Origin of the sequence: Paenibacillus taichungensis, from assembly GCF_013359905.1 — a bacterium.
In the GTDB taxonomy this organism is placed as follows: Bacteria; Bacillota; Bacilli; order Paenibacillales; family Paenibacillaceae; genus Paenibacillus; species Paenibacillus taichungensis.
In genome coordinates, this window is sequence record NZ_JABMCC010000121.1 from 576,714 (window position 1) to 807,399 (window position 230,686).

General features: G+C 44.8%; 249 protein-coding genes, 1 tRNA gene, 7 pseudogenes and 2 riboswitches (2 of these 259 only partly in view). Of the genes and pseudogenes, 202 read left to right on the plus strand and 55 right to left on the minus strand.

Annotated elements, in window-relative coordinates; genetic code table 11:
- Positions 1 to 180, minus strand: the 5' portion of a protein-coding gene (locus HP548_RS30250) for an urease subunit gamma (RefSeq protein ID WP_076291707.1). 123 nt of this gene lie to the left of the window's left edge; 180 of the gene's 303 nt are visible here — the first part of the coding sequence; the start codon lies at positions 178 to 180; its stop codon lies off the left edge, out of view.
- Between the two features lie 260 nt (positions 181 to 440).
- Here HP548_RS30250 and urtA point away from each other — a divergent pair, with 260 nt between their 5' ends.
- From urtA to urtE, 5 genes are all read left to right on the plus strand, one after another.
- A complete protein-coding gene (urtA, locus tag HP548_RS30255; protein ID WP_076291708.1) occupies positions 441 to 1,691 on the plus strand; it encodes an urea ABC transporter substrate-binding protein in 1,251 nt (416 codons plus the stop codon).
- Between the two features lie 146 nt (positions 1,692 to 1,837).
- On the plus strand, positions 1,838 to 2,743 hold the full coding sequence (urtB, locus tag HP548_RS30260; protein ID WP_076291709.1) for an urea ABC transporter permease subunit UrtB: 906 nt from the start codon (positions 1,838 to 1,840) through the stop codon (positions 2,741 to 2,743).
- A gap of 18 nt (positions 2,744 to 2,761) precedes the next feature.
- On the plus strand, positions 2,762 to 3,856 hold the full coding sequence (gene urtC, locus HP548_RS30265) for an urea ABC transporter permease subunit UrtC (RefSeq protein ID WP_099859423.1): 1,095 nt from the start codon (positions 2,762 to 2,764) through the stop codon (positions 3,854 to 3,856).
- On the plus strand, positions 3,819 to 4,628 hold the full coding sequence (gene urtD / locus HP548_RS30270; protein WP_076291711.1) for an urea ABC transporter ATP-binding protein UrtD: 810 nt from the start codon (positions 3,819 to 3,821) through the stop codon (positions 4,626 to 4,628). The genes urtC and urtD overlap by 38 nt, the downstream gene beginning before the upstream one ends.
- Positions 4,606 to 5,301, plus strand: a complete 696-nt coding sequence (urtE, locus tag HP548_RS30275) for an urea ABC transporter ATP-binding subunit UrtE (protein WP_099859424.1) — start codon at positions 4,606 to 4,608, stop codon at positions 5,299 to 5,301. The genes urtD and urtE overlap by 23 nt, the downstream gene beginning before the upstream one ends.
- Positions 5,302 to 5,327: 26 nt before the next feature.
- Here urtE and HP548_RS30280 read toward each other — a convergent pair whose 3' ends face one another.
- From HP548_RS30280 to HP548_RS30290, 3 genes are all read right to left on the minus strand, one after another.
- Positions 5,328 to 5,981 (minus strand): nitrogen regulation protein NR(II), encoded by a 654-nt coding sequence (locus HP548_RS30280; protein ID WP_175383731.1) that lies wholly within the window; start codon positions 5,979 to 5,981, stop codon positions 5,328 to 5,330.
- Positions 5,982 to 6,008: 27 nt separating this feature from the next.
- A complete protein-coding gene (locus tag HP548_RS30285) occupies positions 6,009 to 6,212 on the minus strand; it encodes a hypothetical protein (protein WP_063564423.1) in 204 nt (67 codons plus the stop codon).
- A gap of 270 nt (positions 6,213 to 6,482) precedes the next feature.
- Complete coding sequence (locus tag HP548_RS30290) at positions 6,483 to 7,184, minus strand: urease accessory protein UreF (protein ID WP_175383732.1); 702 nt, start codon at positions 7,182 to 7,184, stop codon at positions 6,483 to 6,485.
- A 420-nt stretch (positions 7,185 to 7,604) separates the two neighbouring features.
- On the opposite strand from HP548_RS30290, the gene HP548_RS30295 reads away from it, so the two are divergent.
- Positions 7,605 to 7,687 (plus strand) — tRNA-Leu (locus HP548_RS30295).
- Between the two features lie 105 nt (positions 7,688 to 7,792).
- A pseudogene (locus tag HP548_RS34165) lies at positions 7,793 to 7,861 on the plus strand (hypothetical protein); the annotation flags it as partial.
- On the opposite strand, the gene HP548_RS30300 reads toward HP548_RS34165, so the two are convergent.
- Entirely contained in the window at positions 7,837 to 8,313 is a 477-nt protein-coding gene (locus HP548_RS30300) for a glutathione peroxidase (protein WP_024629320.1), read from the minus strand. The pseudogene HP548_RS34165 and the gene HP548_RS30300 sit on opposite strands and share 25 nt — an antisense overlap.
- Positions 8,314 to 8,680: 367 nt before the next feature.
- Positions 8,681 to 8,856: riboswitch (cyclic di-AMP (ydaO/yuaA leader) on the plus strand.
- Between the two features lie 120 nt (positions 8,857 to 8,976).
- Here HP548_RS30300 and HP548_RS30305 point away from each other — a divergent pair.
- Complete coding sequence (locus HP548_RS30305; RefSeq protein WP_024629322.1) at positions 8,977 to 9,372, plus strand: HAD family hydrolase; 396 nt, start codon at positions 8,977 to 8,979, stop codon at positions 9,370 to 9,372.
- 162 nt (positions 9,373 to 9,534) lie between these two features.
- Positions 9,535 to 10,227, plus strand: coding sequence for an HAD family hydrolase (locus HP548_RS30310; RefSeq protein ID WP_175383733.1), 693 nt, complete (start codon positions 9,535 to 9,537; stop codon positions 10,225 to 10,227).
- Between the two features lie 145 nt (positions 10,228 to 10,372).
- Here the strand turns inward: HP548_RS30310 and HP548_RS30315 are convergent, their stop codons facing one another.
- A complete protein-coding gene (locus HP548_RS30315) occupies positions 10,373 to 11,668 on the minus strand; it encodes an Nramp family divalent metal transporter (protein ID WP_076291809.1) in 1,296 nt (431 codons plus the stop codon).
- Positions 11,669 to 12,112: 444 nt separating this feature from the next.
- Between HP548_RS30315 and HP548_RS30320 the strand changes: the two genes are divergently transcribed.
- The 16 genes from HP548_RS30320 (at position 12,113) to HP548_RS30395 (ending at position 26,525) form a co-directional block, all read left to right on the plus strand.
- Positions 12,113 to 12,532: an organic hydroperoxide resistance protein gene (locus HP548_RS30320; protein ID WP_063564421.1), complete on the plus strand. Its 420-nt coding sequence runs from the start codon at positions 12,113 to 12,115 to the stop codon at positions 12,530 to 12,532.
- Between the two features lie 203 nt (positions 12,533 to 12,735).
- Positions 12,736 to 12,981 carry a zinc ribbon domain-containing protein gene (locus HP548_RS30325; protein ID WP_024629326.1) on the plus strand — a complete coding sequence of 82 codons (246 nt, stop codon included), beginning with the start codon at positions 12,736 to 12,738 and terminating at the stop codon, positions 12,979 to 12,981.
- A 98-nt stretch (positions 12,982 to 13,079) separates the two neighbouring features.
- Entirely contained in the window at positions 13,080 to 13,358 is a 279-nt protein-coding gene (locus HP548_RS30330) for a hypothetical protein (protein WP_024629327.1), read from the plus strand.
- Positions 13,359 to 13,502: 144 nt separating this feature from the next.
- The gene (locus HP548_RS30335) at positions 13,503 to 13,925 is read left to right on the plus strand and encodes a thiol-disulfide oxidoreductase DCC family protein (RefSeq protein WP_175383734.1); all 423 of its coding nucleotides are present in this window, start codon (positions 13,503 to 13,505) and stop codon (positions 13,923 to 13,925) included.
- A 99-nt stretch (positions 13,926 to 14,024) separates the two neighbouring features.
- On the plus strand, positions 14,025 to 14,888 hold the full coding sequence (locus HP548_RS30340; protein WP_175383735.1) for a DUF6612 family protein: 864 nt from the start codon (positions 14,025 to 14,027) through the stop codon (positions 14,886 to 14,888).
- Between the two features lie 265 nt (positions 14,889 to 15,153).
- Positions 15,154 to 15,537 carry a VOC family protein gene (locus HP548_RS30345; RefSeq protein ID WP_063564418.1) on the plus strand — a complete coding sequence of 128 codons (384 nt, stop codon included), beginning with the start codon at positions 15,154 to 15,156 and terminating at the stop codon, positions 15,535 to 15,537.
- 161 nt (positions 15,538 to 15,698) lie between these two features.
- Positions 15,699 to 16,922 (plus strand): nucleotide-binding protein, encoded by a 1,224-nt coding sequence (locus HP548_RS30350; RefSeq protein ID WP_175383736.1) that lies wholly within the window; start codon positions 15,699 to 15,701, stop codon positions 16,920 to 16,922.
- On the plus strand, positions 16,922 to 18,223 hold the full coding sequence (locus tag HP548_RS30355; RefSeq protein WP_375165267.1) for a CpaF family protein: 1,302 nt from the start codon (positions 16,922 to 16,924) through the stop codon (positions 18,221 to 18,223). The genes HP548_RS30350 and HP548_RS30355 overlap by 1 nt, the downstream gene beginning before the upstream one ends.
- Positions 18,224 to 18,242: 19 nt before the next feature.
- Positions 18,243 to 19,010: a type II secretion system F family protein gene (locus tag HP548_RS30360; RefSeq protein WP_175384021.1), complete on the plus strand. Its 768-nt coding sequence runs from the start codon at positions 18,243 to 18,245 to the stop codon at positions 19,008 to 19,010.
- Positions 19,011 to 19,022: 12 nt separating this feature from the next.
- Positions 19,023 to 19,892 carry a type II secretion system F family protein gene (locus tag HP548_RS30365; RefSeq protein ID WP_175383737.1) on the plus strand — a complete coding sequence of 290 codons (870 nt, stop codon included), beginning with the start codon at positions 19,023 to 19,025 and terminating at the stop codon, positions 19,890 to 19,892.
- Positions 19,893 to 19,903: 11 nt separating this feature from the next.
- On the plus strand, positions 19,904 to 20,098 hold the full coding sequence (locus HP548_RS30370; RefSeq protein WP_175383738.1) for a Flp1 family type IVb pilin: 195 nt from the start codon (positions 19,904 to 19,906) through the stop codon (positions 20,096 to 20,098).
- On the plus strand, positions 20,076 to 20,753 hold the full coding sequence (locus tag HP548_RS30375; protein ID WP_175383739.1) for a TadE/TadG family type IV pilus assembly protein: 678 nt from the start codon (positions 20,076 to 20,078) through the stop codon (positions 20,751 to 20,753). Before HP548_RS30370 ends, HP548_RS30375 begins: the two co-directional genes overlap by 23 nt.
- 90 nt (positions 20,754 to 20,843) lie before the next feature.
- On the plus strand, positions 20,844 to 22,961 hold the full coding sequence (locus HP548_RS30380; RefSeq protein WP_175383740.1) for a hypothetical protein: 2,118 nt from the start codon (positions 20,844 to 20,846) through the stop codon (positions 22,959 to 22,961).
- A 29-nt stretch (positions 22,962 to 22,990) separates the two neighbouring features.
- Positions 22,991 to 24,058, plus strand: a complete 1,068-nt coding sequence (locus HP548_RS30385; protein WP_175383741.1) for a pilus assembly protein — start codon at positions 22,991 to 22,993, stop codon at positions 24,056 to 24,058.
- 8 nt (positions 24,059 to 24,066) lie between these two features.
- Positions 24,067 to 24,579 carry an A24 family peptidase gene (locus HP548_RS30390; RefSeq protein ID WP_175383742.1) on the plus strand — a complete coding sequence of 171 codons (513 nt, stop codon included), beginning with the start codon at positions 24,067 to 24,069 and terminating at the stop codon, positions 24,577 to 24,579.
- 26 nt (positions 24,580 to 24,605) lie between these two features.
- Positions 24,606 to 26,525: a DUF6382 domain-containing protein gene (locus HP548_RS30395; RefSeq protein ID WP_175383743.1), complete on the plus strand. Its 1,920-nt coding sequence runs from the start codon at positions 24,606 to 24,608 to the stop codon at positions 26,523 to 26,525.
- On the opposite strand, the gene HP548_RS30400 is transcribed toward HP548_RS30395, so the two are convergent.
- Complete coding sequence (locus HP548_RS30400; RefSeq protein ID WP_175383744.1) at positions 26,514 to 27,425, minus strand: TIGR01777 family oxidoreductase; 912 nt, start codon at positions 27,423 to 27,425, stop codon at positions 26,514 to 26,516. The genes HP548_RS30395 and HP548_RS30400 overlap by 12 nt on opposite strands.
- A 165-nt stretch (positions 27,426 to 27,590) precedes the next feature.
- Positions 27,591 to 28,061 carry a DUF2621 domain-containing protein gene (locus HP548_RS30405; protein WP_063564408.1) on the minus strand — a complete coding sequence of 157 codons (471 nt, stop codon included), beginning with the start codon at positions 28,059 to 28,061 and terminating at the stop codon, positions 27,591 to 27,593.
- Between the two features lie 170 nt (positions 28,062 to 28,231).
- Here HP548_RS30405 and HP548_RS30410 point away from each other — a divergent pair, with 170 nt between their 5' ends.
- Both HP548_RS30410 and purU read left to right on the plus strand, forming a co-directional pair.
- Positions 28,232 to 29,359 (plus strand): deoxyribonuclease IV, encoded by a 1,128-nt coding sequence (locus HP548_RS30410; protein WP_163756535.1) that lies wholly within the window; start codon positions 28,232 to 28,234, stop codon positions 29,357 to 29,359.
- 22 nt (positions 29,360 to 29,381) lie between these two features.
- Entirely contained in the window at positions 29,382 to 30,275 is an 894-nt protein-coding gene (gene purU, locus HP548_RS30415) for a formyltetrahydrofolate deformylase (RefSeq protein ID WP_063564406.1), read from the plus strand.
- 79 nt (positions 30,276 to 30,354) lie between these two features.
- On the opposite strand, the gene HP548_RS30420 is transcribed toward purU, so the two are convergent.
- A complete protein-coding gene (locus tag HP548_RS30420) occupies positions 30,355 to 30,855 on the minus strand; it encodes a hypothetical protein (RefSeq protein ID WP_175383745.1) in 501 nt (166 codons plus the stop codon).
- Between the two features lie 433 nt (positions 30,856 to 31,288).
- On the opposite strand from HP548_RS30420, the gene tkt reads away from it, so the two are divergent.
- The 5 genes from tkt to HP548_RS30445 all read left to right on the plus strand — a co-directional run bounded on the left by tkt (position 31,289) and on the right by HP548_RS30445 (position 36,736).
- Positions 31,289 to 33,331, plus strand: a complete 2,043-nt coding sequence (tkt, locus tag HP548_RS30425) for a transketolase (protein WP_175383746.1) — start codon at positions 31,289 to 31,291, stop codon at positions 33,329 to 33,331.
- A gap of 140 nt (positions 33,332 to 33,471) precedes the next feature.
- Positions 33,472 to 33,789: a pyrimidine/purine nucleoside phosphorylase gene (gene ppnP / locus HP548_RS30430; protein ID WP_053781719.1), complete on the plus strand. Its 318-nt coding sequence runs from the start codon at positions 33,472 to 33,474 to the stop codon at positions 33,787 to 33,789.
- Positions 33,790 to 33,975: 186 nt separating this feature from the next.
- The gene (locus HP548_RS30435) at positions 33,976 to 35,331 is read left to right on the plus strand and encodes a glucose-6-phosphate isomerase (protein ID WP_076291734.1); all 1,356 of its coding nucleotides are present in this window, start codon (positions 33,976 to 33,978) and stop codon (positions 35,329 to 35,331) included.
- Positions 35,332 to 35,495: 164 nt separating this feature from the next.
- On the plus strand, positions 35,496 to 36,128 hold the full coding sequence (locus HP548_RS30440) for a YigZ family protein (RefSeq protein WP_072734274.1): 633 nt from the start codon (positions 35,496 to 35,498) through the stop codon (positions 36,126 to 36,128).
- A 5-nt stretch (positions 36,129 to 36,133) separates the two neighbouring features.
- Positions 36,134 to 36,736 carry a TetR/AcrR family transcriptional regulator gene (locus tag HP548_RS30445; protein ID WP_063564400.1) on the plus strand — a complete coding sequence of 201 codons (603 nt, stop codon included), beginning with the start codon at positions 36,134 to 36,136 and terminating at the stop codon, positions 36,734 to 36,736.
- Positions 36,737 to 36,928: 192 nt separating this feature from the next.
- Here the strand turns inward: HP548_RS30445 and HP548_RS30450 are convergent, their stop codons facing one another.
- Positions 36,929 to 37,330: a secondary thiamine-phosphate synthase enzyme YjbQ gene (locus HP548_RS30450; RefSeq protein WP_099855266.1), complete on the minus strand. Its 402-nt coding sequence runs from the start codon at positions 37,328 to 37,330 to the stop codon at positions 36,929 to 36,931.
- Positions 37,331 to 37,786: 456 nt separating this feature from the next.
- On the opposite strand from HP548_RS30450, the gene cysT reads away from it, so the two are divergent.
- The 16 genes from cysT (at position 37,787) to HP548_RS30530 (ending at position 52,460) form a co-directional block, all read left to right on the plus strand.
- Positions 37,787 to 38,602 (plus strand): sulfate ABC transporter permease subunit CysT, encoded by an 816-nt coding sequence (gene cysT / locus HP548_RS30455; protein ID WP_063564398.1) that lies wholly within the window; start codon positions 37,787 to 37,789, stop codon positions 38,600 to 38,602.
- Positions 38,599 to 39,396 (plus strand): sulfate ABC transporter permease subunit, encoded by a 798-nt coding sequence (locus HP548_RS30460; RefSeq protein WP_064639962.1) that lies wholly within the window; start codon positions 38,599 to 38,601, stop codon positions 39,394 to 39,396. Before cysT ends, HP548_RS30460 begins: the two co-directional genes overlap by 4 nt.
- Before the next feature lies 1 nt (position 39,397).
- Positions 39,398 to 40,462: a sulfate/molybdate ABC transporter ATP-binding protein gene (locus HP548_RS30465; protein WP_076291736.1), complete on the plus strand. Its 1,065-nt coding sequence runs from the start codon at positions 39,398 to 39,400 to the stop codon at positions 40,460 to 40,462.
- Between the two features lie 58 nt (positions 40,463 to 40,520).
- Positions 40,521 to 41,585: a sulfate ABC transporter substrate-binding protein gene (locus HP548_RS30470; RefSeq protein ID WP_175383747.1), complete on the plus strand. Its 1,065-nt coding sequence runs from the start codon at positions 40,521 to 40,523 to the stop codon at positions 41,583 to 41,585.
- 223 nt (positions 41,586 to 41,808) lie between these two features.
- Complete coding sequence (locus tag HP548_RS30475; RefSeq protein ID WP_175383748.1) at positions 41,809 to 43,416, plus strand: ABC transporter substrate-binding protein; 1,608 nt, start codon at positions 41,809 to 41,811, stop codon at positions 43,414 to 43,416.
- Positions 43,417 to 43,470: 54 nt separating this feature from the next.
- A complete protein-coding gene (locus HP548_RS30480) occupies positions 43,471 to 44,421 on the plus strand; it encodes an ABC transporter permease (protein WP_062326882.1) in 951 nt (316 codons plus the stop codon).
- A 7-nt stretch (positions 44,422 to 44,428) separates the two neighbouring features.
- The gene (locus tag HP548_RS30485; RefSeq protein ID WP_053781729.1) at positions 44,429 to 45,274 is read left to right on the plus strand and encodes an ABC transporter permease; all 846 of its coding nucleotides are present in this window, start codon (positions 44,429 to 44,431) and stop codon (positions 45,272 to 45,274) included.
- A gap of 105 nt (positions 45,275 to 45,379) precedes the next feature.
- Positions 45,380 to 46,405 (plus strand): ABC transporter ATP-binding protein, encoded by a 1,026-nt coding sequence (locus tag HP548_RS30490; RefSeq protein WP_099855258.1) that lies wholly within the window; start codon positions 45,380 to 45,382, stop codon positions 46,403 to 46,405.
- Positions 46,402 to 47,337 (plus strand): ABC transporter ATP-binding protein, encoded by a 936-nt coding sequence (locus HP548_RS30495; RefSeq protein WP_063564391.1) that lies wholly within the window; start codon positions 46,402 to 46,404, stop codon positions 47,335 to 47,337. Before HP548_RS30490 ends, HP548_RS30495 begins: the two co-directional genes overlap by 4 nt.
- 56 nt (positions 47,338 to 47,393) lie before the next feature.
- Positions 47,394 to 47,840: a hypothetical protein gene (locus HP548_RS30500; RefSeq protein WP_175383749.1), complete on the plus strand. Its 447-nt coding sequence runs from the start codon at positions 47,394 to 47,396 to the stop codon at positions 47,838 to 47,840.
- A 156-nt stretch (positions 47,841 to 47,996) separates the two neighbouring features.
- Entirely contained in the window at positions 47,997 to 48,776 is a 780-nt protein-coding gene (locus HP548_RS30505; protein ID WP_175383750.1) for an MBL fold metallo-hydrolase, read from the plus strand.
- 133 nt (positions 48,777 to 48,909) lie between these two features.
- Positions 48,910 to 49,776: an RNA polymerase sigma factor gene (locus HP548_RS30510; protein ID WP_175383751.1), complete on the plus strand. Its 867-nt coding sequence runs from the start codon at positions 48,910 to 48,912 to the stop codon at positions 49,774 to 49,776.
- An 18-nt stretch (positions 49,777 to 49,794) separates the two neighbouring features.
- Positions 49,795 to 50,376, plus strand: a complete 582-nt coding sequence (gene clpP, locus HP548_RS30515) for an ATP-dependent Clp endopeptidase proteolytic subunit ClpP (RefSeq protein ID WP_062326868.1) — start codon at positions 49,795 to 49,797, stop codon at positions 50,374 to 50,376.
- A gap of 218 nt (positions 50,377 to 50,594) precedes the next feature.
- The gene (locus tag HP548_RS30520) at positions 50,595 to 50,975 is read left to right on the plus strand and encodes a GntR family transcriptional regulator (RefSeq protein ID WP_063564387.1); all 381 of its coding nucleotides are present in this window, start codon (positions 50,595 to 50,597) and stop codon (positions 50,973 to 50,975) included.
- Complete coding sequence (locus HP548_RS30525) at positions 50,975 to 51,841, plus strand: ABC transporter ATP-binding protein (RefSeq protein ID WP_099855354.1); 867 nt, start codon at positions 50,975 to 50,977, stop codon at positions 51,839 to 51,841. Before HP548_RS30520 ends, HP548_RS30525 begins: the two co-directional genes overlap by 1 nt.
- Complete coding sequence (locus HP548_RS30530; RefSeq protein WP_076291743.1) at positions 51,834 to 52,460, plus strand: ABC-2 transporter permease; 627 nt, start codon at positions 51,834 to 51,836, stop codon at positions 52,458 to 52,460. The genes HP548_RS30525 and HP548_RS30530 overlap by 8 nt, the downstream gene beginning before the upstream one ends.
- Positions 52,461 to 52,639: 179 nt before the next feature.
- Here HP548_RS30530 and HP548_RS30535 read toward each other — a convergent pair whose 3' ends face one another.
- Complete coding sequence (locus HP548_RS30535; RefSeq protein WP_343054950.1) at positions 52,640 to 54,061, minus strand: aminotransferase-like domain-containing protein; 1,422 nt, start codon at positions 54,059 to 54,061, stop codon at positions 52,640 to 52,642.
- A 120-nt stretch (positions 54,062 to 54,181) separates the two neighbouring features.
- On the opposite strand from HP548_RS30535, the gene HP548_RS30540 reads away from it, so the two are divergent.
- Positions 54,182 to 55,120 carry a DMT family transporter gene (locus HP548_RS30540; protein ID WP_175383753.1) on the plus strand — a complete coding sequence of 313 codons (939 nt, stop codon included), beginning with the start codon at positions 54,182 to 54,184 and terminating at the stop codon, positions 55,118 to 55,120.
- 40 nt (positions 55,121 to 55,160) lie between these two features.
- Entirely contained in the window at positions 55,161 to 55,469 is a 309-nt protein-coding gene (locus tag HP548_RS30545; RefSeq protein ID WP_175383754.1) for a hypothetical protein, read from the plus strand.
- A 108-nt stretch (positions 55,470 to 55,577) separates the two neighbouring features.
- On the opposite strand, the gene HP548_RS30550 is transcribed toward HP548_RS30545, so the two are convergent.
- Positions 55,578 to 56,381: a Cof-type HAD-IIB family hydrolase gene (locus HP548_RS30550; RefSeq protein ID WP_076291747.1), complete on the minus strand. Its 804-nt coding sequence runs from the start codon at positions 56,379 to 56,381 to the stop codon at positions 55,578 to 55,580.
- A gap of 233 nt (positions 56,382 to 56,614) precedes the next feature.
- Positions 56,615 to 57,616 carry a lipoate--protein ligase gene (locus HP548_RS30555; protein WP_063564381.1) on the minus strand — a complete coding sequence of 334 codons (1,002 nt, stop codon included), beginning with the start codon at positions 57,614 to 57,616 and terminating at the stop codon, positions 56,615 to 56,617.
- A gap of 211 nt (positions 57,617 to 57,827) precedes the next feature.
- Between HP548_RS30555 and cobD the strand changes: the two genes are divergently transcribed.
- From cobD to HP548_RS30610, 11 genes are all read left to right on the plus strand, one after another.
- The gene (cobD, locus tag HP548_RS30560) at positions 57,828 to 58,976 is read left to right on the plus strand and encodes a threonine-phosphate decarboxylase CobD (RefSeq protein WP_175383755.1); all 1,149 of its coding nucleotides are present in this window, start codon (positions 57,828 to 57,830) and stop codon (positions 58,974 to 58,976) included.
- Positions 58,957 to 59,775, plus strand: a complete 819-nt coding sequence (locus tag HP548_RS30565; RefSeq protein ID WP_175383756.1) for an adenosylcobinamide amidohydrolase — start codon at positions 58,957 to 58,959, stop codon at positions 59,773 to 59,775. Before cobD ends, HP548_RS30565 begins: the two co-directional genes overlap by 20 nt.
- A gap of 44 nt (positions 59,776 to 59,819) precedes the next feature.
- Positions 59,820 to 60,800, plus strand: coding sequence for an adenosylcobinamide-phosphate synthase CbiB (gene cbiB, locus HP548_RS30570; RefSeq protein WP_175384022.1), 981 nt, complete (start codon positions 59,820 to 59,822; stop codon positions 60,798 to 60,800).
- Complete coding sequence (locus HP548_RS30575) at positions 60,791 to 61,438, plus strand: histidine phosphatase family protein (protein WP_175383757.1); 648 nt, start codon at positions 60,791 to 60,793, stop codon at positions 61,436 to 61,438. The genes cbiB and HP548_RS30575 overlap by 10 nt, the downstream gene beginning before the upstream one ends.
- Before the next feature lie 155 nt (positions 61,439 to 61,593).
- Positions 61,594 to 61,741, plus strand: a riboswitch (cobalamin riboswitch).
- Positions 61,742 to 61,942: 201 nt separating this feature from the next.
- Entirely contained in the window at positions 61,943 to 62,947 is a 1,005-nt protein-coding gene (locus HP548_RS30580; protein ID WP_409347685.1) for an ABC transporter substrate-binding protein, read from the plus strand.
- Positions 62,944 to 63,990, plus strand: a complete 1,047-nt coding sequence (locus tag HP548_RS30585) for a FecCD family ABC transporter permease (RefSeq protein WP_064639927.1) — start codon at positions 62,944 to 62,946, stop codon at positions 63,988 to 63,990. The genes HP548_RS30580 and HP548_RS30585 overlap by 4 nt, the downstream gene beginning before the upstream one ends.
- Complete coding sequence (locus HP548_RS30590; protein ID WP_409347686.1) at positions 63,987 to 64,808, plus strand: ABC transporter ATP-binding protein; 822 nt, start codon at positions 63,987 to 63,989, stop codon at positions 64,806 to 64,808. The genes HP548_RS30585 and HP548_RS30590 overlap by 4 nt, the downstream gene beginning before the upstream one ends.
- 47 nt (positions 64,809 to 64,855) lie before the next feature.
- The gene (gene cobT, locus HP548_RS30595; RefSeq protein ID WP_175383759.1) at positions 64,856 to 65,986 is read left to right on the plus strand and encodes a nicotinate-nucleotide--dimethylbenzimidazole phosphoribosyltransferase; all 1,131 of its coding nucleotides are present in this window, start codon (positions 64,856 to 64,858) and stop codon (positions 65,984 to 65,986) included.
- Positions 65,983 to 66,543 (plus strand): bifunctional adenosylcobinamide kinase/adenosylcobinamide-phosphate guanylyltransferase, encoded by a 561-nt coding sequence (gene cobU, locus HP548_RS30600; RefSeq protein WP_175383760.1) that lies wholly within the window; start codon positions 65,983 to 65,985, stop codon positions 66,541 to 66,543. Before cobT ends, cobU begins: the two co-directional genes overlap by 4 nt.
- Positions 66,540 to 67,430: an adenosylcobinamide-GDP ribazoletransferase gene (gene cobS / locus HP548_RS30605; RefSeq protein ID WP_175383761.1), complete on the plus strand. Its 891-nt coding sequence runs from the start codon at positions 66,540 to 66,542 to the stop codon at positions 67,428 to 67,430. The genes cobU and cobS overlap by 4 nt, the downstream gene beginning before the upstream one ends.
- Before the next feature lie 72 nt (positions 67,431 to 67,502).
- Entirely contained in the window at positions 67,503 to 69,044 is a 1,542-nt protein-coding gene (locus HP548_RS30610; RefSeq protein ID WP_175384024.1) for a cobyric acid synthase, read from the plus strand.
- A gap of 220 nt (positions 69,045 to 69,264) precedes the next feature.
- On the opposite strand, the gene HP548_RS30615 is transcribed toward HP548_RS30610, so the two are convergent.
- Entirely contained in the window at positions 69,265 to 70,965 is a 1,701-nt protein-coding gene (locus HP548_RS30615; protein WP_175383762.1) for a methyl-accepting chemotaxis protein, read from the minus strand.
- A gap of 334 nt (positions 70,966 to 71,299) precedes the next feature.
- Here HP548_RS30615 and HP548_RS30620 point away from each other — a divergent pair, with 334 nt between their 5' ends.
- On the plus strand, positions 71,300 to 72,697 hold the full coding sequence (locus HP548_RS30620) for an L-cystine transporter (RefSeq protein WP_175383763.1): 1,398 nt from the start codon (positions 71,300 to 71,302) through the stop codon (positions 72,695 to 72,697).
- A 259-nt stretch (positions 72,698 to 72,956) separates the two neighbouring features.
- Complete coding sequence (locus HP548_RS30625; protein ID WP_175383764.1) at positions 72,957 to 73,640, plus strand: queuosine precursor transporter; 684 nt, start codon at positions 72,957 to 72,959, stop codon at positions 73,638 to 73,640.
- A 102-nt stretch (positions 73,641 to 73,742) separates the two neighbouring features.
- Here the strand turns inward: HP548_RS30625 and HP548_RS30630 are convergent, their stop codons facing one another.
- A complete protein-coding gene (locus HP548_RS30630) occupies positions 73,743 to 74,834 on the minus strand; it encodes a M24 family metallopeptidase (protein WP_175383765.1) in 1,092 nt (363 codons plus the stop codon).
- A gap of 251 nt (positions 74,835 to 75,085) precedes the next feature.
- Here HP548_RS30630 and HP548_RS30635 point away from each other — a divergent pair, with 251 nt between their 5' ends.
- Positions 75,086 to 76,294 carry a PQQ-dependent sugar dehydrogenase gene (locus HP548_RS30635; protein WP_175383766.1) on the plus strand — a complete coding sequence of 403 codons (1,209 nt, stop codon included), beginning with the start codon at positions 75,086 to 75,088 and terminating at the stop codon, positions 76,292 to 76,294.
- A gap of 100 nt (positions 76,295 to 76,394) precedes the next feature.
- Here HP548_RS30635 and HP548_RS30640 read toward each other — a convergent pair whose 3' ends face one another.
- Together HP548_RS30640 and HP548_RS30645 are read right to left on the minus strand one after the other, a co-directional pair.
- Entirely contained in the window at positions 76,395 to 77,126 is a 732-nt protein-coding gene (locus HP548_RS30640; RefSeq protein WP_175383767.1) for an MBL fold metallo-hydrolase, read from the minus strand.
- 70 nt (positions 77,127 to 77,196) lie between these two features.
- Complete coding sequence (locus HP548_RS30645; RefSeq protein WP_175383768.1) at positions 77,197 to 77,742, minus strand: hypothetical protein; 546 nt, start codon at positions 77,740 to 77,742, stop codon at positions 77,197 to 77,199.
- 129 nt (positions 77,743 to 77,871) lie between these two features.
- Here HP548_RS30645 and HP548_RS30650 point away from each other — a divergent pair, with 129 nt between their 5' ends.
- On the plus strand, positions 77,872 to 78,735 hold the full coding sequence (locus HP548_RS30650; RefSeq protein WP_076291763.1) for an SDR family oxidoreductase: 864 nt from the start codon (positions 77,872 to 77,874) through the stop codon (positions 78,733 to 78,735).
- A gap of 120 nt (positions 78,736 to 78,855) precedes the next feature.
- Here HP548_RS30650 and thrS read toward each other — a convergent pair whose 3' ends face one another.
- The 3 genes from thrS to HP548_RS30665 form a co-directional block, all read right to left on the minus strand.
- Positions 78,856 to 80,832, minus strand: coding sequence for a threonine--tRNA ligase (gene thrS / locus HP548_RS30655; protein WP_246318269.1), 1,977 nt, complete (start codon positions 80,830 to 80,832; stop codon positions 78,856 to 78,858).
- A 477-nt stretch (positions 80,833 to 81,309) separates the two neighbouring features.
- Entirely contained in the window at positions 81,310 to 83,070 is a 1,761-nt protein-coding gene (locus HP548_RS30660) for a sensor histidine kinase (RefSeq protein WP_175383769.1), read from the minus strand.
- Positions 83,067 to 83,834: a response regulator transcription factor gene (locus tag HP548_RS30665; RefSeq protein ID WP_175383770.1), complete on the minus strand. Its 768-nt coding sequence runs from the start codon at positions 83,832 to 83,834 to the stop codon at positions 83,067 to 83,069. Before HP548_RS30665 ends, HP548_RS30660 begins: the two co-directional genes overlap by 4 nt.
- Positions 83,835 to 84,052: 218 nt before the next feature.
- Here HP548_RS30665 and HP548_RS30670 point away from each other — a divergent pair, with 218 nt between their 5' ends.
- Together HP548_RS30670 and HP548_RS30675 are read left to right on the plus strand one after the other, a co-directional pair.
- Entirely contained in the window at positions 84,053 to 85,201 is a 1,149-nt protein-coding gene (locus tag HP548_RS30670) for a M23 family metallopeptidase (protein WP_246318270.1), read from the plus strand.
- A 100-nt stretch (positions 85,202 to 85,301) separates the two neighbouring features.
- The gene (locus HP548_RS30675) at positions 85,302 to 85,805 is read left to right on the plus strand and encodes a GNAT family N-acetyltransferase (RefSeq protein WP_175383771.1); all 504 of its coding nucleotides are present in this window, start codon (positions 85,302 to 85,304) and stop codon (positions 85,803 to 85,805) included.
- An 87-nt stretch (positions 85,806 to 85,892) separates the two neighbouring features.
- Here HP548_RS30675 and HP548_RS30680 read toward each other — a convergent pair whose 3' ends face one another.
- Positions 85,893 to 86,393 carry a DinB family protein gene (locus tag HP548_RS30680; protein ID WP_175383772.1) on the minus strand — a complete coding sequence of 167 codons (501 nt, stop codon included), beginning with the start codon at positions 86,391 to 86,393 and terminating at the stop codon, positions 85,893 to 85,895.
- A gap of 282 nt (positions 86,394 to 86,675) precedes the next feature.
- Here HP548_RS30680 and HP548_RS30685 point away from each other — a divergent pair, with 282 nt between their 5' ends.
- The 9 genes from HP548_RS30685 (at position 86,676) to HP548_RS30725 (ending at position 96,011) form a co-directional block, all read left to right on the plus strand.
- Positions 86,676 to 87,089, plus strand: coding sequence for a hypothetical protein (locus HP548_RS30685; protein ID WP_063564360.1), 414 nt, complete (start codon positions 86,676 to 86,678; stop codon positions 87,087 to 87,089).
- Between the two features lie 2 nt (positions 87,090 to 87,091).
- On the plus strand, positions 87,092 to 88,381 hold the full coding sequence (locus tag HP548_RS30690) for an ammonium transporter (protein ID WP_076291768.1): 1,290 nt from the start codon (positions 87,092 to 87,094) through the stop codon (positions 88,379 to 88,381).
- A 155-nt stretch (positions 88,382 to 88,536) separates the two neighbouring features.
- Entirely contained in the window at positions 88,537 to 89,481 is a 945-nt protein-coding gene (locus tag HP548_RS30695) for a DUF1963 domain-containing protein (RefSeq protein WP_175383773.1), read from the plus strand.
- Between the two features lie 176 nt (positions 89,482 to 89,657).
- Complete coding sequence (locus tag HP548_RS30700) at positions 89,658 to 90,125, plus strand: DinB family protein (protein ID WP_343054951.1); 468 nt, start codon at positions 89,658 to 89,660, stop codon at positions 90,123 to 90,125.
- A 241-nt stretch (positions 90,126 to 90,366) separates the two neighbouring features.
- A complete protein-coding gene (locus HP548_RS30705) occupies positions 90,367 to 91,188 on the plus strand; it encodes a DUF2785 domain-containing protein (protein WP_063564357.1) in 822 nt (273 codons plus the stop codon).
- 89 nt (positions 91,189 to 91,277) lie between these two features.
- Entirely contained in the window at positions 91,278 to 92,000 is a 723-nt protein-coding gene (locus HP548_RS30710) for a response regulator transcription factor (protein ID WP_339850192.1), read from the plus strand.
- A gap of 54 nt (positions 92,001 to 92,054) precedes the next feature.
- A complete protein-coding gene (locus tag HP548_RS30715; protein WP_175383776.1) occupies positions 92,055 to 93,191 on the plus strand; it encodes a sensor histidine kinase in 1,137 nt (378 codons plus the stop codon).
- Between the two features lie 169 nt (positions 93,192 to 93,360).
- Positions 93,361 to 94,155, plus strand: coding sequence for a HAMP domain-containing protein (locus tag HP548_RS30720; RefSeq protein ID WP_175383777.1), 795 nt, complete (start codon positions 93,361 to 93,363; stop codon positions 94,153 to 94,155).
- On the plus strand, positions 94,152 to 96,011 hold the full coding sequence (locus HP548_RS30725) for a transglycosylase domain-containing protein (RefSeq protein WP_409347687.1): 1,860 nt from the start codon (positions 94,152 to 94,154) through the stop codon (positions 96,009 to 96,011). Before HP548_RS30720 ends, HP548_RS30725 begins: the two co-directional genes overlap by 4 nt.
- A 240-nt stretch (positions 96,012 to 96,251) precedes the next feature.
- On the opposite strand, the gene HP548_RS30730 is transcribed toward HP548_RS30725, so the two are convergent.
- The 12 genes and pseudogenes from HP548_RS30730 to HP548_RS30785 all read right to left on the minus strand — a co-directional run bounded on the left by HP548_RS30730 (position 96,252) and on the right by HP548_RS30785 (position 106,006).
- Positions 96,252 to 96,719, minus strand: a complete 468-nt coding sequence (locus tag HP548_RS30730; RefSeq protein ID WP_246318271.1) for a threonine/serine exporter family protein — start codon at positions 96,717 to 96,719, stop codon at positions 96,252 to 96,254.
- 1 nt (position 96,720) lies between these two features.
- A complete protein-coding gene (locus HP548_RS30735) occupies positions 96,721 to 97,416 on the minus strand; it encodes a threonine/serine exporter family protein (protein ID WP_231952780.1) in 696 nt (231 codons plus the stop codon).
- Between the two features lie 365 nt (positions 97,417 to 97,781).
- A complete protein-coding gene (locus HP548_RS30740; protein WP_076291774.1) occupies positions 97,782 to 98,087 on the minus strand; it encodes a hypothetical protein in 306 nt (101 codons plus the stop codon).
- Positions 98,088 to 98,151: 64 nt separating this feature from the next.
- Positions 98,152 to 99,195, minus strand: a complete 1,044-nt coding sequence (locus HP548_RS30745) for a S66 family peptidase (protein ID WP_175383779.1) — start codon at positions 99,193 to 99,195, stop codon at positions 98,152 to 98,154.
- Between the two features lie 113 nt (positions 99,196 to 99,308).
- Complete coding sequence (locus tag HP548_RS30750) at positions 99,309 to 100,640, minus strand: DUF4179 domain-containing protein (RefSeq protein ID WP_175383780.1); 1,332 nt, start codon at positions 100,638 to 100,640, stop codon at positions 99,309 to 99,311.
- Entirely contained in the window at positions 100,637 to 101,152 is a 516-nt protein-coding gene (locus HP548_RS30755) for a sigma-70 family RNA polymerase sigma factor (RefSeq protein ID WP_175383781.1), read from the minus strand. The genes HP548_RS30750 and HP548_RS30755 overlap by 4 nt, the downstream gene beginning before the upstream one ends.
- A gap of 232 nt (positions 101,153 to 101,384) precedes the next feature.
- The gene (locus tag HP548_RS30760; RefSeq protein WP_343054973.1) at positions 101,385 to 101,792 is read right to left on the minus strand and encodes an NUDIX domain-containing protein; all 408 of its coding nucleotides are present in this window, start codon (positions 101,790 to 101,792) and stop codon (positions 101,385 to 101,387) included.
- 201 nt (positions 101,793 to 101,993) lie between these two features.
- Positions 101,994 to 102,485: pseudogene (locus tag HP548_RS30765) on the minus strand (GNAT family N-acetyltransferase); the annotation flags it as partial.
- 229 nt (positions 102,486 to 102,714) lie between these two features.
- Positions 102,715 to 103,164: a flagellar basal body rod protein FlgB gene (gene flgB, locus HP548_RS30770; RefSeq protein ID WP_246318272.1), complete on the minus strand. Its 450-nt coding sequence runs from the start codon at positions 103,162 to 103,164 to the stop codon at positions 102,715 to 102,717.
- 138 nt (positions 103,165 to 103,302) lie between these two features.
- The gene (gene speD, locus HP548_RS30775; protein ID WP_063564347.1) at positions 103,303 to 104,121 is read right to left on the minus strand and encodes an adenosylmethionine decarboxylase; all 819 of its coding nucleotides are present in this window, start codon (positions 104,119 to 104,121) and stop codon (positions 103,303 to 103,305) included.
- A 121-nt stretch (positions 104,122 to 104,242) separates the two neighbouring features.
- Positions 104,243 to 104,824, minus strand: coding sequence for a DUF1273 domain-containing protein (locus HP548_RS30780; RefSeq protein ID WP_175383782.1), 582 nt, complete (start codon positions 104,822 to 104,824; stop codon positions 104,243 to 104,245).
- A 111-nt stretch (positions 104,825 to 104,935) separates the two neighbouring features.
- Positions 104,936 to 106,006 (minus strand): RluA family pseudouridine synthase, encoded by a 1,071-nt coding sequence (locus HP548_RS30785; protein ID WP_175383783.1) that lies wholly within the window; start codon positions 106,004 to 106,006, stop codon positions 104,936 to 104,938.
- Between the two features lie 189 nt (positions 106,007 to 106,195).
- Between HP548_RS30785 and HP548_RS30790 the strand changes: the two genes are divergently transcribed.
- Positions 106,196 to 106,612 carry a hypothetical protein gene (locus tag HP548_RS30790; RefSeq protein WP_076291779.1) on the plus strand — a complete coding sequence of 139 codons (417 nt, stop codon included), beginning with the start codon at positions 106,196 to 106,198 and terminating at the stop codon, positions 106,610 to 106,612.
- A 109-nt stretch (positions 106,613 to 106,721) separates the two neighbouring features.
- Here the strand turns inward: HP548_RS30790 and HP548_RS30795 are convergent, their stop codons facing one another.
- Complete coding sequence (locus tag HP548_RS30795) at positions 106,722 to 107,432, minus strand: GT-D fold domain-containing glycosyltransferase (RefSeq protein ID WP_175383784.1); 711 nt, start codon at positions 107,430 to 107,432, stop codon at positions 106,722 to 106,724.
- A gap of 353 nt (positions 107,433 to 107,785) precedes the next feature.
- Here HP548_RS30795 and HP548_RS30800 point away from each other — a divergent pair, with 353 nt between their 5' ends.
- From HP548_RS30800 to HP548_RS30820, 5 genes are all read left to right on the plus strand, one after another.
- On the plus strand, positions 107,786 to 108,475 hold the full coding sequence (locus HP548_RS30800) for a glycosyltransferase (RefSeq protein WP_076291781.1): 690 nt from the start codon (positions 107,786 to 107,788) through the stop codon (positions 108,473 to 108,475).
- Positions 108,476 to 108,492: 17 nt separating this feature from the next.
- Positions 108,493 to 109,482: a polysaccharide biosynthesis protein gene (locus HP548_RS30805; protein ID WP_076291782.1), complete on the plus strand. Its 990-nt coding sequence runs from the start codon at positions 108,493 to 108,495 to the stop codon at positions 109,480 to 109,482.
- Positions 109,483 to 109,507: 25 nt separating this feature from the next.
- Complete coding sequence (locus HP548_RS30810) at positions 109,508 to 111,094, plus strand: nucleotide sugar dehydrogenase (protein WP_256716934.1); 1,587 nt, start codon at positions 109,508 to 109,510, stop codon at positions 111,092 to 111,094.
- Positions 111,081 to 111,827 carry a class I SAM-dependent methyltransferase gene (locus tag HP548_RS30815; RefSeq protein ID WP_099855200.1) on the plus strand — a complete coding sequence of 249 codons (747 nt, stop codon included), beginning with the start codon at positions 111,081 to 111,083 and terminating at the stop codon, positions 111,825 to 111,827. Before HP548_RS30810 ends, HP548_RS30815 begins: the two co-directional genes overlap by 14 nt.
- A 61-nt stretch (positions 111,828 to 111,888) precedes the next feature.
- Complete coding sequence (locus HP548_RS30820) at positions 111,889 to 113,031, plus strand: glycosyltransferase family 2 protein (protein ID WP_343054952.1); 1,143 nt, start codon at positions 111,889 to 111,891, stop codon at positions 113,029 to 113,031.
- Positions 113,032 to 113,111: 80 nt separating this feature from the next.
- On the opposite strand, the gene HP548_RS30825 is transcribed toward HP548_RS30820, so the two are convergent.
- Entirely contained in the window at positions 113,112 to 113,633 is a 522-nt protein-coding gene (locus tag HP548_RS30825; RefSeq protein ID WP_175383785.1) for a DUF5412 family protein, read from the minus strand.
- Between the two features lie 176 nt (positions 113,634 to 113,809).
- Between HP548_RS30825 and HP548_RS30830 the strand changes: the two are divergent.
- The 9 genes and pseudogenes from HP548_RS30830 to HP548_RS30870 all read left to right on the plus strand — a co-directional run.
- A pseudogene (locus HP548_RS30830) lies at positions 113,810 to 114,151 on the plus strand (Rpn family recombination-promoting nuclease/putative transposase); the annotation flags it as partial.
- Positions 114,152 to 114,416: 265 nt separating this feature from the next.
- Positions 114,417 to 116,297: a DNA helicase RecQ gene (gene recQ / locus HP548_RS30835; protein WP_175383786.1), complete on the plus strand. Its 1,881-nt coding sequence runs from the start codon at positions 114,417 to 114,419 to the stop codon at positions 116,295 to 116,297.
- Between the two features lie 564 nt (positions 116,298 to 116,861).
- Positions 116,862 to 118,871, plus strand: coding sequence for a B12-binding domain-containing radical SAM protein (locus tag HP548_RS30840; protein ID WP_175383787.1), 2,010 nt, complete (start codon positions 116,862 to 116,864; stop codon positions 118,869 to 118,871).
- 268 nt (positions 118,872 to 119,139) lie between these two features.
- Positions 119,140 to 120,255, plus strand: coding sequence for a tyrosine-type recombinase/integrase (locus HP548_RS30845; RefSeq protein ID WP_246318274.1), 1,116 nt, complete (start codon positions 119,140 to 119,142; stop codon positions 120,253 to 120,255).
- 169 nt (positions 120,256 to 120,424) lie between these two features.
- Positions 120,425 to 121,444: a toll/interleukin-1 receptor domain-containing protein gene (locus tag HP548_RS33135; protein ID WP_217504866.1), complete on the plus strand. Its 1,020-nt coding sequence runs from the start codon at positions 120,425 to 120,427 to the stop codon at positions 121,442 to 121,444.
- A 239-nt stretch (positions 121,445 to 121,683) separates the two neighbouring features.
- Positions 121,684 to 122,229, plus strand: a complete 546-nt coding sequence (locus HP548_RS30855; RefSeq protein ID WP_175383788.1) for a GrpB family protein — start codon at positions 121,684 to 121,686, stop codon at positions 122,227 to 122,229.
- A gap of 223 nt (positions 122,230 to 122,452) precedes the next feature.
- Positions 122,453 to 122,920 carry a hypothetical protein gene (locus HP548_RS30860; protein ID WP_090808360.1) on the plus strand — a complete coding sequence of 156 codons (468 nt, stop codon included), beginning with the start codon at positions 122,453 to 122,455 and terminating at the stop codon, positions 122,918 to 122,920.
- Positions 122,921 to 123,151: 231 nt separating this feature from the next.
- The gene (locus HP548_RS30865; protein ID WP_217504867.1) at positions 123,152 to 123,595 is read left to right on the plus strand and encodes a hypothetical protein; all 444 of its coding nucleotides are present in this window, start codon (positions 123,152 to 123,154) and stop codon (positions 123,593 to 123,595) included.
- Positions 123,596 to 123,891: 296 nt separating this feature from the next.
- Positions 123,892 to 124,437 (plus strand): 2'-5' RNA ligase family protein, encoded by a 546-nt coding sequence (locus tag HP548_RS30870; protein WP_175383789.1) that lies wholly within the window; start codon positions 123,892 to 123,894, stop codon positions 124,435 to 124,437.
- 157 nt (positions 124,438 to 124,594) lie between these two features.
- Here the strand turns inward: HP548_RS30870 and HP548_RS30875 are convergent, their stop codons facing one another.
- Together HP548_RS30875 and HP548_RS30880 are read right to left on the minus strand one after the other, a co-directional pair.
- Complete coding sequence (locus HP548_RS30875) at positions 124,595 to 124,981, minus strand: aspartyl protease family protein (RefSeq protein ID WP_090894639.1); 387 nt, start codon at positions 124,979 to 124,981, stop codon at positions 124,595 to 124,597.
- Positions 124,978 to 125,238: a hypothetical protein gene (locus tag HP548_RS30880; protein ID WP_175383790.1), complete on the minus strand. Its 261-nt coding sequence runs from the start codon at positions 125,236 to 125,238 to the stop codon at positions 124,978 to 124,980. The genes HP548_RS30875 and HP548_RS30880 overlap by 4 nt, the downstream gene beginning before the upstream one ends.
- A gap of 237 nt (positions 125,239 to 125,475) precedes the next feature.
- Here HP548_RS30880 and HP548_RS30885 point away from each other — a divergent pair, with 237 nt between their 5' ends.
- Entirely contained in the window at positions 125,476 to 125,871 is a 396-nt protein-coding gene (locus HP548_RS30885; protein ID WP_090894643.1) for an RES family NAD+ phosphorylase, read from the plus strand.
- A gap of 217 nt (positions 125,872 to 126,088) precedes the next feature.
- A pseudogene (locus HP548_RS34245) lies at positions 126,089 to 126,501 on the plus strand (IS30 family transposase); the annotation flags it as partial.
- Positions 126,502 to 126,683: 182 nt separating this feature from the next.
- Here HP548_RS34245 and HP548_RS30895 read toward each other — a convergent pair.
- Positions 126,684 to 127,391 carry a CAP domain-containing protein gene (locus HP548_RS30895; RefSeq protein ID WP_175383791.1) on the minus strand — a complete coding sequence of 236 codons (708 nt, stop codon included), beginning with the start codon at positions 127,389 to 127,391 and terminating at the stop codon, positions 126,684 to 126,686.
- A gap of 720 nt (positions 127,392 to 128,111) precedes the next feature.
- Between HP548_RS30895 and HP548_RS30900 the strand changes: the two genes are divergently transcribed.
- The 16 genes and pseudogenes from HP548_RS30900 to HP548_RS30970 all read left to right on the plus strand — a co-directional run bounded on the left by HP548_RS30900 (position 128,112) and on the right by HP548_RS30970 (position 143,182).
- The gene (locus HP548_RS30900; protein WP_175383792.1) at positions 128,112 to 128,666 is read left to right on the plus strand and encodes a GNAT family N-acetyltransferase; all 555 of its coding nucleotides are present in this window, start codon (positions 128,112 to 128,114) and stop codon (positions 128,664 to 128,666) included.
- A 120-nt stretch (positions 128,667 to 128,786) separates the two neighbouring features.
- Positions 128,787 to 129,170 (plus strand): nuclear transport factor 2 family protein, encoded by a 384-nt coding sequence (locus HP548_RS30905; protein WP_175383793.1) that lies wholly within the window; start codon positions 128,787 to 128,789, stop codon positions 129,168 to 129,170.
- Positions 129,171 to 129,361: 191 nt separating this feature from the next.
- Positions 129,362 to 130,129, plus strand: a complete 768-nt coding sequence (locus HP548_RS30910; RefSeq protein WP_175383794.1) for a nucleotidyltransferase domain-containing protein — start codon at positions 129,362 to 129,364, stop codon at positions 130,127 to 130,129.
- 186 nt (positions 130,130 to 130,315) lie between these two features.
- Positions 130,316 to 131,035: a ferritin-like domain-containing protein gene (locus HP548_RS30915; RefSeq protein ID WP_175383795.1), complete on the plus strand. Its 720-nt coding sequence runs from the start codon at positions 130,316 to 130,318 to the stop codon at positions 131,033 to 131,035.
- A 57-nt stretch (positions 131,036 to 131,092) separates the two neighbouring features.
- A complete protein-coding gene (locus tag HP548_RS30920) occupies positions 131,093 to 131,602 on the plus strand; it encodes a tetratricopeptide repeat protein (RefSeq protein ID WP_175383796.1) in 510 nt (169 codons plus the stop codon).
- A 21-nt stretch (positions 131,603 to 131,623) separates the two neighbouring features.
- A pseudogene (locus HP548_RS33555) lies at positions 131,624 to 131,866 on the plus strand (hypothetical protein).
- Between the two features lie 139 nt (positions 131,867 to 132,005).
- On the plus strand, positions 132,006 to 132,353 hold the full coding sequence (locus tag HP548_RS30925) for a VOC family protein (RefSeq protein WP_175383797.1): 348 nt from the start codon (positions 132,006 to 132,008) through the stop codon (positions 132,351 to 132,353).
- 221 nt (positions 132,354 to 132,574) lie between these two features.
- The gene (locus HP548_RS30930) at positions 132,575 to 133,255 is read left to right on the plus strand and encodes a helix-turn-helix transcriptional regulator (RefSeq protein ID WP_175383798.1); all 681 of its coding nucleotides are present in this window, start codon (positions 132,575 to 132,577) and stop codon (positions 133,253 to 133,255) included.
- Between the two features lie 36 nt (positions 133,256 to 133,291).
- Positions 133,292 to 134,461 (plus strand): MalY/PatB family protein, encoded by a 1,170-nt coding sequence (locus HP548_RS30935; protein WP_175383799.1) that lies wholly within the window; start codon positions 133,292 to 133,294, stop codon positions 134,459 to 134,461.
- A gap of 39 nt (positions 134,462 to 134,500) precedes the next feature.
- Positions 134,501 to 135,988, plus strand: a complete 1,488-nt coding sequence (nhaC, locus tag HP548_RS30940) for a Na+/H+ antiporter NhaC (protein WP_175383800.1) — start codon at positions 134,501 to 134,503, stop codon at positions 135,986 to 135,988.
- Positions 135,989 to 136,066: 78 nt separating this feature from the next.
- Positions 136,067 to 136,450, plus strand: a complete 384-nt coding sequence (locus HP548_RS30945; RefSeq protein WP_076290115.1) for a RidA family protein — start codon at positions 136,067 to 136,069, stop codon at positions 136,448 to 136,450.
- A 223-nt stretch (positions 136,451 to 136,673) separates the two neighbouring features.
- A complete protein-coding gene (locus tag HP548_RS30950; RefSeq protein ID WP_175383801.1) occupies positions 136,674 to 137,726 on the plus strand; it encodes a LacI family DNA-binding transcriptional regulator in 1,053 nt (350 codons plus the stop codon).
- A 605-nt stretch (positions 137,727 to 138,331) separates the two neighbouring features.
- Positions 138,332 to 139,294 (plus strand): ABC transporter permease, encoded by a 963-nt coding sequence (locus tag HP548_RS30955; RefSeq protein WP_099855166.1) that lies wholly within the window; start codon positions 138,332 to 138,334, stop codon positions 139,292 to 139,294.
- A gap of 15 nt (positions 139,295 to 139,309) precedes the next feature.
- Complete coding sequence (locus HP548_RS30960; protein WP_175383802.1) at positions 139,310 to 140,194, plus strand: carbohydrate ABC transporter permease; 885 nt, start codon at positions 139,310 to 139,312, stop codon at positions 140,192 to 140,194.
- A gap of 41 nt (positions 140,195 to 140,235) precedes the next feature.
- Positions 140,236 to 141,861 (plus strand): type 2 periplasmic-binding domain-containing protein, encoded by a 1,626-nt coding sequence (locus HP548_RS30965; RefSeq protein ID WP_175383803.1) that lies wholly within the window; start codon positions 140,236 to 140,238, stop codon positions 141,859 to 141,861.
- A gap of 43 nt (positions 141,862 to 141,904) precedes the next feature.
- Entirely contained in the window at positions 141,905 to 143,182 is a 1,278-nt protein-coding gene (locus HP548_RS30970; RefSeq protein WP_175383804.1) for a Gfo/Idh/MocA family protein, read from the plus strand.
- 85 nt (positions 143,183 to 143,267) lie between these two features.
- Here HP548_RS30970 and HP548_RS33560 read toward each other — a convergent pair.
- Positions 143,268 to 143,445: pseudogene (locus tag HP548_RS33560) on the minus strand (transposase); the annotation flags it as partial.
- 57 nt (positions 143,446 to 143,502) lie between these two features.
- Here HP548_RS33560 and HP548_RS30975 point away from each other — a divergent pair.
- From HP548_RS30975 to HP548_RS31015, 9 genes are all read left to right on the plus strand, one after another.
- Positions 143,503 to 144,630 (plus strand): GntR family transcriptional regulator, encoded by a 1,128-nt coding sequence (locus HP548_RS30975; protein WP_175383805.1) that lies wholly within the window; start codon positions 143,503 to 143,505, stop codon positions 144,628 to 144,630.
- Between the two features lie 411 nt (positions 144,631 to 145,041).
- Positions 145,042 to 146,343 (plus strand): ABC transporter substrate-binding protein, encoded by a 1,302-nt coding sequence (locus tag HP548_RS30980; RefSeq protein WP_175383806.1) that lies wholly within the window; start codon positions 145,042 to 145,044, stop codon positions 146,341 to 146,343.
- Positions 146,344 to 146,415: 72 nt separating this feature from the next.
- Positions 146,416 to 147,351, plus strand: coding sequence for a carbohydrate ABC transporter permease (locus tag HP548_RS30985; RefSeq protein WP_072734217.1), 936 nt, complete (start codon positions 146,416 to 146,418; stop codon positions 147,349 to 147,351).
- A 17-nt stretch (positions 147,352 to 147,368) separates the two neighbouring features.
- Positions 147,369 to 148,205 (plus strand): carbohydrate ABC transporter permease, encoded by an 837-nt coding sequence (locus HP548_RS30990; protein ID WP_175383807.1) that lies wholly within the window; start codon positions 147,369 to 147,371, stop codon positions 148,203 to 148,205.
- A gap of 1,172 nt (positions 148,206 to 149,377) precedes the next feature.
- Entirely contained in the window at positions 149,378 to 149,932 is a 555-nt protein-coding gene (locus tag HP548_RS30995; protein WP_175383808.1) for a hypothetical protein, read from the plus strand.
- A 24-nt stretch (positions 149,933 to 149,956) separates the two neighbouring features.
- The gene (locus tag HP548_RS31000) at positions 149,957 to 150,436 is read left to right on the plus strand and encodes a hypothetical protein (protein ID WP_175383809.1); all 480 of its coding nucleotides are present in this window, start codon (positions 149,957 to 149,959) and stop codon (positions 150,434 to 150,436) included.
- A 404-nt stretch (positions 150,437 to 150,840) separates the two neighbouring features.
- On the plus strand, positions 150,841 to 151,092 hold the full coding sequence (locus HP548_RS31005) for a hypothetical protein (RefSeq protein ID WP_217504912.1): 252 nt from the start codon (positions 150,841 to 150,843) through the stop codon (positions 151,090 to 151,092).
- Positions 151,093 to 151,124: 32 nt separating this feature from the next.
- The gene (locus HP548_RS31010; RefSeq protein ID WP_175383810.1) at positions 151,125 to 151,853 is read left to right on the plus strand and encodes a hypothetical protein; all 729 of its coding nucleotides are present in this window, start codon (positions 151,125 to 151,127) and stop codon (positions 151,851 to 151,853) included.
- Positions 151,854 to 151,921: 68 nt separating this feature from the next.
- Positions 151,922 to 152,518, plus strand: a complete 597-nt coding sequence (locus tag HP548_RS31015) for a chloramphenicol phosphotransferase CPT family protein (protein WP_175383811.1) — start codon at positions 151,922 to 151,924, stop codon at positions 152,516 to 152,518.
- Positions 152,519 to 152,692: 174 nt separating this feature from the next.
- Here the strand turns inward: HP548_RS31015 and HP548_RS31020 are convergent, their stop codons facing one another.
- Entirely contained in the window at positions 152,693 to 153,031 is a 339-nt protein-coding gene (locus HP548_RS31020) for a hypothetical protein (protein ID WP_175383812.1), read from the minus strand.
- 278 nt (positions 153,032 to 153,309) lie between these two features.
- On the opposite strand from HP548_RS31020, the gene HP548_RS31025 reads away from it, so the two are divergent.
- The 6 genes from HP548_RS31025 (at position 153,310) to pyrH (ending at position 158,527) form a co-directional block, all read left to right on the plus strand.
- The gene (locus HP548_RS31025) at positions 153,310 to 153,456 is read left to right on the plus strand and encodes a hypothetical protein (protein ID WP_175383813.1); all 147 of its coding nucleotides are present in this window, start codon (positions 153,310 to 153,312) and stop codon (positions 153,454 to 153,456) included.
- A gap of 39 nt (positions 153,457 to 153,495) precedes the next feature.
- The gene (locus HP548_RS31030) at positions 153,496 to 153,774 is read left to right on the plus strand and encodes a hypothetical protein (protein ID WP_175383814.1); all 279 of its coding nucleotides are present in this window, start codon (positions 153,496 to 153,498) and stop codon (positions 153,772 to 153,774) included.
- Positions 153,775 to 153,910: 136 nt separating this feature from the next.
- Positions 153,911 to 154,951, plus strand: a complete 1,041-nt coding sequence (locus HP548_RS31035) for an ABC transporter substrate-binding protein (RefSeq protein WP_175383815.1) — start codon at positions 153,911 to 153,913, stop codon at positions 154,949 to 154,951.
- Between the two features lies 1 nt (position 154,952).
- On the plus strand, positions 154,953 to 155,729 hold the full coding sequence (locus HP548_RS31040; RefSeq protein ID WP_175383816.1) for a (2Fe-2S)-binding protein: 777 nt from the start codon (positions 154,953 to 154,955) through the stop codon (positions 155,727 to 155,729).
- A 45-nt stretch (positions 155,730 to 155,774) separates the two neighbouring features.
- Positions 155,775 to 157,496, plus strand: a complete 1,722-nt coding sequence (locus tag HP548_RS31045) for a helix-turn-helix domain-containing protein (protein WP_175383817.1) — start codon at positions 155,775 to 155,777, stop codon at positions 157,494 to 157,496.
- A gap of 293 nt (positions 157,497 to 157,789) precedes the next feature.
- Entirely contained in the window at positions 157,790 to 158,527 is a 738-nt protein-coding gene (gene pyrH / locus HP548_RS31050; RefSeq protein ID WP_076290102.1) for a UMP kinase, read from the plus strand.
- A 161-nt stretch (positions 158,528 to 158,688) separates the two neighbouring features.
- On the opposite strand, the gene HP548_RS33140 is transcribed toward pyrH, so the two are convergent.
- Positions 158,689 to 158,922 carry a hypothetical protein gene (locus HP548_RS33140; RefSeq protein WP_217504868.1) on the minus strand — a complete coding sequence of 78 codons (234 nt, stop codon included), beginning with the start codon at positions 158,920 to 158,922 and terminating at the stop codon, positions 158,689 to 158,691.
- Positions 158,923 to 159,112: 190 nt separating this feature from the next.
- Between HP548_RS33140 and HP548_RS31055 the strand changes: the two genes are divergently transcribed.
- The 8 genes from HP548_RS31055 to HP548_RS31100 all read left to right on the plus strand — a co-directional run bounded on the left by HP548_RS31055 (position 159,113) and on the right by HP548_RS31100 (position 167,645).
- Positions 159,113 to 159,712 carry a hypothetical protein gene (locus HP548_RS31055; protein WP_175383818.1) on the plus strand — a complete coding sequence of 200 codons (600 nt, stop codon included), beginning with the start codon at positions 159,113 to 159,115 and terminating at the stop codon, positions 159,710 to 159,712.
- A gap of 374 nt (positions 159,713 to 160,086) precedes the next feature.
- Positions 160,087 to 160,692: an oxidoreductase gene (locus tag HP548_RS31060; RefSeq protein ID WP_175383819.1), complete on the plus strand. Its 606-nt coding sequence runs from the start codon at positions 160,087 to 160,089 to the stop codon at positions 160,690 to 160,692.
- 219 nt (positions 160,693 to 160,911) lie between these two features.
- Positions 160,912 to 161,316: a hypothetical protein gene (locus tag HP548_RS31065; protein ID WP_175383820.1), complete on the plus strand. Its 405-nt coding sequence runs from the start codon at positions 160,912 to 160,914 to the stop codon at positions 161,314 to 161,316.
- Positions 161,317 to 161,687: 371 nt separating this feature from the next.
- Complete coding sequence (locus HP548_RS31075; protein ID WP_246318276.1) at positions 161,688 to 162,035, plus strand: SRPBCC domain-containing protein; 348 nt, start codon at positions 161,688 to 161,690, stop codon at positions 162,033 to 162,035.
- A 757-nt stretch (positions 162,036 to 162,792) separates the two neighbouring features.
- Positions 162,793 to 163,353, plus strand: a complete 561-nt coding sequence (locus tag HP548_RS31085) for a YdcF family protein (RefSeq protein ID WP_175384033.1) — start codon at positions 162,793 to 162,795, stop codon at positions 163,351 to 163,353.
- 236 nt (positions 163,354 to 163,589) lie between these two features.
- Positions 163,590 to 164,252, plus strand: coding sequence for a hypothetical protein (locus HP548_RS31090; RefSeq protein WP_175383821.1), 663 nt, complete (start codon positions 163,590 to 163,592; stop codon positions 164,250 to 164,252).
- Positions 164,253 to 164,476: 224 nt separating this feature from the next.
- Entirely contained in the window at positions 164,477 to 167,266 is a 2,790-nt protein-coding gene (locus tag HP548_RS31095; RefSeq protein WP_175383822.1) for a KAP family P-loop NTPase fold protein, read from the plus strand.
- Between the two features lie 133 nt (positions 167,267 to 167,399).
- Positions 167,400 to 167,645 (plus strand): hypothetical protein, encoded by a 246-nt coding sequence (locus HP548_RS31100; protein WP_217504869.1) that lies wholly within the window; start codon positions 167,400 to 167,402, stop codon positions 167,643 to 167,645.
- A gap of 132 nt (positions 167,646 to 167,777) precedes the next feature.
- Here the strand turns inward: HP548_RS31100 and HP548_RS33565 are convergent, their stop codons facing one another.
- Both HP548_RS33565 and HP548_RS31110 read right to left on the minus strand, forming a co-directional pair.
- Positions 167,778 to 168,107 (minus strand): hypothetical protein, encoded by a 330-nt coding sequence (locus tag HP548_RS33565; RefSeq protein WP_246318277.1) that lies wholly within the window; start codon positions 168,105 to 168,107, stop codon positions 167,778 to 167,780.
- Positions 168,108 to 168,295: 188 nt separating this feature from the next.
- Positions 168,296 to 168,844 carry an RNA polymerase sigma factor gene (locus HP548_RS31110; protein ID WP_175383823.1) on the minus strand — a complete coding sequence of 183 codons (549 nt, stop codon included), beginning with the start codon at positions 168,842 to 168,844 and terminating at the stop codon, positions 168,296 to 168,298.
- Positions 168,845 to 169,157: 313 nt separating this feature from the next.
- On the opposite strand from HP548_RS31110, the gene HP548_RS31115 reads away from it, so the two are divergent.
- Entirely contained in the window at positions 169,158 to 169,757 is a 600-nt protein-coding gene (locus tag HP548_RS31115; protein ID WP_175383824.1) for a hypothetical protein, read from the plus strand.
- 57 nt (positions 169,758 to 169,814) lie between these two features.
- Complete coding sequence (locus tag HP548_RS31120) at positions 169,815 to 171,026, plus strand: hypothetical protein (RefSeq protein WP_175383825.1); 1,212 nt, start codon at positions 169,815 to 169,817, stop codon at positions 171,024 to 171,026.
- Positions 171,027 to 171,132: 106 nt separating this feature from the next.
- Here the strand turns inward: HP548_RS31120 and HP548_RS31125 are convergent, their stop codons facing one another.
- The 3 genes from HP548_RS31125 to HP548_RS31135 all read right to left on the minus strand — a co-directional run bounded on the left by HP548_RS31125 (position 171,133) and on the right by HP548_RS31135 (position 176,533).
- Positions 171,133 to 172,815 carry a type 2 periplasmic-binding domain-containing protein gene (locus HP548_RS31125; RefSeq protein WP_175383826.1) on the minus strand — a complete coding sequence of 561 codons (1,683 nt, stop codon included), beginning with the start codon at positions 172,813 to 172,815 and terminating at the stop codon, positions 171,133 to 171,135.
- Positions 172,816 to 172,923: 108 nt separating this feature from the next.
- Complete coding sequence (locus tag HP548_RS31130) at positions 172,924 to 174,531, minus strand: response regulator transcription factor (RefSeq protein WP_175383827.1); 1,608 nt, start codon at positions 174,529 to 174,531, stop codon at positions 172,924 to 172,926.
- 187 nt (positions 174,532 to 174,718) lie between these two features.
- Positions 174,719 to 176,533, minus strand: a complete 1,815-nt coding sequence (locus HP548_RS31135) for a sensor histidine kinase (RefSeq protein ID WP_175383828.1) — start codon at positions 176,531 to 176,533, stop codon at positions 174,719 to 174,721.
- Positions 176,534 to 176,714: 181 nt separating this feature from the next.
- On the opposite strand from HP548_RS31135, the gene HP548_RS31140 reads away from it, so the two are divergent.
- From HP548_RS31140 to HP548_RS31160, 5 genes are all read left to right on the plus strand, one after another.
- Positions 176,715 to 177,665 (plus strand): ABC transporter permease, encoded by a 951-nt coding sequence (locus HP548_RS31140; RefSeq protein ID WP_053780273.1) that lies wholly within the window; start codon positions 176,715 to 176,717, stop codon positions 177,663 to 177,665.
- Positions 177,666 to 177,681: 16 nt separating this feature from the next.
- Positions 177,682 to 178,554 carry a carbohydrate ABC transporter permease gene (locus tag HP548_RS31145; RefSeq protein ID WP_063564040.1) on the plus strand — a complete coding sequence of 291 codons (873 nt, stop codon included), beginning with the start codon at positions 177,682 to 177,684 and terminating at the stop codon, positions 178,552 to 178,554.
- 187 nt (positions 178,555 to 178,741) lie between these two features.
- On the plus strand, positions 178,742 to 179,422 hold the full coding sequence (locus HP548_RS31150; RefSeq protein ID WP_217504870.1) for a hypothetical protein: 681 nt from the start codon (positions 178,742 to 178,744) through the stop codon (positions 179,420 to 179,422).
- 83 nt (positions 179,423 to 179,505) lie between these two features.
- A complete protein-coding gene (locus HP548_RS31155) occupies positions 179,506 to 180,303 on the plus strand; it encodes a GNAT family N-acetyltransferase (RefSeq protein ID WP_175383830.1) in 798 nt (265 codons plus the stop codon).
- 118 nt (positions 180,304 to 180,421) lie between these two features.
- A complete protein-coding gene (locus tag HP548_RS31160; protein ID WP_343054953.1) occupies positions 180,422 to 180,658 on the plus strand; it encodes a hypothetical protein in 237 nt (78 codons plus the stop codon).
- Between the two features lie 176 nt (positions 180,659 to 180,834).
- Here the strand turns inward: HP548_RS31160 and HP548_RS31165 are convergent, their stop codons facing one another.
- A complete protein-coding gene (locus HP548_RS31165) occupies positions 180,835 to 181,422 on the minus strand; it encodes an NAD(P)H oxidoreductase (protein WP_175384035.1) in 588 nt (195 codons plus the stop codon).
- A 316-nt stretch (positions 181,423 to 181,738) separates the two neighbouring features.
- Between HP548_RS31165 and HP548_RS31170 the strand changes: the two genes are divergently transcribed.
- The 4 genes from HP548_RS31170 to HP548_RS31185 all read left to right on the plus strand — a co-directional run bounded on the left by HP548_RS31170 (position 181,739) and on the right by HP548_RS31185 (position 184,736).
- Entirely contained in the window at positions 181,739 to 182,056 is a 318-nt protein-coding gene (locus HP548_RS31170; protein ID WP_175384036.1) for a winged helix-turn-helix transcriptional regulator, read from the plus strand.
- Positions 182,057 to 182,224: 168 nt separating this feature from the next.
- Positions 182,225 to 183,346, plus strand: coding sequence for a hypothetical protein (locus HP548_RS31175; RefSeq protein ID WP_175383831.1), 1,122 nt, complete (start codon positions 182,225 to 182,227; stop codon positions 183,344 to 183,346).
- An 80-nt stretch (positions 183,347 to 183,426) separates the two neighbouring features.
- Entirely contained in the window at positions 183,427 to 183,816 is a 390-nt protein-coding gene (locus HP548_RS31180; RefSeq protein ID WP_217504871.1) for a hypothetical protein, read from the plus strand.
- A 56-nt stretch (positions 183,817 to 183,872) separates the two neighbouring features.
- Entirely contained in the window at positions 183,873 to 184,736 is an 864-nt protein-coding gene (locus HP548_RS31185; protein WP_099855096.1) for a DUF4085 family protein, read from the plus strand.
- A gap of 161 nt (positions 184,737 to 184,897) precedes the next feature.
- Here HP548_RS31185 and HP548_RS31190 read toward each other — a convergent pair whose 3' ends face one another.
- Positions 184,898 to 185,953, minus strand: coding sequence for an anti sigma factor C-terminal domain-containing protein (locus tag HP548_RS31190; protein ID WP_246318278.1), 1,056 nt, complete (start codon positions 185,951 to 185,953; stop codon positions 184,898 to 184,900).
- A 2-nt stretch (positions 185,954 to 185,955) separates the two neighbouring features.
- On the minus strand, positions 185,956 to 186,465 hold the full coding sequence (locus HP548_RS31195; RefSeq protein ID WP_175383833.1) for an RNA polymerase sigma factor: 510 nt from the start codon (positions 186,463 to 186,465) through the stop codon (positions 185,956 to 185,958).
- A 236-nt stretch (positions 186,466 to 186,701) separates the two neighbouring features.
- On the opposite strand from HP548_RS31195, the gene HP548_RS33990 reads away from it, so the two are divergent.
- The 5 genes from HP548_RS33990 to HP548_RS31215 are packed head-to-tail and all read left to right on the plus strand — an operon-like array spanning position 186,702 to position 188,648.
- The gene (locus HP548_RS33990) at positions 186,702 to 186,971 is read left to right on the plus strand and encodes a hypothetical protein (RefSeq protein WP_306553880.1); all 270 of its coding nucleotides are present in this window, start codon (positions 186,702 to 186,704) and stop codon (positions 186,969 to 186,971) included.
- Complete coding sequence (locus tag HP548_RS33995; RefSeq protein WP_306553922.1) at positions 186,872 to 187,129, plus strand: HAD-IIIA family hydrolase; 258 nt, start codon at positions 186,872 to 186,874, stop codon at positions 187,127 to 187,129. Before HP548_RS33990 ends, HP548_RS33995 begins: the two co-directional genes overlap by 100 nt.
- A 16-nt stretch (positions 187,130 to 187,145) precedes the next feature.
- Positions 187,146 to 187,433 carry an NUDIX domain-containing protein gene (locus HP548_RS31205; protein WP_175383834.1) on the plus strand — a complete coding sequence of 96 codons (288 nt, stop codon included), beginning with the start codon at positions 187,146 to 187,148 and terminating at the stop codon, positions 187,431 to 187,433.
- Between the two features lie 4 nt (positions 187,434 to 187,437).
- Complete coding sequence (locus tag HP548_RS31210) at positions 187,438 to 187,749, plus strand: hypothetical protein (RefSeq protein WP_063564049.1); 312 nt, start codon at positions 187,438 to 187,440, stop codon at positions 187,747 to 187,749.
- Between the two features lie 35 nt (positions 187,750 to 187,784).
- Positions 187,785 to 188,648, plus strand: a complete 864-nt coding sequence (locus HP548_RS31215) for an imm11 family protein (RefSeq protein WP_175383835.1) — start codon at positions 187,785 to 187,787, stop codon at positions 188,646 to 188,648.
- Between the two features lie 93 nt (positions 188,649 to 188,741).
- Here HP548_RS31215 and HP548_RS31220 read toward each other — a convergent pair whose 3' ends face one another.
- On the minus strand, positions 188,742 to 189,170 hold the full coding sequence (locus HP548_RS31220) for a hypothetical protein (protein WP_175383836.1): 429 nt from the start codon (positions 189,168 to 189,170) through the stop codon (positions 188,742 to 188,744).
- Between the two features lie 143 nt (positions 189,171 to 189,313).
- Here HP548_RS31220 and HP548_RS31225 point away from each other — a divergent pair, with 143 nt between their 5' ends.
- Positions 189,314 to 189,526 (plus strand): hypothetical protein, encoded by a 213-nt coding sequence (locus tag HP548_RS31225; protein WP_175383837.1) that lies wholly within the window; start codon positions 189,314 to 189,316, stop codon positions 189,524 to 189,526.
- A gap of 67 nt (positions 189,527 to 189,593) precedes the next feature.
- Positions 189,594 to 190,010, plus strand: a complete 417-nt coding sequence (locus HP548_RS31230; RefSeq protein WP_175383838.1) for a hypothetical protein — start codon at positions 189,594 to 189,596, stop codon at positions 190,008 to 190,010.
- 303 nt (positions 190,011 to 190,313) lie between these two features.
- Here the strand turns inward: HP548_RS31230 and HP548_RS31235 are convergent, their stop codons facing one another.
- Positions 190,314 to 191,282, minus strand: a complete 969-nt coding sequence (locus HP548_RS31235) for a cation diffusion facilitator family transporter (protein ID WP_175383839.1) — start codon at positions 191,280 to 191,282, stop codon at positions 190,314 to 190,316.
- A gap of 502 nt (positions 191,283 to 191,784) precedes the next feature.
- Between HP548_RS31235 and HP548_RS31240 the strand changes: the two genes are divergently transcribed.
- The 13 genes from HP548_RS31240 to HP548_RS31300 all read left to right on the plus strand — a co-directional run bounded on the left by HP548_RS31240 (position 191,785) and on the right by HP548_RS31300 (position 202,364).
- Positions 191,785 to 192,462 carry a response regulator transcription factor gene (locus HP548_RS31240; RefSeq protein ID WP_063564057.1) on the plus strand — a complete coding sequence of 226 codons (678 nt, stop codon included), beginning with the start codon at positions 191,785 to 191,787 and terminating at the stop codon, positions 192,460 to 192,462.
- A 23-nt stretch (positions 192,463 to 192,485) separates the two neighbouring features.
- Complete coding sequence (locus HP548_RS31245; protein WP_246318280.1) at positions 192,486 to 193,835, plus strand: sensor histidine kinase; 1,350 nt, start codon at positions 192,486 to 192,488, stop codon at positions 193,833 to 193,835.
- A 66-nt stretch (positions 193,836 to 193,901) separates the two neighbouring features.
- Positions 193,902 to 195,026 carry an ABC transporter permease gene (locus HP548_RS31250; RefSeq protein ID WP_175383841.1) on the plus strand — a complete coding sequence of 375 codons (1,125 nt, stop codon included), beginning with the start codon at positions 193,902 to 193,904 and terminating at the stop codon, positions 195,024 to 195,026.
- A complete protein-coding gene (locus HP548_RS31255) occupies positions 195,023 to 195,700 on the plus strand; it encodes an ABC transporter ATP-binding protein (RefSeq protein WP_090894823.1) in 678 nt (225 codons plus the stop codon). Before HP548_RS31250 ends, HP548_RS31255 begins: the two co-directional genes overlap by 4 nt.
- A gap of 167 nt (positions 195,701 to 195,867) precedes the next feature.
- Entirely contained in the window at positions 195,868 to 196,410 is a 543-nt protein-coding gene (locus tag HP548_RS31260; protein ID WP_175383842.1) for an NUDIX hydrolase, read from the plus strand.
- Between the two features lie 71 nt (positions 196,411 to 196,481).
- Entirely contained in the window at positions 196,482 to 196,985 is a 504-nt protein-coding gene (locus tag HP548_RS31265; RefSeq protein ID WP_175383843.1) for a DUF4275 family protein, read from the plus strand.
- Positions 196,986 to 197,066: 81 nt separating this feature from the next.
- Positions 197,067 to 198,101: an alpha/beta fold hydrolase gene (locus HP548_RS31270; RefSeq protein ID WP_175383844.1), complete on the plus strand. Its 1,035-nt coding sequence runs from the start codon at positions 197,067 to 197,069 to the stop codon at positions 198,099 to 198,101.
- A complete protein-coding gene (locus HP548_RS31275) occupies positions 198,098 to 198,622 on the plus strand; it encodes a GNAT family N-acetyltransferase (RefSeq protein WP_246318281.1) in 525 nt (174 codons plus the stop codon). The genes HP548_RS31270 and HP548_RS31275 overlap by 4 nt, the downstream gene beginning before the upstream one ends.
- Before the next feature lie 55 nt (positions 198,623 to 198,677).
- Entirely contained in the window at positions 198,678 to 199,655 is a 978-nt protein-coding gene (locus HP548_RS31280) for a GNAT family N-acetyltransferase (RefSeq protein WP_175383845.1), read from the plus strand.
- Between the two features lie 3 nt (positions 199,656 to 199,658).
- Complete coding sequence (locus HP548_RS31285) at positions 199,659 to 200,666, plus strand: aminoglycoside phosphotransferase family protein (RefSeq protein ID WP_175383846.1); 1,008 nt, start codon at positions 199,659 to 199,661, stop codon at positions 200,664 to 200,666.
- 58 nt (positions 200,667 to 200,724) lie between these two features.
- A complete protein-coding gene (locus HP548_RS31290) occupies positions 200,725 to 201,018 on the plus strand; it encodes an RNA polymerase alpha subunit C-terminal domain-containing protein (RefSeq protein ID WP_175383847.1) in 294 nt (97 codons plus the stop codon).
- Between the two features lie 146 nt (positions 201,019 to 201,164).
- Positions 201,165 to 201,671, plus strand: a complete 507-nt coding sequence (locus HP548_RS31295; protein ID WP_175383848.1) for a DUF2569 family protein — start codon at positions 201,165 to 201,167, stop codon at positions 201,669 to 201,671.
- 78 nt (positions 201,672 to 201,749) lie between these two features.
- Entirely contained in the window at positions 201,750 to 202,364 is a 615-nt protein-coding gene (locus HP548_RS31300) for a histidine phosphatase family protein (RefSeq protein ID WP_175383849.1), read from the plus strand.
- A 100-nt stretch (positions 202,365 to 202,464) separates the two neighbouring features.
- Here the strand turns inward: HP548_RS31300 and HP548_RS31305 are convergent, their stop codons facing one another.
- Positions 202,465 to 202,911 carry a GNAT family N-acetyltransferase gene (locus HP548_RS31305; RefSeq protein WP_175383850.1) on the minus strand — a complete coding sequence of 149 codons (447 nt, stop codon included), beginning with the start codon at positions 202,909 to 202,911 and terminating at the stop codon, positions 202,465 to 202,467.
- 279 nt (positions 202,912 to 203,190) lie between these two features.
- Between HP548_RS31305 and HP548_RS31310 the strand changes: the two genes are divergently transcribed.
- The 7 genes from HP548_RS31310 to HP548_RS31340 all read left to right on the plus strand — a co-directional run bounded on the left by HP548_RS31310 (position 203,191) and on the right by HP548_RS31340 (position 208,775).
- Positions 203,191 to 203,847, plus strand: coding sequence for a pyridoxine/pyridoxamine 5'-phosphate oxidase (locus tag HP548_RS31310; protein ID WP_175383851.1), 657 nt, complete (start codon positions 203,191 to 203,193; stop codon positions 203,845 to 203,847).
- Positions 203,848 to 203,868: 21 nt separating this feature from the next.
- Positions 203,869 to 204,177, plus strand: coding sequence for a hypothetical protein (locus HP548_RS31315; protein WP_072734157.1), 309 nt, complete (start codon positions 203,869 to 203,871; stop codon positions 204,175 to 204,177).
- A 68-nt stretch (positions 204,178 to 204,245) separates the two neighbouring features.
- Positions 204,246 to 204,815: a GNAT family N-acetyltransferase gene (locus HP548_RS31320; RefSeq protein WP_079696420.1), complete on the plus strand. Its 570-nt coding sequence runs from the start codon at positions 204,246 to 204,248 to the stop codon at positions 204,813 to 204,815.
- 32 nt (positions 204,816 to 204,847) lie between these two features.
- On the plus strand, positions 204,848 to 205,474 hold the full coding sequence (locus HP548_RS31325; RefSeq protein ID WP_143764746.1) for a hypothetical protein: 627 nt from the start codon (positions 204,848 to 204,850) through the stop codon (positions 205,472 to 205,474).
- A gap of 125 nt (positions 205,475 to 205,599) precedes the next feature.
- A complete protein-coding gene (locus tag HP548_RS31330) occupies positions 205,600 to 206,568 on the plus strand; it encodes a radical SAM protein (RefSeq protein ID WP_090808436.1) in 969 nt (322 codons plus the stop codon).
- A gap of 204 nt (positions 206,569 to 206,772) precedes the next feature.
- Positions 206,773 to 207,759, plus strand: a complete 987-nt coding sequence (locus HP548_RS31335; RefSeq protein ID WP_175383853.1) for a phosphodiester glycosidase family protein — start codon at positions 206,773 to 206,775, stop codon at positions 207,757 to 207,759.
- A gap of 2 nt (positions 207,760 to 207,761) precedes the next feature.
- Entirely contained in the window at positions 207,762 to 208,775 is a 1,014-nt protein-coding gene (locus tag HP548_RS31340) for a bifunctional glycosyltransferase family 2/GtrA family protein (RefSeq protein ID WP_099855051.1), read from the plus strand.
- 142 nt (positions 208,776 to 208,917) lie between these two features.
- On the opposite strand, the gene HP548_RS31345 is transcribed toward HP548_RS31340, so the two are convergent.
- From HP548_RS31345 to HP548_RS31355, 3 genes are read right to left on the minus strand one after another with little or no spacing between them, the layout of a single operon-like run.
- Entirely contained in the window at positions 208,918 to 210,375 is a 1,458-nt protein-coding gene (locus HP548_RS31345) for a PTS transporter subunit EIIC (RefSeq protein WP_175383854.1), read from the minus strand.
- 30 nt (positions 210,376 to 210,405) lie between these two features.
- Positions 210,406 to 210,912, minus strand: coding sequence for a PTS sugar transporter subunit IIA (locus HP548_RS31350; protein WP_063564075.1), 507 nt, complete (start codon positions 210,910 to 210,912; stop codon positions 210,406 to 210,408).
- Entirely contained in the window at positions 210,909 to 211,793 is an 885-nt protein-coding gene (locus HP548_RS31355) for a PRD domain-containing protein (RefSeq protein WP_257219427.1), read from the minus strand. Before HP548_RS31355 ends, HP548_RS31350 begins: the two co-directional genes overlap by 4 nt.
- Before the next feature lie 278 nt (positions 211,794 to 212,071).
- Between HP548_RS31355 and HP548_RS34170 the strand changes: the two are divergent.
- The 32 genes and pseudogenes from HP548_RS34170 to HP548_RS31510 all read left to right on the plus strand — a co-directional run.
- A pseudogene (locus HP548_RS34170) lies at positions 212,072 to 212,227 on the plus strand (IS1380 family transposase); the annotation flags it as partial.
- A gap of 116 nt (positions 212,228 to 212,343) precedes the next feature.
- Entirely contained in the window at positions 212,344 to 212,772 is a 429-nt protein-coding gene (locus HP548_RS31365) for a VOC family protein (protein WP_175383855.1), read from the plus strand.
- 20 nt (positions 212,773 to 212,792) lie between these two features.
- On the plus strand, positions 212,793 to 213,119 hold the full coding sequence (locus tag HP548_RS31370; protein ID WP_076290049.1) for a DUF962 domain-containing protein: 327 nt from the start codon (positions 212,793 to 212,795) through the stop codon (positions 213,117 to 213,119).
- Positions 213,120 to 213,158: 39 nt separating this feature from the next.
- Positions 213,159 to 213,872: an AAA family ATPase gene (locus tag HP548_RS31375; RefSeq protein WP_063564078.1), complete on the plus strand. Its 714-nt coding sequence runs from the start codon at positions 213,159 to 213,161 to the stop codon at positions 213,870 to 213,872.
- A gap of 34 nt (positions 213,873 to 213,906) precedes the next feature.
- Entirely contained in the window at positions 213,907 to 214,392 is a 486-nt protein-coding gene (locus tag HP548_RS31380) for a DinB family protein (protein WP_175383856.1), read from the plus strand.
- Positions 214,389 to 214,877: a cysteine hydrolase family protein gene (locus HP548_RS31385; RefSeq protein WP_163754881.1), complete on the plus strand. Its 489-nt coding sequence runs from the start codon at positions 214,389 to 214,391 to the stop codon at positions 214,875 to 214,877. The genes HP548_RS31380 and HP548_RS31385 overlap by 4 nt, the downstream gene beginning before the upstream one ends.
- A gap of 205 nt (positions 214,878 to 215,082) precedes the next feature.
- Entirely contained in the window at positions 215,083 to 215,595 is a 513-nt protein-coding gene (locus HP548_RS31390) for a GNAT family N-acetyltransferase (RefSeq protein WP_099855042.1), read from the plus strand.
- Between the two features lie 570 nt (positions 215,596 to 216,165).
- Entirely contained in the window at positions 216,166 to 217,197 is a 1,032-nt protein-coding gene (locus HP548_RS31395; protein WP_175383857.1) for a hypothetical protein, read from the plus strand.
- A gap of 100 nt (positions 217,198 to 217,297) precedes the next feature.
- Positions 217,298 to 217,804 (plus strand): hypothetical protein, encoded by a 507-nt coding sequence (locus HP548_RS31400; protein ID WP_099855038.1) that lies wholly within the window; start codon positions 217,298 to 217,300, stop codon positions 217,802 to 217,804.
- Positions 217,805 to 218,261: 457 nt separating this feature from the next.
- Positions 218,262 to 218,765 (plus strand): monooxygenase family protein, encoded by a 504-nt coding sequence (locus tag HP548_RS31405; RefSeq protein ID WP_175383858.1) that lies wholly within the window; start codon positions 218,262 to 218,264, stop codon positions 218,763 to 218,765.
- A 56-nt stretch (positions 218,766 to 218,821) separates the two neighbouring features.
- The gene (locus tag HP548_RS31410) at positions 218,822 to 219,331 is read left to right on the plus strand and encodes a hypothetical protein (protein ID WP_175383859.1); all 510 of its coding nucleotides are present in this window, start codon (positions 218,822 to 218,824) and stop codon (positions 219,329 to 219,331) included.
- A 186-nt stretch (positions 219,332 to 219,517) separates the two neighbouring features.
- Positions 219,518 to 219,964 carry a LytTR family DNA-binding domain-containing protein gene (locus HP548_RS31415; RefSeq protein ID WP_175383860.1) on the plus strand — a complete coding sequence of 149 codons (447 nt, stop codon included), beginning with the start codon at positions 219,518 to 219,520 and terminating at the stop codon, positions 219,962 to 219,964.
- Positions 219,961 to 220,371 carry a hypothetical protein gene (locus tag HP548_RS31420; RefSeq protein ID WP_064639689.1) on the plus strand — a complete coding sequence of 137 codons (411 nt, stop codon included), beginning with the start codon at positions 219,961 to 219,963 and terminating at the stop codon, positions 220,369 to 220,371. The genes HP548_RS31415 and HP548_RS31420 overlap by 4 nt, the downstream gene beginning before the upstream one ends.
- Positions 220,372 to 220,386: 15 nt before the next feature.
- Positions 220,387 to 220,788: a hypothetical protein gene (locus HP548_RS31425; RefSeq protein WP_175383861.1), complete on the plus strand. Its 402-nt coding sequence runs from the start codon at positions 220,387 to 220,389 to the stop codon at positions 220,786 to 220,788.
- A 35-nt stretch (positions 220,789 to 220,823) separates the two neighbouring features.
- The gene (locus tag HP548_RS31430; protein ID WP_175383862.1) at positions 220,824 to 221,177 is read left to right on the plus strand and encodes an immunity protein Imm33 domain-containing protein; all 354 of its coding nucleotides are present in this window, start codon (positions 220,824 to 220,826) and stop codon (positions 221,175 to 221,177) included.
- Between the two features lie 112 nt (positions 221,178 to 221,289).
- A complete protein-coding gene (locus HP548_RS31435) occupies positions 221,290 to 221,634 on the plus strand; it encodes a hypothetical protein (RefSeq protein ID WP_326065238.1) in 345 nt (114 codons plus the stop codon).
- 8 nt (positions 221,635 to 221,642) lie between these two features.
- Positions 221,643 to 221,963 carry a hypothetical protein gene (locus HP548_RS31440; RefSeq protein WP_175383863.1) on the plus strand — a complete coding sequence of 107 codons (321 nt, stop codon included), beginning with the start codon at positions 221,643 to 221,645 and terminating at the stop codon, positions 221,961 to 221,963.
- 48 nt (positions 221,964 to 222,011) lie between these two features.
- Positions 222,012 to 222,146 (plus strand): hypothetical protein, encoded by a 135-nt coding sequence (locus HP548_RS33810; RefSeq protein ID WP_281364942.1) that lies wholly within the window; start codon positions 222,012 to 222,014, stop codon positions 222,144 to 222,146.
- Positions 222,147 to 222,198: 52 nt separating this feature from the next.
- Entirely contained in the window at positions 222,199 to 222,876 is a 678-nt protein-coding gene (locus tag HP548_RS31445) for an HAD family hydrolase (protein ID WP_175383864.1), read from the plus strand.
- Positions 222,873 to 223,385 (plus strand): hypothetical protein, encoded by a 513-nt coding sequence (locus tag HP548_RS31450; RefSeq protein ID WP_076290033.1) that lies wholly within the window; start codon positions 222,873 to 222,875, stop codon positions 223,383 to 223,385. Before HP548_RS31445 ends, HP548_RS31450 begins: the two co-directional genes overlap by 4 nt.
- A 38-nt stretch (positions 223,386 to 223,423) precedes the next feature.
- The gene (locus HP548_RS31455) at positions 223,424 to 224,272 is read left to right on the plus strand and encodes an adenylyl-sulfate kinase (protein ID WP_175383865.1); all 849 of its coding nucleotides are present in this window, start codon (positions 223,424 to 223,426) and stop codon (positions 224,270 to 224,272) included.
- A gap of 66 nt (positions 224,273 to 224,338) precedes the next feature.
- Complete coding sequence (locus HP548_RS31460; protein ID WP_076290031.1) at positions 224,339 to 224,524, plus strand: hypothetical protein; 186 nt, start codon at positions 224,339 to 224,341, stop codon at positions 224,522 to 224,524.
- A 60-nt stretch (positions 224,525 to 224,584) separates the two neighbouring features.
- Positions 224,585 to 225,151 carry a histidine phosphatase family protein gene (locus tag HP548_RS31465; protein ID WP_175383866.1) on the plus strand — a complete coding sequence of 189 codons (567 nt, stop codon included), beginning with the start codon at positions 224,585 to 224,587 and terminating at the stop codon, positions 225,149 to 225,151.
- Between the two features lie 37 nt (positions 225,152 to 225,188).
- Positions 225,189 to 225,701, plus strand: a complete 513-nt coding sequence (locus HP548_RS31470) for a nucleoside deaminase (RefSeq protein ID WP_076290029.1) — start codon at positions 225,189 to 225,191, stop codon at positions 225,699 to 225,701.
- Positions 225,698 to 226,075, plus strand: a complete 378-nt coding sequence (locus HP548_RS31475; RefSeq protein ID WP_072734132.1) for a MerR family transcriptional regulator — start codon at positions 225,698 to 225,700, stop codon at positions 226,073 to 226,075. Before HP548_RS31470 ends, HP548_RS31475 begins: the two co-directional genes overlap by 4 nt.
- 45 nt (positions 226,076 to 226,120) lie before the next feature.
- The gene (locus HP548_RS31480; RefSeq protein WP_175383867.1) at positions 226,121 to 226,702 is read left to right on the plus strand and encodes a GNAT family N-acetyltransferase; all 582 of its coding nucleotides are present in this window, start codon (positions 226,121 to 226,123) and stop codon (positions 226,700 to 226,702) included.
- Positions 226,677 to 227,315 (plus strand): Type 1 glutamine amidotransferase-like domain-containing protein, encoded by a 639-nt coding sequence (locus HP548_RS31485; protein ID WP_175383868.1) that lies wholly within the window; start codon positions 226,677 to 226,679, stop codon positions 227,313 to 227,315. The genes HP548_RS31480 and HP548_RS31485 overlap by 26 nt, the downstream gene beginning before the upstream one ends.
- An 18-nt stretch (positions 227,316 to 227,333) precedes the next feature.
- On the plus strand, positions 227,334 to 228,227 hold the full coding sequence (locus HP548_RS31490) for a PhzF family phenazine biosynthesis protein (protein ID WP_175383869.1): 894 nt from the start codon (positions 227,334 to 227,336) through the stop codon (positions 228,225 to 228,227).
- A gap of 26 nt (positions 228,228 to 228,253) precedes the next feature.
- A complete protein-coding gene (locus HP548_RS31495) occupies positions 228,254 to 229,048 on the plus strand; it encodes an aminoglycoside adenylyltransferase domain-containing protein (protein WP_175383870.1) in 795 nt (264 codons plus the stop codon).
- Positions 229,014 to 229,445 carry a cytidine deaminase gene (locus HP548_RS31500; protein WP_409347688.1) on the plus strand — a complete coding sequence of 144 codons (432 nt, stop codon included), beginning with the start codon at positions 229,014 to 229,016 and terminating at the stop codon, positions 229,443 to 229,445. The genes HP548_RS31495 and HP548_RS31500 overlap by 35 nt, the downstream gene beginning before the upstream one ends.
- An 18-nt stretch (positions 229,446 to 229,463) precedes the next feature.
- Entirely contained in the window at positions 229,464 to 229,922 is a 459-nt protein-coding gene (locus tag HP548_RS31505; protein WP_076290024.1) for a GNAT family N-acetyltransferase, read from the plus strand.
- Between the two features lie 31 nt (positions 229,923 to 229,953).
- Positions 229,954 to 230,686: the 5' portion of an inositol monophosphatase family protein gene (locus HP548_RS31510; RefSeq protein ID WP_175384038.1), read on the plus strand. The gene runs 68 nt beyond the window's last position; the window shows 733 of its 801 coding nt (coding positions 1-733); it begins with the start codon at positions 229,954 to 229,956; its stop codon lies off the right edge, out of view.

Consider the following 230,686-nt stretch of genomic DNA (forward strand, 5'->3'; position numbering starts at 1 on the left):
GCCGTATCTCATCAACTCTGCAACACTCATGCCATCGCGTGCGCGTTCCATGAGCTCGGAGGTCAACAATGCGATAGCTTCGGGAACATTCAGTTTAAGTCCGCGTCCTCTGCGTTCACGGGCGAGGTTAGCAGCCACGGTAATCAGGAGTTTTTCTTTTTCCTGCTCAGTCCAGTGCAAGGTAATCCGACCTTTCCCTTAGATAGTCTATGTCGTCATGGATCATGTTATATGTTAAATATACTCACACAGGGTGGACCCTTTGTCAATATGGTTCCAATTATATTAGCAGCATGCATGAAACGAGTATGCATAAAATAAAATTGTGTAAGCATTATTGACACGGTGAGTGTAAGACTCCATAATTTGGATCAACGAACATTTCGGACATATATGACCTTAATGTTCGTCAATAGACTAAAAAAAGGGAGTGTAGGCTATTGAAGAAGAGGTCGGTCAAGTTATGGAGTGTTTTGCTCGGTGCGGTCATTGCGTTGACAGGATGTGTGGAAGGTGGCACGCCGCCTGAGGCGTCGGGTTCCGGTGGGGCGGGAGAGCCAGCTTCATCCGGAGATACGATTAAAGTAGGTGTGCTTCACTCCCTGAGTGGAACGATGGCAATCAGTGAAGTGTCCGTTAAAGATGCGGAGATGCTTGCCATTGAAGAAATCAATGCAGCGGGCGGAGTTCTGGGTAAACAGATCGAGCCTGTGGTCGAGGATGGCGCTTCCGATTGGCCAACATTCGCGGAGAAAGCCGGGAAGCTGCTGCAGCAGGATAAAGTAGCCGCTGTGTTTGGCGGATGGACCTCTGCGAGTAGGAAAGCGATGCTGCCAGTGTTTGAGCAGAACAAGGGTCTGTTGTTTTACCCGGTGCAATATGAAGGATTGGAATCATCACCAAACATTTTTTATACAGGAGCAACAACGAATCAGCAGATCGTTCCATCCGTAACCTGGTTGCTGGAGAACAGGGGCAAGAAGTTTTATCTGCTTGGTTCCGATTATGTTTTCCCGAAAACGGCCAACCAGGTCATCAAAGCCCAGCTGGCAGCTGAAGGTGGCGAAGTTGTAGGGGAAGAATATACACCGCTGGGACATACGGATTACAGTACAATTATCAGCAAAATCAAGGCTGCCAAGCCGGATATTGTATACAACACGCTGAACGGAGACAGCAATGTCGCCTTTTTCAAACAATTAAAGGATGCCGGGATCTCTTCCGAACAGTTGACAACTCTGTCAGTGAGTGTGGCGGAGGAAGAAATTCGGGGGATTGGTGCGGATGTACTGAAAGGGCATTTGGCCTCCTGGAACTATTATCAGACTACAGATACACCTGAAAATAAAACATTTGTAGAGAAATATAAAGAAAAATATGGAGCTGATCGGGTGACGGCCGATCCGATTGAAGCGGGATATGTTGCAGTTTATCTGTGGAAAGCAGCCGTGGAAAAAGCCGGATCAACCGATGTTGAAAAGGTGAAGGAGGCCGCCAAAGGTCTGGAATTCGATGCACCGGAAGGAAAAGTGACGGTGGACGGAGAGAACCAGCATATTTACAAAACGGTGCGGATTGGCGAAGTGCAGGAAGATGGACAGTTCAAGGAATTGTGGAACTCCGGCGCACCAGTCAAACCTGATCCGTATCTGAAAACGTACGAGTGGGGCGCTTCCCTCAGTACCAAATAGTATGGGTATCTCACTTCAGAACTGCTGAATATCAGACGAGGGTGAGACAACACACCCTCATACAATATTACGGTAAAGCGTTGATGCGGAACGTTAATGATGTCTTCTATAAAAATTAGATGTTCACAGCATGGGAGGGAAAAGTGATGGATATGTTTGTCCTGCAAATGTTCAATGGGTTAAGCATCAGTTCCATCCTGTTGCTGATTGCATTGGGACTCGCGGTTACATTTGGATTGATGAATGTCATTAACATGGCTCATGGTGAATTGATCATGATTGGCGCTTACGCTACATATGTGACGCAAAACTTGTTCATTTCGTATGCTCCGCAAGCGTGGTTCGATGTCTACTTTATTGTGGCTCTGCCTATCGCCTTTGGTGTGGCGGCTCTTATAGGCTGGTTGCTGGAAGTGGTGCTGATCAGGCATCTGTATGGGAGGCCGCTCGACAGTCTGCTTGCAACATGGGGCGTAGGCATGATGCTGCAACAATTGGCCCGAACGATATTTGGGGCACCAAATGTAGGGGTATCCAGTCCGGCTTGGCTCAACGGAGGTTTGACCATCGCGGACGGCATTGTGTTTCCATATAAACGTCTTTTCATTATCGCGCTGGTTGCGGTTGTACTGCTGTGCATGTATCTGTACATCTATCGGACTTCTTCCGGGAGACGGATGAGGGCCGTGATGCAGAATCGAAGCATGGCGGGCTGTCTTGGGATTTCCACCAGACGAGTGGATGGCATGACCTTTGCGATTGGTTCGGGCATTGCTGGCATCGCTGGGTGTGCGTTGACACTGATTGGTCCGATTGGCCCCTCGCTGGGCACGTATTATATCGTGGATGCGTTCATGGTGGTTGTATTGGGCGGTGTGGGGAAACTGGTGGGAACCGTGTGTGGTGCGCTTGGAATTGGCATGTTCAATACATTATTCGAAACGTATACCTCAGCTTCTATCGGCAAGGTGCTGGTATTTGTCTGTATTGTTGCTTTTCTGCAATGGAAGCCGCGCGGGCTCGTTGCCATACGGACTCGAAGTTTGGATTAATGCGAAGAAGGGGGTTATATGATGTCGGCACTTCTTAAGACGGGTAGTCTGAAAATGAAGATCATCTGGGCAGTTGTCCTGATCATGATGTGTCTGGCTCCACTCATTTCCACGGAATTCCGACTTAGTCTGTTGGCGAAATTCCTTGCCCTGGCCATTCTGGCGATCGGTCTGGATTTGATCTGGGGATATGGAGGGGTGCTTAGTTTGGGGCATGGCGTTTTCTTCGGACTTGGCGGGTACGCCATGGCGATGTATCTGAAGCTGCAGGCGAGCGGTTCAACACTTCCTGACTTTATGGGATGGAGTGGTCTTAGCGGTCTGCCGTGGTTCTGGGAGCCGTTCAGGTCATTTCCGATGGCGCTATTGCTGGGGATTGCCCTTCCGGCATTGCTGGCCTTTGCCTTGGGGTGGTTCACGTTCCGTAACCGGATTACGGGTGTGTATTTTACAATCCTGACCCAAGCATTAGTCCTCATTACCGTAACGTTATTTGTGGGCAAACAGGAATGGACGGGAGGGACCAACGGTATAACGGGATATAACGCGATCTTTGGTTTTACCCTTCATTCGGCAGGGACAACGATTGCTCTTTACTATATAACGCTTGCCGTTCTGGTGCTCGCCTATCTGCTTTGTCGCCGGGTTGTGAACAGCAGGTTTGGTCAGGTGCTTGAAGCTGCGCGGGATGGGGAAAATCGGGTTCGTTTTCTTGGCTATGACCCGGCAGGCTTCAAAACACTGGCCTTCGCCCTTTCCGGAGCGCTTGCGGGAATCGCTGGTATGTTATTTGTACTCCAGGTAGGGATCATCTCACCTTCCATGATGGGGATCGTGCCATCGATTGAAATGGTGTTATGGGTCGCCTTGGGTGGTCGTGGAACGCTGATTGGTGCGGTAATCGGTGCTGTGGTGCTAAACGCAGCCAAAACGGGCATCAGTGAAGCTTATCCGGAAGGTTGGTTGTTTGTCATTGGTGGGCTCTTTGTAACAGTGGTCTTGTTCATGCCGAATGGGCTTGTTGGTGTATACCGTCATGTGGTGCGCTTGCTGAAACGGAGAGGAGAGGTTGTGCATGTTCCAGTCAGTCAGGAAAAACCAAAAGTCTACTGATGTTCCGGTAGTCCTGGTAGCTGAGGAAATAACGGTGGCATTTGGCGGTTTTGTTGCGGTCAAAGGCATGAATCTGAAGCTGCATGAACATGATCTGCATTTTCTGATCGGTCCCAACGGTGCGGGGAAAACAACGATGCTGGATGTGATTTGCGGCAAAACCAAGCCCTTGTCCGGTACAGTGAAGATGGCCGATGGTACGGATCTGACACGTCTGAAGGAGCACCAGATTGTTCGAAAAGGGGTAGGGCGCAAGTTCCAGGCTCCGTCCATCTTTGCTGGTCTGACCGTGCAGGAGAACCTGATGCTGGCTGCGGAGAATCGTCGTTCTCCTTTACAGGCTCTGGGTATTCAACGGTATTCAAAAATAAGTCCAGCCATGGAGCGGATTACGCTCCAGATTGGTCTGCAGGGCCGTGTGGACGCACGTGCAGGGGCGCTATCACATGGGGAAAAGCAGTGGCTTGAGATTGGCATGCTGCTCCTGCAGGAACCCCGTGTATTGCTGCTGGATGAACCGGCAGCGGGGATGACGGACGAGGAAACACACAAGACGGGCCGCCTACTGCAAGAGATTGCGCGAGAAAGGTCTGTTGTGGTAGTGGAGCATGATATGGAGTTTGTTCGTGAGTATGCAGCCAAAGTGACAGTGATGCATGAAGGCAAGCTTCTAAAAGAAGGTACGATGGCGGAAGTGCAGGAAGATCCGAGAGTGGCTGAAGTGTATCTGGGCAAAAGGAGGGATGACCATGCTGTCGCTGCAACGAATTGAGTCCGGCTACGGGGAGAGCAATGTGCTGCGCGGTGTAAATCTGGATGTTGAGCCAGGTCAGGTGGTATGCCTGATGGGGCGTAATGGTGTAGGGAAAACCACCTTGATGAAGACGTTGATGGGGCTTCTTAAAACGCGCAAAGGAAGTATTCAGTGGAAAGGTCAGGAATTATCCACCCACGATCCGGCCAAACGGGCCAGGTCGGGGATTGGATATGTGCCGCAGGGGCGAGAAATCTTCCCGCAGCTAACAGTAAAGGAAAATCTGCTGCTGGGTCTGGAGACAAGTGCAGCGAGTGTAAAGACGTTCCCAGAGGATGTGCTGGCGATGTTTCCGGTGCTTGCCACGATGTATGGTCGACAGGGTGGTGATCTAAGTGGTGGGCAGCAACAGCAGTTGGCATTTGCCCGCGCACTGGCTGCCCGGCCGGGATTATTGCTTCTAGATGAGCCGACAGAAGGCATCCAGCCTTCCATTGTAGAGGATATCCGGCAGGTCATTTTGCAAATTAAGGCAAAGGGTGAAATCTCCATCTTGCTGGTGGAGCAAAGTATTGATTTTGTGCGCGGTGCTGCAGATTATATCTATGTAATGGACAAAGGGGCAATTGCACTGCAAGGCACACCGCGAGAGCTGGATATGTCGCAGTTTGAGCATCATCTGTCTGTGTAGCTTAGGGTTCTTGGTGTAGGGTGAGTTCAGGAACGCTTGTCCAGAATGTTGGAGTACTTCGGATATAATCTACGGATGCAATCCGGGCAGATATCATGGGTAAATTCGGCATGAGTGTGTTTCTCCAAATAACTCTCAACAGAGTTCCAGCTGTCCTGTTCATCCTTGATCTGTTTGCAGACAGCGCAGATGGGAAGCAGTCCACGCAACGTACGCACTTCAGACAGGGCCTTCTTCAATTGGCGTTCTGTCTGTTTCTGTTCGGTAACATCCGTGTGTGCAATCAATGCGAGATCAGACAGCAGGGATGGGTCGGCCTGAATCAATGGGGTGAGTTCCAGGCGGAACCACCGCTGTTCGTTGTGGACAGTTTGAACGGCGATGTCGTATGTATAACTGTCTTTAAAAGGTGCAGTGATACTTTTTAACTCCTGAACAATTTTCGCATTCTTTGTTTTCTCCTCGCGTAATGTCCACCCCTCTACAAGGTGAAGGTAATGAGGCGGTTCAGGTGCTGTTCTGGAGGGGCCTGTAACGCTTGGATTTGGAAGCAGCTGCCCGAGTCCGTGTTGCCAAGCGTTGTTGCAGCTTCGAATGATCCAGTTGTGGTCGACGATGATAAGCTGGTGCTGCATGGACTGGAACGACAATCTCTCCAGATCGGATATTAAGTATCTCATGAAATGAGCTCCTCCTTGGCAGAAATCTTATCTTAAATCATCTGGAATTTCCAAAATGTCAGCGACCTGGTTCCTGAACCGGGTTGCTTTGCGTGTGCCGTGAATGAGATTGGACAGACGGTATGGCGGAATGCCATACTGTTCACAAAATGTCTTTTGATCGACCTGGAGCTCAGTTAGTCGTCGTTTAATGGCCCATCCGAAAGGAGTCACAGGTTTCTTTTTGTTCAAAAGGGTTCACCCCTCGTTGGAATGTAGTGTTCAGCTGGTTATTCTTGGTGTAAAATATAGAGATATGCGAGCTGTATGTTTTATTATATACGTATTTGCGTCATCTAACAATTAAAAAAGACGGAAATAAGTGTATTTTAAGATGTTAAATGGCGTAAATACGTTAAATAGACAAAATAATTGACATAAAAAACACGCCAGCAATGAGGTTGCGGCGTGTTTTTTATATTTTACAGTCTGAGGAGGCGGTTATGAAGGGAAGGGGATAGATTAGGCTCTGTAGGCGTGAAGCCCTGCTCCAAGCATATGAAAGCTTGGGAACAATGTTTTCATGGACGTTGAGGTTGGTTGTACCAGTCCATCCGCAGCGGAGGCGCTGACGGTATGCCATTCATGCTCCAGATCTGCGGCCAGGCGAACCAGCAGGTCCTGGATTGTATCGGTATGAAGAGGAATCGCTTTGGAGGCTTCAGTTATGCAGGCACTCATGGCTGAATGCAGATAACCAAGGACCGCCTCCTCGACAGGGATTTCGAGGTGGTGGTTAATCCAGGCGTGAACAGTGGAGAGGCAGCCGACGGATTCATACTTAGCCAGGGTTTGTTCGAGGTGGCTAAAATCAATCCAGGGGTGGAGTGCATGAGCCAGCTTAATCAGACGTTTGCCCATTGTGGAGGCATGTTCTCTGAGATTGACTGGGGTGCGCTGGACATGAACGAGTTTGTCAATGAGGGCTGTACGCCACGCGTCATTGTGATCTGCGGCGGTGTATATGCCTTTAATCGCCATACCTTCCAGACGTACGATGCTGGGGTGCAATTGGCAGCGCATGAATGATTCGAGATCTTCGGCGTTACGAATGGTACCTTCAGCGATATGGGCATCCATTCCGAAGGAATGGGTGAAGCCTCCAACCTGAATAGAGGAATCAAGCAGTTTGACGTAATCGAGCAGCTTATTCCCACGGTTCACAATCTTTCGCCTCCTATGTTCGTTAAATGTTATGTTAAATAACATTTATACTCCTTTTTGGTTCGTTTTATGTTCGTAAATCCGAATTATATGATATATATATTCACATAAATATCCGCTTTTTGTCAATAGATTCTTGGCTTTTAAATATTTAATTTGTTCTATGTTATTTTATATAACTTTATGAGTTATATTATACTGATAGGATGTGAAGGCTGTTAATACAAATAAAGTAGAGTGATCAGCCTAATCGGATATATAAATGAGGTCAAATTTAATCATATGCAATTCGTAGGAGAAAATGACGAGATTATACGATTTATGGAAGGAAAAGTGCAGTTAAAATGATATTTATAAAAATGCTTTACTTTTAAACATGAACCGGGTATAATCAATTCTGTTGCCGATTATTTACGACATGCGGTCGTGGTGGAATGGCAGACACGCTATCTTGAGGGGGTAGTGGGTGTATACCCGTGGAGGTTCGAGTCCTCTCGACCGCATCATAAGAACGATTAGGAAGAAGCTTCCCATATGGGGAGCTTCTTTTTTATGTTTTTTTACAGTAATGATGAGTCCAGACAAAAAAAGGTCACCCGTTTCCCTGAATGCATGTTCATTCTGTCTTCAGGGGTCGGATGGCCTTCAGTTGTTATTTAAGCAATTCTTTGATGTCTGCTTCAATTTTATCGGGTGTTGTTTTGGGAGCATACCGTTTCAGAACACGTCCGTTCTGATCCACAAGGAATTTGGTGAAGTTCCATTTGATGGCTTTGGAGCCGAGTACACCCGGTGCTTCTTTGGTAAGATGCTGGAATAGAGGGTGAGCGCTTGAACCATTCACATCGATTTTCTCGAACATCGGGAAGCTGACACCATAGTTCATCTGACAGAACTCGGCAATATCATCAGAAGAGCCTTTTTCCTGTGCAAACTGGTTGCTTGGAAAACCAAGAACTTCAAACGGGGAGTCTTTAAACTTATCCTGAAGTTCTTGCAGACCTTTGAATTGAGGTGTGAGTCCGCATTGGCTTGCTGTATTCACGATAAGCAGTACTTTGTCACGATAGTTGGACATTTCAACTTCCTGACCGCGAAGGGTGTTTACTTTGTAGTCGTAGACTGACATGAAAATCGCCTCCATTTCATATTTCTCTTCCTTCTATTATATTGATTGCAATTAAATATTGCAAAATTAATATTGCTTTTTTAACTCAATTTGAGGCTGTCGTGTATGATCTGTGACTGATTTAATACCTAATTATCGCTATAGAGAGAATTAGAGAGCTTTGATGAGATGGGTAGAGAATGGATGCGTTGTAAGCGCTATTATTGATGGGAAATGGCAAAAATCCGTCGATTCGGTGATCTGCGCAGACTTTACACCAATATGGCACGGGTGTATGATTCATATCGTAATTCCAATTTAAATTAAATTTTACATGAAAAACGAAACAAACGATAATATCGCTCTGATTATTGATTATAAAAGAACGATGTTTTAATCGCTGAGTTTCCATTCATTCATGGGTGGGAAACGGGGGAACCAACAGGATGAACTGTCCAGGACAGTAGGCATCCATGGGGTGAATTTTCCGGTGACAGCCAGAAATAGGGCGACTCTCGCGCCCGAATCCGTCAGCTAACCTCGTAAGCGTTAAAGGGAGAGGCAACAAGCCGTACGCTGGTTCATAGTGTCTTTTTGCTATGGATTATTGAAGAAGCGTCCGGGAGGCCTTGGTCCCCCACGCTTCTTTTTTGTTGTCTTTTCACGCCAAGGGAGGAACGAATGATGGATAAAGAGATGATCTTAGTGACTGCTCCAAATGAAGCAGGACGTAAATTTATCAAATTGCTGATGTACAAAAAAATGCCGTTTGCCGTTCTGACCAACAGTGCAGGGGAAGAGCGCAGGCTCCGGAGAATCGGTGTGGAGCATGTCATTCGCATGAACACGGCTGCAGCTCAGAAATGGTTTTTGCCGCAAGGTAGTGTCGGCAATGTTTTTATTTTTGAAAATAGCCTAAACCTGACCTGTCGATATTTGCAGATCTGCCGCTCCTGGACATCCAAGTCCTTGTGTGTCATTACGGAACAAAGCCACCCCAAAGGGATCTATCGGGGAATGGGAGCAGACCGTATTGTATATTCCTTGAATGGGGAAGTTGGGTTTCTGCTGAATGGCTAATGGCTAGTACTATTCCTGTGATTGATCCAGTGTCAGCTGCCTGTTATAATTGAAATCATAAATAAACGGAATCTTGAGGAGACTCATGCATGATGGTGGGTCTTCTTTTTTATGGTTTGGGAAATAGGGATAATTTCCTGTGGCTAACGAGGAGGAGTAGGCGTGCCGGATGTACGTGGAATACAATGGTTGTTCTTTGATGTGGGGGATACGCTCGTGGACGAATGGGAGCCGGTAGATGATATTATCGGTCAGTTCGTTCGTGAAGCTTGTGCGCTTGGTTATCAGGTGGAGATGCAGACGGTGCGAGAACTATTTGCCGCCTCCTACCGGAATTACGAGCAATGGCCGATGAAATTGGCTATTCGTACCCTTATCAGCGACGAGGGGCACCGGGAACAGATACAGGAGAAGCTAAAGTTCCGCAAAGAGCTTGAGCGGCCCTTCGCGTCAGCCGACGCTGTTCTCCAGACGTTATCGCAACACTATAAGATTGGTATCATTGCCAATCAGAGCCCGGGGACGGAAAATCGGCTGGATAGCTACGGCTTGCGCAAGTATGTGGATGTGCTGGCCTGTTCGGCTGAAGAAGGAGTGTCCAAGCCTGATCCTGAATTGTATGCTGTAGCGTTGAAACAGGCGGGATGTAAACCCGAGGAAGCGGTCATGATCGGCGACAGGATTGATAATGATATTATTCCAGCTAAGAAGCTGGGTATGCATACGATCCGGATTTTGCAGGGTTATGGCAGGTTCCAGCCGGAGCTTGCGGATGCAGAGCGTCCAGACTGGACTGTTGAATCACTGGAGGAACTTCTTCCATTGTTAATGGTAACTCAAAGTTCAGACAACTAAATAAGAGCAAGCCGTATTTAAGATCTAATCGGTATGAATTAGATGGCTGCTCAAACATATAAAAGGCTGATCGTCTCAAGGGATACATGACTTGAGTTGATCAGCCTTTTTGAGTTAGACAAAATATTGCGTAGTTCCGTTTAACTTAGAATAACAGAATGGTTTGGATAATCAGATACACATTCAGGACAACGATAACTCCGGCAATAATCCAGGAGATGATTTTGAGCCACAGCTTGTTGGCAAAGGCCCCCATGCTTTTTTTGTCACTCGTAAACATCACCAGTGGAATGACGGCAAAGGGTAGCTGTAGCGACAGCACAACCTGGCTCAGAATCAGCAGTTCCTCTGTTCCGTGCTCTCCGGCAATGGCTGTTACGATGACGGCCGGAATGATTGCGATTAGACGTGTAACCAGTCGACGAAGCCATGCTGGGATACGAATGTTCAGAAAGCCTTCCATTACAATCTGTCCGGACAACGTGCCGGTGAGTGTTGAGTTCTGGCCGGAAGCCAGCAAGGCTACACCGAACAGGATGCTGGCGATGGTAGTACCCAGCAGAGGTGTCAGCAGATGGTATGCATCTGTAATTTCCGCGACCTGAGTCATACCTGCACTATGGAACACGGCAGCAGACACAATCAGGATGGCTGCATTGATGAACAGAGCAAGCGTTAAAGCGATGGTTGAATCCATGGTGGAATACAGAATCGCTTCTTTTTTTCCTTTTGGCGTTTGTTCAATCTGACGGGTCTGCACAATGGAAGAATGCAGATACAGATTATGGGGCATGACGGTTGCACCGATAATCCCGATGGCAATGTAGAGCATAGCTGGATTTTGCAAAATCTCGGCACTGGGTACAAAACCATGCATGACGCCGCCCATATCCGGTTTAGCGAGAAACAGGTCAATCCCGAAGCAGAGGGCGATGGTGGCCATCAGCACAATAACGAGCGATTCCAATGCACGGAAGCCTTTGTTTTGCAGCAAAAGAATGACTAGTACATCGACAGCGGTAATAATGACGCCATATAACATGGGGATGTTAAACAGCAGCTTGAGCGCGATTGCCGAACCAATAACCTCGGCAAGGTCGGTGGCTGCAATTGCAAGCTCACACAAGATCCATAACACGATCACAACAGGCATGCTAAATCGTTCGCGGCAGGCTTGCGCCAAATCCCGTCCTGTGACAATCCCGAGCTTGCCAGCGAGAGACTGCAACACAACAGCCATCAGGTTCGAAATCAGAATAACGGATAATAACGTGTATCCGAATTGCGAACCACCCGCAATATCTGTTGCCCAGTTCCCGGGATCCATATATCCAACGGCAACGAGGTAACCCGGTCCAACAAAAGCAAGGAATTTTTTCCACCAAGCAGCGTTCTGCGGCACCTTCATGGAGCTGTGGGCTTCCCCGAGAGATGGGGCCATACCCGCAGCCAATGGTTCATTTGAAGGAGTGCTGAACGGATTTTTTTTACTCATAATATAATCACCCGACTTTGAAGTATTGATATTCTATATGAAGAGGAACGGTGTCATTCCTTTGATTACATTTGAACACTTAAACCAAAATCAAAAGCGTAATTAAACTACTTTTCATATGTCTAAACGTTTATGTTGATACTTACATTGTACTCCTTCAATTATTTTTGTCTAGTGCAACTTTTGTGTATGAGGACAAAATTTACCGGAGAGTGAATTGTGCCTTAGTATATTACCCAACCTTGGATAAATTACCTGTGTTCCTTTCCCGATGCATGAAAAAGATAAAGATGTAAAACCTGAATAAGGATTAACAACGTTTCAAAATGAGCCAGAAGTTTAAATTGAATAGTAGGCAACAAAAAATTAAAGGCGAAGGAGAGATTCTTAATGGAAGCTTTATATACAGCAACAGCGACAGTTAAAGGTGGACGTACAGGTTCGGTGGCTTCTTCGGATGGCGTGCTCAAGCATGATCTGAAAATGCCAAAAGAACTTGGAGGCTCCGGTGGTGAAGGAACCAATCCTGAGCAGCTCTTTGCAGCGGGATACGGTGCTTGTTATGAAAGTGCTCTTGCCAATGTGGCACGCAAAGCGGGCGTGAAGTTGGAGAATGTGGTGGTCACAAGTAATGTATCCATCGGCAAAGATCCGGCGGATGATGGTTTCCAACTGTCTGTACGTTTGGATGTGAGCATGCCTGGCGTGGATCACAGTCAAGCAGAGGATCTCGCTCGCAAGGCACATGATTTCTGTCCTTACTCCAAAGCAACCCGTGGCAATATTGATGTGGTACTTAATGTAGTTTAAGACCTGACTCGTAGGAGTAAAGGGAACATATAGAGCAGGGTATCTTTGGATACCTGATGTTCGAGTACAAGACCCTGCTGGCCTTCGGCAGGGTTTTGTATTTTATAACAATTGCGATGCAGGAGATTGCATGTTGGACAGCGTACTATTTTACATAATCTACTCTTGCTTGAAGTCATACATTCGAATGAGGGGGAACGACAATGAGTATTGAAGAGATGATAGAACGACGATTTGTATGTACCAAATGCAGGGGTACGGATTGCAATATTAAGGAAGTATCCATGTCAGGAGCGGGACTTAGCAAAATGTTTGATATTCAGCACAATCATTATCTCTTCGTCGCCTGTTCTTCCTGTGGATATGTAGAAGTATTCGATCCGGATGTGTTGAAAGGGAAAAAACAGGGTCAGGTGGGTACCATTCTTGATATTCTATTTGGTGGGTAAATGTGCGTGAGTTGACATCGAACTAAAATTTCTTTAATATGATTTAGTACTAAGAAGTGTCAATGCATGAACCAAATTTGAATTAACAGGTGATATCCATGTCTTATAGACCGCGTATTGCAAATTTAGAATTAGCTAGTGGCAACAAGGAAGACGGATTGTATGAATTTAAAATGAAATTGGTAGACGGTACACAATGCCGTGTATTCTACTCCCATTCCCCGGAATGGAAGCTAACCAATATCAGCCGTCTACAGAAAACGCCTTGTCCGGTATGTCGCAAAGATTTCATTTGCAAATGCATGGACCAGTGGGCTGGTGACCTGCACCAACAAATGATTGACGACCAATGGATGGAAAAGGCAATTGCAGAGTAATTGCCAAAACAGATACGAGCGTGGGCATAGAGCCTGCGCTCTTTTTCTATTTTTCGTTACACTTAAATAAAATGTGAAAAAAGCGAACGGGATGACTCAAAACGGGTAAGTTACTCTAATAGCACACATGAGGAGGCCACGATTATGACAGCAAACCAAACGGATCAGCATCAGGGACACCCGATTGTGCTTGTGGACGGAGTCTGTCATTTCTGCCAAGGATTAACGAAGTGGATAATCAAGCGTGACCCTGAGGGGAAGTATCATTTTGCATCACTTCAATCGGATGTAGCGAAAAAATTGCTGGAGAAGGGCAATCTGTCCACGGACAGCATGGATACTTTTGTACTCATTGAGGATGGGAAATATTATACACGTTCAACCGCAGCGCTGCGTCTGGCCAAAGGCTTAAAATTCCCTTATCCATTATTGTACATGTTGATTATTGTACCGAAATTTATTCGAAATGCCATATATAACATGGTAGCTCGCAATCGATATCGCTGGTTCGGTAAAGATGAAGCGTGTATGCTGCCTACACCCGAAATCAAGGATCGATTCCTTTAAAAAGGCTAAGTGTGACAGATTGTATCGATGCCGATTGATTAATAACGGAAATAATTGGGTAATGAGTACGGATCAATTCTATTTTGGGAGGCAAATAACTTGAAGAAGTGGACTACATTAATTATTGGGGCATTATTAGCAGTAAGCATGACAGCTTGCGGAAGCGATGCAGATAACAGTACAGCAACGCCGCCAGCTGGAAACGAAACGTCTAACGAGGGCAATACAACTGCGGAGCAGGAGACAAAGATCCCTACATTGGATGAGTTAATTGAGAAAACGAATGCAGCGACTAAAGATATGAAAAGCTTCACTACGGAAGCCAATATTGATCAAAATTTGAAAATGGTGGCTGGCGAGCAGTCCCAGGATCAACAGGTGAAAACATCGCTGAAGATGGATATCATCAAAGATCCGATGATGATCTATCAGGAGATGAAGATGGAAATGTCCGGACAGGAAGCGCAGAATGTGAAGCAGTACATCACTTCGGATAAGATTTATTCACAGGTGGGAGAACAGTGGGTCAAAATTCCTGACGAACAAACAAAACCACTGATTGAGCAGATGCAGGCAAGCATGAATCCGGAAGGTGAGCTGGAGCAATTCAAAAAGATTGCCGAAGACACCAAAATTACGGAAGAAGGCGACAACTACGTCATTAACGCGGACGTATCCGGTGATAACGTGAAAGAACTGGCCAAAGCGGTTATAGAGCAAAATGGATCGGATGCCCAAACTCAAGCAATGCTTGATCAAATGAATATTACCAGCATGAAAATGAAATATATGATCAACAAAGAAACCTACCTGCCTGCAAGTACGGATGTCAACATGGTTATGAATATGGAGCAGGAAGGACAGAAAATCTCGATGGACATGAAGATGACCAGCACGTTCTCTAACCATAATGGCGTGAAAGAGATTAAAATCCCGCAAGAAGCATTGGATAGTGCTAAATAATAAGCGCAAGGATAAGAGGGGGTGACTCTCCGATGAGAAGTTAACCTGGTAAAGTTGCTTAAAGATGTGGATCTTCTGGAGATGGCACTTCTGATATGAATTTGTGTGAACCGACAGGTTCGCTGAATTCAATCAGGGGTGTTTTTCTTTTTTTGTATGCGTTGTGGTCAGAGTCCAAGGTGTTATAGTATAGTCGTGTAAGCGATTAAATTTAGAGTTGATGGGAAGTTGAAGGAAGGCTATTTCAGGCAGGAGGTCAAAAGAAATGATTGAATATGCACATATACACCATGTGAGTTTGGCTGTACGTGATTTGGAAGTTGCGAAGAAATTCTATTCCGGTTTGCTCCGTATGCAGGAGATTGAACGTCCGCCTTTCAACTCCACAGGCACTTGGTATGCCCTTGGTAGTCAGCAGCTTCATCTATTACAGCATCCGCAGGGACATACGCTTCGTGAGGCTGGCATCGATACAACAGATGGACATTTTGCGATCTGGGTGAAGAGCTACAGAGAGACTTTGGCCTGGCTGGAACAGCAGGGAATTGAATATGAGGCAAGACCAGATAGTGTTGCCGGGTTTGCACAGATTTTTGTACTTGATCCTGACCGCAATATTATTGAGTTCGATGCCCCTTATCATTCTTGAATGATTTGCGTTTGAATAAATCCCTTGCTCCTCCAGAAATTGTATGCTATATTATCCATACATTCATAGCACGTGACGGAAGCACCGTCCATACACTGCATATTTTTGCGGTTATTGGACGGTGCTTTTTTGTGCTTTTTTTTGCAGGGAGGGGAGAAGAATTGATTGTTCTTAAGGCAGTGCTGGCTTCTAAAGACAGAGAGTATATCAGCGCCTGGCTTGATTTTGTACAAGGCAGCCCGTCCGGCTCCAGTATACGATTTACCGCCTTTTCACAATGGGAAGCGTTCAGGGATCACATGAACGAACAGGAAGGCAGGGAACTGCCGGACCTGGTGATTGCGGAACCGGAATTTCTGAACAGCTGGCTGAGTCACGGTGGCGAAACCTCGGGTATTCCATGGTTGATGCTTAGTGAAGGATTAGATGAGGTGGATGAGGATAAACGGCTGATGAAATATCAACCATTGCCTACGCTGATGGATGCTGTTCTTAATGCTTGTCGGCAGCCGCGTCGGAAGAAAACCCATCGTCCAGGACAGGAGACACTTTCTATTGGAGTTGTATCAGCTTCCGGCGGGAGTGGCAAAACTGCGGTGGCGATGCATATGGCGAAGCAGCTTGGGCTTGCAGGATATGCTGTTCTGTATCTCAATCTGGAGACGTTAGATAGCTCGATGCCGTTTCTGGAGAAAGGTCTGTCTAGAAGTGGGCAGCGTACACTCGATGCAGAAACAGGGCTGTCACGTCTTCTTTACGATTTGAAGGTGGGCAGGAAGGAATCGGGCAAACAGGGACAAGCACAGTCTTCCTCCAAAGGGGTGGACGGATATGTACTTCGTCACGAAGTGCTGAAGTCGGATGTATTCTGGCCATTATCGAATCGGAAGGAATTGCTACAAATGTCCCGTGAGGATACGAAGAGCCTTATTCGGTATTTGGCGGACTGCGGGCAATATGATGTGCTCATTCTGGATGGGGACTCAGGTTGGGATGGACGCAGTGAGGGGATTTTCGATGCTGCCGATGCATTCGTGTGGCTGGTTGAGGATGACATCTCTTCCATGCACCGCTGGGGTCAATGGATTCAGCACATGGAGCGTACGTGGCCGGATCTGCATGAAAGTGTACTGGATCGTGCCCGCTTCATTGTCAACAAGTATCGGGACAGCGTCATCAATGCCTTGCCGAGACCTGATCTGCATCTGGATGCTGTGCTGCCGTATATCCCTTCCTGGAAGCAGCTAAGCCAGGAGGAAGTGATGCTCAGCTCACCGATCTTTCAACGCGAAGTGAAGAGACTATGCGCCATGATCGTACAGGATGGGGAAGAAGAACTGAAGCAGACAGGACGAATCCAGAAGGGTGATGGGTGGTCACTATGATGGATTCATCCAAGATGATACTGGACCGTGAAGAGCAGTTTCAGATCATGCGTCGTGAGGTCAGGGAAGGCCTGGATTTAACTTCTTCTGCGGGAGACGAAGAACTGTGGCAGGGAATCGAGCGTAAAGTACTTTCTGACCCGAAACTGAATGATCTGACCTCCGGGGAGCGTCATACGCTGGTACAGCGGTTATTCGACTCCTTTCGAGGCCTGGATATTCTGCAACCCTTGGTGGATCATCCCGAAATTACGGAGATTATGATCAACAGCCACCGGGAAATTTTCGTTGAGCAAGAAGGAGAAGTCAGACAGATCACGCTGGAGTTCGAGTCCAGGGAACGATTGGAAGACATTATCCAGATGATTGTATCCGGGGTGAACCGGATTGTGAATGAGTCTTCTCCAATCGTGGATGCGCGGTTGAAAGACGGCTCGCGGGTTAATATCGTGCTGCCTCCGATTGCGTTGAAGGGTCCAACCATGACGATTCGGAAATTCCCGAGTGAACCGATGAAGATGTCCGATCTAATTGGTAAAGGTGCCCTGCATGAGGAAGCGGCAGAGTTGCTGAAGCAGTTGGTGCGCAGCAAATACAATATTTTTATCGGCGGCGGAACCGGGTCGGGGAAAACCACTTTCCTAAACGCATTATCTCAGTTTATCCCGGCGGATGAACGGATCATCACGATTGAGGACTCTGCTGAATTGCAGATTGTCACCGTACCCAATCTGGTATCGCTGGAGACGCGCAATGCGAATACCGAGGGCAAGGGGCAAATATCTATTCGGGATTTGATCAAGTCATCCCTACGGATGCGTCCAAATCGAATTGTCATTGGTGAGGTGCGGGGGGCAGAGGCATTGGATATGTTGCAGGCCATGAACACTGGACATGATGGAAGCTTGTCTACCGGACACGCAAATACGATCTCCGATATGATCAGCAGGTTGGAGACCATGGTGCTCAGTGGAGCGGATCTTCCCATTGCAGTTGTCCGGCAGCAGATCAGCTCGGCCATTGATATCTTTGTACATTTATCCCGGCTGCGGGACCGTTCACGTCGGGTGACCGAGATTAGTGAAGTGACTGGCATGCAGGATGGAGAAGTACTGCTCAATCCACTGTTTCGTTTCCAGGAAATCGAAGAAAAAGAAGGCAAGATTATTGGCGGACTCGTGCAAGTTGGAACATTGAGACAAGTGGATAAAATTCAGATGGCTGGGCTAGCGGAATGGTTGAACGAGTACATAGAACGCAATAGTGATGAGTTGAATGTATCGGATAACAACATGAAATAGTCGATTTTATTGGTAGGTGATGAAGTTGGGAGAGGCCAGACAAGCGTTAACGGACTACACCGTATATACGCTATCTCGAAGACAGCGGATGGTCTGCATGCTGATTAGTGGTTTGTTGTTCTTTGGTGTCGGTATTCTGTTCTATCATCAGTGGTTGGCCGGACTGATATTGGCTGCGGGGTGTATATGGGTACCAAAACACTGGACAAAAGTACTGCTGGAACGAAGAAGAATGACTCTCAGTTTACATTTTAAGCAGGCATTATATGCGTTATCCTCCGCGCTGGCTGCGGGAAAATCGGTAGAGAATGGATTTAAGGAATCCGTGGAGGATCTGCGCATGCTGAATCCTGAGGCGGATACAGATCTCATTCGTGAATTCACCATTCTGAGGACGCGGATGGAATATGGTCAGCCCATTGAAGAGGCGCTGCAAGACTTCTCGGATCGGGCCAAAATTGAGGATATCACAAACTTTGCCGATGTGTTTATCACATGTAAGCGAACGGGTGGAGATCTGGTCGAAGTGGTAAGGCGAACCTCGGCGGTAATTGGTGAGAAGCTGGATATTCAGCAGGACATCATGGTAGCGGTGGCACAGAAGAAGTTTGAATCTAAAGTGATGTTTGCCGCTCCATTTATTTTTCTGATTTTTCTAAACTTTACGGCCAAGGATTTTATGGAGCCGTTATACAGCGGGATGGGATATATGATCTCCAGTGGGGCATTGGCGTTACTTGCCTGCTGTTATTTGTGGATTACACGCATTATGGATATCAAAGTATAAGGGGCTGACACGATGCTGCTTCCCGTTATTTTCGGAGGGGTGCTCGGAGCAGGGTGGCTGGTGCTTGATCGAACGCGAGGGCAGACCTACCGACATTTGCGCAAACTGGATATGGAAGGAATACGTCTGAAGAAGCTGCATGGCCCCTTTTTGTTTTTACTGGACAAGTTCGAGGTGGGCCGCAGATTGCCTGTGCTCATGTTCCGTATGCAGCATGCCATTCAGAAAATGTATGGCATACAGCATAGTGGAGAGAAAACGATGCTCTACTGTGCTGAGATGCTGACTTATTCGTGGCTGATGTTGCTCGTAGGCTGCCTTCTGGCGCTCGTTGGGGACATGGGGCTTGGGGGTATGGTAGGTGGATTGGCACTCGGTGCTGCACTACCCTTTGCGCTCTACAAAGATCTTAACACCAAAGTACAGCGAAGAGATCAGGACATACTCATGGAGCTGCCAGAGTTATTGAACCGAATTGTTCTGCTAGTTGGTGCGGGAGAAACGGTGCAGCGTGCCCTTGTTCACTGTGTAGCCAGTCAGGGAGAACGGAATCATCCCCTCTATAATGAGCTGCGAAAGATGGTTGGCGATTGGAACAACGGTTATTCGTTTCAACAATCCTTTGAACAGTTCAGTCGTCGCTGTGGTGTACAGGAAGTGACGATTTTTACAACAACAGTGCTGCTGAATTTCCGGCGAGGGGGAGGTGACTTTGTACTGGCGTTGCGGGATCTGTCTCATGTGCTGTGGGAGAAACGCAAGGCCGTTAGTCGGGCTAAGGGAGAACAGGCTTCTTCCAAACTGGTGTTTCCGATGGTACTGATCTTTTTTTCGATTGTCGTGATGATCGGGGCACCTGCTTTTATGATGATGAATATGTAGGAGGAATTGGGATGCTGGAATTGATGAAAAGCAAAGTAACTGGATTTTGGAAGGAAGAGGATGGGCTTGGTACGTTGGAGCTGATTCTGATCATCGGCGTTATTATCATTATTGCATTGATATTCAAGGATCAAATAACAGCATTAATTACGAGCCTGCTTAGTAAAGTGGACACGAAAAGCAATGAATTTTTCCCGGGTAAGTAAATTGAAAAAGGAAGAAGGGAGCTTCACCATTGAAGCCTCCCTGGTCTTCCCTATTGTGTTGTTTATTCTCGTGTTGCTTTTATTTTTCTCCATGTACATGTATCAAAAGACATTTCTGAACCAACATGCGTATGCAGCTTCTGAACGTGCCGCCTACAGCTGGGACAACAGCTACAAGCAGGCGATGACGGGTGAAGTTGTGGCTGGGGAACATGACAACTTGTACTGGAGACTGACCGATGATCGATTGCTCGGAGCACTGTTTGGTTGGGCGGGAGCGGACAATGAGGTTGTTGTGTCTGTACCCGCAGGAGAAGGTGGAAGTTTATCGGAAAAGAAGCTGTCCCAAGCAGCACAAGGCATGCCTTCTGGTATGAACGGGACAATTGAATACCAGAACTCGCTGATCCAGCGAAAAGTTACAACCAAGCTGGAGCAGGTGATTTCTTTACCGCTGCCTTCTTTTTTGTTTGATTCAGGTAACAATGTGCTAACACAAGGTTCGTCTGCAGTTGTAGAACCGACGGAATTTATCCGAACGGTGGATCTGGTCCGTTATTATGCAGCCAAGTTTAAAGGCAAGGGCGGAGCCGCATCCAGTACTGCCGCTGAAGCGGGACAGGTTGTACAGCATTTTGGCAAAACCAAAAAATGAGGAGAGGAGGAGGAAACACTGTTCAGAAAAAAAGACGGTGAATCTGGTGCCGTAACCGTGTTCTTGATCTTGATTTTGGCTGGAATCTTTATGTTTGTTTCCATTTTCATTGATTATGCACGTATTGCTGCTTTCAAAGTACAGGCAGAACGAATGACGCATGCAGCGATGAGATCTGTGATGTCAGCCTACGATACTTCCTTGCGGGAGTATGGTCTATTTGGATACGGTGACAGCAGTGGTGAGTCCATTATGGCCAAGGTGCTGAATGATAGTGTGAAGCCCTCGGCTGTGAAAGATGGGTTTCCCATTCTGGATATCCAATGGGATACGACTTCACTAAGCATGGGGCGTGAACTGGGCAGATACGATATTTTTAATCGCCAGATCCAGGAGGATATGAAATATCGTGCGCCGGTTGATTTTACCCTGGAAGTGGTCAACCGTTTTAAGCCGATGTCAGAAGAGATGAAAGAAGCTGCTCATACTGTGGATCTGCTCAAAAAATTGCAAAAACTGTATGACAAACGTGAGGAATTGCTGGACGAAGCAATAGCTAATCAGACGGAATCCGCCGATAAGCTGAAGGGTCTACCTGCACTGATCATGAATCCGCCTTCCTCTGCCATTTACGATGAGATGTTAAGAGATACGCCAGAGACAGCCGCCGAAGTAGCGGCGCGTTATGCGGATTATCTAAACAAAAAACAAATGGATGAGGGACTGCCATTCAACCAGCAACAGTACATGCTAGAGCTGGCTCGTTATCGAACAGGCGTAGGGAATGTGGCGACAGGCATCAGCACGATCATACAACCAGCATTGCAGGCTCACCAGGCTAAATTGGAGGAAGCCCAAGTCAAGATTGAAGAAGCTCACAAAATCAATGAGGAAATGAAGCGGGTAATCGCTGAGGGGGAGAACCGTTCACAGAATGCCAGTTACGAAAAAGTAGGCAACTCAACGCTGCCTGGGACGAGCCCTCCGTCTACCGGATCGGGAAGTGAAGCCAAGAGTACACGCTCCCTTGCTTCGGAACTTGTAAGAGCCGACACACTGTTTGATCAGTTAAATGCTCATGTACGCTCTCAAAATTCGGATTTTACCGATGTCAGAAATGACAGTATGGAGCTTAATACGCAGCTTCGTTCGGTTACAGTAATGAGTGGTGTCTCCATTAAACCAGCGGTTAGACAGGCTAGTCAGGTCACGGAACGATACATGGATACTTATGTAAGGAGTGGACCTTCCAATGTCATTCTCCAAAGTAAACAGCTGTTGGAAAGCGGTCGTGGATCTGATGCCCAGCGCAAAGCGAACGATAAAGAATCCAAAGGGAAGTTGAAGGATGTTAAACGCATATTATCACAAATCGAAAAGGGGAGCTCCGGCTCCATGGAAGCCTTCAAACAGCTGGAGGAGTACTACAACGCCAACATAACTTTTAACCAAGCGAGCCGTGAGGAAGCCAAGAAGGCAGAGATTGCTGGCGATCCGTATGACTCCGGTGGTAACGCCATGAACGGAATGGACAGTTTGTTCGGAGGAATGTCCAATTTGCTGGATAGTCTTGGCGATGAATTGTTTCAGAATGAGTATGCACTGGCGTATTTCAACTCAATGGATTTTGGGCAGTTGCTAAACTGGACTGAAGGTAGTGGAGATGCTAGTGAAGTGTTCAAACTGGAGAATCAGGAACTGGAGTACATCGTATATGGTTTTCATAATCCTTCGGGGAACATTGCTGCTGCATACGCGGAGATCTTTGGCATGCGTCTGGCGATTCGAACTGCGGAAGGATTAATTGAGAATAGCAAGCTGGGGAACCCACTACTTGTATTATCTGCTGCAATTTTATACGGAATTACAAACGCTATAGCAGATATGGTGAAACTGGCTAAAGACGGCAGTGTGGAATTGTCCAAATATATCAAAGTCAAGCTTACATACAGGGACCATCTGCGTTTGTTCCTATTAATGCATAGCAACAATGAACGCAAAATGTCCAGAATGTTGGCTTTGATCCGATTGAATACCGGCGTGAATCCGGATGAGAAGCAGACATACGCTTCAGGAAACATGCGTAGCAGTATTAAATTGTGGTTTTTACCAGGAGTCACAAGAAGTATAGGCGCTGTCATGGGTAGTGAAGATCAGGTAGAAGATGGGCGATTTTTCATTGATCGAAAGGCCGATTATTCCTATTGAGTAATCTGGATCGTTTCGGTGGAGGGATTATGGATAAGCAACATCAGCAGGAAAAAATATTGGCACGATTACAGAGTCGACTTACACGAGTGCGTAGACTGGAAAGAATGAAGTTTCTGACTGAGCAAATACATTCTATTTCGAAAGTGCGTTTTCCAAAAAAGACGGGTTCATCAGAAAAGGAAATGGGCAGCATCGTTTTGGAAGCCTCACTGGTTTTGCCTGTATTCCTGTTCTTTGTCATGTTCCTCATTTACATCGTACAGATGACGTTGGTATCGACAGCATTGCAGAGCACGGCAGGAGAGGCAGTAAAGCAGTTATCCACGAAAATATATCCGGTCTCTCTTGTATTCAGCCCCTCTGATTCCGCAGGTAGTGGAGGCTCGGAGGGTGGATGGAAAATACCAGAGCTTTCACTGACGGAATGGGCCGAAGAGTATGCCTCTTCACTGCCGGAGCCGCTAAGTGATTGGGTACGCGCAGCTGCTGCCAGAGGTGAACAACCGTTACAGGAGATCAAGACATCTGTTCTTGAGACTGTTCTTGATCCGACCGTTAAACCGCTGCTTGAGCCTTTTATCAATACTTCTGTACTGGATGTAGAGCGAGTGCATGTTAATGGTGTTTCCATACCTGATCTCAAAAATAAAACGAATCCTTACTTCAGGCTTGAATTGAGCTATGAATTGCCTGTTAAAGTTCCCTTTCTAGGGAAGTCTTTACGCATTCAAGCGGCTGCGGCAGAACGGGTATGGATTGGAGATACCGGAGAAGGCTCCAACAGTAGTGGGGGAGACACGGATTCAGCTGGAGCAGCAACCGTACTATCCAAGCCGGAGCCAGCATACATAGGCAACAACGCGACAATTAAGGTTCAAGTGGAGCCCGGAGCTACAGCGAACTTAACGATATTTTACAAGTCCGGTGAAAGTTCAGCCAAACATATCGGGTGGGCGACTGCTGATGAAAATGGTGTGATTGAGTGGAACTGGTTTGTTGGTACACGTACAACGGAAGGCACATGGACATTTGTGGTAGAGACTGCGGATGGTGCCAAGACGGTGACCGAGTTTAATGTGGCTTCCAGAAAATAAGGAAGGAGATGGTGGAGGTGGAGTGGTTTTACCTGGCCTGTAGTCTGTATGTGATTGCAGCTTTTGTTACAGACGTTCGTTCGATGAAAATACCAAATCGTTTAACCTTACCAGTGACTGTCGCGGGAGTGCTGGCCCATATCATCTGGGGAGGATGGAAGGGTTTTTTGTTCTCCGCAGCCGGATTCGCGATGGGGTTTGGTGTCTTATTTCTAATGTATCTAATCGGCGCAGTGGGTGCGGGAGATGTAAAATTGTTTGGAGGAATTGGAGCTTGGACAGGACTGGCCTTTGGTGTTCACACTATTATTTACTCCGTTTTGTACGCAGGGGCAATTGGATTAGTCATTCTCTTATTTCGCAGGGATTCAGCGAAGCGGATTCGTGGCATGGCAGGAAATCTTGCTGGTTTCTTCATGCTTGGTTCGCTCAAACTGGTTAATCAGGAAAAGTCACTGAAGTTTCCTTTTATGCTGGCCGTATTGCCGGGATTCATTAGCGCCTATATCTACATGACTTAACTAAGCAATGGAAAGAGAGGATTGGCATGTATGGATTAACGAGAGATTTCATTCGAAACGGCGGATCATTTATGGTTTTGGAGAAAGCGGAAGGGCTGCGAATGGACGAACTGAGCCGTGTACAGATGGGTATGTTGTCTTCCAATCAAATTCCCCGTCTTCTTCCCGTTCATTTTCGAGAGGTAGACCGAAATGTAACGTTACAATATGATATTTCGGGATATAAGATGTTACCTCAAATGTTGAAATCAGGAAAAATGAAGCTGCGTGTGTTATATGGTCTATTGTTTCAGCTGGCAGATACGTTTACGGAATGTAGACAATATATGTTGGATTCACGTCAATTACAGATTCAGGAAGAGTACATATTCATTAATGGTTCACTTGAACTGGGGGAACTCGGTTTAGTATACATCCCGATTATCGATGCAGTTGAGGTCGATCCGACCCCTCAGCAATTCCGCGAACTGGTTATTAGGCTAATGGCCCATGTTCAGGAACTTCAGGGCGAAGGAATTCAGCGTGTCCTTCAACTATGTGACAGTGAACAATGGGATATCAGACAACTGCGTGAACTTTTGCTTGAATTATATGCAGATGAGCAGAGTGGTTCAGGCCAGGCATCGTTTATGTCTTCACGCGGGTCATCCGGCACAATTGACAGTCAATTTGGGATGCCACTTTCTGCAGTTCCAGAGCAGGGAAATGATCTATTTTCCAATAGAAATGGGCAAGATCAGTATCGTCAGTTGGATCAAAATGACGAAGCTGGGCAGCAGTTGAAATCAAATCATCAACCGAGGAAATCTAGAACGGAGGATGAAAAACCACTTAACAAACCCTTTTCAGGATTTTCCGGCAGACGTTCACTGATAGAGTCCTCATTGCAAGCGAAAGGTGTTACGACGAATCCGTCACAGCGCCAAACGTTTGATTCAATACAGGACGATGATATGGAAAAGGATGAGAAGGACAAGAAGCAGAATTCTTCCAAAACGACCTATATCATTCTGGGCTGTATGATTGCCATGGCGCTGGTATGGAGATTCATCTATATGGAACAACCAGGGCAGACACAAATGATTCTATCTGCAGCATTAAGTGCTGGGTTGCTTGGGATCGCGGGTTGGGTATGGGTGACCAAAGGGGAATTCGGAAATTCGAAATCCAATTTGCTACGCAGAAAGATGCCGAATGAAGAATATACAGATGGCGACTTACAAGAGGGCTCTACCAATAAGAGATCTGCTTTTTTTGGATTGGGAAGAGGCAAAGATAAGCAGAAAGAAAGCGAAGAAGAGATGTTTCAGGAGAGCTGGCGTTGGAATGCATCTGAAATGTCACCAGAAGGTAACACCTATGGACAAGGTTACACGAGTCAACAGAGCTCTGGTGATATGCAAAGTTCTGAATCAGGACGGGGGCATTCTTTTGAATCTAGGTCATCTGTAGCAGGGAATTCTCGCTTTCAAAATCTACATGTACCATCTGAAGTATCTGATGAACCTTTTGTTCAGCATACTGTCGAATCCATGGCTGCAACATCGGAACTTGTCCGTCATCATGCGGCGGCTGATGCAACTGTAAACCTGCAAAGTGTTGCTGGCGGAAGCATTACAGGAGCAGGTCCAGTAGCACCTTCTTTTTATCTTGAACGTAGATCAGCAACAGGGGACAAAAATGAACGGATGGATGTCCGTGGAGCATCGTTTGTTATTGGCCGATCGGCGGACATGGTCCAGTGGGTAGATTCAGCAACCGGTGTGTCCCGTGCTCATGTGGAATTGAGCCGGAACAAATCCGGCTATGTTATTAAGGACTTGGGTTCTGTGAATGGAACCATTCTCAAAGGCGATGTTCTTGCTCCGTACAAAGAATATCCACTGGAAGATGGAGATACCTTTACGTTGGCTGAGTCTGTTTACACGTATCGATCAGTCGGATAGACCCCGGTGTTTTAGATCTTCCAATGCATCGGTTAATGTAGGGAAGGTGAACTGAAATCCGTGATCCAACGCTTTTTTCGGGATAACCCGCTGTCCCTGAAGCAGCACGACAGAGAGTTCACCGACCAGTGTTTTGATCAGAATTCCGGGTACGGGGAACCAGTGCGGACGATGATACACTTTGCCTACCGTACGTCCGAATTCATCGTTGGTTACCGGGTTGGGCGAAGAGGCGTTCACCGGACCGGAGATTTCTTTATTTTGGATCGTGAAATCAATCAAACGCACAATATCCATAATATGAATCCAACTGGTCCACTGTTTGCCACTTCCCACCCTGCCCCCAACACCAAGCATATAAGGCAGTTTCATTAATGGAAAAGCACCTTTTTTATGACCAAGCACGAGGCTAACGCGGATTTTCACGAGTCTCACATGTTTGATGGCATCAGCAGCAACTTCCCATTGTTGAGAAACGCGGGATGGGAAATTCACCGATTTTTGAGGACTGCTCTCATCAAATGTTTCTGTGGGAGAGGTCCCATAGATCGCCATGGCAGAAGCCTGTACGACAACCTCCGGTTTGTGTTCCAACGAATCTACCAATTTGGCTACGCGCGCTACTGTAGTCACTCTGGATTCAACGATCTCCAGTTTCGCTTTGGTTGTCCAACGTTGATTCAACGTTTCCCCGGCGAGATTCACCAAGGCATCCATTCCTTCCAGCAAATGAGGCTGTTCCTCTACCTGTTCCCATGAGATATAAGTAAGGTTTTGGCTGGGATTATGTAAATTCGGCAATTTACGTGTAATAACTTTCACATGATGGCCTGCCTGAAGCCAGTAATCAACGAGTGCTCCTCCGACAAAACCGGTACCTCCGCAAATCGCAATCTTCATCATGGCGACCTCCTTGTTATTTTGACTATGCTGACATGTAATATTGGATCGACAAACAGCCCCGGGCGGTAAGCATTACCTTACTGGGTATAACTTACCTGACGGAGCATGTTTGAATATGTAAGCCTAGTACATGTTAATGTTCGGTTCGGCTGAATTATTGATCTATTTATTCATCAAATGTTTATAAGGCGAATAGTCAATTTGGTTTTTCTCCAGAAATTTCACCAGAAACTTATTATCCCGCTTCGGTGTGGCTATAATGTATCCTTTAATGCAATGATCTCTGGATACTTCAGGTGCATTATTTTCGTACGCAATTTTGCCGATTTCTGCTGCGATGGAATGTTTGGCGATATCTCGAAATGGGCCGGGAACAGGTTCTACAAGTTGGTCCAGAAAAGCTTTTGCTTCATCTGTCCATAAATGACGGCTGGTTTCAACCCAGTGGTTCTGCCAATCGAGTTTGGACTTCCCGTCTGCCTTCGGAAGCACTTTCAAAAACTTGCGCATCATAAAAAATCCGCCAACACACATACTTCCAAGCAAAAGAACGGTCCAGAATGCGATCGTGTTCATAAACCAATTGCTGGGGGAACTACTAGTCAACGTCCAAGCGTAGGAGCCGAAAATCATTGCGGAGTCACCTCGGTTTATTGATTTTCACGGAAAGACGGATTCCGCCCACCCATGTTCCAAATTACAGCTGTAAAAAATAGCCTATATCCCGAATTATAGCGCATTTCTAGATTTATTTCGATAATCGCGTTAGAATAAGGGATAATTCAGAAAAAGGGGGATTAATGATGCTTAAAATCGGCTCCCATGTGTCCTTTTCGGACAAGGGATTATTGAGTGCAACGAAGGAAGCGTCCTCGTACGGTTCCAGTTCGTTTATGATATATACGGGTGCACCGCAAAATACCCGCCGCAAGCCTATTGAGTCCATGTTTATTGAGGAAGGTAAGCTTGCGATGCAAGAGGGCGGAATGGAAGATATCGTTGTCCATGCGCCATACATTATTAACCTAGGATCATACAAAGAAAACACGTATGAGCTAGCCGTAAGTTTCCTTCAGGAAGAGATTCGTCGCACACATGCGATTGGTGTCAAAAATATCGTGCTGCATCCCGGCGCATTTACGGATAAGGATGCTCACTACGGCATCGGACGTATTGCTGAAGGCTTGAATGAAGTGCTGGACGGAGTGAAGGAGACGGATGTGAATATCGCTCTGGAAACGATGGCTGGTAAAGGAACTGAAATGGGCCGCAGTTTTGAAGAAATTGCTCAGATCATGGAGAAGGTCACACACAATGAACGCCTTACTGTGTGTATGGATACATGTCACATTCACGATGCGGGTTATGATATCGTGAACGACTTGGACGGTGTTCTTGAACAATTTGATCGTACGGTAGGGCTTGACCGCATTGCCGTAATGCATATTAATGATAGTAAGAACCCTGTGGGTGCGCACAAGGACCGTCATACACCGATTGGATCCGGCTGGATTGGTTTTGAGGCGATTAACCGTATCGTGCATCACGAGGCTCTTCAAGGGCGTCCGTTTATTTTGGAAACGCCTTGGATTGGTAAAGAAGCCAAAACTCAGCGTCCTATGTATGAAGCAGAGATTGCATTGCTTCGCGGGGATGTTGCTGGTCGATTTGGTCCTGAGTTCCTGACAGAAGTGGAACAATTGCATCATTTCTTCAAAGGAAAAGAGATTGAGTCCCGTTCATATGTTCTGGATATCTGGACGTTGCTCAAGAATGATGCCAAAGCGAAGAAAGCCGATCCACGTGAGCCGTTGGAACGTCTGTATGACCTCGTGGCTGAAGCCGCATTGTTCCCGCATTTGAATGAAGAACAACTGAATCATCGTTTGATCGCCTGGCTTGCAGGCAAAGAAATTTTTGTCACGGCCTAGTTGAAGGAGGAAAAATAACCCGATGGAGATTCACGCTAAACAAGTACGTCCTGATGTTAAAAACCGCGCCGATCGGGCGCGGATGCTCATTTCCTGTCCGGATGGACCGGGAATTGTTGCCGCAGTATCCCATTTCTTGCACCAGCATGGTGCAAACATTGTACAGTCGGACCAATACACAATGGACCCGGCTGGCGGCATGTTTTTTATGCGGATTGAGTTCGATCTTCCACAATTATCGTTGAACCTGCCTAAGCTGGAAGCTGATTTCGAAGAAGTGGCAAACCGTTTCAAAATGGATTGGAGTCTTTCTGCGGTTAGCCGCAAGAAGAAACTTGCTATCTTTGTATCCAAGGAGGATCACTGTCTGGTTGAGCTGTTGTGGCAATGGCAGGCTGGCGATCTGGATGCAGACATCGCGCTTGTTGTGAGCAATCATCTGGATATGAAGGATTATGTAGAATCATTTGGCATTCCTTATCATCATATTCCGGTTACAGCGGATACAAAGAAGGAAGCGGAACAACGTCAGTTGGACGTCATTGGCAATGATATCGACGTGATTATTCTTGCGCGCTACATGCAGATCATTTCTCCGATGTTCATTGAGCATTACCGCAATCGTATTATTAACATTCATCACTCGTTTCTGCCTGCCTTTGTTGGCGGTAAACCGTATGCCCAAGCGTACAACCGAGGTGTCAAAATTATCGGTGCGACGGCTCACTATGTTACGGAAGAGCTGGATGGCGGACCAATCATTGAACAGGACGTTCAGCGTGTAAGCCATGGGGATGATGTAACTGAGTTAAAACGCATTGGACGTACCATTGAGCGTGTAGTTCTTGCTCGTGCTGTGAAATGGCATGTTGAAGATCGTGTACTGGTTCATGAAAATAAAACCGTTGTGTTTTAAGCTAATGCTTTAATACTGCGCAAGGTTGATTCGGAAAGATATAGTTCAGTTCTATTCCGAAAAAAGAGAAGGCGATTCCCTATTCATGTCTGAACGGGGGGTCGCCTTTTTGGTCTTGCTTCTGGCTGTGCTTCCACAGATGACCGCACCCACCAACGACCACGCCAAATAACAGATGCCCTACCAGCCAGTAAAGTATCGCATTTATATCATATAGATCAGGCACACGGCTCGACAGCTGGGAGAGCGGGATATACAGCAGGGAAGAGAAAATGCCGATCAGGACTCCCTTTGCTATCGGATGACCTGCACGCTGGATCCACCATATGTAGAAGATACCAATGATTATGGAAACGATAAGATGCAGCCCAAATTCGATGTATTCAGGTAGTGTAGGCGGAAGCCATGGAACAAAATCAATGTTCAGCAGCAAGGTATAGACTTTTTCACCAGTGTAAGTCTGAATAGCCTTTAAAAAGAACCCGAGCACCAGTCCGGACGTAAGACCTGTTAAAATTCCGGCTTTCCAGGGTAATATGTGCTTTAGCGAATTTGGTGACTTAGCCAAATGTTCCGGCATATGCGAATCCTCCTTTCCATAAGAAGTACAGCCTAATGTGCACAAAAGTCCGATTTTTGCAATCATGATCAAGGACCATTATATGCAAAATCAACTTCGATATCTAAAAAGAGTATGGTTTTCCGCTTAAAGGTTATACTTCATCCGATGGATTTGCGATGCTGGCTGAGCTAGAGGATATGCTGAAATGCTCAGTAGGACACTCTTTTTACGCAACTGGAAGCAAATTCCTCGTCATAAACAGCCGAATTTTCCCGATCTTCTAAAAGAAGGTTATGGAAAACCTTCACGCCAAGTGATACAATACAAAAGTGAATAAGTCAAAATGAAACACTCAAGCGGATTCACTTATTGTGAAATTCGGTTTGCTTGTATGATGAGAGGGATTCGCTTGCGCAACCCGACTTATCTAAAGACATGAGGAGGACAAACCATGACTGACAAGAACGAAGCGATTCAAAAGGAAGAGAACAACACCATCGACAACCTGTCGATCACTACTGTACGTACACTGGCGATTGATGCAATCGAGAAGGCAAATTCCGGACACCCGGGAATGCCTATGGGCTCCGCTCCAATGGGGTACCAACTTTTTGCAAAAACGATGACACATAACCCGGACCACCCAACTTGGGTTAACCGGGACCGTTTTGTTCTGTCCGCAGGACATGGCTCCATGTTGCTGTACAGCTTGCTTCACCTGAGCGGGTATGACCTGCCTATGGAACAATTGAAACAGTTCCGCCAATGGGGAAGCAAAACGCCGGGTCACCCGGAATTCGGACATACTGCAGGCGTTGACGCAACAACTGGGCCACTGGGCCAAGGTATTGCAATGGCTGTAGGTATGGCTATGGCTGAAGCTCAACTGAGCGCAACATATAATAAAGACAAATTCAACGTAATCGACCACCACACTTACGCAATCTGTGGTGACGGTGACTTGATGGAAGGCGTATCCCATGAATCAGCTTCCCTGGCTGGACGTTTGCACCTGGGCAAATTGATCATGTTGTTCGACTCCAATGACATCACTTTGGATGGTAAATTGAACCTGTCTTCTTCTGAAAGCATTGCGAAGCGTTTTGAAGCTTACGGCTGGCAAGTGCTGCGTGTTGAAGATGGTAACGATCTGCCTGCAATCCAAAAAGCAATTGAGGAAGGTCAAGCAGATACGCTTCGTCCTACACTGATTGAAGTTAAAACTGTAATTGGTTACGGTAGCCCGAACAAACAAGGTAAAGGCGGCCACGGCGGTACTCACGGATCTCCACTGGGTTCAGACGAAGCCAAATTGACTAAAGAGTTTTACAAATGGGTTTACGAGGAAGATTTCCACGTTCCAACTGAAGTTCGCGAACACTTTGCACAAGTGAAAGATCGTGGTATCTCTGCAAACAAAGCATGGGACGAGAAGTTTGCTGAGTACAAAAAAGCATTCCCTGAGCTGGCAGCTCAATTCGAAACGGCAATCAATGGCGACCTTCCAGAAGGTTGGGATCGCGATCTGCCTAAATATGCAGCAACAGACAAAGCTGTATCCACTCGTGTAGCATCCGGTAATGCCCTGAACGGTTTGGCTCATAACGTGCCACAACTGACAGGTGGATCTGCTGACCTGGAAAGCTCCACAATGACTCACTTGAACAACCTGGAGAACTTCTCACCTGAAGATTACTCCGGTCGCAACATCTACTTCGGTATCCGTGAATTCGGTATGGCTGGAGCAATGAACGGTATGGCACTGCACAGTGGTGTGAAAGTATTCGGAGGTACATTCTTCGTATTTACAGACTACTTGCGTCCAGCTGTTCGTCTGGCTGCCTTGATGGGTCTGCCTGTAACATACGTACTGACTCACGACAGTATCGCTGTTGGTGAAGACGGTCCTACTCACGAACCAATCGAGCAATTGGCATCCCTGCGTATCATTCCTAACCTGACAGTTATTCGTCCGGCTGACGGTAATGAAACTTCTGCAGCATGGGCTTATGCGCTTGAGAACAAGAGCAACCCGGTTGCACTCGTACTCACTCGTCAAAACTTGCCGATTCTGGACGGTACCGTTGAAGGTTCCCGTGAAAACGTGAAACGTGGTGCGTATGTTGTCTCTGATGCAAAAGAAGGCAAAGCTGTTGCCCAAATCATCGCTACAGGTTCCGAAGTGCAACTGGCTGTCAAAGCCCAAGCAGCACTTGCTGAACAAGGCATCCAAGTTCGTGTAATCAGCATGCCGAGCTGGGATCTATTCGAGAAACAGGACAAAGCGTACAAAGAATCCGTCCTGCTTCCAGATGTTAAAGCTCGTCTGGCGATTGAAATGGCTCACCCAATGGGTTGGGAAAAATATGTCGGCGACCAAGGCGACATTCTCGGAATCAACACATTTGGTGCATCCGCGCCTGGCGACCGTGTTATCCAAGAGTATGGCTTCACTGTGGAAAACGTGGTTAGTCGCGTAAAAGCATTGCTGTAATTGCTTGAAAAATGCTGCAGGAGGGACAGTTAATTTCTGTCCTGCCGGGCAGCAATTGAATTCCGGCAGAGAATGGGTGGACAACCACCCTGATCTGTTTTGCCTTTTGTTTTTATTAACTTCAGGGGGAGCGGGTACGCATGTCACAGTTTGATCAAGTCAGTGTAGTGAAAGAGGCCAACATTTATTATGAGGGCCAGGTAACGAGCAGAACAGTTATTTTGGGGGATGGCAGCAAGGTGACTCTGGGTATTATGCTTCCAGGCAGTTATGAGTTCGGTACAGATTCCCGTGAAATTATGGAGATTCTGTCCGGCGATCTGAGAGTATTACTTCCCGGAGAAGAAGATTGGCAAGAGATTCAAGGTCAAGCTACGTTCCACGTGCCTGCCGAATCCAAATTTAAACTGGAGATACGCAGCGTTACCGACTACTGCTGTTCGTACCCGGCGGAATAATACAAGAAGGGTAACCAGAACCGCGACACGCGGATTCGGTTAACCCTTTTTGCTTCTTAAACTCTAACGACAAAGTTCGTGCTGCAAGCTTGTCAGCCCTGTGGATTTGAAGTATCCTTAGGCTAAGTTGTTTAGAATGGAAAACGGAAAAAAATACGCTACCGATATCAGGAGGTTTTATAGATCATGGCAAAAAAAGTGAAGTTTGACTACAGCACTGCCCTGCAATTCGTCAATCAGCATGAAGTGGACTATTTCGCTGAACCGATTCGTTTGGCTCACGAGCAGCTCCACAACGGAACGGGAACCGGATCGGATTATCTGGGCTGGATCGACCTGCCTACCGCTTATGACAAAGAAGAGTTCTCCCGTATTCAAAAAGCGGCTGCTAAAATCCAAAGCGATTCTGAAGTACTGATCGTTATCGGTATTGGTGGATCATACCTTGGTGCACGTGCAGCGATTGAGATGCTTACGCACTCATTCTACAACAATCTGCCTAAAGACAAACGCAAAACGCCTGAAATCTACTTTGCAGGAAACAACATTAGCTCCACGTATGTTACTCATTTGCTGGATCTGGTTGAAGGCAAAGACTTCTCCGTTAACGTGATCTCCAAATCCGGTACAACAACGGAGCCAGCGATTGCTTTCCGTATCTTCCGTGCAGCACTGGAGAAAAAATACGGTAAAGAAGAAGCTCGCAAACGTATCTATGCTACAACAGATAAAGAGCGCGGCGCACTGAAAAAACTGGCGAATGAAGAAGGTTATGAATCCTTCATTATCCCGGATGATGTAGGTGGACGCTACTCCGTTCTGACGGCTGTAGGTTTGCTGCCAATAGCAGCAGCTGGCATCAGCATCGAAGAAATGATGCAAGGTGCGGCTGACGCTTCCAAAGAATACAGCAACCCGAACGTAGCTGAGAACGAAGCTTATCAATATGCAGCTGTTCGTAACGCACTGTATCGCAAAGGTAAAGGAACAGAAATCCTCGTGAACTACGAGCCATCCTTGCACTTTGTATCCGAATGGTGGAAACAGCTTTACGGAGAGAGTGAAGGTAAGGACTACAAAGGGATTTATCCTGCATCCGTTGATTTCTCGACTGACTTGCACTCCATGGGTCAATTCATTCAAGAGGGTAGCCGGAACATCTTCGAAACAGTGATTCAGGTTGCTGAAGTATCGGAGCATATTTCGATCGAAGCGGATCCAGATGATCTGGATGGTCTGAATTTCCTTGAAGGTAAAACGATGGACTTTGTTAACAAAAAAGCGTTCCAAGGAACACTGCTTGCACACACAGATGGTCAAGTACCAAACTTGATTGTGAACATTCCAGATATGTCTCCATATTCTTTCGGATATCTGGTATACTTCTTTGAAAAAGCATGCGGCATTAGTGGTTACCTACTGGGAGTCAATCCATTTGACCAACCAGGCGTGGAAGCTTACAAGAAAAATATGTTCGCTTTGCTGGGCAAACCAGGCTTTGAAGAAGAGAAAGCAGCGCTTGAAGCGAGACTTTCCGAATAATTCATCGGTCTGCTCATATAGTTAAATAAGGTAATGTAATTACATTCGGGGAGTCATTGTGAAGCAATGGTTTCCCGGATGTTAAACCAAGGCAGTTCGTCCGCGTGCGCGCGGGGAACTGCTTTCTTGTAAAATGGATCAAATTGGTGGAAAGTTGGATAGGGATGATTGAACGTTATCGCACGGTTCGAGGACCGGGCAATCTGGAAATTGTAATCAAAAAGTCGCGATTTATCGGTCATATTATGCCGGTCACGACAGAAGAAGAAGCCAACGCTTTTATTGATGAAATCAAGAAAAAACATTGGAATGCTACTCATAACTGCTCCGCATACATGATTGGTGAGCGGGATGAGATCCAGAAGCAATCCGATGATGGTGAACCAAGCGGAACCGCTGGAAAACCGATTCTTGAAGTCATCAAAAATCAGCAATTGAAAAATGTGGCTATCGTTGTTACACGTTACTTTGGGGGAATTATGCTTGGAGCCGGTGGGTTAATTCGTGCTTATACGGATGGAGCAGTTGCAGCCATAGAAGCCGGGGAAGCGATTACCAAAGTACTCCATCGTGAAGTGTTTGTTGAACTGGATTATACATGGCTGGGCAAAGTGGAAAATGAATTAAGGAGCCGGGAAGTCCGTACAGGTGAAACTGGGTTCACCGATAAGGTTACGTTGACTTGTCTTCCGCCGGATAGTGAAACCGAGGCATTTGTGGCCTGGATCACAGATTTGACGCAAGGGCAATCCCGGATCACGGAGGGACAGCGGCTTTATTTTATTGAAGGGGAATAAAATATATGGCTAGAAGAGCAGTCGAACAGGAGTTGTCGAGGGAGCGGATACTGGAGGCGGCGAGGCATCTTTTTATTACCAAAGGATACCGTGCCATTTCGATGCGAAGCATCGGTCAGCATCTGGGCTATAGTCATGGGTCGCTGTATTATCATTTTAAGGAAAAGGCAGAGCTGTTTTATGCCATCGTGGTTGAAGATTTCAATCATCTGGGGCATTTGCTGCTGCAAGCCATGGTCAGGCCAGTCATGGGCGGCGTGAGCAAGGTGGAGCATATCATGATGGAGTTTATTCGTTTTGGTTTGGAGAATCCGTATCAGTACGAGATCATGTTCATGATTCGGGATGAGGAATTGCTATCGTATTGTCGTACGGAGCAAGGAAGATGCTTTGAATTGTTTGCCTCTATTATTCGGCAATACATGAATGAAGAGGGCTGTACGGAAGAGGATATTCAATGTGTACCACGTACGCTGTTTTTGTCCATGCACGGATTCATATCGTATTATATTCAGGACCGTTTAACCTTTGCAGAGATTGAATCGGCTGCGTTATCTCATGTGAAAGTACTCTGCCGTAATCTCCAACACCAGCCTGGCGTCCAATAAGGCGCTTTTGTCGCACTCCACACTTCAGGGCGGTGAATTGTCATAACATTAATTCTTTATAACGTTGTCTCGCGAAAGTTTTGGCGCGAAGAAGACCATGACAGGCGGGTTACATCCCTAAAAGAGGGTGGACCGCCTGTTTGTTTTTTATTTCCATTGATGGCGAATCATTAGAAATGAGGTGAAATGGAGCTAACCTTCCATGATTTTAAGGAAATATTCCCGCTGACGAGGACCATCAAATTCACAAAAATAGATGCCTTGCCATCTGCCAAGCAGTAATCTGCCCTCATGTATAATCACTGTTTGTGATGGTCCGGTTGTGATCGATTTCAAGTGAGAAGCCGTATTTCCTTCAGCATGCCGATATTCGGGATGTTTCCAAGGATACACTTCGTTCAGACGAAGCAGTACATCATGTTTGACATCAGGGTCTGCATTTTCATTAATTGCAATACCTGCTGTCGTATGTGGACAATAAATCAATACAGTCCCATTCTGCACACCGCTGTCACGGACAACCTGCTCTACTTCCCGCGTAATATCCTTCATCTCATCTCGTCGGGATGTCGATAAATTCTTCGTATATAACATATTACTCCACTCCTTTGCTCCACATTTTGTCCTCTAGATTGTACCTTAACCACAACATACCAAACAAATCTCGTATTACGATGTTATAACAATTACACGATAACGGAGAGGGCAGAAATAACCTGAAGAAGCGAAGCGTTCGCCTTTATCGACGGATTTCTCCCTTTAGAAAAGGGAATCAAAGAAATCTGGGGATAACAGCGATCGGAAGGTTGTTCTGACCGCGTAGTGGCGAGTGTAATTTTTATAAAATCCATCTCATAAGTACGCCGATTTTATTCAATAAAAGCATTGACGATTAGCACTGCAAACTGGTAAAGTATCAGATAAGCAAAAACCAAGTAGACTAATGGGAATAATATTAAAGTAATATAATCCAACTTAGGAAAATGATTGTACGAAAGCAGGAAGACTGCCGACCGGACATAGAACCGGAGGCTGGGAGGGAATGCAGCAATGAATACCGTTCTTCGTCACAAGGGATGGACTTGGGGATTCCGCAGTACCGTATTGTTATATTTTATCGTACTCATTGTACTTCCAATCATCGGTGTGTACGTCAATTCCTTCTCTGAAGGATGGAGCAACTTTATCCAAAGCATTATGGATCCAATTGCTTGGAAAGCTGTGCTGTTAACGATCCGGCTGGCTGTTATAGCTACGGTGATTAACGTCATTTTGGGAACCATGATTGCCTGGGTGCTGACACGTTATCGCTTTTTTGGGAGGTCGTTCCTTAACAGTCTGGTAGATCTTCCTTTTGCTCTTCCAACAGCTGTTGGTGGCCTGATGATTATGCTTCTCCTGGGTCCGATCAGTGCCATAGGCAAACTAGCGGAATCTATGGGGTTTGAAATTGTGTTTCACCAGCCTGCGATTGTGATCGCGATGACATTTGTAACGTTTCCTTTTGTCATCCGTGCGGTGCAGCCTTTGCTCGAGGAGATCGATCCCTCGGAGGAAGAGGCATCCTACACGATGGGAGCATCGAAGGCGCGCACATTCAGGCAGGTCATTCTTCCTTCCATGGCTCCGGGCATGATTAGTGGGGGAATGCTCGCATTCTCCAGAGCACTGGCCGAATTCGGGGCTGTTGTGCTGGTGGCAGGCAATATTCCGGGAAGAACATTGACGGCTTCCGTATTTATTTACGGCGAGATCGAAAGTGACAATCCAACCGGTGCCGCGGCCGTGTCCGTACTGCTCTTAACACTCTCCTTCCTGATCCTCTGGCTCATTAATCTGGTGCAGATGCGGGGGAGAAGACGATGAGGCGACTATTAATCGGACTGACGTTTGCGGTGTTCATTGTACTGCTGATCATCCCGCTTGGACGTATTTTTATTGGTGCATTTGAAGACGGGGCAGGAGGATTCCTGGATGGGCTGTTGCGCCCTGAGGCGCTGCATGCCTTGATGATGACAGGACTTGTTGTACTTGTCGTCACACTGTTAAATACATTGTTTGGCGTTATGATGGCCATCTATCTTGTTCGCGCCGGATGGCTGAGTGACCGGGTGAAAGGGCTGCTGAACAGCATTGTGGATCTGCCCTATGCCGTATCGCCAGTCATTGGTGGATTGATGATTGTACTACTGCTGGGTCCCAACAGCATTATGGGCGCTTTTTTTGAAGGAATCGGATTTAATGTGGTCTATGCCTTCCCGGGTATGGTCATTGCAACGTTGTTTGTCACTTTTCCACTGATGGTTCGAGAGGTGATGCCTGTCTTGCAGGAGCTTGGATCTCAGCAGGAAGAGGCTGCGTCAACGCTTGGTGCATACGGCTGGAGAACGTTCTGGAGTGTTACCTGGCCTTCCATCCGCTGGGCGGTTGTGTACGGTCTTGTGTTGACGGTTGCCCGCTCGCTTGGGGAATTCGGTGCAGTGCTGGTTGTTTCGGGTAACATTATGAACAAAACGCAGACGGCAACAACGCTTGTATATCAGGATGTAGAGAATTTTAACGTAGCTGCCGCAAATGGTGTGGCATTGGTACTGGTTACTTTTTCTGTCGGGCTGCTGCTTATGATGGAATGGGCCAAGAAGCGAAAGGAAGTGCATTGAGATGCATGTGGAAGTCCGTGATCTGAACAAACATTTCGGTGATTTTCATGCGGTAAAAGATGTCTCGTTCGATATTGCCAAAGGCCATCTTATCGGTTTGCTGGGACCCAGCGGAGGTGGGAAAACATCCATTCTGCGTATGCTGGCGGGTCTCGAGAATCCGGGTTCCGGAGAGATTCGTTTTCACGGAAAGGTCGTAAATCATCTGCCTCCGCAGGAGCGAGGAATCGGATTTGTATTTCAGAACTATGCTTTGTTCAAACATATGACGGTATTTGATAATATCGCCTTTGGACTCAAGGTCAAAAAGGCTCCCAAAGCCCAGATCCGTGATCGGGTCATGGAGCTGGTTGAATTGACAGGGCTGAAAGGTTTCGAACAGCGTTATCCACATCAATTGTCTGGTGGACAGCGGCAGCGTGTCGCTTTTGCCAGAGCATTGGCCCCTGAGCCGCAGCTGCTGCTGCTGGATGAACCGTTCGCCGCCATTGATGCCAAAATCCGTCAGGAATTGCGTTCATGGTTGAGAGAGCTGATTGAGCGGGTAGGCATCACTTCGATTTTTGTAACCCATGACCAGGATGAAGCGATTGAAGTTGCCGACGAAATCATGATTATCAGCCAAGGGCGCTTAGAGCAGAAGGGCACGCCATGGGATATTTACAAAAATCCAGAGACGCCTTTTGTTGCCACATTTATAGGGGAATCTACCGTTGTGGAAGACGCTTCACAGCTTAAGGGCTTCGAACATGCGGTGGAAGGAGAGCGCACACGTGCACTGATCCGGCCTGAGTATATCGAGATCGGTTTGAAAAACGAGTTTAGCATGCTGTCCGCTACTGAAAAAGGTATCGTCAAACACCTTCATTTCCGTGGAAGTGAATGGATGGTGGAAGTGGAAGTTGAAGGCCATAAACTCATTACGTATCGTTCCTTGGAGAAAACAACGCTGCAAGTCGGCCAACAGATTCGTGTGCTCGTGCATCGGGCATATCTGTTCAATGATACCCATAGCTGGGTTGTTGAGAACCGATTGAAGGAAGATCCAATGCCGGTCATCATCTAATCGAAGATCACTTGGTTCAAAATTAATTTTTTTAGAATTTTGGAGAGAGGTGCTGCCCATGCAGACGATGAAGAAGAAAATCAACCCTTTATACGTTGTCCTCATGCTTCTGCTCGTCTGCATGACCGTTGGATGTAGCAAGCAGGAGGATGCAAGCGGACAGAGCGGAACCTCGACAGACGACCAATCTAATACATTGGTTATCGGTGCTTACAGTGTAGCCAAAGACGCCGTCGGAGAGTTATTGCCCAAGTTCCAGGCGAAATGGCAAGCCAAGACTGGACAGACGGTTCACTTCCAAGAATCCTATGAAGCCTCAGGGACACAAGCCAGAGCCATTGTTGGTGGATTCGAAGCTGATGTTGCGCTTCTGGCGATGGAAAGTGATATCGATAAGCTGGTCAAAGCTGATCTGGTCAGCTCCAACTGGAAACAGGCGCCGAATGATGGCATGATCACCCGCTCGATCGTTGTTTTGGGTACAAGAGCAGGCAACCCGCTGGGTATTCGCGATTTTGAAGATTTGACTAAGCCGGGTGTTAAAGTGCTGTATCCTAATCCCAAGACGTCAGGCGGAGCACAGTGGGACATTAATGCCATCTATGGTGCAGGGTTGAAGTTATCTGAGGAGGAGCAAGGCAAGAAAGATCCTGCCGTGGCCAAAGCCTTTTTGGAAAAAGTGCATGAGAATGTCGAGTCATTGGATAAGAGTGGTCGGTCCTCCATGGCGGCTTTCGAATATGGCGTGGGTGACGTTATCGTCACGTATGAAAATGAATTGCTTGCCCGGATTGCCAAGGGTGTAAATTATGACATCGTGGTTCCCAAAAACACAATCCTGATTGAGAATCCGGCAGTTGTCGTAGACAAATATGCGGATAAGCATGGCAATCGTGAATTGGCGGAGGCTTTTGTAGCCTATCTAAGTACGCCGGAAGCACAGCTTATTTTTGCCAAGCACGGTTTCCGTTCGGTAGACCCGGATGTGTTTGCAGAGACGAAGTCCTCGTTCCCAACGCCTGAAGGTCTGTTCGATATTAACTATCTCGGCGGATGGGACAAAGTACGCAGTACACTGTATTCCAAACGAGGCGTATGGTACCAGGTGTTGGCCGGGTTGTAAACCCGTACGAGCATCATCCTGTTATTGAATTTCAGATGATTAATTGTTATTCAAACCTTCATTTCACGATACAACGTGAGCTGGAGGTTTTTTGCATTGCTAGACAATAATGTTATTTCATTTAAACCCGATAGGTTAAGTTGGAAAAAATCGTTGCAATTTGTCGAATCCTTGCCTATACTATCTAACAGAACGTTAAATTACAGCGAGGGGAAATATCATAATGAAATCGAAAAAAATGTGGCTGTCATTGATGCTGGTTCTGGTTGTAGCAATCATGAGTGCATGCGGAAGCAGCGGTGACGGAACAAGTTCTTCGTCTAATACCGCAGAAAATACAGCGACAACGGATGATGGGCAACCGAAAGACGGCGGAAGCATCATTATTGCTGTTCAGGATGATCCTAAAGTGATGAATCCAATCTATGCGGGTGACCGTGTAACGTTGACGATTGATCAATCTTTATATGCTCCACTGTTCAATGTGAATGATGGCAAAAAAACGTATGTGCTTGCAGACAGCGACAGCTTCTCTGATGATCACCTGACGTATACATTGAAGCTGAAAGACGGTCTGAAATGGCATGACGGACAGCCTCTGACAGCGGATGATATTGTGTTCACAATGGATAGCATCCTTGATGAGAAACAGCACAGTTCTTCCCGTAGTCAGTATGTTTTTGATGGCAAACCGGTTAAAGTAACTAAGGTCGATGACCTGACGGTGGAATTCAAATTGCCGGAAGTATCTGCTGCTTTTGAAGGAGCATTGGTTTCTTTCTCTCCAATCCCTAAACACATTTTCGAAGGCGAAGCCGATATTGAGAAAAGCGACAAAAACAACAACCCGATTGGTTCCGGTCCGTTCAAGTTCAAGGAATACCGTCCGGGCGAATACGTAACACTGGAACGTTTTGATGACTACTTTGCAGGCAAAGCTCATCTGGATAGCGTGACGTATCGTGTAGCGAAAGATCCAAACGCAGCGAACCTGGCTTTGCAAAACGGCGAGATTCAAATGCGTATGGTCGACACACAGGATTACAACAAATTGAACGACACAGGCAAATTCAACATGCTGACTTACCCGGAAGGCCGCTTGCAATACATGGTGTTCAACCTGAACGTGCCTTCGATGCAAAAGAAAGAAGTTCGTCAAGCCATCGCTTATGCTTTGGATAAAAATGAACTGATCACCGCCTCGTATTCCTCAGCTGATTTTGCTGAACCGGCTCCGTCGATTCTGACACCGGACACGCTGTACCAAACGGATGATGTTGAGAAATACGACTACAACGTGGAAAAAGCAAAACAATTGCTGGCTGATGCAGGCGTTAGCAACCTGAAATTGCGTCTTGCTTACACAAATACGAACAAACCACAAACAAGCCAAGCGCTGTACATTCAGCAAAAGCTGAAAGACGTGGGCATTGAAGTGGAATTGCTGCCGATGGATGGAACGGCTTATGGTAACCGTACATTGGACATGAACAATACAGACTTTGAATTGTCCTTTGGTGGATACATCATGGGTTATGAACCAGATGCTTATAAATCTCTCTTCCTGAGCGATGCGGCATATAACTACTCCCATTACAAAAATGCCGATTTCGACAAGCTGTGGAATGAAGCAGCCGTTCAAATTGACGAAACGAAACGTGGCGATTTGTACAAACAAATCCAACAAACTGTAGCAAACGAAATGACTGTATACCCTATCGCCTACACGAAAGCTGTAGTGGCGGTGGATAACACATACGGCGGCGTTGAAGATGCAAATCCGAAACCAGTCGTTATGCTTGAAGATCTGTCCAAAATCTTTAAAAAATAAGTTACAAGCCAATAACGCCGGCCGCGAGGCCGGCGTTGATTCGGAGGTGCCCATGTGAACAACTATATTGTCCGAAGGATCGCACAAGCGATCCCTCTTCTTTTTGTAATCTCCATCGTATCGTTCACCTTGATCAAGCTGGCGCCGGGCGATCCGGTGCTTTCCTTTGTTACCCCGAATATGGGGGCAGAAGATGTGGAGCGTATTCGGCAAAACCTCGGTCTTGATCAACCGATGTACGTGCAATATGTCGTATGGCTCAAAAATGTACTGTCTGGTGACCTTGGTTATTCACTGGTGAACCATCGCCCGGTTGCCGAAATGATTATTGAACGTTTGCCCGCTACGTTTGGGTTAATGGGGGCATCGCTATTATTGTCTTTGTTGATCTCCATTCCGCTGAGCATGATTGCGGGTTCGCGCCAGAACAGTCTGTTTGACCGTGGACTCAGCTTAATCTCGTATATCGGGATATCGATTCCTAGCTTCTGGTTCGGTATGATGCTGATCTATTTCTTTGCAGTAGAGCTGCACTGGTTACCAAGCATGGGTATGCGAACGGTAGGTATGGACTCCGCTTGGGATATAATCAAACACGGCATTTTGCCTTGTACTGTATTGACCTTCATGAACGTATCCGTGTACATGCGGTATATTCGTTCGAATACAATCAGTCAACTGGAAGAGGACTATGTTCAAATCCAGTATGCCTACGGCGCAACCAAAGGAACGGTACTGCTTCGTCATGTACTCAAAAATGTACTGCTGCCTGTAATCACCATTCTCGGTATGTCTTTGCCGGAGCTGATTGCGGGAGCGTTTATTACGGAGTCCGTTTTCTCGTGGCCGGGAATGGGATCTCTCGGGATTTCGGCCGTTCACGGTTTGGATTATCCAATTATTATGGGCATTACGATGATGTCCTCTGTGCTGCTGGTCGTCGGAAACCTGGTAGCTGATATTTTATATGGCGTGGTAGATCCACGAATCAAGACAACGGGGTGAGACAAAAATGAATTCAATGCGCTGGCGTAATTTACGGACGCAGTTCCGACAGCAGAAACTGGGCCTTGCGGCTGTCATCATATTGGGCATCTTTGTGCTCGCATCCCTGTTTGCGTTTCTGTCCCCACATGATCCTAATGAAATTGTAGTGATGGAGCGGCTTCAACAGCCAAGTGCAGATCATTGGTTTGGTACGGACGATTACGGACGGGATTATTTGGCTCGGGCGTTATACGGAGGACGAGTGTCTCTCGCCGTAGGTTTCCTGTCGATGGCAATCGCCGTTATTATGGGAACACTGGTAGGTACTGTTAGTGGTTATTTTGGCGGATGGGTGGATAATACGTTGATGCGTATTGTTGACGTACTCATGTCGATTCCATCCTTTTTCCTGATGCTGATCCTGAACGCTTATCTGAAGCCGGGGATCGGTACGATTATTGTCATTATCGGGGTGCTGAGCTGGATGAATATTGCCCGGATTGTCAGGGCTGAGGCGATGTCGGTCAAGCAGCGGGAATACGTACTGTATGCGCGTGTATCGGGTCAAAAGCCTGGCCGGATCATCATGAAGCACATTATTCCCAACATTATTCCAACCATTATTGTCGCAGCAACCATTAACATCGCGAGTGCGATTCTGATGGAATCGTCACTAAGCTTCCTCGGACTGGGTGTTAAACAACCGAACTCTTCTTGGGGCAGCATGTTGAATGATGCACAGGGATTTATTAGTGAAGCGCCGTATATGGCGATCTTCCCGGGATTGTTTATTTTGCTGACGGTGCTGTCGTTTAACTTCCTGGGGGATGTGTTCCGCGTAGCCTTCGAGCCCAAAGCGAACAAGCGATAAATAATTGAAGTTGAGTTGATCACGTAGTGTTCCAGTGTGAAATTAATCCTTTTAACTTATATAGTCGACAACCCATATCATGTAAACAACGGGGTGAATACAACAATGACAGATTTATTATCGGTCAAACAACTGAAAACGTCCTTTGCAACCCGTGAAGGTGAGGTACAGTCCGTCCGGGGTGTGAGTTTTACGTTAAAAGAAGGAGAAGTGGTTGGACTGGTCGGCGAGTCCGGCAGTGGCAAAAGTGTAACTGCCCGTTCGCTGATTCGGCTGATCCAGTCGCCGGGCCGGATTACGGATGGTCAGATTCTGTTCCGTGGAGAGGATCTGCTGACCAAGTCGGACAATGAACTGCGCAAAATCCGGGGCAACCGCATCTCGATGATTTTCCAGGACCCGATGACATCACTTAATCCAGTCGTTCGTGTAGGTAAACAGATGACAGAGGTCATTCGTCGTCACCGGAAAATGGACAAGTCGGCTGCACGGAAGGAAGCGATTGAGTTGCTGCGACAAGTGGGCATTCCTTCCCCGGAAGAACGGATTGACCAATACCCACATGAGTTCAGCGGAGGCATGAGACAGCGGGTAATGATCGCCATGGCCCTGTCCTGCAAGCCGGAGTTATTGATCGCGGATGAACCGACGACAGCGCTGGATGTGACCATTCAGGCACAGATTTTGCAGCTGATGCAGGAGCTGAAAGAGTCCACGCAGACGTCCATTCTAATGATTACGCATGACCTTGGTGTCGTTGCTCAGGTCTGTACCCGAGTGATTGTGATGTACGGTGGACTCATTATGGAAGAGGGTCCAGTGGAGCGTATTTTCGCTCATCCGCAGCATCCGTATACTCAAGGATTGCTGCGCTCCATTCCGAAGCACGGCGAGGAGGGTGGACGCCAGCGGCTGGCAACCATTGAAGGTACACCGCCCAATCTGCTTCATCCACCAACTGGATGTCCGTTTATGGAACGTTGCCCACACGCCATGGAAGTATGCAAACAGATGCCTGCGTATACCGAGACTGCACCTGGTCATCGAGCGCTATGCTGGTTGCTGGACGATGAGGGTCGGGAACAACAACAAGTACAAACAGGAGCATCGTCAGAGGAGGTGGAGAAATGAGTACAGGAATCGATCAGCGTGAAGTGCTGCTGGACGTGCGTGGCCTGAAAAAACATTTTCCGGTACGTGGTGCTGGCAAAGGCAAAGACGTCGTGAAAGCCGTGGATAACGTCAGTTTTCATATTCACAAGGGAGAAACGTTCGGACTTGTTGGTGAATCCGGCTGTGGCAAATCAACAACTGGACGAAGCATCGTGAGACTCTATGATGTGACGGATGGAAGCATTATGTTTGGTGGACAGGACGTTGCGAAGATGAATGAACGACAGTTGAAGCCATTCCGCAAACGGATGCAGACGATTTTTCAGGACCCCTATTCTTCATTAAATCCGGGTATGAATGTCTTGCAGATTATTAGTGAACCCATGGAAATTCATAATTATGCTTCCAAGGCAGAGATGAAGGGGCGAGCGCTTGACCTGATGAACCGTGTAGGACTGAAGCCAGAGCACGCGGAGCGTTATCCACATGAATTCAGTGGAGGCCAGCGTCAGCGGATTAGCATTGCCCGTGCATTGTCGGTGAACCCGGAGTTCATTTTGTGTGATGAGCCGTTGTCCGCTCTGGATGTGTCCGTACAGGCACAGGTGGTCAATATGCTTGAAGATTTGCAGGCAGAGCTGGGACTGACCTATTTGTTCATTGCCCATGATCTGTCCATGGTACGTCACATCTCGAACCGAATCGGTGTGATGTATCGCGGTAAGCTGGTGGAAGTAGCACCAACAGAAGAACTGTACCGTAATCCTGTACATCCGTACACCCAGGCATTGCTGGCGGCAATTCCTGTACCTGATCCAACGGTACGGAACGTGATGCCGCCGATCTACAGTGGAGATACTGACCCATCCGCTCGGGGACGGGATGAAGAACCGGAGTGGATGGAAGTTTCACCAGGCCACTTTGTATCCGGCTATCGAGACAGGATATAATGGATTAGGAATCTCAATGGAATAATGATATATAGTGACAGGAAGGTGTGAGTTGGATGAGCGCTGAGTTTAAGTTGTCCCAAAATACAGCCATTCGGCTGGAACAGGCTCGTAGCAAAGGCATGTCGGATGAAGCTTTGTTGGAAGCGATACAAGCCAAAGATGTGGCTGCTTTTGATGCCGTGTCTGAAGAGCACTACAGATATGATGATCTTTTCTCCTATGCGGACGAGCATGGCGAGAATCTGGAAGGTGCGGTTAAAGAAGGCTACCGGATTACCTTTAACACTCGTGGTGGTCTGGGCATCTACTTGGAGAAGTCCTTCGGATTACAGTCAGAGAAAGACTTTACTGTGGGTGAAGGCATCGTAACCGGGTTGAAATTAAAACCGGAGCAGGCAGATGTGCTATCAAAACGCCTTGCATCAAACTGGGTAATTACCGAATCCAAAGATGTACCTGAGGGCCAAGAGCTGACGTTGAAGCTGCGGGCTTTGGTTTAATGAAACAACAGACTGTCCCGTTTGCAGTGAATAACTGCGGCGGGATGGTCTTTTTTTGCAAAAATAGAGATGGAAGATTACAATTTACATATCATTAATCGGATGGAACATAAATTTGGGATGTATTGCTTCAGGGATAGAGAGGGGACTTTCATAATGAATCAGCTAACATTTCTGGGAACCGGGGATGCGATGGGTGTTCCGCGGGTGTATTGTGATTGTGACGTTTGTACAGAAGCCCGACTTTCGGGGATCAACCGCCGCAAACGTGCTGCTGTATTGGTCCATGGTGATGGCGAGCACGAACCTTTCATGATTGACTGTGGACCGGACTGGAGATCACAGATGGAAGACCAGGGGATGCGGATGGTGCAGACATTGCTGATCACACATGCGCATTTTGATCATATTGGAGGCTTGCCTGAATGGGCAGATGCGTGTCGCTGGTTGGGAGTAAAAGGGCAGTTGTATGCACCGCGGGAGGTGATCGCGACCATCCAAAGTCAATTTCCATGGCTCGGTCGTCATATGAATTTCCTGGAAACGGATGCGGATATCGAGCTTGCTGGATGGAAGGTGCACTCCTGGAAAGTTTGCCACGGTCATAATGGCTATTCGTATGCGTATCGATTGGAGCGTGAAGGATATACCTGGGCGTATTGCTCGGATGCCATTGATCTGAAAGCTGCGGAGAAGCAGCCGCTATACGGGCTAGATCTGCTGGTACTCGGAACGAGCTTTGTTCATGAACTTGCGGAATTCTCCTCACGCTCGGTGTACGATATGGTTGAGGCGCAGGAGCTGTTGCGGGATTTGAAGCCGGATCAGACCTATTTTACACATATGTCTCACGACGTGGATATACGCCAGAATTATGATCTGGATCAGGGAATTACGCTGGCACTTACTGGTCTGAAGGTGAAGCTGGGAGAATAGGACAACAATGTTAAAAATAAATTCAGAAGAGCGTATCCTTTGCCGGAGGTTCTTCGTTTACATAGTGTAAGGCAATTACAGCAAGTGAATTGAAGCAAGATCAATCAGGAACCAACAAAGGGGGGCCCCAAACATGGCCTTTGTGAAGTCCGTGGATTGCAGAATCAACAGACCACATGATGATAAACAGGTTGAACCATATAGCCATTCCGGTGTCCAAACTGGATATTCTTTAGAGCAAACGATTGAAGCTGCGCTTCCGAACCTGCTGGGTTCGTTGTACGCCTACTGTATGTCATTAACTGGTTCAGTCTGGGAGACGGAGGATCTGGTTCAGGATACATGTGTTAAAGCATTATCCTCTTCAGCTACCCGAAGAACGGGAATGACAGAGAACATGAACTGGGAAGCCTATCTCATCCGTGTTGCACGCAACACCTGGATTGACGCCATACGGAAGCGTGAGAACTTGGCAAGCAAATTGGAAAGCATGAAGCCATTTATGCAAGAATTTGAGGAAGAAGAGCGATTCGAGGAAGTCGAGTCCGCTGTTCAAATCCTTGTGGATGAACTGCCACCGTGGCAGCGAGCGATATATATGTTACGTGATCTGATGGGATACACGACGGTAGAGACTGCTGAACTGTTGGACACGACGGAAGGGGCGGTCAAAGCTGCCCTGAGTCGTGCCCGCTCTGCTCTGGCGAAAGTGAGGCACAGCCTGAACGAAACGGATGCTGATCAGACCAATCAATTGGAAGAGTATCAGCAAAATCGGGAGGAACTGCGGAGCTATTTACTGGCGTTCCGCAGTGGTGATACAGCCCGTTTAATTGATTTATGCCTGAGTCAGACCGATGATCCGATGGCTGTGGCGGGAACGATTTTGCAGCAGACTCTGCCGTCTCAATCGATGCAGCCAGTGATGTACAGTTATTCAAGCTCCGGTACGAATTCAATGTCGTATGGGGGAGGATATACGGTCAGCATGGTTGCATAAACCGGGGAGGCAAAATGCATGAACGTGGTACCTTATGTTGTTGAACAGACAGCCCGCGGAGAGCGGAGCTATGATATTTATTCCCGTTTGCTGAAAGATCGGATCATTATGGTATCGGGGGAAATTGAGGATCAGATGGCGAATGCCATCGTAGCCCAATTGTTGTTTCTGACCGCAGAGGACCCGGAGAAGGATATTCAGATGTATATCAACAGTCCTGGTGGTTCCGTGACTGCCGGATTCTCCATCTATGACACGATGCAATTCGTGAAACCTGACATTTCTACGATTTGCACAGGCATGGCGGCTAGCTTTGGTACGATCCTGCTGGTTGGTGGGACAAAAGGGAAACGGCTGGCGTTGCCAAACAGTGAAATTATGATTCACCAGCCGCTTGGCGGAACACGGGGGCAGGCCTCGGATATGTTGATTCATGCCAACCGGATTATCCAGCACCGTCAGCGCCTCAATAAGCTGCTTGCCGATCATACGGGACAGCCGATGGAGCGGATTGAAAAGGATACCGACAGAGATTATTTCCTGACCGCTGCGGAAGCCGTCGAGTATGGTCTTGTGGATAAGGTGATATCCAGTACGTAAGAAAAAAGGTACCATACGTGCCAAGAAACACGACTAAAAAAAGCAAGAAAAATGAACAGCAAAGTAGCCCGGGAGGTCATTCGACTTTTCGGGCTACTTTGCTATCTAGTCTGTATTGGAAAAAAATTGAATGATTATTGACTCATCCCATGTATAGTGTATATATTATATATATACACTATACATGGGATGGATTGAAACCAGTGAGGTGAGAGAACATGAACATACTAATATCAAACGCATCAAGCGATCCCATCTACATGCAGATTCTGACCCAGATTAGACAGAGCATTTTAAGCGGGGAACTGGTTGCAGGGGAGAGTCTCCCCTCCATCCGTCAACTTGCGAAGGATCTGCAGGTCAGTGTAATTACTACCAAACGTGTCTATGAAGAACTGGAGAAAGAGAAACTGATTGATTCTGTCGTAGGCAAAGGCTCCTTTGTTTCCGGGGCCAATCAGGAGTTTATTCGGGAACAGCGGCTGAAACGAATCGAAGATAAAATGCTCGATATCCTTCGTGAGAGCAAGGAACTGGGCATGAGTGTTCAAGATGTAGTTAAGCATTTTACGTTGCTAGTTGAGGAGGAAGAAGCATGATGAATGCAATTGAGTTGCGCAACCTATCCAAAACGTACCCCTTATTCAAGCTGGATCAGATCACTTTGGATGTAAAACAAGGTTATATTACCGGACTTATCGGCCCGAATGGGGCGGGGAAAAGCACACTGATCAACCTGATCACCGGCTTGATTCGTCCGGACTCCGGGAGTATTAAAACATTGGGAAAAGAGATGCCTGCTCAGGAAGTTAACGTTAAAGAACGCATTGGCATTGTTTCAGATGAATGTTTCTATTATGAGCATCTTACGATCCGTGAAATGAAAAACATGATTGCTCCTTTTTATAAGAAATGGGATGAGAAGCAATTTAACAACTATCTGGAGCAATTCGAATTATCTCCCAAAAAGAAGATTGAAGAACTGTCCAAAGGCATGAAAATAAAATTTTCACTGGCTATCGCTTTATCTCACGATGCTGAGCTACTCATCATGGATGAGCCGACATCCGGGCTTGATCCTGTGTTTCGTAGAGAACTGCTTGACCTGCTTGCAGATGTAATACAGGACGAAACCAGATCCATTATTTTTTCCACTCATATTACGACTGATTTGGAGCGTATAGCAGACTATATTGCATTTATCCATAAAGGAAAGCTTGTCTTTAATGAAGCAAAGGATGATGTGCTTGAGAGATATACGATAGTAAAGGGGGATATGAAGCTGCTTGATGCAGACACCCGAAGGAAATTTGTGGGAATCCGTGAGACAGCGGTTGGTTTTGAAGGCTTGGCAGAAAACAAGGCGGAGGCAGAACGATTATTTGGCAATTATGCTCTTCTACATAGACCCTCCCTCGAAGACCTTATCTATTTTACGGCCAAGGGGGAAAAGCATCATGCTTAACTTGCTTCGCAAAGATTATATCGCTTTGAAAAGCTCGCTATGGTCCATCCTTTTTTATTTTGTTGTATTCAGTGTCGCATTTATCCCGACAGTGGAAATGTCGATGTATTTTGTAGGGATCTATACCGCTTTCGGTTCGATTATGCTTGCAACCATGATTGATATCAAAAACCATAATCATAAATTTCTTGTCACGCTCCCGCTTAGCCGCAGAAACATTGTGCAAGCGAAGTATCTGTCTGCCATTCTCTATACACTTTTTGGAGTTTTCGCTTCGTCAGGCGCTCACTGGCTTGTTAACTTTCTTTTTCCTGAACTGAACAAGCCCGACTTATCGGTGCTGGACATCCTGATTTCGGTTGGAATGGTGCTGGTTTTAATTTCAATCTATATGCCTCTTTTTTACGCCCTTAGTAAAAAGGGAGCGGGAATAATTAATACGGTTTTCATGATCGTTCTTATTATTTTAGCGCAACCTGTTGCCTCGCTCATGAATATGGCAGGCGAGAACGGAATGGCTCGTGCTTCGGTTTATGTTTTTGTTTCAGTTTGCATTCTTCTGTTGTTCATTGCCTCCTATTTTGTAACGGTCCGTCTGTTTGCAAGGAAGGATCTATAGGATGAATGGAGCGGGATTTCAATAAAAAACAATGATCTAACTAACTTTATCAGTCGAGAACAGAAGCAGCCCAAAAAGTCGCCGTACGGCGACTTTTTATGTTACAGAAGATTTATAATTTGCGACCTGCTAGACAAGCTATCGTTAATCTGCAAAATGCAGATTTTGCAAAAGTATCATCACGTATTTTCAGCCAACGCAATGAGTCTGCTCATGCCTTCCCGGATTTGCTGCTCGTGAGCATAGGAGAAGGAGAGACGTAGCTTGCGACTGGCGTTCGCATCGGAAGGATCGAATACCGTTCCCGGCACAAAAGCGACGGAATGTTCCATGCATCGGTGAAGCAAGCGCCCCGTATCTACACCTTCCGGAAGCTCCGCCCAGATGTTGAGTCCACCCTCAGGACGAGTCCACGTCCAATTGGTTTGTTGAAGGCACTGTTCCATTACTTCCATCCGCAGTTGAATGGCGGTACGCAGCTTGGACAAGTGCTGGTGCATGCGTGGCGACTGGAAATAACGAAGGAACAGCTTCTGATTCAGCAGAGGTGATCCGTTATCTGTCAGTGCTTTTACGGCCTGTAATCCTGGCATGAATCGGGGGCGGCACATAATGGCGGCAATCCGCAGACCCGGCACGACATATTTGCTATAGCTGCGAATATAGAGTGTATGCCCTGTAGTATCGTATGTGAAGATTGGCGCAGGAGGTTTTTCCTTGAAATAGATATCATAGGTGCTGTCGTCTTCCACCAGAAAACATCCATACTGTTCCGCCAATTCAGGCAGTTGTTTGCGCTGCTCAGTCGGAATATTGATGCCCGTAGGGTTTTGGAAGGTCGGCGTCATATAAAATACTCTTGGCTTTTCCTGCTTCATCAGGCGTTCAATCTGTTCTAAATCGTAGCCATCAGGATGAATATCCGTAAAAATTAACTTGGCACCCTGTTTGCGAAAAATTTCCATCGCAGGGCCGTACGTTGGCCTCTCCATGAGCACACGGTCACCGGGTCTGACGAGACTTCGGGAGATTACATCAATGGCCTGCTGTGCACCTGAAGTAATCAGCACTTCATCTGCCGAGATGTAGAAACGTTCCTTTGTCGTCAGATGGCTTGCCAGGGCACTACGTAGCTCCAGATCTCCCTGAATAGTGGAGTATGTGCCAAGCAAACGAGGGTAAAGATCCAGTAAATCCCGCATCAATTCTCCCCAATATCGGTTGGGTAGCAGGGCGGGGTCGATCAATGACTTGGAAAATTGGTACTCCGCCTCCAGGGATTGCACGCGGGCAAGTGAATCCCAATGCAGCCAGGCAGACACTGCCGGGTCATCGGCCTGATCGGTCACGGGAGCAGGGTCAGCGGGACTGACATAATAACCGGACTTATCCTTGACGTAAACGTTCCCGCGTTCCTTTAATTCCTGATAGGCCTTAAAAACGGTGAGACGATGTACACCGAGCAGCTCGGACAGGCTCCGCACGGACGGCAGTTTCTCATGCTCTTTCCACTCTCCGGCCTCGATCCGTACAACCAGATAATGTACCACTTGCTCATATAGTTTCAGGCTGTTATCTGTCATCAACATGGCTTTGCCCACCCGGCTCACGCTCCTTTTGAACTCCATTGTAACAGCAAACGGGAACTAACTGTTCTGTTTTATTCATTCTGTTCTGTAGACAGTGCTATATGATGGAGAACAGATGAAGGAGGGGCTAGCATGGTTGCAGTAGCATTTACCGTAATGTGTCTTATTTTTGGAACAACGTTTCTAGCGATTAAAATTGGCGTGGAGGCAGGCATGCCACCTTTTCTGTCGGCCGGACTGCGCTTTATCATTGCAGGTGCTCTAATGTTTGCATGGATGTGGATGAAAGGGAAAGTGAACCTGTCTTTATTATGGCGGAAAGAGATGCTCTTGACGGGGGCGGGACTGACATTTGGTACGTTTGCGACCTTGTATTGGGCTGAACAATATGTGAGCTCCGGTGTTGGTGCGATTCTGTCAGCAACAGGTCCACTGATGATTATGGTGATGCAGACAGCGCTGTTGCGTCAAAAAACGTCTGCACGCATGATTGCGGGCTGCCTGATTGGTTTTGCCGGAGTTATCCTCGTTGTATTGCCTGGTGTATCCATTGGTGGTAATTCCCTGTGGTTATGGGGCTGTATTGCCGTATTGGTGGGTGAAGTCTGTTATTCGGCAGGTGCGTTGTACTCCAAAAAGGTCATTAACCAGTTTAAGGAGGCTAGTCCTGTAGCAATCAATGCGGTTCAAATGATGTACGGAGGTTTGCTGTTATCTGCGCTTTCGGCGGTGACCGAATCGTGGAACACAACTGGACAGGATTGGATGCCAGCGGTATCATCTCTGATCTATCTGACGGTAATCGGTTCGATGGTCGGGCACAGCTTGTTCTACTGGATCATGTCTCGTACCAACCCGTTATTCCCAGCGACCTGGTTATACATTTCTCCTCCGATTGCTGTCGGGCTTGGGGCGGTTCTCTACAATGAACATGTAAGCTGGATTACATGGTTAGGCGTTGCGCTGATCGTTTCAGGTTTGCTGGCGATGAATGAGAAAGTGATGGGGTGGCTTAAAAAGGGAAAACGTACAACTTCATTGGGTCAGACTTCCAAATCCATGGTAAAATAGGGAATATATATTTTACGCAGGAATGAGGCGAGTCATCCATTTGAATAGACAGGGGATCGGTGCTGTTTTATTGTTTGCGGGAATCGTGCTCTATGGCATGATTCATATTGGGACCATAATGCATTTACCTGACGTAACGATCTGGTCCAATCAGTGGGGGCGTTATTTGCAATCTGCTTTTGAAACGGGTGGCATCATTGGACTTATTTTGGCCATTCTTTTATTCATTATAGGAGTTACGCTCCTGCTCCCTAGGCCATTAGCCGATTTATCCAAAGGGAGATTAATGAAGGAGATCAGTGAGCGGAATCGTGAATTTGACGAGAAGTATGGTAATCAGAATAATTAACAGTTTTATTACAGAAACAGCCCTGCACAAGCGATTCATCACCGTGCAGGGCTGTTTCATTGTATCTTGAAATAACATGTTTTATATAGATTTGACTTCTTAAAAAGCTTACTCCGCGTTCAGTACAAACTTCTCAATCACTTGCTTCACGCCGTCTTCGTTATTGCTCGCGGTAATGTAATCTGCCAGCTCTTTCAAAGCAGGGATGGCATTCCCCATCGCTACTCCAAGACCAGCAACTTCCAGCATCTCATGGTCATTCCAGGAATCCCCGATGGCAATGCACTCGCTCAATTGGTGACCGAAGTGATCTGCCAGGAAGGTTAGTGCATGGCCTTTCGTTCCTTCGCGGTGCATAATTTCAAGGAAGTATGGCTTGGACTTGGTGATGTGTACTTCTGATCCGAGCAGTTCGCGCAGGGCAACCGCAACCTCATCGAGGTAATCCGGCTCATCGATGATGAGCAGTTTCGGTGTTTTTTGCTCGATCACTTTGATGAAATCCGGTTCAATGTGGTACTGAGTACCATTCAGTTTAGCGTAGTCACGCAGCTTGTCGTTTTCTTCACGGGCATACAGCTTGTCGTCAATGTACGTTTGCAGGTGCAAATTATGCTCCAGGCAGTAGTCGTACAATTTGCGGGAAGCGTCTTGTGGAACGTAGCGCTCGTAGAGTACTTTTTCGTCCAGCAAGTTTTTCACCAAAGCGCCTTGATACGTAATGATTGGCACGTTCAGCTTCGTTTGGCGAGCGAGTGCTTGTGCAGAAGCATAAGCACGTCCAGTTGCCAGTGTTACAACGACACCATGAGCTACCGCCTGTTCCAGGGCAGTCTGTGTTGCAGGCGTTACTTCCTTGTTATCGTTAATCAGAGTATCATCAATGTCAATTGCGATTAATTTGTAGGTCATCTGTGTTTCTCTCCTTTTTTATCTGTATCTATTTAATTGAACTAAATAAACTCACATAAGCACTACGATGACAGAATAACCTTCCAATCACTGTTATCCCCAGATTTTTTGATCCCTCTTATAAGGGGGAAATCCGGTGATAAAGGTGAACGCTTCGCTTTTACAGGTTTTTTCTGTCCTCTCCGTTTCAGTGATCATAGTTAGTTCAAAACATCTATATACATCTAAATTACTTACTCCTCAAGGAAAATGAGGCCAATAAAGTCCTCAAGCTCCAGGTTACCGAAGTAATGTTTTACATCCAGACCCTCAAGTGCAGTACGCACCTCAGATTCCTCGTAACGCTTGCCACGCAGCATATCTTCGATATCTGCTACATCGCCTACGCCGAAGAAATCACCAAAGATTTTGATATCTTCAATCCGTCCATCTTTGATATTCATGCGCAAATCGATGATGCCGACAGGGAATTTACGGGTATGCTTCACATTGCTTTCCGGGGAAAGCCCGTAGTTCCAGTCCCAATTGTTATAACGCTCAGCAGAGATTTCGTTGATCTTGTCCCAGTCTTTCTCTGTGAGTTCATATTGAGGAACGTCTTGTGGCTCCATACGGAAAATGTGGCGCAACAGCTCGTCCCGGAATTGTTCAATGGTCAGATTGCTGTCGATAAGATCACGAATATTGGCAACACGACTGCGTACGGATTTGGTGCTCTTGGACTTGAACTTCTCCGGATTAACGTTGAGTGAAGCCTGGACGTGGTCGAGGTTCAGGTTGAACATCAATGTACCGTGACTGAACATGCGGCCACGCGTAGAGAATTGGGCGTTGCCTGAAATTTTCTTCTCTCCGACTTGCAGATCGTTACGTCCGGTCAGTTCGGCATTAACTCCGAGCTCTTGCAGGGCTTCCACTACAGGCTGCGTGAATTTGCGGAAGTTATGGAAGGATTGTCCGTCATCTTTGGTAATAAAGCTGAAATTGAGGTTGCCCAGATCGTGATAAACGGCTCCGCCTCCCGAAAGACGACGTACGACTTGAACACCGTTATCCTGAACATACTCAATATTGATCTCTTCAATGGTATTCTGGTGTTTTCCGATAATAATGGACGGGCGGTTGATGTAAAACAGCAAATAACTGTCATCCATCGGCAGATGCTTCAGAATGTATTCCTCAATGGCGAGGTTTACAGAAGGATCTGTAATGCCCTGGTTATCAACAAACAGCATGGTCATTCCTCCATTAATGTATGTGAGGGATGTATATCCCTTATGTAGTGATGCTTTACGGAATCGAAATTCCTTCTCTATTGTAAACGAATTGTCGAAAGGACACAAAGAAATTGAAGCCGCAAAGGGCTTGAATAGTCAAATCAGGATTGACCCCTGCCTGCCACGACATCCATAATAAAAAGGACATGCAGAAAGGATGACGGACAGGATGACCGGTTTAATTGAAGTTTTCGGACATGGCGGTGATGTGGAGACGGCCGCGGCACGTTTTGGAGGGAATCCTGCGGATTTCCTCGATTTTAGCGCAAACATTAATCCTTTGGGTCCACCTCGGGAAGTACTGGAGGCTCTGGAGCAAGGAATGCATACGGTACTTCGTTACCCCGATCCGGGCCATCGGGCGTTCAAAATGTTGCTTAGTGACCGACTGGGTTTAACCCCGGATCACATATCTGTGGGAAACGGGGCGGCGGAAAGCATGGCTCTAATCTTACTTGGACTCGCGCCGCGTAGAGTAGGTACTGTAGAGCCCGGTTTTTCGGAGTACAGTGCATTATCCAGACAATTTGGAGCAGAAGTCCACCATGTTCAAGGACGGGAAGAGCTGGACTGGCGAGCAGAACCGGAAGATATTGAGAAGCTGATGGAGCGGGTGGACCTGCTTTTCCTTGGACAGCCCAACAACCCCAATGGGGTTCAGTATCCGGTGGACGTTCTGCAACGGCTTGCTCGTAATGCAGAGACAACAGACACAATATTGGTTGTCGATGAGGCATTTATCGATTTTATTCCTGAATCACAGCGGCAATCGCTTGCATCCAACTTGAAAGAGTATCCGCAAGTGATCATCATTCGTTCCATGACCAAGTTTTATGCGATTCCAGGCCTGCGTCTGGGTTATGCGATGGGGCGTCCCGAACTGATTCGTGCCATGACAGAGAAACAGGTCACCTGGAGTGTGAATGGGCTTGCACTGATCGCAGGAGAAGCCTGTCTACGCAGTGGGGAAAATTTTGAACAGGAGACATTGGCACTGGTGTCACACGAGCGAAAGAGATTAACGGAAGGTCTGGAAGCTTTGGGATGTAAGGTAACGCGAGGGGAAGCGAACTTTATATTGGCAGCTCTTCCAGAACCATGGACAGCGACATCCATGCAGGCTGCTCTCGGTGAACGGGGAATACTGATCCGAAGCTGCGCGATGTATCCCGGACTTGGGGAACGACATGTACGTTTTGCGGTTAAGGACGCAGAGGCTAACGGACGTATGCTGGAAACCATGGGAAGCGTAATTACGCCTAATCCGACAACCGGGTTAGAGGCAGGGGGACAAAGCGATGGCACTGCCATTCTATAATTATTACTCCCATGTACTAAAGGACCAGAACGAATACAGATCTTCTGTGTGGCCTGGATTACACGTCTCCGCACATGAGCGGCATATTAAAGCGTCCAGTCCTTCTGCTGTAACAGCCCTTTCCAGTGCCGTGTATGGAGGGGGCATGATTGAACTGGATCGTATATTCAACATCTATGTGGACAGACATTATCGCTGTGACGATCCACCACGTGATATTGCTGATCTGTTGAGTGAATGGCAGGAGCCACAGGATCAATGTGCCGGTCTTCTGACTGCGGTTCGATTGGAGCACACAGCGATCCAGGAATACGAAAGTGATGAGTTCGGATTACTTTGCTGCACTACAGCAGGGGTATCCAATGCTGCACGGGCAGGTTCAGCAAGAACCGTATTTGATGCTGCGGGGAATAAGATGAGCAATGGGACGGTGTCCCAGAAAATTGGGAAGGTTTCGGCTTCAACCTATACTCCCGGTACGATCAATATCATGTTGTGGATGAATGGGCGTATGACTGCTGGAGCGATGGTGAATGCCATTCAGACTGCGGTGGAGGCGAAGGCCGCTGCGTTAGCTGATTTCGGTGTGGCGGATTCAGAGAATGGTCTGACTGCAACCGGAACAACAACGGATGCCATCGTACTCGCGGTAAGTCAGGCTGATGTAAATAAACCGCTCATCAGTTACGCCGGGACGGCTACAGTCATGGGTGCAGCGATTGGCAGGCTGGTGTATGACACAATAACGGAAAGCCTGCAAGCCGCGCAGGAGTGGAAAGAGAGGAATAACAAGCAATGACATCTCTGCTGCATCAATGGGCTTCCTGGCCGATCTGGACGGGAATGGCTGGAGCCTGGATTATTATAGGAGCATACATATTGGATCGCTGCATCGGTGATCCACGCTGGATTCCCCACCCGGTGATTGGAATGGGAAAGGCCATCTCTGCACTGGAGCGGGCGATAAGGTCGCGGGTGGATTCGAACCAGGCTCTCAAAAGAGCTGGCGTTTTATTTCCCCTTTTGATTGCGGGCGGTTCTTTTGCACTGACTTGGGGATTAATCTATGTGCTGGGTCTTATTCATCCCGCTGTTTCGGTTGTGGCAGAAGTGGCGCTAATAGCAACCACCATTGCCTCGAAAGGTTTGAAGGATGCAGGCATGGAAGTTTACCGCCATCTGAGTCAACAGGACTGGCCTGCGGCGAGACGTTCACTGGGTATGATTGTAGGACGTGATACGGCTCATCTGGATGAACCGGAGATTGTACGGGGAACGGTGGAGACTGTGGCGGAGAATATCGTGGATGCTATCGTCTCTCCACTGTTCTATGCCCTGATTGGTGGTGCACCCCTTGCCATGGCCTATCGGGCGGTGAATACACTGGATTCCATGGTAGGTTATAAAAATGAAAAATATCTGCATCTCGGCTGGGCGTCTGCCCGTCTCGATGATTGGGCCAATTGGATTCCCGCGCGGCTTACCGCTTTGCTGTTAATTATAGGAGCCTGGTGCATGAAGATGGATGCCAGAGGGGCTGCACGTATGGTGTCCCGGGATGCACGACTGCACCCAAGCCCCAATAGCGGTTTCCCCGAGTCGGCGGTGGCTGGAGCGCTGGGCATAAGACTTGGCGGGCATAACGTATATCACGGCGTGGCTTCATTTCGCGCATATATGGGCGAGCCTACAAGGCGGATGGAAGCAGAAGATATTGTACGAACAACACGGCTTATGTTCTGGTCGGCAGGTTCTTTTGTGTTAGTATGTTGGTTGGTCACCTTAGGGATATGGTCTGCTGGAGGTGCACTGCTATGGAGATAGAAGCTGGACATGGTGGCATGCAAAGCCGTGAGATTATTTTGATACGTCACGGGACAACGGCGTGGAACTTGGAAAAAAGGTATCTTGGACATACCGACATCGGGTTGCTGCCTGAAGCAAAACAGGAGCTATCTTCGCTGCGTGAGCAGTTCAGCAATATCACATGTGATGCCCTGTATTGCAGTGATTTGCTGCGTTGTCAGCAGACATTCACATACATTGCATCGCCCCAAACTGGACAGGCCAAGCTTGATGCCCGTCTAAGGGAGATTTACTTTGGTCAGTGGGAGGGGTTGACCTATGATCAGCTCAAGGACAATCCGCAGTACCGAGACTGGATCGATGCGCCCCAGGAGGTAACGCCACCGAGTGGCGAGCCTTGGACAGCATTTACTGCGCGGATTGATTCATTTCTGAAAGAGAGTCTGATGTCCTTTTCACCAATACTGCACTCTCGCAGCTTAAACGTGCCAAAAGTAGCCGTGATTACCCATGGCGGTGTTATTCGTTATATGGTGTCACGTCTCATTCCGAATCAAGATTTCTGGGATACGCAGGTGGTACCAGGACAAGCGATAAAGATCCGGCTGGATGGCGAGGGGGACAGCTGGTTTGGAACCAGATTGACTTTTCCGTAAATCGGGTTGTAAGGATGTACAATATAACCTATAATCACAACAGAAGTGTGACTTAGCAAGTGCATCATCGGATGGAGGCGCAATAAGCTCTACCGAGGATGCAAGATGCTCACTTGAATGGTTGAACAATATTAGCGACCAAGGGTCCCGCGTGCATGCAGCAATGTTTCATGGGTTCATATGAGGCCATGAACGGCAAACGGGTGAAATAGGGAAGCCGGTGTAAATCCGGCACGGTCCCGCCACTGTAAATCAGGATGAATTCCTGTAAGTCAGGTTACCTGCCCTGGACGTATAAACCGGTGTTCCTTCGAGGAAAGGACAGCGTTTCGGGCAGTTCTCTGTGCATTTACAGCGCCAAGCTGACCATGCATAGATCGCCACATGCGAGACGTCATCCCTGATCCTGACCCAAGGATTGGGGATTTTATTTTTTTCGGAACACAAATTCAAGCGGAATTGGGACAGGAGCACTACTCACTAGAATGGATAGAGAAGGGGAGAATGAACACAATGAATTTCAAGACATGGAAAGGCGTAGCGTCACTGCTGAGCGCAGCGATGCTGGCACTGACGTTGACCGGATGTGGTACAACAACAACGAACGAGGGCACAGGAACCTCGCAACCTGCACAGGAGCAATCCCAGGAACAGGCGCAGACAGATCTCAAAACACAATATCCACTCACGGTTACAGATGCTACGGGTGAATCATTTACCTTTGACAAAGCACCAGCCAAAATCGTATCTGTATCTCCAGCTGAAACGGAATCCCTGTTCGCACTCGGATTGGACGAGCAGATCGTAGGGGTATCCGACTATGACGATTATCCGGAAGCAGCAACAAAGAAACCAAAAATGGGCGGCATAACAAAGCCTAATGAAGAGTCTATCATTGCGGCTGAAGCAGATATCGTATTTACAGGTATCTCGATGAGCGAAGAGTCTGTTAAGAAACTGCGCGATCTGGGCATTACCATTTTCAAAACAGATCCTAAATCAGTGGATGATGTGATGAATAACATTGAAACATTTGGTAAAATCACGGATCATCAGGAAAAAGCACAGGAGATCACCACTCAGATGAAACAAGATGTGGCTGATGTAACTGAAGCTGTGAAGGCAGTTAAACCAGAAGAAAAGAAAAAAGTATATGTTGAGTTCTCCCCAGGCTGGACTGTGGGTAAAGGCGAATTCATGGATGAATTGATCACACTGGCCGGAGGAAACAACGTAGCTTCCGACTTGACTGGCTGGAACCAGATTAATGAAGAGAACATTATTGCTTCCAATCCGGACGTCATTCTGTATGCGAACGATGTTATTGATGAAAATTCCAAAACATTGGATCAAATCATCAAAGCACGCAGCGGATGGGATCAAATCACGGCTGTGAAGAACGATGCAGTCATCGGTCTGGATGCCAACCTGTTGAGCCGTCCGGGACCACGGGTAACCCAAGGTCTGAAAGAAGTAGCCAAAGCGATCTACCCTGATCTGTTCAAATGAGTAAAAAGCTGGCAGTGTACGGAACGGCCGGAATTGTGCTGCTTGTGTTAACCGTGCTCATCTGCACGGGCATCGGTTCGGTTGCCCTGCCTGTCCGGGACATTGCGGGCATCCTGCTTCATCGCATTCCCTGGCTGGGCGACTGGATTGTTCCTGACTGGAATACAGCAGCAGAACAGATTATATGGAAGGTCAGATTCCCACGTGTACTGCTTGCCGTGCTTGTAGGTGCATCGCTGGCGATTGCCGGAACTGGATTCCAGGGGGTTCTTCGTAACCCTCTGGCTGATCCGTTTACCCTGGGCGTATCGTCCGGTGCATCGGTAGGTGCGGCTTTTCTGATTTTTTTCGGATTGCAGTATGCACTGATTGGGATCTGGACTCTGCCACTGGTCGCGTTTCTGACGGGAGTAATCACATTGTGGTTTGTACTGGCCCTCGCTCGTGAGGGACGCAAAATACCGACACACAGCCTGATTCTGGCTGGCGTGGTCATGCAAAGTTTCTTGGGAGCCGTAGTCTCCTTCCTGTCGACCATGTCGAAGCAGACAATTAATGAAATTATATACTGGACGATGGGAAGTCTGGCACTGCGTGGGTGGTCGTATACGGCCATCCTTTTCCCGTATTTTGTGCTGGGGCTGATTTTCCTCTGGAGCCGTGCGCGTTCGTTGAATGTGCTTGCCTTGGGGGAACGACAGGCTGCTCATATCGGGGTTAAGGTGGATGGATTGAAACTGTCGGTGTTAGCTGTGGGTACGCTGCTTACCGCAGGCGCTGTCTCCGTATCCGGCGTGATTGGCTTCGTCGGCTTGGTCATTCCGCATATTCTTCGGCTCATCGTCGGACCTGATTATCGCTTGCTGGTGCCTTTGTCAGCGATTGGGGGAGCCATCTTCATGGTCTGGGCAGATACGATTGCACGCTCATTGCTGGCTCCAACCGAAATTCCGCTGGGTGTGGTTACGGCTTTTGTTGGAGCGCCATTTTTTGCGTATCTGCTGCACCGGAATAAAAAGCTGCGGAAGGGGATGATGCCATGAGTACATTCATGAAAACAGACCTTACCAAGAGTCGGCCGATGATAGAAGTCAAAGAAGCTGGTAAAATGTATGGTAACCATCGGGCTCTGCATGCGGTGGACTGGCAAGTCACAGAGGGTGAATGGTGGGGCGTTGTTGGTCCAAACGGCAGTGGAAAATCGACCCTGCTTCAGCTACTTGCCGGAACCGAACAGCCGAACGTAGGCAGCATACAGATTGATGGACGCGACATTTCCTCATACACCCGTAAAGATCTGTCGCGCATGATTGCTGTCTTGCAGCAGGATGGACTGCCGGCCATCTCTTATCCCGTAAGGGATGTTGTCGAGATGGGACGTTACCCTTACCAGAACTGGCTTGGCAAAGAATCGTCGGATGGAGCAGCGGTAGTTGATAAGGTGTTAGAGGAGTTGGGTCTGAGTGACATGGCCGAACGACCTTTGGATGCACTGAGTGGCGGGCAACGGCAGCGGGTTGCGCTTGCCAAAGTCATGGCTCAGGAACCCAGGCTATTATTGCTGGACGAGCCAACCACCTTTCTCGATATCAAATATCAATTGCAATTCATGGAGTTATTATCAGCGTGGCGTCAAAAAAATCATATTACGATTGTGGCGGTGCTGCATGATCTGAATCTGGCCGCGCAATTTTGCGATCATATTCTGGCGCTGCGTGACGGGACTTGTGTAGGCAGTGGCACACCCCATTCGTTGATGACGGAAGAGAACATTCGGGAGATCTTCCGGGTGAGCCCGGCCATGGTGAATCATCCCGACAATGGATTGCCACAGCTTTTGCTAAGACGAGAGAAGAAATGAATGAGGCGGGGGAGACCCCATATTTTGATAAAGGAAGTGCTGGCTGTATGAATAATGAACAGGTGTTGGAACAGTTAATGGGTCGGATCGTGGGTCCACATGAGGCAGTTGCGGCTGAGGCTTCCGCGCATGTGGATGCATTGACGAAGCCTCCCGGCAGTCTGGGCAAGCTTGAACAGCTAGTTATTCGTCTGGCGGGAATCACCGGTGAGGCTCGGCCTTGCTTTGATCGAAGAGCTGTCATCGTTATGGCTGCGGATCATGGGGTGGTTGAAGAAGGGATTAGCGCTTTTCCTGCTGAGGTAACGCCGCAGATGGTCCTGAATTTCCTAGCAGGGGGAGCGGCTGTCAATGTGCTTGCGCGCCACGCTGGAGCTCATGTGATCTGTGTGGATATCGGCGTGAATGCGGATCTGGATCATCCAGAACTGGTCTCCCGCAAAGTCCGCAAAGGAACAGCCAACATGGCGAAGGGTGCTGCAATGACCCGGGGCGAAGCGATTGAGGCCATTCTTGCAGGAGCTGAAGTGGTCTCCACCGAGGTTGCGAAGGGAACGCAGTTGTTTGTGACCGGAGAGATGGGGATCGGGAATACAACTGCTAGCGCTGCGGTGATGTGTGCATTAACCGGAACAGCACCTGTTTCAGCGGTTGGCCGGGGAACAGGCGTAGATGATGTCGGTTTGCAGCGCAAAGCCGCAGTAGTCAGCCAGGCCCTCAGCGTGAATGCTCCGAATGCAGACGATGCACTCGATGTACTGTGCAAAGTGGGCGGACTGGAGATTGCCGGACTGACAGGCGTGATTCTTGCTGCTGCTGCAAACGGATGCCCGGTTGTCGTGGATGGATTTATCTCCACCGCTGCCGCGTTGATTGCGAGTCATCTTGCTCCGCTCAGCGCAGAATACATGATTGCTTCCCACACATCGCATGAAAGTGGACATGCAGCGTTGCTGAGTGAACTGGGCCTGAAGCCCATGCTGGATCTGGACATGCGGCTGGGTGAAGGTACCGGAGGCGTGCTTAGTCTTCATCTGATTGATGCATCATGCCGCATTCTGAATGAGATGGCGACATTTGCAAGTGCGGGTGTATCTGGTGGCACGAACGAGACTCAACCTACGGAGTCTTCATCAGCTTCTGCTGATTCATCTGTACAAGGAGAGGTATCCTCATGAGTGTACTCGTGACAGGCGGGGCGCGTAGTGGCAAAAGTTCGTTTGCCGAGCGTCTCTGTATGCAGCGATCCTCTGAGGCTTGGTATGTCGCTACGGCTCAAGCTTATGATGACGAGATGCGCGAGCGTATACGCCTGCATCAGAGCCAGCGGGATGAAGCAGGATATCTATGGCATACGGTGGAGGAACCGCTGGCATTGCCTGAGTTAATTACACGAATGGGAGAGTTCCATACAGGTACGTCTGCACCGACCGTTCTGGTAGATTGTCTGACACTGTGGCTCAGCAATGTGCTGTTAGCGCATGAACATGAACCGGTGCAGGTGCTGTACGATCATATGGACGCGCTGGTAGCGGCCATCCAGTCGTACCCGGGTCTGCTCGTGCTTGTCACCAATGAAGTAGGGGACGGTATTGTGCCGGAGTATGCGCTGGGCAGAAGATATCGGGATCTGGCGGGCATTCTCAATCAGCGGATTGCAGCGATTTGCCGCGAAGTGTTTCTGGTGACAGTGGGCATTGCGATTGAGCTGAAAAGCAGGGAGTATCGTTTATGAGTAAAGGCGATCTTGAACAAAAACATGCGGCTGCGGCCGCTTTTCAATTTCTGTCCCGTTTCCCGGTAAAAATGCAGCTTGATTTCGCCCCGCCATTATTGCGGGAGAGTGTAGTGTATTACCCGCTGGTTGGTGCGATCATCGGATTATGCGTCTGGCTGGGCGGAGCCCTGATGGGTGCACTGCTTCCATCGTTTCCGGCAGCGGTGTTAACTTTGACGTTATGGGTATGGCTAACCGGAGGCCTTCATCTGGATGGTTGGATGGATACGGCAGATGGGCTGCTTAGTTATCGAACCCGTGAGCGAATGCTGGAGATTATGAAAGACAGTCGTGTGGGAGCCATGGGTGTAATCGCTTGTGTCCTACTGTTGATGATGAAAGCGTCATTGATTGCTGACTTTATCGCACGTGGCAACTGGGCCTATGGAGCTTTGCTTATCTTGCCGATGATCTGGAGCCGTTGGTTCATGGTATATGCCATGGCGGCCTGGCCGAATGCCCGCAAGGACGATGGACTCGCTGTCCTGTTCAAGGGATTGGGGGAACGGAGGGAAGTCCAGCGTGCGCGCAGCTCCGCGGTTGGGCTAACCATTCTGGCAGGTGTGATCACATGGGCTGCGGTATGGATCTTCCAGCCGGATACAGCCATGTTCCAGGTACTGGCGACGGAGAATGGATTGGGGACGTTACCATGGTGGCTATATCCCGTTGCAGCGATCATTGTGGTGCCACTGGCTGGTTATGTGATTGGCAAATTCGTTGCCGGGCGTATCAGCGAAAGGCTGGGTGGACTTACAGGGGACACATATGGAGCCATGAATGAGCTGCTTGAGGCCGCACTGCTAACGGTACTTAGTCTGTTACAGGGATTCTTTTTGATATAACGCTGAGAGTGGTGGTGAGGGAACGTGGAAGATACTTCTGCACAAACGTCCGAACAAAAGGCAGCAGTATTAATGCTGCAAGGGACGGCATCAGATGTGGGGAAAAGTGTAATTACGACGGCCTTATGCCGAATATTCAAGCAGGATGGCTTCAGGCCGGCTCCGTTCAAATCACAGAACATGGCACTGAATTCTTACGTCACGGAAGACGGCAAGGAAATCGGAAGAGCCCAGGGAGCGCAAGCCGAGGCATGTGGCATTGAAGCGACGACGGATATGAATCCGATCCTGATCAAGCCGGTTCGGGATATGCATTCCCAGATAGTCGTGCACGGTGTGCCTCTTACACAGATGAGTGCGTGGGATTACAGGCAGCATTTTCTACCCGAAGCCAAACAAACGGTCATGGATGCACTGAATCGGTTGCGCGCGACATATGATATCGTACTGATGGAAGGTGCGGGCAGTCCTGCAGAGATTAATTTGAAAGATCGGGATATCGTTAATATGAATCTGGCGGGCTGGGCGGATGCTCCGGTTATTCTGATCTCGGATATTGATCGTGGCGGTGTCTTTGCCTCCATTGTAGGTACACTGGAGCTGCTGGAGCCGCATGAGGTTGAGCGTGTAAAAGGATTCATCATTAACAAGTTTCGTGGAGACCTTTCCTTGCTGCAGCCGGGGTTGGACTGGCTTGAAGAACGGACAGGCATTCCTGTATTGGGCGTATTGCCTTACATAAGTGATATTCAGATTGAAGCGGAAGACTCCGTGGTGCTGGACTCCATGCGACACGGCAAATCCGGTCAGCAGGAGCTGGATCTGGCAGTAATTCGTTATCCGCGTATTTCCAACTTTACAGACTTTGATGCCCTATCTAGGGAGCCGGATGTGAATGTGCGATACGTGACTTCTCCCGATGAATTGGGGCATCCCGATGCCATTCTGCTTCCGGGTACGAAGGATACGATCGGTGATCTGGCATTTCTGCGAGCGTCAGGACTGGAGCAAGCGATTGCCAGCCAGACGGAGCGTGAACATGTTCAGCTTGTCGGGATATGTGGTGGATATCAGATGCTCGGTCAGCATCTCAGAGATCCATTTGCGGTAGAAGCGAATCAGATTCAGGAAGCCCATGGATTGGGATGGCTGCCCCTATCGACAACATTTCTACAGAACAAACAAACGGTGAGAGCCTCTGGGAACGTACACAGTCATCATCCAATTCGTTTGCCCAAGGAAAGTGATGTAGCAAACTTGTTGCCGATCAATGGATACGAGATTCATATGGGTGTTACCGAGTGTCTTGAGCCTGAACGTGTAACGGCCTTGTTCGAGATCGCCCATCCGGGCGGTCAATCCTTCAATGAAGGCTGGGGCACGACTGACGGCAAAGTGTGGGGAACATACCTGCATGGTTTGTTTGAAAGTGATCAGTTCCGGCGTTCATGGCTCAATGGTCTACGTGAAGGAAAAGGACTTGCTCCGCTGCGGGAGACGTACAGCGCACGTGAACGAAAGGAAATGGAGTTTGACCGTGTAGCTGAATCATTACGTTCTTCTTTGGATATGCAGCGTTTATACGAGATTATGGGCGTTCAGCCACCTGAATAAAAAAATGCTTGGGGTAACAGCGATCGGAAGGTTGTTCGATCATCGGAGTGGCGCGTGTAAATATACGTTAGTTCAATTTATATAATATGCAGCCCAAAAGAATACCCCCACGCTTGGCAACGTTCTCTGAAATCTGGAACGATGCTGAGCATGGGGGTATTTGAGTATCTAATGTTAAGTTTGATTCGAAAATGGAAACAATGGGTTAAAGGTATTCCGATTAGTTTATTTTGAAGTTCTTCATAGCGGATTGAAGTTCTACCGCTTGTTCATGCAGATGCCGTACGGTACTGGAATGGGAGTCCATCTCATTCAGTTGGAGATCCGCTGTAGAAGCAATCTCTTGCATGCTTTGACGGGACTTGGACGTGATTTGAGCTGTTTCTTCCACGGAAGCACTGACTTGTTCAGCTCCAGCTGATACTTGCTGGGTAGAGGCCGATACCGTCTGAATGGTCAGATTGACGTTCTGAATCAACTCGTTAAGCTGCTGGAACGCAGAGCCTGCCTGTTGAACCACGTGAGTACCTGATCCAATCTCTTGGGTTACCCGGTTCATGGCATCAACGGAACGTTCAGCATCTTCACGGATAGTACCCAGGTAATCGGAGATTTCCTCTGTAGCTGTCTTGGATTGCTCCGCCAGTTTGCGTACTTCTCCGGCAACAACGGCGAACCCACGTCCATGCTCTCCCGCACGTGCTGCTTCAATGGAAGCGTTGAGGGACAACATGTTAATCTGTTTCGTAATTTCAAAAATGGATTGTACGATGGTCCCTATCGCGATCGAGCGCTCGTTCATCGTTTCAACATAACGCAGAGATTCGCTTGCGGTCTGACCGACACGTTCCATTTGCTGAATGGCATCCTGTGCCAGGCGGTTACCGTTAACAGCTTCGTTCGCAGCATCTCCGATCTGCTCGGATACTTCGGCAGAAGAGGAAGCAATATGCATAATGCCTTGCGTAATTTCTTCCATGGCTCTGGCATTTTCGGCCGCGCTGGAAGCGATGCTTACGCTGCCTTTCTCGGCACTTTCTGCAGAACGACTGGAGTTTTTCACCATACCGGACATTGATTCTACCCGTTTGAGCAAATCATTGGAGCCTTCGACAACTTCATTGGATGTGGAGAGGGCGCGGCTAATCATTTCTTTCAGATTATGAGTCATCGTCTGGAAGCTAGCAGCGAGCTGTGCAATTTCATCCTTACCTGTAATCTGAAGTTCAGCAGTCAGATCTCCTTGTGATATCTGTTTGCTATGTTGAACGAGCTTGATAATCGGTTTGGTTACACGTTTGATCATGCTTGTCGAGATGAGCCATCCGAGCACAAAGACCAATGCTGTGATACCGAGGCACAACCAGAAGATCTGTGCAATCTTGTCCTGAATGAATTGGGCATCCATGCTGACAGCCATGATCATGTTACTTCCTGCAATCGGTATAAAGGCTGCTTTATGTACACCGAAGGAATCGGCATAAACCTGGCTGATTTCCATTTCTTTTTTCTCAATGGCCTCATTCATTGCTGCTTCTACTTTAATCTCATCTCCGGCTTTCATGCCCGAGGAGGTATTTGCGATGACCACGGTAGCTTTACCATCCTGAATGGACACCACGTATGCTCCGTCCAGATTATGCTCTTTGGCTTTGCCAGCCAAATAGGATTCCACGGTCAGTGCAGCACCCTCAGATCCGGCTCCGCCACTCTGTACTTGCAAAATTTTAGAAGCGGATGTGTTCTTGTATATATCCTGAATGGACGTGCTCAGGACCTTGTCGAACTGTGGAAGCACGTAGCTCTGCATAATATTCATGGAGACAGCATAGAAACTGATACTAAACAACAGGGAAGCAACCAGCAGTACGAGGAACAAAGTGCCTCTAATTTTACCGGCAACGGTGCGGTTTCGAAACATAGGATCATCCTTTCACGTCATGTTCATTAACATTATCGCTTTTCCGTTATCGTAAGACTAAATACCAACGAAGAAAGGCCTAATTTTCACGTTGAGAAAACTTGGGAATAAGCGGATATACCTATATTACAAAATTAACCGGAGGTTGAATACAATAATTTTCACGATTCAGTGTATTTTTTTCAGAAATAGATGAATTTGTTACACGCATATTACATAATATCAATTAATACCTACCAGAATAGTTTGTTATGTGATATATTGTTGAATATCGCTTTTGAGCGAGTAGAAAACCGGAATATCCGGTTACTCACACTGAGGAGGATTTATACAGATGAATACCTTTTTAATCATTTTGAACGTCGTGGTTATGCTCGCTCTTCTGGGTGTCCTGTTCTGGATGCAGAAGAAACATATTTCGTTTACCAAGCGTGTATTTGCGGGTTTGGGCATTGGGGTTGTATATGGCGTCATTCTGCAACTGATCTACACATCTGATTCTGACATCATTACCAAGTCGGTCGATTGGTTTAATCTGGCCGGTTCAGGATATGTTCGTTTGTTACAAATGGTCGTGATCCCATTGATCATGGTTTCCATCATTTCGGCCATCATGAATCTGAAAGGCAAGCAGAATCTCGGTAAAATGAGCCTTTCGATTATTGCAATCCTGCTCATCACGACAGCGATTGCCGCAAGTGTAAGTATTGTGACTAGCTTGAGCTTCAACCTGACTTCCATTGAGATCGAAGGTGGAGACCGAGAGCTCGCACAGGGGCAGAAGATGGAGGAACGTCTCGTTGACGTGAAGGATCAGACGATTCCACAGCAAGTGCTGGAATTCATTCCGTCGAATCCATTCGCGGACATGACCGGAGAGCGTCGTACATCCACACTGGCTGTTGTTATTTTCTCGGCCTTTATCGGTGTGGCAGTACTGGGATTGGATCGCAAAAAACCACAGCAGGCGGAAACGTTCCGGGGCATGGTTAATGCGGTATATGCGGTGGTTATGCGGATTGTAACGCTGGTACTCAGGCTGACTCCTTATGGTATCTTGGCGCTGATTACGAAGGTAACCGCTACAACGAACCCGGATGAGATTCTGAAGCTGATCAAATTCGTTATTGCTTCCTACGTGGCGTTGATCGTTATGTTCATCATCCACCTGATTATCATTTCACTGTTTGGCTTCAATCCAATTACGTATGTGAAAAAGGTTCTGCCAACACTGATCTTTGCTTTCACATCCCGTTCAAGTGCGGCAGCGATTCCGCTTAACGTGGAGACACAAACGAAGAGATTGGGTGTTTCGGACGGGATTGCGAACCTGTCGGCAAGCTTCGGGGCTACGATTGGTCAAAACGGCTGTGCCGGGATCTATCCGGCCATGCTGGCGGTGATGATTGCTCCTACGGTCGGGATCGACCCGATGAGCTGGGACTTCATCATTACTCTGATCCTGGTAGTCGTGATCAGTTCATTCGGCGTAGCCGGTGTAGGCGGCGGGGCAACCTTCGCTTCCCTGATCGTGTTGTCCACGATGAACCTGCCGGTAGCTTTGGCAGGATTGCTGATCTCGGTTGAACCGCTCATCGACATGGGCCGTACGGCGCTGAACGTGAACGATTCGATGACCGCAGGTCTCGTATCCAGTAAAATTTTGAAAGAAAACGATCAGGATACATTCAATGATCAAACTCGTGATCTGGATTCCGCCGTTCAGGTGTAATTCAGATTCATAATAGGCGGATGGCAGTTACTGCCACAAGCCATGCAAGAGCAGCCGTTCTTCGGGTTAATCCGAAGGGCGGCTTTTTGTTTTTAGCATCTGTTGGGTATACCGTAAATATCACCTGAAGTCAGTTGGAGTTATTTAGTGCTGTTCAACCTTGGGGAAATGTGATAGAGTATTCATGTTTTGGCCCAGAGCCAAACCGCGGTTCGTAACCATCCCGCGTAATCAAAACTAGGAAGGCAGTGTATTTATATTGTTTAATTTAGGATGGGGAGCGCTTTTTGTTCTCGTAACGTATGGCTTTTTTCTTTTGTGTTACCGCTTGTTCGGTAAAAAGGGTCTTTATGCCTGGATTGGTGTGGCAACAGTCATTGCCAATATACAGGTGACCAAAACGATAGATATTATGGGTATCGTTCTAACGCTGGGTAATACGATGTATGTTAGCATGTACCTGACCAGTGATCTGCTCAATGAGAAATATGGACCGGGTGAGGCGCGCAAAGCCGTATGGTTCGGGTTCTTCACATTAATCATGACGACCGTGCTGATGCAGATGGTATTGTTCTTTGAGCCAGCATCGACGGATTTTGCACAGGATTCGATGAAAACCCTGTTTGGTCTGCTACCACGGCTAGCACTCGGAAGTCTGACAGCTTATTTCATCAGTCAGTTCCTGGACGTGCGACTGTACACTTGGCTGCGTAAGATGGCGCCAGGGCGTAATCAGTTGTGGATACGTACCAACGGCAGTTCGATCATCAGTTCGTTCGCGGATACGCTGGTATTCTGCACGATTGCGTTTGCCTTCATCTATCCATGGGACGTCTGGCTTGAAATTTTCTTGACGACATACGTGATCAAATTTGTATTGACTGCGGTAGGAACGCCGTTTCTATATGCTGCACGAAGCTTTAAATTCAAGGACGAAGCCTAGATTCGTAGTTCATTCGTCCGGAAAATGTTGAATTCAACACAAAAGTCCCGCAAAGCCATGCATTCATGGTTTCGCGGGACTTTTGGTTATGGCCAAAAAGGATTAGTCCGTCAGAATTTGCAGCTCTTTTGAATAGGACGTCAGCACCTCAACGCCAGTTTCTGTCACAAGTACATCATCCTCGATACGCACACCGCCTGCGCCGGTTACATAAATGCCCGGCTCAATCGTAAATACCGTACCTTCCTCCAGAATGTCCATGTTCTGACCATGCAGTGAAGGATACTCATGCACGTCAATGCCCATTCCATGTCCAACTCTGTGCAGGAAACGTTCGCCGTATCCAGCATCTTCCGTAACCTGGCGTGCTGCACGGTCAATATCCGCACAGGTGACACCTGGCTTAACTGCCCGAATGGCAGCTTCATTTGCTGCGAGCACGGTGTTATAGATGGTTTTAAGTTCAGGTGAAATGTCACCAAAGGCAAATGTGCGCGTAATATCTGATGCATACCCACCAGCGTAGACACCCATATCAAACATCAACAGATCACCATGCTGCAATTTGCGTTCACCTGGTGTGCCGTGTGGCAAGCCTGTTTTGGGTCCTGTGAGCACCATGGTATCAAAGGAAGGGCCGTCTGCACCCAGTTTCTTCATCTGGTATTCCATTTCGGCAACCAGTTCGATTTCGGTTACACCTGTACGAACGTGAGACAGTCCTTGGCGGAGCGTCTCTTCAATCAGATGAATGGCGTGGCGAATGCGACCGACCTCATCCGGTGTTTTTTTCACACGCAAGGTGCGAAGCAAAGGGCCGACATCTTCAAAGTTGGCAGCGCCCAGTGCGGCGGTCAACTGTTCATAACGTGCGACAGTCACGTATTCTTTTTCGAGACCTACGCGGCCCAGACGTCCTTGATAACGCTCAAATAAGGCGTAAGGATTGTCCGTATCAGTATGCGTGGCAATGTTCGAGACCGAAGAAGCGGCTGCGGCAGCTTCCTCGTCGAGTGCAGGCACGATCAACAGCGGATCTTCGCCCCGTGCAAGGACAAGCCCAAGGAAACGTTCATGCGGATTACTCGCAAAACCTGTTAAATAGTAAATATGTTTCGGATCTGTAATCAGCATGGCGTCCAATCCTTGCGTAGACAGACCAGCTTCCAGCCGGGATAAAGGAGTTTGATTCATTAGTTATATGTCCACCTTTCATTCGTTCTATCTTTCTATTATAGAAGAATGTCGGGGAAATCCAAATGGAGGCGGGAATGATGACCGAAAATTAGCTTTAACTAGCCGTTTGAGTGGCAGGTGGGGAGGGTAATACAGGGCGAAACCGCGTAGGGTTGCCTTACTTATTTATTTACTTACTTTAGAAATGGACAGTCCCTTGAAACTGGGATTACACGATATAACATCGACATTAGAAGGGAGATGTATTCATGAATAATCGACTAAGCGTTCCGTTATATGCTTCGTTACTCAGTATGGCTTTGCTAACAGCCTGTACTTCGGGTGACCCGACGACAGAATCGCAGCAGACGTCACAAGGACAGGGTACAGGTCAGGGACAGACAGCGGAAGGTGGTAATAACAGTGCTGGTGGTGGGGAAGAGGAAACAGATGAAAATGCTGTAATTCCTTACGAGGCTTCCGTGCTGGTCGACGGACTCAATGTACCTTGGGAGTTGGTAAGCGTGCCTGATGGACGGATGTTTGTAACAGAGCGACCGGGTACCATTCGGGTCATCGAGAACGGAGAGCTGGCATCTGAACCTCTGATTGAATTTTCTGCACCGTTTAATGAAGAAGGGGAAGGTGGCCTGCTTGGACTTGCTGCTGATCCGGACTTTGACAATAATGGCTATCTGTATGCATACCATTCCTATCTGGAAGGTGGTGGTGACATCGCCAATCGGGTGTTGCGTTTGAAAGTGAGTGATGGGAAGGCGACCATAGACAAGGAGCTGCTCAGTGACATTCCTGGCGGCGTGAATCACAATGGAGGACGGATCAAGATTGGCCCGGACAATCTGCTTTATATTACGACAGGTGAACGCTATGAGCCGGAGCTGGCTCAGAACGAAGATAGCTTGGGTGGCAAAATATTGCGGATTGGTCTGGACGGATCGATCCCAGAAGATAACCCTTGGCCTAATTCACCGGTGTACAGCATGGGGCATCGGAACGCACAGGGCCTGGCTTGGAACCTGGACAATGGCTATCTGTATGCCACAGAGCATGGGCAGCGTAATTTTGATGAAATTAACCGGATTGAAGCTGGTGAGAATTATGGCTGGCCAGAGGTAGAGGGAGACGATGATAAGAATGGCACATATCAGGCTCCGCTTGCGCATAGTGGAGATGAAACATGGGCTCCATCAGGTGTAGCTTTTATAAAGGAAGGGCCATGGGCCGGATCACTGCTTGCTGCCAATCTGCGGGGTGAACAACTGCTTAAAATTACTCTGTCCAAAGATGGTACACAAGTAACGCAGGTAGAGCCGATTTTTAAAGACGAGTGGGGACGTATTCGCAATGTGACTTCTGGAGAAGACGGGAAGTTATACGTGCTCACGAACAACCGGGATGGCAGGGGATCTCCACGCGATGGAGATGACCAACTGATCGTTCTGACGCCTAAACCGTAACATTTATAATAGAAAAGGGGTTGTCCCGCCATGTTTATGACGTATGGGACAGCCCTTCGCTTCAATATTTACGTAAATTTAAGTTAGTTGCAGGTACCAATTAGTCCGCACTTTCCGCGAGTTCGGCAATGCGCCGACTCGGCTCATCGGTGTACTCGCCACCATGGTAACAAAGTACCTTCTCCAGCTTCAGGCCAAGCAGCCTTTTCAAGCTGCGAAGTGCTTCAGGCATGTCCGGTGTTGCAGGTGGAGCAGGACCCACCAATTCATCATCGACCACACGCAATTCATCGGCAGCGAGCAGGAATTGTTGCTCCCGGAAGTACAAGCAGATATGTCCAGGGGTGTGTCCTGGTGTATGAATGACCTGGATACCACCTTGTATAGGCAGCATGTCACCGTCCTCTAACACTTTGGATATTTTGAACTCAGTCCGCTGTGAGATCAATTGTTCCGCCAGCTCCGCAATAGGTTCAGGCAGCAACGCTTTTCGTTCTGGCGTGAACTTGATCATGGGCTCTTTGCCCGTGATAAACGGAATTTCATCGCTATGCGCCCAGATTTCCACTTCCGGAACAGCATTCACCAAGGCACCAAGGTTACCAATGTGGTCTATATCGGAATGGGTTACAATAATGCGCTTGATATCAGATAGCTGAACGCCTTCATGCTCCAGTGCGGACTGAAGTTCGGCGAATTGGCCAATCATGCCTGTATCCACAAGCGTAATGCCATCTTCATCGCGCAACATAACAGGGTAGATTGGGTTTTTACCCGCAGGTGTGACAATATGAAGATTTAGAACCGTAATTTCTATGGGTTGATTGTTCATATTTGTTTCCGGAGCGAATCCGGAGCACCTCCTTTGTCGTGTATGACCATTTGCGTGTATCATGTATTCGTCAGTTCTCTGGCTGATTATATTTCAAGTGTTTTCTATACTTCTTCACCGTATCCAGGGTGGATTCAAACTCTTGCTTTGCATCGTGATTTTCTCTAATAATGGAAGCATAAGAAAAGTTGGAGTGAATAAGTTTATTTCTCAGTTGAAACACTTTGGCTATTTCTTCTTCAATTTTCTCTTCTTCCGATTTTAGGAACAGATGCTGATTTTTCAATTCAGCCTGAAGGATCTCGATATTGGATAATGAGCGGTATGCAGGAGTTTTCATCAACTGGATCGAATTAAATTTTTTTTGATACGTTTGTTGGTATAGTTGATTCAGCAGGTCTTCAATGATCGAGCATAATTCAATCGTCCATGAACTGTATTTTCGTTCTTTCCGTTTTTGGGTAAGCTCACCAATCTCTTCATCGTTCCACAGTTTATCTTTTTCATACAGGGATGAGTCTATCTTTTGCTGGAGATTATGAGCTTCCTGTTCGATGAGTGCAATCTCAAGTTTCGCTTCTTTTTTCAGTTTCTTGAAGTCTTCTTTGGTTAGCATACGTATCCTCCCTATAAGACCAATATGTGATCTTTCAATTATCTCATATTGACGTCAGCAGTGCTTAAAAAACAAAAGGGTGACTGTCTCAAAATATGAAGAACCTCTGGTTCAGAAGGGAAGTACCTGATGTCCATTCCAACAGCCGTTGTTACGGGAGCCAACTCAGGCATGGGTCTGGCAACCACCATTGAACTTGCAAGGCAAGGGTATCACGTGATTATGGCATGCCGCAGCGAGAAGCGCGGACAGCAGGCACTGGAGGAGGCGCTGCGTCAGTCCGGCTCTACTGCGATTGAACTGATGCTGTGTGACCTGGGGTCACTGGAGAGCATCCGCCATTTTGCTCAATCTTTCCGTGAGCGTTACGACACACTTGACGTTCTCGTTAATAATGCGGGTGTCGTCATGTTGAAGCGCCAGGAAACCTCTGATGGTTTCGAACAAGCCATCGGTATTAACCATCTTGGACATTTCCTGCTTACCTTACTCCTGATCGAACCTTTGAAGTCTGCGAAGCAGGGGCGTATAGTGAATGTTTCGTCTGGTGCCTACAAAGCCGGGAAAATCCATTTCGAAGATCCCCATCTGCACAAAAGTTACAATCCAATCAAAAGTTACGCTCAATCCAAGCTGGCTAACGTGTTGTTCACACGTGTTCTGGCCCGCAAATTAGCGGATACCCGAATCACGGTCAACTGCCTTCATCCCGGTGCGGTGGGTACAAGTATTGGCGTAGACCGCAATACCGGTTTTGGCACACGCATTATGGCTTTGGTGGGCAAACTACCGTTTTTCCTTTCACCAGAAGAAGGGGCACAAACGGCCATCTATCTCGCCACAAGCCCCGAAGTCGCCGGGGTAACCGGGCGTTACTTTTATCAACAAAAGGACCAGGAACTGAAAGCCCATGCGCTGGATGCGGCAGATGCTGAGCGTTTCTGGACATGGAGTGAAGAGCAAGTTGGACTTAGACCCGAAGAGAAATTGTAACTACAGACTGTTTGAAGCAGCAGATGCGGCTTACTTGTTTCCACATAATTAGAGGCAGCTGTTTTCCATACTAACGGGCTGCCTCTAAAGTTAAGGTCCAGCCAATTCCTAATTAAGCGCTCAGGCTTTGGCCTTCACAGCTTGCTGAATCAGCTCTATAAATGCTTCAATGCGCTGAATGCCTTGATCGCCCTGACCGTATGCACGGACAGAGGCGGATGAGGCGTTTTTCTCATTTTCCCCGAGCACGAGCGAGTAAGGCACTTTTTCCATCTGAGCTTCACGGATTTTGTAGCCGAGCTTTTCACTGCGCAAGTCTGTTTCTACCCGAATACCGGCAGCCCGCAGCTGGCTCTGAACTTGAAGCGCATAATCTGCGTAATGATCTGACACTGGCAGTAGCTTCACTTGCACGGGCGCGAGCCAGAGCGGAAATGCACCTGCATAATGTTCAGTCAGGATGCCGATGAAACGATCGATTGAGCCATAGATGGCACGGTGGATCACGACAGGACGGTGTTTCAGGCTATCCTCGCCAATATAAGTGAGATCGAACTTCTCGGGCATTTGAAAATCGAGTTGAATTGTTCCACACTGCCAGCTGCGCTTCAGTGCATCGAGAATGTGGAAGTCAATTTTCGGACCGTAAAAGGCACCATCACCCTCGTTAATGCGGTATTTCACACCGCGCCGATCAAGTACACTCTGCAATGCTCTTTCTGCTTGATCCCACAGCTCTTCCGATCCCATGGAATCTTCCGGACGAGTGGACAACTCAATGTTGTACTCAAATCCAAAGATGTCGTACATACGTCCGATCAATGAAATCGCCTGGTTAATCTCTTCCTCGATCTGCTCTGGCATCACATAGAGATGGGCATCATCCTGACAGAAAGTCCGCACCCGCATCATGCCGTTCAGAGCGCCTGAGAATTCATGGCGGTGGACCTGACCGAATTCCATCATACGAATCGGTAGCTCACGATAGGAATGGAGTGTATTTTTGAAAATCAGCATGTGTCCCGGGCAGTTCATAGGTTTCAGGGCAAAAGTCGCATCGTCCACTTCCGAGAAATACATATTGTCCTTGTAATGTTCCCAGTGCCCCGATTGCTCCCACAGACGGTTGTTCATCATGAGGGGAGTACGAACTTCCTGATAGCCTTCCTGCAGCTGCAATTCACGGGAGAATTGCTCCAATTCTGTACGAACAGTCATGCCTTTGGGCAGATAGAACGGCATACCGGGTGCTTCTTCAGAGAACATGAACAGTTCGAGCTCCTTACCCAGTTTGCGGTGATCTCGTTTTTTCGCTTCTTCCAGCATGTGTAGATGTTCATCCAATTGGGCTTTGCTCGGGAAAGCAGTGCCGTAGATGCGTTGCAGCATTTTATTATCCGAGTTGCCGCGCCAGTATGCACCTGCCACATTCAGCAGTTTGAATGCTTTGATCCGACCAGTGGACGGAAGATGAGGGCCGCGACAGAGATCGAAAAACTCTCCTTGGTCATAAATGGAAAGCTCAGCGTCCTCCGGTAAATCCTGAATAAGTTCAAGCTTATACGGGTCCTGAATCTCTCCAAAGATGCGAAGTGCTTCCTCCCGGCTAACTACCCGGCGGCTAATTTTCTCATTTTCTTTTATGATTTTGTTCATTTCTTGCTCAATGGCAGCCAAATCACTGATCGATAGAGCATATTCCAGATCGACATCGTAATAGAATCCATCTTCAATGACAGGCCCGATGCCCAGCTTGACTTGTTCCGCACCGTAGATGCGTTTGAGAGCCTGCGCGAGTACATGAGCTGTGCTGTGTCGGTAACGATACAGACCCTCCGCGCTGTCCAAAGTAACGATGACGAGTTCACAATCTTGCTCAAGCACCCAGTCGAGATCGACATTCTTACCATTTACGATTCCGCCGATGGCTTGTTTACCTAGACTTGTGCTGATGGATGAGGCGACCGCTCCTACAGTGATGCCTGCGTTGTAAGAACGTATAGCTCCGCCTTGCAGGCGAATTTCAATCGGATGCCCGGGCTGCTGTTGGTCATTCGATTGGTTGCTGGATTGGCTGTTATTATTCGGATTACTCATGTGAACCACTCTCCAATATTCAAATTTGAAGCGCAAAAAACACCCGTCCCGGAAAAGGGACGAGTGCGCTCAGCTCGTGGTTCCACCCTAATTTGGTTATGAATGCTCCTGAACACGACCAGCCGCCGCAAACAAGAACATCATAACCCTCATTGGGATCCGTTATCGGGGATCAGGCGGTGAACTCTACTGACAGCTTTGTCCGGAATTCATGAAGAAGACCGAAAAGCTGAAGTTCGAGGTCACGGCTGCAGAGGGGTAATTCCGGTCCGTTCGCTGAAGAAGGTTTCACCAATCCCTTCTCTCTCTGGGCAGCACGCAAACGGAATCTTGTCTCTGGTCATCGCCAAATATGCAAAATCAATATCAATTGAATTGATCTTAATATCGTTGAAGTCCATATCAATATATTGGAACAGGTGTTATTGAGTGTCGATTATATAGATTGAAAATGAAAAGGTCAAGCGGAATGTTTTTTTACCCATGTTCTGATTGTCCATCCCATATTAATCGAATGACAGTACCCTCACCAGAAGTTGATTGTACTTCAATACGGCCCTGCATCGCTTCAATTAACCCTTTTGTTACCGCCATACCAAGGCCTGATCCGACATCGGACGTGCCTGTATCGGTCCCTCGGTAATATCGTTCAAACAGCCTCCAGACCAATTCCGGGTCCATTCCTTGTCCATCATCGGCAAAATGAACACTGAACTCCCCAGCCTGTTTACCCGGATGTACACTAACGGTCAGTGTCGATTCCGCTGGATTATGCAGAAGGGCGTTAGCGGTCAGATTATCCACAATACGTTCAAACGAAGGAATATGCACATGGCCGTATACCGGAACTTTCGCAGGGAGGAACACAATACGTCCCTCGCCATATACCGGGTTGCGTTCTGCACGCTGGACGAGATCATGTAGTAGCGTATTTACGTCAGTTTCTTCCACAGGTGGCTGATATCCACCGCTTCGCAATCGGTACGTCATGGCAAGATCATTCACAAGTCGGTCCATATACATGGATTTGTCCAGCATAATGCCCGCGAATTCCCTCACTTCTTCCGGGGACCAGCTATATTTCTGTGCTTCAAGCATATGGGCGTATCCCTGGATGGAGGATAGCGGTGTCTTGAGATCATGCGTTATTCCGGCGATCCATTCCTCACGCAGAGATTCGGTCTGTTTACGGAGCTCTTCATCTTGTTTCAATGTTGCGGATAATGCCTGCATGGAGCGAAGCACTTCAGCATACACGTGGTATTTCCGTTTCCACTTGCCATTTCGTCGCTGGCTGCGAGGTACGCCGCCAATGCCTGTGGGTTCTTCATAATGTCCTTGTTCCAGTCGTTGGAGCCATTGGAGCATATGCAGCATGGGGGAACCGAAACGATTAGCGTACCATAGGGCCAGCAGAATTAGCAAAATGATAACGGATAGGATCAGCACAATGAGCACAGGGGTCAAAATGAAGTTATAGGGATTTTCTTCCCCTGTAGCAGTTGGATCGACAGGTATACTGAGCATCCAGGTTGTGCCATTCTGTACATCGTAAAAGGTTGCGATTGATATTCCATATCGATTGGGATAACGAATACGCAAAGCCAGTTCCTGTATGTTGTAACTGCTAGGGACGCCCATGGCAGGTTTATTATAAGAAGCCAACTCTTGACCGTAGGCATCCAAAATTTGCAGATAGGCACCTTTGGAACGGATGGCATCCTCTTGTTTGGGGAGAAGTATAAGCTCTCCATTGGTGTAATGACTGTCCTCACGGGCTTGATCGAGTAAGGATTTGGCCTGATTGCGTTCGCCATACAGCAAGGTGAACATCTCGCCGTTTTTCTCCCGAATCAGCATGACGATCTGGTACGGGAACGGTTTTTTTGCTTCCCAGTATGCGATCAACTCTCCAGGCTTGTATTGCTTCGGAACGTCATCCGGTGTATCAAAATCATCAATGACGTAGCCTTTTTCATCCACAACCTGAAGCCATCCCTGATTTTTCTCGACCTGCTTCAGCAGCCTGGGATCATAGCGGACCGTCCCATCGGGCATGATTTCTGCGGTATTAATCAGTTGGTCAAGACCACTGGTAGCGAAGTCATCCACCAGGCTTACTTCATTTACCTTTTGAACGACCCAATAGGTGGCTGCAGAACCCAACAGGATGATAAGGACTACTGCGCCAGCAAGCATAACGATAAATCGGGTCATTAACCTGCGACGAATACTCATGCGCGTGACACTTGGTTAGGCAAAATGAGTTTGTATCCCAGCCCCCGGACGTTGACGAGAAAGGCAGGGTTAGAGGGATCGGCTTCAATCCGCTCACGGATACGGTGAATATGAACCATAACGGTGTTGTCATCGCTGATGGCTTCCGAACCCCATACGCGTTCATACAATTCCGATTTGGTGAAAATACGATTGGGATGCTTGCAGAAAAAGAGCAGCAGCTGATAGACAAGAGCCGGACAGTTTACCGGCTGTCCTTCAACCTGAAGCTCACCAGCTTGTTCAAATACTTGAAAACGGCCAAAATCATATACCCCTTCCTGCACAGCAGGAGATGACGAAGTTACGTCAGAAAAGGGTGGAATTGCCGTCGTAGTCGTCGCCATTTTGGTAGGTAAATAACGTTTCAGCAGTGATTTGATGCGGGCGACCACTTCCAGTGGATTAAATGGTTTAACAACATAATCATCGCCGCCAACGGCGAATCCGGTTAACTTGTCATAATCCGTAGTTTTGGCAGTCAGAAAAAGAATCGGTGCATCGGTCACTTGCCGCAGAAAGGGACAGATTTCCAGTCCACTTTTGCCAGGCAGCATGATGTCCAGCACGATGCAGTGATAGGTTTTATTTTCGCAGGCGGTAATCGCCTCTTCCCCAGTGGTAACGGTGTCGATATCTACAAATTGTTCTTTGAGCAGGACGGTTTTGAGCATATGTAAAATGGCTTGTTCATCATCAACTAGCAGTATGGAGACGTGATCCATGATGTGAAATGACCTCCTAGGGCTTCCTGTTTGTTTATTGCTAATCATACCATCCGAGAGGGCTATGTAGTGTGTGAGCTATCTTAACGGAATCTTAATTATGAAACCATAGAAGACGCGACAGTTTAACTACATGTAAGGAAGAGTTAGACGAAGGATAAGATTCATTCTGTACACTTAACTGGAAAGTATAACGAACACCAGAGGGGATGTAGAGAATGAATAGGTTAAAAGAAGGATTTAAAATTCTTACGGATCACTTAAATGGCGGGGAAAGTCTTCCGAAATCAGGATATGCTGCACATGAGAAATTACAGAGCAAAAAGAGCTGGAAGTTGCTTGCCATTGCCCTTGGAGCCTGCGTGATGTTGTCTGCCTGTGGTAACAGTAATTCGATTACATCCGAGCAGGGGGAACAGCAGTCCGAGGAACAGATGACAAATGCCAATGAAGCGAGTGAGAGTAAAAATCAGGAAGAGAATTCGGGTAAAGAGGTGAGCGACATCATTACACCTGAGAATTTCATCGATACGTTAATGAACGGTTCCAAGGATGCCATTTACAGTCAGATGAGTCCCGAGTTGAAGGAAGCACTAACGCTTGAACAGTTTAAAACGTCTGCGGATCAATTCCTTGAGGGAGTAACTTCCTTTGATCTAGTGGTAGATGCCAAAGTGAACCATTTAACTGAGTTCGCCTGGAAGGATCAAACAGGAACCAAAGGGATTCAAGCCTATTTTACCGAAGCTAATCAGATTGAAGGGCTATTAATCCAACCACTGGAACCCCATGTAGATACGGATCAAACGTTCACCAAAACCGAATTTCAATTCCCTATGAAGGGGGAATGGTATGTGTTCTGGGGAGGTAATGATGTGATGTCGAACTATCATTATGAGCATGAAACACAGCGCTATGCGCTAGATATTATTCGCACCAAAGAAGCTTCCAGTTACAACGGAGATGCGAAAGTGAACGAAAACTACTACGCTTTTGGTGAACCGCTCTATGCAGCAGCAGATGGAACCGTAGTCGATATCAAGAATGATATTCCAGATAACATACCAGGTGTTATGAACCCGGAAGAACCAGCGGGTAATAATGTGGTCATTGACCATGGAAACGGAGATTACAGCATCACCGGGCACATTAAGGAAGGCAGTGTGGCCGTCAAAAAAGGGGACAAAGTCAAGCAGGGAGACCTCATTGGAGAGCTGGGTAACTCAGGTAATTCCAGTGAAGCTCATCTGCACTTCCAGGTATCGGATGGCCCGGATCTATTCACTTCCCGTTCTGTTAACATTCGTTGGGCGGATCAGAGCCAGCAGTTAACCCGGGGTAACACGATTCAAGGGTTGTCTGAGTAAATATGGAATTGAGCTGAATGTTAGGGGATGACGTCGACTTCCTTCCTCCGTTATAATACCGTCATAAGATAGAATCGATTTGGATGATGGAGGAGTAGACATGAAGCTGGATAGTGTACAGATTGAGTATGCGCGTCGTGAGGACCTGCCTAGGATTGTGGAGATCTATAATTCTACGATTGAGAGCCGGATGGTAACGGCGGATTTGGAGCCGGTGACCGTGGAGCAACGTATTCCGTGGTTTGAGGAGCATTCATCCGATCATCGCCCGCTATGGGTGATGAGACTTGAGGGACAGGTTGTAGCCTGGGCCAGCCTGAGTTCGTTTTATGGACGCCCTGCGTACAATGGGACGGTGGAAGTCAGTGTGTATGTGGATCAGCAGTGCCGGGGAATTGGGGCTGGCGGACGTTTGCTGAACACCATTTTTGACGCTTGTCCTGCGCTTGGAATCAAGACGATTCTGGGCTTTGTGTTTGGACATAATGAACCGAGTCTCGGTTTATTGCGCAAGCATGGCTTTGAGCAGTGGGGCTATTACCCTGAAGTGGCTGTGCTGGATGGCGTCAACCGGGATTTGGCGATTTTGGGCAAAAAAATATAAACATGTTTCACAATAAATGAAAACCTCCAAATCCACATGCGTGGATTGGAGGTTATTTTTGCTTACATCGAGTAAATAGGGGATGACTTAGGTGTGCGACACGCCAAGCCTTTGTTTAATATCCTGAATCTGTGCCAGATGACGCTCTTCATGATAGCTTGCAAAATCGACCCATTGAGCCAGATCCATCTCACCGAAAACCGGGTGAAGAAAGGACTTGCTCCGCAGCAGTTCAGACTCATGATCTTGTGCAACGTGCATCAATGCTTGATGTGAGTCTTCCAAATCATGTCGTACATTCGCCAGCGTTTCTGGTTCCGCAGGAGGCTGGAGATGAGACGGGGCGCTGACAGAGTGGCTGCGATCCAGTGTAAGCTCATATGGTTTTTTGTCCACAGCAACGGTCTGTTCTTTCTTTAGAGCGGCGTGGGCTTGCTTCACAATGATGTTTTCCATCAAATTCAGGTGACGGAGAACTTGCATAATACTCCAGTGAGTAGGTGTGGGTTGGAGGTTCAATTGCTCTTCATTGAGTCCAGAGACGGCTTCCCAAATTTGGCTCCGAATGTCGTCATTACGAGTGAACATCGTGCGATCCTCTCCTTTAAATGAGTTCTATGATGTCAGCTTGTGTAAGTGTAGTGCCTAAAATGTGGATGCTTAATATACATCATAGAGGATCTGAAAGGTGAATGCGAAGTGGTGGTTAATTTTCTTTGTTAGTTGAAGTTATGTACATGAGAAAGAAGCTGTTTTTATAAACGGGTCATATCAAATTATACAATCGCCAAAAAAAGAATTGACGCTAAGTAGTGCGGGACTCTATAATCGATAACAAGTAACTTGATATGTAAGGAGTCATGACATGGTATGTTAGTAATTGACGAGGTGTATCACCATACAGCATTGCAAATATCATCGTCCGATTTATTGTACCTTATCCAACAGCTCAAGGTCAAAAAAGAAAATGAGATCGAAACGCTTAAACATAAAATTGAACAATTCGAACAAAAAAAACGTGCGGAAGAAGTGGCTTATCAATCCTTGTCGACTGTACGCAAATGGTTCGCAGGCCGCCCTGCATCCCATCACCAGGCGGTGGAATATATGGTCCAGGTGAAGGAACGTTTTCGCAAAATGGAACAAATCCGGCGGCGGATACGAGAACTGGACCGTATTGCTGAACGAATCAAGCATCCGGACAGCATCGAACGGGACGAAATCGAGCTTACGCCCGAAACGATCCGGGAGATTAGACAGCTTAGGGAAACGGAGGATGTATAAGCATGACTTTGGAGACGTTAAGCTCCGGGATTGATACGGTCTGGGTCGTATTGAGTGCAGCCATGATTTTGTTGATGGAGGGCGGATTCGCGCTCCTGGAGGCTGGCTTTGTACGTTATAAAAATAGCGTGAATATTATTATGAAGGTATTCGCTGACATTACCATTGGAACGTTGCTTTTCTATGCCATCGGATTTGGCTTGATGTATGGCTCTGATGCTGGAGGTTTTGTGGGCATAACCGGATTTTTCCTCAATGGAGACTTGTCTCACCTGGACGTACCCGTATCATTGGAAACATTCTGGCTGTTCCAGGCCGCGTTCACCATTGCTGTCATTTCCATCGTATCGGGCGCTGTTGCTGAGCGGATTAACTTTCGTGCCTATCTGCTGTACATCATATTGATGACGGCCATTATTTATCCGATTGGTGGACACTGGGCATGGGGCGGCGGTTGGCTCAGTAAGCTGGGGATGCAGGATTTCGCCGGTTCCGCAGTCATTCACGCGTTGGGCGGGTTCTCTGCACTGGCCGCAGCGATTATTATTGGGCCGCGTAAAGGCAAATACACGCCGCATGGCGTAAGTGCCATTGCGCTCCCAAGTAATCTGCCGCTGGCATCTGTAGGTGCATTCCTGCTGTGGTTCGGTTGGTTTGGCTTCAATGCAGGAAGTACGCTCAGTGCAACTGATGTCAGGATCGGTCACATTGCCATCGTTACGATGTTATCTGCTGCTTCAGGCGGTGCGGTTACACTGCTCTACACCTTGTTCCGATTCAATCGTTCAGATGCACCATCGGTCATTAATGGCTCGCTGGCCGGTCTAGTCGGTATTACGGCAGGGTGTGCCTTTGTCGGTGATGTGGCTGCGATATTTATCGGAGCGGTATCCGGATTGCTCATGATGGCTGCAACGAATTGGTTAGACCGCAGGCAGATTGATGATCCTGTGGGTGCGTTCCCTGTTCATGCTGTATCCGGGATGTGGGGTACGATTGCCGTGGGTTTGTTTGCAACCGATGGTGGTTTGTTCATGGGAGGTGGCTGGAGGCTGCTGGGTGTTCAGGCGCTTGGCCTCACGGCTTTGGTCGTCTGGGGATTTGTCATGACCTGGATTGGTCTGAAACTGATTGGCAAGATCGTTCCTGTCCGTTCCACGGAAGAAGAGGAAGAATTAGGTCTGGATATTAGTTATCATGGTGTAATGGCTGCACACCAGTCGCATGAATTTCTGGATGGCGAGGAGCATATTCGGGCTTTCCAGAATGATTCACCGAATCGGGATCGTTAAGAATGAACCTAATGGATAATAAGGAAGGAGGCTGACACCGGATGTCAGTCTCTTTTTTCGCTAGAAGCAGGGAAAGAAGCGTCAGCGGAAGAATATACAGGTGTGAACCTGAATATGTCTCACCATAGATGTATTGTCAGAAGGGGAGGATCTGTATGATTAAACCTGAACAATGTGAACGTCTGACCAGAAAAGCCCGGAAAACTCTTGAAGAATATGGGTTGGGTAATGCTGCCGATCTGCTGTTATCTTCAAGCCGTTGGGGAATTCGCCTTGATGTATCGACAATCGATGAGTATCGCAGAACAGGAAATTCACGTGTAGGTGGAAATCCCGATCTGCCGGGTAACATGAAATGGCCTTTGACACAGGAGGGGGTGCCCATGACGTTCCTGGCCCAGTTGAATCTCGTGGATTTGACGCCATATACGCCAAATGATGGGCGCGGGAGTTTGCCCGAACGGGGCATGTTATACTTTTTCATTGGTGTGGATGAACCTGCTTATCATATTGAGCATCGTGTGATTTACGAGCCGGATGCTCATAACCTGACAAGGCGAGAGCCTGATGGCGAAACCGCGCTGGGTGAGGACGATTTTGTAGCACATTCGGTAACAGTGCTGCCTAATCTCGAGTTTCCTACATACGCATACATTGATTCTCTGGCTCTGAATGCAATCGCCGCCCCGCTGTCTGGTGGAACGGTAGCTGTTGAAGGGGAGGAAGGTCTGTATGACCGATACCTCGAATTCGAGTCCAGCTGGAATCATCCAAGTACGCAGAACTGGGGTGGCATGTTTGGATACCCGGACGGTCAGCATCCGGATGCAGAACATCAGGCGCTGTTACAGATTGTGCTTGATGAAGAGTATGCTTATGACGAGCAGGCGTGTGAGAAGAAGCTGACTGCTCATTATGGCGGGGATGAGAAACGGACACAACAAGAGCTTGCGGATACCTTACTTCTATTAAAAATTGATACGCATGACGCTATCGGTTTTCAATGGTGGGATTGTGGGGAGCTGCAATTTTTCATTCGCAAGGCTGACTTGCTCGCAGGACGATTCGATCAAACGTATTGTTCGTTATATTCAAGTTGAGTTCGTGTTTGTTATCATCGGAGCAACAAAATGTCCCAATTTCCGTCTATATGAGGGAGGAGGGACTTTTTTTTTGTTCATCATTGTTGGTTTTCGAGCAAAGCTGGTTTATATATAAAGGGGGAATTTATAGTTGATTGGCGATCATATGTTCTGTATAATGGAATAAAAAGGGAGTGTTTCTGTTGATTCAGTCTGCATTTAAACATATTGATGTGGCAGTGACATCATTAATTAATTTATGTGACCAACTGTCGGAGGAGGACTTGGCTTTGACTCCGATTGAAGGCAAACGGCCGGTTGGAGAATTGCTTTCTCATCTATCTGTCATTTGTCGTGCAGATGTACATATTTCGGAGGGAGCTTCCCAAGAAGAAATGGCTTTGTTTTATAAGGAACATCAGCCAAATTCACTGAGTGAGATCAGGGAAGCGCTGATTGCGAATCAGATGTACCTCTATCATCGATACAGACAGTTTAATACGGAGGAATTATTACAGGTGACTGACTCCTATTGGGGAGCTTCGTACAGTCGTCTGGAGTGGCTGCTTGAGATCATGGGACATGTGTATCACCACAGGGGTCAACTGCATACGATGCTGACACTGACTGGTATAGAGCCCAAAGTATCGTTGTTTGAATAGATAGACCAAGGTCCGTAATGCTAGGTTCTGCCTGAATATAGAGCAAGATTTAATAGAATACATAGAACATGTTATCCGCACAAGCAACGGTTAAGCAAGGATTAAATCGACGATACTATACGTTAATAATAGAGATTGCCGGATCAGCTACAATTAACGAAAACCAACGTTTAAAAATGCCACATAGTCAATAGAAACTAAAATAGTAAGTTCGGAAAATCTTCTATTAGGGGTGTGTAAAATGAGTTTAAAAGAAAAGTTGATATTAGTAAAAGAGAATGACTACCAAACACCTCTCGATACATTCCAGTTGATACAAGAAATGATGGTTAATATCGGTTCTTTGGATGCCCAACTACGTGATGACCTCATTTATACAACCTTATCAAATTGGATTCCTGATAATACCTTAACAGTAAACGAACTAGAACAACTTCTATCCGTTGTTTTGGATAATAAGCATTTGCTTTTTAGGCTTGGTGAAACGAATACAGACTCTGTCTTTACTCGATCGTTCTCTATGCTAGTTATACCGCTCCTCTTCATGAGGCATAAAGAATCACCATTTCTCTCGAAAGAGCATATTCATCAGATAAAAGAGATCGTGTTTTACAATGTACATAAAGAGCGAGATTACCGCGGGTATGACGAAGAAAAAGGCTGGGCTCATGCCATAGCCCATGCAGCAGATGCTTTAGACGAATTGGCCCAATGTTCCGAGTTGGATAAAAATGATCTCTTAACCATTCTCGATTTGGTTTACGAAAAGATGACCATCACTGATCGAGTTTACTCCGATGGGGAAGATGAAAGAATGGTAAAATCCATAATTAGTGTTTTAAATAGAAAAATACTTAGTCAGACTTATGTAGAGCAATGGATTCAACGTTTTGGTGATGTGGAGAAAAATCCAGAATTCCTTCCTGCCTTTAGGCAAAAAAATAATATAAAGAACTTTTTGAAAAGTTTATACTTTCGAATTAAATTTCACAAAGTCGATGCTGATCTCTGCCCAACAATCGAGCATACTTTATATAAAATAGAAAAAGTATATTATTCCTAAAATCCAACGTTTTTGCTTCTTTCCTAGGGCGATGATTTTCGCAGATCCATTTCCTAGTGGTATACTTTGATCAAGTAATGATTCATGGAATGGAAAGGAATAATGCCGTGGCACAGCCAGCAACCATTCTGCTTGTGGATGATGAGCAGGATATTATTAAACTGATGGAGATTTATTTTGGTAATGAAGGATACCGGGTTCTGACAGCCAGTGATGGGATCGAGGCGCTTGAGCAACTGAAGAAAGAGCCAATTGATCTGATCATTCTGGATGTCATGATGCCGAATATGGACGGAATTGAAGCATGTATGAAAATTAGGGAAGAGCAGAAAATGCCGATCATTATGCTGTCCGCCAAAAGCATGGATATGGATAAAATTACAGGGCTGAGCATCGGCGCTGATGATTATGTGACCAAGCCGTTTAACCCGCTTGAACTTGTGGCACGGGCAAAGTCACAGCTTCGCAGGTACCATACCTTCAATGAAGGCCGTGAGAACAAGGAGCATGAATGGGTGATTGACGATCTGGTCATCAACACGGATACGCATGAGGTCTGGCTGGATGAGCAACCTGTTCGCTTGACTCCCCGTGAATTTGCTGTTCTGGAACTGTTGGCGCGCCATCAAGGCTCTGTGTTGAGTATGGAGCAGATCTACAGGCAGGTCTGGAAAGAAGAGTTTATGGAGTCCAACAATACCGTTATGGTGCATATCCGCAAGATTCGTGAGAAAATCGAACTCGACAGCAAACATCCCAAATTCATACAGACGGTATGGGGTGTTGGTTATAAGATGATCAAACCACAATGAGCACGTGCGTCTATGAGGTTATTTGGATACAAAGCGTGAGCAAGGAGTTCCGAGATGAATTCAAAATTAATTAACACAGTCCGGTGGAAATTTATCTACGCATTTCTGCTGAGTGGCATTTTGACGGGGGCTATTTTGTATGGGGGCAGCAAAGTTGTACACTCCATTCTGGCGGCTCAGACTTATCCTAATTATTCGATCCCTGCAAGGGGCATCAGGTGGCTGGTGAACAATATTGGGTCTATGCCATTAATGATTATGGTTGGCATACTTGGCTTTGTGCTGTTCTTTTTCCTGTTCACGCGCAGGGTGATGCTGGTTCTGGATGAGATTACGGCAGGAATTCAGGAAGTTGCCAAAGGAGAGCTGTCTCATCGGATCGATCTGAAGACATCGGATGAATTTGGCGTTGTGGCTGCCAGTATTAATCAGATGGCTGAACAATTGCAGCTGTCATTGCAAGAGGAGCGTAGTGCAGTTGCTGCCAAAAATGACTTAATTACGGGTATTTCTCATGATTTGAGGACTCCGCTGACCTCCATTCTCGGATTTTTGGAGTACATAGAGAAGGATCGATATCAGGATGAAATTGAGATGCGGTATTACGTGAGCATTGCGTACGAGAAGTCCTTAACATTAAGGAAGCTAATCGACGATTTGTTCGAATATACCCGTGTCAGTGGTGGGAGCCTTCCTTTGTCATTGACTTCTTTGAACCTGAATCCGTTTCTGATGCAGCTCGCTGAAGAGTTCTCTCCGATGCTGGAAGAAGCAGGCATGACATACAAGATCATTGGTGGACAAGAACCTTTATGGATTCAGGCCGCTCCTGGAGAGCTTGTTCGTGCGTATGAGAACCTGTTCAGTAACGCGATCCGTTATGGGGCACAGGGTAAAGTGATGGAGATTGCGTTGTCTCTTGAAGGTGAAGAAGCTGTAGTGCGCATTAGCAATTATGGTGAACCGATTCCAGCGCAGGATTTGCCGCATTTATTCGATCGATTCTACCGGGTGGACAAGTCCCGCTCTCGCGATACAGGCGGCACCGGACTGGGGCTGGCTATTGCCAAATCCATGATTGAATTACACAAAGGAACTATCGCTGCCTACAGTGATCAGGGCCGAACCGATTTTGTTACGCGTTTTCCGGTGACTGCTCCTCCGATGAACAGAGATGCAGAGGAACGGTAACCGGGCAGAATTTTCTTCTACTTATAAGAGAGCTTGCTTGATTCAACATGTAGGCAAATTGCTTAATTAAGAAAATGATAAGAAGTTACCCACTTCTTAATTAAGAAATATTCGGTATTCTTAACCTCAATCGAAAAGATGAACTGCAAAATTGAGGAGGATGCCGAATATGAGATTATTATTACGTACAGTCAGATTGAGCTACATATATATTTGCGGAGCAAGCGCGTTACTTAGCGCAGCGCTCCTATTTGTCGTTTATCACATGTTACGTTTTGCTCACCAACATATCCTATCGGAGACAACAGGAATAACTCGCATTATGTACTGGGTGATAAACCATATCGGTACAACGCCATTGGTTATATTCATCGGTGGTGGTATGTTTGCATTGTTTTTTTGGATTCGATCCCAGAAGATTGCAGATGACCTCAAGGTGATTGGTCGTGGAACTCATGAACTGGCCCATGGCCGAATTCCAGCACAAATTGAAGTGTTAAACGGAGGAGAGCTGCGGCAGATTGCCACGGATCTGAATGACGTTGCGATACGTATACAATCGGAGCGCTTAAACAGTTCAGACCAGGAGTGGATAGATCGAGAGCCGAGAGACGAAGAATGGTTCAGTTCTGGTATGTATATGTATGGCGAAGAAAGTAGCCGACAACAAATAGCGTCAGAAAGTGAGAGAAGTCATAAGCAACGTATACAAGCAGATTGGGTTGGATTACAATCTGGTCACATAAATGCAGATCTGCCGATGAAACTTACTCTCTACGGTGTTCGTTCCTCGCTTGAAACGATCGTGGAAGGACGCTGCCGGGATGAAGCGGAGATTCAGCACTGGGTCAGGCTAGCGTATGAGCAGACGTTAAGGCTGGAGCTTGCTCTGGATTCTATGGAAATGAAGCAACAGGAACATTCAGGCTCCAATCCACATGTATTTAGGGAGCCTGAATGTTGAGATCCAGCATAAGGCGCGGAATTTATCATATATTTGATGCCTCTGTAGTAATCGTTATTTTGCTTGCGGTCGGCTATATCTATCTAGTTACTTACGGCGAAGGTGTCCTTCGCAATCATCCTGAGGCCATTTCGGTGGCCTCTTCCACGATCATTACCAATGCGGATGGAACAGAAATTTCAAGATTACAAGTACAAACCAAGGGATATGCGCTGCATGCTGATTTAAAGGATATGCCCGATCTGTTAAAGCAGGCGTTTCTGGCTACGGAAGATCGACGTTTCTATAACCACGATGGCCTGGATTTTATCGGCATTGGCAGGGCGGTTGTGCAGGATGTTTTACATATGAACCTGAGTCAAGGAGGCAGCTCGATTACGCAGCAACTGGCCAGAAATCTGTATTTGAACGGAGATAAAACGCTGGTTCGCAAGGTGAATGAAATGTCGATTGCCCTGGCGATGGAAAAGAGATTTAGCAAGGATGAGCTATTAGAGCTGTATTTGAATCATATTTATATGGGACGCCAGCAATATGGGGTTAAAGCCGCGGCTTGGCGATACTTCGGGATTAAGGATCTACATCAGCTGGAGATCTGGCAAATGGCTACGCTGGTCGGCATTCCGAAGGGACCTTCTATATACAATCCGGTGGATCGGGAAGACCTGTCCAAAGAGAGGCGTTCTGTGGTTCTTGGTATCATGCATGAGCAAGGAATTATTACTAAGAAGCAGATGGAGGAAGCGCGAAATGTGGACTATACACCGCCCAATTCGACAGTTGAATCGACTCCGGGCTCAACAGTGCCTGCCTACGTGTCTGCCTTGGATGCGGTAATCGAGGAGGCTTCCCGACTTACAGGCAAGAGTGGAGCAGAGATTCGATCGGCAGGCTGGACCATTCGTACGGGATTGGATGATCAAGCGCAGCTGGCGATGGAGCAAACATTCCGTGAATCTTCACGGTTCACCGATGATCGTGAGGATGAGCAAGTGCAGGCGAGTATGATCATACTGGACCAGCATAACGGTGAAGTCAAAGCGATGATGGGTGGGAGAGACCCTGTAAAAGGAGGCATTAACCGGGCAACGACGGATGCAAGGCAACCTGGTTCTGCATTTAAGCCTATTATTGCATACGGACCTGCATTGGAATCAGGGCGGTTTAAGCCAGAGAGCATGCTGCCTGATCAACGCATGAAATATGGGAGTTATCAACCAAGCAACTTGGGCGGACGTTACAGAGGTACAGTTACGATGTCGCAAGCCATTGAAAACTCCATTAATGCTCCAGCTGTATGGCTGCTGCATGAGACAGGACTGGGAAGCGCACATCAATTTGCAGATCGATTGGGCATTGAACTGGGCAAGGAGGATCTTAATCTGTCGATTGCCCTAGGTGGCTTGCATAAAGGGGTGTCTCCAATAAAAATGGCCCAGGCATATTCCGTGTTTGCCAATAACGGCAAGTTCAATACGGCGCATCTAATTCGTGAAATTAAGGATTCACGCGGTCGGACAATCTATGTTTTTAAGCGAGAGAACAAGCAGGTGATCTCCACCAGCACGGCAACGGCCATGACCGACATGCTTCAAGATGTGGTCAGTCAAGGAACAGGTAGCAGGGCACAACTGAGTCAGCATAAGGTAGCGGGGAAGACAGGAACAACGCAGGCTGCATTACCTGGTGTAAGCAAGGAGGCGAACAGGGATCTGTGGTTTGTAGGATATACGAGCAAGTGGACGGCCGCAGTCTGGATGGGGTTTGATCGTACAGATGCAGAGCATTATATGAGATCCGGAAGTGGTGTGGCGGCGGATTTATTTGCGTCGGTGATGAAGCGTGCTTTGCCATAAAAGAGAATGGTTTACCGTACACCAATGGACAAGGAGTGTCCAACAGACATGGGGAGTTCTTTTTATGGATCGTACAGTTATCGAACAAATGGATACAATGATGAAAACAAAACGCTGCATATTAGATGATAACGGATCAACATTGGCTGGAAATATAGAAGACCCGTGAAGGACAGCGTTTACCCTGTCTCTAACGGGTCTTTATTGTTTAGTTTAGTGATAATATATTCATCTACTGTGTTAGGATTTTGCTCGCAATGATTCAGGTATACGACGAATCATCTGGTTCAACACCTCGGACAATACAAGTCCGATCGCGATGGCACCGGATAACATGAGCGCTTTGGCAGCCATCTCCATGGCAGCGCCGTAGTCATTTTGCACAAAATTACGCATCGCATTATACGCCAGTCCACCGGGAACGAGCGGAATGATACCTGCTACGCTGAAGATAATGACGGGTGCGCGAAACATGCGGGAGAACAGCTGGCTTATGACACCTACCGCGATGGTCGCTGCAAGAGTAGCAGGAACAGCATCCGCAGCATATTCGAGCACAATATAGATGATCCAGCCGATCATACCGACAAATCCACCGTGAAGCAGCATGCGCCGAGGAGCGTTGAAAATAATACCGAATGCGGCCGAAGCGACAAAGCTGGTCAGGGCCTGTTCAATAAAATGAAGCATAACCTGCAACTCCTCCATCTTACGTAAAAAGTGAAAAAACAACAGCAATGCCGGTACCAATCGCAAAAGCCGTCAGAAACGCCTCGGCTCCCTTGGATAACCCGGACACGAGATGCCCGGCCATCAGGTCACGCACCGCATTGGTAATCAGCAGTCCCGGTACCAAGGGCATGACTGAGCCAATAATGATTTTGTCCCGTTCATGACCCGCGCCCATATAGACAAGCAAAAAGGCGAGCAGACCAATGACAAATGAAGCGGTCAGCTCGGCAAAAAACTTTACGAGTACCAGTCGATGGAAGGCAATGACTGCTGCATAGCCAATACCACCGCAGAGAACGGCAGGGAGAAAGTCGACCCAGCCTCCACCAAACATAATGGTAAAGCAACCACTGGATAACGCCGCCGCTGTAAGCCGCACAACTGCAGAATAGGAGGAGGGCTGTCCCTCAATCTGTTGTAACAATGCATAGGCGTCTTCAACGGACAATTCACCTTGTCCAATACGCCGGGAAACGGCATTCACTTCGGATACCTTATGTAAATCCGTGGTTCGTTCAGAGATCCGTATCAGCTTGGCAGGCTCGGTTGCATCAACCGAGAAGAAGATACCTGTGGGCACAACATAACTGTGCGAATGGGGAAGGCCCAGCGCGGCAGCCATGCGTTTCATCGTATCTTCCACACGATAGGTCTCACCGCCGCTTTGCAGCATGATTTTGCCTGCCAATAGACAGATTGCAATCACGCGGGATTGTTCAGTATGATTTGTCCCAACCAGCTCCGTCTCAGACTGAGGCACGGGTGGAGGATCATGAGGGATATATTCCAACCGGATCAAGCTCCGTTCATATGAGATAAGGCTTGGTGCCGACACCATTGTATCATATTTCACACGTTAGCAATGAAACATACCGCACGAACTACAGGAAGTCATCCAGGTTGCAGAGATTAATGCATGCATTCACACCAAAATGATAACCGAACACTCTTAAAACCCAAAAAAGGCTTCGCTCCCAGGGCCTGATGGTCAAAGGGAGAGAAGCTTCTTGGATTAGGCTCGATCGAAACAAAAAACAACTACATCAACAGGGTAATGACCAACAGCTCATAAAGCACGAGTGGCAAAATAGTTGGTCCAAACAAGGCACGTGGCTCAGGATATCCATGCATCGGTGTAACCTGGAGATACAAAATTCCCCGATCTGCGCTGATAATGACACCTTCCCATACTTGGCCATCGATATTCTGGACTTGCACCTTCTTGCCTACATGCTGCCGGGCTGTATGATGAAGCATATTCCGCACACTTTGCACGGATTGGAGCATTGGTTGATTGGCTTGGTATACGACCCGTGCGGATGGTGTGGACGTGGATTCAGACATGATGCACAACCCTTCCTCAAAATCATTTCTTACTTCAAGGTATGCATCTGCCTACAAAAGGTGATCACACAAATGCCATCTCAAGGCTCCCGCGTCCATTTTCATAAGCCACTTTGCCCAGTGCTCCATTCACAAAGGTTAACTGAGGCGGAATATGGCCAAGATCCACATCGTACAATACAGGGACATCCAGGTCCCCCAGTGCAGCGGAGAGGGCATCGGTGAAATTGAAATCCTCTGTATCGGAATAACCCGCAGGTCGTCCAATCATGAAGCCTTTCACACCTGCAAACCAGCCTGCCTGTTTCATCTGCCACAGAAGACGGTAGATATCCCCTGCGTTCATCGCACAGCTCTCCAGATACCAGATGGTACCTTCGACTGCACAGTATTGCTCCAGATAGGATGCAACAGGTGCATACGGCGTGCCAATCAGACTGGAGATCGTATCCATGCAGCCGCCGATCAACCGACCTGAGAATGTAACCTGCGAGTCTGCTCCTTCGGGTTGCCCAAGCTGTTTCCAGAGAGAAGGAGTATCCAGATTGAATGTCGACAAATCCGGTTTCCATTCTGATTGATAGTGAGTGGAAGAAGATTGAGTAACCTGCCCTCCCTGGCTAGTTTGTAATACATCAATCCAGCGGGCTGTCACCGGATCGAGTTCATTGGATCTTAGATCCACGTAGTTCGTACCATGTGCCGAAGCCGTTCCGGTGATCAGGGTGTATGCGAATAAAAAGGTGCTGATATCCGAATATCCCATAACCCATTTGGGAGGCAAGGTTTTCAAAGCTTCCCAATCGAGTAGGGGGAGAATATCCATAAGGAACTCTCCACCCCACGGAGGGATAATAGCCTGAATCTCAGGGTCACGGAAAAATGCATTAATCTCGGCAGCGCGATCTTCCTTGGAGGAACTTACACATTTGGCATTATGCCGTAGAAATGGGCTCTCCTGAACACCAAAACCAAGGCGCTCCATGTTGTGCCTGCTCTCTTCAAGGTAATGATGCAAGGATTCACTTACACCGCTGGATGGTGCAGCCACGCCAATGGTATTTCCCGGAGCGAGTGGCTGCGGGTAACGGATTGAACGCTTATTCATTGTGAAAACACCCTTTCTTGGGAACATATCGATTTAATTCTAGATGGTTGATATTTTCATTATAGTGCATGACTACTTCATGTGGCTTGCGGATTATGCCTGTTACATTTCCTTTAGGGAGTCACAGGGATTTCAATAGAGAACGGTGCACGACTTTGATCAGGGTAAGAGAATATTTCCATTGTCAGATTTCCTTCGGCTGCGGCTGCATTTTTAATGAAAATCCTTGCTTCGGAGATCCCATTTTCACCTGAAGGACTCCAGCCTAACTCATTAATTTCGAAAGGCTTTCCTTTACTGTCCTTGATATTGGTAAATGACAGAGCAGAAATGGAATCTTGAGCGTCTGCAATTGAAAACTCGATGACCAGATCTTTGCCCTTTACCTTGCTATGCAGGAATTTCAAACTCGATGGGCCACCTTGTATTTCACCTGAAGATGGATCGATGCTGATAACCAGTTCATCCTTATCCACCGCTGAAAGGCCAGACCCTTGCAGCGTCAGCTTTTTCGGAGTGGAGAAGTACATGCTTTCGAAAAAGACAGAACTTCCAGAGCCTGAGATGGAGGAGGAATCCGTTCGCCATGCTCGGCCTTGCTCATCTACCAACTGCAAATCACGAATTCCGAAGATTTTTTTGGTGTTGTACCGATCATATTCGATATCAAGTACAAGGCGAGTGGGATACAGAATGGCCTGTTCTACATGAATACGCTGCCCGTCCACGGTCATTGTTTGGTTTACGGGAATGATTTTTTTCATGCCTTTTGTTAAGCTGCGGTCCACTGGGAAAGTGACCTTCCACTTATTATTCGGTTCCTTACCTCTTTCCTTAAATACAACGGTCAGCTCTTGTGGCGGTAAAGATTCTGTAAATGAGACATCGATTTTATCCTCATAAATGCCACTTTCTGAAGCCGGCTTAGGAGAGGAATAGCTAAACGCAACAGGCAGCTTTTTTCCATCTCTATCAAGCAAATCGATGTCATACATACCCTTGTCTGGATCTTTCATGCCTTTCATCGTGTAAAAAATAACCATGCGTGACTCATCCGTAATGATGCTGTCCACAGTCAAGGAAGCACCATCATGCTCATCGGTCACACCAACCTTCTGCAAGAGGGACTGATCGATGGCCATCATTAACCCCTTATCCTGGCGAATCATACTGACGATGCCCTCCATGCCTGGAAGTTGCTCCACAAAGGATGCAAAGGCGGGGGAGACGCGGATACATCCCGTAAACACGAGGATGATTGCGGCTGCCGATATGGAGCTCATAACCCAGCGCAGCCGGGACTTGCGCTTGCGCGCAGCCAGACGAATTCCGGTCTGTACAGCCTGATATGCTGCTGCATCCGGTACAGACATGGCGTCGTATTCTGTTTTACGATCATTCAGACGCTGCTCAAGGGCTTCAAATGACTTCATTTCATCGCTCATAATGTTACATCTCCTTTCGTTTCAAGCTGGTTCCGAAGTTGGCCGAGTGCCCGGTGCAGTCGGGATTTTACGGTTCCGGCCGGGATTTCGAGAATATCAGCGACTTCTGTTAAGGAGAAACCTTCGAAATAACTTAGAATAATAATCTGTTTGCAATCCCGATCCAGCGCAGATACGGCTGCGGCCAGATCAGGGTCTGCGGGCCGGTCCCAGCTGCTGGGTTCATGAATTTCAGTAACGTGGCTGAACCGGCTCTTGCGTTTGCGTTCGTCCGCACAGTAGTTCAGCAGAATGCGGATCAGCCAAGTGGCGAAATAGGAGGGTTCTTTTAATTTCTTGAGCTTTCGATAAGCTCTATAGGTGGATTCCTGTATCGCTTCCAGCGCATCGCCCTCGTTGTGCAGATAGGCATAGGCGATCCGATACAGTCGGCTCTGATGCATCTCCATTAAGGCTGCAAAAGCCTCGGCATCCCCTTTTTGTGCGGCGATGGTCAGTTGAGCAGGGGTCACATGGCTCCTCCTTTCATGGATGTTGTTCCGTATTAGACCGTGGTAGGGGCCAAACGGTTCTTGATTTTGGAAAAAAGTTATGTATACACTTACCGAAGACTACCAAAAAGAAGAAAATTGCGCAGAAACTGAAAACAACCGCCAAGTCCCCTTTATGTTAGAGAGAGGAGTTCGGCGGCTGTTATTATTCATATGACTTGTCTAACCGTAGTGAGGTTAGTTTCTCTCGATTTCAATCTTCAGAATAAAGATGGAGTTGTTTCGCAGCTTCCAGACCAGGCACCGCGAAACTAGCGAGCGGCGATGGCAGATCATCCAGCGGGAACCAACCAATCTCACCAATCGCTCCGCCTTCTTCGCAGTTACGAGCAATACCGCCGATAACTCGAGTTGAGTAGAGGACGGAAATCCAATGTTCCTGTTGTTCAGGTCGGATCGTCTCTGCGGTGCAGAGCAGCTTGTCGATGACAATATCCAGATCGACTTCTTCCTTGATCTCCCGAATGACCGTCGTTTCAATGGATTCGTACGGGTCGACTTTGCCCCCAGGGATACTCCAGGTGTACTGTTCAGGCTGACGATTTCGCCAAACCAAAAGGACTTCATTACGTTCGTTGAGAATGACCGCTCCGACACCAATCCGAGGTTGGACAGGAGAATTCTCTGTACCTTTGGTGTTAAGTAAGGACAACGCAGATCCTTCGGCAGCGACCAATCGTGAGTCTGAGTGATCTTCGTTCTGTTTAGTTCCTTGGGCATGAGTGGACTGAAACGCGAGCGGAAGTTGGGTCTGCGTGGACCATTCTTCTGCAAGAATACTCATCGAGATCAGATCATAATGCGTGCCATCCCGTAGAACGGCAGAACGCTGGCGGCCTTCCTCCCGAAATCCGGCTTTCAGATAGGCACGTCTGGCAGCTTCATTGTATTCAATCACTTCCAGCGCAATCCGGTTCAGATTCAATTCATGGAATCCATAACGAATAATCAGGGCGAGAGCATCACTGCCGTATCCTTTACCCCGATCTTTGTCATCACCAATGCCAATGGCCAGGCGTGCAGAGCGGTTATTCCACTCAATTCGGTAGAGGGCCGTGAATCCGATGAACCGATTGTCCTCCAGAGTACGCAGTGCAAATTCAAAGCCGTTGTCTCTACGAACTGCAGATGACCCCGTCTCATCCGGCGTTAGCGGAACAGCAATATCGGTATCCAGATTACGCAAGTAATCATAACTGTCAGTAAAGCGGGAGAGCCGCATGCAGTCTTCTGGGCAAGGAGCGGCTAGCCGGACTTTGGAGCCTTGAAAAGCATTTAAATGACGTGGAGCCATGTTGCACCTCTTTTATTGGATATGAAATCATACATTTTATCTCATTATACTACGAAACAGAGAGGATACCGAAAAAGGGCACAAGCAGGGGAGCATATCCTCCTGATTTGGGAAAAGAAAAGCGACGCTAATTGCGGTTAATATAGATCAATATAATTCAACATAGATCCTCTGGATATTTCCGAATATAGACAAAACAAAAAGCAGCCAAGGGCTGCTCAACCATTCATTATTTCATATCCTGCAACAGGTTTTTCATTTTCTTGTAGTGCCCGCTGACCCGATCAACCATGTAGTTATACATAAGCTGATTCTCCGAAAGGTTCGCCATTTCCTTGTCAATATCAACGTTATTGTTGTTATTATTCATGGAAGTTTCGTTGTTCTCGACAATCCGGTAGTTTACGATGGAGTCATTGGGATTGCTAACCGGAAAGTGTTTCTCATGAGTCCGCTTCATATCGAGCTGATCTGTTTTGCCATTCTCAATGATACGTCTGAGCTCTTCCTCAAACTCCACCGATTTCTTTTTGTAATTGGGTGTGTCTGCATTGGCAATATTTTCAGTGGTAACCTTGTGCTGCGCGTTCAGCGCTTGTAACAGAGATTCATTGCGTCTGGAAGTGTTCGTTTCAATCAACGGCTCAGTCTCCTTCAATGGAAATGCAATTGCTTTCATCATAAAAAAATGAGCTGCTGCATGTCAAGTTAGGCAAAAGAAAAGGACAAGTGCATGCCGGAGGTTTCCATTACGAAATCCTGCTTCATGACATCTTATCCTTGTCCCAGCCCGTATGAATCAGTCCTCACGAATCAGCTATGAAGAAGGACGATTGATGTTTTTGCCATAATAAATCTCATCCATCTCCAGCTTCAACCACTCTGTAATTTCCTGTTGCTCGGCCTTGCTCAGTTTATCTTTGGTATAACCAAACAGATAATTATCGAGATCGAATTCTTTTAGTTTACACTTGGTGTGAAAAATGTTCTCCTGATAGACGTTCACGTCAATCATGTCGAAGCTGCTCTTGATCTCATCCGGAATGTAATTCTGGATCGAGCCGATCTCATGATCAATGAAGAGCTTGCGTCCACTCGTATCCCGTGTAAAGCCACGTACCCGGTAGTCCATCGTCATGATATCTGTATCGAACGAGTGGATTAGATAGTTCAGTGCCTTTAGTGGAGAGATTTCCCCGCAGGTAGAGACGTCAATATCTGCCCGGAACGTACTGATGCCTTCGCTCGGGTGAAATTCGGGGTACGTATGAACGGTAATATGGCTTTTGTCGAGCTGCATGACAACATTATCGGGCAGGGGGCCTGGAGATTCATCGAAGGATTCTTCGGGGATCTCCACAATGGGGCCTTCCGACACAAGCATCGTCACACTTGCACCCTGGGGAACATAGTCCTGTTGGGCGACATTCAGCACATGGGCACCGATAATGTCAGACACGTTGTTCAGGATTTTGCTCAATCGTGCCGCATTATATTGTTCATCAATATATTCAATGTAAGCTTCGCGTTCATCTTTGGTTTTCGTATAACAGATATCGTACATATTGAAACTCAGCGACTTGGTCAGGTTGTTGAATCCATGCAGTTGAATGCGCTGCTCTGGCGTTAATGTCATGGTTGCAGTTCCCCTTTGTCCCATACGACATGGTGATCGCAGTTTTACTACTACTTATACCCAACCTGCCGCCAAAAAAAACATATGTACTTCATTCTTTGTTACTCCAGTCGTACACAGATCAGAATGAAGGATCTCCGTATTCGCCAACATCGTTCATCCGTTCATCTTCGGCGACTGATTGAATATCCTCCGAGGTGATGCTGATGATCGTATAATCTTCATTCTGCTGTTTTTTGACTGCTTTTTCCTTAATAAAACGGGGACTGCCATCCCCGGAATCTTCATCATACACGAGCAAGAGACCGTCGCTTTTGCGCAGCAGCAAGTCATCCCGCGCAGTAAACTGCCACGGGCCGATATACGGCTGACGACTAATCGCACCATAATAGTCCACACCTTGCAGAATGGAGCGATAATACTCCTGTTTGTCTTCCTTCCATTGTTCCTCAGGATTCTGAAAAGCAGTAATGATCGACAGCTTCAGGTCCGGAAACGTCTTCTTCAGCTCAAGCACCACTTCGCACGCCCACAGGTCTACACCGTATTGGCCTGGCGTCAGCACCCACTCCAGCCCGTCTTCGACCAGAGGTGTAAGACGGGAGGAGATCGCCTTTTTGATGAAAGGAATTCCCTCATGCTTCTGTCCAAAAATCTGTAGTTCATGTGCACGATAACCGGTAATCAACACGTTTTTCAGCATCGGTTCCTCCATTCAGGCGTGGTGAGGCCATCGGCCAGTTCCGGCACCGCGACTTGTCCAGTATCGGCTGAAATCACTGGGTCAGCGATGTCGCTTCTTTGAATCATCCCGTTAGTTCGCTGATGGAGCATCCGTACGGAATGGATAGAGGAACTGTTTTGGAATATCGGTCTCAAATCTCATCAGCTCACCCGAAGTTGGATGGACGAACGAGAGTACCCGTGCATGCAGTCCGAGGCGACCCAGTGTTTTGGTATGAGCACCATATTTTTTGTCGCCTGCGATGGGATGGCCCAGATCTTCCATATGCACACGGATCTGGTTTTTGCGACCCGTTTCCAGACGGACCTCCAGCAGGGAGAATTCACGGTTCGATTGTAAACGTTTGTAGTGCGTAATGGCATGTTGTCCATCATTCGGGCGAGAACTGGAATACATTTTGAGCGTCTTGGTTTCTTTTAGCCATGAGGAAATGGTACCTTCTTCTTTTGCAACGGCGCCTTCCACAAGGGCAACATACACACGTTCCTGTACATTTTCTTTCCAGTTGTCCTGCAGCTTCTGCTGCACTTCTTCACTCTTGGCGAACATCATGACACCCGAAGTGTCGCGGTCTAGACGATGGACAATAAATATGCGGTTTAGTGGGTTGGTACGGCGAACATGCTCGGTCAGCTGGCGATAAGCGGTAAGATCATCACTTTTGTCAGCGGCAATGGACAACAGTCCGGCTTCCTTGCGAATGACAATGATATCATCGTCTTCATGCAAAATGTTAATGCCCGTCAGGGAAGGAGCGGCAACAGCGCCTTCTTTGCTAATTGTTACGATCTGCCCTGGCTTCAGCTCCAGATTGAACTTGGTCACCACTTTCTGATCAACGGACACCTGTCCGCGACCCAGAATGGATTTGACCGCATTACGGCCGGACTTCAAATGTTTCAGCAAGAAGTTGAGCAGCTCATCCGGTTCAGTAACCTTGTACGGGCGTGGTGGTTCTTGCTTGCTATAATAGGAATTGCCCGAGCGTTTGGCTGCTTTGGGTTTGGGTGCTCCGGCTTTCTTGGGAGCCGCGGAGGATTTGGATGCTACAGGCTTATTCGCCGCTCCTGTATTGCGTGATGTGGATGGTCCTGATGATTTGGCAGAAGTATTGCCTGTTGGGCGTTTACGTTTATTCATAAATAGTAATCTCCTTCTGAACAGCCTGTACCGCTTGTGTGCATACGATCCGTTCATTTCGTTATGCAGTCCAATATACCATTAACCGGGGGCAAATAAAAATAGGTGGAGACAATCTGTTATCCATCCAATCCAAAGAGAGTCGAGATTCATAGAATAACGTATCCCATAGCATTGGAGGTGTTACTCATGGGTGTGTTTCTCGATATGAGAACTTCGATGAACTCGGGAACCGTAGGACAGCCCGGTTTGTCTCTAGGCCCATCGCCAGAAGCGTTTGGCTCCATTGGTCTGCAGACCCTTGGTGTCCCCAATCCCATTATCACCTTGAATGGCACGGTTGGCGTTACCGGAGAAGTGGGGGATACGTTTGTTGTTGAGCTTGTACGGGGCAGCGTTTACGATCCGTTCTATGTGATCTATCGCGCCGAAGGCACGGTAGGTCAGAACGGTGGCGCTGAATTTCATTCATTCACTGCACAGGATCTTTCCGCACCGCCTGCACTGGAAAGTGTGTATACTTCGTTTATTTCCGGCGTGTCCACATCGGTACGGACTGGCCCCGAGGTGTTCCATGGCATTGCAGCCACCAATTGGTTCCTATGAACAAAAGGTTCAGCAGGAAGAGTGTTTACGTAAGCATCTGATGATTAGCAGAACAAAATCCCGGCTCCAAGGAGTCCGGGATTTTTGTTGTAGTATCTACTTTTACAGACTAGTTGGCGCGGCCTTTCAAAATAATGTTGTTGGCTTTGCCGAAGTCGATGGCGACTTTGCCTGCAAGTGCCGCTGTTCGTTCCGCAAGAACAACCGCGTTCACGCCACAGGAGAAAAGAGCTACATCGAAGGTATCCTGATTCGTTTGAATCCATTGCAGCGTTTCCTGCATCTGATCCCAGCTGTCGAACGGCAGCGCAGCTGTGATATCCAGATGGTAGGGCTCCTGAACGAGCATGGCTCGCAGCTGCTCAATCTCGCGGGTAACGAGCAGCACCCGCTTGCCGGCAAGCATATTCCAGAAGCGGGGCACCTGCGCGAGTTCCCGATTGACACAGGCATGGCAAGTTAGTGCCGGAGCGATGCCGAAATGTGCGAACACCGTATCGGTCAGCTGTCTTTTGAGATGCTCCGGCGCTTTGATGGTACTGTCCCCGTGAGGAAGAATACCTACGATATCTGCCCTTTGCAAGGAAGCGGCAACCTCGTCCCGAAGCTGCAGATTGGGCAGACGCAGTCCTTTTTGTCCCAGATTAGCTTTGATAGCCCATCGTTCCTGCAGAACCTGTTCCGTACTCCAGACCGTTTCCTGAGACATGACGATATTTTCCCCATCGCCCACACGGACCAGAGAGAAGGGACGCTTATCCCTCACGGCGGCTTCGAGTTGATCCAACACACCATCCATTTCAAGATAGATTGGACTCATTGTGGTATAAGGCCTCCTTTGAAAATTCAATTGCTCTATTCTATGTTGCGGCTTCGGCAACGTTTTGTGCGTTCGACCCGCAGGGCGCATCTTCGGTTATATATCAATCTACTTTCGGGACCGGAAAGTGTTGATGGGCTTATGTAAAAGCTGATTTATACAAAAACCCGTGCAAGTGTCCGGACCAGTTCTATTATTTTTTCATACGTTATAGAGTCGGCTGGATTGGAGAGAGCTTCTGTATAGCAGTTTCGGGCTGACGGAGGCATTTTTTGCGTGGAAAGGGCTGTAAAAACTATGAAAATAGTCTGACTGAATTGAAAGAAGTTCAACAAAAGATGAGGAGGAAGGGCATGTCCAGAAAAGTGGTTATTGAGATTAACTTCAACAATTACGGAATGGACCCACAGCGCTTGACAAGAGAGTGGCTGGAGCGACGAATGAGCATTTTTCGTACTTTCACTCTTCATTGTCTTAAGGCGCAGACGAATCAGGATTTTCTGACGGTGGTGAAGCTTTCCAAGGAATCGGGGGAATTGATGCAAGACATTTTAGCTGAACAGGAGCCGCTGCCTTCCAATATCCGTTTTGGAACAACCATAGAAAGTGTGCGGGCCATCTTGGCTTTTGCAGAAGGGGTGGAGGAGATCTACATGGCGCGTCTGGATTCGGATGATCTATATCACAGGACCTTTGTTCAGCAGCTCTATGACGTGCAGCCGCAGCCCGGAACGATAGCACTCATCAACCAGAATGGATACTTGTGGGACAGTGTGAATCATGAGATGGCTCCAGCATTTCACCGTTCCCCGCAGTTCTATGTTTACCTGTATAAAACGGCTGAGTACGCTGCGGGATACCGGGTGAAGCTGCCGGGCCGGGGAACACATGGCAATGTCATTGAGCTGCCGCATGAACTGCTGGCTCCGCGCAATTATGTAAATATAGTGCATTCCAACAATACATCCATCAAAAAAGTACCACCGAAAGACCGATTGAGCCGGGAAGAGATGGCTGCGGTATTACGCGAATTCATGATTTGAACAAGGAGGGATTCATCATGATTAAAGGACAAACAATTTTGATCACCGGAGGCACGGGCTCCTGGGGGCAGAAGCTGACCGAGGTACTGCTGGAACAGAATCCAGCCGAGATTCGGATTCTCTCGCGTAATGAGTACGCCCAGATAACGATGCAGCGGGATTTCGGTCATGATGCACGTTTGCGTTTTGTCATCGGAGATATTCGCGACTATCGGGCAGTGGAGGAAGCCTGTCGCGGGGTGGATGTACTCTTCCATCTGGCTGCACTGAAGCATGTTCCGGTATGCGAGGATCAGCCGGATGAAGCGTTCAAGACCAACGTCATCGGCACGCAGAACATTATTCGCGCTGCGATTCGCATGCAGGTTGCCAAGGTCATTGACGTCTCCACTGACAAAGCGGTAGATCCGATTAACGTTTACGGCATGACCAAGGCTTTGGGGGAAAAGATGATGATTCGTGCTAATGGGCTGAGCGAGTCCACCCGTTTTGTATGTATTCGCGGAGGCAATGTACTCGGGACCAGCGGCAGTGTTGTTCCATTGTTCCGTCGTCAGATTGATGAAGGCAAGAGCCTGACCATTACGGACAAAGGCATGACCCGCTTTTTCCTGACGCGGACGGAGGCCATTCATTTGCTACTGAAGGCGGCTGAGGCAGCGGTGGGCGGCGAGACTTTTGTGATGAAAATGAAGGCCTGCAAAATGACGGATCTGGCTTCGGTCATGCTGGAGCAGGCAGGTCGTCCGGCTCACGACTATAAGGTAACCGGGATTCGACCGGGCGAAAAATTACATGAAGTACTCATTTCTCCATTCGAGGCACCACGTACCTACAAGGTTGACGAACAATATTATGTGATTTTGCCACAGGAACCGGACAAGCGCCTGACAGATCCGTATAGTGGGCTGCCTCGCGTGACGTTTTCCGAGTATCGTTCAGACAGCGCAATGATGAACCGTTCCGCTATTGCCCAGTTTTTACGTGCAGGCGGCTTTATTCATTAATAGAAGGGAGGCGGACCGTTTGGAGGTGGAAGGAATGGTAGAGAGCAGCAAGCATGAAGGAAATAAGGAAACACAGGAACGTACTACGCTTCAAAACCTAAACAACCGCTCCCTCAAAGCCGCCGTCATTGGTCTTGGGTATGTCGGGTTACCGATGGCGGTGGAGATGGCGCAGGCTGGGTATCAGGTGCAAGGAATTGACATCGATGGGGCGAAGGTGGCTAAACTGCGTGCCGGGAAATCGTACGTAATCGGCATTGAGGATAAGGTTGTGCAATCCCTTGCGCAGGCTGGATTATTGATGGCGGGGACTGATTTCGCAGCGGTGGGTCAGGCGGATGTAATTGTTATTTGTGTGCCTACGCCTTTGACTGCGGAGCACCAGCCGGACATTTCATTTATCGCTGCAGCAGTGGATGGCATAACGCCTTATCTTCAGGAGGGCTGCCTTGTTATATTGGAAAGTACTACGTATCCCGGCACCACCGAGGAGCGTGTGAAGCACCCGATCGAAGCTGCAAAAGGGTGGAAAGTAGGACAGCAGTTCCATGTCTGTTATTCACCAGAACGAGTAGATCCCGGAAGTGTGCATTACGGGGTGAAAAATACACCGAAGATCATTGGCGGCTCCACGCCGTCCTGTCTATCTTATGGAAAGGCATTCTACGGTTCGTTCCTGAACGAAATCGTTCCCGTTAGTTCAACGACGGTGGCGGAGACGGCAAAGTTGTTCGAAAACACGTTTCGCAGCGTGAACATCGCGCTCGTGAATGAACTGACACCTGCCTGTGAGCAAATGGGCGTAAACATCTGGGAGGTGCTGGACGCTGCAGCAACCAAGCCGTTCGGTTATATGCCGTTCTATCCGGGCCCGGGCATTGGTGGACACTGCATTCCAATTGACCCGATCTATCTGTCCTGGGCCGCAGGCCGTCAGGGATCAGAGCTGCAATTCATTTCGCTTGCGGATGCGACCAATCGGCAAATGCCGGAAAGAGTGGTGAAACGTGCTGCCGAGTTGCTCGAACAGAAAGGTTCATCGATGCAAGGGGCCCAAATTGTATTGGCGGGTATGGCGTACAAAAAAGATATCGACGACTTGCGTGAATCGCCAGCGCTGGATGTCTATAGACTGCTTAGTGAAGCAGGGGCAGATGTGGTTTTCACCGATCCTATGGTGCCTGTGTTCCGCAAGGATGATGGTACGGTTGCCCAGGCTCAATTAGCATCACCAGCATTGTGGGCGGGGGCGGATCTGGTCATCATTACGACGGATCATACGGGCTTCGACTATCAGGAGATGGCGGATCATGCCAAGCTCATCTTCGACACACGCAATGCGACAGCCGGATGTGTAGGTGGAAACATAGTGGTGCTTGGACAGCCGATCCGACCGGAAGTAAACGTGGTGCAGGACGCCAAGAAAGAACATGAAATACAAATTCACGAGAACATGCGAGTGCCTCGGACGAAGGATGGGGAAAAGCGGGGACACACCGATCCTATCCAGTCAGACAGTAAGGCCAATGTTAAATCACACATTGAACCGTCCATCGAACCAACTAACGAACACTCGCACGAAAATTCTGGAGGCAGCCATGGCGAATCATGACCGGGTCAACGAGCGTTATTATGGCGAGATCAATTCGGAAGAATCGCACGAAGCCACACGTACACGTGTGCACTGGATGTGCCGGGAAGCAACAGGCAAGCGAATTCTGGATATTGGATGCAGCCAGGGAGTCACGTCCATTTTGCTGGCGCGGGAAGGCTTTCGGGTGACCGGGATTGATCTGGAAGAAGAGAGTATACGATACGCCCGCGAGGAACTGGCGAAGGAGTCCAGACCCGTGCGGAACAATGTGGATTTTCGCCTGCTGGACATTACACAATGGAAAGCCAGAACCACCTTTGATACAGTACTGCTGGGCGAAGTGCTGGAGCATTTTGCCCATCCGGAGACGTTATTGCTGCAAATTCACCGACTGCTGCAGGAGGAGGGAACCCTGGTTGTGACCGTGCCATATGGTTATCATCCCTTTTACGATCACAAGCAGACGTTCTATGCCGGGAATCTGGCGATGTGCTTGCTGCCGTATTTTGAAGTATTGAAGCTGGAAGTTCATCATAAATATCTATGTTGTGTGGCACGCAAAAGACGGAAAACACAGCTGTATATGTCACCAACCCTGAACCAACTGACGGAATGGATGGAGCTGGATCACGTACATTTTGCCGCTGTGGAGAAGAATCACCTTCGTCTGATGAATCTACGCAAGAAAGCGTTGGATAATGCGGTTGAACAGGTTAAACGTCTGCGACGTCAGGAGAACGGAGAAGGGTAACAGATAAGATTGAGAAGAAAAAAAGACCGCAATACGGGTAAGACAGGAAGGGGCTTAAACCGTGATCACCATCAGTCTGTGTATGATTGTGAAGAACGAACAACGCACGCTTGCGCGCTGTCTCGACTCGGTCGCCGGCATCGCGGACGAGATCGTGATTGTAGATACCGGTTCATCCGATCGTACCATGGAGATCGCTGCGCAATATACCGACCGGGTCTACACGTATGAGTGGAAAGATGATTTCGCCGCAGCGCGGAATTATTCATTCGACCAGGCCACACAGGAATATATCCTGTGGCTGGATGCAGATGATGTGCTGTTGCCTGCGGAACGGGCGAAACTGGAAAGGTTGAAGCAGCAGCTGCCGTCAGGCGGTGAGACGGCTGCTGTGATCTTGAGCTATACGCTGGCCGAGGGGCCGGAGGGAAGTCCGCTCGTGACGGACCGACGGTTGCGCCTCGTCAAGCGGGAGGCGGGGTGCCGCTGGCATGGCCGGCTGCACGAGCAGTTAGGCTTCCCGCAGAGCGGTGTCATTACGGCAGACATTGCCGTCACGCACCGCCGCGAAGCGGGCCATCATTCGGCGCGAAACGTGCGCATTCTGCGCAAATGGATCGCCGAAGAGGGCGCAGCCCAGGGACGCCTGCTGTTCTATTATGCAGGCGAATGTTACGACCGCAAGCGTTATGCGGCGGCGGCTCGGGCGTACGTAAAGCTGCTGCTGGAGCCGAGCGGCTATCGCGAGGATCGGCTCATCGCCTGCGCACGGCTGGCGGAATGTTATGAGCGGCTGGGCGAGCCGGGTCGGAAACTGGGTGCGTTGCTGCAATCATTTCAATTCGACCTGCCGCATGCCGACTTCTGCTGCGCCATCGCTGCCTGCTTCCAGGAAAGGCAGGAGATTGTGTCTGCCATCTACTGGTATATGCAAGCGCTTGATGTCAGCAGCCGGGATCCGGGTCTGCGTCCCGTGCCTACGGCATGCCGCACTTGGCTGCCCCACGCACGGCTCTCCCTTTGTTACGCTCACATGGGAAACTGGGAGCACGCGCTTCTGCATAACAGCAAAGCAAGGGAGTATCTGCCGAATGACCCCAGTCTGATTGCCAATCGGCAGAAGATTGAAGCGATGGTGAGTAAGGGGAACAGTGGGCCGGAAGAGAAAGAGAAAGAGAAAGAGAAAGAGAAAGAGAAAGAGTAGTGTTGATCTGTTCGAGAGGTGGAATAAGAGCAGCCCCGCTTGCCATGAGAGTCGGTGAGCGGGGCTGCTTATTTGTGTTTTTATTTTTCTGGTGCTAGGCAGCGAACGTACTGGTCCTTCATACGCAGGCTTTGGCATGCCCAGCCCCGGCCGTCATAGATTTCATCATCGATGTTTAGCGTAATGCTTTCATCTACATACTCATTCCAGTTTTCGATCCGGAGTGTATTTTCATCTTCCCATTCAAGATGGTTATGTCCGTGGTATCCAGCGCGGTATATGGCCTTTACATTGGAATCATCAAGAGCATTCGTTTTCTTTACCTCAACCCAGATTGTGACTCCACCTGCCGCTCCACCATAAGGTACGCCGTAAATCTCGGCGGTATATTCTCCGTTCCGTGAAGGCATGGAGTAGCTCAGATCACCTTGTTCGGATCGATCAAACGTGGAGAAGTAAGGGCGAAGCGTGAAGTAAAGGTATACGGTGGCAAGCAGGACAAAAATTAATATCGAAAATGTGGTGAATATCGGGTGTCGGCGTATCCATGATTTTGATGGTGAGATGTTTGAAGAGTCACTAGCATGTGCATGTTTCTTCATAATACGTTCAACCTCCTGTAGAGGTACGAATTTGATGTGTATTTAGGATCTTTTCTATAGTAAATCATTCATTGATGATATCATATTGATGATAGAAATTAATAACAAATAAGTGGAATGATTCTAGTTGTAATGGGGAATTTGATCTTATTTAAAGTAGAATAATTTGTAAAGCTTTGATTAACTGGCTTTTGTTCCTGAAAGGTGCTGACAAATCAAATTGGGAGGTGCTGCAAATGAATGAACCTACGTTGAAGAAAGCGATGGATACGCTGGAGTTTCTGAGTCAGGATCGTGAAGCACGTCGCTTGTATGAAGAACGGCAAAAGTATTTGCATGATGAAGCCTCAATGATTGAGTGGGCTACGGAAAAGTGCATTGCTAAAGGTATAGTGGAAGGCGAACAAAAGAAGGCGATTGAAATTGCAAAAAATATGCTTTCATTCGGCATCGAAGTTTCAGTCATTGCCAAAACAAGTGGTCTAACTGAGTCTGAAGTTGAGGCACTGAAAGATTAGCAAAAGTACTTTAAATTGAAACAATCGTCTTGTCCCCAAAAGGCAGGCGGTTGTTTTTTAATTTGCCCTAGATCGTTTTACAGTAAAACGCGGTTGCTCATTCGGGTCTGGGCCGTTAAACTAAAGGGAGCGGCGTTTGCTTGACGGACAAGTCATGAGAACGCCATTTTGTTGTCAAGGATGCGGTATAAGCCGCTTTCGGATGTCAGAATCGGATCGGACCAAGCTGGTGGAAGAACACCGGTGATAAGTAAGGAGTCTTTACATGAGTGTGCAAACACCTACATTAGAAGAAGCGCAGGGTCTCCTGCAAAAATATTATGGCTACCCCGACTTCCGTGAGGGACAGAAAAAGATCGTAGCCAGCCTGCTCGAACGTGAAGATACGCTGGGTATTATGCCAACCGGGGGCGGGAAATCGATCTGTTATCAGATCCCCGCTTTGTTATATTCGGGTTTGACACTTGTCGTCTCCCCGTTGATATCGCTTATGAAGGACCAGGTCGATGCACTGACCACGGCTGGTATTGCAGCCGCCTATATTAATAGTACGCTCAGCGGCAAAGAAGTGAATGATCGCATCCGCGCGGCGCAGCGCGGTGAGCTGAAGCTGCTCTACGTCGCGCCTGAGCGACTGGAGCTAGACTGGTTCCGAGAGGAGATGGGCTATTTGCCAATCTCTTGCGTTGCTGTGGATGAGGCCCACTGTGTGTCGCAGTGGGGGCATGATTTTCGGACAAGCTACCTGGCGGTAGCGCCGTTTGTGGACAGTTTGCCGGAGCGGCCGGTGGTTGCGGCCTTTACGGCTACAGCGACGCCCGAGGTCATGGGCGATATTCTGCGGCTGCTGCGTTTGCAGGACCCGCAGACGTATGTGACCGGACTTGGGCGGGATAATCTGGCGTTCAGCGTGCTGCGCGGCGAGAGCAAAAAGGACTTTGTCCTGAATTACGCGCGCGAGCACGCCAGCGAGCCGGGTATTGTGTACGCCGCGACCCGTAAGGACGTGGACGATCTGCATCAGCGTTTGCTGCAGGCGGGATTGCCAGCAGGACGCTATCATGCCGGGATGACGGACGATGAACGGGCCCAGAGCCAGGAAGCTTTTTTGTACGATGATATCCGGGTGATGGTGGCGACAAATGCGTTCGGGATGGGGATTGATAAATCCAACGTACGTTACGTTATTCATAACAGCATGCCGAAGAACATGGAAGCCTATGTGCAGGAAGCCGGGCGTGCGGGACGGGACGGAGAGCCGAGCCAGTGCATTTTGTTATTCGGGGCACAGGACATTATCACCCAGAAGTTCCTGATCGAGCAGAACCCGATGGAGGGTGACCGCAAACAGAACGATTACCGGAAGCTGCAACAGATGGTGGACTACTGTTACACGACGCGTTGTCTGCGCAGTGCACAGCTGGATTATTTCGGTGAGGTGCATGAGGACAAGCCGTGCGGTATTTGCAGTTCATGTACGGACGACCGTGAGCTGGTGGATATGACGATTGATGCGCAGAAAATATTCAGCTGCATTCACCGCATGCGTGAACGGTATGGTGTATCGCTGGTCGCTTCGGTGCTCAAAGGCTCCCGTGCCAAAAAAGTACTTGATTACGGCTTCAACTCCCTGCCAACGTACGGCGTGATGGGTAATCGTACGGAACGTGAAATCGCGGAGATCATCAACGTCATGGTATCGGAAGGCTATCTGATGCTGTCAGAGGGGCAGTATCCGGTTGTTCGTTTGCAGCCACTGGCGGTGGAAGTGCTCAAAGGTCAGCGTGAAGTGATGCAGCGGGTGGTGCGCAAGACGGCGGCGACGGCTTCGGGTACAAACTATGGCGGACGTCGTGGACGCGATGCAATGCCATCTGCGGTTAACGAGACGGTATTTGAGCAGCTGCGTCTAATCCGTCGTGATCTGGCGGCGAAAGAGCATGTTCCGTCGTACATTATTTTCAATGACGCGACCTTGCGCGAGATGAGTGTGGTATGTCCACAGACAGAACGTGACATGCTGGATATCAAAGGGGTCGGTGAGGTTAAGTACCGCAAGTACGGGCTGCCTTTCCTTGAGTTTTTCCAGAAGCAAACGGGCGAAGAAGTGGATACGGATGATGACGCTTTTTACGAGTATGAGTGAGTTGTTGGATTCGTGCTTTCGATTGTGCAAAGTCCAAGTTCAAGTGTTCAAATAGATGAGATAGATGTTTTTAGATTTAGTGATGCTTCGTCCATGATATGGGGAATCGTTCGTTACCGGTGTGGTTTGTGGGCAGTGCGTAGTGCGTAGTGCGTAGTGCGTAGTGCATGCAACGTGATTGAGGTTTACCACAGATGGAGCGCGAATGAGGACTTTTACAAGTTGAAGTTGGATGTGTCGTCTCTGAGGTGTGGACAAAAGACAGTGAATTGTCTTTCATAAGGTGGACATTGGTCATAGGAATGGCAGACAGTAGCGTATACAGCATGTAGTTTGATTGTGTGTATCTCATACTGTATGTTGTGTTTTGGGTTTGGCGGGGTGGATATGTCTTTTTGAAAGGAGTGTCCACTCTTTGAAAGACAAAAGTTGGATATGTCCATGTGACATGGAATGGCTATCAAAAGAGGTTTGCATGAACAGCGTCCGAGGCCGGATGGATGGCTGCGCAGCTTTCCTTTTACCAAAAATAAGGTCTGGGTGTCCAGGCAAAGGTTGTGAACCATGAAAGTTATTCTTTCTACATTAAATGCAAAGTACATCCATACCTCGTTGGCCTTGCGGTGTCTGAAGGCGTACAGTGAGAAGGATTTTGATATTGAGCTGGCCGAGTACACGATCAAGGACCCGGTCATGAATATCGTATCCGATCTGTATCAGCGCGGTGCTGACATTATCGGGTTCTCGTGTTACATCTGGAACATTGAAGAGACAATCAAGGTCATTGATATTTTGAAAAAGGTTATGCCTGAGGTGAAAATTCTGCTCGGCGGGCCGGAAGTGTCCTACGACACGGAATATTGGATGAACCGGATTCCCAATGTCGATTTCATCGTGATGGGGGAAGGGGAAGAGACGCTGCATCAGCTTTTGACGGAGCTGGAGGGGGACAAGAAGTTCCACTTCGTATATGGACTGGCGTATCGCAAAGGGGAAGAAGTCATTCTCATGCCAGGACGACCGAAGGCGGATCTGAATGATCTGCCGTCACCGCACCGTTTTGAAGAGGATATCCCGGAGCTGGGGAAACGTGTTGTTTATTTTGAGACCAGCCGTGGCTGTCCGTTCAGTTGTCAGTTCTGTCTGTCCAGTATTGAGGTCGGCGTGCGGTATTACGATATTGAGCGGACAAAGTCGGACATTCTGTACCTGATCGAGAAGGGTGCAAAGCTGATCAAGTTTGTGGACCGGACATTTAACATCAAGCGGGATTATGCGCTCGAAATGTTCAAATTCCTGATTGAGAATCATCAGGGGACGGTGTTCCAGTTTGAAATTACAGCCGATATTATGCGTCCCGAGGTACTGGACTATTTGGCAGAGAATGCTCCGCCGGGCACATTCCGGTTCGAGATTGGGGTTCAGTCTACCAATGATCCGACCAATGAACTGGTGAAACGTCGCCAGAACTTCTCGAAGCTGAGTCGTACCGTGAACAAGGTCAAAGCCAGCGGAAAAATCGACCAGCATCTGGATCTCATCGCCGGACTGCCGGAGGAAGATTACAATACGTTCCGCAAGACGTTTAACGATGTATTTGCTCTGGGGCCGGAAGAGCTTCAGCTTGGATTCCTTAAAATGCTGCGTGGTACGGGGCTGCGTCTGGATGCGGAGAAGTATAACTACACGTATATGGATCACGCGCCGTATGAGATTCTGGGCAGTGACGTGCTGCCGTTCAGCGACATCGTGCGCCTGAAGCGACTGGAGGATGTGCTGGAGAAATACTGGAACGCACACCGAATGGACCATACGCTGAAGTATCTAATGGAGCAGGAGTTCGATTCGCCGTTTGATTTCTTCCAGGCGTTCGGGGATTACTGGGAGGGTCAGGGCTGGCAGAAAATCGGTCACCAGCTGGAGGATCTGTTCACCCGTCTGCACAGCTTCCTGGAGTCGCGCAACACACCGCACATGGATGTTGTGCTTGGCTTGATGAAGCTCGATTATTTCCTCGGTCACAAATACAAACCACGCAAAATCTGGTGGGAAGATCCGCTCCAGAAAGACCAGTGGGCGGGATATATGAAAACGTTGGCTGAACGTCCGGAAGACGTTCGCCTGCCGCGCGTTGCCGGTGCCGCAGGCACGGCATGGCTGGAAAGCAGCGGCACGAGTGCGATTGCCGCTGCGGGAAGTTCGGCTGCTGCCGGAGAAGACTCTGCCGCAGAAGCGGCTGGTGTGATCGGCAGCGATGGCGCGGCGTCCGCCGTCGATGGAGCGGCGGACATGGGGGACGGCAACGCTTCGCGTGCGTTGCCGATGACCTCAGCCATGACCGCACAGACGGTCATGGGCGCCCGTGCTTTCGCCGACCTTGGTCTCGGCGAAAAGGAACTGCAGAAGCACACCGTACTGGATGTGCTTCCGTTCCGGCTTGAGCGTGTGCTAGCTGGCGCCAGCCCGCTTGCCGCGAAAGGCCGGACGCTGCTGGTCGTAGTATACCAGCAGCATGAAGGGCAGCAGGCGCAGTATTACACGCTGCCGCTGGGAGAAGAAGCCGCTGCCATATAGAAGCAGCAGCATGTGGGAGAACACCGCGATCATTAACGCGGTGCCCCCCCCCCCCGTGAGGTGCTGCCCGAAATGGGCGCAACACCTCAGCCTTACCCGGCTTGCCATTGCATAAGCCGAGCTAAGCTTTACCTTTTACAACTTCAAATTTTTCCGAAAGCATCGGAAGGTCATTGGATTCCCATAGGGGATGAGAATGGTCTTCCTTTTTTTGTTTACTCGAATTCTATAGAATCACATGTCCAATTCAGTTAAAGGAGGGCTTCGTATGAATGATAAGGCTAAAACGGAAGAAACAATTACCATAACTAAAGGTTCAGCCGACTTATTATATGTCCAAATTTCCTATAACAATGAGCATATTCAGCGCATTCGGCAGATAGCGGGTAGACGGTGGGAGTCCGAAGCGAAACGGTGGATCATCCCTAATACGATTGTAACAATCCAGAAATTTACGAACCTTTTTGATTCAGTACATGTGCAGATTAGCCCGAAGTTGTGGGTGGAGAGTGACGTATTGAGGAAATGGAAGATAAGTGGAGAACATCCCAAATGGAAAAGAGATCAAGTACAGCAAGCGCTAAAATTAAGAGGATACAGTCGCAAAACCATTAAAGCATACTGTAGTCAAATTGAACGATTTCTGGCTAGTGTTCCTCAAGTAGATACAGACATCAGCACATCCAATGTCCAGACATATTGTTTGAGTTTGCTTGAGAGAGGCGTTTCCCATTCCAGTGTGAATCAGACGATTAGTGCGATCCGATTCTATTGCAAACATGTGCTTCATAACCCGACAGAGATCCAGTATATTCGTCCAAAGAATCAAACCAAACTGCCCAACGTCATGTCTGAAAAAGAGGTTGCTCAATTACTTAAATCCGTAACTAATCTCAAGCATAAGACCCTACTGTATCTCACCTATTCGGCTGGGCTGCGTGTAGGCGAAGTCGTTCGTCTACGCTATAGCGATCTGGATATTGAGCGTCAGACACTGATTGTAAGGCAGGGGAAAGGTCAGAAGGATCGGAGAACGCTCCTCTCCAATCTTGCTTGGGAAATTGTGCAGAAATACATTGCTGCGTATAGACCCAACCGTTGGTTGTTCCCAGGACAATCTTCGGATCGGCATCTGACTGAGCGCAGCGTGCAAAAGGTTTTTGAAGAAGCCAGACAAAGAGCAGGCATTGTGAAAAAAGTTAGTATTCATGCCTTGAGGCACTCTTTCGCTACGCATTTACTAGAGAACGGAACAGACCTGCGCTACATTCAGGAGCTGCTTGGTCACACGAGTGCAAAAACAACACAGCGCTATACGCATGTCAGCACGAAAAATATTCAGCGAATTCAGAGCCCACTGGATCGTATGGAAATGGGAGATTGAGAACCCATTAATTCTCCCTTTTTCACCAAATTTTTCTTCGCAAATATTACCGCATAGGTTATCATATACGTAGTTCAGATATTACGATGAATGTGTGATATTTTGCGAAGTACATAAATTAAATATTATCAGAAAGTGCTGAAATCCTTGAGAAGGAGAAGTTCTTTATATGAATATCAAAGAAATAAAAATGAATTCATTAGCTCTAAAAAAACAACTTAAAGTACTAGTTGAAAACGACTTTCTAACAGATTATAAATTCATTGAAGACATTCCAGAATCACCAGGTCAGTATTGGGAGTTTAAACTAAGTTTGCTTAATGTAGATCTTGATAAAGAGATCACTAGGAGTGTCGGTTTTCTTGTAGGTAATGGTAGATTTAAAAATGTTAATTTATCAATAAATGATTTTTTCAGTAATAATGATGCGCTAGCTGAGGAAATTTATACACTCGACGAATTTACAGCATTTAATAACCTAGTTCCAATACTAAAGAATTTCGATGAATATGAAAACTTGGGTTATATTGTTGCGATACAGCTTAACTCATTCATTATTGGTGGAAACGATTGGCTAAGGCAAGTTTGTGATGAGTTTATATTAATAATTCATTTAGACGAAAAAAATAATGATGAGATCTGCATTAGCACAATGCAAAGTGAAAGATATAAGATAAAAATTGAAGAATCCAATCAAACAAATTTCTTAATAGTTCCGTTTGATAAGTGCCGATATTTTGTTAATTATTCTAGAGTAGAGGGGTACTACGATATGAAGTACTACGAATATGAAGTGGCTTTTTCCTTTGCAGGTGAAGATCGAGAATTGGTTGATGAAATTGCCGATCTTTTAAGAAAATCTAATATTAGAGTATTTTATGATATGTATGAAACTGTTTCATTGTGGGGGAAAGACTTATACACACATCTAGACGAAATATATAGAAATAAATCAAAATACTGCGTAATGTTTATATCAGAGCATTACAAACAAAAAGTGTGGACAAATCATGAAAGGGAAAGTGCTCAGGCGAGATCCTTTGTTGAGAAAGTAGAATACATACTTCCAATTAGATTAGATGATACTGAAATACCTGGAATTAGATCAACTACTGGGTATATTGATGGGACTCTCTTTAATGCTTCTGATATAGCAGGATTTATCAAGAGTAAAGTTAGAGGTTTTTGAGAGAGTTTTCAAAGAAGCCAGCACCCTCTGATAACACAGTATTCACGCTGCGGGCCTTTCGGCCCTTGGATCGCCAGAAGGTGAGAAGCCAAGAAGCGAATTCAGGCGAACAACCTCTGCGAGCCTAAGTCTGACGACCCGATCCCTAGCGGTCACTTAAGGCTCTCGGGTTCGTGAATACAACAACGTTATCGGAAATCTTCGTAAATATAAATCAAATAAACTCAAGGGGGATTGCGATGAAGAATCAAAAACCAGTAGCTATCGAAGAATACAATGAAGAATGGCCAAAAGCATTCAATATAATAGAATCAATTTTATCAAATAAACTTGGTGGTCTAGCATTACTAATCGAGCACGTTGGAAGTACATCGGTACCGAATCTTGCAGCCAAGCCAATAATTGATATTGATGTAGTAATTGAATCTATGAAGTACCTACCAGGGGTGATCAAGAAGCTAGACGAACTAGGATATGTACACGTGGGTGATTTAGGAATTAAGAACAGAGAGGCATTTGCAAGAAAGGACGTTTATGTACCTTACAGTAGTGAAGGCTACGTGAAGCATGAACATCATCTATACGTATGCAATAGAGAAAGTGACGAACTAAAAAGACATATAATGTTTCGAGCTATATTAAGAAAGTATCCCTTGTTGGCATCTGAGTACACAAATTTGAAGATCCAACTGTCAAGGGAATTCAGAAACAATCGCAAAGCCTATACTGAAGGAAAGACAGAATTTGTTACGAGGATAATGAATGAGTATAAAGATGTTTTGTAGAGTATTTCAGTAAGACGAAGACATCCGATAACAAAGTGTTCCAACTTCGCGACTGTCGTCGCTCGGTCTGCCTGAGGAATTTTCATTGATGCAGATTCAGGCAGACACATCGTTTTCCTAAGATAAGGGAAATCGACGTCAGGAACACAAAAACGTTATAGGAAATCAGCAAACACATAAAGAAAACTTATTTTATTCAAGATTTTTTAAGGGAAGTGATTGAGTGAATAAAGACATTCTACTTGAGTGGGACAGTAAGCATAGTGCGATGAAGAACACGAAAGAAAACTATTGGAAAACCTATAGGAAGTGGCGTGACGAGAACAAAAGCGATTATCATGATACTTTCATGGGCAAATTATATGATGAATTTATAAGCGTTGAAGAGCGAGCCATATACCTAAAATATAGTTTTAATACAACAGAAGCCGTAGTATTTTGCTCGATTAATATTTTTTACATAGAAGAGCACATAGGAACTTATGATATAGAGTTCTTTTTGAATGGTGAGATTGCTGATGATTATCTGGATTTTGGAGACGCATTACTTAAAGATCGGATCATTAAAGTAAAGCATAATTTGAAGACTGCAAGAAGCGCTATAAAACTAGGAATTGAAGTATCAGATATTTCGAAAATCACAGAAATTCCACTCAAATATATAGAAATATTAAAAGAAAAATATAGTTGATATAAAGGGAATGTTACAAGAGGGATAAGCAATTCAAAGAAGCTGCTGACATCCTATAACATAATATTCAAGCAGCGGCTCCTTAAGGAGCCTTGGTCTGCGAGTTGGATTTCGAAGAGGGATTTCAGCAGACAACCCCTTTGGGGTTCATGAATACAGGAACGTTATGCGCAATACCTGAAGTTCAGATAATAGAAGGAGTGATCCGGGATTAACAATTTTTCTGTAGAAATGTTCAAAAGTAAATATGCATGTACAGAGCACCCAACAATAATTATTGATGGCGTTCCCTTCGATTTATATCTTCATAATCTGTATCCAGACAACTTATTTTTAGGATTAGTTCCTACTATTACTGATTGGATTCACATGAAGGAAGAGGCTATATTTGTACTCAGCCGATTTCATTCGGAACAAGAGACTGTAATATTGCCAATCTTAATGTGTCCAGACGATTGTGACTTAATTTGTACAGTAATCGTTGCTGAAGTGATCATTAATAATAATCAGATAATATGGAAGCGTGTGGGAACAGATATAAGTAATTTAGGATTGACATCTCAATATGAACTAATTGGGACTGAAGTTAATTGGTTAAATTCAGTTCCTGAAATGATATTTGATAAGAATACATACCTAGAGAACCTCAAGTTGATATATAAACCAATTGAATAAATAAATATCGTAGAATTTCAGAGAAGTCAGATGCTGCGCATAACAACATATTCACGCTTTGGTCCACTCGGCCCTCGGTCCGGCAGAAGTTAGAAAAGGACTCGAAGTGGCATTTCAGTAGCAGAGAAGCAGATTCAGCCGGACACATCCCCCACCTAACCGCGTCGCGGCCACCACTTCGTGGCTTAAGGTGGAGGGACGTCGTGAATTCAAGAACGTTAAATGAAATCATTGCAGAATTTAAAACTCTTATTAGTATTTATTGAATACATACAGTAGAAAGTAGGGATTTAATTTTGTATGGAGTAGTCCTTCATTTTGATTTAGAAACAGAACGAATCATAAAAACGCTTTGGAAGGAATTAAGCGATAGCGGTATATCTAACTATGCTTATGAGATTGAGAATAGAAAGCCTCATCTAACACTATCAGATTATTCAGATCTAAAGGAATCGGAGTATAGCGAATTGTTTGATGGTTACTATAATTCGGCTCCAAAAATTCGTCTTAGCTACAACACATTAGGAACCTTTATGAACAGCGGAGCCTTATTCTTATCCCCAAATCCGACCGAGGAACTTATAAACTTTCACTCTAATTATCATAACCACTTCAAGAAATATAATGCTTTTTCCAATCTGATGTATCACCCTGAAAGATGGATACCCCATTGTACGATTGCCAACCACTTAGATGATCAAAAACTTTTAGAAGCATTACATTTCACTACAAAAAGATTAGAGAGTATGCAAACTGAAGTACAAGAAATATCATTGATCAAAATTATATACCAGAATAATAAAAGAGTGATTGAAACTGTAATTAGTAAGGCACTTATATAAGATCTTTGTAAGTTAATCGGTGAAGACAATGACATCATCTAACATATTATTCACGCTGCGGGTATACGCCCTTGGTCCGGCATAAGCCGGACACCCGACATGCGTCGGGTCGTGAATACAGGAATGTTATACGAAAATTCAGAAAAGAAAAAAGCAGTTAGGGTTTCCTAACTACCATATCTTTAAAATCGATATTCAATTGCAATGTCGATAAAAAATCCACACCTAAGATTCCATCGAAACCATAAGGTTCTTTTGTTTGTCCAAGCTGAATGACGAAATCATTTAATGTATGGTGGTTTAAGGTCAACGAGTGAACGGGCTGTTGAAATGAAAGTTCACTTTGACCTCCAATTCCATACATTCGAACGGCACGACCTTGTATAGGATCAATGGTTAGGCCAGTAGGCTCGATTAAATCAATATCAAAGATGGTAGTTGCACATCCTGTATCCAATAATACATTGGGAAGCAAGACAGATTGATTTTGATAAGTGAATAAAACTTCAATAATAGGAAGGCCATTAACTAATCTTATTCTCATCGAAGACCTCTAATTCCAATGAATTCTTGTTCTTGAACTTCGATGTTCTCATTGGCAGTATGAAAGATATAGTACTCACGTGAAGGTTCAGAAGAATGATGTTTTTTGTAAGCATCCCAAGCAAGCTTAGTATCTTCATAATCATTAATGACAGAGAATTCTTCAATATTACGCATGTTATTAGCTGAGTAGGCTGAAATTGCTTCAACAAGAACCCAACGATTAGGAAACTGAACTCTAGCCTCAGACCATTTCATATCCTTTCCTCCTTTGATTCTTTGCTTTTAATTGTACGTAGAATAGAGGAGAAGGGCAATAAAGAAGTTAAAGTATAGTCAAAGGCGTCTGAATCTTCGTATAACATAATATTCACGCTGCGGGCATACGCCCTGGATTCGGCATCCGCCGAACACTCGACGTGCGTCGGGTCGTGAATACAGGAACGTTATCGGAAATACTCAGAACTACAAGCATAATAAAAGGAGAAATGAGAGATGGAAATATATATATCCAATAATGATGATGCTCTGAACAAGTATTCTCAATTTACGGAACTATTCAAAAATAATAGGTTTTTGATCGATCAGGATCATGATTTTATCAAAGATTATCTTTCCAGTCTTGTAACAAAAACATATGAAGTGATGAATGGTCAAAAATTTTATAGAGCAAGGGTTAATGGATTGAGTCCGTTTAATGAGGATAAGGATTTAGGAGCTCCGCCTGACGGAAAAGCTTCTTATGGTAGGGTAAATCCTAAAGGTATTTCTTATCTCTATGTAGCAGAAGCTAAGGAAACTGTCATTGCAGAAGTCCAACCATGGCTAAATGCAAGTGTCACAATAGCTGAATGTACTGCATTAGAAACATTAAAGGTAGTAGAGTGTTAAGCAGAAAAGCAGACTCTCATTAAGCCTCTCAGGTTTATAAACATGACGTACTGTAATATGAAGTGCGACAACTACTGGAAATAAAAAAATGGCCCATAGCCTGATTCGTGTAGAATGAAAATTACCACACCAGCATTCACACAAGGAGAATCTTTCATGAGTTATTCACATCTTAGCATAATCAAACGCAGCAAGCTAGAAATCCTACATCGACAATTTAGCAACCTTCATTGAACGGAAAACACGCCTGTACACCGCGATTCAAATGCCTGATCGTACGGCTCTATCGATGGAGATTGCCTTTGGTGTAGCCGCTGCTCAGTATCTTGCTGTAGCTTTTCAAACTGCTACAACAGACCGTGACAAGGAATTTGCCTGCTACGCGAACTTGGAGGAAACGCACGACGTACAGATCTATTTTGCCGACCCTTCTCTTCCTGGCAACGAGGTTCAAATTAGGATGCAAACGGCTTACTTTGTGAGTTTTTTCCTAAGGGCACAGACTTTACTCAAATATTAGATGCAGCATTGGATCGTTCGCTTCATTTAATCAACCATCGCCCTCGGAAATGTCTGGGCTGGAAAACCGCTCACGAATCTTTCACAGAGGAACTGTCGCACTTGGTTTGACAATCTATCACGTAAAAACGGTAGGTGAAATTAATGCAAATAAGATGAATATGGATAATATTTACGATTTAATCCGGTTCGAGGAAACAAAACAACTGGTGGCGTATGCAGGATCTGTAAGTATCAAAAACCCGACATAAATTGCGGGCTTTTGATACTTTATTGTTGGGGGATGAAAGGCGCTACCCAGTAAATTCCTGGACCCATGTGTTGTTATAATAAGCAATACCGATATGAGTATAACTATTATTCAGTATATTTGCTTTGTGGCCAGGGCTATTCATCCACTCCTTCATAACCTGGGTAGGGGTGGTTTGCCCTTTTGCGATGTTTTCTCCAGCGGTATTATATGTGATCCCGAATTCCTTCATCATATCGAAGGGGGATCCATGTGTTGGCGAATTATGATCAAAGTAACTGTTGTTGTACATGTCCTGTGCCTTGACCATAGCCACATTTGACAATTCTTCATTCCTACTCAAGGAACTTAATCCTGTTTTGGCCCTTTCTTGATTGACTAGATCCAGAACCTGCTGCTCAAAATCGGTTTTATCCGTAGTATTTTTTTTACCTTTCTGTACTTGTCCTGTTGGCTCCTTATTTTCAGGATTTCCTGCAGGTGCCTGGTTTACTGGATTTCCATCCGGTGTTCGAACCAGATCCAACAAATCCAATGGAATTCCATTTTGGGCTTCTTTTGTTGTAATAGATCTCTCTTGCCAAGATGTAGCTGTTGATGATGCCTGTGTGAGGACAGAGTTTGGTGCAGCAGCATGATCATGAATTGAAATTTGTTTTTGCTCAGGAGTCACTTGTTTTTGCATCATATTGTTATGGGACGAACAGCCTGCCACCAATAATAATATTATTAAAACGAAAAACTTTGCCATTTGCCAACCTCCTAGATCCGTTAGTTAATGAAGTTCCCGGATTTATGTTTTCCTGTATGCCATTTACTTATTCCTAATATGCTTCTCTCCTTATCCAGTACTTTTTTATGATCGATACCGTTTAGATAGCCTTGTCTTTTTTTGTGTCTCGAGGAAAGCGTGTTGCGAATGGTTATGGATAAAGAAGGCCATATCGGGTCATAAATGCATCACGGGATGAATGTTATCTATTTCAATGGGATTCCTGATGATTGGAGTATTTCGATGGATAATTGGAATCTATTCAAACTAATTTCACTCCTTCATTATTGTCGCGAGATACAGTGTACTTTTCAATGTCCTGCTTAATTAAACGCCCCCGTTGGCGGTATAGACAATTTAATAGAATATAAACCATATGCTGCATCATATAAAACAAACTGAAAGCAAATATTTGATAATTCGATGAAGCCAGAAACTGCGTTTAACACAGTATTCAAGCTGTATAGCTATCGCCCCTTGATTGACAGATGTATAATGATGGAAGGAATATCAGTCAACAAACGCCCCAGCCTAAGATAAGAGCTATCTAAGGCCGGGGCGTTTCGTGAATACAAGAAAGTTATGAGAAATCATCGTAAATAAATTACAAGATAGGAACTGTATAATGCTACTCATTATATACAGTTATGGTTAAGTGCTTGAAATATTCGTTTTAACTAATCTTATGAGGTGGTTATTATGCAAATAAGAAAAGCAACGATTAATGATGCAAAAGGCATTGCAAAAGTTCATGTGGATAGTTGGAGAACAACTTACAAAGGTATTATTCCAGATGAATTCTTATATAATCTATCATATAAAAAAAGAACTGAATTATGGATCGAAAATATTGAAAGAGAAGATAATTTTGTAGTTATAGCAGAAAACCCAGAAGGAGAAATTATTGGATTTGCAGATTCTTGGAAGAGAGAAACAAATATAGTAGCCAATTCTAGTGATTTAACATCTATATACATACTTAAGGAATATCACGGAAGAGGTCTAGGCAAAGAATTACTTAAACAACTTTTTCTACAATTTAAATTTTTAGGCTATCAAAAGATATTTGTTGAAGTTCTAGAAGATAATAAGACACGATATTTCTATGAACATTATGGAGCTAAATTATGTAAATCAATTCAAATAATAATCGGAGGAAAAGTTCTAAATGAATTAATTTATGAATGGGATAACATTGATGAGGTTTTAGCGAAATTCAGTAGAACGGAAGCGGACTCAGGCGACAACCACTGAGAGGCTAGGTCCTGACGGACCCAGTCGCTACGTTCCTTTGAGCCTCTCGGAGTGAATACAGCAACGTTATCTAAAATCAGGACAAATAAGTAATATCAAAATCTAGGAGTGTGATTCGACTTGGAGAACTCAAATTTAAAAGATCTTATTGAAAAATACCTGAGCGCATATAACACGTTTAACATTGATGGAATGATAGGAGTTTTGAATGAAAATATTCATTTTCGAAACATTTCTAAAGGTGAAGTGAATTCGGAAACAAAGGGGATTCAGGAATTTCGCACATTAGCAGAGCAGTCCATTCAGGTATTTTCTCAAAGGCGTCAAGTAATAAAGAACATTATTTTCGCAGGAGATAAAGCAGAGGTTGACATTGATTATGAGGGAATATTGTCCAGTGATCTCCCTAATGGAATGAAGGCAGGAGAAACATTAAAACTTCAAGGGAAATCAATATTTCAAATGAAAGATAAGAAGTTAATACTGATTGAAGATCTTAGTTGAAACATTATTGAAAGTTATTCATAGATTACCCTGAAATCAAATAACAATATATTCATGCATCGAGCATACGCCCTCGGTCCGGCAGAAGCATTTCAGGGAAGCAGGGGCTGCCGGACATACTTGGCATACGCTAAGCGTCGTGGATGCAGTAACGTTAGCCAAAAGAAGTTCTTAGTTTAGGAGGAGTCTCTATGATATTAGAAAAAGTTATAAATAGAATTGTAATACAAAGTGAATATAAGGATTTTGTTGATAAGTATATAGATAATATACTTAACGAATTTAAAGGTAAGATCCATAGTATTTATATGTGTGGCTCGATTCCAAAAGGAACGGCTACACCTTTTAAGTCAGATGCAGACTTTACTATTGTATGTGCAAATCCTGAAGATATTGATTACGAAAGAATATCAAATATTAAAGACAGGCTTTTGGAAGAATATCCAGTCCTAACTAAGATCGATACGATTATTTGCTCGATTGACGATGTATTAAGTAAACCACATGAGTGGGGTTTTTGGGTTAAGATCATTTGTGTTTGCATGTATGGTCATGACATTGGTGAAAAAGTACCACCGATAATTATTTCTCCAGAGTTCATTCTAGACTTAAATACAGAGACCAAAGAAGAAGTAGATCGTGTACGTCGTTCACTTTCTACTGCTAGTGATCACAAAATGAAAACTAAATATATTAAAGGGTATTCGAAGAGATTAATTCGTGCATTATACTCTTTGGTTTTAGTAGATACAGGTGTATGGCAAGATGACATTATTGAGATGAAGAATGCCATATTAAACTATTGTGAGATTGACTCCGCTTTAGTTGAGTATCTGTATGCTTGTTACTTGGATAGTGATGTACTTGTTGAAGAGTTTCTGGGAACTGCAGATGAAGTATATAGCTATTTTGAGAATGCCTTAAATGCAATAGCTGCTTCCAGAACTTCCTTCGACTAACAAAATATTGACGATCCGGGTCACTCTGAGAAGCGAATGACCAGATTCAGCCCCTAAGCCGTCGGGACCCACTGCATTAGGTGTTCGGCAAGCCTCACAACTATAAGCAGCGACTCTAAGGGGCCAGGACGTCGTCAATACAAAACGGTTATCTGACATAAACCTATTACATTTTAGGAGCAAATAATGAATATCACTTTCTCGAAATGGGTGCAATATTATCGAAGAAATAATCAAAACCTCAAATATATTCATTGGGATGACAACTATAAATTAACAACTAATGAAAGAAAAATAATCATTAAGTCAATTCAACAGTTTCAATTAGGAGAAAACTCTGAAGGTAAATATCTAATTAAACGTGCGCAAGAATATGTACATCAGACGCAAGATCAGGATTACTATGAAGCACTTATAGAATTCATTAAAGAAGAACAGCGGCACGCTAGAGATCTAGGCAGATTTATGAAGGTACAGGGAATCCCACTCCTTCGTAGACATTGGGTGGACAATGCATTTAGAAGATTACGTCGATATGCGAGTCTAGAACAATCAGTCATTGTTCTATTAATTGCTGAGATCATTGCTAAGTTGTACTATAAAGCCTTGCAAAAATCTACAAAGTCAAAAGTATTAATCGATTTATGTAATCAGATTTTAAGTGATGAGGAGAAACATGTTCAGTTTCAATCCGAAACACTTCATAAACTTGCACAAAATAGAAACGTTCTCTTTAACAGAATAGTTTATATCCTTCGTAGAATCCTTTTTGAAGGGACGCTAATTATAGTATGGTATCAACATAAGCCTGTGTTTAAAGCTGGGGGATATAAACTCAAAAGTTATTACTATGAATGCCGTCATGAGTTTAACTTAACGAAGAAGATTATAGCTAATTCACAGTAGAGATTTACGACAGATAACATTATATCCAAGATTTCAAAAAGAGAGGTAAATGTAAAAATGAAAAGAGAACTTTTGGATAAAGCCATACAACTTCGCGAAGAAGGACGAGCTAAGCAGGATCAAGCGATACTTGCTGAAGCGCGTACAATGCTTTTAGATTTGCTTTTCACTTACCCGGACGATGCTGAGATCAATTTTCAGACGGCTGTTGCTCATGACAATTCAGGACTAGGAAAAGAAGCCATTCCATTTTATGTTCGAGCTATTGAACAAGGACTATCCGGGCCAGATCTTGAAAGAGCATTGCTTGGTCTGGGAAGCACATATCGATATTTAGGATTTTATCAGGAAGCAGAGGAAACATTGCGTCGAGGTGTAAAAGAGTTCCCTGATCATAGAGGTCTTCAAGTGTTTCTGGCGATATCTCTTTATAATACGGGAAAATACAAAGAATCAACTGAACTTCTTTTAGCTAATTTGCTAGAAACAACTTCAGATGAAAAACTTCAGTATTTTAGCAGACCGATTCAATACTATGCACTACATCTTGATGAAACCTGGGAATGAGTTAAGAAGGGAGATATTCATATTAGTAATATAGACAAGCGAAATAGACTGAGTGAGGAAGTTTTCTCTTATACATTAACGTAGGACAATAAAGTCTTTATATACTGGAATGGAAAGCAAGTTTCAATATTATCCGGCAAGGCAAGTAATAAATTTTTAAATTCAATTGAAGGTAAAGATCATAAGGAAATACAGTTAGTCATGGCAAAGATTACTGGGAATTTTAAACGCGGCAATGAGAAAGATAACAAATCTGAGCAGTAAAATGCAGCTGATGCATGAAGGTCTGACATCTCATAATGCCATAGCACGTTGAGGGCATCCTGTTAGGTGATTAAGGTTGTTGGATTCGGGATATATCTAATCTAATGGATATTTATATGATAGACAGGAGCTGGAAACGATGATAAAAGGATTCGGAGGAATTTTCTGGAGAACCAAGAATCTTGAAGTGGTAAAAAAATGGTACAGTGATGTGCTGAAGATTGAAATAGAAGATTGGAATGGGACTGTGATCAAACCCGAAGCAGGTAATGAGACCATCTTTTCTTTCTTTCCGGAGAATGACAGTTATTTTCCGACAGAACAACAAGTGATGTTAAATTTCCAAGTGCATGATATAAACGAGACTATTCAACATCTTGAACATATTGGGGTACCTCTTGTTAAGAAAAAAGAGATTAGTGAATATGGAAAATTTGTCTGGATTGAAGATCCTGAAGGTCGACTGATTGAGCTTTGGGAAAAATAACGTGAATTCAGTTTGCTATCGACTCAATGTTCGAGAAAATGAGTGAGAAGCTTGCACAGATCACATTAGTGATCGTGCAGGCTTTTTTTATTAAAACGAAGGTCATTTACAAAAAAAAGTTGAAAGCGTTTTATAGGTGTGATACTATTTTATCAAGATAATAATTTATTATTTGTACAATAAAAATACATTGTTGAATGAAGAGAAGGGAGTTCAAATTGATGGGGAGTGAGAATCGGCAGTATCTGGAGAGGTTTTTTCCGATCGCTTCATTTATTGCGGCAATTATAGGACCTAAATGTGAAGTCGTCGTACATGATATCAGTGATCCGGAGCACTCTATTGTTTTTATTGAGAACGGTTATATTAGCGGACGTGAAGTAGGCGATGCATCCACTGACCTTGTTTTGAAAATCCTCAAATCGGAAGCTTATCATGAGGAACAGTATATAGCCAACTACAAAGCGTCAGGCAAATTCGGTCAGAGTTTCCGATCGTCTACCTACTATATAAAGAATGATGAGAATAAGCTGGTTGGACTGCTCTGCCTGAATATAGACGTTACTCATATGGAAGTAGCGGCTGAATGGGTTCAACATATTTTACAAGGAGGACCTAACCCGTATGTAATGCCTGCTGCTGCTGAAAAGTCGAAGGAAGAAAAGCAAACAACGGAGTACCTGCAGGGAAATGCAGATGATCTGCTGCAGCATATGATAACTTCGGTTATTGGCAAATTAAAAATTCCGCCGGAACGTTTGTCATCGCAGGAGAAGATTGAAGTTGTCCGCGAATTAAACGAGCTTGGAGTTTTCTTACTGAAAGGCGGCGTTTCACAGGTAGCAGCTTCTTTATCAATATCTGAACCTACAGTATATCGCTATTTACAAAAGCTGAAATAAACAGAAATCCAGATGGAAAACAAGAAGGTGAGATACATGAGCTATAACTTTGATCAAATGATTAGCAGAGTAGGTACCAATAGCGCGAAGTGGGACGGGGTTGTGAACAGTTTGGGGGACGATATGATCGTTCTCTCTGTTGCGGATATGGATATCCAAGCGCCTCCTCAAGTCGTGAATAAGGTGAGCGAGATGGCGCGGCACGGAATCTACGGATATACCGATGCGTTCCCTCCGTATTATGAGGTCGTACAACAATGGCTTGATAAAGCTTACAGATGGGATGTACCGAAAGAATGGATTGTGTTCTGCCCGCGAATTGTACAGGCTGTATCGATTATAATCGAAAGATTCACAGAACCTGGTGACCGAATTTTGATGCATACTCCGGCATATCAACCTATCGCTAATGCTGTTGAAATTAATCATAGAAAACTAGTGGAAAGCCGGCTGCTGCTTAGAGATGGACGATATGAGATCGACTTTGATGATATGGAGCGCCAAATGAGTGCAGGGGTCAAGATTGTTCTGTTAATCTCTCCACATAATCCGACCGGGCGTGTATGGACAAAGGCGGAATTGGAACGTATAGCCGAGCTCTGCATTCGTTATGATGCATTGCTCGTATCGGATGACATTCATGCTGACTTTATTCACGAAGGACACGAGCATACGATTATCGCGAAATTATCAGAGCAGATTGCGGAGCGTTCCATTATTTGCACTTCGCCAGGTAAAACCTTTAACTTAGCAAGTCTTGAAATCGCTAATATTGTGATCCCGAATATGCAGTTACGAGAGGGATTCCAACTTGGGTTACGACAGGCCGGCATTCATAATCCTACTTTTTTTGCCATCCCTGCTTTGGAAGTGGCTTATACGGAGTGTGATGATTGGCTTAACGAGCTTCGATCTTATATTACGGACAATATTTCATTTACGGAAGATTTTTTTGCTGAGCATATGCCTGAACTAAAAATAGTGAGAGCAGAAGGAACCTACCTTCTGTGGGTAGATTGTACGGCCCTTAGCAGAAATGAAAGCGATTTAATGGAATGGATTCAACAAAAGAGCCGGGTTAGCGTCAGTTTTGGTTCGTCCTTTGGCGTGGATGGCGAAGGATTTATTCGCCTGAATCTCGGTGCTCCCAGGGCACTATTGCAAGAGGCTTTTGAGCGAATGGTCAGCAATTACCCTTTAAAGTAACAGATAACTTCTTACATCATCGATAGGGGGAACCTTACAATGGCTATGCCAAATAAGGAAAAGACGGTTAAGCAACCTACTCTGTTTTTAGCTTTATTACCGATTGTTACTATGGTTTTACTGTTATGTATAGGATATGTTCTATTCGAATTGCCACCTGAGCCGCTAATCATTATATCCACAGTAGTTGCCGGAATCATCGCCATTAAGCTGGGTCACAACTATGACGACATAATGAATTCCATCGCGCAAAAGATCGCAAAGACCATGCCGGCTATCTTGATCCTGATTACTGTCGGATTTATGATTGGCGCCTGGATGATCGGTGGAACGATACCCATGATGATCTATTATGGACTTAATATTATTAATCCGCAATTTTTGCTGATTACGGCATTCATTGTCACTTCCATTGTCTCCTTATGTACAGGTACCTCTTGGGGATCAGCAGGTACGATCGGCGTAGCATTTATGGGGGTAGGAGCTGGCCTCGATGCGAATCTGGCTGCTGTTGCAGGTGCAGTTGTAGCAGGGGCATATTTTGGAGACAAACTATCTCCTTTATCAGATACAACAAACTTGGCAGCGCTGTCAACAGGAGTTAACTTGTATGAACATATAGGTCATTTGCTGTATACCACGGTCCCATCATTTATCGTAGCTGGAGCGGTCTTCTTGATCACTGGTTTTAATAGTGGTGGCTCGGATATGGCTATTCCTGAGAAGGTTGTTACGATTATGGATACTTTAAGTACAGTGTTCAACTGGAATTTATTATTACTGCTTCCGGTATTGATCGTATTGTACGGTTCAATTCGCAAAAAACCTACCATACCGGTGATGCTGATTTCCTCTTTTGTAGCAATGGCGAACGGTATGATCTTTCAAGGGTTTACACTGCATGATGTAATTACTTCCGTCATTAACGGCTTCGATGTAGCTATGATTAACGTTCAAGGCTTCGATGCCGCTACAGTGATTTCAGATATTCCTAGGTTGCTGAACCGCGGTGGGATGAACTCCATGATGGGAACATTGTTGATTTGCTTCTGTGCCATTACCTTCGCCGGTACCATTTCGTTGACCAAGTCGCTGGAATTGATTGTAGGTAAGATCCTTAAATTTGTACATTCGACAGGATCGCTGATTTTGGCAACAATTGCTACTGGTCTGACGATGATCGGGGTAACGAGTAATGGGCAGGTATCGATCCTGATGCCTGGTGAAATGCTGCGAGAGGCTTACATTCGCCGTGGACTGCATCCGAAGAACCTGGGTCGAACCATTGAGGATTCCGCTACCATTATTGAACCGATCTTGCCATGGACCGCAGCAGGGGCTTATATGGCTGGTACGCTTGGCGTCGCAACTCTGTCATATTTGCCTTGGGCAGTCCTCTGCTGGACAGGTATTATCTTTGCGATCATCTGGGGTTTTACAGGCTTTGGAATCACCAAGCTGACTCCAGAGCAGCAGCAGGAAATGCTCAAGGAATATGATGATGCAAAAGCAGCCAAATCATTATAAGAGGGGGGATCACACCCCTCGCTTGTGTAACAGAAAAAACAAAGCGTATTAATGCGTGGATAAAGGGAGAGAATTTCTATGACAAAACAAGAGAGAATATCAATCGCAACTTCAAACGCTCCAGGTGCGATCGGTCCTTACTCACAGGCTGTACAATTTGGGAATATGATGATTACTTCCGGGCAGCTTGGAATGAATGCTGCAGGAGAGTTTCCGGATTCTGTATCGGAGCAGGCGAAGCAATCGCTAACTAATGTGAAGGCAATTTTGGAAGCTGCAGATTATGCCATGGAGCATGTAGTGAAAACGACGGTATTTCTAAAAGACATGAACGATTTCCAAACTGTTAATGAAGTATATGCGACTTTCTTTGCGGAGCCTTATCCGGCACGCAGCGCCGTTGAGGTTGCAAAGCTGCCGAAGGACGGACTTGTGGAGATTGAAGTAATCGCGGTAAAATAACTAGTATTCGATGAGCCTCCGGGAAACCGGGGGCTTTTTTATCGTACAGATTGTCAAACAAATTAAAAGCTTATGAAAAGTGGCAAAAATCGCGTGTTGATAGTATAACAGTACTTGTATGGCGGCTTGTTTAATTGACGCCCAAATATTACAATATTATGATATGGTCATCGCTAAACATGAATTTTGGCTCCAAATAAAGAGAGCAAGGGGAGGTGCTGTAATGCCAAAATTAAAAGATATCGCAGAACGTGTAGGCGTATCCATATCAACGGTTTCGCGTGCGATCAGCAATGATACCAATCGACCGGTCAATGAAGGGACAAAGCGAAAAATTAGGGAAGCTGCTCTTGAATTAGGATATATTTTGGAAGAACCCTCCAAATCTATTGGCAAAGATAATACCTCAGCCAAACGGATAGCTTGTATCGTGCCACAAATTTTGATGGATGATCATCCGTACTTTTCACAGGTACTGACAGGTTTTCACGTTAAAATGACGGAACTGGGACTGCCTCCAGCAATTGTCCGCACTTGCGAAGAACTTAGTGACACTGAACGGATAAAGATGATGCTTCAGGAAACGGGTACTCAAGGTATAGTCGCAATCAGCTGGTACGATGAAAAATTGTTTGAGCTGCTTGAGCAAGAGAATATCACTGTATTGGGTGTAAGTCTCAATGACGAAAGGCTTACTGTACCTGTCGTTGACTGTGACCGAATATTTTCTGCCCGCACAGCAGTCCGTCATTTGATCGAGCAAGGCCATACCCGGATTGGGTTTATCGGTGGCCCCGCATATTCGGAACAAATAGAGAGCGAAGAAAGGTACGTCGGTTATAAATTTGCCATGCTGGAAGCAAACCTGAATCTGAATGAACATTGGATTATCAACACCAACTGGAATGTGAATCTCAGCTACAGCAGATTGACGGATCTCCTGACCGAGACGCCCAAGTCTGATTGGCCGACGGCAATTTTTTGTGCAAGTGATATGCTCGCTATTCCTGCGATGCGGGCAGTGGTTGAACAAAATGGCCGTATTCCTCAAGATATCGCATTCGTGGGCATGGATAATATTTCTATGGCGCAGTATACAACCCCACCTCTGACGTCCGTGCAAGTTCCAAAATATGAAATCGGCAAAGTAGCAGCACAATTAATTAACGATTATCTGGAAGGACGTTATTCATCTCTCCATAAAGTGTTGTTGCCCAGCACCCTTATTGTGAGGGAATCATCTGTTTATGATCGTACAAATCGTACGAATGACTAGATAGTTGTGTGATATTTTGTTACATATGAATCCAGATAACTTTAATATAAAACCTACGAGGAATGCATCCACGTGGGTTTTTCTTGTTTTATTTAGCCAAATTTAATCCAAATTAAGCCAAAAAAATGTTTGACAACTGTCTGTGGGCTATATTATGATGTATTGAATCAAGCGTTTGGATTTGTTTTCTATATTTTTGGATTTAGCCAGCAGCTAAGATTTTATCTTAAAACAAATTATTGATTGCGCTTCCACACCCCTTTAAATCAATGTTTATATAAAATAAACAAGAATCCTCTAAAACTCTTACAACCTATTATCCAAACTGATTCCTTTCAATTTACATAAAATATACTCCAAATAGAACCAAATATATATCCAAATATATATCCAAAAAAACAAATCCTTTTGCGTTAGATGATGAAGTCATCTATTAACGCTATTCACTCACTTTGTGTAACAACTTCTAACATATAAGTACTTTAAATCAAATCTTGAAATCAAAAAAGAAAGGTGGGAACTGCTTCGAGCGGCGTAAGCGCTGGTGGTAACACAAAGACATTTTGCCAGGCAGAATTGTAGTGACAATTCCAGGGGGGATGTTCATGGCCAATACAACTGTACAACCTGCAATGAATGCAGTACATGAAAAGAAGAGAAGAAGACGTCAAAAGTGGAACCCCATTTTACGAAATTGGCAGCTTTATTTGTTAATCTCGCCAGTTGTTGCGTATTACATTGTCTTTCAGTACTTGCCGATGTATGGCATTCAAATCGCATTTAAGGATTTCATTGCAACGAAGGGAATCTGGGGAAGCCCCTGGATCGGAGTTGAACATTTTGAACGTTTTTTTCACAGTTATTTCTTCTGGAGATTAATTAAAAATACGCTTGGACTTGGGTTATACAGCTTGGCGGTAGGTTTTCCAGTCCCTATCATTTTGGCGCTTCTGATGAATGAGGTAAGGGCGGAAAAGTTTAAAAAATTTGTTCAGACCATAACCTATGCCCCGCACTTTCTATCAACTGTCGTGGTCGTAGGCATGATGATGATGTTTTTATCGCCGCGATACGGAATCATTAATCACTTCATTGGTATGTTCGGCGGTAATCCCATTAATTTCTTGTCTGAGCCATCCTGGTTCAAGACCTTATTTGTGATGTCGGATGTATGGCAGACCATGGGCTGGAGCTCGATTATTTATTTGGCGGCATTAGCCGGCGTGGACTCTCAGCTTCATGAAGCAGCGCGTGTGGATGGGGCAACCCGGTTGCAGCGGATATGGCATATTAATATACCAAGTATTATGCCGACAATTATCATTTTGTTCATTTTAAATATCGGAAGCATCATGGGTATTGGTTTCGAGAAAGTCCTGCTGATGCAGAACACACTGAATTTAGAAACCTCGGACATTATCTCTACCTACGTTTACCGGAGCGGGATACAAGATGCTGAATACAGCTTCTCGGCGGCGATTGGTCTGTTTAACTCCATAATCAATTTCATCTTACTAGTCACGGTTAACCAGATCTCAAAACGTATGAGTGAAACGAGCCTATGGTAAGGGAGTTGCTGATGCATGCTTGTTGAATCTAGAGGAGATCGTATTTTTAATATAATTAACCATTTTTTGTTAATTATAATTACGCTTATTGTAATCTACCCGCTTGTTTTTGTGTTAAGTGCTTCGTTCAGTGATCCGCAGGCTGTCCTGCGTGGTGAAATGTTCCTATGGCCCAAGGGCATCAATCTCCATTCTTACGAGAAGATTTTTCAGAACAAAGATATCCTCAGAGGTTATACCAATACACTGATTTATACGTCAGTGGGGACGCTGATTAATCTTGTCATGACGATTCTGGCGGCATATCCGCTATCCCGAAAGGATTTTATAGGCCGCAATGCCATCATGGCCCTGTTTGTTTTCACGATGTTCTTCAGTGGCGGACTAATTCCAACCTATATGCTAATCAAAAACCTGGGCATGTTAAACACATTTTGGGTCATGATCATTCCAAATGCCGTTTCGATCTGGAACATCATCATTATGCGGACATTCTTCCAGCAATCGATTCCAAATGAGTTGCATGAGGCGGCGACGATTGATGGTTGCTCCAATATTCAAACGTTAACCCGGATTATCCTGCCATTATCCATGCCCATTATAGCGGTGACGATTCTGTTCTATGCTGTTGGGCACTGGAACGCCTTCTTTAACGCAATGTTGTATCTGTCAGACAAGGACAAGTTTCCACTTCAACTCATTTTGCGGGAAATTCTGATTCAAGGCCAGACGAACGATATGGTCAAAATGTCAACCGAGTCTGCGATTAAGCAGCAAAGGGAAGTGGAAGGCATCAAATATGCTGTACTCGTCGTTGCCAATATACCGGTGCTCCTGCTTTATCCTTTCCTGCAAAGATATTTTGTGAAAGGCGTAATGATTGGTGCCATTAAGGGATGATTCCTTGTATGGATAACGATGGGACAAAGGGAGGAATTTGAATGACGCTCAAAAAGTGGGGGAGTATCGCTCTGGTTTGTATGATGTCCGTTTCGATGCTGGCCGGGTGCAGTACTAAGGATGCAGATTCGGGAAGTAGCAAGGATAAAGGAGCTGCCAATGGCAAAGTCAATGCGAGCGGATTTCCGATCGTAAATGACACCATTACAGTGAGCGGATTTGCCGGAAAGTTTTTTGCCAATGCAGACTGGAACGATCTCAGACTCTGGAAAGAGTATGAGAAGATGTCCAATGTTCATATCCAGTGGGATACGGTGCAGAAGGATAATTTGAAGGAAAAACGCAATCTCCTGCTGGCAGGCGGCGCTTACCCGGAGCTGTTCTATGCCTCGGCGTTTTCCAGATCGGATCTGCTGAAATACGGCAAGCAGGGCGCATTTATTCCTCTGAATGATCTGATCGACCAATACGCGCCTAACTTTAAGGCTCTAATGAAGAAGTATCCGGTTATTGGCAAAGGGATTACGATGCCGGATGGTAACATATATGGGCTGCCAACCTTGTATGATCCGGAATTCAAGTCGGTTCTGTATGGAACACCTTGGTTGAAGAAAGAGTGGCTTGATAAATTAGGTTTGCAGGAACCGCAGACATTAGATGACTTCTATACTATGTTGAAAGCATTTAAAGAGAAGGACCCGAACGGCAACGGGCAAAAGGACGAGATTGCTTGGGGCGGTGTGGGAACGAATGGTGTGGTGAACTACCTGCGAGGTTCATTTGGGTTGAATAATCATGGCACCTCCAACATTAACATTGATACAGATCCTCAGACGGATAAAGTACGCTTTATTCCAACCGACCCCCAATACAAGGAGCTGCTGCAGTTCGTGAATAAGCTCTACAAGGACGGATTGCTCGAGCAGGACATTGTATCTGTTAAGAGTACCGAAGTGGATGCTAAAGGTATGGAAGGCCTGATCGGAGTCGTTGATAATGTCGATCCGGTTGCGATATACAATCAGCAAGGTTATGTTGGCATGCCAGTACTGAAGGGGCCTCATGGAGATCAGACATACAATGCCTATGGTTCTCCACTCGGTAATATCGGGATGTTCGTACTTACAGATAAAGCCCAAAACCCAGAGGCGATGATCCGCTGGATGGATTATTTCTACAGCGATGAGGGCATTAAGACGTTCTTCATGGGATGGAAAGATGAGACGTATAAAGAAGACCCAGACGGTAACGTAGACTATGTCGACAATATCAAAAACAACCCGGATGGTCTTAATCTAGACCAGGCGGTAGGTCAATACCTGATTTGGCCGGGTGGATACTACCCTGGTTTTGTGAAGCAGAAATACTTCAAGGGTGCTGAAGGTCTGCCAACTTCGGTTGATAATGCGAAAAAAGCAGAGTCTCACATCTTACCACAAGATCAAATTTGGCCTCCATTTAATTTCACGCAGGAAGAACAACGGGATCTGACCACTTTCCAGACGGATATTGAAACGTATGTAGATGAAATGCGTGACAAATTCATTACTGGAAATGAATCCTTTGACAATTGGGATCAGTATGTGGCAGCTCTCCAAAAGATGGGCGTAGAACGATATGTAGCCATCTATCAATCAGCAGCAGACCGTTATACCCAAGCGGATTAGAAGGTTCATCCGTAGATTTCAGATCATAAAGGAGTGAACAAATATGAGTCAACTGAAAGCAGTCCTGATTGGAGCAGGTGCGAGGGGAGCGGGTGGCTATGCACCCTATGCACTTGATTATCCGCATGAGCTTACCTTCATTGCGGTTGCCGAAGCCGATCCAGTGAGAAGAGCAAGATTTGCTGAGAAGCACGGGATTCCGCCGGAACACTGTTATGAGACTTGGGAGCCCCTGTTGGCTGAACCTAAGCTGGCTGATATTGCGGTTATTTGTACACAGGACAGAATGCATTATGGTCCAACGATGCAGGCTTTAGATAAGAAGTATCATGTTATGCTGGAGAAGCCAATGTCACCTGATCCGAAGGAATGTCTTGAGATGGAACAAGCGGCCAGAGATAATGATCGGCTGCTGACGATCTGCCATGTGCTGCGGTACACACCGTTCTGGAATACAATCAAGAAGGTGATACAAGAAGGACGTATCGGAGAAATTGTCTCCATTCAGTTGAATGAGAATGTGGGTTACTGGCATATTGCCCACAGCTTCGTGCGGGGAAATTGGAACAATTCTAACACATCCAGCCCGATGATCCTGTCCAAGTCATGCCATGATATGGACGTATTATCCTGGCTCGTGGATCAGCCTTGCCTTAAGGTCAGTTCGTTCGGATCTCTTAAACATTTTCATGAAGGCAATGCACCGGAAGGTTCCGCTGACCGATGCTTGGATTGTGCTGTAGAACCAACCTGTGCGTATTCTGCACCAAGATTTTATTTGAGTGACCAGTTCAGGGGTTGGGCAGGACATTTTACACAGGAGCTGACGAAAACGAATATCATACAGGGTTTACGTGATACCGATTACGGCCGGTGTGTATACCGTAGTGACAATAATGTGGTAGATCATCAGGTTGTGAATATGGAATTTGACGGTGGAGCTACGGCTATGTTCAGTATGTGCGGCTTTACATTTGAGCAGGAACGTAGAATCCAGATCATGGGGACGAAAGGAGAACTTCGCGGTGAGGAAGATCAAATTACGGTGTACGACTTTTTGACACATCAAAAAACAGAAATCACAATCCCTTCTCAAACCAGTGGCCATGGTGGGGGAGACAGCGGCATTGTGAGAAATTTTCTGAATGAGGTGCGTCACTATAACGGCCAGGAGAGCCTGACATCGACATCGGCTGCAGCTTCCGTCCGGAGCCATCTGATCGCATTCGCAGCTGAAAAGTCGCGGCTGAACGGGGGCGAGTCTATCGATTTGAATGAATATGCCCGTCAGCTTATGGTGAAGGAAGAGCTATCTAAATAATCAGCAGTGTATCGATAAGCTGCCCCTCAAGGTATGAATATATTTTGAGGGACGGCTTTTTTTGTTCGTTTGGGGTTCGAGAGTTTTCTTCACGGACCTTCAATACCATCGCATCCACTAAGATAAACGGGAATCGGCTGTCGACTTAGGGCCAGTTATTCCATGACCCTACCAGGGGGTCTAACTGTAAGGAGAGGTCTGACACAATAGACTTGGAAAACGCCATGCCACAGAAGTTCGCCGGTAATCTGAGTAACTTTGCGAATTACTTCTTGTGTAATATACTTAGTATACTAATATTATGATGTCAGGGTGGTTTTGTGGAATTGCATTTATACGAGCAGATATATGTCTCTATTGTACAAGAGATTAAAGAAGGTCGATTAAAAGAAGGAGACCGAGTCTCTTCTGAAAAAGAGTTGGCTGAAAAATTTGGCGTCAGTCGTATTACATCTAAAAAGGCTTTGGAGAAATTAGCAGATTCTGGGGTTATTAAACGAATACAAGGAAAAGGCTCATATGTGTCCGATGGTATTATTGGAGAACAACAAGAACCGAAGCACTATTCAGAGGTAAAAACGACCTTGGTGCCTGAGGATGATAAGCAGTTGATCGGTTTTATTATACCGAATTTTTCTGACGAGTTTGGCCTACAACTTCTTAGATCGATGGAAAAGCGGAGTGCTGAGCATAATTATCAACTCATTATTAAGCGAACTTGCGGGGATCGGGATGAGGAAAAACGCGCGATCGACTTATTTATTGGTTTGGGCATCAAAGGATTAATGGTGACCCCCATTCATGGTCAACACTATAATTCGGAGCTGCTTCGACTTGTATTAGATCGGTTTCCAATTGTTTTGGTCGATAGATATCTAAAAGGAATTCCGGTTTGTTCGGTATACACAGACAATAAGAAAGCAGCCATGGATCTTACGCGTCATCTGATTAGCAAAGGTCATAAAAAAATTGCCTTTTTATCTCCGCCGGAAGAGAACACGTCAACATTGGAGGAAAGGCTGCTCGGATATACGTTTGCCTTCACCCAAGAAGGAATGAACTTGAACAAAGATTATGTATTGACGAACTTGAAGGGCACCCTTCCCATGAACATAAACGGAACAGCGATTGAAAGTGATAAAGAAACAGTAAAGCATTTTTTGAAACAAAACCCTGATGTAAAGGCGTTCGTCGCGTCGGAATTTCTAATAGCTACCATGCTGGCTCAAGTCATCCACTCGATGGGGAAATCTCTGGAGGAATTTGAGATTGTTTGTTTCGACTCCCTGAACGATCACTTAGGTCAACCCATCTTCACACATATTAAGCAGGATGAGAATCAGATGGGTGAATTGGCAGTGGATATGCTAATCTCTCAGTTGCATGGAACAGCAGTTCCCGAGCTGAACATCATTGAACATCGTATGGTCGTGAAAAATAACAGGTAGGGTTAATACAAGCGCAGCTCAACAAAAGCAAGCATATTGTTCAAGGTGTCGAGAAGTCCCCGGGGGCTTATCGGCACCTTTTTTGATATCAGAAATGAAACTTTGAAGCATGGACTTTCCTGACCTGATATCGCAAGAAAAACTTCTTCTAGACGCGGTCTGTCTTCTGTGAAGTATGTCGTAATATTGCAATTGACATGCTTCGTAATGTCATATTAATATACTTAGTATAATTAGTATAGCCAGCAGGATTCTTATAACCAATTCACTTTGTTCATCATTTTCTGATTTGAATAGTTCATATCACCAGTCTTGTTAGCGCTTACATAAAATGTGGATTGATCAGAAAATGGAGTGGATTTTATAGGAATTCAAGTTAAACTAATTAATTTAACTTAAGGGGGACTTTGAATGAGGAGATCCAAAAAATTCGCATTTCCAATTCTTGTTTACTTTCTGGCTATGTCACTACTTGTAACCGCTTGCTCAACGAAGGGAGACTCAAGTGATCAGGCCGGAGAGGGGAATACAACGGTTACGATGTGGCATGGTCTTACCTCCATTGATTTAGATAATTTAAATAAAGTCGTGAAGGCATTTGAAGAGAAAAACTCTACCATCAAAATGAAATTGGTTTATACAGAATCCAGCGAGGGATCCGATCAGAAGCTGCTAACTGCAGTCGCAGGCGGCAATCCTCCTGACGTTGCACTTTTCGACCGTTTTAAGGTCGGTACTTGGGCTGCACAAGGTTCTCTGACTGACTTATCCTCGATGGCAGCAGAATCTGGAATTCTTAAGGAAATGTATTATCCATTTGCTTGGGAGGAGTCCAGTTATCAAGGAAAGCTTTATGCAATGCCGATGGATACGGACTCTCGCCTGCTATTTTACAATAAGGATCATTTCACAGAAGTAGGGCTCGATCCCAACAAACCACCACAAACGATCGCCGAGCTTGAAGCGGCCGCCGAAAAGTTAACCATTAAGGAAGGTAAACGTTTCAAACGGATCGGGTTCATCCCATGGTATTCGCAAGGATGGCTGTATACTTGGGGATGGGCATTTGGAGGAGAATTCCAGGACGCTGCCACTGGCAAAATTACCGCAAATGATCCTAAAGTCGTTGAAGCCCTACAATGGATGACCGACTTTGGCAAAAAATACAATGTCGAGGATATTGCCGGATTCACAAGCGCAGCTGGCACGGAGGAAATGGATCCGTTCATTTCCGGTCAAGTCAGCATGAAGATAAGTGGAAACTTTACGGTGAAGGGTATCGAAAAATTTAAGCCGGATTTAAATTACGGTGTTGCACCAATACCGACCCCTACAGGTACTAATTTTACGACATGGTCGGGAGGCGGGTCCGCTATTATCCCTAAAGGCGCCAAGAACGTCGCTGCTGCTTGGAAATTCCTCGAATTCTTAGGGAAAGAAGAGGGGCAAACGTTATTAAACGCTGACTCTCAAATTTCCGTTATCGATTCGGTAAACGACAAATACGGTTACAAGGACGATCCGATTATGAAGGAATTTATTAATATTTTGCCCAATTCACACAATCGCCCGGTTATTCCTGAAGGACAGCTGTTGTGGAATGAGTTAGCTTCCGCTACGGAAAAGGCTACCCGCGGTAACGGTACTCCAAAAGAGAACCTGGATAGAGTAACAGAGACTATTAATAAGGCTTTAGAAAAATACGACAAATAGGGTGCTTGGTAGGCAGGGAGAGAACTCTCTCTCCTTGCCTATTAATGAATGACAATTGGAAGGAGAATGCAAATGGCGAAACTGGCCGATTCAGTTCAAGTAAACGCAATTCCATCGGCAAGGAAACGAGCACTCCACAGAACTAACGTGATTGGGTGGCTGTTTGCTTCACCTTGGGCTATAGGGCTGCTATGCTTTTATGCAATTCCGATGCTAATGTCCATCTACTTCAGCTTCACTACTTACAGCATTCTGCAGCCTGGTGAATTTGTCGGAATGAGTAATTATAAAGATCTTTTCCATGATCCTCTGTTTTGGAAATCCATATATAACACGCTTTATTTCACCGTATTTTTTGTTCCATTAAGTATATTTTTCGGTGTGGCACTCGCTATGATGTTGAATATGAAGGTCAAGGGGATGGCTATATTCAGAACGATCTTTTTCTTGCCTACACTTGTTCCACAAGTGGCATTGGCTGTTCTGTGGATGTGGTTGTTACATCCAAACTTTGGATTGGTGAACGGGATGTTAGCGAATATCGGTATCGATGGGCCTTCTTGGCTTGGTGGTGAGTCGTGGTCCAAGCCTTCGCTCATCTTGATGTCGCTTTGGGGTATTGGGCAAGCTGTTGTCATCTACCTTGCTGGATTAGGAGATATCCCTGATGAGTACTATGAAGCAGCACAAATCGATGGAGCTAACTGGTTTCAGAAAACGAGAAAGGTAACCCTGCCTTTGCTCACTCCCGTTATTTTCTACAACCTTGTCATGGGAATGATCGGTGCATTCCAACAGTTTACTCTTCCCTATACGTTGACCAAAGGGCAAGGAACTCCTGCAAATTCCATGACTTTTTACGTCATGTATTTATATGAGAACGGATTCAGGTATTTCAAAATGGGTTATGCCTCCGCAATGGCCTGGATCTTATTTATTATCGTTATGGCATTAACCGGAATTATTTTTATTACGTCTAAACGCTGGGTTCATTATCAAGGGAAATAAGGAGGGGGAAGTAAGGGATGAATCCTACCGCTATCAAAAGAATCAATCGTGCGTTAGCCTATGTATGTCTAATTGTTGCTTCTGCATTTTTCATTATTCCGTTCATTTGGCTGCTCTCCACTTCTCTTAAACCACTCACACAAATCTTTACATTCCCACCAGAGTGGATTCCGCATCCAATTCTGTGGAGTAATTATTCCCGTGCCGTTGAGTATATCCCTTTCTGGACATATCTGAAAAACACGGCGATTATAACAATCGTTAGTACGCTGGGTGTGATCATATCCTGTCCCTTGGTTGCCTATAGTTTTGCCAAGTTAGAGTACCGTGGGAGAGGTATACTTTTCTTTGTTACCCTCGCTGTTATGATGATTCCCGGACAGGTGACGATGATTCCTCTATTCCTGTTGTTTACTAAATTAGGTTGGGTAGGAACACCTCTTCCACTGATTGTACCCCAATTTTTTGGAGTGCCCATTTACATTTTTCTGTTGCGGCAATTTTTCATGGGACTGCCTGATGCCCTGCGCGAAGCGGGCCGTTTAGACGGCGCTAGTGAGTTCCGTATATATTTACAGATCATGTTTCCACTAGCCAAATCCGCCGTATTAGCCGTGGCATTGTTTCAATTTATGGGGAGCTGGACTGATTTCATGGGTCCCTTGCTTTATTTAACCAATGAACCATCTTACACGGTTTCGCTCGGATTGCAGCAATTCCAGAGTCAAAAGGGATCTGAATGGGGTCTATTAATGGCCGTATCCACCTTGATGACATTACCTATTATTGTTTTGTTCTTTTTTCTTCAAAAGACGTTTATTAGCGGCATTACATTTAGCGGTATAAAGGGTTGAACATCATTTGTATGAATTAAGCTCCAGCGATGCGGAACCAGGGATGTTAGGACGGACCATTTCGCGACATGGATCGGCTGTTATGGACCCACAGGCATCAATGGCATTATCGTTTAGATCGCTCAGGCTCTGTTGGCTTGAGAGGCAGCTTATAGATGAGGAGAAACATCCAGCTCGCGGGGCTGTCCCATAAGTCGTAGATGATTAGGCATATCCCCATTATTAAAATTGTAAAATCAAAAGAAACCGTTCCTTGGTAAATGGGTGTGCGAGCAACCATATACCAAAAGAGACGGTTTCTTTATACATTCAACATACTATGAAAGCTGATCTTTATTTATTTTTCTATCAACAATTTCGATGATGCGGTTGCATCTTTTGGCGACTTCCATATCATGCGTTACGATAATTGTTCACCCCGGTGAATATTCAGGTTAATGCTATCCAGAGCAAAGGTCTCATGATGTTTACGGCGATATATCTTTTTGATTTCTCGTAATTGAATTAGTTCTTCCATGACTCCATTCCTCCAATCAATGATTATAGTCGAGTGGACTGGCATAGTTGAATTCAATTGAGAACCGTAACAGCACAGCTTGGTTAATAACGAACAAATCGTACCGCATGAAGTCTTTCAACTGGTAGAGCAACTAAGAAATGATACAGCAGATCAAAACCGAATTTTTGGATGGTATTACAAAAAGAATTGGTATTATGCAACTGGGGAGGCAGGTTGCCATTGCGTTATTGTACCCGAACTGAACGCTGTAGCGGTGCGAATGTTAAATAAATATACAGAAAATTATGTTTATGACCAAATATCTTTTAATGAAACATTTTATAAGTGCCTTCAATCCTAAAAGTTTGTAAGTACAAAAATGTTATCGTTATATAGGAACGGCAAGAATGGAGGGAGAAAAAACATGATACTTGGATTGTATGAGACACATTTACCTGTGAGTAACTTATAGAATTCAATCAAATTTTATTCTAAATTAGGATTAGAGCATTGAAAATTCCCGATACAGGGACAAAGCCGTAAATTTTCTATACAGACTTAACTGGTGATGGTGAGGAACTGGAAAGGTGAAGTCATTACATTAAAAAGATAAATTCCAGGCTAGCTGGAAGTCAATCATCTAATGAAGTCATAACATGTTTTAGGAGGAGTAATGGGGACAGACATTTGGTTTTATGTAGAGAAAAGACACTACCGAAGAGAGTATCAATGGACGAATGGCAGCTTTATCGAGATTCCCAAGAGTGAAAAAGAATTGAATGATACAGCTCGCTGGGTCAGTGAGGATCGCTGGAAGGTTAATCCTAACTACTACTTGTACCCGGAAGAAAACATTTCTCAACTCATACCGAGTAATCCACATCAATTTTATAGAGGGACTAGAAACTATGATTTGTTTAGTATTTTGTCCAATACGAGAAATGATCGCAATCTTAAATTCATATCTGCCCCGCGAGGTCTTCCCTCTGATCTTTCTCCAGAATTACGCGAAGTTGCATTGGAGAATAAGGATGACTTCTATGACCACAGCTGGCTTCTATTAGAGGAACTATTGCAGTTCAATTGGGAAGAGCGCTTTTATTGTGATACGTTCATGGAATACAGAAATGTCAAACAGGTATGTTCCGATTTCATTCTTGAAACTATCCCGAAACTTTCAGCGTTAGGAGAGTTCAAAGATGTACGGGTGATTTTCTGGTTTGGTTAGTAAAAGCTAAACATGGAGGATGTTATGGACATTATAACAAAGCAGTTGAAGCTGGAAGAGCCTAGTGATCTGAAATATGAGGTGCATATTGGAGACTCTAAATCCGTGGAGTATTGTAGCATCATGATATTAAAGTTCTTGGGTGAGTACGGTTATGGTTCAGCTGGAAATTCAGATGCCATTTATATGTGTGCAATTGGAGAAGCGGTGTTGGAAGCTTGGGAACCAGCTGGCTTGATCCTTGACTTTAGTGAGCTGGAATATGAATGGGGTGATCGGATCGAAAATGTTCTCTTTATTGGTAAAGATAAGTATCGGGACATACCTTTTCCAGCAGCACTTATTGTAGGAGAACACTCAAAAGAAGCGATAAGGACATTAATTTTAGGAGTATATAGTGATCAGACCATTGAAGACATTGACTGGGTGCACCAAGATCTGAACAGCGCGTGGGCATTCATTGAGAATAAATTGGCTGAATACGATCGAGATAAACGGTTGTAGAGTAAGGCTTGATGAAAATGAGTTCAATGAAAAAGCCCCTATTTCGGGGCCGATTCAAATGAGTGTGTCTTGCATAGTCCCATCATCAAATGCAGTAATGACATGCTCGCTATCTCGAAAATCTTCTGTTGCATAACCAATAATGATTAATTCAAACCTTCTTTTTGAAAAGAGACATGGTCTCATCCTCTACGTTAGATTAAATTGCCTTGCGCGGAAATTGGTCATTTATACTATACACATATTTGAAAATTATTGTAAATTAGATGTACAAGGCAAGGCTATGGGAAGAATAGGGTGAAAGCGAGAGGGTGGGACCACTTGTGCCCATTCTCAAATACAGGTGAAATATAGATATCATTGAATATTGAGGGGATGAGTTTTTTACAGAAGAGAGACTGCTCTTGTCTGATCAAGCTCTGGATACATTTTCACACCTATTAATAGCATTACAGGAAACGAAAGATTCCGAGCGTATTGTGAAGGCTGTAGAAGAAATTGTGGTTACCTTTAATGAAATGAATGAGGCCAATGGTTATTTTATTGAAACGATGGAACGTGAAGAATTGGCCGATTTTATCGACCAGGCGGCTAGTCTGGCTGGATTAGACATTGGGGAGGATAAAGATATTACGGAAGAATGGAGAGAGTGTTAGTTTGATTGAATCGAGAGGGTGGGATGGCATTCATGGATCAACAGGGATATGGCCGCTATTTATTAGCGATGGGTGGAGAAGAGTTTGAGCCAGAAGTTGATGATGAGGTTGAAGCAGATCATCTTTACGGCTTTTTTCAGTGGTTTATGCCATCGGGAGCAGGTGTTGAACATGTGTTTGAGCCGATTCCAGACGGTCGACATTTTTTGGCTAGGATACGTCCGATCTATGAGATGCTGAATCCCGAGGATTTCACCGGCGAATATGTGCCAGGTTATTTCAACGGTGGAAATGAGGATGCCTCCGAGGCAACGCTGCGTGGTCTGGGGGAGGAGTTAATTCAAAGATTGAAGGGCCTGTTCTCCATGGTACTGGAGGATGACGAAGCGGCGGACGCAGCTAAGGAAGCATTACACGATTTGGCAAGTCTGACGGAGGTTGTTGTGTTGCCGCCAGGTGAGATTGGCAAGTTAGAGCAAAGAGCACTTCATGGCACGGATGAAGAAGATTCTCAGGCCGTTTACGAAGCACTCGGAGACCTGCTCAGCTCGCGCAGTAATTACGATGAAGCTATCGAAATATTGAGCGAAGCATACTATTCGATTGCTTGCGATTATTGGGTAGCCTATTACTTGCAGTGGCCTCGTTATCACGGTTTGCAGGAGGCGGAAGACTGCCTGTATCCTTATTTTGATTTATACCGTTATGGCTATAATCTTCATTGGACTCAGAATAAGCTATTTATCGGCAGACGTTCATGAGTACAGAAGATCATATACAACAAATGTAACTAAAAGATAAGCCAATTTTAATGATAAGGGTGATTGATATGGAACGAGGACTCATTATATTTTTGAACGGAACGTCAAGTGCGGGGAAGACGAGCATCGCGATGGAATTGAAAAATCAGGGAGAGGTTCCGTTTCATCATCTGTCTGTAGATCAATTTGCCCAAAATTATGATCAGTTTATCGACAATACATACCCAGATATGAAACCAACGAGAGAAGTGGAACACCATGTGATGACAGATATCCTGTTCGACCCTATCAATTCGTTGTACTGTGCAACCATTAAACTGTTTTCGGAAATGGGTTTGAATGTCATCGTTGATACGGTCATCAGCAATGACAAGTGGTTTAACGGTTTTTATGATTTACTATCGGATTATCCGATATTGTTTGTAGGTGTACACTGCTCGAAAGAAGAACTCAACAGAAGAGAGCAGAGTAGAGGAGATCGTGCGATTGGACTCGCCCATTCCCAGTTCGACTACATATACGCCTATGATGAATATGATCTGGAAGTGAACACGGAAGAGCTTAGCTCAGCGGAATGTGCGGAAAAGATATTAAGTTATATAAATTCTAGTCAGGAATACTCGGCATTTAAGAAATTAAGTAGAAGAGAGGTTAGTGTTTCATAGAACATGGATGCCTAAATAACATCATATTCATGCTTTAGGCGATACTGCACTTCGTTTTACTTGAGAAAAAAGAAGCCGGTGAATTAAATATCCGGCTTCTTTTTTTCGAACTCTCACAATAAAGAAAAGATTCTCTCTACACAAAGCGTTGAGTAAGCTGCTAAGTTAAGTTTTTCACTTTTTTATTTTGTCTAAGGGTACGTTAATAGTTGTTGACTCCATCGGGGTTACGGTTGTTCCATTTTGCTCAATCAAGGAAATCGTTAATTCTATAGATTCTTGATTGTCTAAATCAATAGAAATCGACCTGCGTTGAAACTCATCAAACAAGCCTTCAGCTTTAACAATGGTATCTTGATCATACAATTGTCCGTTTTTATCGCGGATCGTAACTTGAAAAATTCGATCTGGAATCTTTTCAGATGGATTCGGTTGATACTCTCTTTTACTGTACCATAAGCCAAATTGCAGTTTTTTTGAATTAGGCAGGTAATAGAGCTTAGTAAGATGCACTTACGAATCAGACAAAGTCTGATTTTGATCTGTAAGTTGAATTGGCTCTTCATGGTTATTATATGGATCTTCCCATTGTAATGGTAATGTAGATCCTGTTTTAAGAGAGATGAGTTCTCTGTCTGCATACCAATAAATCCCTACTAGAATAATGATGACTAATAGAAGTAAAATGATAACATTTCTTTTCACATAACATCCCTACCATCTTTAATTGTTAGACCGTTCCGTTTTGTATTTTGATGATAATCATTATTAAACCATATAATGGATTTTAAATGAGTGAAAGTGAATTATATTCATTAGCCGGTAAAAAAAATATTGGTATTTGTTTGGGGAGAGAGATTTTCCCGAATGAAATTCCCGTCGGTTCAATCGTCTACTGTTTTGCATCCAAGAAATTGATTGCTAGTTTGCTTGGATGAAGCTATACATCTTGAAATGATGATAAGGAGGGCAGCTCTATGAATCCAGAAGATCATATCCAAAACATGTTACAGGTAATCATTGAGAAAACACAATCCATCATCAACGACAGTCGTAAGCAATCTTTCGGCTCTTTGGAGTATTTCTTGGAACATGTTCTAGTGTATCGAGATAAACAGCAATACATGTCTAACGAGTGGCATATCCGCACACCGCGCTGGCTAGGGGAGTATGGAAATACGCCGGAGGAAGAAGAGCTTCTTTCAGACATTTACCGACTGCAAGCGTATATCGCTGAGAAATTAAAAGGCGGATAAGCGGCTGGTGATGTCGCATTAGTCCGACTCAAATGTCGCAAAAGTACATGGTAACGCGATGCGGAGATCGTTTATACTCTCTTTATGTTTCGATAATGAAAATCATTATCAGTATTATACATAAGGGGGATTCATCGTGAATCAAGGAACAAAGGGGCAGGCTGCCGGAAGCAAGGCATATGCTGCTCACAAATCACGGTTATTCATGGGCTTGATGTTGGCCCTTATTCTTGTCCTGACGGCTTGCGGGGCCGGAACAGGTACAGATAGCGGCAAGCCGTCTGCGGAAACGCCAGCGGAGACACCTGCGAATGAAGAAACTCAGACTACTGGAGCTTTTCCCGTAACGATCACGCATATGAAGGGTGAGCTGACGCTAAACGAAAAACCTAAGAAAATTGCGGTGCTTGATGTTAAGTTTCTCGATCAAATGTTAGCGGTTGGCGAGAAGCCGACTGGCAGTGTTATCGCTGGAGGCAACACCGATTTTCCTGAATACTTAGGCGATCAACCGAGTGGAGTACAGGTTCTGGGTACACGGGACGAGCCTAATCTGGAAGCGATTGTAGCGTTGGCCCCGGATCTGATTATCATGACTGATTTCCAGGAGAAGCAGTATGAGAGTGTAAGTAAAATTGCACCGACCCTGGTACTTGATTTTTACGAAGACTGGCGGGATACTTTAGCCACAGTTGCGAAGATTACAGACAAGCAGGACGAGGCAGAGAAAGTGCGCACGGCGTATGAGGAAAAAGTTGCTGGAATGAAGACCAAGCTGGCGGAGAAGCTGGGTGATGAGACGGTAGCGCTGATTCGTCCGCGTAAAGAAGGCATTCGTGTTCATGGGATTGAGCATCGTACAGGTGTTATTCTGTATCAGGATCTGGGCTTGAATATGCCTGCACTGGTTGAGGGAATCAAGGATGATACTTCTGTTGAAATCTCAATGGAGAAGGTTCCTGAGATCGGGGCAGATCGTTATTTTGTACTGTCGGATGAGCTGTTTGCGGCGGAGGCAGAGGCTATGGTGAGTAATCCCGTGTGGAAGTCCCTTGATGCTGTGAAAAATAACCGCACGTATGACGTAAACTCAACACTGTGGATTGCATACTACGGACCGCTTGCGATTAATCTTATTGTAGATCAGGCATCGGAAGCTCTGCTCGGATCGAATTAATATGACCCATTATCTCTCGACAGACTTATGGAAAGAGACAGTGAAGGATCATTCGATTTTGCTTGGTGAGCCGCCTGAACATAGTGTCCGTACCATTGCTTTGAGTGAACTGCATGACGAAGCGGCATGCCGAGAGTATATCAGCTGGTTTCAGGAGTATATCGATACACCTGACATGAATGTTGCCGCTTCCATGTTAGCCAAGCGAATTGGCTATCTGTGGACGGCTCCGCTGGTGACCGCGATGACTTTTCATCATCAGCATGTTTCGTTTCAGCTGGAGAACAGCTTTCTCTATCATCCGGCGCTCTCAGATCATGAGGGCGGCACACGATTTCCTTTTCTAGCGGTGAATGGACTTCGGGCAGAACCACTATCGGAAGACAGGGAATCCTCGCGGGAAAAGGTGGTAGAGGAGATGTTTGCGGTACAGCTTACACCGCTGTTAAAGATGCTTGCTGTGATTGCTCCACTTTCAATGAGTATCCTCTGGGAGAATATCATGGTACGCATTGGGCCGCTATATACTCCTAAAGCAGACGATGATGAGCAAGAAAGTGAGCACATCCAGGCAGACTTTGCCTATCTGACGCAGGTGGCATCCGGGCAGATTTTCGGCGTGAGAAAGAATCCGTTAACTCGCTTCACCGAATGCAAAGACAATGGCTACGTTGCCAAAAGCGAGCGGATCACCTGTTGTTTTTATTATCAGATGTCAGGGGAATATTGCAGAAAATGTCCGAAAATTGACAATGAGAATAAATCTCAATTAAAATGACAACAGCAACCATTTTACCTTTGCTATTGTCAGGAGATGAGAGAAATGCCGCTGCAAGAACAGACAAGTCTATGGAGTGATACGACGATCAAGATGCTCGACGGGTATAGCGGTACTTTGCAGACAGGCAGTGTTCTTAGCGAAACAGAAATAACTTCAAATGTGTTGCTGCTGGCATGCGGAGGGGAAGGGGAGCTTGCAATGAATGGTGAGGTTTGCCACATTGGAGCTTCTTTTGCCTGTCATGTGGTGGAGGGCACATCCTTCACGCTGACCGCCAGATCAGACGAACTTTATTATATAGTGATCAATTATAAGGCTTCTTCCATGGAAGGAGCCTCTCATGTTATACCCTCATATCGCAAACACCCACTGCAAACTTCGTTTATTCAGAATCCGGTGACCCAAGCGGAATGGATCGAGAATGCGGAAAAAATCGTTGCCAAATGGCGTCGTGGCGAAGGGCTGGAACGTTTTCATGCCAATGCGTTGCTCCAGATGATGATCTACGAACTGATCATGGAGTATGAATGTGGTCAAGGCGGAGCAGAGTCCGACATGGTGGATGTTGTCGTGTCATATATATCATCGCATTATCGTCAGAATCTGGAGCTTAAAGAGCTGGCAGCCCTCGCTGGGTGCAGTGTAAGACAGTTGCAGCGACGATTCAAACAAGAGAAGCAGCTCGGACCGATGGAGTACGTCATCCAGCTACGCATGGAGAATGCATCGCGGATGCTGCATCATACGGATGCTCCCATTGGGGAAATTGCTGACAAAATGGGCTACCGTGACATGTATTATTTCAGTAGGGCGTTTAAGAAATATTATGGCGTTCCTCCGCTGCGTTATCGGCTTGCTGCCGCTTCGGAAACAGATGCAAACTATGCTCATTCCTTGCTGCGGAATCGATTGGCTTCTTCGTATGAGTCAGCCCAAGGCCCGGTGATCTGCCATATGCGAGGAGAGTATACTGTCACCGAGTTACCGCAACGTATCGCTGTACTTGATGTCCAGTATGCCGATCATTTGATTGCGCTTGGGTTGTCTCCAGCGGGAAGTGTAGGAGTAGGAAGTGCAACGTTCCATTTCCCGCAATATATCAGGGCAGGACTTCAAACTACCGAATTGCTCGGAACGTATGAGTACCCTGATCTGCTTGCTGTGGAACGACTGTCTCCAGATCTGATTATTTGCACCGAGGTGCATGATCAGCACGTTGAACGGTTAAGCCGGATCGCTCCAGTGATTATGTTCAAGCGTAATGAGAGCTGGCAGAACATCCTGAGTCTGTTCGGTGAACTGACAGGCAAGCGGGCAGAGGCCAAGCGTATACTTGCGGATTATCATCGACGTACTGCTTTGCTGTCCGAAGAACTGGCTCCAGTACTGGCAGGTAAAAGTGTGGCATTGATTCGTCCGCTGGACTCTCTCGTTCGGGTTCACTCTGCCGCTCATCGTACAGGTGCTGTGTTGTACCGTGATCTGGGTCTGCCTGTTCCGTTATTTGTATCCGATACCGCTGACACAGCCTATCATATCTCGGTTGATAGATTAACGGCTGTACAAGCCAGTCACTACTTTTTGCTCAGTAATGAGCTTATGCAGGATGGGATATCCGCGACAGAACAGCGTGTGTGGGGGTTGCTGGATACGGGTGAGCGACAGCAAATACATTCCGTAGATGCTGCGACATGGATCGGCTGTTATGGACCGACAGGCATTAATGGCATTGTGGATCAGATTGAACAGGCGTTGTTGGCTTGAGGGGTTATGATTTTTTTGTTGTTCGTAAAACGGCAAGGTAGCTCTTTGATACGGCTCATCGTAAATCATATTATAACTTATTGAAATTGCTTGCAGATTTAATATTGACGGTAATTGCAATTTAGCCTCACGTAATGTAAAATTACTTGATGGAAAAAACATGAAGGAGTGGGAGTATGAGGTGGAAACGGAAGACTTACATTCAGTCGACTTGCGTAATTTCATATTTTCATTCCATTAGGACACTAAAGCATTTATTGCTTTAGTGTTTTTATTTTATGGGGGTGTAATAATTGTCAAGGTACAAAAGGGTTCTCGTTAAGCTAAGTGGTGGAGCAGTAGCAGGAAACTCTGAATTTGGTTTTGAGCCAGAAAGGTTAGACCATATTGCGGATGAAATTATGTCAGTAGTAAATTTAGGCGTTGAAGTATCGTTAGTTATAGGTGGGGGTAACATTTTCAGAGGCAATATGGCGGAAAGCTGGGGGATTGAAAGGGCAGAAGCTGATAACATTGGGACGCTTGCGACTGTAGTAAATAGTTTAATGCTTCGTGGAGTTCTTAAAGCCAAGACCAAAAAAGAAGTACGAGTAATGACCGCAATACCTATTACTTCAGTTGCAGAACCATACATCCGTCTAAGAGCAATCCACCATCTAGAAAAAGGATATATTGTAATTTTTGCAGGGGGGAACGGTCAACCTTACGTTACAACAGACTATCCTTCAGTACAAAGAGCCATCGAGGTTAATTGTGACGCTTTATTAGTTGCAAAGCAAGGTGTTGATGGTGTTCTTAATGCAGACCCTAAGTTTGATAAAGATGCAAGGAAATTTCGTTCGCTTCATTACAACGACGTTTTAAAACACAACTTAAAGGTAATGGACCAATCAGCTTTCATTTTAGCAAGAGACTACAATCTGCCAATGCATGTGTTTAACTTCGATAAACCAGGTTCGATGAAAGAAATTTGTGAAGGTAAGAATAACGGTACGATAATTAGTGGCGAATCAGTTTCAGAGTTGGAATGAAATATGTTAGCAATACTACTCTCCCTTGATTTAGCGAAACGATAGTTCCACAAAAGAGAAGTTCTATTCAAAATCCCACTCGGCCATGGAGTGGGATTTTGTTTATGGCTCCACAAAGTCAGACCTCCAAAGCTTAAAGCAAGTTAGATATTCATAATCTTTTAAGTTGGGGTAATACCAGCGTCACTGTCACCAAGTGCAAGGGTATGGGTTATATTGGAAATTGTTGTTTGTGATTTAGATAACATAAAGTTAACTTTGTTCATAAATAATGTAAATTTTATGTCATTCCTTGCTTCAATTGCTCTGATATAATTTCTGCTAGAGCGAACCTCCCAGTAAACAAGTAACAACTCAACCAGAACAAAACACTGAGGGAAAACTGATAAAGTCATCGGAAAGTAAAGAAAAAGTATCGCCCCATTTGTTATACAGCAGTGAAGAATTATTCGCTGTATGGAAGTAGCTTTTAGCACATGGTGATATAAAAAGAAGGAACAGAAGATTTTAGTCCATACGGGGATTAATTCAGTTAGCAAGCGAGTAAACATGCGAAATCATAACTTCATAGTAGGAGTGTGAGATATGAAAAAAACAATATTGGCTTGTATGATGATAATGTTGATGCTAGCATCGGCTTGTGGAAATGTTGAAAAGACATCAAATCCCAATACTTCTAGTGAGCTTAAACCTGAAACTCAGGAGGCTATTATTCAAAAAAACACATCCGATTATTGCACGGTAGACCGTATAAGCTTGGATAGTGAAACTGAAAAATATTTCTATGGAACTTGGAAAGTTGAGAAGCTTTTAGGATTTGCAAATTCATATAATGATGCTTCTGAATATCCAATAGGGCAAAAATTTATTGGAGATAAAATTATAATCGAAAAAGACTTTTTTTCATCAAAAGGACTTAAAAAGTATAAGAAATATCAATATGAACTAAAAAATCCATTATATCAGATTACGGCGACATGCTATAACTCTGACTCTTTTTATAGATATTATAAAATAGATAACCCAGACTTACATATAAATGATGAAATAAAGGCAATAGATATAAGTGACTCTTCTACAAAAATGAGCATACCTGTAAGTTTAAGCTTTTTAGCTGTTAATAACGATAGGCTTATCTTGTTATCAGAGGCAACTATTTTTGAGCTTAAAAAAATTATTGATTAACTGATTAAATGAATTAAGGTTATGTAATAAGTTCTGTGCTAATTTATAAACAAGAAAGGTCAACCTCTTTAGGCTGACCTTTTCTTGTTTATGTCGTAAACGAGTAAAATGCAGTGTATTAACTGGATATTTGCGAGTAAAACCCGTGCCTTTACTAATTTTGAACAATTTTCGTTTTCTTCTTTTGTTCCGTATGGATAAGGGTTTGAGAAAACTAATGATTATCCCTTATTCGCCAATTCACCTTCTTAAATGTAACAATATGGGTTATCATATACGTAGTTCAGGCACTAGTAGATGGAATATGTTGTATGTTAAAAAAGCAAAAAAATTAGATATTTTAGGAATTCAATTGACAATTACGAGGTGATTCAATGAAAAAAAACATAGCAATAATCATACTAATGGTTGGATTGATAATAAGCATGTTTTTCAACTATCAATTCAAAGCGTACAAAGACAATCAAAAGGTTGATTACACTGTTAAACTGAATCATGGAACTCAAATTGGTATAAAAGAATCCATCTACAATTTAGATAATGTGATAAAAAGCTTAGAGGACAATTCTTCGAAGGAAACAGTCATACACGCATTAGGAAATGTGGCAGTATCTTTGAAAGTGGGTGAAGAATCATTCGTCTTTCTGAAATCCGACTTCCGGGAAGATCAATTATCTTCAACCTATTTAATCTATAATGTGTTTAGAGATATGTATACGCATATAAGAGTAGAAATCATAGGCGAAATATTATCGAATAAGATATCGCTAGAAAAAGAATCGAGAAATCAACTGATTAAGGATATAGGAGTTCTTAAGCAAGATTTGGAGTATATTGATATTCAATTTAACGAGGATATTCTGAAAGAACAAAGTCCTAAGTGGATTGAAAATAAATGGAAAGAGTTAATTGGAGAGATTGTAAATAGAAATACGGATTATAAGTTATATGAAAGAATGAAAATGAAATACAATCTATAAGTAGTTCTTGTAAGGCGATTGACATCTAAATAACAACATATCTACACCGCTTTGCTTTCGCTTCTTGGTCTGCTGAGAGTATTCGAAGAAGTGAAGTCAGCAGGTAACCCTGCACTATCTAATCGTGTCGCGGCAAGTCGCTGCACTCTTTGAGGTAGTGAGGGTTTGTAGATACACGAACGTTATGTGAAATACCAGAAAACCTAATAAGGAGAAGCTATGAACGAAAAAGCTAAAGGCAAATTAAAAAAGCAATTTCTATTCATCGTTCTATTTACTTTTATAATCGTAATTCAAGTAACTACCAATAACTTAGCATATCATCCTCCTGCATGGACAACTGCGTTATCAATTTTTTGCTTTATTATATTTTGTATACTTGGCCTTGTAACATACCTTGATCTCAAGAAACAAGAGCAGTTCAACACAATTGGACAAATAGTAGATATGAATAATAACATCGTAATAGTCAAAGGATTGGGACGAGGTAATACCAAAATTAAAATAAATGATATTCACATCGTGAATATGATGCAGCCAAATGAACTTATTGAAATAACGAGATTAAAATATTCAAAAATGATAACGAAAATAGTATATAAAGACCAAGAGATCTATCCTTGATTTACATAAAAATAGAGGATAGATCTTCATACACCTCCAATGTAGAGGGAGAGAATGTAGATGAACAACATAAATTCTCATCAATGCAACCTAAATATAAGGTGTGATCTGCCTGATGAGGTATGGGATAAAGTTTCTAAAGTGTATGAGCGTATGCCAGGGTAGATTGGTTATAAAAGTGGAATTCCATATTGGTTTGGGTCTGAAGAGGATGATGTTTTTATTGAGGTATCCGTAGAGCCTAGTGGATTATCATTTTATGCACAGATGAATATTGATGATTGGGTGTCTTGGATAGAAACATTTAAGTCGGAAGCGTCAAAAGTGTTGGGCTTTGAAGTTGGTGAACCTGAAGATGATATATGTGATGAATGAAGAAAGATGTAATGATGAATGAATATGGTACATTACATGAGTCAAACGGTCGGTATGCTTTGAGGTTTGTACGATCTTTTCATCATAATCCAGAAGATGTTTTCCTTGTTATTACGAATCCTAGTTCCTTCGCCCAATGGTCCCCTTTCGCAACAGAAGAGATGGATCTCAGACTTGGTGGCAGGATTGCCTTTGATGATGGTGAAGGAACGACATATGAGGGGAGCATTATAGAATTAGAAAAGCCCTATGTCTCATTGCAGGAAGAGGATAAAGGATGTCGAATGATCTTTACCCATACGTTTAACGATGATTCATGGGCAGTGAATACCGCCGTAGGATAGCATAGGTGTCTGGATGTTTTGGTCCAAATTATCCATGGTAAACCCATTCAGTGGCATGATAACTCCACTGAGCTGCGTGAAATCTATATTGAAGCATTCAATATAGAAGGTTAACAGAATTAAAAAAGTTATTTCAATATAACACCCTACCTCAACGTTGACCACCATAGTGGGATGTTGTCGTGACTAAGGATTCGTGAATACAGATTAGTTATCTGAATCCGACAAGATGGGGAGGAAATAAAGATGATACTAGGACTATACAGAATCAAGGGATTGATTACACTATAGACCGTAATCAATTAGATGCGATAAAATTTCCTGGTTATATTTGGGCGGATATATGCGCGAGAGCAGGTTATCCGTCTATTGCCATTCCAGCGGGGTATAGAGAAAACGGTCGACCATTTGGGATAACTTTTGCTGGGAAAGCATTCAGTGAACCAACTTTATTTCGTATAGCTTACATTCAGGAGTTACTTGGTCATACGAGTGCACGTACAACTCAGCGATATACGCATGTTAGTAGGGAAATATTCAGCGTATTCAAAGCCCGCTGATCGGATGGATTTGGGAGATTGAGTACTATGCTACACCACCCTTTTTTCACCGAATTTTTCTTCGCAAATGTCACAATATGGGTTATCATAGTTGTAGTTTAGCTAATGGACAGGATGTGTGGTATTCACGAAGTACATAAATTAGATGTTATAAGAAATTGGTGCAAACTATGAAAATAAGAGGGAGGATGAACGACTTGCCTTATCCTTTTGATTGTATTTCCGAGTTTATGTTTTTTGAAACTGCTATTGAAACGTCTGATGTAATACTAATACCTGGTGGTAGTCATCCTCAACTAATGGAGAGAGCTGCAGAATTATACCATCAGGGTTTGGCTCCTTATATTCTCCCATCAGGAGGACCAACTCCAAATGTTTCCTCTACTGAATGGGAGTTTCTTAGAGACGTAGGATTAAATTTGGGTGTACCAGAAAGTTCAATCTTACGTGAAGATAAAGCGACAAATACGTTTGAGAATGCAAGATATTCATGGGAGTCTCTTCAACAACTGGGGATCAATCCAAGGAAAGCAATATTAGTTTGCAAATCTTATTTTGCTAGACGAGCTTTACTTACATATCAGGTTGAATTTCCTAGTGAGGTAGAATTTTATGTATGCTCGGTAACAGACAAGACTGGTACCACAAGAGATAACTGGTTTTTGGATGAGCAAAAAATAAATTATGTTATGAATGAACTGACGAAGATAGGACAATATTTCAAACACCATATTCCAAATTGGATAAACAATAAGTGACAGTGAAAGTATTAGTTCAGGAAGGCACCAACATCTTATAACATTATATTCACGCTTCAGAGCCTGATGGCTCCTTGGTCCGCCAGAGGCATTTCGGGAAGTGATATCAGACGGACAACACTGCGAACCTAACCGCTTCGCTCCTTTAGGATTCTCGGGTTCGTGAACACTGAGAACGTTATAAGAAAGTCGGACAAAATATTAGAATGGTGTGAAAATATGTTAGAAGTTACATTGTGAAACCTACAGATTTTGTTTTCTATATCAATCGGTTCTTTTTTTTGGTCGGTATAGTGGCTTTATTTGCTATTTTGTTTATACTCCCCAGACGAGAATCCTTAGAGTCAAATTTCAAGGCTAGAATTATCTTATTTCTATATGTTGTTCTTGCAGTTATATTAATAATTATTTTTTGCTTGAGTTTTTTAGCGTTATCCATACACTTAGTATTCTCAATCATTTATTTATTCTGTTGGATAATTGGCCTAGGACAAGTGATTACTAATTATTTGGCGCTAACAGGCACCCTTATCGTATTCTCTTTCATACCTAAAAAATTGCAAAACCAATATAAATTATTCCCTACTGATTTTTACAATGATAAAAATGTAATAACAAACATTCTTTTTGGATTTTTCGAAGTAATAAATATTAAAACTATCATTTATTTGATTTCTTTTATCTTAGTTTTTATAGCAGGAATAGAAACTTTGAGCAATAAAATGATTTTTCACGACGTCCTAATGTGGATTAATATTAAACAAATTGTGTTGGAGAGTGTAGTCTCATTCATTGCTTTCGATAGATTTTATAAAGCTATAGTCGAAGATTTTAATAAAAATAAACCTAAAATAATATCTTTATATAATATTTTAGCTGATTATTTCAAAAAAAATTAGTATGTATCTCGCGAAGTACCGACCATCTTATAACATAATATTCACGCTACGGACATTCGTCCTTGGTCCGGCATGTGCCGGACACTCAGCATACGCTGAGTCGTGAATACAGGAACGTTATACGTAATTACAGAATAAAGGTGATAACTTAAGATACTATTTCAAGCTTTAATTAAACAAAATAGAGCTAAACTTTAAAAATTGAACACTTGGAGAGTGAGACTATGACAGCAGACTCTAATAAAACGGAAGAACGACGGCAGAAGTTATCTTCCTTTATTTTTAAGCTTACAACATGTATCGTTTTGTTTTTGATTATACAAGTGATTCTGACCATTTCACGTCATCTTTACCAAGCAGAATTTAGGATAGAAGAATCGAAAGTTAGAATAACTCTTTATGTCTTGGTGAGTATAGTTGGAGTATGTGGGGTGTTATTTTATTTCCTACAAGGATATAGCAAAAGAGACAGTACAAGTGAGGTGTTTACTCAAAGAAACGAGTACTTCCTTTTTGTGATACCTGTAGCTATTATATTTAATTCTTTGTGGGTGAGTCCTTCTCCGTGGTGGTCGGGTGAGTTGATGTCTGATTTGTCAGATATAAGTTTTTTCTTCTCTTTCATATTGCTTTTTGTTTTTGTCATCAATCTGATTCGAAGACACAAGCACGAGATAACACGTAAGAAAGAGACTGAAAATAAAATCGATAAAGAGAAAAAACGCAATTATTATGAGGATCGTGAATTGGGCGAATATGAAAATGATTCACTTAAGAGATACGATTTTGCACGTGACATAACGAAAGCAATCGTTGAGCAAGGAGCTCAAAATTTCACTATTGGCATACTTGGTGAATGGGGTTCAGGTAAAAGTTCTGTTTATACTTTAATAAAAAAAGAATTAAAAGAAATAAATGAATCCAAGGAATATGTAACCATGGATTTTAAGCCTTGGTATTTTGGTTCGGACAACCATGAGATCATCAGAACTTATCTATTTCAGCTTATTGACATAATCAAAGAAGATAATGGTTTTGATCCTCTTTTAGATAAAAAACTTCGACAGTATGCTTCTTATATGTCTGCATTTAATTTGAGGGCAGGAGGAATGATTTTTTCATTTAAAGATTTTCTTGATAAATACAATCCGTCAAAAGACTCACTTAAAATCAGCGATGTAAAAAAGAAGATTGATACATTACTCAAAAAATCGACGAAAAAAATTATTGTATTCATAGACGATATTGACCGCTTAGATCGCGACGAAATTAAAATGGTGTTTAAGCTCATTCGATTGGTCGCTGACTTTCCCAAAATAACTTACATACTGGCGCTCGATGAAAAAGTTGTGTCTGCTTCACTTGCGGAGTCTAACGATGAAAAGTCTATTGAGATTGGAAAAAGATACTTGGATAAGTTTATTCAACTTCCTATATATCTTCCTAAGGCCGAACAATTAAATATTAACAATATGGCTTGGGAGCGGTTGCCGGAAGATTTGAAGCAAGATAATTTACAACAGGATGAATTATTTCAACACATGAGCACACTGGAAGTAACACCGAGGGATACTGTACGCTTCGTGAATTTGGTGAGTTTTTTCGTTCCAATTTTGAAAGGAGAAGTGAATTTAAAAGATTTAGTCTACTTGCTTTTGATACAGGTTAAGTCTCCGGAACTCTACAGGTTTATCGGTGAAAATGGCTCCAATTTAGTAGAAGGAGATACGATGGGGACTGTGAGGAAAAGTCTCGGTTTACCCACAGGATTAAATGATGGCTTAAAAGAATATTTCCGGAAAAGTGTTTCTGAAGTTGAGAAGTACCAAGATATTCTCACTGATCTTTTTCCACGCGCAGAGTATTTTTATAGTGGAGAGAAAAACAAAAAGAGAATTAATCAACTGATTTTGGATAAGGATAAGCGAATCTGCTCTTCTCAGTATTTTGCTCAATATTTTAGATATGGATTACCAAGTAGAGAAGTACCGCAAAAAGTGTTAGAAAAAGTTTTGGACAAATTAAAAGATCAAAAATTGAGCTTAGAGGAGAAATATAAGCTTTACGACGAAGAATTGAATTTATTTGATGCAAATGATGTATATAAAAAATTAAGATTTCATGTTGAACAAGCTGATGAAAAACTTAAATCAACAATGATTCATTTGGCAATGCGGCGTTATGAGCAAATGGATAGTCAAGAAGCCAAGTTTGTAATAGAAATTTTTTTAAGAGTAACCGTTCCTATGCTTAAAGAAACAGCTGCGTTGAAAAATATACTTGAACAAGATTGGAGTTTGAGTCTAACAATTCTTATTTATAAACTGTCGTCAAAGAAAGGGGAGTCTGACACAGTTTTAAATGAAGAGCTGGGTGCGAAGATAAGATCTCTATACAATAAGCAAGCAAGTATGGATTTTTTTGAAAAGCTTCCTTCTAAAGAAGCTGAGACTTTATTGAGAGAATGGTTTAAATTCGAGGATGAAAGTATTGTAAAGCATAGAGTCTCAAAATGGTTTGAAAATGATAACGGTACCTTAGAATCGTTTTTAAGTATTGTATTTTCCCATAAGCATAATCTGGGAGTAGAAGAAACTTTAATTAATCAATTTCTTAAATCGACAAATTACATGGATGATGACTTTTTGAAGACAGTATTTAAGAAGAAAAATATTAAAACTATAGAAGCGTTAGCTGAAGCTAAAAAGAACAAGTCGTCTTCATATCTGGAAGAATTCTTCTACGCTAAAAGTAAGATTTACGATTATGTCTATGAAAGGTTAGCTGAAATAGTCGAAGTGAACATGCATACCTCTAATGGAGTTATCTATTTGAAAAGTGATCTTAACAACGCGATGGAATTAGTTTTAAAATTTGGAGATATCAATGAAGTGAAAAATATCAATAATCTTTTAAATAAGATTCACGAGCATAACAGGGGGCATGAAGAATGGGAGGAAAGCGTTCAAGAAATGTTTAATGAGCAAAGAAGAATAGAGGATCAGGACAGGTAAGGTTCCAACAAAAAAGCACAAGCCTCATGTTTTAAACTTCTTCCCTTGTAAAGGATATTTTGAAAAAAAGTTTGAACAAGCGATTCAGGCGAGGCTAGATGAAGTATCTGCCCGAATCGAGCATGACCCAGAATTGAGTCGTGTACGTGAGGAAAAGGACGAAGCGTTCGAAGGATTGTTTGCTGGCAAGGATATCGAGGAAACACCTGAATATGCTGAGTGGGAGAGCCGATACATTCTCAGTAAAGGAATAGAGAATGAGCGGTTGTATATTCAAGGGCTGAGGGATGGGGTTAAGCTCACAGTATCCTTACTGGGCCAGTCGATGCTGGAGGAGAGCAATACAAAGGCTCATCAACCCTCTAACGCGAACCCGTAAGACAGGGGAGCGACCTCAATCTCTACCTAAAAAAACAGCCGAAGCGTGTAACTATCGCTTCGGCTGTTTTTATAATCTCTACTTTTCTAAAATCCAAATCTTACTTCGCACTTACCGACTTGAACCATTCATTCACTTCTTGCGTGATCTGATCACCGCCATTGGATTTCCAGTTGGCGACGAATTGGTCAAAGGCATCAACCGGCAGTTGGCCAGCTTCACGAGTGTTTTCATGTACAGATCCGGGATACGTGCTGGGCCAGTCAGGAAAAGGAATTCGTTGGAGAAGTCTTTGATCTTCTCTTTGTCACTGGTCGGTTGTCCGTCGATGATATCCCAGTCGTAACCTTTGGCGAAGCCGTATTCATACTCACTGCCCGCAGCCGGGTTAGCCAGGTTATCGAGCAGGTAGTTGTAGTACAGGAAGATGGCTTCTGGATGCTTCGCATCCTTGTTAATCATGATACTTGCGTTGACACCAGAGTTCTGCCACTTCGTACCGATCTTGCCGTCTGGGCCAGCAGGAACAGGGTGAAGCTTTATACTTTGAGCCAGGTACGTTCTTGATCAGATCGGATGCAGGCCAGTCTAGAACCCAGTTGGAGCCTGGCAGGATGCCCGCGTGCCCGGCATAAGTCGAAGTTAGCAAATCAGTTTTTTTGGAGATTGTTAAGTAATTTTTTTCGGGCCCTAGCTAATCTTTGTGTAAATACAGACTCTGTTAAATGAAGTTCTTGACAGATTTCACGATACGTTTTTCCCTCCACATAAAATAATAGAAGAGCTACTTGATAGTCTAATTTCAACTCGTCAATTGCTCTGTAAAGTTCTTCGTTAGTCTCTGTTCTCTCTACTTCTCGTTCCACAGTAAGTGCATCACTGAGAGTTTCAGTATTGTAACTACAGGGGTGTGCCAAAAAGCGGCGCTCTTTATTCAACTTTCTTAAGTAATCTAAAGTAGTATTATAGGTCAGGCGTTTAATCCAAGCTGGGATATTTGCATCTGATCTAATATATGGACCCTTTGTAATTGCTTTAATGAAAGCATCCTGAATAATATCTTCTGTTAATGAGTGATCAAGTATCATGGAATAAACCTTTGGATATACGAACTTGTAAAAAGAGCTATACACCGTTTCCTGAATTGTTGAATCGACACTGTCTAGTGGGTCTCTAAAAAAATCAAACCATTGAACCATACGTGTCCTCCATAAATTTTTATGTAATTAACACGAAACAGAACAATCTGTTATTTGTTAATTATACATCTTATATGGAATAATAAGTTATTAAATTTTGTTGATTCATAAAACTATGTGATTCAATTGATTTTTTAATTTTACATATTCATACTTTTTTCGTTAGATAATGCAGATTGTAACGTTATATATGTATGCACCTATACACCATGAATTTAATTCTGCGAGGGTTTGGGAGGAGCTGATAAGGAAAGGAGGACGTTAATTATGTGTTAAGCTTAAAGAAACAAGGGCAGAAGTGAGGTATGGTTATATGAAAAAAAAATCTAAATACTTAATCTTGCTTTTTATTTTTATTGTGATTGTGTCTATTCTGTTTTTTTTGAATTTCAACAAAAAGGAAACCAATGAGCCAGTTGTAAATGGAGATATTATTCAAGTTAAAAACTTTGATCTGGATGCTAGATCAACAAATTTAAAAACAATGACAGAAGGATCGATATTCGTTGAGGGTGAGAAGGAGCATATTGATCATATAAAAATAGTAGCACATGTAGAGATTGACCCCGCTGACTGGGGTGGTGTTGCATTTTATATCCCTGACCAATGGAGTGTCTCCAGCATCACCAGTAGTTACCCTGAATCTCAATCGGGACTGAAGCCCGTTGAGTATGTATCAACCTGGATGAATTCTTCTGATGACTCTTCATGGCGCACAATGATTGAAATTGGGAGAGAACGAAATTACAAAACAAATGGCGGAGGTACTGGAACGATTGTAATCGATTTAATCCCGGATAAAAAGGATAAGTCTCCCTCTGAGTCATTAAAAATTGGTATTGAGGTCGGGTCAGAAGAGAAAGATGGAAAAAGAGTAATGGGCACAGATTCAGTTGAAGTTCCTGTATTTTAAAGTACTTAATTTTGATTTCTTGTTGTAGGAAACAAATACTAAAAGGAGTTGACCTGAATGAATTCATTATTGAGAAAGCCTTTAAAAAGAACTATAAGCGCACTGCTAGTTACAAGTATTTTTTCGACAATATTGTTTGGAAATCATGCTTTTGCAGCGGATCAGCCTGTCAATCATACAGAGGCGAGTAATTCCTTTACTTGGAATGAAGCTGGTAATAACCACTATGACATTTATACCGCTTATTCGATTGGATTTATGGGTGCGGAATGGTCAAGTTCCCGCCGAGCGTGGGGATTTAACTACAGATTGGTTGGAACAGGAGCAAGTAGATACAACGATAAAGCTACTAGTAGAATAAGAATAGCTTCATTTGATATAAAGGGAACATCTAATACTAGCAAATTAGCTTTATGGTCTACTGCAGATAGTAAGTATATTGGCTCTGCGCCAGAATCTTCAGGTTCAAAACCAGGCTATAGCTCTCTTGCTGGCGCTGTTATTGGTTTTGCAATTACAGCTATTAACAGTTTAAGTGCTGGATATGCATGGTCAATTGTTGGATTAGTTGATGCAATGCGTAGTACAGTGGATGACGTTATTTCGACAGATAATCGATTGTGGAGGAAGTGGGATTGGTCATCTGATATTTCAGATACCGGTCAGTACTTCTGGTTCATCGCTGATGTGGAGCCTAACCAGACTGCCCAAATATCAACTGAATATATGATTTTTGGTCCGGGTTACGAACTCTTATCTGCGGGTGTAAGATACCGGAATCTTGAAGCTGGTAGTGCAGGAAAGAGTTTAGCAGCTAAAACGAATGAAAATTGGAACCCGGGAATGATGTCGGTAACAGAAAAAGAGAAGTACGGAATCGAAGAAATTCCAAGAGAGCAATTTGACAAAAGAGCGAAGGAACTGAATATCTCTTCAAGAAGTATTGAGGAATTTACGAATTCAGATGAAGATGTTTTTTATTACGCACATGATTTTAAGGAATATGAAGTAAGCCAACCAGAGATTGCGGCCACTTCGTCTAAAGCTGATTTAATTCAAGAAATAAATCAAAGCTTGGAAAGAAGTTCAAAAATTGTTGAAGCTTTCTCAACTAATGAAGTTCTCCAAGAAGAGGATCAGGCTATTATTGAGAAACATACGATCAAAATAATGAAATTGAAAGAACTCTTAAACAAGGTGCAATCTTTAAATGAAGAGGACTCAGGAGCTATAAATGCTCAAAGGAAAGCTTTCCAAAACGAAGCTTAGAATAAAGCTAGGTTAACTAGATATAGAAAACAAGCCGAAGCGATGGCAATGCACGCTTCGGCTTGTTTTTTAATACTTTTTTTGACCTGTGTTAATTCATCAATTCTTACTTCCCACTCACCGATTTAAACCAATCATTTACTTCTTGTGTGATCTGATCTCCGCCATTGGATTTCCAGTTGGCAACAAATTGGTCAAAGGCATCAACCGGCAGTTGGCCATAGATGATTTTGTTGAAGGTTTCCATCTCGGACTGGCGGAGCAGGTTCCATTTGGATACCATGGTTGGTGTGGCTGCGCCAGTAAAGTAGTTTTGTTTACGGATGTCGATCTGGGACATAACGACTTTACCTGCATACCAGTTTTCCGGTTTACGGAATTCAGCCATTTGTTTCTCGTAAGGTGTTTCAGGCTTCTCGCCGTTGGCCAGCTTCACGAGTGTTTTCATGTACAGATCCGGGATACGTGCTGGACCGGTCAGGAACGGGAATTCGTTGGAGAAGTCTTTGATCTTCTCTTTGTCACTGGTCGGTTGTCCGTCAATGATATCCCAGTCGTAACCTTTGGCGAAGCCGTATTCATACTCACTGCCCGCAGTCGGGTTAGCCAGGTTATCGAGCAGGTAGTTGTAGTACAGGAAGATGGCTTCTGGATGCTTCGCATCCTTGTTAATCATGATACTTGCGTTGACACCAGAATTCTGCCACTTCGTACCGATCTTGCCGTCTGGGCCAGCCGGAACAGGGTAAGCTTTATATTTTGAGCCAGGTACGTTCTTCAGCAGGTCAGGTGCCGGCCAGTCGGGTACCCAGTTTGCTCCAGGCAAAATGCCCGCTTTTCCAGCGGTCCAGCTCTCAGCGGATTTGCCTTCGTCCCACAGGGCGGAGTCGGTATGGATATAACCTTTGTCCATCCATTCAGCCAGCTTGGCAAGGGCTTGTTTCGCACCCGGGTTAACGGAGCCGTACTCCAGATTGCCGTTTGCGTCTTTGTTCCATTGCTCCTCGATTGTGCCGTATGCACCGAACAACCAGTCGAGCCCGCCCATCCAGGTGTTGGTGTTATTTTTCAGCGAGATCGCCAGCGGGAATACTTTGTCTGGAGACAGACCGTCCGGGTTCTCGTTTTTGAATTTGTCCATGATGTTCTCAAGGTCTGCGATGGTTTTCGGAGCTTCCAGGTTCAGCTTCTCCATCCAGTCCTCACGTAGCCAGAGTAGCGTATCGTCGTTATCCGTATACTCCATGATCGGCATGTTGTATTTCTTGCCATCCTTGGTGAATGGATACCACAGTTCAGGATGTGCTGCTGCGTGATCTTTCAGGGTCTGACTCGCGTACTTGTCGAACAACTCATCAATGGCGATGAATTGACCGGAGTCGATCAACTGATTGGTCAATACCGCATTGGTCGGTACGGACACGAAATCAGGCAGCTTCTCGCCAGAGGCGATAGCCAGTTGAAGCTTTTGTCTGTATTGATCGTCATTGGCCGGATACCAGGTATCTTTATGCTTCATACCCAGCGTTTCCAGCATCCAGCGATCGTGCACGTTATTTTCTTTGGTGTCCCCTTGCACGTATTTCTTCGGCATCAATACCGAGCTGAATTCGATGGGTGGGTCGTATTTTCCTTTGGCAAAAGCAGCTTCTGCTTCAGCTGAACCGACGGTTGCCGGTGTATCATCTTTGGTACCATTGTCACTGGCTGTATCGCCACTGCCGCACGCAGTGATCGTGATGAGCGCGATAACCATGAGCAGTGACCACCATGTTTTGAATTTGATCATTGTTCAATCCCCCTACGATGTATGATCTTTACAAGTGTAACTGTACCAATTTGGGCGGGAGGGCATCTATATGAGTTTGTTAGTTTCGATAGGACTCTCTTATGCAAATTAATGTTGGTCTCTATATTCTTGCGGCGTGACGCCGAATTGACGCTTGAACACTTTGATAAAATAAGCCGGGTCCATATAGCCAATCTCCATGCTGATTTCATATACTTTTTTGGTGGTCGTAACGAGCTTGTGACAGGCCCGATCCATGCGCAGGCGCGAGATATAATCACTGATGCCTTCACCCGTTTCGATCTTATAGATCTTGGACAAATGGGTCGGATGCAGATTAACATGGTCGGCCAGTACACGCAAAGAAACATCCAGATGCAGGTTTTTATCTGTAAAATCCTGAATCTTCTTCACATACTCGGAACGGATGTCCTTGATCTCGTTGGACGTGCCTTCTTTGAGTTTGCTGAGTACACTAAGCGACCATTTACGCAGTTTACTGATGGTGGTAAAAGCTTCTCCGCTCTGTAACCACTCGATATCGTCACCCATTAAGTTAGCCAAAGTCAGTTTGTTACGGTGTGCGAGATTGGTGAACGAAGCCGTAATTAAAAAACCAGCCTCCATGCAATGCTCCCATGATTCCGACCATTTCTCATCCAGCTCCGCGCAGACGGCCAGTATTTTTTCTTCTGCCGCATCCCATTGACCACTCTCTAACAAATGAATGAACGTGGGCGGGGTATACAGGACATCCAGCGGACCTTGTGCCGAGGGAGTTTCCACGTCGCTGACCCGCATAACGAACTCGCGCTCGTCGCCGACAATTTGCCGGAAATAAGCGGAGGCTTGCCGAAAACGATCATATAGCTGATCGGGAAACGCGAACCATTCGGTGATGACGATAGAGAGGGAACCCTTCAGAAACTGCTTAACTTTGGACTGAAGTTGTACGGAAAGCTTCTCCAGTATGGTTTCTTTGCCAATGTCGGTGTTGTTCACTTTCAGTTGAAGCAGAAACACCAGATATCCATGCTCCTCCTTCACGCCCCACACTTCCATAAACTCATCCATAATCTCTTCCGCCATATTGATGACCGCATATTCAAGCAAGGTTTGGTCGTTGTTGTCATATTGCCCGAATTCTTCTTCCATACGTACAAGCATTAACGCACAATCCCCGGCGTGGAATGGCAGATCGTAATTGGCAAGTTTTCGTGCCCATTCACTCGAGGCAATTCGATGTCCCTGCAAAGCCTCAAGGAGCAGTCGACCCCGCAAATGTGGCAGATTCTCCCGTAGGGTAAACTGGGTTCGTTTCAGTGAACTGACGAGTTCCCATTCGGTATTTAATTGATCGATGGCCTTCTGAACGGCTCCCATCAATTCATCGTCTGTTGGCGGCTTCAGCAAGTAATCGACGGCCTCGAACTGGATTGCTTTTTTGGCGTAATCGAATTCGGAATGTCCCGATAAAAGAATACACTTTATTTTTTTGTCACGGACTCTGATCCGTTCGATCAGTTCAATACCTGTCATTTCGGGCATTTGAATATCCGAGATTACAATATCTATAGGGTGCGTATCGATCAGTTGAAGTGCTTCGTTCGCCGAGTATGCTTTGTGCACCTGTTCGATCCCCAGCGTATGCCACGGTTTGGTCATGGACAGGTTATCTACCCAGTGTGCTTCATCGTCTACGATGATCATTTGCATGGTGTTTACTCCTTAAAAGTAGAATCTCTTTATTTCACGTGGTCACTACACGGTCAGAACCATCTCTCAATCGCTGTTATCCCCAGATTTTTTTGAATCTCTAATCAATGGGGAAATCCGGGGATAAAGGCGAGCGCTTCGCTTTTCGAGATTTGTTCTGCCCGTTCCGTTTAGCGTGTAATGTAGCTTAACTTAAATTCGTATCGGTATTTCCTTTATCGGAATCAGTATCCTCTTTGGGAATCTCCCAGATCATCTCGGTTCGGAATCCGCCGAGAGGGGATGGGCCGAATAGAAGGTAGGATTGATTGCCGAATAGATGCATGATTCGCTGATTCGTGTTCCATAGGCCACAGCCCATTTCCTCCTGCAGCGGTTGCTGCATTTTCAGATTCAACGCTTCCAACTGTTCCGGGCTCAAGCCAGGTCCGTCATCATCGATGTAAATTTTGCAGAACCCGTTCGAGTTCTCGCCAGTAATCCGGATTTCACCAGATGAATACGACTTCGCCACGCCATGAATGACGGAATTCTCCACAATGGGTTGAAGCATTAATCGTGGTACCGACTGGGCTAGCATATCCTCAGGGATGTCGATGTGATATTCAATTCTGCCATTACGCAGCTTCTGGATATCCAAATAGTTGACGAGCAGATTGATCTCTTCCTTCAGAGAAGATGTCTCCCGCTCCACACGTGTCGTATAACGGTAGTAGGCACTTAGGTTATGCGCCATGGAGACGACGGCTTGCTCGTCCTTCATCTGGGCCATGTTGATGATATAGCCAAGACAATTATACAGAAAATGAGGATTGATCTGCGCCTGTAACTGTTTCAGTGTAGCTTCTTTGGCCCTGATCTTTTCCTGGAACACGTTCTCGATCAGGTCTTGAATCTGATGGGACATATCATTGAATCGATGGAACAAAAATGAGAATTCATTCTGATCCTTGCTATGCAGACGTACGGAATAGTCTCCGCGCTGCACACGGCGTAAGCCCTGGATCAGCTTTTTGATCGGATATTGAATGTTTCGATATAACAGGATCGAAGCGGAAATGCCCACCACAAACAGCAGAATCATAAAGAGATAGAACAAATTCCGACTGAGCGAGATCGGCTGTAGAATCTGATAAAGTGGTACGACGTCGACCAAATGCCAATCCAGATAGGAAGATTTCACCGAGCTAACCAGATACTTTTTCCCGTTCAGCTTGACGACATCCTGTGTGGTATCCTCTGGCGAGTGCTCGTCCAGATAACGAATAAGTTCCTCGGATAGTTGCTTGTCTGCACTGCGATTCAGAATGGGTGAATTTCCTTTGTGATAAAAGAAGGGATCGCCTTGTCCACCTGCCTTATACGTATCCAGCATGTTCTGAATGTTCTCATAACTGAAGCTGGCTTCAATCACCAGATTGCTTCCCGTCAACATGCCCGGCTGGGCCAAGGAATCCGTAAAGAACCAATAAAAGGATTTCATATCCTCTTTGGACTCGGCACCATCACCGTATGTCCATTGTCCGCTCATATTTCTTTTCAAATAATCCTCATCATACCCGGATGTTCTATTATAGTTGGCAATGACATCTTGATTCTGTTGTGAATGCACAGCGTATCGAGTAGGCCATATATCGGTAACCCCGGATTGAAGCATCAGCTTTTCCTGAATAACATATCGGGTTTGCATCTTGTCATATCGATCATTCCATATGTTCAAGCCATTAAATGCTCTGACATTGGGATCTCTTGAGAGAATAAGACTGAAATCCATCATCTGATTGATTCGTGAATCGATCTGACTGGATAAAAACGTGAGCTGCTTCGTATTGGAGACCTGTAGCTCTTTGCTTACAACATCATAAGTGACGTTGTTCGAGTAGGTATACATGATAATAATGGGGATGAACAGGACCACAATTAAACAGTTTATTTTGGCAAACAGACTAAACCGGGATCTGGACGTTCTTCCCAAAGTTATAAAGCGCTTCCATGTATTCATAAAAAGTCTCCTTCAAATTCTGTGTAAACAACCTCTTCAGATGATGTTCCTAACAAAACACTATCAAGCCTAACAATGTTATATAGTCAGACCTGAGAAATGCCTGATACTATTTATAGCAGAGATCCCCATTACACACAAAAACTTTTTTTGGGAACAGGAGCGCGCTATGGAGGCTAATATGGAAGCTAACCGGGTACCTCAGGCGGACATTGGGAGCAAGCCGAACAGAAAAACAAAAAAACGCTACAAACAACCATGGATTCTGCACTTGATGGTGTTGCCGGCGGCCATTATGGTCTTTATATTTTCATACATTCCGATGTCCGGGATTTTGATGGCATTTCAAGACTATAAACCTGCACTGGGTTTTTTCGATTCCGAATGGGTCGGACTGAAGCACTTCAGATACATGTGGGAAAATGATTATTTCCTGCAAATTACGTGGAATACGCTGTTTTTTGCCTGTTCCAAGATCATTATGAACCTAATTATTCCGTTTGTCTTCGCCTTATTGCTCAATGAGGTACGGAAGATGGCGCTGAAAAGAACGATTCAAACGCTCGTATATCTGCCGCACTTTTTGTCTTGGGTTACACTGTCAGGCATTCTGATCGATATTCTGGCGCAGACGGGTATTGTCAATCAGTTCCTGGTCTCCGTATTCGGCATTAAGCCAATATTCTTCCTGGGGGATGGCAGCTGGTTCCGATTCACGATTATTGCGAGTGATGTCTGGAAAGAGTTTGGATTCAACACGATCATCTTCCTCGCGGCACTGTCTGGCATTAACCCTGCACTCTATGAAGCGGCTGAAGTTGATGGGGCAGGACGCTGGAAGCAAACGATGTATATTACCATCCCTGCACTTATTCCCATTGGGATCGTAATCGCAACCCTGGCACTGGGCAATGTGCTTAACGCCAACTTCGACCAGATCTTTAACTTATATAGTCCATTGATTTACCAACAAGGAGATATTATCGATACGTTTGTGTATAGAGAAGGTCTGCTAAGTGGGCAGTTCAGTTTCGCTACCGCCGTGAATCTGTTCAAATCGGTCATTAGTTTGATCCTGATTGTGATCTCCTACCGACTGGCTTACCGATTCGCCGGATACCGAATTTTCTAGAAAGGATGACGAACTCATGTATCATAAAACGATGCCTTACCGCATATTCAGCATAATCAACAATGTGTTACTGACCATCCTTTCGCTGCTCTGCTTGCTGCCTTTGTATCACTTACTCATGGTATCACTGAGCGCATCTGCTCCTGCCAATGCTGGACTGGTGACGTTCTGGCCGATTGGTTTTACACTGGAGGCGTATGCTAAGACGTTCGCTAATAGCAATTTCCTTTCCTCCCTGTGGGTGTCCGTAGAGCGGACGGTACTGGGAACAGGGCTTGCGTTAATCGTCAATACGATTGCAGCCTACGCGCTCTCCAAGGAAACGCGGGTGTTCCGTGCACGCAACATCTATCTGTGGTATTTTGTCATCACGATGCTGTTCAGCGGTGGTCTCATTCCGGGGTACATCCTGATTCTGAAGCTGGGACTGATGAACACATTGCTGGCCTTGATCCTGCCGGGATTGGTTGCGGTGTTCAACATTATCCTGCTGCTGAATTTCTTCCGTACCGTTCCTAAGGATCTGGAGGAAGCTGCATTTATTGATGGGGCAGGGCACTTGCAGACATTTATCAAAATCTATCTGCCCGTCTCCGTACCTGTCATTGCAACCGTTTCTCTCTTCATGATGGTCGGACATTGGAACTCGTACTTTGACGGGATCATCTACATCCGTGATGCAGAAAAGCTGCCACTGGCGACATTCATGCAGACGATCATCGTGCAAGCCGACATGTCGAAGCTCGATCCGGAAGCTGTAGCGAACCTGTCCCAACGGACCATTCGGGCCTCACAGATCTTTATCAGTGCGCTGCCGATCCTGCTCGTGTATCCATTCCTGCAACGGTACTTTGTAACCGGGATTGTAGTGGGGGCTGTGAAGGAGTAGAGTCGAGTAACGGTACGAATAGGTGTGAAAAAGGAGTTGCTGAACTGGGGAAGGCCAGGGAGGTGGCTTCTTTTTTGTGGAAAATATACAGATCGTGCATAGTGTATTACCTCTATTTGAATAAAATGGTACGATGAAAGCTGATTGAAGGTGATCCCTATTATTCATACCGAAGAGTGTGTACGAAGTGAAGAAGCTGATGATCGTTACCCTTGATTTGTCGTTGTTAAGCGCGTCCATGGCTTATACAGCTATAAGTGCACCAAAAAAGATAAGTGTGGTATTTAATGAAAAAGAACTAAAGACCCCAGCAGGTGCCGAACCCAAAATCATAGACGGTCGTGTGTATATCCCGGCCAACATTCTTCGAGGTGTGAGATTCTCTGTAGAATATAAAAATTCAACGCTTCATCTGGTGAATAGTTATTTTCTTTACATGAGAAATTTAATAGAGATGCATGTTTTCGATCATGTTTTTACAACTCGATTCAACAAGATCGATCAAGAAGTGGTTAATATTCTTGGCAAAGTGATATTAGAAGAGTCAGTAGACTTCTCGAAATTACAACAGTTCATAGAGGAAGCTGAATCGAATGTTAGTATCAGTCCAGATACATTTACTCCTGTATTGGACTATAATTCCTATGATTTTTCTCCTGTGAGAGAAAGTGTAGAAGCATACAAAAAAGCAAGTCTTGAGTTAATAGCTTATGTCAATACCGGGGATAAAGAAAGATTAAAGTCTTTCTACCAAGAGAGAAAAAAGCACTTGAGTACTATGATAGTTATACACATGTGTATGATGTTATTTTTAAAGCGAGTTTTATTAGTGCAGTCAAATAGAGGAACAGGGGTGAATTCGAAATAGTACTTATAAAGAATTACTTGGGATAATTTTTTTGTATAGTATACGTATTGTTTGCGCAAATCACGGAAAAGAGGAGGTTGAGCATGAGAGAACTTACAATAGATCAATATCATACGGTGTTACCTTTATTGGATTCGATCCAGAATAAAGCAGTCTACGCACTTTCTGTTATTGATCAAACGCAACAAGGTCGAGTGTTTGTCAATGAAGAGAGCGCACTAACCTCTGTATTGATTACCAGCAACGGTGGCTTTTACTGTTTGGCCGGAGATGAAGAGGACGAGTTGTTTATCGCAGATGTTGTCCAGTTTATGAACGAAGAGTCGAACCATCATAGCTTTTTTGCTTTAGGTGTCTTTACAACAGCTTGGGCGAACAAGATCGATTCATATCACATACAGCATTCCAAAAAGATAACTCGCACATATTATTTGTTTAATCAAGAGAAATTTATGGAATCTTACAGAGAGCTAGAGGCAACGGTTCAAAAGCCGTTTGAATATTTGTCATTGAATGAAGTCATAGCTCAGGAGTATAGAGACAAATTTTATCCCTACTATCAACTGGTATGGTCATCCACCGAACAGTTCTGTGAATATGGGATCGGGCATTTCATCAAGAAAAACGACCAATTGATTAGTGTTTGTACATCCCCTTATGTTGGTGGAGGGTATGCGGAGATTGATATCATTACCGTTGAAGAATACAAACGACAAGGATTGGCTAGTCAATTGGGAGTATTCTTTATAAAAGAATGCTTAGCCAAGAATTTCATTCCCAACTGGAGCTGTCACGCGGATAATCTGGCATCAAATGAACTGGCTCAGAAATTGGGATTTGAAAAGGTCGGGGAACATCCAATGTATTGGTATCATGCGTGATCCGTCTGATGAAATCTAAGCGAAGTAGAGAAAGATCCTGCACCTGTATGCTGTAAAGTATAATGAATCGCGACGTAACGCCATGCCCATATAACCCCAATACTGCTGTAATTCCGTATTGGAAAACAAGTTCCTCGGTATTGACGGACGGATTACAGCCACGAACAAGAAAGGGTACTGTAGTTTCTGTAGTCGCCATCAGGAGCTCGGATTCTTCAACGTGAAGACCAAGAGCCATTCGCTGGATAACTTTTCTTCCATTGCCCAGTACGTATGTATGGATAACAATGCTTGCAACCATAGTATTACCCATATCACCATGCTGAAGAAGTTTCTTCTCTCGACAGTAAAATAATGAATGATACAAATGTAGGGTCGCTCTTCGGAGCGACCTTTTTGTGTTTTAAAGGGTAGTTGTTCTTAAACTCGAGAGATTAGCGTGATGGTTAACGTATTTTATTTTCACAAAAAAGGCTTCAAGCCACCGAACTTACAACAAAACTTCAGACCTCATATAGGAGCGTAATACCGTTATGGAGTCGGAATATCGTTGCCATAATTTAGTCCCAACTGATACGCCTGTTTCAGAAGTGCCTCATAATGCTCAGGCTGCGCATCCAACGTTTCATATAAAAATTCAACGCTCGACTGGGGCACGCCGCAGTAATTGGCAATACCCACATTGAGCAGATTCGTGATTGATTCATCATAGTTTCGCTTCTGCATCTGTTCTTCCGTCACGCCCGCAAGAGCAATCCATAACATCTGCTGATGATGAAGCTTGTTCGAGCCGTAGGCAAACCCGTTGTTCATTACACGATCCACATACCCTTTCAGCATGGCTGGCAGATGCCACCACCAGAGAGGAAACACAAAAGCGACAGCATCGTGCTTCTTCAATCGCTCGATCTCCGCTTCTATCTCAGGGGAGAATACCTGATGTTCCTTGGTAAAGTCAGGTTCATCTATGCCTTGGAGGACAGGGTCGAAGCCAATGCCATGCAAATCCAATATCTCAAAATCGTGACCAGCCTCGGCAAGGCCCTGCACGAAATGATCGGTAACCTGGAAGGTCAGGGAATCTTTTCTCGAATGCGACACAACGACTAATACATTCATCTTATCTTTCACTACCTTTCTGTATTGCTGTCTTGTAGCCATGAATCGCCGGCTGATGCTATTATAAACAGGTATGAAAACATCTGGAAGTACGCACTTTGATGTACTATAGGAAGAATGAGGTGCCATAGGAACATCAAAGTACCCTGAATCACTACCTCGAAATGGAGTTCAAATAACGAAACGAAGAGAAATATGAAGGTTATGATTTTACCTCGGCAACAGCTTGATGAAGGAGGGTTAAAAGTTGACGGAACATGGAAAAACGAGCACTCCAAAGAAATATAAAGTCGGTGTGGAGGCGGCCTTGGAAGTGATGGGCGGAAAGTGGAAGCCGTTGATTATTTATCATTTGATGACAGGGCGAAAACGTACATCGGAGCTGCGTCGGTTGATACCGGACATCACGCAGAAAGTGCTGACAACGCAGCTCAGAGGTTTGGAAAAGGACGAGATCGTGCAGCGAAAGGTGTATTCGGAGGTTCCTCCAAAAGTGGAATATGAGTTAACGAGTTACGGTTGGGGACTCAAACCTGCTTTGGACTTTTTGTGCTATTGGGGAGAGGAGCACCTTGAAAAGGTTCACGGGGATAAGTTCAAGGTATTGGAGGAGTTTGACTCTCCAGAGTATTGAAGAGGCGAACCTGGTCCAGTTAAATAAAGGATCATCGCGTAATCGCAAATGTTGGTGATTTGTGATTGAAATGAGCCGGAGAAAAAAGGGGGTGAGAAGTTGAATGTATTAAAAGTAATATAAAAAATTAGAAATTCGTAGATTCTTTAATGGAGAGGTGTGAGTAGTATGATTAACAATGAATATTATGTAAAGCTTAATCAAGATGCACAAGAACATTATCAGTTCTACAAGCAACAAGCAGAAGCACTGGTAGATAGAAGAGAATATACGACCAGTAAACGTTATGACATTTCGCCGTATTGGTATGCGCGCCAAGGTGAAATTCCTGGAGATATCTCAGATGAAGAGACGGATACATATTATGAGTTTGATGAAGAAGGCAGAATACGAATTTTGGCCTGCGACGATTTAATTGATGGCTACACCTACGTTACATATGCAGATGGTGTAATAACGACAAGAACGTATGTCGATGGCGAATTAGACTCAGTCAAGGAATATCTGACACAAGACGGGTTAGTCTGTCGGTCAGTGGAGTATTTTACTCGATTCAATAAATTAGAGTATGAAGACTATATCTATGAAGGCAACAGACTTGTGGAAGTATACCAACCTCAATACGAAAATAATGATTATTTTGTTCACCTTCTTCGAACGTATTTCGAATATGATGAGCAAGGTGTTCTCCTGCGTGTGTTAGATGGGACCCAAGGTATGATCTACGTGCTGATGTCATCCGAAGAAGTCTTCGTGCTCCGGGAATCTGTGAAAAAAGGACTCATTCTGGCCTTGAAAGAAATTGTTGGTGCTCTTTGTGAGAAACAATCAAACAAAACATATTGTTTTCTCTCAATTTACTTACATGATGAAGTTCATACGGTTTATTCACCTATTTTTCACCCAGGCTGGCAAGAGGTAAGGGAAGAGCAAATAGAAGAAAAAGATGAGGGCGAAGATTATTATTACAGGATCTGGAGTTCAGGTGAGCATCCTGTGAACGATCAACAAGAACTTATGGATCATGATTTAATTCAGAAGCTTAGAACTCTTATTATGTATTGGCGTAGCATCGGTGATTGGTGGGAGGAAGGCATGAGCTTGTGGAAGGAAGTCGCGTATGACCTCAATGAAACGATGAATTGGTCTGCTTACTCAGGACTTACGGAAAACTTTGTTGTGTTCGTCGAATGGGAGGCAATGGATGTGATGAATGGAGATTTGCAAGAAAGCATCCCTTCAGCCAAGTTAGAAGTTTTACAATCAGAAGGCATAGCGCCACGCATTTAAGATATCAACAAGTGATTTGGGAGGGATAGCTTATCAAATATATGACTACATATCCACGGGCCAAGCTGAATTTAGTAGTAATGCTGATCCTTGAAATTTTTTTGTTCATGAATTTTTCCGTTAGCCGTGTAGGTATATTAAGTTATTTTACAATGGCTATGATGATCTTTATTTTCGTTTATATTGTCATCCTTATCAAACGTTTATTTTTCACCAATTCGACTATTACTCTGGGAAGCGATTATGTGATATCTACGAAAAATCAGAAATATGAAGCAACTCAAATTGAGTGCATCTATATGAATTACGACCGCATTGGAATTAAACTCCATGGAAGACGGCTAGTTCCTACGGATTTATGTTTTTATTTTGAACAAAGCCAGGAGACCAAAGGTTTAAGGGGATTAAATGAATGGGCAGCGCGCCATAAAAAACAAGTGAAACAGAAATTCTTTCAAACATTAATGTAGTCTTCTACGTTGGTTAGAGCATCTAGAAGGATTCGTCGAGATAGGAGAGATCACTCATGAAATATCGAACAAAAGAATGGTATGAAACCTGCCAGCGGACTGGTCTTCATTTTGGATTGAGAGTACATAGCGGAACTAACGAATTGGACGAAGCACTTTTTCTGAGGTTGTACAAAAGAAAAGAAAAAGCGCATGTAAATGTGGAACGTGAGATATATAACATCGATCCTCGTTCTATGCTGAAGCATGATGGTACGGTTCTTGTGCGTGCTGACCAGTTTTTTAGTGAGGAAGTGGTAGCTGAAGAGGATAAGATGATTTATCATATGCCGCCAGAACAAAGAGCGCATATTGAGAAGCTTATTGCGGAGTATGATGTCCGCCCTCCTTTTGACGAGGGAAAATGCAAAAAAGAGTATAAAGAAATGATGGAAGGGAGTGTCCAAAGCCAGAAAGAGCGTTTACCCCAAAACATCGTTGAGCAAATTGCAGATATCCGTGTGTTTACGCTCGGTTATTGCACAAGAGAAATATTGCTTCAGTTGAAGAAACAGAGTGCGGAAAATACGATAGAGATGGACCGCGTATCGAAAGAATACAGGGAGGCCATTTTAGCGCAGGATATTTCGGATGAAATTCGTAGCCGGGTTCAATTTCATGATTGTACAGTGACGGAACTGCTGGCGGGAGAGGAAGTTGTCATTCGTTTTGATACCAGTGGAGGCTTCACTAATATGAATAAACTTACGCTGATTGCATCCGAAATCATCAAGCAAGAAGGAGAGATTGTAGGCAGTTACTGGCTGTATCAAGAGCTGTACCAGATTGATAACGGATATGAGCTTCATGTTTTATTTTATGGAGAAGATATGCCTGAACTGATCGTTCGCTGTGAAGATATTCTCGCAGAAGAAGAGTGAGGCAGAGGCGGCGGTAGAGAAACTGAGCTTCCCGCAACAATAATATTACACAAGGTGATTTTATGAAAAAAAGAAATCAAAAAAAGAGATAATACCACTGATTAAACAGGTATCATCTCTTTTCTTATATGAAACGTAATGTCGATACTGGATAAGTCATTTTAATCCCAATTCCATATCTCTACTCGATTCAAATGGAAATGTTGGAATTCCGGGACCTTTGTAAGTTTCTCTAACTCTCGTACGGGACCAGTAACAACCGCGCCATATACTTGAACGCCATTCTTTTTTAAATAGGCAAGACGTTGTATATCCAGTTCAGCACCACTGTACTCAATATGGTTTGACATCCACTCTAGATCAGACATCATCGCTTGAACTTGTTCCTGCATCTGTCCTATATCGTCTGGGACAAAATAGTTATACCAATTTGCCCCATCCTCTTTAAATTCAGAAAGAGGTTTAAGACTCAAATGAGGAATATTATAGTTAAACATGCCTGACCGAGAGTAAGAGATATCTTGATCTATTAATTCGCCAGAATAGATCGGCATGGCGGTTACTGCAACATCATAATCTGTAAGAAGCTGCATCAGTTGATCGGGAGGCGCTAGGTTTTTCAAGGATAATGACATCTCAGCGACATGTCCGTCATCAATTTTACGAAGCCGATTCAAGCTACTGCTTTCATCAGAGGTATCTTTATCTTTAGTAGGTATACCATCTACTAGGGAGTAAGGGAGATAGAAAGGGCCTGGGTTATTGCCATTCATATACGCTCCTGTATTTGTAATCGTATAGGTGAATTTACCGGTTATACTGAGTGCAGCTTGAATTTCACCTGTGATTACTTCCCATGAGCCCACGTGTCGATATATTTTCAGATTAGCTTTCTGGGTTAGGAGTGGGGTTACTTCAAAGAGTTCATAATTCGTCTTCTCTACCCGAAGTCCGTCACCATGCATCTCAACCACAGATACAATCGAACGAATGAAGTCATTACGCACCTTTGACTGATCAAAATAGATATGGAGTGACGATACATAGATGTGATATACCATAAATACTAGAAAAAGAGCTCCTCCTGCATTTAGGAAAAACTTCCATCTCGTTTTCCAAACCATTCGTTTAAACTGCTTATGGCCCCATTCAGGACGCTGGTACTCAAAATCTTCTTCCCGAAATACACGTTCCTCATCATGTGGTGTTTTAGACATTCTCAAACGTCTCCTTTCATTTGAAGCATCTCTGCTTTGAATCGTTCTCTGGCGCGAAAAAGAGTGACCTTGACCTTGTTCATGTTCATATCCAGAATCTCGCATAGTTCGTTATAAGATAACTCGTTCATTTCTCGTAGCAACAAAATGGTTCTATATTGTTCGGGAAGTTTCTTCATCACTTGTTTAATACGAAGGGTACGTTCACGAGCTGTGAGCACTTCCTCAGGGGAACGATATGTATTTTCTGTCGCTTGCTGCTCCATCTCTCGATTCATTTGAATTTCTCCACGATATTTACGATACCAATCAATAAATAAATGCCGAGCTACTTTGTATAGCCAGGCTCTGGCGTAACTTGCATGCTCTGCTTTCATGGATACCATGGCTCTGTAAAAGGTTTCTTGAACTAACTCCTCAGCTGTCTCCTGAGATCCACACATACGGTATAGATAGAGATGCAGGGAGGATTGGTACTGCTTGAATAGTTCGGCATATAAATCACTCCTCATTTCAAGTTTCCTCCTCCTTCTCTTTAGACAACGGGTCAAGTCAAATAATGTTACAGTAAAAATGAAAAATTTTAGGAGGTTTCTTTAGGAAACTAAAATAAGAAAAAGGAGTAACCATAAGTAAGAGAACGAAAAACATATCGTTAATGAGAAAGTATATAAAAAAACTTTTAAATTGGGCTCGAAAAACATAGTGTAGCTTAACAATGTGAAATTCTCTTGGAAAGGAACAGACCATGACCAAATCAAATTTGGAAGTACAAGCTGTTTTTATGGATAGAGATGGAACAATCGGTGGGACAGGTCACTTTATCCATCCTAGAGATTTTGAATTATATCCGAATGCGAAGGAAGCAATCATGCTTTTAAAAACAAGCGGAATTAAGGTGGATTTGATCAGTCCTATATATGTCCACATGAACAAGAATGCAGCTGCAGAAAGCCGAAACCTGGTATGTTGTTACATGCTTCAGAGCAACACGATCTGGATTTATCAAAATGCGTAGTTATTGGTGACGTGGGGGATACCGACATGCTTGCTGCCCATGCAGTAGGAGCGACAAAGATCATGGTGAAGACAGGTTGGGGAGAATCCTCATTAACCAAATTCAGAGACAAATGGACAGAGACCGAACCTGATTATATCGGCAATCGAGCTCGGTGAGACACCTGCTCAAGCGATGATAAGAGAAGCATGGGAAGAGACAGGACTTATCATAAAACCGGAGAAAGTGATAGGGATCTATGGTGGTGAAGAGCAGCGGTTTACATACAGTAATGGTCACCAGGTTGAATATTTAACGATCGTATTTGAATGCAGTATCAAGTCTGGACAACTGGCATCCGATAATGAAGAGATGAAAGATCTGCAATTTTTCCCCGAGCATGAGCTTCCACCTATTGCAAACAAGTATCCAGACTATATTTTTAGTACTAATCAAGAAGAAAGGACGCATTTTATTAAATAATTCTATGAATCTATATGGGAAGAAACCAAATGGTATTGATATTGAATGGACAACCAGCACATTTGGTTATTTATCCATTCCGGTGTTTGTCTTGGGGATTGTGTTTTATTTCTTTCCTGATATTTTATATAGATGCTTTGTTCTGATGAGATATAGGGGAATCAAACCAAATAGGGAATTTGAGGACAACCCGCCAAACAGAGATATTCCAAAATTGATAGAAGTGATATTAAAAGCATTAGGCTGCATCATGGTGATATTAGGAATCATATGGTTTTGGTTTTCGGAAGAGTTTTATCGTTTTTGGTTTGTTTAGCAATAGTACGCATCTTATAAGCAGGAGTGAAATGAATGAAAGCATGGTTGTTAGACTACTATCCACCGAATAATACGATTGAGTTTAGCGATTCGGAGGAATCAGATCAGGTTTATGAGGCATTAGGCAGTGATAAGCCGATTATTCAGGAATGGTCTGCACCTAACGTAGAATTTAATGATTTGGGCAAACCAGCCGATATTTTAAACAGATACACAGGAGCGCTTGTCATTAGTGGGAAAGTGAAAGAACTATTGGAACAGAACCACATTGAACATATCGAGTTTTTGCCACTCTCAACGGCTACTGAAGAGGAATACTATATTTTACACGTGCTGAGTGTTATCGATTGCATAGACCCGGTAAACTCTAAAGTAAGGACTTATTATGACGACGTTCCTCAGTTTGATGAGTATTCACTCGTTTTAGATCAAAAAGCTTTACAAGGACAACACATATTCAGAATTAAACTACCAAGCGAGGATAGAGAGTTATCTTACATATATGTTTCAGATTTTTTGCAAGAGATATTAAGTCAATCCATCGTGGGTTATCAATTGGTGGAGATCTGGGATTCGGAATTTTCCTGGAAAGCCAAAGAAGAAAAGCATGAGCGGATGGGTCAGGAAATTGATAGCTCCTTGCTAGAAGTGTTTGATTTTGATAAAGCCAAGAAGTTCGCTCGTAAAAATAAAGGCCATATGGTGTACTCCGGTGAGTGGGCGATCAAGGCAGATAAGGATAAGCAAATTTGGTTAGGGAACCTTCAATTGGATGGGAGCTACTCATGGATCAACCCCATCTACTATCCTCCCATTTTGTTGGAACTTCAGTGGGGAATTCCAGAAAGAAGTAAAACGATGTTTAGTCGCTTGAAAGAGAGTATAGGGTTTAAATAACAAAATAATGGAGGCCTACCTAAGATAATAGTTATCGGGGGAGGCCTCCATTATTAATAAATATCTTCGTTAATTAAATGATCTAAATCATCCTTACTCATTCGTAATATTTAACGTTTCATCGGTAATGGTCTTACCATCACTCCCCAATGCCTGAACAATCACGTGGTGATGCAAAGACTTACCCGCAATATCCCACGTTATCTTCCAACCATCGTCCTCGTTAGTATCATACCCAATCAGTTCTCGTTCTCCCCAAGTCTCAGTTCCTGTTGGAACGGCCCAGAAAAGAAGTGTTTCTGCATTGGTCGCCTCTACTGTGATATTTAACTCTGTGCTATCTGTAGGAATTACAATCCAACCTTCTTTTTCGGGATAGTTAGTCTCAACATTCGTAATTATGGGTATAGCTTCTTTTCTTAGGATAACCTCAGTGTCATGGTTTTCAGTAGGAACTTCTGAAGCACAGGCTGTGAGAAGTAGGATGAGCAGAAGAATCGGGGAAAATGCTCTATTTGTCATGATGATTACCTCTTTCTATATAGTGGTATTCACAAATCCTCCAGCGTAATTCCGTCGCACTTGGTTTGACAATACGTTATATGCATGTAAACATAAAAGTTAATCAATTACAGTTTAATATAAGTAAGGAGTTGTAATTCAGGATGGAATTCTTTGGAGCTCTTATAGCGTTGATCCTATGTTTTATTGTGTTTCTTATCGTTGCTGCAGTTATACGCTATGCGATAGATTCATCAAAAACATCGAAAAGACTTGAGGATCTAATAAAAGAAGTACACTATTTGAGAACTGAAATTAATAAACAAAATAACAATAAACAAGGCGATAATAAATATATTATTGACGAGAAAGTATAGTATAGGGTGCCTATTCAAGATGCAATACCTTGCATCATGCAAGTCGTTTTATGGAAGGAGGGTTAAGGTGCGAAGTGATTTCATTGAGTTAGTTGAAGAGAGTGATGAGAGGTACAAATGTTATGTTTTGAAAAATACAGTCCAAATATTTAAGCAATCCATAAAGGATGAAGATTTAAAGGATGTCCGAATCTATATATCGACGACTATTCAGTTAGATGCAATTGCTGATGTAGTAGAGTCATATCTGCATTGGTTTACGGAGTGTGAGGCCGTATTTCGAAATTATTATGAGAACGAACTTTGCGAACAAGTACATAAGGATTGGTTTAATGAAATTGAAGTTTATCAAGTAGATATCACATTTAATAGTAAAGAGGACTACGGAGCAACGATAGCCTGTGGAGACAATGTGTTACAAGGTCACATTATGATTATTGATTTTGATCGAGAACATATCCAGGCTATCCATTTAAATGGATAAGCTAATTATATATACCATTGATGATGATGTTTTGTAGTCTATTGTTTTCTCTTAGCTCCAGGTAGTTAAGAAATAGGAGCAGTGTTATCAGTACAAGGATCACTGACATGAACTTTTGGAATTTCCCCATGGTAGATATAACCTCCTCGTTATATTAAGTAAATTACGGTGTACAACAAATTAATTTGATAATGCCATTTGTATTACATAACACCTGAATGGAATTAAAGTTACGTGCAAAATGAAAAACAGGACTATTCCTCTAACGGGAATAAGTCCTGTATCTATTTACAACTATTAATCTCAATGATGATGATGCGCATGAGCATCCGGTGCGTCGCCTTTGACGGTGCATAATACCGAGGTGTCGTGAAGATGCTTCTCAGACTCGACTTGCAGTGTCACATGTTTGATTTCTTTATGCTCCAACAGATGCTCAATCTTCTGAACAAGCACCTCGGATGCGTAGACATCCATCGTTCCGTCCACCACAATATGAGCGGTCAGTGCATTCAGGTTGCTGGTGATGGACCAGACATGCACGTCGTGCACGCCTTTGACGCCATCGACTTGTTTGATGGTCTGAACAAGGTCATTTACATCCACATTCGCTGGCGTTCCCTCCATCAAGATATGCAGGGATGATTTAGTGACAAAGAATCCACTGCGCAGAACCAGTACAGCAACAATGACACTCGCGAGTGGATCGGCCCAACCCCAGCCGAAGAACATCATGAGCAGTGCCGCCGCAATAGCCCCAACCGATCCCAACATGTCACTAATGACATGGAGATAAGCACCGCGCATATTCAGGTTATTCTCCGTATCGCTACCGCGCATCATGATCCATGCCACCAGGATATTAATGAGCAGTCCAATGATACTGATGATCAACATACCGACTGTTGCGACTTCTGGTGGGTTGATGAAGCGACCAATTGCTTCGTAAAAGATGTAAAGTGAGATGGCGATTAAGGTGACCCCATTTAACGTGGCTGCCAAAATCTCAAAGCGTCTGTACCCGTACGTTTTGCCTGTATTCACCGCTTTTTCGCCAAAGGTGAACGCCAGCAAGGCGATCCCCAAAGCTATGGAATCAGACAACATATGACCTGCATCGGAGATGAGGGCCAAGCTGTTGGTGATGAATCCGCCAACGGCTTCAACAATCATATAAACGGTAATAATAATAAAGGAAAACAACAGTACTTTCTTGTTACTGGTACTACCATGATTGTGTCCATGTTCGTGGCTGTGATGATGTCCGGACATATGAGATCCTCTCCTTTGGAGCCGTGCTCCGTTATGTAATTGATTTCTTTTGTGACTACAAGTGATCTTCGGAAATGATAAAGTGATAATACATGAACATATGAGCAGTTGTTCATATGTTATGGTTTTATTATAGGTGCGCCTAATAATAGTGTCAACCAGATTTGAGAAAATATAAACATGACCTGTAAGCTCATCGCATGTGCGCTGGCGGTTTACGTTACTTTTGTGCTACCATCTGTGCAGGATGAATGTCGAGGAAGTTCCCGCTACAAATAATAAAATGAAGTAAATATAAGTTGAAACTAATATTTACACGGTAACGGAGAGGTCAGAAAAAATCTGGAGAAGCGGAGCGTTCGCCTTTATCCCCGGATTTTAACCTTTGAATAGGAAATAAAAAAATCTGGGGATAACAGCGATCAGAAGATTGTTCTGACCTTGTAGTGGCTAGTGTAAAAATAATTCATTTCATCTTTACAGAAAAGGGGCGGACAACAATATGAAGAATCTGCTTCTGGCGGACGACGACGCCAATATTAGAGCACTCCTCCGGCATGTCATGACTAAGGAAGGGTATCGGGTGCATGAAGCACAGGATGGAGTGGAAGCGGTCAAGGTTATGCAAGCAACACCAATCGATCTGGCGATTCTGGATGTGATGATGCCAGGTATGGACGGGCTGGAGTTATGTGATTTCATTCGGCAACATTATGACATTCCGATCATGCTGCTGACAGCACGGGATCAACTATCCGACAAGCGGGATGGGTACTTGAGAGGTACAGATGAATATGTGACGAAGCCATTCGAACCTGAGGAACTGGTCTACCGGGTTAAAGCATTATTTCGTCGGTACCATCGTACTTCCAGTGATATCATTCGTATGAATCGCATCGTGATTGACCGGAATAATGTCGAGGTCTCCGATGGGCAATCGATTCTCTTTTTACCAATGAAGGAGTTCGAGCTACTCTCTCAACTTGCTCAGTTTCCGGGGCGATTATTCTCGCGTGATGAACTAATTCGGTTGGTCTGGGGAGCGGATTATGAAGGCGATGACCGCACCGTGGATGTACATATCAAGCGGCTTCGTGATCGTTTTGCCGATTATGGGGATGATTTTGTCATTCAGACGGTACGGGGGATTGGTTATAAGATTGAGGTGAAAGCGCATTGAGATCACTGTACTTTCGGGTGTTTATGATTACAATCGCGGTGATTCTGGTCAGCGCCATGCTGGGTTTTCTTTTATCCAATATTTATTATCATGCGAAGCTGAAGTCTTTCAATGATGAGAAGTTAGTTGGCATTGCGACGCAAATGAAGCAGTTTGTAGAGCAGGAACCAGCTACGGTAGAGCATTATCTGAACAATGCCGCAGCGCTCGGTTACGAAATTTATGTAACGGATGGAAAAGGGAATGACCAATTCTATGGCCGTGAATTCCGCCAGAAGGATCTGGACAAGCAGGCTGTAGATCAGGTGCTCAGTGGTGAGATATACCACGGCGTCGCTGAGTTTCCCAGCAAACCTTTCATTACCGGTTTCTTCGATAATCAATTGAGCAATACCGTTGGTGTTCATCTACAGATGGGCAATGCAAGTTATGCGTTGTTTATGCGCCCGGATGTCATTTTGCAATTCGGTGAGCTGCGTATCTTTTTTGCGTTGATTGGAGCGTTTACGGTGGGCATTAGCATCCTGCTCTTTATAATCAGTACCCGCTATCTGGTGAATCCGATTGAACGTCTGTCCGAGGCGACCAAACGCATTGCGCAAGGGAACTATAATCTGAAATTGTCCACGACTAGGCGTGATGAGATTGGACAGCTGGCCCAGCATTTCATGACCATGAGTCGTGAATTGGAGCGAGTGGATCAGGCACGTCAGCAGTTTGTTTCCAACGTATCACATGAGATTCAATCGCCGCTGACCTCGATTCAGGGATTTGCCCAACTGGTAGCAGATCAGGATCTGCCTGAACAAGAACGGGAGCACTATGCCTCCATTATTGAAGAGGAGAGCCGCCATCTCTCGTTGCTCAGTAAACAATTGCTGCTGTTGTCCTCTCTGGAACAAGGTCATGAGGATTTGACGAAAGTGAGATTTTCTCTACGAGATCAATTCCGCCAAGCGGTTCAGGTGCTGCAATGGCAGTTGGAAGAAAAAGAACTGTTGCTAAGGATCTCGGTACCCGAATCCATCCAGTTATATGGCAATGAAGTGTTGCTCATGCAAGTATGGATGAATCTGCTGGGGAATGCCGTGAATCATCTTCCGCAGGGGAGAAGCATTGAGATTCGTGCAGAAGAGACCAATGCCCAGTGCGTAATCCATATTCGGGATACAGGAGACGGGATTGCAGCGGAGCATTTGCCGTTCCTCTTTGATCGTTTCTACCGAGTAGACCGTGCGAGAGAACGTTCTTCCGGCCGAACCGGGCTTGGGCTTGCCATTGTGCAGAAAATTATCCGCATCCATGAGGGCACGATTGAGGTCTCCAGTTCGACCGAAGGAACGGTCTTTACCGTGACGCTCCCGCAGATGTAATCTGTTATTCATTTGCCGTTCATTTTTGCCTCCTATACTTGGGTTATCAAGAGGAGGTCAGAGAATATGTACTTGGCTATTAGAGAGATGAGGTTTGCCAAAGGGCGATATGCATTAATTGCTACAATTATGGTGCTTGTATCATTTCTGGTTTTGTTTGTCACAGGTCTGGCACAGGGGCTTGCGTATGATAACGCGGCATCCATCAAAAATATGGCAGCAACCCATTTTGTTCTGGAGCAGGATTCGAATCATCGTTTTACCCGCTCCCAGGTGAATCAGGACCAGCTGGAGCAGACACGCTCCGTTGTGGGGCAAGAGAACGCTGAACCGCTGGGTGTGAAAATGACAACGGTCAGTCCAGCTGGTGACACAAAGAAGATTGATGTAACGCTATTCATGGTGAACCCGGAAGGCTGGCTGGCTCCAACCGTAACCGAAGGCTCTACAATTACGGATCTGAAAGACGGGCAGGTTGTAGTGGATCAAAAACTGTCTGAATCTGGCGTGACGATTGGAACGGAACTGGTCGATCAAGCCTCGGGAACGAAGTGGACCGTAGGTGGATTTGTGGAAAATGAGTCCTTCAGTCACTCACCGGTTGTGTTTCTGAACGAGCAGGAATGGCTCGCTATTCAAGAGGGTTCTCGTACTTCGCAAGGAACAGCAAACTCTAATGCTCCGGTATACAATGCGATTGCCGTCAAGGATGCAGGCGAGAAGGTGGATAACCTTAGTACCGCTTTGCCGAATACAGAGGTAATTACGAAGTCCGATGCGGTATCGGCCATTCCTGGGTACAAGGAAGAACAGGGCTCACTGCTCATGATGATTGCCTTTTTATTTGTCATCTCGGCGTTTGTGCTTGCGGTATTCTTCTACGTCATCACGATTCAGAAAACGAGTCAATTTGGTATTTTAAAAGCTATTGGGACTCGAAATTCATATCTGGCGGGCAGTGTTTCATTGCAAGTATTGCTTCTGTCCATCGGCAGTCTGGTGATCAGTGTGCTGTTGGTTCGGCTATTTGAATCGATCTTGCCAGCTTCAATGCCGTTTCAATTAAGCTTGTCCACCCTGGCACTAACCTGTGTGTTATTCGTGGTGATGTCTATGGCGGGTTCGCTATTCTCGGTGTGGAAGGTTACCAAAATTGATGCGCTTGATGCGATTGGGAGGACAGCAGCATGAGAAACCGACTGGTATTGCAGGGAATTACACAGACATTCGAAGATGGCGGGGTCAAACGGACGATATTGGATAAGTTGGATCTTAAGGTGGCCGAAGGAGAGCTCGTCGCGGTCATGGGGCCTTCTGGCTCAGGCAAAAGTACATTTCTGTCCATCGCAGGTGCACTGCTTGAACCGACGGAGGGACAGGTTATGCTGGATGGCGCATCGATTATGGGCAAAAACAAACAGGACATTTCCGATGTACGGCTCCAGCAGCTCGGGTTTATTTTTCAAAGTGCCAACCTCATTCCGTATCTGAAAGTGGAAGAACAACTGATGGTGGTCGCCAAGCTCGCTGGAACGGACAAAAACAAGGCAGAGAAGCGGGTCGATGAGTTGCTGGATACGGTAGGTTTATCGCATCGTCGTAAGGCATATGCCGAGAAGCTTTCCGGCGGAGAACGCCAGCGGGTTGCCATTGCCAGAGCTTTGATGAATGATCCAGCCGTCCTGCTCGCGGACGAACCGACAGCCAGTCTGGATGCGGAACGTGGACTGGATATTGTGGGCATGATCGCACGGCTCGTGAAGGAGCAGGGCAAGAGTGCAGTCATGGTTACGCATGATGAGCGGATTTTGCCGCTATGTGATCGGGTTCTCTTTTTGGAAAACGGGAAACTGGTACACCATTAGCACTCAGAGTGGATCGTGTAATCATTCTTTAGTTCAACTGAAATAACATGAGAAGGTCCATGACTTCCCGATGGGAAAAGTGGCCTTCTTTTTTCTTTTTTGATCTATAATGAGAGTTAGAACTTATAATGGAAGATTTATTTTACATAGAGAGGATCGGATGTAGGATGAAAATTTTGGATCGGGAACAGTTCCCTGCGCTCAGTACATCGATTCATTGGGGGATTGTTAAAGCGGAGTTTAGATTGAACGACATCGTGGATGAAACGCTGGTCAGCAATGTGAGCATCATCCCGTTTGTGGGGGAACGAGTGGTTGTTTTTCAGATCGATAACGGAAAATGGGAGCTGCCCGGAGGAACGTTGGAGGTAGGAGAGAAGTATATGGATGGACTGCAACGTGAAGTGATGGAGGAGCTCGGAGCCAAGTTGGTCACGTATCGGGTGTTTGGACAATTTCATTGCATGTCGAGTGCACCTGAGCCGTATAGACCGCATATTCCACATCCTCATTTTGTGAGAATTATTGGCTATGGAGAAGTTGAGCTGGTCGGTAAACCATTGAATCCGGCAGATGGGGAACAGGTAATTGCTGTAGAGGTTGTGGAGATTGGTGAAGCGATTAAGAGATTTGAAGAACAGAATAGATATGACATTGCGGAAATGTACCGATTAGCCTATTTGCTTCGAGAAGAAGCAAACGGTGAGTAACTGGAATGCTAGTGTATTCTAAATCTATCTTAAATCTTAAATCTTAAATCCAATAAACTTCGGAGGTTATGATGATTAGAGATGAAATTAATGAGTTGTTGGATGCTCTACCGGACCATGAACTGAACGTGATTTACTCGCGAATCGAGCTAGTGCACCGCAAATATATGTATAACAAAAAATTGGAGGACAAGGGGGTCCTTGTGACTGAATTGTGCGAGGAATCCGAAGGAATGATACAGAAATGGGATAACACATTTGCCAAGAGCATCAGTGAAGAGGTAAAAGAGGCTATCTATTATAGCCAGTACAAGTGGCATATGTTCAGTTATGAGAAACAGGATTGCCTAACAGACGATGCAGCACGAGATGCTTTCAATGCCGAAAATAAAAACGAATTGTATGTCATGTATCAACATACACCATTCATACAGGTATTTCAGAATGCGAATAAGGTCATCGCAGGAGATTTTGATTCGGAACAGGATATTTATATTTTTGACCAAGTGTTCACGTGGACGTATGTACATACCCATGAATCCATGTGCGGACCGTATTTTTATAAAGTGAAGTAACAAGGAGCAGTAAGGAGTAACAAGTGAGAAGTTTGGAGTCCACTTAATAAACACACGAATATCTGCCGGAGGAGCCATCTGATGCGTAAGAGGTCGATTAAAATATTCAGACGCGCCATGCTTAGTATTCTTTTACTCGTAATAATCGCTCTGATCTTTCCCACATGGACCCCTGGGATCAAGGGAGAGAATAGTATCAGCACGTTAGGACAGGTCGAGATCAATGGTGCAGGTCATGAGGTTATGATTCGCGGGACGGATCGGAACAATCCTATCCTTCTTTTTGTGCATGGTGGTCCTGGTTGCTCCGAGATTCCTTATGTAAGGAAGTATCAGCAGGAGCTTGAGCAACATTTTACTATTGTGCATTATGATCAACGTGGAAGTGGAAAGTCATATCATTTCATGGAGGATTATTCGGATGTGACTTCAGATGTGCTTGTAGATGATTTACTGGCTTTAGCGGATTACGTTACTGCCGAACTGGGGCAAAGAAAGGTTACGCTGGTCGGTCATTCATTTGGTACATACATAGGGACAAAAGCGGCGGCCAAAGCACCTGAAAAATTCGTTGCTTATATAGGTATTGGACAAGTAGCTGATACTGTGCAGAGTGAGTTGGATAGTTTGGAATATACGATCACACAAGCGAGACAAGCCAACAGCACAGCGGATGTGGAAAGTCTGGAACGGCTTCGAGTTCCGATTGAGCGAGGCGAGCAGTACACACCAAGAAAGTTGGTTCGCAAATACGGCGGTGCGGCTAGGCTTATTGATGACAACAGGGACTATATGCTCGGCTTTCTTTTGGGAACCGAATATAATGCACTGGATGTGATTCGTTATTCGATGGGAGTGCAGGCTACACAAGAAATTCTCCTGAAGGAGGGGTCCACCAACCATTTGCCAGACATTGTAGATCAGCTGGAGATACCGACTTATTTTGTTATGGGAAAGTATGATTATATGACGTCTGTGGATGCGGCAAGGGATTATTTCGATGAGCTTGGAGCACCCGAAAAAGATTTTGTTGTATTTGAAGAATCGGCTCATTACCCACAGTTCGAGGAGAAAGAACGATTTGCAGCGTGGTTGAGGGGGGTATTAAACTTTTGAATAAGCGAGGGATCTTGATGGAGCAAATTAATACTAAACTCATAACTAGACTTGCATTACCGGAGGAAGCTTCCATTGTGTTGAACCTATGGCAGGAGTCTGCCCGATGGCTGAACTCCAAAGAGATATTTCAATGGCGTCCTGAGTATTTCAATTTGGAACAAGTAAATGAATTCATGACGGATGGATCTGACGTATATCTTGCTGAAATAAATCATGAAATCGTAGGGACGTATACCTTAACGTGGTCAGATTCCCTGATTTGGGAAGAGCTCGACAACACCAATTCCGGATACATACACCGATTTGCAGTGAATAGAGATTTTAAAGGGCAAAATATAGGCCTGCTCCTTCTAAAATCAGCAGAAGAGAACATTAGGCAAAAAGGTAAAACTTTGATCAGGCTGGATTGCATGGCAGATAACCTGAGACTTAATCAATACTATAAAGACTATGGATTCCAATACATTCGCAGAATGAAACAGGGGAACTGGAGTGCCAGTCTGTATGAAAAACAATGATGGTGTCTCTATCGACTTCATTAAACCCGTAAGTGTATAAAAAGGGGGACTATTCATGCTTTTATCCTATCATCCAATGAAAATAGTTGATGCAGAAAAAATCGCTACCTGGAAGTACGAACATGAATATGCGATGTACAGTTTCTCTGAATCCAATGAAGATATTCAAGAATTGATGAATGGGGAGTACTTTTCAGTCATGGATGAAATGGAGAGGGTAGTGGGATTTATTTGTTGTGGGGAATCAGCACGTGTACCGGGAGGAACCTCAATCGGACTGTATCAAGAAGAAGGATATCTGGATATAGGCCTTGGATTAGATCCAGATCTGACAGGGCAAAATATAGGATCGGTATTCCTTAAACAAAGTTTAGCATTCTTGCAAAACCAATTTAATAGTTCTCAATTTCGACTGGTGGTTGCCACATTCAACGAACGAGCAATTAAAGTGTATGAGCGGATAGGCTTTAAAAGAGATAAGGAGTTTTATAGCAAAGTGCATGACGAGGACATGTTATTTATCAGTATGAAACTGGAAATGTCCATCTACTCTTTTGAAGAAATAACGGAGCAGGATTTGACTGAAGTCAGAGAAATATATAATTACTACGTTTCCAACACGACTATCTCGTTTCATACTGAAGAATTGACCCTGGAAGAAATCAAGGCATCTGTCATAAACAGAGATCCGCGCTTTAAATCGTTTGTCATTAAAGAAGAGAACGAAATTAAAGGGTATGTGCTAATTACGCAATACAAGAGCAAACAAGCCTATGACTTCTCGGGAGAAGTAACCATTTATTTGAAACCGGATATTGTAGGGAAGGGCATTGGTGGAACGGCACTGCGATTTATAGAGAATGTTGCGCGCGAGCAAGGGTTCTACACCTTAATTGCTACGGTATGCATGGAAAACACACTCAGCAAGTCCCTGTTCGAAAAGCATGGGTATGAGCAATGTGCGATGTTTAAAGGCGTGGGATATAAATTTGATCGCAGATTGGATATTGGTAGTTTCCAAAAGGTGTTGTAACGTATGAATAATAATCAATATAATCTAAAATTCGAAAAACTCGTCGCTGAATTAGAACTTGGTGAGTTGAACAGTAAGCCCAAGGCAATCTCGGGTGGGCTTTTACATCGCATGTATGCCATTGAAACTACACATGCCAAATATGCTGTGAAAGCACTGAATCCTCAAATTATGAGTAGACCTACAGCTATGCAGAATTATATCCAATCCGAAAAAATAGCAAACGTGGCAGCAAATTTTATCCATGCTCAACCTGCCAAAGTGATAAACGGTTCTTCAATGCAGATCTTAGAACATCAATGTTATCTTATATTTGACTGGATCGATGGTAAAAGTCTGGAGCTTCATGAAGTAACCGAAACCCATTGTGAGCATATGGGCATGATTCTTGCGGAGATTCATAAAACTGATTTTTCACAGCTTCATATTCCTGACCTTCAGTTGGATGATTCCAAAGAAACCGATTGGAATGATTATTTAAACAAAGGGCAGACAGAAAATTCGGATTGGACAATCTTATTAGCTGATAACATTCAAAAGCTCTATGAGTGGAGTGCTCAGGCAAAAAATGCATCAGTAATACTGGCTTCAGATGCAGTTATTAGCCATAGAGATCTTGAACCTAAGAACGTGATGTGGCAGCAGGACAACCCCATCATTATTGATTGGGAATCAGCGGGTTATATCAATCCGATGCATGATCTGTTGGAAACAGCGATGTATTGGTCTATGGATCAGACCGGAAACGTGGGCAAAGAAAGGTTCTTGGCTTTTATAAATGGATATCGGTCTCGAGTGGGGAATTTAAACGCCAATTGGAGAAGGGTTCTCGAAAATGGTTTTTCCGGGAAATTGGATTGGCTCGAATACAGTCTGAAACGCTCTTTGTGGATTGAATGCACAGACGGTGAAGAGCAACAGTTGGGAACATCACAAGTTACATGGACTATAGAGGCTTTAAAACAATACGAGGATATGATCTCCGATGTTGAGAACTGGTTGAGTAGCTAAATCCGAGATACGAGATAATTGTTATCCCATAAACATAAAACGGAAAGGTGTGAACTGCATGGTAAACGCAAAAGGAACACTAAGAACATGCGAACAAGGGCATTCCTATTACAAAAGTAGCGATTGTCCGACCTGTCCTGTCTGTGAGAAGGAACGGAAACCGAAAGAGGGATTTCTTTCATTGCTGTCTGCACCCGCCAGACGTGCGCTGGAGAATCAGGGAATTACGACGTTGCAGCTACTCTCGCAATACTCCGAAAAAGAGATTCTGAAGCTGCACGGGATCGGGCCTTCTGCAATGCCAAAACTTCGACAAGCACTTGAAGAAGAGGGATTATCTTTTAAAGAGTAACCCTCTTTTGTTGGTCAATGGCTTTAATTGGAGAAATTGGTATCGTATCTCTTCCTCGCATTGTATAATAATGCAGTTGTGTAAAAGTTTACACGAGAAAGAGGAGTCATCTCAGAATAACAAAACAGAATAGGAGGTGTTATTTAGTGGAACCACAAATTGAAGAAAAGAAGGTTGATTATCGACCTTTGGGTATATCAGGACTTGGGGGATGGTTGATTCTCGTCCATATTGGACTTTATCTCACCATCATTATGCTTGTTGTGCAATTATTTCAATACCTTGTACCTTCAATGACGAGAGAGACTTGGGAGCTCTTAACTTCCAAACAATCTGACTATTATCACGCATGGTGGGGCCCGGTTCTCATTTTTGAAACGGTATATAATGTGCTATTTTTAGTATTTAGCGTATATACGCTGATTACGTTTTATAGAAAGAAATCGATATTCCCTCGTCTTATGATTATGTTTTACAGTGTCAGTCTAGCCGTGGGCATTATTGATTATCTGTTATTACTTCAGATTCCTATGGCGGTAGAACTTGAGGATGGAAGTTTGTTAAAAGGGATAGGCAGGTCGGTACTCACCTGTGCCATATGGATTCCTTATTTTATCAAATCAGTTCGAGTTCACAATACGTTTGTCAGATAAAAACATAAGCCCCGACCTAAGATGGAAGATCTAGGGCCGGGGTTTGTTATAAGGGTTTCAAATAGAGGAGGAGATATCTTGAAAATTTTCTTAGTAAGGCACGGGATGGATGAGGAGGGTTATAGAGGTGGCTGGAGTCAGCGAGGGCTCATTGAGGAAGGTATTAATCAATCGGCGAGGCTCGGAGATTACCTGTACCATCATTCAGAGCAATATAAGATAAACACAGTGATTAGCAGTGATCTTCCGCGTGCAGTACAGACTGCCAAAGAGATTGAAAAAAGACTGTACATAAAGGGGCTTTATCTGAAAGACTGGAGAGAAATGAACAACGGAGATTTGGCTGGAATGCCAAATAAGGAAGCAGAATTGAAATATGCAGGAGTTTATTTTAACACTCTTGGCATGGACACTCCGTTTCCAGGAGGAGAAAGTCCTCGGAATTTTTATAACAGAATATGTACATCCTTTCGGGATTTATGCCGAAGTATAGAGGAGCAACAGATCAAATCGAATGTTCTACTGGTCACGCACGGCGGAGTAATCAACATCCTTTATTATCTCTTAGGAAACCAAAATTGGACCAATACATCGGTGTTTCATTCTATTGGGAATACCAGTGTTCATACGCTTGAAAAAGGAGTAAATGGTTGGGAGTTTAGCAGCATGAATATGATGAGTCATCTAGGTTAGAAAAGGGAGTATATAAAAGCAGCAATTTTCACAACAATTAATTCTTTTTCAGTCATAATAAAGACTGCCGACAGGTGCCGTCAGTCTTTATATATATTATTTAGTTTATCTGAAGCAGACGCACTATTTCACCATCTATTACTTCTTCACTAGTTTTTATAAACCCTAAAGATTCATACAACTTTCCCGCAATTAGATTGTCTGGTCGGTGTCCAATCATGATTCTTGTGTAATTTGAAATACGCATAAGCTGAATCAAAGTTTTCATTGCTGCCTTGCCATAACCTTTTCCTTGATGCTTCTCGTCAATCATTATGGCAGGAATCCAGTAGTTATCATCCTTGTCTGGGTTCGCACAGAATACGAGAAAACCGACTAAAACCTCTTCCGAGTAAATAGCACGTAATTCAAAATCATTAACATATTTAGATTCAGCAATCCAATAAACGACAGGTGCAGGAAAGATATGAAGCTGTTCTGGCTTAACTTTAAGCTGGGTACATTCATACCAATTTTCATTAGACACTGGCTTTAATACAACTACCATACAAAATTCCTCCCAAATTTTACTTTGCAGAGGAATTTATCCTCTGCACTTACTTCGTATCCTTCCTAAAAATCATTGCAACATGGTTATTCTTCATACCACATCACTCCTTTCGAAATGAAAAAACTCTAATGTAGGTTATTTGCTATTTTGTTTAATATATCCTTCTTTTATCAGTGAAAATAGATTGAACATATCAATCATTTCAAAACAAATAGTTGAGAAAATGGCCTACTACGCTACAATGGAATGAAATGGAAGTATAAGGAGGTTGCAGATATGATTAATAAACCAAGTGAATTGTTGCGTGAGTTGAAGTCCTTGTCTGGACCTTTTCCGACTTGGGATACCGAACAGTTACCGGATCGACCAGGGGATCTTTTTCTGGAATGGTTGAGACTGGCCATTGATTATGAGGTAAAGGAACCCCATGCGATGACGATCTCGACGGTGGACTCGAATGGTTTTCCAGATGCACGAGTATTGATTTTGAAAGACGTGGTTGACGAAGCTTTTTATTTTGCATCTGGCTGGGAGAGTCGAAAAGGACAGCAGCTGGAGAACAATCCGCATGTGGCACTGACCTTTTACTGGCCTACATTGGGCAGACAGATCCGCATAAGGGGAGAAGCTGTGGATATGGGCGAGGAAGCAGGTGCAGCGGATTTTCGGAAAAGATCGGCAGGTGCGCGCGCAGTTGCGATGACAGGACGACAGAGTCAGGAGCTGGAGAGTGAGGAAGAATTGGAACGCGCCATTGCCGCTCAGAAAGAGCGGATCAGCCGGGATTCTGATGTCATTACACCGAATTGGAGACTGTACGCCGTGAACGCAAAGGAAGTTGAGTTCTGGCAGGGAGACCCGGAGCGAAAGCATGTGCGAATCCAATATGTTCTGCAACATGGGCAATGGAAGCAACGGCGATTATGGCCGTGATTTGATAAAGGGGGGAATTGTGTGAGTCGTAGAACTACAGGGACACTGCTGCTGGTCATAGCGGCATTTCTATACGGTGTTCGATATTTGAGTGCTGCCATTTTTGGTTCTGGTGTGGCTTCGTGGAATTCGGAATTGTTTCAGGAGATGCTGAATTATGTGGGAACCGCTCCGCAAAGTTGGAGTATAGCTGCTTTAATCCTGGGTTTGTTCTATTTAGTATGGGCGGAATATGAAGCAACCAGCTCCAAAACCAAAGAAAGTCTCAAGCGTTTTGTGAGTTATGAATCTGTAGATCAAGAAGCGGGAAGCCAGAACAAAACAGATTAACTGGATAGTGTGAGTTCTTATCAGCAACAGTTGCTAAATTAATTTGTATAAGCTGGGGAGGCATACATATGAAGTCCATTGAAAGTTATTTTGATCCATTTCCGGTATTGGAAACAGAACGATTGCTCCTTAGGCCCATTACCTATGCTGATCTGGATGAGATGTACCGTTATTGCGCGGTTCCTGCTGTATCGGAGTACACAACTTGGGACGCACATCAGAGCAAGGAGGATACGAAAGCCTTTATTGATTTTGTGACGAGTCGATATGAGGTGGATAAGCTGGGGCCATGGGGGATTGAGGATAAACAAACGAAGAAGTTGATTGGCAGCTGCAATTATTTAGGATGCGACAGCAACAGTATGAGGGTGGAATTAGGTTATGTGTTATCCAATGAGTACTGGGGCCAAGGCATCATGACGGAAGCGGTTAGCCGAATCATTCAATTTGGATTTGAAGACATCGGGTTGGAACGAATTCAGGCTAAATGTCTGGTGGGTAACATCGGCTCCGCAAAGGTCATGGAAAAGACAGGCATGAAATTCGAGGGGCTTTTACGGAGTTATATGAAAATTAAAAACGAAATGCAGGATTTGAATTTGTATGCGATGACCAGAGAAGATTTTCAATCGTTATAACCTGCTGAACATGTTTGAAAGGAATGTTAATGTTGACCAAAGGAATACTATTTGTTGTCCTTTTTATGACTCTTTTAAGTAACTCTGAAGTATCCGATAGTCTGTCCGAAGTCTCTAATCTGTCTCCTGCGCCTACGATATTTACAGAAGAAGAATTTAAAGTGCAGAATAAAGCAAAGAATATCACCATTCAAATCGGAGATACTCGAGCAGAGGTTGAGCAGCAGTTGGGGAAACACGTGGATTATTATTATCATACGAATGTTTACCAGTATAAAGGGATGTGGATTCATTACAAAGAAGGAATTGTGGATGGAATCGTGATCGATGATGCGGCTGCAAATTCCAAAAAATATAAAACGCCAAGTGGCATAGGTTATGGCAGTACAATTCAAGAGGTAATCCAGCAATACGGAAAGAAAGCCTTTATTGATTCTAATCAAAGAAAAGTACGCTCAATTACGTATCTCATGGAGAGAGATAAACAAGGCAACTACAGTGTAATAACGTCATTTGATAAATTCGTACTTGAAGGTGGCTATGAAAATTTGATGATTCTATCCATGGTGATCGATCAGCAAAGTCGTGTGTCATTCTTGATGATTGCAGACTATGAATTTGCATATCATCCTGAGCATAGATGGACTGAAACTCAATAAAATGGCTGGGGGGTACTCTGTTTTTAACATCCCAACGTACATAATGTCATATCGTGCATCGACCGGGATCCGCTATAATCTCCAAGTTGAAAAAACATGGATAAGGAATCGGGAGGTACATTGAATTGACAGCGAAAAACAAATATAAATCACTTGAACTTGAAACACCCGGCGTATATGAACTGGAAGGACTGGAGGTCGGCGTAACCTCCAATTGCAATTACAAATGCGACTATTGCTGCGCCTACAATCGGGACGATGGGCAATGCATCAGCGGTCAGGAGGTTATCCGAATCATCCGTGAGCTTCCGCGGCTCAAGCGGGTGCGTTTGTCCGGGGGAGAGGTGACTCTGAAATATCAGGATTGCCTGGAGATTGTGACGTATTGTGGGGAACATGGCATCGACACGCAATTAAATACCAATGCCAGCCTGCTAACGGAAGAACGAATTCATGCTTTGCGGGATGCAGGCTTGTCCAATATTCATATATCTTTTAACTATACAGACCGGGAGGCTTATGCAGCCTATTACCGTGTACATCCGCGCATGTATGAGCGATTGGAGCATAACATTCGTCTTTGTACTGAAGCGGGGCTGGAAACTGTGCTTGAAACGCTGTTATTCGAAGGAACCCAAGCGAACATGCAAGCTATTAGCGATAAAGTCTATGAACTGGGTGTGCGCATCCATGAGATTCAGAACAGCATCGTGATGCCACACAGTAGATGGAGCAAGATTGCCTCCAAGGAGTCCCTCATCCAGTCCGTAAATGATCTGATCAAGCACAAGAAAGAAGATACGACATTATATTTTACCTGTATGGATCGTTTCGCGGAGCAATTGGGGTTACGAGAACAACCGGGTGTGTATTTCTCCAATTGTGTGGATGGGACGAAGCAGCTACATTTACACGGTAATGGGGATATTCTCATCTGTGAGTTATGCCACCCAGTCGTGATCGGCAATATCTACGAGGGTACGTCTTTGAAGGATATTTATACCAAGCAGCCACAAGCGTTAATGGATTATCTAGAAAAGCAGCCCTGCCCTGCATACGATGCTCTTTTTGCTGGTGAACAGTCCCGTTTATAGAAAGTTGTTTAGCATCGAACTTGTCCCTATTTAGGGTACATATATAGATTGAGATTCATCATTATCACTTATATGGAAGGTTGTCTGATTTCCTCTCGGGGGAAAGGATGACCTTCTTTTTTTGCGTTCAGCCTGTTTCAGATTCATTTAAGCTAGCCCGCCTATGATGAGCCTTAAGAACTTAGATGAAGAGGTGAACTTCATATGATGAAGATCTATCCAAAAACCAACGAGAACGACCCATATAAAAATGCAAAACCAAGGCGCAAATGGCTGATGATTATCCTTGTTATTGTTCTGGGCCTTGGTACCGTGATATACAGCCTGGCAGATCGCTACTTAATCCGGCATGTACAGGTTGTTGTAGCGGATGACAATACATCAGTAACCAGCACCTCTAATGATACTTCAACCCCGACGACTGAAATAAATGCAACGTCAGATGACTGGAACTATTCCAGCGATGATATGCAGGTCAAAATCGACAAGGTGCAGACGGGGTCCGGCTCAGATCAGATTACGTATTACGTCGCAGATGTACAGCTGACAGATGTGAGCAGCCTGCGCTCGGCTCTGGCAGATAACAGCTTTGGCACGAATATTACCGAAAACACTTCAGAGATAGCATTGGCCAACAATGCCATCTTTGCTATCAATGGTGACTATTACGGCTTCCGTGATGATGGCGTAATTATCCGCAATGGTACGGTATATCGGGATGATCCGGTGCGTGATGCGATGGCATTGTTCAGTGATGGCACGATGAAGACATATAACGAGACAGAAGAATCCTCATCGGAATTGCTGGCGGAAGGTGCGACCAATACGCTATCTTTTGGACCAATTCTGATTCAGGACGGTGAGATTGTAAGTGACTTCAGCAGTGTGAAAATCGATAACAACTTTGGTAACCGGTCGATCCAGGATGCCAATCCGAGAACTGCAATCGGCATGATCGCCCCGAATCATTATGTATTTGTTGTGGTTGACGGACGGCAGGATGACAGCCGTGGCATGACGTTGGCAGAGCTTGCCGATGTCATGAAAGGTCTTGGAGCAACGGAAGCCTACAATCTGGACGGCGGCGGTTCATCCACAATGTATTTCATGGGCCGGGTTGTTAATAATCCGCTGGGGAGAAACCAGGAACGCGGCGTAAGTGACATCCTTTATCTGAAAGAGGGACAATGATCATGACTATATTAATTCCATCATACGAACCGGATGTTCGTTTATTGAATCTCGTGTTGCAGTTGCAGACGTTTCAGTTAGGACCCATTGTCATTGTAGATGATGGTAGCGGACCAGGTTACAGGGGGATTTTCGAGACGGCAGAAGCCTATGGGTGTACAGTCCTGACACATACAGTTAATCTGGGCAAGGGACGTGCACTCAAGACAGGATTTCAATATATTAAGGAACATGGCCCACAGGGCGGTATTGTGTGCGCAGACAGTGACGGCCAACATCTGCCGCATGATATCAAACGCATCTTTGATGTACTATTGGAGCAAACGAATCCGGGGATTGTACTGGGTAGCCGTCGGTTCAGTGGAACCATTCCAGCGCGTAGTCGTTTTGGTAACACGGTCACACGAGGTGTCTTTTCTCTCACGACAGGTACGAAAGTATACGATACACAGACAGGCCTGCGAGGTTTTCCGTACTCGATGCTGGACTGGCTGTGCCAGATACCGGGGGAAAGATTTGAATATGAAATGAACATGCTGCTAACAGCACATAAAGAAGGGTATGAGATTACTGAGGAGTTTATTGATACGGTCTATCTGGATCATAACAAATCTTCTCATTTTCGCCCATTGGTAGATTCATTCCGCATTTATATGCCGATTCTGATGTTCAGTACGTCTTCGGTGTTATCGGCCTTGATCGATTTTGGCTTACTGTTCGTGATCCAGTATTTCACGCATAATCTGTTCCTATCGGTCGTTGCAGCGAGACTGTGCAGCTCCATCTTCAACTATACGATCAATCGGAAATATGTATTTTCAGCTGGGAAAACGTCCAGAGTCCGTCAGTCTTTACCGAAGTACTTCTCACTGGTCATTCTGGTGCTGTTATTAAATTACGGATTGTTGTACTTCTACAATGAAAAATTGATTATCCCGCTGATTGCAGCCAAGCTGTTAACAGAGGTATCGATCTTTGTGTTCAGCTATTGGGCGCAGCGCAGATTTGTATATTAACTTTGTATATTAAAACTCATAGACCAAAAGAAGACACGGCCACTCAAAAGAATATCATGCGCTTCTTGGTAATAAAAAAGGTCGAGAACAGGGTAAAGCATACCCCTGTTCTCGACCTTTTGAACTCAAAGGAGGACGAGCGTTACATCAGTTTCTTAATCTCATCCTTCAGAATTTCGGACTGGGTGCCGAAGATGACCTGCACAGCTCCGCCACCAAGCCTCATGATGCCGGAAGCGCCAAGCTGTTTGAGCGCCTGGTCGTTGACGGCTTTGTCGTCTTTAACAACAAGACGGAGGCGAGTGATGCAGGCATCGATGCTCTCGATATTATCTGTTCCACCGATCTCGGCGAGCACTTTGCCAGCCTTGGTGTCGCCAGACGCCGCTGCCACGGCGGAAGCATGAGTGTGGCCATCGGCATCATAAGCGTCATCCTCGCGTCCCGGCGTTTTCAGGTTGAACTTGAGAATCATGAACCGGAACAGGAAATAATAGACGACCGCAAATGCGAGTCCGACTGGAATCATGAGCAGCGGATTGGTCGATAGCTTCATGTTCACGAGGTAATCAATCAGACCTGCGGAGAAGGCGAAGCCCAGCTTAACATCCAGCAGGTACATGATCAGTGCCGCTACACCGGTAAGAATAGCGTGCACCACATACAGCAGAGGCGCCGCGAACATGAAGGAGAACTCGAGCGGTTCGGTAATACCCGTTAAGAACGAAGCCACCGCTGCGCCGATAAAGATCGAAGCGACCATTTTGCGCTTTTCAGGCCTGGCTGTATGAATCAAGGCAAGCGCCGCCGCCGGAAGAGCGAACATCATAATCGGGAAGAAGCCAGACATGAACATGCCTGCCGTAGGGTCTCCGTTGAAGAAGCGGGTTAGGTCCCCGTGCACGACTTCCCCGGCTGCATTGGTATAATCCCCGATCTGGAACCAGGCGATGGAGTTCAGAACATGATGCAGACCGAGCGGGATGAGCAGGCGGTTGGCGATCATGAACACCATGGAGCCAAAGCCGCCAAAGCCTACAATCGAGGCGCCGAAAGCGCCGATAGCATCCTGAATCGGGCTCCAGATCATGCCGATCAGGATGGCCAACACCAGCATGGAGCCGGCGGTGACCATCGGCACAAAGCGTTTGCCGGAGAAGAAGCCGAGCCAGTCAGGAAGCTTGATATTGTGGTATTTATTATACATATAGGCTGCAAGCAGTCCGGCAAATATCCCGCCCAAAACGCCCGTATCCAGCTTGACATCGTCAGGAATATAACCGAATACACCTGGAACGGCTCCCAGAATCCGTATCAGCACCATATAAGCGATCAGGGCGGAAAGAGCGGCGACCGCATCCCCCGCAAGTCCGATTGCCACCCCGATGGCGAAGATGAGCGCAAGGTTGCCGAAGATCGCCCCCGCTCCCTCATTCATGAATGGAACTACATACTGATTGAGAAATCCCCCTATCACGGGTCCAAGCGGAATGTCCTTTTCATAATTAAGAAGACCCAAGCCTTGAAGAATACCTGCTGCAGGCAGGGTTGCTACAGGAAGCATCAGGGATTTCCCTAGCTTTTGCAATGCTTTCAGCATATTGTTCTTCCTTTCTTTTTTAGATTCATGTTATTTGGGCAAGCTGACTTTCATGATAGTTCCCAAGCCCGCTTCTACGTTGCCATACGTCGGGTGTGACTCCCACGGCTGTTCTGCCGCATTCGCAACGATGACAGGGGTGATGACCGGATAACCAGCCGAAACGATAGCATTCAGGTCAAATTCGATCAGGGTCTGACCGACAGCGACCTGATCCCCGGTCTGCACTTGGGGTGTGAAGCCCTGTCCTTTCAGACTGACAGTATTCATACCGATATGCAGCAGCAGCTGTAGCCCAGAAGCATGCTCAATCATTACGGCATGATGCGATTTAATCAGGTGCACCACAGTGCCGTCGATAGGTGCGACCAGCCTGCCCTCCTGGGGAATCACTGCAACTCCTGGACCCATTAGTCCTTGCGCGAACGCTTCGTCAGGCACTTCTTCCAAACTGACGCAGGTTCCGGTGAGTGGGGAGACGACGGATATTGTCTCAGATGTTTTGGCAGATTTATTGTTTTTCCATTTCCAGATCATTGTGTGTTATCCTCTCTGTTGTTGGTTTTGGCTTGGGTTTGAAAAAGCCGGTATAAATGCATGGCGAGAAAAGCCGTTTCTTCCTCGGGTACCTCTGTACCCAAATCCTCGGCCATTACAGCACTTAGCTTTCTGGCCAGCTGGTATTCGGACGGATATTCATTTTTCACATATTGTGCGAAGGTGGGGGCCGTCATCGGCTGCTGATACAGGCGTTCCATGGAGAAGCGCAGGTGTATCAGGAGTCTTGCCTGGCTAAGGCTGCCCTGCTCAAAGCGAACGCCACCCTGCTCTTCAATAATGGACTGAAGCTTGCTGATCACATTGGATACCTTAACCAACTGTCCGACAGGGACGTGATTCACGGAGGAGTACACATGGTATGTCAGGAACCCGGCCTCATCCTCCGGTACCTCTACGCCAAATGCCTCTCCGATCATGGCCGCCGCTTCCGAGGCGATTTCGAATTCTTTCGGAAAACTGAGCTTTGTCTCCGTGAGGAAAGGATTCAGAATCTCCATCCCGTTGCGGATACGATATAAGGTGAACTGAATATGACTTGGAAGAGCAAGGTAGATCTTGTCATTCAGCTTGCCAGGAAACTGATCAGCGATGAGACGGATAATCTGATCAGAGATGTCGATGACATTGGGGTCCAAGTCCTTCATCAACTCCTGCGCCTGCCCCCACTCCTCCCGGTCCTCCAGCCGGAACCTTTTCTCAATCCGCGGATCATCGGACTGAATGGTGTTTTCCACCTTGAACGCAAATCCCAACCCTTTGCCGATCAGTACGTACTCCTTGGTATTCTGGTGCGACCGGGCCAGAACAATATTGCTGCCGACGACCCGCTCCACCTGCAGCATCATTCCTTTACTCACGGTTCACCGCCTCCTCGTTTCTAAAGTTAACGCTTCCAGGTCTCCGGAACGCAAAAAGAGCCAAGAAGCGAGTATAGTCTCATGTTCGCTTCTTGGCTCATGCCCTCTGGGGTGGTAACACGCCAATTCATTTTAAGTTTTTATGCAGAACGTTCTTCCTACATAATATAGAAGCTGATCTGCCGCCGTCAACCATAATTTTGTCATCCGTCTGTTCGTCGTTTAATATAGGAAATGTGTAAATGAAAAGCTACCTTCGCCATGAAAGACTGATGCGGGGAAGCAACTGCGTCTATTCGGCTTCGATGCTCATGGATTATCTGACGGACTGCGCGCTTCTCGGGCACACCCGCTTTTAGCATATGAACGCTTTGCAATCCGATCCAGACTATCAGAGGGTCAACGAAATCAAGCGATTCCCGGACGAAAGCACGTGACGAACGGCCTCAATCCCCGCTATCAAGGTCGTCCTTGGTACAAGGTGTGGCAGGAACGGGAGAACTCATCCACATTCCGAATTCATGTTAAAAAGATATGGGAGGAATAATTTATGGTTCCACAACGAGTGAGTCTGGTCACCATTGGTGCAATGCATCTGCCTGAGCTGCGTTCGTTCTATCAGAAGCTTGGGTGGAGTGAGACCGCAATCAGTTCAGATCAATACAGTGTTTTTGAAACAACAGGTGTATTGCTATCGTTATATCCCATTCAGGAGCTGGAGAAAGATACGGGGATGATATTCAGTGCATCTGATGGGTTGAAAGGAACGCTGCTGGCCATCAATGTGGATCAAGCGGAAGACGTTGACGATACCATTGTGAATATCCGCGCTGCCGGAGGCAAGGTAATCAGAGAGCCATATGACGCTGCCTGGGGCGGGAGAATCGCTTATTTCCTGGACCCGGAGAATAACTGCTGGGAAGTCACTTGGAATCCAACCGCCGTATTTGATGAAAAAGGAGCCATGATCACATTTTAGGGTGAAATGAGTGTGACCGGATGTTGAATCGTGTTCGCAGAGATTTGCGTTATTATCTTCAGGAACATCAGGATCGGAACAACCTCATCTTGCATTATTTCGCATTTTTATCGGCGTTTGCGGCTTGGATTTTCTTGTTTATAAATTTTAAAGTCATGCTGGTTCTGGCACTTATCCATTACGCCCTTTCCTGGATTGGGCACTTCTATTTCGAAGGCAACAAACCGGCGGCATTCCGATATCCGCATATCGGTTTTTATGCCGGGTTCACCTGGTTTTTTATCAGGACCATTGAGATCATCACCCGCAAAGAAATCATCCATCCGTGGATCAATAAACAGGACTGAAACCACAGGAGTCGAACTTTATAAAATAGGAGTGTGTCTATGTATCTTCGAAGTGTGGAGTTACTGTCTGCTAAAGTCGAGAATCCGGATCAATATCCGTTTCACATACCGTCCATACAGTCTCTGGAGCGATTGGAATTCAACAATAACATTACTTTCTTTGTTGGTGAAAATGGATCGGGTAAGTCCACACTGCTCGAAGGTATCGCTCATCAATGTGGATTTAACACAGCAGGGGGCGGGAAAAATAATGCATTTGAGATTGATGCTGCTGAATCATCATTAGGTGACTATTTGCGTCTATCCTGGTTGCCCAAAATCACGAATGGTTTCTTCATGCGCTCGGAGTCCTTTTATCAATTTGCATCGCATGTAGATGAATTGGGGCCGGAGTCGCTCAAGTATTATGGTGGGCGTTCGTTGCATGAACAATCCCACGGGGAGTCTTTTCTCAATCTGTTCGTGAACCGATTCAATTCCAAAGGCATTTATCTGCTCGATGAGCCCGAAGCCGCCTTATCGCCAGCCCGTCAACTCTCCTTGTTGCGCATTCTTCATGATCTATCAGGCACTTCCCAATTCATTATCGCGACGCATTCGCCGATTCTATTGGGTTATCCGGGTGCACGCATTTTGAGTTTTGACGATGGTGGTATTCAGGACGTAGAGTATGAAGATACAGAACATTATCAGATCACCCGCAGTTTCCTGGAAAATCGCAACCGGATGCTGAATGAGTTGTTCAAGGACTAATTGTTTTTATTTTGAAAGGAGACAGGAGCCGAACATGAGTATCAAATTGGTGCTGTTGGACCAACTCACTGCCTGTCATCATGACAAGAGCTGGTTTGTGCCGCTGGATGAGATGTTACGTGATGTAACCGCTACGCAGGCCTTATCGCTGAATGATGAGGGGCAATCCATCTGGAGGTTGGTGAATCATCTGACTTTCTGGAATGAAACTTGGTTGGATCGGTTCATTAAGGGTGAAGTGGTTATGGACAATAGCATAGATAATGATGAGACGTTCATTATTAACCCATCCCAGGTAAGTGAAGAAGATTGGCAGAAAAGCATTGCACACGTTGGTGCAACATTTAGTCGCTGGATACAGGCTGTAGAGGAAAGTGATGATGCAAAATTAGGGATGACCATTCCATCGTACTTCAATGCCCCATGGTGGAATGTCATATCCAATCTGTGTATTCATAATGCGTATCATATTGGACAGATCATGATGCTGAGAAAGAAAGTAAGAGGAGAGATGATATGAAAATAGGTTTACTGATCGTGGATATGCAAGAGAGTATTGTACGAGATAAGTTAGATCAAAAAGCTATAGACCGCGCTTGTGAATATATCAATCATGTTGCAGACGTGCTTCGTTCGAGCGGTCATGTGGTCGTTCATGTACAAGACGTGGAAGGGATGGAGAATTCAAATTCTGAGGCGTATCGTATTATTTCTGAGGTTGATGTGACTGAGAAGGATCTGACAGTGACGAAGGAGAGTTCCAATGCATTCTGGCAAACAGACTTGGAGCAGATTCTGAAGAGTCACGGTGTTGAGCTGTTGATCATTTCGGGATTTGCCGCCGAAGAATGTGTTTTGTTTACCTATAATGGCGCGATGGAGCGAGGATTTAGACCGGTCATGTTGCAAAATGGGATTCTAAGTACGCATTCCGAAGCGGTGATTTCAACCTATAGAGACCGGAACGTGATTTCTTATCCTGTAGTTAATTATCTAATCCATTAAGTGAGATTACTCATGGACGCGACGATGTCGTGTCCGTTTTTGGTTGCACATAACCTTTTATGATGGGAAGGATTCTTCATCGTTTAAATTAAACTTTACCTATATTTACTGGAGTTGAAGCGATACATTTAAGTGGTAAGCAGGGGCGTGATATGCAACTAAAGATGGGGAATTGTGGTTTATTAATAAAGTGAGGTGTAATGACATGAATGTACAGATCACCAGAATCGATAAAAGTCAGAAAGAATTATTTTTAAACTTATACAACCTTTATCTGTATGATCTTTCCGAATTCTCGGGGGAGGATTTGCTAGAAGAGGGGAAATTCGATCCAACGAATACCTATCTCTATCTGGAACGGGCGGAATTGCATCCGTTTTTTATCCAATATGATGGAAAAGTAATCGGATTTGTGCTGGTTTGCTCTCCTCCTTATGTAGATGATGATGTCGATTATACGGTACAAGAGCTGTTTCTGGTCAAAAAGTATCGTGGACAAGGATTAGCCGCTCAGGCGGTTGATCTGGTGTTTGCACAATTTCAGGGCAGATTCAAAGTGGAGCAACTGGCTAATAACCGATCAGCTGTTTCATTCTGGAGAAAATACTATGAACATCATCACATTGAATATGTAGAGTCTGAGTATAGCATTGAAATTGAAAACATCGCTGGAAGCCATCGGATTCTGTCACAGACGTTAATACATGCAAGAAAGTAAATTTTAGCAAATGCAATCTTTCAAATAGAAAGAAGACAAAAATACTGAAAGTTGCTGATCGCTAGATAAAGAGCGGGGATTCAATGTTCATGCGGATATAATGGATATTCATTAATAATTGAATCAAAAGGATCAAAAGGATCAAAAGGATCAAAAGGATCAAATATGAACAAATAGGAACAATCAACATGGGATGTTTCTAACAGTGGATAGATTGTGTTGTCTATATTGAAAAAGAATTTAAAGATACTAATATGGAGTATTTTTTTGATGCTAACGACCTAATAAATCCTAGGTACATGAATATAAGCGAAGAAACAATACTCTTTTAATTGATAACAGAAAAAAGATTCTAAATATCGATATAATAGTAAAGCTATTAAAAAAGAATAAAACAAGCAGAAAAAATGCTCATCATAAACTTTTATTGATGGGTAATATCTATTATTTTTTATATTTTCTATAATTTGTTGATTTTTTTGTAATATTATGTATTATTCATAGTATCATATTTTATTTATGGAAACTTATAGAAATTGTATGATAAATATATTTATAGGAGTTGAGCTAATGCTTCACAAATTGTGGGCTAAGGTAAAAAAAGGAATGGTGTTAAGTACACTTATTTGTCTAATGCTGATGAGCTTTTCAGGTGTTGTTAGTGCTAATTCCGATGAGATGACTTCTTCTGGTATCCAACCCCTTCAATCTTCTAGCATCGATGAGCAAATAAATAAAATATATGAAAAGCGGGGTCTTGTATTAGCACAGAAAAAAGAAGGTTACCTTGAGGAGTACGATAGATTGGGTAAAGAACTGGAATCTTTAGGAGTCGAATTCTTATCTCCTTCACAAGTAGAAGAAAAAATGGAAATTGCTAAAAAATCTTACAATGGTTTTTCACCTCAAGTAATCATACCTGCAAATGGGAAATACACATGGTCAAGCATTCGAAATTCTTGGGTAAAAAATGGTGTAACTTATGAAGTTCAACATTTGACCGCAGAATCTAATAGTAATGCCTCTATTCTTAAGGGCACACAAGCTAAAGTCATCCAAAGTTCTATAAATCTTCAAGCAGCTTCCGTAAATTTAGTAACTTCACTTATTAAAGAAGGGGCTACGGAATTAGGGAAACCAATTGATGTGACAATAACCATTTATGATGCTCTTAAAAGTTTTGTTAATGATGCAAACTTTGGAAGAACTACAATAATTCCTGATATTACTACAAACTACACGGTATCTTGGTATCAAAATATTGATTTCATGTATGTGAAGAAACAGGGTGATTCAGACAACAACCAAGAATTGACGTTTATGTCCTCCGCAGTTGCTGGAGAAACTACTTGGGTAATCCCAACATTTAATTACAAAGTTAGTGGCGCTACAAAAAGTGTTAAAAACGTAGTGGGGTCTAATACATATAACTATTATAACACCGTAGCACATAGAAATGGATCTATGGGGGTTGCAGCATATTTAAATCCCTCTGCGGCTAGAAACGCTTATGTGACCTATGCCGCAATAATAGGAGTTGGGGGCAAAAACATTGGATTAATACCTGTTGCTACTCCTGCATCACCTGTTGTTATGCCATAAATATATTGTTTTAATTTGTCTATCGCTTAGAAATAAGATTTGTGTATTGTTAAATTACACAAATCTTATTTATTTTTAGAAGGTAAGGAGACATCAATACATGAAAAGAATAATGAAATTCTCTATTATTCCAATTGTATTAATCATTTTGATTCTATTATTTTACCAATTCCCTAAAAAAATCGATATCATTCGTCCTGCAGTTTCTTTTAATGATAATAATCCCGAATCACTTAAAAACACCTCTATCCATATAGCAGGAACATTTAACAGGCCGTTATTTAGGCAGCATGTTTTTAAGGGTTCCATTATAATAAACGGCATAGAAATAACAGAGAAATACGATACAATTGACACTGAGGTACTTAAAAGAATGAATGGAATTAATATGGGGAATTTGATCTATAATAACACTCAAAACGCTACAGTACTTGGTATTATTTGGTTTGATAATAATTTCAGAGATATTGGAATTTTAGGTGTAAATACCGAAGCGAATCAAAAAGAGGCTATCTATATTGTTACGGGAGAGTCATATGAAGAAGGATTAAACAATCTGAAAAAAATGAGAGATAAATATGGATCTGGATTTATAAATTTTGAATAAGAACGTAATAAGTATCAGAAATAATATAATCTTAATTATGGATGGTTGTATGCACAATATTATTTTATGATTATATACAGAAAAGGTGCGACATTGTACAAATTGTATAGTGTCGCATCTTCTGCGTTTCCCCAAAATACAAGTCCTTTATTCATTAAAAAAGTATAACGTTAGCGTGAATATAGTATTAAGTTAAGAGATAAATAATCGGAAATTCAGATTGCTTTTGTAATAACTTTTCATTCCTATATCATGGATGAAATTGTTTTCTTTAAAGTGTCAGGTATCGGGGGAATTATGATCATTCGAAGATCGAAGAGTCAGATCGGAGTGGTAAAGATGGAGTTAATGTGGACAAACCGAATAGTGCTCTGATCATGTAATCAAAGAGGGTGTGACGCCCAATGAAACTTTTAATATTAGCTAGTTAGATCAATTTTAAAAAAGGAGGAGTAATGTGGCGAACATACACAAGGGAAGATATTCGGCTGAGATCGAAGGAGAGTTTGTTGTTTTTATTATTGGAATGAGAGTTAATCGCTTGTGGGCCATACATAAGTGGTTGCCTATTTTTAAATCCATGGGCCCGATGATTAAAGAACTGTACATGAACCCAGATACCGGGTTTCTGGGGACGGAGTTTTTTATGAGCTGGCGTGGAGTGACTCTGCTGCAATATTGGAGATCTTATGATGAATTGGAGAAATACGCACGCGGTGGCCTACACTTGGAGGCTTGGAAACGATTTAACCAATCCATTGGAGCGGATGGAAGCGTGGGGATTTATCATGAAACGTACAAAGCTCAATCCGGTTCATATGAGACCATCTATGCGAATATGCCCAAATTCGGGTTGGCTAAAGTGTCTAACCATGTTCCAGCGACAGGCAGGAAAGAAACGTCCAGACGTAGAATGGGTGGAGAGAGTGATCCCGCAGTAGAAACACCAAAGAATCCTTAACAAATGACTAGTGAAGTTCGAATGTACAATCATCGCAAGTAGAGAGGAGCATGTTATTGAAAGTTAATGTCAAACCAGAAGATTTAGGCTCTGAGCAGCTTAGCTGGCTGTGTGTCCAACCGATGTTAATCTCCGTTCGGGGTAAAGATGTTGCAGCAAAAATAGAGGTATATCGGCGATTACATGAAGGACAACAAGCGATATTTTTGTTCTACTCCTATCATAACCATACGAAGAGCTTGGCGGAGTTTTATTGGTTTTCGGCGTACAACATTATTGACATGAAGAGCTGGAATGGAATTAAGAACGGGATGCGCTATTTTAACCAAAATGAAATGGTAACTCTGCTGGATGACATCGAGCGTTTGATTACAGATAAAAATAAAGTTGGAGATACGTGGCGTGAGGTCCTGCCTGCGGATTTGGAGAAAGACCCAATCCTGCTGCAAAGAACGGAAGAACTATACGCTAAATATCGAGCCGCTGCTCAGGAAGCTATTTTACATATGAATGAAATAATTCGGCAAAATCAGGAGATGTATCTGGAGAACAGTTCGGTAACCTGATTCCAGATGACAGTCTGAAAGAGAGACACGGGGGCTACTCTTGAATGAGTAGTCCTTTTTATCGTGTCTATACGCTTAAAAATCAGTACCGATGTAACAAACCTGCAATTTCATGCAACAAAACGCAATACTGTGGGTTTGTCGTGGCTTTGCTTGTAATATGAGTTGTGAGAGGAGGAACAGCAAATGAAAGTCATTTTTGAAGAGGAACTGTTAATGGAAAAAAGCATGGCCAAGGTCATAACCCATCCTGATGAGAAGTCCCATTGGGTCAGTATCCAAGAAGCGATCTGCCAATCGGAAACAAAACTTGTTGTCATCAATGCCAAGAACAATCGCAATGTGCAGATCGAGTTGAGTTCGGTGGTCGCGATTGAATCAGAGGATCGGTTGTGCTGTGTACGTGTCATCACAGGCGAAAGGTATTTGCTCAACAAACGCCTGAAGTTTGTGGAACAGGATTTGGGATCATCCCATTTTGTGAAAATCAACAATCAAACGATTATCAACACACGTTGTATTAGCGAATTTTCATCAACAGACCATGCCAGGATCCAGGTTGATCTGAACGATGGTTCCAGTTACTTTGTTAGCCGATTCTATATTAAAAACTTTAGGGGGAAATTATCATGATTAGTCAGTTGAAGCATTCATTTTTTCAGGTTTTTACAGTAACTTCGTTGTGGGTCACCTTGTTATTGACACTATTCTCTAAAAGTCAGTCCTTTGAAATGGGTTACCTATGGAATATTGCTGGGATTTCAGCTATTGCCGCTATACTGTTTGGCGTAATGTACAATGCACTTTGGAACTACTTTACGATGAAACCGGTGTGGAATATCGTCATTTCTTCCACATTTAATATTGCAGGAGGAATGGCGATCGTATGGTTATTTTCTACAGACATGTTCCTATTGATTGCTCCCTGGTTCCCTGGAATGTGGGTCTTATCCATCGTACTGCACATTATTGGTTTCTATTTTTATGCTAGAATAGATAGCAGGAAAAAAGCGGAAGAATTAAATAATATTCTGAAGTAAGCAAGGGGTACTGAAATGAACGAAGAAAAGGTTTTGGAGTTGTATGGTTTAGATCCAGATACCAAATATAGGCAGCAAATCAGAGAGTTGTTGCAGCAAGAGATTGAGAATCAAGAAGCAGTGGATCATGAGTATCTCAAAACCTTATGTATTATGTTATTCTGCATCGGAAATGTAGAGGACACTGTGCTGATCTGGCAGGCAAAACGCAAGAATCAGGATACGGGCAGTTATATTGATGTGCAGCTTCTGTGTGGTGCCGGTTATGAGAAGACAGTGACCTATCTGGAACAGAAGGATGGGGATCAAGTGAGAGAACAGTTGAACTATCTTAGACAGTGTGAGCCATATGACTTTGTTGATTTTTCCAAGGAGGAATGGGTCTCTTACTATAAACAATATTATGAAGAACCTTAGTCATATCCAACATGTGAGAAGTGAGGTGATTAATGATGACAAATGCTGATTCCATCCAGGAACAGATGCAGATGTGTCAGAAATATAATGCCGAATATGTACCGAGCGAACTACACCATAAAATCGGAATCGCCTGGAACGTCAAAGAGAAGTTGGAACCGATCCACGGCATGCGTATTCAGCCCGAGGGAGATACAACCGGATGGTATATTTGGGCGGATGAATACTCGGAGGCAGATGACTTTTTTGTCCCATTACATGTCACGCACATCGATGACTGGGACCCCAAAATCAAGAAGTACCTCGGACTTGCGCCGGGATGGCGGTTTGTGATTGCAGAAGATTATGAGGATGTATGGTTTGACGATCAGTTGCTTAACAGATCATAGTCAGAGCAAGCAAATGAGCTAATTAAACATTGAAAGGAGTGGGATGATGCCGAGTGTTCATGATAACATCATATTAAGTTACGAAGTCGATTTGGAGAATGAGAGGATTAGGATGCGTACCCGTTCGTATCACTCTGATTTGTCTGAAGATACTGATATCCTTTTCTCAGGTGTATTAGCACATTCATTTGAAACACCGTTGCAAGGCAGCATTATCTTCGATATTGACGACGTTGGTTTGGATTGTTTTATTAGTTACAATCGCGATTTGTTGGAGAAAGGGAAAGGTCAGGGCTGGCCTATCATGTATGAAACTGATGAAGAACTGGAAACCAAGTTGATCGAGGGGGACTATCTGTACTTTGTCATTTCATCATCGTATGGATTAAGTGGCTGGGTTTTGGCTAAAAAGGTTGAGATGATAACGAAGATGCGGAATGAACAAGATGAAGAATAGATTTGGTCATGAACCGAAACATGATCCGTAAATTACCAGTAGTTATGGGTCTTGTCACTTTCGTTGTCATTATGATTATTACCAATCCAACCAGAAGTGATTTTTATACTTGGCTGGAAAGCGAGTATGGTATACATGTCTCCTACGATATCAATGAAACGACGTATACACAGATCACGAACGGCCAGGAAAAAAGTCTTAATTTCAGAAGCGGGCATATACAGCATGTGGGAATCTTTACTACGTATAATGAGACTTTTATGGATGTTGAGGGTAATGAGATCAACATTAAAGCCACTGGTGTAATGAACATGTTTTTTAAAAGATAGTTGGTTGCTGTTCAGATGTTGGAAAGGGGTTATACATACCACGCTTCTTTGTATGATGAAAACATGCAGAGCATCGTGGTTTTTGTGTTGAGCAAAATCCGTAAGGAGGGGGAGGATTACGTTATTTGGTTCATTCGCAAATTCCACATTATGGGTTATGATGTACCTACAGAGAAAATTTAACATACATAGGAATTTTTTTTGGGATTGAGATTATTCCAGTAGGAGGAATAGAATGAAAGCTATTTTCCTTGATTTTTATGGGACAGTTGCTCATGAAGATGATGATATTCTACCCGTAATTTATAAACAAGTTCAAGCGACAACGCAGGTGGAGTGTACAACGGATGAGATCGGTGCTTACTGGTGGAAGGCTTTTTCTACATTGTTTTATGCAAGCCACGGCAGCCAGTTTACCACGCAAAGAATGCTGAATGTGCAATCTCTGGCAGAAACGCTTCTCCATTTCAAATCGGAGCTACAAGCTGAGTCGCTTAATCAGGAACAGTTGGCACATTGGCGTAACCCTGGCATATTTGCTGATTCAATTCCCTTCCTTCATTCTCTCAAAATTCCAGTATATATCCTGTCCAATATCGATACGGATGACGTGAAAGCTGCAATGAAGGCACATAACATTGAAGTGGCCGGAGTAATTACCAGTGAGGATGTTCGTTCTTATAAACCAAGGTCAGAGATGTTTGATGAAGCGATCAACAGGTATGGTTTGCAGCGAGATGAGGTGATCCATATAGGCGATTCTCTGGTCAGTGATGTACAAGGAGCGCAAAATGCGGGAATTAAGGCTATCTGGTTGAATCGAAAAGGAAAACTCAAACCGCAACAGATTACACCGGATTATGAGTGCAAAGATCTTGGCGAAGTTGTGCATATGTTGGAGGCTTGGATATGAAAAAGTTAACCGTGTTGTCGTTACTATTTCTATTCTTAATCGCCTGTCAGGATAAAACAACCCATGAAGCTGTGCAGAAACCAACGATTCCAGTGACGGAAAGCGTTACTGATGAAGCAATCGAGCAGAAGGACGATGAAGCAGAAGCACCCAAAGAAGACAAAGGCATTCCTCCTGTCTATCTTGATGAAACGAAGTATACAGGTGATGAACTGGAAATCGTCAAACTGATGAACGTGCGCATGCGTTATATATGGGAAGAGGATGAGGAGGGCTATATGAGCCTTTTTGATCCACAATCGCCAGTCTCAGGCATACCAGTTTCAAAAGTTCGCAAGGTGATCTCTATGAGCAAGATCAAGATTCGAGAGCAAAAGAAGCTCTATGAGGCACTTGTGATGGTTACTGAATTAAGAGAGAACGGGGAAGAGTTCGGCCCTAGCATGGTGTTTTGGAAGAAGAAAGCAGATGGCGATGCTGCGAAGTGGATTTTTGCAGACATCGATTAACAACAACTGAAGGAAATGAAGTAAAGGGTGATGAAATCATGACAAAAAAATTGATACTTATTGAGGGATTACCGGGTTCAGGAAAGTCGACGATTGCCAAGATGGTTTCCGAGATTCTAACTGAGCAAGGCAAAAGGGTACAACTCATCCAGGAAGGGAATCTGGATCACCCTGCTGATTATGATGGTGTGGCCTTTTATTCTGCGGAAGAGTTCAGGGCTTTGGTGGATGCTCACAAGGCATATAAACATATATTGGAGAGCAAAGCTACAGCCTATCAGGATGGTTTCCTGATTCCGTATCGCAAAATGAAAGAGGAATTCGGAGTGGATTTCCCTGATTATGTGGTGCAGGAGATATTTAACAAAGATATTTATGAACTGCCTTTTGAACAAAATGTGAAGCTGATCACCGAAAAATGGCGGAGTTTTACCGAAAGCGTGATAAGTGCGGATGATGATTCCATCACCATATTCGAATGTTGTTTCATTCAAAATCCACTGACCATAGGTATGGTGAAAACCAATCAATCCAGAGAAGAAAACGTGCAATATGTTCTGGAATTGGAGCGCATCGTTCAACCATTGAATCCGCTCCTAATCTATATTCATCAGGAGGATCTTGCACATACCTTTAACAAGGCGATTCATGAAAGACCCAAGGAATGGTCAGCTGGATTCGTACAATATTACACAAACCAAGGATGGGGACTCGCGAAAGGATATCATGGTGTTGAAGGCACGGTGAAAGTTCTTCAGGCAAGAAAAGAGTTGGAGACCGAGATTTATCAGTTATTGAAGATGGACAAGCACTGGCTGGACAATTCAGAATATAACCGCGCTGCTTGCCAGGAGGAACTGGAGAAGATTCTGAAAATTTCACTTTGAGATACTAAAGTACAAGTACGAGATTTCTTCGTGCGGTAATACAATACATAATGGAGGTTTATTTTCATGTTATTTCTGGAGGCAACACTAATCGTCATTACCGCTATATTGTTCATCATAGGTGTAAGGAGCAAACGCAAAACATGGATTAGATGGGGTATAGGGAGTTTAATTTTGTTGATTGTACTTTTTATTCCATCGTTTGTTAATGGATTTGTGGAGGGATTATCTTCGGGCTGGTCGGCAAAGTAACCTGGAAGCAGTTAAAATTATGGAAGCCTTAAGCATTACGTTCAGAAATAGGAGGGGCTTGTGGATATCACATTTATTCGTCATGGTCATGCTGAACATTTGCTTCATTATCCTCATCAGCTAAATCAGTTGCATCCGGGACTTACTGAACAAGGAAAGAGGCAGGCGACTGAATTACGAAAGCAGATTAAAATCTTACCAGAAGACATAGTGTTGGTGAGTCCTACGAAACGAACAATAGAAACGGCATCCCTCTTAACATCAAGAGCTAAACTGACGGTCTGTCCACTCGTTGGCCCGAGAATGTTCCCTCAAAATCCGGAGTTCTCTGTTCTGCGCTGTGATCAAATCTATTCGAAAGACGAATTAAATGCTCAGTATACAGGGTTGCAAATTCTTGATTTTGAACTTGACTGCTGGTTGGATGGGATTAATCGAACGGAAGAACATCAATTTGAGGTTTATGCTGGACAGCTAATTCAATGGTGCAGAAAGCAGGGCGGGAGTACTTTTATCATTTCACATGATGGTACGATAACAAGTTATAGAGCTTTTCTTGGAGAGCAGGGGTTAACCCGAAGTGACTTTCTAGGCGAAGCTGGGCATTACACGATTAGAGATCTCTAATATAAAAGATCAATATCTAAACTAAGGGGGATTTTTCGTGAGATTATCGGACTATGAATATTTAGTTTTGGCTCTGGAAGAGGCAGATCAGGCGCTAATAGAAGGAACATATCCGATTGGTGCGATAATTGTGGATGCGGATGGGGATGTCGTTAGTAAAGGAAGAAACCGAGTCTTCTCCGAATGTGATCCCACCGCACATGCTGAAGTCGATGCTATTCGTCAGGCAGGGCAACATTTGCTGGATGTAAGTAAGAAGCGATACACGAAGAATGACCTGACTCTCTACACCACATGTGAACCTTGTCCCATGTGTTCATGCACCATATTAATGTCGGGGATCAAAAAGATCGTATGGGCTGCGGATGATGAAGGGTATGGCGGGCTTAGACGTTTTAAGGAGGGCCCTCATTTTATCCATCTGTTCGACACACTTTCCTGTATTGCAGCACCATATCTTGATTTGGAAAATAGACAGCGAGCATTGCTTGCCCAATGGAATATTGGTAGAGGTATGCTTAATACAGAGTGGGAGACTCCCAAACAATGAAATCCATTCCGATCTCCATTTTACTAGCCAGTGTCATTTTGGGAATATCGTTCATAGTTGGCTGCCTGTTGCTATCAAATCAGGGGAGAGCTAGTGAATCGACTCAGGCAGTGGAACAGGATGTGCCGAACAATAATAAAACATTAATGACGATCCAAGAAACGGCGGAGTATCTGAGTATGACTAAAGAACAGGTGATGGACATTATTAAGGCCGAACAAGGAAGTTTCTCGGCATCCGGTTTCTTTGAAGGGAAAATGTTTCCTTTCATCAAGGTTCAAGATCAATTTTTGGTTAGTAGAATCGAGTTGGAATTGTGGGCTCAGGACGCATCTTCAAGTCATAGAAGATATATTAATGGGCAGATGCAATAGTCCTAGGGGAACGACGGCCTAAACAAACAAAGGAGATAATTTGAAATGGAGTTCGCAGGACAGAAGATAAGAATAACACCTGTCACAGAACATGACCTCGACTTTATAAGCAAAATTGAATGTGATGCGAGTATATGGAGTTTTGAGGAGACCGTTGAAACGGATACGGAGAAAGTTCGCGATAAATATCGTAGTCATTTTTTTACTGTGGAGGAAAAGCCGTATGCCTATGATTTCATTATTCGTCGTTTGGAAGATCCAGAAGGTGAACCAATTGGCCTTATCCAAATGTGGAGCTATGTAGGTCATAGAAAAAGCTGGGAACTCGGATTCGCGCTGCTTCCGAATTATGTAGGGGAGGGCTATGGAAGTGAGGCTACGAATCTTTTATTAGAATTTGCATTCAACGGGTTACACGCCCATAAAGTGATAGGTATGTGCAATGCTCAGAATGTCCGATCGGCTGCGCTGATGCAGAATGTAGGTATGACACGGGAAGCTGTGTTCAAGGAAGAACTTTGGTGGAACAATCAATGGACGGATCAATATTTCTTCTCCATTTTAGAAAAAGAGTTTAGTGAACAAAGAGGGAGAAATTCAGATGACCAAGCTGGTTTTGTTAAGTGATTTATATTTCGAATCTAACCACCAACTGAATCAGAGGATATTGAGCTTGTTCAACTCTGACCAGCCTTCCATTGGTTATGTACCTTCGTGTTCCGATCCGGGACGGAAATATTTCGAGCATACGAGACGTTACTATAATCAACTGGGAATCAAATCAATTGATTATTATGATCTAGACCTAGAATACGAGGGAAACAGATTCAATACGATTTTTGAAACCGATGCGATTCATTTATCTGGAGGGAATACATTTTATTTTCTAAGTTTATTGCAGAAGAGAAATGCAATGGGATTGTTGCGTTCCTATGTGAACAAGGGCGGCATTCTGATTGGAGTTAGCGCGGGTAGTATTCTAACTACACCAACGATTGAAATGGCCGGATATGGTAAAGATGCAGACGAGAACCATGTTGGATTAATGGACAAGCAGGCTCTGGCGCTCGTTGATTTTGAATTTTCACCACATTGGGATGGAACGGAAGAAGCTCTGGAATCATTACGAGATTACGCGCGTGCCAATTCTACAACAATCTATGCTTGCAAAGATGGTAGCGGGATTATTATCGATGGTGAAGTGGTAGAGTCATATGGCGATGCACATCGTATAAACTGAAAATAAGGTGGGACTACAATGAGTGAAATCACTGTATATCATTATGATGCTTTTTCGACGGTTCCTGGTAAAGGAAATCCGGCTGGAGTCGTCTTTCATGCCGATTCGCTCAGTGAAGAAGCGATGCAGCAGATTGCGCATAAAGTCGGCTTTAATGAAACGGTCTTCGTGATGAGTTCAGTAGTTGCAGACGTTAGATTACGATATTTCACACCGGGTCATGAGATTAATCTGTGTGGTCATGCAACAATGGCATCCATGTATGGGTTAAAGACTAGAGGGCTACTGGAGGATAAACAGTCGATCACTATTGAGGCTAATGTAGGCATATTGCCGATTCAGTTCCAGCAGGATGGCGATACGATCAACATTGAGATGAAGCAGGATCAACCCCGTTTCATGCCATTCCAAGGTGACATAGAGAAGCTGGCAAAATCCATTAATCTAACCACGGATGATATTGATCTATCCACACCTATAGTTTATGGAAGTACAGGCACCTGGACTTTGTTGATACCGATTCGCAAACTGACTTCTTTCCAACAAATGAAACCGGGTTCTTCTCTATTTCCTGAGATATTAGATGAAAATCCGAAAGCTTCTCTGCATCCATTTGCTTTGGAAACCCGCGATTCAGATGCGCTAATGCATGCCAGACATTTTTCCTCGCCCTTTTCGGGAACTACGGAGGATCCGGTTACGGGAACAGCATCCGGTGTGATGGGTGCCTATTATTTGGAGTATATGAATTCTGGGATGGATCAGACTCATTTTGTTGTGGAGCAAGGGCATGAGATTGGCAGAGATGGGAAAGTTCATGTCAGTGTAGTCAGAAATGGACAGGACATGGATGTCAGAATACGAGGCACGGCTGTTTTTGTGGAAGAAATGAAAGTGGAGTTGAATACGTAACAACGTAAATGAAGGAGAGGGTTTAGGTGGATGAACAGGCGGTACTACATACAGTTTCTCATTTGTTACAAGAAGAATGTTCGGATTCTTTGGTAGGAATTTATTTGCACGGGTCCATGGCTATGGGGTGCTTCCATCCCAATCAAAGCGATATCGATATACTGGTGGTATGCCGGGAGCAGCTGTCTGCTGATACCTATCGAAGGATTGCGAAGAGATTGATGCAGACCGAAGATGAAATGCATATTGTCACAGGGTTTGAACTTAGTATTGTTTTGGAGTCTACGGTTGCTAAACTGACATTTCCGACTCCATTTGAGTTTCATTACTCGGGGTATCACCGGGAAAAGTATAGAACTGATGATCAATATCTTTGCGGTGGATACGAAGATCCGGATCTGGTAGCACACCTGGCCGTTATTGTTGACCGTGGAATTGTGCTTGTCGGCAAACCGATTAAGGAGTTATTCCAGCCCGTAAAACGTGAATATATGTTGGCCTCTATTACATCTGACGTTGGTTCAGCTATGGAAGAAATAACGGAGAATCCTGTCTACTATGTTTTGAACCTATCACGGGTTCTATTGTATGTGAAAGAGTCGGTTATATACTCCAAGCGAGAAGCAGGCGAGTGGGCACTCATTCATATTTTACCGAAGTACAAAGAAGTCATCTCACAATGTCTAGCAAAATATAACGGAGAGCTGGAAAGCGTGAATCTAAGTGATGATTTACTTCTGGATTATGCGAAGTACATGTTGGATGAAATAAAAAGGAGACATCATGATGATTATAACAACAGAGGATCTGGAACTGATTGAAGCAGCAAAGAACGTAATTTCGCGTTTGTATCAGGAGGGCAAGCATCACGTTGGGGCAGCAGTACGAACTCGATCTGGAAAAATATTTACGGCGGTACATCTGGAAGCCTATATTGGTCGTGTCTCAGTATGCGCGGAAGCGATTGCTATAGGTAAAGCCATTTCGGAAGGGGAACATGAATTCGAAACGATCGTGGCCGTAAGACATCCCGAAGTTGATCCTAATGATGCACCGAACGGAGCGGAAATCCAGTTAGATGTGGTATCTCCTTGCGGTATTTGCAGAGAACTGATTAGTGATTATGGGAAGGACACACAGGTCATCTTGCAGGGAGAAGAGGGTTATTCTAAAACAACGATTGGGCAGCTATTACCACAAAAATATACAAGAACATAATAAGGAAGGTAGACTGTGATGTTTGAGATAGTTGATATTCGGCAAAAGCCGGACATGCTGCAGACAGCTGTACAATACTTTTGGAAGCAGTGGGGCTCGGAATCAAGTTATCATTTTTACCGGGATTGCATTGAGCGTTCCGTGGAAACCGAGAGTGATGTACCCCGATTTTATGTACTGTTGGATGGGGACAGGATTGTTGGAGGATATGCTCTGTTAAGGAGTGATTTGAATAGCCGCCAGGATCTGTTCCCGTGGTTTGCGTGCCTTCATGTTGATCCAGAATACCGAGGCAAGAACCTTGGTGGGCAACTACAGAATCATGCGATTAATGAGGTGAAGACGAAGGGCTACGATAAGCTGTATTTATGTACGGATTTGACGGACTATTATGAAAAAAATAACTGGGCGTATATCGGTAAAGGATATTTGCTAGATGATGAAGAGACTCGGATCTATGAAATTTGCATAAAATGAGCGCTTTAATAACACGAACGGAGTGATTGTCATCGAACAAACCATTCGTTTAGCTCAAGACCTTGCGGAGAGAGTCATTCGAAAAGCAGGAGAGGTTGCTAAAGAGCATTTTGATCAGATCACCTGTGCAGTGGAGAAGGGCATCTTTGGTGATGTTGTTACGGAAGTAGATCATGAAGCAGAGCGGATAATATGTGATGAAATTACCATTCGTTTTCCCGATCATGAGATCCATAGTGAAGAGCGGGGGCATAACGGACAGAAGAGTGACTGGCTGTGGATGATTGATCCGTTAGACGGAACAAACAACTTTGCCATTGGTCTACCGATATTTTCCGTCTCGATTACATTATTGTATCGTTTAGAACCCGTCCTCGGAGTTATTTACGAGCCTCTGGTGGATCGTTTGTTTGTGACATCACGTGGGAATGGAGCAAGTTGTAATCTAAACCCCATGAAAGTCCAAAAGAAAGAGCATATTCACAAAGGGACCATTGGCTGGATTCAGGGGCATCAGGTGCAAAATGAGGAGAAGGCTGTACGGCTACGTCAACATCTGGATGTTCGTTTCAAACGAATGATGCTATTATGGGCTCCAACCTTACAGTGGTGCATGTTAGCTAAGGGGGATATTGACGGCATTGTGCTCTACAATTCGGAAGGAGACGATTTGTATTCAGGCATATTAATGGCGAAAGAAGCAGGTGCCATTGTTATGGATTTTGAAGGGATTCCCTTTGAAGGCATGAATTCAGAGCCATATC

Coding starts and splice junctions, on each gene's coding strand:
- HP548_RS31135 (WP_175383828.1), bottom strand. CDS start 176,533: ATGAATACATGGAAGCGCTTTATAACTTTGGGAAGAACGTCCAGATCC.
- HP548_RS31440 (WP_175383863.1), top strand. CDS start 221,643: ATGAACCGAAACATGATCCGTAAATTACCAGTAGTTATGGGTCTTGTC.
- HP548_RS30815 (WP_099855200.1), top strand. CDS start 111,081: ATGGCGAATCATGACCGGGTCAACGAGCGTTATTATGGCGAGATCAAT.
- HP548_RS30500 (WP_175383749.1), top strand. CDS start 47,394: ATGAGCGCTGAGTTTAAGTTGTCCCAAAATACAGCCATTCGGCTGGAA.
- HP548_RS30395 (WP_175383743.1), top strand. CDS start 24,606: ATGTATGGATTAACGAGAGATTTCATTCGAAACGGCGGATCATTTATG.
- urtE (WP_099859424.1), top strand. CDS start 4,606: ATGCTGTCGCTGCAACGAATTGAGTCCGGCTACGGGGAGAGCAATGTG.
- HP548_RS30945 (WP_076290115.1), top strand. CDS start 136,067: ATGACAAAACAAGAGAGAATATCAATCGCAACTTCAAACGCTCCAGGT.
- HP548_RS30960 (WP_175383802.1), top strand. CDS start 139,310: ATGCTTGTTGAATCTAGAGGAGATCGTATTTTTAATATAATTAACCAT.
- HP548_RS30465 (WP_076291736.1), top strand. CDS start 39,398: ATGCATGTGGAAGTCCGTGATCTGAACAAACATTTCGGTGATTTTCAT.
- HP548_RS31480 (WP_175383867.1), top strand. CDS start 226,121: ATGGAGTTCGCAGGACAGAAGATAAGAATAACACCTGTCACAGAACAT.
- HP548_RS31145 (WP_063564040.1), top strand. CDS start 177,682: ATGTATCATAAAACGATGCCTTACCGCATATTCAGCATAATCAACAAT.
- HP548_RS31140 (WP_053780273.1), top strand. CDS start 176,715: ATGGAAGCTAACCGGGTACCTCAGGCGGACATTGGGAGCAAGCCGAAC.
- HP548_RS30785 (WP_175383783.1), bottom strand. CDS start 106,006: ATGAATAAACGTAAACGCCCAACAGGCAATACTTCTGCCAAATCATCA.
- HP548_RS30875 (WP_090894639.1), bottom strand. CDS start 124,981: ATGAGAATAAGATTAGTTAATGGCCTTCCTATTATTGAAGTTTTATTC.
- HP548_RS30495 (WP_063564391.1), top strand. CDS start 46,402: ATGAGTACAGGAATCGATCAGCGTGAAGTGCTGCTGGACGTGCGTGGC.
- HP548_RS30325 (WP_024629326.1), top strand. CDS start 12,736: ATGAGTATTGAAGAGATGATAGAACGACGATTTGTATGTACCAAATGC.
- HP548_RS30640 (WP_175383767.1), bottom strand. CDS start 77,126: ATGAACAATCAACCCATAGAAATTACGGTTCTAAATCTTCATATTGTC.
- HP548_RS30345 (WP_063564418.1), top strand. CDS start 15,154: ATGATTGAATATGCACATATACACCATGTGAGTTTGGCTGTACGTGAT.
- HP548_RS30925 (WP_175383797.1), top strand. CDS start 132,006: ATGATAAAAGGATTCGGAGGAATTTTCTGGAGAACCAAGAATCTTGAA.
- HP548_RS31420 (WP_064639689.1), top strand. CDS start 219,961: ATGATTAGTCAGTTGAAGCATTCATTTTTTCAGGTTTTTACAGTAACT.
- HP548_RS31155 (WP_175383830.1), top strand. CDS start 179,506: ATGAGAGAACTTACAATAGATCAATATCATACGGTGTTACCTTTATTG.
- HP548_RS31075 (WP_246318276.1), top strand. CDS start 161,688: ATGAAGAAAGATGTAATGATGAATGAATATGGTACATTACATGAGTCA.
- HP548_RS31250 (WP_175383841.1), top strand. CDS start 193,902: ATGTACTTGGCTATTAGAGAGATGAGGTTTGCCAAAGGGCGATATGCA.
- HP548_RS30935 (WP_175383799.1), top strand. CDS start 133,292: ATGAGCTATAACTTTGATCAAATGATTAGCAGAGTAGGTACCAATAGC.
- HP548_RS31365 (WP_175383855.1), top strand. CDS start 212,344: ATGGTTCCACAACGAGTGAGTCTGGTCACCATTGGTGCAATGCATCTG.
- HP548_RS30895 (WP_175383791.1), bottom strand. CDS start 127,391: ATGGCAAAGTTTTTCGTTTTAATAATATTATTATTGGTGGCAGGCTGT.
- HP548_RS31475 (WP_072734132.1), top strand. CDS start 225,698: ATGAAATCCATTCCGATCTCCATTTTACTAGCCAGTGTCATTTTGGGA.
- HP548_RS31245 (WP_246318280.1), top strand. CDS start 192,486: ATGATTACAATCGCGGTGATTCTGGTCAGCGCCATGCTGGGTTTTCTT.
- HP548_RS30300 (WP_024629320.1), bottom strand. CDS start 8,313: ATGTCAGTCTACGACTACAAAGTAAACACCCTTCGCGGTCAGGAAGTT.
- HP548_RS30635 (WP_175383766.1), top strand. CDS start 75,086: ATGAATAATCGACTAAGCGTTCCGTTATATGCTTCGTTACTCAGTATG.
- HP548_RS31055 (WP_175383818.1), top strand. CDS start 159,113: ATGAAAAAAACAATATTGGCTTGTATGATGATAATGTTGATGCTAGCA.
- HP548_RS30865 (WP_217504867.1), top strand. CDS start 123,152: ATGTTCAAAAGTAAATATGCATGTACAGAGCACCCAACAATAATTATT.
- nhaC (WP_175383800.1), top strand. CDS start 134,501: ATGGCTATGCCAAATAAGGAAAAGACGGTTAAGCAACCTACTCTGTTT.
- HP548_RS30805 (WP_076291782.1), top strand. CDS start 108,493: ATGATTAAAGGACAAACAATTTTGATCACCGGAGGCACGGGCTCCTGG.
- HP548_RS31110 (WP_175383823.1), bottom strand. CDS start 168,844: ATGGTTCAATGGTTTGATTTTTTTAGAGACCCACTAGACAGTGTCGAT.
- HP548_RS30885 (WP_090894643.1), top strand. CDS start 125,476: ATGGAAATATATATATCCAATAATGATGATGCTCTGAACAAGTATTCT.
- HP548_RS30990 (WP_175383807.1), top strand. CDS start 147,369: ATGAATCCTACCGCTATCAAAAGAATCAATCGTGCGTTAGCCTATGTA.
- HP548_RS30520 (WP_063564387.1), top strand. CDS start 50,595: ATGAACATACTAATATCAAACGCATCAAGCGATCCCATCTACATGCAG.
- HP548_RS30965 (WP_175383803.1), top strand. CDS start 140,236: ATGACGCTCAAAAAGTGGGGGAGTATCGCTCTGGTTTGTATGATGTCC.
- HP548_RS30580 (WP_409347685.1), top strand. CDS start 61,943: ATGAACACAATGAATTTCAAGACATGGAAAGGCGTAGCGTCACTGCTG.
- HP548_RS31185 (WP_099855096.1), top strand. CDS start 183,873: ATGAAATATCGAACAAAAGAATGGTATGAAACCTGCCAGCGGACTGGT.
- HP548_RS31375 (WP_063564078.1), top strand. CDS start 213,159: ATGTATCTTCGAAGTGTGGAGTTACTGTCTGCTAAAGTCGAGAATCCG.
- HP548_RS31165 (WP_175384035.1), bottom strand. CDS start 181,422: ATGAATGTATTAGTCGTTGTGTCGCATTCGAGAAAAGATTCCCTGACC.
- HP548_RS31425 (WP_175383861.1), top strand. CDS start 220,387: ATGAACGAAGAAAAGGTTTTGGAGTTGTATGGTTTAGATCCAGATACC.
- purU (WP_063564406.1), top strand. CDS start 29,382: ATGGAGATTCACGCTAAACAAGTACGTCCTGATGTTAAAAACCGCGCC.
- HP548_RS30680 (WP_175383772.1), bottom strand. CDS start 86,393: ATGTTCACTCGTAATGACGACATTCGGAGCCAAATTTGGGAAGCCGTC.
- HP548_RS31235 (WP_175383839.1), bottom strand. CDS start 191,282: ATGTCCGGACATCATCACAGCCACGAACATGGACACAATCATGGTAGT.
- HP548_RS30620 (WP_175383763.1), top strand. CDS start 71,300: ATGAATACCTTTTTAATCATTTTGAACGTCGTGGTTATGCTCGCTCTT.
- HP548_RS30710 (WP_339850192.1), top strand. CDS start 91,278: ATGGAAAGGAATAATGCCGTGGCACAGCCAGCAACCATTCTGCTTGTG.
- HP548_RS31120 (WP_175383825.1), top strand. CDS start 169,815: ATGAATTCATTATTGAGAAAGCCTTTAAAAAGAACTATAAGCGCACTG.
- HP548_RS31190 (WP_246318278.1), bottom strand. CDS start 185,953: ATGTCTAAAACACCACATGATGAGGAACGTGTATTTCGGGAAGAAGAT.
- HP548_RS30610 (WP_175384024.1), top strand. CDS start 67,503: ATGCTGCAAGGGACGGCATCAGATGTGGGGAAAAGTGTAATTACGACG.
- HP548_RS30880 (WP_175383790.1), bottom strand. CDS start 125,238: ATGAAATGGTCTGAGGCTAGAGTTCAGTTTCCTAATCGTTGGGTTCTT.
- HP548_RS30840 (WP_175383787.1), top strand. CDS start 116,862: ATGAAAGTTATTCTTTCTACATTAAATGCAAAGTACATCCATACCTCG.
- HP548_RS30995 (WP_175383808.1), top strand. CDS start 149,378: ATGGGGACAGACATTTGGTTTTATGTAGAGAAAAGACACTACCGAAGA.
- cobU (WP_175383760.1), top strand. CDS start 65,983: ATGAGTGTACTCGTGACAGGCGGGGCGCGTAGTGGCAAAAGTTCGTTT.
- HP548_RS30690 (WP_076291768.1), top strand. CDS start 87,092: ATGACTTTGGAGACGTTAAGCTCCGGGATTGATACGGTCTGGGTCGTA.
- HP548_RS30750 (WP_175383780.1), bottom strand. CDS start 100,640: ATGAGCGATGAAATGAAGTCATTTGAAGCCCTTGAGCAGCGTCTGAAT.
- HP548_RS31000 (WP_175383809.1), top strand. CDS start 149,957: ATGGACATTATAACAAAGCAGTTGAAGCTGGAAGAGCCTAGTGATCTG.
- HP548_RS30460 (WP_064639962.1), top strand. CDS start 38,599: ATGAGGCGACTATTAATCGGACTGACGTTTGCGGTGTTCATTGTACTG.
- HP548_RS31255 (WP_090894823.1), top strand. CDS start 195,023: ATGAGAAACCGACTGGTATTGCAGGGAATTACACAGACATTCGAAGAT.
- HP548_RS31265 (WP_175383843.1), top strand. CDS start 196,482: ATGATTAGAGATGAAATTAATGAGTTGTTGGATGCTCTACCGGACCAT.
- HP548_RS30665 (WP_175383770.1), bottom strand. CDS start 83,834: ATGGATCACGTCTCCATACTGCTAGTTGATGATGAACAAGCCATTTTA.
- HP548_RS30955 (WP_099855166.1), top strand. CDS start 138,332: ATGGCCAATACAACTGTACAACCTGCAATGAATGCAGTACATGAAAAG.
- urtB (WP_076291709.1), top strand. CDS start 1,838: ATGGATATGTTTGTCCTGCAAATGTTCAATGGGTTAAGCATCAGTTCC.
- HP548_RS30630 (WP_175383765.1), bottom strand. CDS start 74,834: ATGAATCAAACTCCTTTATCCCGGCTGGAAGCTGGTCTGTCTACGCAA.
- HP548_RS30950 (WP_175383801.1), top strand. CDS start 136,674: ATGCCAAAATTAAAAGATATCGCAGAACGTGTAGGCGTATCCATATCA.
- HP548_RS31490 (WP_175383869.1), top strand. CDS start 227,334: ATGAGTGAAATCACTGTATATCATTATGATGCTTTTTCGACGGTTCCT.
- tkt (WP_175383746.1), top strand. CDS start 31,289: ATGACTGACAAGAACGAAGCGATTCAAAAGGAAGAGAACAACACCATC.
- HP548_RS31435 (WP_326065238.1), top strand. CDS start 221,290: ATGCGTACCCGTTCGTATCACTCTGATTTGTCTGAAGATACTGATATC.
- HP548_RS30505 (WP_175383750.1), top strand. CDS start 47,997: ATGAATCAGCTAACATTTCTGGGAACCGGGGATGCGATGGGTGTTCCG.
- HP548_RS30735 (WP_231952780.1), bottom strand. CDS start 97,416: ATGCTGCAAAGCGGCGGTGAGACCTATCGTGTGGAAGATACGATGAAA.
- HP548_RS30745 (WP_175383779.1), bottom strand. CDS start 99,195: ATGAATAAGCGTTCAATCCGTTACCCGCAGCCACTCGCTCCGGGAAAT.
- HP548_RS30305 (WP_024629322.1), top strand. CDS start 8,977: ATGGATAAAGAGATGATCTTAGTGACTGCTCCAAATGAAGCAGGACGT.
- HP548_RS30660 (WP_175383769.1), bottom strand. CDS start 83,070: ATGAGTATTCGTCGCAGGTTAATGACCCGATTTATCGTTATGCTTGCT.
- HP548_RS30915 (WP_175383795.1), top strand. CDS start 130,316: ATGAATATCACTTTCTCGAAATGGGTGCAATATTATCGAAGAAATAAT.
- HP548_RS31205 (WP_175383834.1), top strand. CDS start 187,146: ATGATAAGAGAAGCATGGGAAGAGACAGGACTTATCATAAAACCGGAG.
- HP548_RS31395 (WP_175383857.1), top strand. CDS start 216,166: ATGCTTCACAAATTGTGGGCTAAGGTAAAAAAAGGAATGGTGTTAAGT.
- HP548_RS31175 (WP_175383831.1), top strand. CDS start 182,225: ATGATTAACAATGAATATTATGTAAAGCTTAATCAAGATGCACAAGAA.
- HP548_RS31060 (WP_175383819.1), top strand. CDS start 160,087: ATGAAAAAAAACATAGCAATAATCATACTAATGGTTGGATTGATAATA.
- HP548_RS30440 (WP_072734274.1), top strand. CDS start 35,496: ATGATTGAACGTTATCGCACGGTTCGAGGACCGGGCAATCTGGAAATT.
- HP548_RS31445 (WP_175383864.1), top strand. CDS start 222,199: ATGAAAGCTATTTTCCTTGATTTTTATGGGACAGTTGCTCATGAAGAT.
- HP548_RS31285 (WP_175383846.1), top strand. CDS start 199,659: ATGAATAATAATCAATATAATCTAAAATTCGAAAAACTCGTCGCTGAA.
- HP548_RS30410 (WP_163756535.1), top strand. CDS start 28,232: ATGCTTAAAATCGGCTCCCATGTGTCCTTTTCGGACAAGGGATTATTG.
- HP548_RS30490 (WP_099855258.1), top strand. CDS start 45,380: ATGACAGATTTATTATCGGTCAAACAACTGAAAACGTCCTTTGCAACC.
- HP548_RS31340 (WP_099855051.1), top strand. CDS start 207,762: ATGACTATATTAATTCCATCATACGAACCGGATGTTCGTTTATTGAAT.
- HP548_RS30980 (WP_175383806.1), top strand. CDS start 145,042: ATGAGGAGATCCAAAAAATTCGCATTTCCAATTCTTGTTTACTTTCTG.
- HP548_RS31455 (WP_175383865.1), top strand. CDS start 223,424: ATGACAAAAAAATTGATACTTATTGAGGGATTACCGGGTTCAGGAAAG.
- HP548_RS30475 (WP_175383748.1), top strand. CDS start 41,809: ATGAAATCGAAAAAAATGTGGCTGTCATTGATGCTGGTTCTGGTTGTA.
- HP548_RS30330 (WP_024629327.1), top strand. CDS start 13,080: ATGTCTTATAGACCGCGTATTGCAAATTTAGAATTAGCTAGTGGCAAC.
- HP548_RS33990 (WP_306553880.1), top strand. CDS start 186,702: ATGACCAAATCAAATTTGGAAGTACAAGCTGTTTTTATGGATAGAGAT.
- HP548_RS31225 (WP_175383837.1), top strand. CDS start 189,314: ATGGAATTCTTTGGAGCTCTTATAGCGTTGATCCTATGTTTTATTGTG.
- HP548_RS31350 (WP_063564075.1), bottom strand. CDS start 210,912: ATGATCTGGAAATGGAAAAACAATAAATCTGCCAAAACATCTGAGACA.
- HP548_RS30525 (WP_099855354.1), top strand. CDS start 50,975: ATGAATGCAATTGAGTTGCGCAACCTATCCAAAACGTACCCCTTATTC.
- urtC (WP_099859423.1), top strand. CDS start 2,762: ATGATGTCGGCACTTCTTAAGACGGGTAGTCTGAAAATGAAGATCATC.
- HP548_RS30375 (WP_175383739.1), top strand. CDS start 20,076: ATGAATTTTTCCCGGGTAAGTAAATTGAAAAAGGAAGAAGGGAGCTTC.
- HP548_RS31220 (WP_175383836.1), bottom strand. CDS start 189,170: ATGACAAATAGAGCATTTTCCCCGATTCTTCTGCTCATCCTACTTCTC.
- HP548_RS31345 (WP_175383854.1), bottom strand. CDS start 210,375: ATGCTGAAAGCATTGCAAAAGCTAGGGAAATCCCTGATGCTTCCTGTA.
- HP548_RS31310 (WP_175383851.1), top strand. CDS start 203,191: ATGATTAATAAACCAAGTGAATTGTTGCGTGAGTTGAAGTCCTTGTCT.
- HP548_RS31460 (WP_076290031.1), top strand. CDS start 224,339: ATGTTATTTCTGGAGGCAACACTAATCGTCATTACCGCTATATTGTTC.
- HP548_RS31500 (WP_409347688.1), top strand. CDS start 229,014: ATGATTATAACAACAGAGGATCTGGAACTGATTGAAGCAGCAAAGAAC.
- HP548_RS31505 (WP_076290024.1), top strand. CDS start 229,464: ATGTTTGAGATAGTTGATATTCGGCAAAAGCCGGACATGCTGCAGACA.
- HP548_RS30575 (WP_175383757.1), top strand. CDS start 60,791: ATGGAGATAGAAGCTGGACATGGTGGCATGCAAAGCCGTGAGATTATT.
- flgB (WP_246318272.1), bottom strand. CDS start 103,164: ATGAAAGCAATTGCATTTCCATTGAAGGAGACTGAGCCGTTGATTGAA.
- HP548_RS30800 (WP_076291781.1), top strand. CDS start 107,786: ATGTCCAGAAAAGTGGTTATTGAGATTAACTTCAACAATTACGGAATG.
- HP548_RS30550 (WP_076291747.1), bottom strand. CDS start 56,381: ATGACCTACAAATTAATCGCAATTGACATTGATGATACTCTGATTAAC.
- HP548_RS31015 (WP_175383811.1), top strand. CDS start 151,922: ATGGAACGAGGACTCATTATATTTTTGAACGGAACGTCAAGTGCGGGG.
- HP548_RS30390 (WP_175383742.1), top strand. CDS start 24,067: ATGGTGGAGGTGGAGTGGTTTTACCTGGCCTGTAGTCTGTATGTGATT.
- cobT (WP_175383759.1), top strand. CDS start 64,856: ATGAATAATGAACAGGTGTTGGAACAGTTAATGGGTCGGATCGTGGGT.
- HP548_RS31095 (WP_175383822.1), top strand. CDS start 164,477: ATGACAGCAGACTCTAATAAAACGGAAGAACGACGGCAGAAGTTATCT.
- HP548_RS30405 (WP_063564408.1), bottom strand. CDS start 28,061: ATGATTTTCGGCTCCTACGCTTGGACGTTGACTAGTAGTTCCCCCAGC.
- thrS (WP_246318269.1), bottom strand. CDS start 80,832: ATGAGTAATCCGAATAATAACAGCCAATCCAGCAACCAATCGAATGAC.
- cobD (WP_175383755.1), top strand. CDS start 57,828: ATGACCGGTTTAATTGAAGTTTTCGGACATGGCGGTGATGTGGAGACG.
- HP548_RS31170 (WP_175384036.1), top strand. CDS start 181,739: ATGGGCGGAAAGTGGAAGCCGTTGATTATTTATCATTTGATGACAGGG.
- HP548_RS30825 (WP_175383785.1), bottom strand. CDS start 113,633: ATGAAGAAACATGCACATGCTAGTGACTCTTCAAACATCTCACCATCA.
- HP548_RS30790 (WP_076291779.1), top strand. CDS start 106,196: ATGGGTGTGTTTCTCGATATGAGAACTTCGATGAACTCGGGAACCGTA.
- HP548_RS30540 (WP_175383753.1), top strand. CDS start 54,182: ATGGTTGCAGTAGCATTTACCGTAATGTGTCTTATTTTTGGAACAACG.
- HP548_RS30715 (WP_175383776.1), top strand. CDS start 92,055: ATGAATTCAAAATTAATTAACACAGTCCGGTGGAAATTTATCTACGCA.
- HP548_RS30740 (WP_076291774.1), bottom strand. CDS start 98,087: ATGTCTGAATCCACGTCCACACCATCCGCACGGGTCGTATACCAAGCC.
- HP548_RS30590 (WP_409347686.1), top strand. CDS start 63,987: ATGAGTACATTCATGAAAACAGACCTTACCAAGAGTCGGCCGATGATA.
- cysT (WP_063564398.1), top strand. CDS start 37,787: ATGAATACCGTTCTTCGTCACAAGGGATGGACTTGGGGATTCCGCAGT.
- HP548_RS30435 (WP_076291734.1), top strand. CDS start 33,976: ATGGCAAAAAAAGTGAAGTTTGACTACAGCACTGCCCTGCAATTCGTC.
- HP548_RS30910 (WP_175383794.1), top strand. CDS start 129,362: ATGATATTAGAAAAAGTTATAAATAGAATTGTAATACAAAGTGAATAT.
- HP548_RS30705 (WP_063564357.1), top strand. CDS start 90,367: ATGAGTTTAAAAGAAAAGTTGATATTAGTAAAAGAGAATGACTACCAA.
- HP548_RS30900 (WP_175383792.1), top strand. CDS start 128,112: ATGCAAATAAGAAAAGCAACGATTAATGATGCAAAAGGCATTGCAAAA.
- HP548_RS30930 (WP_175383798.1), top strand. CDS start 132,575: ATGGGGAGTGAGAATCGGCAGTATCTGGAGAGGTTTTTTCCGATCGCT.
- HP548_RS30670 (WP_246318270.1), top strand. CDS start 84,053: ATGAATAGGTTAAAAGAAGGATTTAAAATTCTTACGGATCACTTAAAT.
- cbiB (WP_175384022.1), top strand. CDS start 59,820: ATGGCTGGAGCCTGGATTATTATAGGAGCATACATATTGGATCGCTGC.
- HP548_RS31195 (WP_175383833.1), bottom strand. CDS start 186,465: ATGAGGAGTGATTTATATGCCGAACTATTCAAGCAGTACCAATCCTCC.
- HP548_RS30530 (WP_076291743.1), top strand. CDS start 51,834: ATGCTTAACTTGCTTCGCAAAGATTATATCGCTTTGAAAAGCTCGCTA.
- HP548_RS31415 (WP_175383860.1), top strand. CDS start 219,518: ATGAAAGTCATTTTTGAAGAGGAACTGTTAATGGAAAAAAGCATGGCC.
- HP548_RS33140 (WP_217504868.1), bottom strand. CDS start 158,922: ATGACTTTATCAGTTTTCCCTCAGTGTTTTGTTCTGGTTGAGTTGTTA.
- HP548_RS30795 (WP_175383784.1), bottom strand. CDS start 107,432: ATGAGTCCAATCTATCTTGAAATGGATGGTGTGTTGGATCAACTCGAA.
- HP548_RS30370 (WP_175383738.1), top strand. CDS start 19,904: ATGCTGGAATTGATGAAAAGCAAAGTAACTGGATTTTGGAAGGAAGAG.
- HP548_RS31180 (WP_217504871.1), top strand. CDS start 183,427: ATGCTGATCCTTGAAATTTTTTTGTTCATGAATTTTTCCGTTAGCCGT.
- HP548_RS31115 (WP_175383824.1), top strand. CDS start 169,158: ATGAAAAAAAAATCTAAATACTTAATCTTGCTTTTTATTTTTATTGTG.
- HP548_RS31130 (WP_175383827.1), bottom strand. CDS start 174,531: ATGCAAATGATCATCGTAGACGATGAAGCACACTGGGTAGATAACCTG.
- HP548_RS31335 (WP_175383853.1), top strand. CDS start 206,773: ATGATGAAGATCTATCCAAAAACCAACGAGAACGACCCATATAAAAAT.
- HP548_RS31380 (WP_175383856.1), top strand. CDS start 213,907: ATGAGTATCAAATTGGTGCTGTTGGACCAACTCACTGCCTGTCATCAT.
- HP548_RS30920 (WP_175383796.1), top strand. CDS start 131,093: ATGAAAAGAGAACTTTTGGATAAAGCCATACAACTTCGCGAAGAAGGA.
- HP548_RS31125 (WP_175383826.1), bottom strand. CDS start 172,815: ATGATCAAATTCAAAACATGGTGGTCACTGCTCATGGTTATCGCGCTC.
- HP548_RS30450 (WP_099855266.1), bottom strand. CDS start 37,330: ATGTTATATACGAAGAATTTATCGACATCCCGACGAGATGAGATGAAG.
- HP548_RS33565 (WP_246318277.1), bottom strand. CDS start 168,107: ATGATTAACAAGGATGCGAAGCATCCAGAAGCCATCTTCCTGTACTAC.
- HP548_RS31215 (WP_175383835.1), top strand. CDS start 187,785: ATGAAAGCATGGTTGTTAGACTACTATCCACCGAATAATACGATTGAG.
- HP548_RS30365 (WP_175383737.1), top strand. CDS start 19,023: ATGCTGCTTCCCGTTATTTTCGGAGGGGTGCTCGGAGCAGGGTGGCTG.
- HP548_RS30855 (WP_175383788.1), top strand. CDS start 121,684: ATGAAGAATCAAAAACCAGTAGCTATCGAAGAATACAATGAAGAATGG.
- HP548_RS30695 (WP_175383773.1), top strand. CDS start 88,537: ATGATTAAACCTGAACAATGTGAACGTCTGACCAGAAAAGCCCGGAAA.
- HP548_RS30420 (WP_175383745.1), bottom strand. CDS start 30,855: ATGCCGGAACATTTGGCTAAGTCACCAAATTCGCTAAAGCACATATTA.
- HP548_RS30485 (WP_053781729.1), top strand. CDS start 44,429: ATGAATTCAATGCGCTGGCGTAATTTACGGACGCAGTTCCGACAGCAG.
- HP548_RS30585 (WP_064639927.1), top strand. CDS start 62,944: ATGAGTAAAAAGCTGGCAGTGTACGGAACGGCCGGAATTGTGCTGCTT.
- HP548_RS31010 (WP_175383810.1), top strand. CDS start 151,125: ATGGATCAACAGGGATATGGCCGCTATTTATTAGCGATGGGTGGAGAA.
- HP548_RS30400 (WP_175383744.1), bottom strand. CDS start 27,425: ATGAAGATTGCGATTTGCGGAGGTACCGGTTTTGTCGGAGGAGCACTC.
- HP548_RS30685 (WP_063564360.1), top strand. CDS start 86,676: ATGTTAGTAATTGACGAGGTGTATCACCATACAGCATTGCAAATATCA.
- HP548_RS31320 (WP_079696420.1), top strand. CDS start 204,246: ATGAAGTCCATTGAAAGTTATTTTGATCCATTTCCGGTATTGGAAACA.
- HP548_RS30360 (WP_175384021.1), top strand. CDS start 18,243: ATGAAGTTGGGAGAGGCCAGACAAGCGTTAACGGACTACACCGTATAT.
- HP548_RS31390 (WP_099855042.1), top strand. CDS start 215,083: ATGAATGTACAGATCACCAGAATCGATAAAAGTCAGAAAGAATTATTT.
- HP548_RS30315 (WP_076291809.1), bottom strand. CDS start 11,668: ATGGCCCCATCTCTCGGGGAAGCCCACAGCTCCATGAAGGTGCCGCAG.
- HP548_RS31045 (WP_175383817.1), top strand. CDS start 155,775: ATGCCGCTGCAAGAACAGACAAGTCTATGGAGTGATACGACGATCAAG.
- HP548_RS30780 (WP_175383782.1), bottom strand. CDS start 104,824: ATGCTGAAAAACGTGTTGATTACCGGTTATCGTGCACATGAACTACAG.
- cobS (WP_175383761.1), top strand. CDS start 66,540: ATGAGTAAAGGCGATCTTGAACAAAAACATGCGGCTGCGGCCGCTTTT.
- HP548_RS30510 (WP_175383751.1), top strand. CDS start 48,910: ATGGCCTTTGTGAAGTCCGTGGATTGCAGAATCAACAGACCACATGAT.
- HP548_RS31450 (WP_076290033.1), top strand. CDS start 222,873: ATGAAAAAGTTAACCGTGTTGTCGTTACTATTTCTATTCTTAATCGCC.
- HP548_RS31065 (WP_175383820.1), top strand. CDS start 160,912: ATGAACGAAAAAGCTAAAGGCAAATTAAAAAAGCAATTTCTATTCATC.
- HP548_RS30280 (WP_175383731.1), bottom strand. CDS start 5,981: ATGAGATACTTAATATCCGATCTGGAGAGATTGTCGTTCCAGTCCATG.
- HP548_RS30675 (WP_175383771.1), top strand. CDS start 85,302: ATGAAGCTGGATAGTGTACAGATTGAGTATGCGCGTCGTGAGGACCTG.
- HP548_RS30335 (WP_175383734.1), top strand. CDS start 13,503: ATGACAGCAAACCAAACGGATCAGCATCAGGGACACCCGATTGTGCTT.
- HP548_RS31270 (WP_175383844.1), top strand. CDS start 197,067: ATGCGTAAGAGGTCGATTAAAATATTCAGACGCGCCATGCTTAGTATT.
- HP548_RS30615 (WP_175383762.1), bottom strand. CDS start 70,965: ATGTTTCGAAACCGCACCGTTGCCGGTAAAATTAGAGGCACTTTGTTC.
- HP548_RS30720 (WP_175383777.1), top strand. CDS start 93,361: ATGAGATTATTATTACGTACAGTCAGATTGAGCTACATATATATTTGC.
- HP548_RS31280 (WP_175383845.1), top strand. CDS start 198,678: ATGCTTTTATCCTATCATCCAATGAAAATAGTTGATGCAGAAAAAATC.
- HP548_RS30650 (WP_076291763.1), top strand. CDS start 77,872: ATGTCCATTCCAACAGCCGTTGTTACGGGAGCCAACTCAGGCATGGGT.
- HP548_RS31385 (WP_163754881.1), top strand. CDS start 214,389: ATGAAAATAGGTTTACTGATCGTGGATATGCAAGAGAGTATTGTACGA.
- HP548_RS30730 (WP_246318271.1), bottom strand. CDS start 96,719: ATGGAGGAGTTGCAGGTTATGCTTCATTTTATTGAACAGGCCCTGACC.
- HP548_RS31400 (WP_099855038.1), top strand. CDS start 217,298: ATGAAAAGAATAATGAAATTCTCTATTATTCCAATTGTATTAATCATT.
- HP548_RS30985 (WP_072734217.1), top strand. CDS start 146,416: ATGGCGAAACTGGCCGATTCAGTTCAAGTAAACGCAATTCCATCGGCA.
- urtD (WP_076291711.1), top strand. CDS start 3,819: ATGTTCCAGTCAGTCAGGAAAAACCAAAAGTCTACTGATGTTCCGGTA.
- HP548_RS31290 (WP_175383847.1), top strand. CDS start 200,725: ATGGTAAACGCAAAAGGAACACTAAGAACATGCGAACAAGGGCATTCC.
- HP548_RS30565 (WP_175383756.1), top strand. CDS start 58,957: ATGGCACTGCCATTCTATAATTATTACTCCCATGTACTAAAGGACCAG.
- clpP (WP_062326868.1), top strand. CDS start 49,795: ATGAACGTGGTACCTTATGTTGTTGAACAGACAGCCCGCGGAGAGCGG.
- HP548_RS30380 (WP_175383740.1), top strand. CDS start 20,844: ATGTTTGTTTCCATTTTCATTGATTATGCACGTATTGCTGCTTTCAAA.
- HP548_RS30320 (WP_063564421.1), top strand. CDS start 12,113: ATGGAAGCTTTATATACAGCAACAGCGACAGTTAAAGGTGGACGTACA.
- HP548_RS31430 (WP_175383862.1), top strand. CDS start 220,824: ATGACAAATGCTGATTCCATCCAGGAACAGATGCAGATGTGTCAGAAA.
- HP548_RS31030 (WP_175383814.1), top strand. CDS start 153,496: ATGAATCCAGAAGATCATATCCAAAACATGTTACAGGTAATCATTGAG.
- HP548_RS31305 (WP_175383850.1), bottom strand. CDS start 202,911: ATGGTAGTTGTATTAAAGCCAGTGTCTAATGAAAATTGGTATGAATGT.
- HP548_RS31025 (WP_175383813.1), top strand. CDS start 153,310: ATGAGTGAAAGTGAATTATATTCATTAGCCGGTAAAAAAAATATTGGT.
- HP548_RS31260 (WP_175383842.1), top strand. CDS start 195,868: ATGAAAATTTTGGATCGGGAACAGTTCCCTGCGCTCAGTACATCGATT.
- HP548_RS30645 (WP_175383768.1), bottom strand. CDS start 77,742: ATGCTAACCAAAGAAGACTTCAAGAAACTGAAAAAAGAAGCGAAACTT.
- HP548_RS30555 (WP_063564381.1), bottom strand. CDS start 57,616: ATGCTGTTTGTTGATAACCAGGGCATTACAGATCCTTCTGTAAACCTC.
- HP548_RS30470 (WP_175383747.1), top strand. CDS start 40,521: ATGCAGACGATGAAGAAGAAAATCAACCCTTTATACGTTGTCCTCATG.
- HP548_RS31240 (WP_063564057.1), top strand. CDS start 191,785: ATGAAGAATCTGCTTCTGGCGGACGACGACGCCAATATTAGAGCACTC.
- speD (WP_063564347.1), bottom strand. CDS start 104,121: ATGACATTAACGCCAGAGCAGCGCATTCAACTGCATGGATTCAACAAC.
- HP548_RS30355 (WP_375165267.1), top strand. CDS start 16,922: ATGGATTCATCCAAGATGATACTGGACCGTGAAGAGCAGTTTCAGATC.
- HP548_RS30445 (WP_063564400.1), top strand. CDS start 36,134: ATGGCTAGAAGAGCAGTCGAACAGGAGTTGTCGAGGGAGCGGATACTG.
- HP548_RS31210 (WP_063564049.1), top strand. CDS start 187,438: ATGAATCTATATGGGAAGAAACCAAATGGTATTGATATTGAATGGACA.
- recQ (WP_175383786.1), top strand. CDS start 114,417: ATGAGTGTGCAAACACCTACATTAGAAGAAGCGCAGGGTCTCCTGCAA.
- HP548_RS30385 (WP_175383741.1), top strand. CDS start 22,991: ATGGATAAGCAACATCAGCAGGAAAAAATATTGGCACGATTACAGAGT.
- HP548_RS33135 (WP_217504866.1), top strand. CDS start 120,425: ATGAATATCAAAGAAATAAAAATGAATTCATTAGCTCTAAAAAAACAA.
- HP548_RS31370 (WP_076290049.1), top strand. CDS start 212,793: ATGTTGAATCGTGTTCGCAGAGATTTGCGTTATTATCTTCAGGAACAT.
- HP548_RS31485 (WP_175383868.1), top strand. CDS start 226,677: ATGACCAAGCTGGTTTTGTTAAGTGATTTATATTTCGAATCTAACCAC.
- HP548_RS30970 (WP_175383804.1), top strand. CDS start 141,905: ATGAGTCAACTGAAAGCAGTCCTGATTGGAGCAGGTGCGAGGGGAGCG.
- HP548_RS30845 (WP_246318274.1), top strand. CDS start 119,140: ATGAATGATAAGGCTAAAACGGAAGAAACAATTACCATAACTAAAGGT.
- ppnP (WP_053781719.1), top strand. CDS start 33,472: ATGTCACAGTTTGATCAAGTCAGTGTAGTGAAAGAGGCCAACATTTAT.
- HP548_RS31040 (WP_175383816.1), top strand. CDS start 154,953: ATGACCCATTATCTCTCGACAGACTTATGGAAAGAGACAGTGAAGGAT.